This is a genomic window from Halomonas gemina (genome assembly GCF_023554995.1).
Taxonomy (GTDB): domain Bacteria; phylum Pseudomonadota; class Gammaproteobacteria; order Pseudomonadales; family Halomonadaceae; genus Halomonas; species Halomonas gemina.
In genome coordinates this window covers 166,273-393,916 of the sequence record NZ_JAMJPK010000004.1, presented here as the reverse complement: position 1 = coordinate 393,916, position 227,644 = coordinate 166,273, and the positions used below count along the sequence as shown (strand labels likewise).

Here is a 227,644-nt window from a genome sequence, read left to right as displayed (position 1 = left end):
GGCGCGCTGTGCTCGGTCAACCCGAGCTGGCGCACCAGCTCCCGTGAGCGGCGGTGGCCGTCGACGTCACGCAGGTGGCAGGCGCTGAAATCGGCCAGCACCACCTGGCCATGCACATCGATCAGCACGTTGTCGGGATGGATCCGCTGGTGCAGCAGGTCGCGATGGTGCAGTGCCTGCACCGCCTTGCCCAGCTGATTGGCGATGTCCAGGCGCTGATCGAGGCTGGCCTGAGGGTGGCGCCTGGCCCATTCGGCCAGGGTCTCGCCCTTGACGTGGGCCATCAGGTAGTAGAGGAAACGCCGCGGCCGTGAGGGCTCCATGATGCGCACCACGAAGGGCGACTTGACGCGCTCCACCACCCACTGCTGCAGCAGGAAGTGCTCCAGATAGGCATTGCGGCTGGAGAGCTCGGGACTCGGCGCCTTCATCACCATCTCGCGGCCGCTGTGCAGGTCGCGCACGTGGTAGACCCGCGACTGGGCCGTGCGCGAGAGCACCGACAGCACCTCGAGGCCATCGAGGCGATCACCGGGCGAGAGCTCCGGGGGGATCGGCAGGTCGCCGTAGACGCGGTCGGGCTTATCCGCCGAGGCCTCATCGGGCAGGGCGTCGATGCGCACCAGCTGGAAGCAGAACTGATCGCCGCCATACCCCCGCTCCTGGGCCCGTTCACGGGCCGCCGCGCCGAGACGCTCGCAGGCGGCATCCAGGTCACTGGCATCCTCGCGGATCAGCCGCACATAGTCCGAGGGCATCAGGGTGCCCTGTACCGCTTGGGTGGTGAACAGGAAGATGTCCCCCTGCTTGAGCGGCATGCTGGCGTAATCGATCTCCAGACCGCTGTCCATGCCCATGGCCCGGGAGGGATAGCGATAGCCGCCCAGGTCGGTGACATGGTCCCGGGAGAGCTGCTCGAATTCGGCACCGCGCAGGCGGAACACCAGGGTGTCCCCCATGTGGAAGAGGTGTGCCTCGCGCCCCCTGAAGACCATGGCGGAGAGCGAGGAGACATAGCTGCCATCCGTCACCTGGCGGTTCTGGCTGAAGCACCAGGCGTTCAGCGCCCGCAGCACGCGGGTCGCCGAGGTCTTGACGTCCCAGTGGTCGGGGGTGGAGAAGTAGTCGGCCAGAAACCCCTTGACGCTGAGATCCCCCGCCTGCTTGGCCAGGTTGTTGCGCAGGGTGGAGTCACTGATCAGGGCGCAGGCGCCCTTCGCCGCGAGCAGGGGCGGCTCGGGGAAGCGCACCGACATCGAGCTGCGATGCCGTCGCCGTTCAGGCGCGACGAAAGCCTGTCCGTAGCTCAGTGACAGTTGCACGGGTGTCAAGGCAGTCTCCTCGGGGTCGACGCGATGCGCCGGCCGGTAGCCGGCGCCTTCCATCGGAGACCCATGATACACCCTCGCCCGCCGGCGGGCCCATCGACCAAAGGCCCGTATGCCACCTAAGGCCCATTGGTAATCCCCGCCTCGGCTTCGTATAATTCGGCGGATTTTGCGCCTGCCCGATTCGCCAAGCCTTTATTATTGCCAACCAAGGAAGCGACGATGAACTTCGACAACATCCCCGCCGGCAAGGACCTCCCTAACGACGTCTACGTGGCGATCGAGATCCCGGCCAACCACGCGCCGATCAAGTATGAGATCGACAAGGACATGGGGGCGCTACTGGTCGACCGTTTCATGGCCACCCCGATGTTCTACCCGGCCAACTACGGCTTCATCCCCCATACCCTGGCCGACGACGGCGATGCCCTGGATGCGCTGGTGGTGACCCCCTACCCGGTCCAGCCCGGCGCCGTGATCCGTGCCCGCCCGGTGGGCATCCTCAACATGACCGACGAGGCCGGCGAGGACGCCAAGCTGGTGTGTGTCCCGCACCCCAAGCTCTCCAGCCTCTATGACGACGTCCATGAGGTCACCGACCTGCCCGAGCTGCTGCGCCAGCAGATCGCCCACTTCTTCGAGAACTACAAGGACCTCGAGAAGGGCAAGTGGGTCAAGGTGGAGTCCTGGGAGGGTTCCGAGGCGGCCTGCAAGGCCATCGAGAAGGCCGTGGCGGCCCACGAGAAGGCCTGACCCTCGACACCTGGCCCTCTACAAGTAGCGCCCGAAACGACAACGGGCCGCCCGGTGGGCGGCCCGTTGTCGTTGACGGACACTCGCGGCCTTCAGCCCTCCGGCTGCGCCTCCTCGTCCGCGGTGGCAGCGCTGTTCGAGGCCTCGCCGCTGGCGTCCTGCGCCTCGCTGGAGGGCATCGGCTCCCCCTCAGGCACGGCGGCATCAGCGGCCGAGGCATCGTCGCCGCCCTCCTCTGCCGCTTCGGCGGGCGTCGGTTCGCTACCGGGAGAGGACGATTCGCCCTCGCCGGAATCGGCAGCGCCCGCGTCACCGGTTCCTTCCTCGGTGACGTCTTCCTCAGTGGGGGCGGTCATCTCGGCCTCGCCTGCGTCGGTAGCCGCCTCCTCGGCAGAATCCTCGCTACGCTCCACCTCCACCACCGGCGGCTCGCTGGCCGTGGGGGCCGGGGTGGGCGTCACCTCGGCCAGGCCCTCGGTGACCTGCCTAGCCAGGTCTCGGGCACGCACCATGTGGTTGGCCAGCACCAGCGAATGGTTGGCAAAGATGCCGAAGCCGGAGCCGTTGAGGACAAGCGGGCTCCACAGCCGGCGCTGGCTGCGCTGGAGCTCGGCCACCAGTTGCCCCCAGCGCTCGGTGACACCGGCCGAGTCCAGCACATCGGCCTGGTCGCGCTGTACCGCCTCGAGCAGGTGCATCAGCGCCCAGGCCTGGCCACGCGCCTCGAAGAAGACCTCATCGACCCGATACCAGGGCGTTCGGGCCGGCAGGGACTCGGCGTCGATATCCAGGTCGCGCAACTCATCACGGCTGCCGATGCTGGCCGAGAGCCGCAGCCCCAGGTCGTCCAGCGACCCGGTGATCGCCTCGAGCCAGGCCGCGAGGCCCTGGCCCTGCTCACCGAAGCCGGCTTCACCCCCCGCCCCGAGGGAAGCGAGGTAGCCGTCCAGCTCCTCGAGGGCCTGTTCCAGGCGTTTCTCCGTGGCGGGATAGAGCCAGTCGCGGCTATCCCCCATCAGGCGCTCCTGCACGCCCTCCAGCTCCGGCGCCGACGACTGTTCCATGGCCGGCAGCGATCTCGAGAGGCTGCGGGCCTGGGTAAGCACGCCCAGTTCCCAGGCCGGCATGTTGTCGAGCCATAGCCCGGGCGGGGCGATATCGTTGCGCAGGTAGCCGCCGGGCTTCTCGAGCAGGGTCTCGATCAGGGTCATCAGGCCAGCGGTGGTCACGGCGCCGCGGGCCGCTGTGCTGCCCGACTCGGCGCCACGCTGCTCGGCGACGGCCTGCTCCACGTCGAAGCGTTCCGGCGTCCAGCTCCACCAGATCCCCAGCCCCAGGCACACCACCAGGTAGATCACCAGCAGTACCAGTAACGGCTTCCAGATCCACCCATACTCCGGACGCTCGAGTTCATCGGTCCGGCTGCGGCGCCTGGCGGCACCCTTATGCGTCAACGCCATGGTCAGGTTCCCTTGAAGATGAAAGCGTGCGGCGACGCGACAATACGGCGCAGCCTCCTGGGCGGGATGCCATCAACAGCCCCCTGCTACTGCGATATCCTAGCAGGACCCTGGCCTCACCGCCGAAGGACGGAACCCGGCATCGAGGAACGGGGTCCATAATCCGCCTGGTTACAAGCTGGTTCATTGCCATGAGGAAACGCCGTGCCGACCGTTTTGCGACTCGCCCTGCTGATCACCCTGCTGCTACCGCTGGGGGCCCAGGCCCAGTGGTTCTCCCAGGATGACGACGAGACGTTCCTGCCGGTGATGGAGGCCTTCCAGCCCAGCACCTGGCACGATGGCGAGACCCTCTACGTGGGCTTCGAGAACGCCGAAGGCTACTACCTGTATCGCCACCAGTTCGCCGTCGAAACCGACGTGGCATCCCTTTCACTGGGCGAACCCGAGCTCCCCCCGGGACTCGCCAAGAGCGACGAATTTCTGGGCGACGTCAATGTCTTCTACGATAGCGTGGTCTTCGAGGTACCCCTCGAGCCGGGCCACCGCGGCCCGCTGGACCTCACCCTGACCTTCCAGGGCTGTGCCGATGCCGGGCTCTGCTACCCGCCGGAACGCGTAGAGCTGACCGCCGCCGAGGGCGAGGCACCGGCCACCTTCGCCGGCTGGACGCCATCCGATAGCGCGCCCTCTGCTGACCGCGACACGGCCGGCGGCCAGGCGCCTGCCACCGAGCCGGGGTCCAGTGGCGACACCGCCTCGCCTGGCGAGGCCATGAGCGGCGCCCCCCAGAGCGAGGATGGCCGCTTCCGCACCCTGATGACCGAGGCCAGCCTGCCGCTGGTCCTGGGGCTCTTCTTCCTGGCCGGCCTGGGGCTGACCTTCACGCCCTGCGTGCTGCCCATGGTGCCGATCCTCTCCTCGATCATCGTCGGCCAGCATCCGACCCGCCGCCGGGCCTTCGTGCTCTCGGCCAGCTACGTGGGCGGGATGGCACTTACCTATGCCGCCGTGGGGATACTGATGGGGCTGTTCGGCGCCGGCCTCAACCTCCAGGCCCGCCTGCAGTCGGCCCCGGTGCTGATCACCTTCGCCGCGCTCTTCACGCTCTTCGCCCTCGCCATGTTCGGCGCCTTCGACCTGCGCCTCTCGCCCAGGCTGGCCGGCCGCATCGACGGCTGGCAGGCCCGCGCCCAGCGCAGCGGCCCCGCCGGCCTGGCCCTGGCCGGGGCACTCTCGGTGCTGGTGGTCTCGCCCTGCGTCTCGGCGCCGCTGGCCGGCGCCCTGGTGTTCATCTCCACCACCGGCGATGCGCTGATGGGCGGGGCGGCACTGTTCGCGCTGGCCCTTGGCATGGGCGTGCCACTGCTGCTGGTGGGCACCTTCGGTACCACCCTGCTGCCCCGCTCCGGCGCCTGGATGAACGGCATCAAGGCCGCCTTCGGCATCCTGCTGCTGGGGGTCGCCATCTGGCTGGTGGAGCGCCTGCTGCCGGGCAGCATCGCCCTGCTGCTGTGGGCAGGTCTGGCCATCGGCAGCGCCCTGGCGCTGGGGGCACTGACCGTCAACCAGACCCAGGGTTGGCCACGGGTCCGCCAGGCGGCGGGGCTGATGCTGCTGGTCTGGGGCATCGCCCTGATGATCGGCGCCTCGCGCGGCGGGGATGATCCGCTGCGCCCCCTGGCACCCGCGACCCCGGTGGCCGGCACCCCGGTGGCCGCCACCTCGCCCGGGGAGGCGGCCGGCGTCGCCCCGGCGATCACCACCGTGGAGGACCTCGACGCCCTTCAGGCGTCGCTGGCCGAGAGTGACGAACCCGCCTTCGTCAACGTCACCGCCGACTGGTGCATCTCCTGCAAGGTGATGGAACGCGATGTCTACCCGGCGCCGGAGGTGGCGGGCCAGCTGGCCAACTTCCGGCGCATCAACGTCGACGTCACCGACAGTAACGCCACCAGTCGCGAGGTGCTGGACCACTACCAGCTGTTCGGCCCGCCCAGCCTGCTGTTCTTCGATGGCGGCAAGGAGCTTCGCGATGCCCGCGTGCAGGGCGAGGTAAATGCCCCGCAGCTGGCCAGCCACCTGGAGGGGGTGTTGGACTGGCTGGAGAGCCGCCAAGGCTGAGTCCCCGGCATTTGACATCCTCCCCTCCCTCATCTTTCGCTGCCGCCTGACGGCGGAAAGGAAGGGGATTCCTACGGCGCTCAGTCGCAGCCTACGGCTGCCGCTGAGTCGCTTCGGCGGGTTCCTGCTGCTGGCGGCCTTACTGCACCGCTCACTTCACAGGCGAGCCGGGCATATCCTGCCCTTAACACATTGATCGCGCCGACATGATCGGCGTTGTCCTCGAAGCCGCACTCGACACAAGCAAAGCGTGCTTGGCTGCGGCGGTTCTCCGCAGCCACATGCCCGCATTCAGGGCAGGTGCGACTGGTGTTCTGTGGCGGCACCATCACCAGATGCGCGCCGCGCCAGGCCAGCTTGTAGTCGAGCTGGCGCCGGAACTCGAACCAGCCCTGGTCGAGGATGGTGCGATTGAGGCCCGATTTGGCCCGCACGTTGCGGCCAGGTTGCTCGACATTACCTTTGGCCGAGCGCGACATATTCCCAACCTGCAAGTCTTCCAGCACCACAAGCGCGTGCCTTTTGCTGATCGTGGCGGAAGCCTTGTGAAGGAAGTCGCGTCGGACATTGGCGATACGGGCCTGGATCTTCTGGACGCGGGTCTTAGCTTTCTTCCAGTTGTTGCTGAACTTGGTCTTGCGGCTCATGGCTTGCTGCGCCTTGCGCAGCGCCGCCTGGTGCTTCTTGACGCTATTGAGCGGTGGGAGATGACTACCATCCGAGAGCGTAGCGAATCGCGCCACGCCCATGTCGATGCCGACCGAGCCCCCTGAGGGCGCCGGCACCTCGATCTCGCGCTCCGTCTGGATCGAGACGAACCACCGTCCGCCGGACTGGCTGACGGTGACGTTTTTCACAGTCCCCAGCACCTCGCGACTCTTGCGGAAGCGCAGCCAGCCCAGCTTGGGCAGGTAGAGGCGGCGGTTGCCTTGGTCGAGCTTTATCTGTTTCGGATCGGGGTAGCGGAAGCTGTCGCGCTGCCCCTTCTTCTTGAAGCGCGGGAAGTCCGCCCGCTGGGCGAAGAAATTAGCGTAGGCGCGCTCCAGATCCTTCAGAGACTGCTGGAGCGGATGGATGGGCCCGCCCTTGAGCCACGGCGTCTCGTCGCTATTGCGCCAGCCTGTGAGTTCCTTGCACAAGTCGGCATAACCGAGCTTCTTGTCGCCGGCTTCATACCGCGCTTTCTGCAACGCCAGTCCCCGGTTAAAGACGAACCGCGCCATACCGGCGAACTGGCGCATCTTGCGCACCTGTTCCCCGTTGGGCATCAGTTCGAATTTAAAGGCTTGGAGACGTTGCACTGAGCACATTACTGTCTATTTATCCAGCATTATAGGGCACCTGCGGCGCCCGCGCTATCCTTCCCCGCACTAAAAGTACGGGGCATGTCGCGCATTTTGGTCATCAATCGCGCGTTGAACCGCAACAATCGCGTCTCGAACGGTGTTCCTGCACGGCTGGACATCCCTGCCAATTTTCGGCAGACTCCGGCCTTAATGCACTTTCATGGTCAATAGAGGCCGCAAGACACGCCATCTTGCCGCGATCTATTGCAAGTTGGCCGGGGTTGACAGCACCCCGGATCACCCCCAGCACCACCGGTCGAGACAACGTCATGGATATCCGCAAGGTCAAGAAGCTGATCGAGCTGCTCGAAGAGTCCAACATCAGCGAGATCGAGATCCAGGAAGGAGAAGAGTCGGTTCGCATCAGCCGCCACCCCAACGGCACGAACTGGCAGGCGCCCATGCCCCATTCCGAGGCGACCCCGGCTGCGTCGGCCCCCCAGGCACCCGCTCCGGCTGCCGAGCCCTCCGCCGATGCCGCGCCAACCTACCAGGGGCATACCGTCAACTCGCCGATGGTCGGCACCTTCTACCGTTCGCCGGCACCGGGCTCCAAGTCCTTCGTCGAGGTCGGCTCGAGCGTCAAGAAGGGCGAGACCATCTGCATCGTCGAAGCGATGAAGATGATGAACCAGATCGAGGCCGATCGAGACGGCGTGATCGAGGCCTTCCTGATCGAGGATGGCGAACCGGTCGAGTTCGACCAGCCGATGCTCGTCATCGCCTGACGCTACCCCGTCCTCATCATTCACCAACTGGCGGATTCCTCATGCTGGACAAGGTCCTCATCGCCAATCGCGGCGAGATTGCCCTGCGCATCCTGCGCGCCTGCAAGGAGTTGGGCATCAAGACGGTGGCGGTCCACTCCACGGCCGATCGCGAGCTGATGCATGTGCGCCTGGCCGACGAAGCCGTGTGCATCGGGCCGGCTTCCTCGGCGAACTCCTACCTCAACATCCCGTCGCTGATCAGCGCCGCGGAAGTCACCGACTCCAGTGCCATCCATCCGGGCTACGGCTTCCTCTCCGAGAATGCCAACTTCGCCGAGCAGGTCGAACGCTCCGGTTTCATCTTTATCGGCCCCCGCGCCGAGACCATCCGCCTGATGGGCGACAAGGTCAGCGCCATCGAGTCGATGAAGAAGGCCGGCGTGCCGACGGTGCCCGGTTCCGACGGTCCCCTCGGTGACGACGAGGGGGAGATCCTCGCCGTGGCCCGGCGCATCGGCTACCCGGTGATCATCAAGGCCGCCGCCGGGGGCGGCGGGCGCGGCATGCGCGTGGTGCACACCGAGGCGCACCTGCTCTCGGCGGTCAACGTCACCCGCACCGAGGCCTACTCCTCCTTCGGCGACGGCACCGTCTACATGGAGAAGTTCCTCGAGAACCCGCGCCACGTGGAGGTGCAGGTGCTGGCCGATGGCCAGGGCAACGCCATCCACCTCTTTGATCGTGACTGCTCGCTGCAGCGCCGACACCAGAAGGTGATCGAGGAGGCCCCCGCCCCGGGGATCGACGAGGCCGCCCGTGCCGAGGTCCTCGAGGCCTGCCGGGAGGCGTGCATCACCATCGGCTACCGGGGCGCCGGGACCTTCGAGTTCCTCTACGAGGATGGCAAGTTCTTCTTCATCGAGATGAACACCCGGGTACAGGTGGAGCATCCGGTCACCGAAATGGTCACCGGCGTGGATATCGTCCGCGAGCAGCTGCTCATCGCCTCGGGCCTGCCGCTGTCGGTACGCCAGGAGGACGTCAAGCTCGCCGGCCACGCCTTCGAGTGCCGCATCAACGCCGAGGATGCCCGCACCTTCATGCCCTCGCCGGGCAAGGTGACCCTCTACCACCCGCCCGGCGGGCTCGGCGTGCGCATGGACTCCCATGTCTACACGGGCTACACCGTGCCGCCCCACTACGACTCGCTGATCGGCAAGCTGATCACCTGGGGCGTGGACCGGGAGACGGCGCTGATCCGCATGCGCAACGCCCTGGACGAACTTCTGGTGGAAGGCATCAAGACCAACACCGATTTGCACAAGGATCTGGTGCGCGACGGCTACTTCCAGCAGGGCGGCGTCAATATCCACTACCTGGAGAAGAAGCTGGGGCTGTAATCTCTCCATGCTTCCGAAGAAGGCCTCCGGCCTTCTTTCGCGATCTGAAGATCGCTCCCACAGGCTGAGTGCCGATTGCCGGGAAGGCCTCCGGCCTTCCTTGGCGATCTGAAGTCGGAGCGCCGAATCGTCGCTCCCACTGCTTGAAGGTGGCCTAAAGACGGCGCCCCTTCCTATTGGATGTGCAAAGAACATTTTTCCATACCACCCCTTCCGACCGACCACGGAACGCCCCATGCCCTGGATGCAACTCAAGGCGCGCATTGCCCCCGAGCACGCCGAGCCCCTCGAGGAGCTGCTGCTCGCCGAGGGCGCCACCGCCATCACCCTCCAGGACGCCTTCGACGACCCGGTCTTCGAGCCCGAACGCGGCACCACGCCGCTGTGGGACGAGACGGTGCTCACCGGCCTCTACGACGACCTGGAGGGCATCGAGGCGATGCTCGACCGGGTACGCCAGGCCTGGGCCGCCGAGTTTCCCGAGGAGCCCTGCCCCGAGATCGAGGTCGAGCTGCTGGCCGACCGCGACTGGGGGCGCGAATGGATGGACGACTTCCAGCCGCTGCGCATGGGCGAGCGGCTGTGGATCGTGCCCAGCTGGCACGCCCCGCCGGAGCCCGACGCCGTCAACCTCCACCTGGACCCGGGGCTGGCCTTCGGCACCGGCACTCACCCCACCACGGCACTCTGCCTGGCCTGGCTCGACGGTCTCTCGGTGGACGGCGAGCTGCAGGGCCTGGCCGTGCTCGATGTGGGCTGCGGCTCGGGGATACTGGCCATCGCCGCCCTCAAGCTCGGCGCCCGGCGGGCCACCGGCACCGACATCGACCCCCAGGCGCTGCAGGCCAGCCGCGACAATGCCGAGCGCAACGGCGTGGTTGATGCCGACTTCCGGCTCTGCTATCCCGAGCAGCTCGAGGCGGGCGACTTCCCGCTGGTGGTCGCCAACATCCTCGCCGGCCCCCTGGTGGAGCTGGCCGACGAGATCGCCGGCCGGGTGGCAGCGGGTGGCCGACTGGCCCTCTCGGGCATCCTCGAGGGCCAGGCCGAGGAGGTGCTCGAGGCCTACCGCGCACGGGGCCTGGTCATGGATGAACCGGAGCTCCGCGAGGGCTGGGTACGACTTTCCGGGCGCCGCCCCGTCGGGCACCGCCCCTGACAGGCATTCGCCTTGAGTAGCGGTTCACCAACGCCGACCGGGGGCGTATGATATGCAGCCCCTGACGCCAGCGACCCCGACCATGTCCCACTCTCGCCCCCTGCCCCGCATCGGCCGCCACCAACTGCCCAACCGGGTGGTCCTGGCGCCCATGGCCGGAGTCACCGACCGCCCGTTCCGGACGCTCTGTCGCCGACTCGGGGCCGGGCTGGTGGTGGGCGAGATGGTCACCTCGGACCCCGGCCTGTGGCATACCCGCAAGTCCCGGCTGCGCATGGACCACCGCGGCGAGCCGGGCCCGCGCAGCGTGCAGATCGCCGGCGGCGACGCGGCGATGCTCGCCGAGGCCGCCCGCCTCAATGCCGCGATGGGCGCCGAGATCATCGACATCAACATGGGCTGCCCGGCCAAGAAGGTGTGCAACAAGGCGGCCGGTTCCGCCCTGCTGCGCGACGAGGCGCTGGTGGCCGAGATCCTCGCGGCGGTGGTCGCCGCGGTCGACGTGCCGGTGACCCTGAAGATCCGCACCGGCTGGTGCGCCGACAGCAACAACGGCGTGCGGGTCGCGCGCATCGCCGAGCAATCAGGCATCCAGGCCCTGGCCGTGCATGGCCGCCATCGTCAGCAGCGCTACGGCGGCGAGGCGGAGTACGACACCATCGCGGAGATCAAGGCCGCCGTGGGCATCCCGGTATTCGCCAACGGCGATATCGATTCTCCCACCAAGGCCGCTCGCGTCCTCGACTATACTGGTGCGGATGCGGTGATGGTCGGTCGCGCTGCCCAGGGCAACCCCTGGATCTTCCGCGAGATCGACCACTACCTGTGCCATGGACAGCAGCTTGCCGCGCCGGGGGATGAGGAGCGCGCCGAGGTCCTTCGCGACCATCTGGCGGCCCTGCATGACTTCTATGGAGAGCATCTGGGTGTGCGCATCGCGCGCAAGCATCTCGGCTGGTACCTGGCCGGAGATGCCCGTTTCGACGACGCCGGGCGGCGTGCCCTGCGGGCCACCTTCAATGGCCTGGAGAGTCGCCATGCCCAGCGCCGCTTCATCGATGAACTCTTTCGTCACGACCCCGCCGCGACGCCAGGTCGCATCGCCCGGGCCGTGGCACCGGATGGAATCTGTGCCGCATGACCAGCAGCCAACCCTTTGACCACAATGCCGCGCTGCCCGAACTGGATGCCCGGGCTACACGTGATCTCGCCATGCTGAGCGAGGGCGTCCGGCCGGGCCCGTCGGACGACCGGCCCCTGCGCGAGGCCGTGGAGGCCTCGCTGACCCGCTACTTCGACCACCTGGACGGCAGCGACGCCAGCGATCTCTACGCCATGGTGATGGCCGAGGTCGAGGCCCCACTGCTCTCTTCGGTCCTTGAGCATACCCAGGGCAACCAGACTCGCGCCGCCGAGATGCTCGGCCTCAACCGCGGGACCCTGCGCAAGAAGCTCAAGCACTATGGCCTGATCTGACCACTCCCTCGAGGGAGTCCATGGCACTCCCTCCGCTTTCCCGCCGCCCCATTCACCACCATCGACAGAAGAGTGACTCCCCATGGCCCAAGCCTCCTCCGCCGCGGTTCGCCGCGCCCTGATCAGCGTCTCCGACAAGACCGGCATCGTCGACTTCGCCCGCGGCCTCGTCGAACAGGGCGTCGCATTGCTCTCCACCGGCGGCACCTTCCGCCTGCTCCAAGAGAACGGCATCGACGTCACCGAGGTCTCCGAACACACCGGATTCCCCGAGATCATGGACGGCCGGGTCAAGACACTCCATCCGAAGATCCACGGCGGCATCCTTGGCCGCCGCGGCCAGGACGATGCGGTAATGGCGGAACACGGCATCGACCCCATCGACATGGTGGTGGTCAACCTCTATCCCTTCTCGGCCACCGTGGCGCGTCCGGACTGCACCCTGGGGGACGCCATCGAGAACATCGACATCGGTGGCCCGACCATGGTGCGCGCCTGCGCCAAGAACCATGCCCACACCACCATCGTGGTGGACGCCGGCGACTACCCCCGGGTACTCGGCGAGATCGCTGCCGGAGACGGTGCCGTGAGTGATGCCACCCGCTTCGACCTGGCGGTCAAGGCCTTCGAGCACACCGCCGGCTACGACGCCGCCATCGCCGACTACCTGGGCCAACGCGTCCCCGGCGGCGAGGACGGCTTCCCGCGCACCTACAACCTGCAGTTCGAGAAGAAGCAGGCCATGCGCTACGGCGAGAACCCCCACCAGAGTGCCGCCTTCTACGTTGAAGCCAACGCCAGCGAGGCCAGCGTGGCCACCGCCACCCAGCTGCAGGGCAAGGCGCTCTCCTTCAACAACGTCGCCGACACCGATGCCGCCTTCGAGTGCGTCAAGGCCTTCACCGACACCGCCTGCGTGATCGTCAAGCATGCCAACCCCTGCGGCGTTGCGGTGGGCGCAAGCCCCAGGGAGGCCTACGAGAAGGCCTTCGCCACCGACCCGACCAGCGCCTTCGGCGGCATCATCGCCTTCAACGAGCCGCTGGACGCCGAGACCGCCCGCGCCATCATCGACCGCCAGTTCGTCGAGGTGATCATCGCCCCGGGGATCGAGGAGGAGGCGCTTGCCATCGTCGCCGAGAAGAAGAACGTACGGCTGCTCGACGTCGGCGCGAAGTGGCCCGGCGAGCGCGAGCACGCCCACGACTTCAAGCGGGTCACCGGTGGCCTGCTGGTCCAGGACCGCGACCTGGGCATGGTCGGCCGCGACGAGCTGACCGTGGTCAGCGAGCGGGTGCCCAGCGAGCAGGAGATGCGCGACCTGGCCTTCGCCTGGAAGGTGGCCAAGTACGTCAAGTCCAATGCCATCGTCTACGCCAAGGATGGCCAGACCATCGGCGTGGGCGCCGGCCAGATGAGCCGCGTCTACTCGGCGAAGATCGCCGGTATCAAGGCCGCCGACGAGGGCCTCTCGGTGCCCGGCTCGGTGATGGCCAGTGACGCCTTCTTCCCCTTCCGCGACGGCATCGATGCCGCCGCCGCCGCCGGCATCGCCGCGGTGATCCAGCCTGGCGGCTCCATGCGCGACCAGGAAGTGATCGACGCCGCCAACGAGGCCGGGATTGCCATGGTGTTCACCGGCATGCGGCACTTCAGGCATTAAGCGGCCAAGCGGCCAAGCGGCCAAGCGGCCAAGCGGCCAAGCGGCCAAGCGGCCAAGCGGCCAAGCGGCCAAGCGGCCAAGCGGCCAAGCGGCCAAGCGGCCAGGATGAGTTCCTCCCGAGCTAAAGCAAACCCCGAAGGTCTCAGCCTTCGGGGTTTGCTTGTAGCTTGGCGCTCGGCGCTTTCAGCTTGGCGCTATCAGCCCAGATCGATACAGAGGTACTTGGTCTCCAGGAACTCCTCCAGTCCCTGGTGGCCACCCTCGCGGCCGAGACCCGAGGCCTTGACCCCGCCGAAGGGCGCGGCAGCGTTGGAGATCAAGCCGGTGTTGATGCCCACCATGCCATACTCCAGGGCGTCGGCGACACGCCACACGCGCCCCAGGTCCCGGGAGTAGAAGTAGGAGGCCAGCCCGAACTCGGTGTCGTTGGCCATGTTGACGGCATCTTCCTCGTCATCGAAGGGGAAGACCGCGGCCAGCGGCCCGAAGGTCTCCTCGTGGGCCACCTTCATCCGGTCATTGGCGAAGCTGATCAGCGTCGGGGTGAAGAAGTTGCCGCCCAGCGGATGCGGATGGCCCCCCAGCAGTAGCTCGGCGCCCTTGTCCACGGCGTCGTGGACATGCTCGCTGACCTTGGCCACCGCCTTGTCGTCGATCAGCGGGCCGATATTGATCCCGTCCTGGGTGCCGTCACCCACCTTGAGCTCGCTGTTCATGGCGACCGCCAGCTTCTCGCAGAAGGCGTTGACCACGCTGGACTGGACCAGGAAGCGATTGGTGCAGACGCAGGTCTGGCCGGCGTTGCGGAACTTGGCGGCCATCGCGCCCTCCACCGCGGCGTCCAGGTCGGCATCCTCGAAGACGATGAAGGGGGCGTTGCCGCCCAGTTCCAGAGAGATCTTCTGGATGTGCTGGGAGGCCTGAGCCATCAGCTGGCGCCCCACCTCGGTGGAGCCGGTGAAGGTGATCTTGCGCACCAGCGGCGACTCGGTCATCGCCGCGGCGATCTCGGAGGCGCGGCCCGGCACCACGTTGAACACCCCACGCGGCACCCCGGCCCGCTCGGCCAGCTTGGCCAGGGCGGTGGCGGAGAACGGCGTCTGGCTAGCCGGCTTGACCACGAAAGTGCAGCCAGCCGCCAGGGCCGCGCCCGCCTTGCGGGTGATCATCGCCGCGGGGAAGTTCCAGGGGGTGATGGCCCCCACCACGCCGATGGGCTGCTTGGTGACCAGGATGCGCTGGTTGGGCTTGGCGGCGGGCACGGTCTCGCCGTAGACGCGCCGTGCCTCTTCGGCGAACCAGCGCAGGAAGCTCGCCGCATAGGCGATCTCGCCGGCGGCCTCCTTGAGCGGCTTGCCCTGCTCGAAGGTCATGATCATGGCCAGGTCGTCCTGATGCTCGAGCATCAGGTCGTGCCACTTCATCAGGATGTCGGCGCGCTCCTGGGCGGTCATCGCACGCCACGCCGGCAGGGCGGCATCGGCCGCGGCGATGGCCCGCTCGGTCTCGGCCCGCCCCAGGCGCGGCACATCCCCCAGGACCTCACCGGTGGCCGGGTTGACGACGTTGATCTGCTCACCGCTGTCGGCGGCGACCCAGCTGCCGTCGATGTAGGCGAAGGGACAGTAGAGCTGCGTTTCCTTGAGGGCTTGCATGATCATCTCCTGCCGCGGATGCGGCCTATTGTCGGTTTGCCCCCATGCTAAGCGAAAGACCCCGGTGCACCAAGCACCGGGGGCCTTTATCGCCGACGCGGATCAACGCTCAGCGTGGCCGACGCGGCTCCCGGGAGTCGGAGAGGGTGATGGAGACGGAATCTGCGAAGCGCAGCGCATGGGGCTTGTCGATCTCCACCTGGGCGGTGAGCACCTGGTCGTGACTCATGATCAGGTCCAGCACCTCGCGGGTCATGCGCTCGAGCAGCAGGAAGCGATGGTCCTCCACCAGGGCGATCACCTGCTTGGTGATGGTGCGGTAGTTGAGCGCCTGCTCGATATGGTTGAATTCGACCGCCCTGTCGGCGCGATAGCGGATCACGACATTGATCACCACGTCCTGCCGGTTCTTGATCTCGTCATCCTTGATGCCGATATGGGTGCGCAGCCGCAGGTTCTTGATGCGAATCGTGGCCAGATCATGATCGAAGTGCTGGTCGTCCAGGGCATGCATCGGCATGGCGGGGCTCCTTGCGGGGGAATCAGCGGCCGTTCACCAGGGTGAGGAACTCCTGGCGCGTGCTCTGCTTTTCGCGGAAGGCACCGAGCATCACCGAGGAGGTCATGCTGGAGTTCTGCTTCTCCACCCCGCGCATCATCATGCACAGGTGGCGCGCCTCGATCACTACCGCCACCCCACGGGCCTCGGTGACCCGCTGCACCGCCTCGGCGATCTGGCGGGTCAGGTTCTCCTGGATCTGCATGCGCCGGGCGTACATGTCGACGATGCGCGCGAACTTGGAGAGCCCCAGCACCTTGCCGCTGGGCAGATAGGCGATATGACACTTGCCGATGAACGGCAGCAGGTGGTGCTCGCACATGGAGTAGAGCTCGATGTCCTTGACCAGCACCATCTCGTCGGTCTCCGACTCGAATACCGCGCCGTTGACGATCTCCTCCAGCGACTGGGTATAGCCCCGGTTGAGGAACTGCATCGCCTTGGCGGCCCGCTTCGGGGTATCGCGGAGGCCTTCCCGGTCAGGATCCTCACCCAGCTCATGAATGATCCGGCGATAGTGGTTGGCGAGTTCTTCGGTCATGGTCAGGCCCCGTGGCAGTGTCCGATGTGTCGTTGGTGGATGGCCCGGCCATCACATCATATACAGAAGATATACAGGTTTTTTATTTTGTACAATAAAAGAGTCTCGAAACTCGATAGTCTAGCGCATCACATTCGGCAACGCAGGCGCCGACCGGGCCACACAGTGACATCGTGTCGCGTCCTCGCCCCCCGGGGCCGGCTGCCGCTCCACCCGCCCTATGGTAGAATAATGGCTGCTTCATGCTGTGCCCAAGTCACCCTCGAGAGCCCGACATGATCAAGACCCATGCCTCTCTGCTGATGGCCGCCGTCCTGGCGATGCCGACCCTGGCCATGAGCGATACCCTCGAACTGCCGGCCGATGCCACCGTCGATGTCCAGGTCATCGACGTGCTGACACTCTCCGCCCAGGAGCCGGAACGCAACGATCTGTTGATCCACCCGGTGGCCGATGGCGACGCCTCCCATGCGCTGCCGGAGTACTGCGTACTGATCGGCAACGCCCGCCTCGATGGCGAACGCATCCGCCTGACCACCCAGTCGTTGACCTGCATCGAGACCGACGGCAGCGCAAGCGAGATCTACAGCGGCGAGATCTCCGCCGCCGCCTACGACAGCGACGGCAACTTCGGGCTCGCCGCCTGCCAGGACGGCAACTGCCGCCTGACTCCGGAGCAGACCTTCCAGCTGCGCCTGGCCAGCGAACTGGCCATCGAGCAGCAGGACAATCCCGCCGCCAGGATCAACGAACAGCGTCGCCAGGCCGACGGCGAAGGGGTCGCCAATCCGATTCCCGCCGAGGCGCCGGATCCCGACGACGACTGAGCGTCATCCCGGTCACATCGAGACGCACCCCGAGGGGTGCGTCCTTGATGGAACTGGACAAGCCGACGGCCGCGATCAGGCCAGCCAGCGAGGCCGTGCCTCCAGCGCCTGGCGCTGCTGCTCCAGCATGCGCAGGTGCCCATCCCAGTAGCCGGCATCGGCCAGCCAGGGGAACGCCAGAGGGAAGGCCGGGTCTGCCCAGCGATCCACCAGCCAGGCGCTGTGGCGCAGCAGGCGCAGGGTGCGCAGCGGCTCCACCAGCGCGAGCTCGCGGCGGTCGAAGTCGCGGTGCTGCTCATAGCCCTCCGCCACCTCGGAGAGCTGCATCTGGCGCTCCCCTTCCTCCTGCGCGGTGAACAGCATCCACAGGTCCTGGATGGCCGGCGCCATCAGGCAGTCGTCGAAGTCGACCAGCGCAAACCGCTCGTCGCGGCCGAGGATGTTGCCGATATGGCAGTCGCCCTGCACGCGGATCGCCTGCGCCGCGGACCAGGCATGGGAGGCCAGGCGACGATGCAGCGTCGCGGTGATGCGCTCATAGGCCTGGCGCTGGTGACGGTCCAGCCAGCGACTCGCCAGCACCTTGTCACGTGCCTCGAGCACCATGCCATCCAGGTCCAGCGCACGACGGTGGGCGAAGCGCCCGCGTTCGCCCACCGCATGGACCGCGCCGATCAGCTCGCCCAGGGCAAACAGGTGAGTCGGATTCTCCAGCTCCGGCGCCTGCCCCGGCAGGTGGGGAAAGAGCGTGAAGCGAAAGCCCTCGGCGACGTGCAGGCTCTCGCCTGCCGCGTCCCGCCAGGGGGCCGCCACGGCCACCTCGGCCGCGGCGAGCTCGGCCAGGAAGTCATGCTCCTCGCGGATCTGCGCGTCCGTCCAGCGTTCGGGGCGATAGAACTTCACCACCCAGCGGCGGCGCTCCTCGTCGTGCACCAGGAAGACCCGGTTCTCGTAGCTGTTGAGGGTGAAGGGTTCGCCGGGCAGCCAGAAGCCGAGCGACTCTACCGCCGCCACCACCCGGGCGGGAGAAAGCTGCGCGAAGGGATGAGGGCTTACGTCCATGGGGGCTCCCGGTATATCGAGAGCATATGCTAACAGGGAAGCACCTGCCTGTGCCGCAGAAAGCGGCTCGACCCCCACGATACACTGCCGGCCCTCAGTGCCTTCCCACCGGCGTGCGGGCCACCGCCCAGGCCTGCACCTGCTCGGCACCGGCCTGGCGGCAGGCCGTGGCCAGGGCATCCAGCGTCGCCCCGGTGGTCATGACGTCATCTACCAGCGCCACTCGCCGTGGCAGGCCGTCAGGCAAGTGAAAGGCGCCACTCAGGTTGCGGCGCCGCTCGCCACGGTCCAGGCCGCGCTGGGTGCGGGTGTCGCGAGTACGCTGCGCCGGCACCAGCGGACAGCCCAGCTGTCGACCGAGCCGTGCGGCCAGCCAGTGCGCCTGGTCGAAGCCCCGCTCACGGGCCCGCCGTGGGTGCAGGGGAACCGGCACCAGCGCCTCGGGCCAGCCCTGAACCGCCGGTGGCAGCCCCGCCACCAGTAGCTCCAGCAGCACCCGACCGGCGCGTGGCGAGGCGTCGAACTTGAAGCGCTGCACCAGGCCGGCCACCTCGGCATCGTAACGCAGCGGCACCCAGGCCCCGTCGAACCTCGGCGGGCGACGCAGGCAGTGGCCACAGCGACGTCCCCGCACGGCACCCGGCTGGGGCTCGGCGCAGCCGGGGCAGGCCGGCAGGTTCCAGGGCAGCTCCGAGAAGCAGGCCTCGCACCAGGGGTTATCCCCCGGCAAGGGGGTCAGGCAGAACACGCAGCGCCCGGGCAGGGCCCGCCCCAGCCATCCGTCAACTCTGAGTTTCCAGAAGGTTGACATGCCGGCCGCAAGCCTTAGGCTATCCGTCAACCTGGATATATACCTCAAGTTGACCATAGGCGAGCCCACCATGCCCCCTGCGTCCCACGAAACCCGCGCCGCTTCCCAGACCCTAGCCCCGCGGGGCGAGATCCGCCACGACTGGACGGTCGAGGAGATCGAGGCGCTCTTCGCCCTGCCCTTCAACGACCTGCTGTTCCACGCCCAGCGGGTCCACCGTGCGCATTTCGATCCCAATGCCGTGCAGGTCTCCACCCTGCTCTCCATCAAGACCGGCGCCTGCCCCGAGGACTGCAAGTACTGCCCCCAGTCGGGGCACTACAACACCGGCCTGGGCAAGGAGAAACTGCTGGAGGTCGAGAAGGTGGTCGAGCAGGCCCGGGCCGCCCGCGAGGCCGGCGCCAGCCGCTTCTGCATGGGCGCGGCCTGGAAGAGCCCCCGCGAGAAGGACCTCGACGTGGTGCTGGAGATGGTCCGCCGGGTCAAGGCGCTGGGGCTCGAGACCTGCATGACGCTGGGGATGGTCGACAACGACCAGGCCGGTCGCCTGGCCGAGGCCGGGCTCGACTACTACAACCACAACCTCGACACCTCGCCCGAGTACTACGGCGAGATCATCACCACCCGCACCTATGCCGACCGCCTGGAGACCCTGGGCCACGTGCGCCAGGCGGGCATGAAGGTGTGCTCGGGGGGGATACTCGGCATGGGCGAGGCGCCCCGCGACCGCGCCGCCCTGCTCCAGCAGCTGGCACGCCTGGAGCCGCATCCGGAATCGGTGCCGATCAACATGCTGGTCAAGGTCCCCGGCACCCCCCTCGAGGACGTGGAGGACCTCGACCCCATCGAGTTCATCCGTGCCATCGCCGTGGCCCGCATCCTGATGCCGGCGAGCCACGTTCGCCTCTCCGCCGGCCGCGAGCAGATGAGTGACTCGACCCAGGCGCTGGCCTTCCTGGCCGGGGCCAACTCGATCTTCTACGGCGACCAGCTGCTGACCACGGGCAACCCCCAGGCGGAACAGGACCGGGCGCTTTTCGCCAGGCTGGGATTACACCCAGAGCAACGCAACACCTGCGTCGATGACGTACAGATGCACTCCAGGGTGCAGGCCGACGTCGACACCGACCTCGTCCACCAGGCGGCCCGGCAGGCCATCGGCCGGGCCGATGAGCTCGCCTATGACGCCACCCGGAACGTTACCCAAGACGCCGCCCGGGCCTGATCCACCATGCCGGAAGCCTGGAACACCTACCTCGCCGAGCGGGCCGCGACGCGCCGCCACGCCGGGCGCTGGCGACAGCGCCGCACTCGGCGCTTGAGCGACGGCTGCCGTGACTTCGCCGGCAACGACTACCTGGGCCTGGCCGGGGACCCGCGTCTCGCCGACGCCCAGGCCGAGGGCGCGCGACGCTACGGCGCCGGTGGGCGAGCCTCGCACCTGGTGAGCGGCCATCTCGAAGTGCACGAGGAACTGGAGCAGCGCCTGGCTGCGCTCACCGGTCGGCCGGCGGCGCTGCTCTTCTCCACCGGCTACATGGCCAACCTCGGCGCCCTGCAGGCGCTCTGCGACCCCGATACCCGGCTCTTCCAGGACCGCCTGAACCACGCCTCGCTGCTTGACGGCGCCAGGCTCGCCGGTGCCCGCTCGCGACGCTTCCACCATGCTGACCTCGGAGACCTCGAGCGGTTGCTCACCCGCGCCCCGGCAGAGGGACGTCGGCTGGTGGTCAGCGACGGGGTGTTCAGCATGGACGGCGACGTGGCCGATATCGCCGGCCTGGCGGCGGCTGCCCGCCGTCATGGGGCCTGGCTGATGGTCGATGATGCCCACGGCCTGGGCGTGCTGGGCGAGGCCGGCGACGGCTGCGTGGGCCGCGCCCACGGGATCGACGCGGTGCCGGTACTGGTGGGCACCCTGGGCAAGGCGCTGGGCTCCGCCGGCGCCTTCGTGGCGGGAAGCGAGGCACTGGTCGAGCACCTTACCCAGTTCGCCCGTCCCTATGTGTACACCACCGCCCAGCCACCGGGGGTGGCGGCGGCTACCCTGAAGGCCCTGCAGCTTCTCGAGGCCGAACCCGAGCGACGCAGCCGCCTGGCAATGCTGATCGCGCGCTTCCGCCGCGAGGCCACCACCCTGGGGCTGCCGCTGGCCGCCTCCACCACGCCGATCCAGCCGCTGGTGCTGGGCGAGAGCCAGCGGGTGATGGCCTGGGCGGCCTGGCTGGCCGAGCGGGGGATCATGGTCGGCGCGATCCGCGAGCCCACGGTGCCCCGCGGCCAGGCGCGGCTGCGCATCACCCTGAGTGCCGCCCACACGGATAACGAGCTGGACGCCCTGCTCGATGCGCTGGCCGACTGCAAGGCCCGGGAAACCCTGGCAGGCGCGGAGGCGAGCCCATGACGCGCCTGGTGCTGCTCGCCGGCTGGGGCTGCGACGCGCGGCTCTGGCAGCCGCTGGCCGGGCACTGGCCGGTGGGGCTTGACGTCTCCACCCCCGACTGGCCGGGTTACGGTGGCCGCCCGGCGCTTGCCGACCCCGCCGATCTGGACAGCCTGGCCGACGCCATGGCCGACGACCTGCCGCCGGACGCCGTCTGGGTGGGCTGGTCGCTGGGCGGGCTGCTCGCCACCGCCCTGCTCGACTATCTGCCAGCGCCCCATGCCCTGGTGCTGCTCGGCATGGGGGAGCGCTTCTGTCATGACGAGGGCATCCCCGGGGCGGAGCTGGCTGCCTTCCGCCACGCCTTCACCCGCGACCCTGATGCCACCCTGTCCCACTTCCGGCGCTGGCAGCTCCAGGGCGAGCCCGACCCGCGCGCGGCCCATCGGCAACTGCGTGCGCTGCTCGGCAATGGTGATAACGAGAGCGTCGGCACCGACCGCGCCACCCTGGCCGCCGGGCTCACCCAGCTCGCCGAGCTCGATAACGCTGAGCGACTGGCCCGCTCGCCCTGCCCGGTATGGCGCATCGCGGGGGAGCAGGACCCGCTGCTCGCCCCGGCGCTGCGCTACAGCGCCGACCATCGCCTGGTTGATGCCGGCCACGGCCCGATGCTCAGCCAGCCGGCGTCGCTTACCGCCTGCCTCGCCGACATCGCCAGGGTGACCGTGCCATGACCACCCTGCCGCTCGCCGCCACTGCCTCCCGCAGCGCTGCTCCAGGCAATGACTGGCAGGCCCGCGTGGCCCGCGCCTTCTCCCGTGCGGCCCCGCGCTATGCCGAGCGCGCCGTTGCCCAGCGGATCATGGGCGGGATGCTTCGCTCCCGCCTTCCCGAGCGGGCCGAGCGGGTGCTGGACCTCGGCTGCGGGCCGGGCGAGATGACCGCACACCTGGCCGGGCACTTCGGTGGTGGCTGCACGGTCATCGGCCTGGACCTTGCCCCGGGCATGCTCGAGGTGGCCCGGCGCACACACGGCGACACGGCCCGCTGGCTATGCGGCGATGCCGCCGCCCTGCCGCTGGGAGACGCCAGCCAGGACCTGGTGGTCTCCAACCTGGCGGTCCAGTGGTGTCCGGACCTCGACGCCGTGATGGCCGAGCTTCGCCGCGTGCTGCGCCCGGGCGGCCGGGCACTGGTCAACACCCTGGCCCCCGGCACCCTGGCCGAGGTCGGCCGGGCCTGGTCACGGCCGGGGAAGCCCGCCGGCCTGCTGACCTTCCGCGATGCCGCCCGCCACCGGCAAGCCGCCCGGGCGGCGGGCTTCCCCCGCATCCTGGTCGACGCCACCACGCAGCGCTTCCACTATCCGGACCTGCCCGCGGTAATGGCCTCCATCAAGGGCATCGGCGCCCAGACGTCGCGGACAGGCGCCAGGCTAACCCGCGCCGACCTGGCCCGGGCCGAGCGCCGCTACGAGACGCAGCGCGAGCCCGAGGGCCTGCCCGTGACCTATCGCCTGCTGACCCTGGAGCTTTACGCCTGAAATGAGCGCCTACTTCGTCACCGGCACCGACACCGACGCCGGCAAGACCCTGGTCACCAGCGGCCTGCTGGCCCTGGCGCGCCGACGCGGCCTGACTACCCTGGGCCTCAAGCCCGTGGCCTCGGGCTGCGAGGCCACCCCCGAGGGCCTGCGCAACGCCGATGCCCTGGCGCTACAGGCGCAGAGCCAACCATTGCCGGACTATGACGCGGTCAACCCCTTCACCTTCGTCCCGGCCATCGCCCCGCACCTGGCCGCCCGCCGGGCCGGCGTGACCCTGGCCCTCGACGACCTGGTCGACCATGCCCGCCCGCTGCTTGCCGAGCGGCGTGACCTGACCCTGGTCGAGGGCGCCGGCGGCTGGCGAGTGCCGCTGAACGCGTCCGAGGACCTCTCCGGCATGGCCGTTCGGCTCGGGCTGCCGGTGATCCTGGTGGTGGGCCTGCGCCTGGGCTGCATCAGCCACGCGCGGCTCACTGCAGAGGCGATCCAGGCAGACGGGCGGCACCTGGCGGGCTGGGTCGGCAGCCTGGTGGAACCCGGGCTCTCCTTCGATGCGGCCGGCGACGAGGCCCTCTACCGCGACAACCTGGCGACCCTCGAGGCCACGCTGCCGGCGCCCTGCCTTGGCGTGGTGCCGCGTCTGGCGACTGGAGAGGCAAACGCCATGGCCGCTGCCGCCGCCGATCACCTGAGGCTTCCAAGGACAATCGCATTTGGCTGAAAAGCTCGAGGCTGTTCCGGCGACAGGCCCCGGAGCGCCGGACCGTCGAGGGGGCGCTGTAAATACGTCCGTGTACGCTACCTCGGCCCTGCGGCGCTCTCGTCCCGCTCCGCTTGCAGGTCCGGTGCTGGCCATCCATGGCCAGCCCGTTCGGAGGAATCCTCCTCACCCCTGGTCCTCGGACCCCCTCTACGACCTGTCCCCGGCGCCTCTCACTATACGTAACTGCAATAGCCGGGAGGCTGCCCAATGGCAATTGACTTGCGCGGAAGCGTCCGTAGAATGTGCTCGCCTGCCTGCCCGTGCGGATGTGGTGGAATTGGTAGACACGCCAGGTTTAGGTCCTGGTGCCTTCGGGCTTGGGAGTTCGAGTCTCCCCATCCGCACCATCTCAATATGTTGTTTTCCCGTCGATTTCCCCGTCTTCCCCAAGGGAAGCGCGGCGCTTTTGCGCGTCCCTCCTCGCGATTCCCGTCCCCCGCGTTCCAGCTTCATTCTCTGCCGAAGTCCCGGAGGCTCCCATGATTTCCCCCGTCTGGCACCCCTATGCCCACCTCAAGACCCAGCGCCCGGCGCCCAAGGTGGTCGGCGGCGAGGGGCCGCGCTTCACCCTGGAGGGCGGCGAGACTCTGCTCGACGCCACCTGCTCCTGGTGGTGCATGATCCACGGCTACGCCCACCCGCGGCTGGTGGCGGCGATTCGCGAGCAGGCCGGCGAGCTCTGCCACGTGATGCTCGGCGGCCTGACCCACGAGCCCGCCGACCGCCTGGCCCGGGAACTGGTGCGCGTCACGCCGGAGGGGCTCAACCACGTCTTCTACTCCGACAGCGGCTCGGTGGGCATGGAGGTCGCCATGAAGATGGCCGTGCAGTACCACCAGCTGCGCGGCAGGCCGGGCAAGCACCGCCTGCTCTCGCTGATGAAGGCCTACCACGGCGACACCGCCGGCTGCATGGCGGTCTGCGACCCCGAGGAAGGCATGCATTCGCTGTTCGCCGGCTACCTGCCCCGGCACCATTTCGCCCCGGCGCCCACCGCCCCCTTCGACGCCGAGCCCGAGGCGGTGGCGGCCGACCTCGCCGCGCTGCGCGAGGTGCTGGAGCGCCACCATCGCGAGATCGCTGCCCTGCTGATGGAGCCACTGCTGCAGGCCGCCGGCGGGCTCAACATGACCTCGCCCCACTACCTGCGTGGCGCCCGCGAGCTGTGCGACGAGTTCGACGTGCTGCTGGTCTTCGACGAGGTGGCCACCGGCTTCGGCCGCACCGGGCGGATGTTCGCCGCCGACCATGCCGAGGTCACGCCGGACATCATGGTGCTCTCCAAGGGGCTCACCGGCGGCTATCTGGGCCACGCAGCGACCCTGGCCACCGACCGGGTGCACGAGGCGTTTGTGGGGGACTCCCCGGAGCACGCCTTCATGCATGGCCCCACCTTCATGGGCAACCCTCTGGCCTGCCGGGTGGCGCTGGAGAGTCTCGCCGTGTTCGAGGAGGAGGACTACCCGGGCAAGATCGCCGGGCTCAACCGGGTGCTGCGCGAGGAGCTGATGGATGACAAGGCGCTGGCCGCGCACCCGGCGGTGGCGGACGTGCGGGTACTGGGCGCCACGGCGGTGATCGAGGCTTACGAGGCGGCAGATCTTGTCGGGGTGGCCGACTGGGCCCGCACGCAGGGCATCTGGCTGCGCCCCATCGGTCGCTGGCTCTACACCATGCCGGCCTACATCACCACCGAGGCCGACATGCGGCGCATCACCGACGTCATGAAGGGCTGGTTCCTGGCGCGCTGATTGCCCAAGCGGCTACACCAGCTGTCGCGGGATAGTCAGATCCCAGTTGCGGCTGTAGACACGCCGCTCGCCCTCGTAGGCATCCAGGGTGGCATGCAACTGGAACGCCTCTGCCGTCGAGGTCAGCACGGTGCGGGTCACCGTGCGCACCTCCCAGTCACCCCGCTTCAGCGAACGCTCCCAGAGGGTCATCCCCTCCAGAGAGTCGAAGTCGTCGTCCCGGGAGCGATAGGTCTCCACCGCGCGGGTCGCCACCTCGAGGCCGCTGTCCTCCAGGCGGATCCGGCCGTTGTCGTTGATCACCTCGAGGGTGGAGAGGTCCTCGGCGAGGTCGCGATGCACGTACCAGTTATGGTGCCCGGGCTCGAGGCGCGTGGTGGCGATGCTGGGCGCGGCCTCGGGCTCGGCGAAGGGAGATAAGCGATCATCCTCGTCACGCGGCGGGCGTACGGGCAGGTGCAGCGCGCTGCCCAAATCGAAGACCGTCAGACGCACGCGCTCGGGGGGCGCCCAGGCCAGCGGCCAGTAAGAGGTGGAGAGCGAGAGCCTCAGCCGGTGGCCGCAGGGAAACACCTGGGCCACATCGTTGAACTTCACACGAACCCGATAGCGCCGACCCGGCTCCAGCGGGGTCGGCACCTCATGGCTCTCGCGGTGGGCCAGGTTGAGCAGGCCATAGGTCACGCGGGTCGCCTTGTCATCGGGCGCCACGTCAGAGAGCCGGACCGCCACCATAGCCACGGGTCGATCCGCGGACAGTTCCAGCTCCAGCTCCGGCGCCCCCATCATTTCCAGGGTCTCCTCGAGGGGGGGCGTATCGAAGGTTAGGGCACCACCATCCTCCTCGCGCTGGTCGTGCGCCAGGTCGGGTCCCGCGGCGTAGGAGCACCACTTGCCGGCGAACAGCCCGCAGGTCAGCGGCGACTGCAGCGTCAACGCACTCTCCTCGGCGGACCGCTGGCCATCCAGTACCAGCCGCCCCGGCGCCAGCGGCAGCCGCCAGTGACTGATATGGGGCGATGGCCAGCTCGGCTCCGCCACCCAGCGCCCCGGCCGGTAACCATAGCGAGTGGTCGGCGCCTTGCTGTCCTGCATCCACACCCTCAGTGCCGGGTCATCCCGCACACCGGTCTCCTCCCCCTTGAGCCACTGGTCCCACCAACGCAGGCACTCCTGCAGAAAGCCGATGGCAGGCCCCGGCTCGCCGAGATGGGGATACTTGTGACTCCAGGGGCCGACCAACCCCTTGCAGCGGTCGGGCAGGTTCGCCACCAGCCGCTTGACCGCGTTGGAGTAGCCGTCCGCCCAGCCGCTGGCGGCCAGCACCGGCACCTCGACCCGGAAGAAGTCCTCGCAGATGGAGCCGTGCTGCCAGTAGGCGTCCCGGTGCGGATGCTCGAGCCAGGTGGCCAGCCACAGGCCGCTGCCCTCCAGCCGCTGATGCCACATCTCGCGCCAGGCGTCGCCGACCACGCCGGGGTCCGGCGGCAGCGAGTTGTAGGCGAACATGGTGGAGGCCCAGGAGAGATTGTCACCCAGCAGGCAGCCGCCCATGTAGTGCACATCGTCCGCGTAGCGGTCGTCCGTGGAGCAGACGCTGACCACGGCACCCAGTTCGGGGGGCCGCCGGGCGGCCAGCTGCAGGCCGTTGAAGCCGCCCCAGGAGATGCCGATCATGCCGACCCTGCCGTCGCACCAGGGCTGAGTGGCGATCCAGCGCAGGATCGCCTCGCCGTCGACCAGCTCCTGTTCCAGGTATTCGTCGGTGAGCACGCCGCCTGAGTCACCGCTGCCGCGCAGATCCACCCTCAGCGACGCATAGCCGTGCCCGGCAAAGTAGTGGTGGTGCATGGCATCCCGACGCGCGGAGCCGTCACGCAGCCGATAGGGAATATATTCCAGGATCGCTGGCACCGGGGCCTTTTCGGCGCCTTCCGGCAGCCACAGGCGGGCGCACAGCTCGACCCCGTCATCCATGGAGATCCAGACAGGATCGTGGCACTCGACCGGGTGGGGAAAGTCGGTCACGACGCGCATGACGGTCTCCTGCAAGAATGGTAATGACTCAGCAACGTTACCGCGAGGAGAGCGGCTCGATCTCGAAGGACAGCATCCGGCGACACTCCTCGATCCGTTCCGTCAGCGCCTCGCGGGTCTGTGCCCCGATGAACAGGTCGACCAGCTCCCATGAGAAGGAGTCCTGGTGCTTGAGGTCCGACAGCCGCATGCCCTCGTGCACGTTGAGATAAACCAGAGTGCCGGGGAAGGTCCGCTCGACCCGGCGAATCTCCGCCTGCGACGGTACCCGACGCACCCAGCCATCCTCGAAGACCCGCAGCATCTGCTTGGCGGCGACGGGATAGGGCCCCTCGCGGTGCGGCATGCGCGGCGCAATGCCCAGTGCCACGTCGACCATCACCTGGAAGTGCGGCGCGCCATCGACCAACTGGAAGATCGCCGCATGGGAGCGCGAGACCCGGGCATTGATCTCCAGCAGCCAGAGTCGATCACTCTCTTCCTCATGGTAGAACTCGATGTTGAACGGGGCATCGTCATAGCCGATCCGGGCGAGAAAGCGTCGGGTGATCGCCAGCATCCGCGCCTGCACCTCATCGGGCAGCGAGGAGGGATACTCGTAGCGCAGCAGCACGGAAGAGTGCGTGGTGTCGCGCAGGCTGTCGACGAGCCCCACCAGGTGGACCTCGCCGTTCTGGACGTATCCCTCCAGGGTGCACTGGCGGCCGGCGGAGATGATCGCCTCGGCGATGCAGTGATGCCCGGTGACCGCCGTCACCTCCTCGGGCAGCTCAGCCAAGGCGGTCATCTCGTCGAAGGGCCGCCCGAAACGCCCGATCCCCTGCCGGATCGTCGGCAGCACCTCGCGCAGCTGATCGGCGTTTTCGATGCGGAAACCGAGATGCGAGGAGTGGGCCTTCACCGGCTTGATCCAGAATGGGTAGTCGATCTCGACCGACTCCACGGCCCGGTCATCGAAGGGATCCAGCGCCTGGAAGGGCGGCACGCACTCCGGCACGACTTGGGCCTGCTCGAGGCGGCTCCAGTACTTGTGCTCGCACTTGAGAAAGGCCGCAAGCGTCGGGCCGGGCAGTCCCCGCGCCCGGCGCAGGACCGGCAGCAGCCCGCTGGTGGGAAAGTCCCAGTAGCCGACGATGGCATCCACCGGGCCGGGGAAGCGCTCGAGCTGGGCGAGGGCATCATCCACCAGGCGGGAGAAGGGGTACTCCTCGGCATGCACCACCTCGTCGAGCGACAGCAGCTCGTGGAAGGCATAGTCCTCAGCGTGGCGCAGGTTCGGCAGCATCCGCTTGCTCAGCGCATCGTGGCCGATGATGAAGACGTTCCAGCTCATGTGACCCCCTCCAACATGCCCACTTCGGACGGCGCAGGCCGTGCCGGCGCGACCCCGTAACTCCTGGCTTCCTTCAGAATGGCAGCTATCTGCCAGCCTGCATTGATATCGATCAATAGGCCCCGGCGAATGGCCAAGCCGTGACCCCCGGGCCGGGAGGGCCCATCACGATGGTGCCGGCGAGTAGCGAAGCCGGTAGACTCCCCCGAAACAGGGCGAGAGAGACGGTGATGAAGGGACTGCGCACACTGGTGGCCTTGTCGCTGGTCACCCTCGGCCTCGCCGCCCAGGCCGATATCCCGCAGGTCGCCGACGACAGTGACCTGCCGGCATGGGCCGAGAAGCAGGTCGCCCCCTTCCATGCCCGCCTCTCGCGCTGGGTGGAGAGCACCTCCCGCGGCATCGACGGTTTCTTCGGCACCACCGATGCGCTGACCGTGAATACCGACTCCTACCTGCGCCTCAGCCAGGAGTGGGACTGGCGCGAGGGCGAGACCTTCGACCAGGACCTGGGTGCCCGTTTCCGCCTCGACCTGCCCACCACCGAGGAGCGCCTGCGACTGATCATCGAGAGCGAGCCCGACGAGACCCGCGGCACCCTGGCGGAACAGGAGTCGGCGCTCACCGACGACCGCACCGACAGTATCGGCGACCTGCTGGTGGGCCTGAACCGCCTCGGCAAAAAGGATAAGACCCGCCACTGGAACACCCGGGTCGGCGCCGGTATCAAGTTACGCCTGCCGCTGGAGCCCTATGTGCGCCTGACCAGCCAGCGGCTCTGGACCCTGGGGGAGGGCCCCTGGCAGCTGCACAGCGACAATCGCCTCTCCTGGTTCAATGGCGACGGCTACTCCGCCCGCACCCGCTGGGACCTGGGCAGGCCGCTCGACGAAATGCGCCACCTGCGCTTTCTTACCAACGCCCAGTGGCGCGAGACGGAGGATACCCTGGAGTTCAGCCAAGCCGTGGAGCTCAACCGCCGGCTCAACCGCCGCAGCGTGCTGCGCACCTCCGGCGGGGTGATCGGCGAAAGTGGTTCCCGTCCCGTCATCGAGGACAGCTGTCTCGAGGTACGCTTTCGCCGCGACATCCACAAGGGCTTCACCTTCCTGGACGTCGCTCCCTCGCTACACTTTCCCCGGGACGCCGACCGCGACCCGCGCTGGGCGCTGACCCTGCGCCTGGAGATGTATTTCCGCCGCCATATCGACCGCGTCACCCTGTAGCGCGAAGGATGCCCCCTCATGACCCCGAGCAAGACCCGCACCAGCTTCTACCGCCGCCTCTACGTGGCCCACCTGGTGTCCACCGGCACCGCCAGCGTGCCGGCCATCACCGCCGCCACCGGCATGCCCCGACGCACCGCCCAGGACACCCTCGGGGCGCTGGGCGAGCTGGACATCCACTGCGAGTTCGAGCACCTGGCCGGCGAGCGCCACAACATCGGCGCCTACGTGATCCGTGACTGGGGCCCGATCGACCCGGAGTGGGTGGCGGCGCACGCCGCGCGGCTGCGCGACGCCCTGGGCTATCCGTCCCGGCCTTGAAGGGCTCGGTGAGCGCCTGGAGCGTGAGCAAGGCAGGCACCGTTCGGCGGCTTGCCGGGCGGCTCGCGCCGCTGGCGCTCCTGTTATTGCTGGCCGGCTGTGGCGAGGGGGCTGTCCGCCAGTCGTCGGGGCCGGGCACCGACCAGGTCCGGCTGGCAGGGGGCCAGGTGATTGCCGAGGACGGCTACCGGCTGCCGCTGCGCCACTGGCCGGCCGAGGGCGAGCCGCAGGCCATCGTGCTCGGGATCCACGGCTTCAACGAACACGGCGGCACCTTCCAGGTGCTCGCCGAGGCGCTGGCCCCCCATGGCATCACCCTCTATGCCCACGACCAGCGCGGCTTCGGCACCACCGCCCAGCGGCGCCTGTGGCCAGGCCACGAACGGCTGGCAGACGACGTCACCCTGCTCGCCAAGCTGCTGAGCGTGCGCCATCCCGAGACCCCGCTCTACCTGGTCGGCCACAGCATGGGCGGTGCAGTGGCGATCCTCGCCCTGAGCGGCGACGCCCCGCCGCCGGTGGCGGGCAGCGTGTTGATCGCGCCGGCGGTATGGGGCTTCGAGGCCATGCCCTGGTACCAGCGCCTGGGTCTGTGGCTCGGCGTGCGCCTCTTCCCCGCGCTGAGCTTCTCCTCGAGCACGGTCCAGCGCCTGGGCATCGAGCCCACCGACGACCCCGAGATGAAGCGCCGCCTGGCCGAGGACCCGCTGATCCTGCGCCGCGCGCGCGTCGATACCCTGCACGGGGTGAGCCTGGCCATGGACGCGAGCCTGGAGGCAGCCCGCCGGCTGCCTGCACCGGCGCTTATCCTCTATGGCACCGAGGACCACATCATCCCGCCGGAAGCGATCTGCGCCCTGCTCGAACGACTGCCCGAGAGAGAGGGCATCCGCCTGGCCCTCTACCCGCAGGGCTACCATATGCTTACCCGCTACACGAAGCGCCAGCGCACCGAGGCCGACATCACGGCATGGCTGGCCGACCCCGCGGCTCCCCTGCCCTCCGGACACGAACGGACCCGAGACCAGACCCACGATACTCTCTGCCGCTGAGCTGGGGGACGTCGGCTTATCTGTGACAGAACACCCTGCGCCTCGCCTTTTCAAATATGATTGACATGTCGCCGGATAGGACGGAACGTAAAAAGATGCATTTAGATACTGGCGAATCCGCCCATCACGACGACGACAGGTCAAGCGAGCTGATGAAGCAGCTTGACGCAGCCATCGAACGGCTTGCCGCCGCCAATGCCATTGCCGAGGTCTCTCCCGTCTTCGAGGTCATCGAGGCGGCACGCCCCCTGATGTCCGATGACGTGGGGCTGCAAGCGCTCTATGCGCGCGTGCCGGCCATCGAGGCCGCCGGATTCTTCGGTGGCAGCGACTGGGACTATCCCCAGACACTGGTCCCTTCGCTCGCCGTGCGTACCGTGCGTCATGGCGACCCGATCGCCACCCTGGTCGAAAGCCTGAGCCAGATTCGCCTGCTGGCGGTGGCCAAGGGCGACTATTCGCACCCTTCCCTCTCTGCGGAGCACGCGCATCACTTTCTCGCCCAGGTGATGGCCATGAACCTCGATCTCGTGGTCGGCGACCTGCACGAGAGCGACCGGCTGCGGCCTGACCGGCTCGGCTATGCCGTCCAGAACCTCTACCGCTATCTGCTGCGGCACCTGGGCTACGAGAATCTGCTGGAGCACCTGGTGGCCGAAGTCCGGCGAATCCTGGCGCAACGCCCGGTCCAGGTCGATGGCGTGAAACAGATGGTGACCCAGATCGCCACTTGCCTGCACAACCCGGATGCCATGGCCGGCGAGGTCGGGGAAGACGCCCTGCAGCTGATCAACGCCGTGTTCAGCCCCACCGAGGGCTGCCGCGAGGATCCCGGCCTCGAGGCGTATGCCGAGCGGCTTTCAAGCATGGATGACGCGGCCCTGCTGCAGGAAGCCATTGCGTTTGCCCAGGCGATGCACAGCACCGGCCTGGTCTCGCCCTACATGCCGGGGTTCATCCGTTACCTGCGCAGCCGCTGGAACGCGCTGATTCCCACGGCACTCGGCCTGAGTCATACGGGAGCAGACGCCTTTCACTGCTACCCGGCATTGATCCACGCGCTGATCGATGACGCCCTGTTCACCGAGACCAGCCAGGCCGCCTACGGCCTTGCCATGATGCTCGAGCGAGGCATCCTCTACTCGCCGCCGGTGGCCCCGTCGCTGTGGCGGCAGCTGAGAATGACGTTGTGCGATGCCGCGGCAGAGAAAATCGTTGCCGTCTTCGGGGACCGCCGCTCGCCGGAATGCTTTCTGCTCGCCGACGTTCTCAACGTGCTCGGCCGCCCGCTGGGCGTGGGCCAGGGGAATTACCCCACCTGCCAGTCGACACGCGCCTTGTCCATGTGGGCCTTCAATACACCGGCCGATCTGCTGCGGATCGTCGCCTGGGCGGCGCGAGACAACGAGATCGTGATGCGCTTCGAAGGTCACAGCATCTCCTCCCGCGAGCTCGGCGCCGGCCTGGCCGCCGAGCCCCCCGTGGATGTAGACGCCGTCTCCCTGCTCACCGTGCCTCACCTCGATCGCATCTACTTCGAGATGGGACGCCGCAGCATAGGACGTGGTGAGGACCCTCACAAGTGGGTGAATGCCGAGTTCCATGGCGATCACGTGGGCCATGGCTTTCGCATCGCGGTCGATGTGTTTACCGGCGGCCTGAAGGACTTCGAGGGGTTTCTTCGTGACTTTTATGCCGCCTACCACCCCTACTACAATGGCAACATTCCGGTGATCAATCCGCAGCCGGCCGGCATTGCCGTGACCGACAGCGCCACGCGCTTCCTCGGCTGGCACGCGATCACCATCCAGCGCCTTGCGCTCGATCCGAGCCAGGTCATGCGGGTGTACTTCTTCAACCCCAATAACGACAGCGGGCAGGACTGGGGGCAGGGGATCGTCACCTCGACCCAAGGCAATGGCGAGCTCTACGGTGAGGCCTCGTTGCCGGTGGCCCAGTTCGCCTCGCGACTCTACGTCTTTCACTACGACCCGCTCGAGAAGGGCGAGCCGGCCGATGTGCCAGACGATGAAGTGTATCGGGCCATGGGTCTGGCCCGGGATAGCTGGGCGTCGGGGCGATAGCCCGACGATGCCTGGCACTTAAGCTCGACAAGAACGCAATAAATCGAGCGTCAATACCCTGCCACAGGCAGAAGGAGAGCAGCACATGTCGATCGTATCAGAAACCCCGGCCGCCAAGGACGTCTCAAGCTGGACCGATCCGACACTGGATTCGGTCAAGGGAACTGAAACGCCCAAGGACCCCAACAAGGGCTATATCGCGCTGCTGGGCTGGAGCCTCAATGCCATCAAGGCGGCACAGAAGTTCAATCGCCGCTACGTGGTGGTGGCGCCCGACTGGGCCGCCGATTTCTGCGAAGCCAACAAGATCCCGTACATCCAATGGGATTTCGTGCGCCTGAACGACCGCTCCATGGAGATCGCGGAGCGACTCAAGGAAGAAGGCGTGGATGTGGCCATCCCGCTGTTCGAGGAAACCGTCGAGTGGTCAGGGGCGATCAACTCCGTGCTCATGGACAGCCCCCGCATGTACGGGCAATCCATCCTGTTTCGCGACAAGGCACTGATGAAGCGCCGCGCCCAGTTGGGCGGCATCCGCGTGGGGATCTTCGAGGAAGCCCACGAGAAAGAGGACATCATCCGGTTCATGAAACGCGTCAACCAGACGCTGCTCAAGCTCGACGGTGATCCCGATGACCCGATTCACGTCAAGGCCTTCGACAAGGCCGGCTGTCTCGGGCACCGCATGATCCGCAAGATCGATGAGATCGACAGCATACCGGCGGAAGAGTATCCCTTGCTGATGGAGAGCCACCTCGATGGCTGGGAGTTTGCCGTCGAGGCCTGGATCCATGATGGCAAGATCAAGTTCCTCAACATCTCCGAATACGTGACCCTGGGCTACTCGGTATTCGTTCCCGCCACACGCGAACTCGAGAGCTGGCGTGATGCCATCACCAAGCAGATCGAGAAGTTGATCAAGACGTTCGACATCCAGTTCGGCCTGATCCACCCCGAGTATTTCGTGGCGGCAGACGGCGAGATGTACTTCGGCGAGGTCGCCTATCGCCCGCCCGGCTTCAAGGCCTTCGAGCTCATCGAGCGCGCCTACGGATTCAGTCCCTACCAGGCATCGATGCTGGTCTTCGATCCCAAGAGCACCAAGGAGGAGGTCGATGCCTTCTTCCCCCGCGAGGTGGTCGACGCCAAGGGCTATGCGGGTTGCTTCGGCGTGTATCCGCGGCGTCGCGTCGTCAGCAAGCTGGAGATGCCCAAGGAGACCACCGAGCACCCCTACTTCGAATATCACGAGCTGGTCGCACCGACCGAGGAGACGGTGCCGGATCGCTCGGCGTTCGGCACACACTGGGGCCTGGTGTTCTTCTTCGGTGACGACCCCATCAAGATGCGGGACCTGCTCAAGGCGCAGGAGGAGCTGGACTTCTACGTCTAGCAACGCCTTGACGGCCGCCTCTTGTCGAGGCGGCACAGGATCGAGGGCAGGGCTTGCGCCCTGCCCTTTTCATGCCAACGGTTTCATCTGTTCTTGTGTGCTAGCGTGCCATGTCGACCACCACGCGGCCGCGGACCCGGCCAGCCAGCAGCTCGCCCGCCGTGTCGATGGCCTCGTCCAGGGCGATCGTGCGGGTGATGGCGTCAAGCTGCTCGGGGGCCAGCAGCTCGCCGAGCCGGCGCCAGGCCTCGACGCGCTCCTCGTAGGGCCGCATCACGCTGTCGATCCCCGCCAGGGTCACGCCTCTCAGGATGAAGGGTGCGACGCTGCTCGGCAGGTCCATGCCCTGGGCCAGGCCACAGGCCGCGACGGTGCCGCCGTAGCGGGTACCGGCGAGGACGTTGGCCAGGGTGTGGCTGCCCACCGAATCGACGGCACCGGCCCAGCGTTCCTTGGCCAGCGGACGCCCCGGCTCGGACAGCTCCGCCCTGTCGATCACCTCCTGGGCACCCAGCCCCTTGAGATAGTCGGCTTCCTCGGGGCGCCCGGTGGAGGCCAGGACCTTGTAGCCCAGCTTCGCCAGCAGCGCGATGGCGTAGCTGCCGACGCCGCCGTTGGCACCGGTCACCAGCACCTCGCCCCGGTCCGGAGTGACGCCCTGTTTCTCCAGCGCCATCACCGAGAGCATGGCGGTATAGCCGGCCGTGCCGATGGCCATGGACTGCCGGGCCGTGAAGCCCGCGGGATGGGGGATCAGCCAGCGGCTGTCCAGCCGGGCCTTCTCGGCCAGCCCGCCCCAGTGCTTTTCGCCGACGCCCCAGCCGTTGAGCAGCACGGCGTCGCCGGGCCGGTAGGCATCGGTCGACGAGCTCTCGACCGTCCCCGCCAGGTCGATCCCCGGCACCATGGGAAAGGCGCGAACCACCGGCCCCTTGCCGGTGATGGCCAGGGCGTCCTTGTAGTTGAGGGTGCTGCAGTCGACGCGCACCGTGACATCCCCCTCGGGGAGTCGCGACTCGTCGAGGGTCTCCAGCGACACATGCTGGCCGTCGTCTTGCTTATCGATCAGGATTGCCTTGAACATCGTGAACCTCCTTGATGAACCGATTTATAGACCGCTCGTCTATAAGGTGCTATGAAAGGAACCCGGCTAGCGGGGTAGCCCTTCCATGTAGGTGGTGATGAAGGTTGCCAGGGGTTGGGCACTCTCCTCCAGCCGAGCGCGCATGACTGCGCCTTCCCAGCCGATCCAAAAGGCCTCGGCCAGCCTGTCGCAATCCGCCTGGGCACTGAGCTCACCCGCCGCCTGGGCCTCGCGCAGGCATCGCGCCACCCGCTGCTGCCAGTCACCGAGGGTCGCCCGCAGCCACTCCCGATAACCTTCCGGCAGCCGTCCGGCCTCCTGGCCCAGGTTGCCCACCAGGCAGCCCCGGCGGAAGTGGTGGCGCTCCATGCCGGCCCTGGCATCGGTGACAAAGGCCGCGAGGCGCTCCAGGGGTTGGCGTGAGGCATCCAGCAGGTGCCGGTCGAGCTTGTTGGCGAAGTAGGCGCCGTAATGCGCCATGACGGCGCGCCCAAAGGCTTCCTTGCTGTCAAAATAGTAGTAAAAGGAGCCCTTGGGCACCCCGACGCGCCGGAGGATGCCGTCGATGCCGGATGCGCTGAAGCCCTGTTCGGTCAGCACCTCGAGCCCGCTGCGGATCAAGGCCGCACGGGTGTCCGGGTCGTCGCGGGAGACCTTGGGCGGTCGACCACGGCGCGGCTTGGGAGAAGAGGTCGTTTGTGTCATGCATTCAATATAGACCGCTCGTCTATAAATTCAAGGCCCCTCGGACCCGCTGGCCTACGCGACGCACGCCTGGTCCATGGCTCGGCATTGACAGTCGCCATTGGCCACGCCTACTATCGATAATTATTCTCATTAGCAAGACTGTTGCCGGGTCGGCCAACATGACGCCCGAACGTCCCAGGATCTACACCGCCGTCGTCTTCCTGCAGGTCTCCTTCCAGGCCATCAAGCACTCCATGGCCGGCAAGGCGAGCGACGGCCTGCCCTGCTGGCTCGACGGCAGGATGCTGAGGATGCTCTGTCGCGACCTCAAGGCCTGTCGCGACCAGGCCGCGGCCCATGACGAGGCCCATCGAGGCCTGGCGGCCGCCTGCACCCAGTGCGAGGCGCTGCTCGCCCACTGCCCGGGCGGGCTGGACAGCACCCTCTGCCATCGCCATCTGGATGCCATCCTGGTCGCATTGCAACACGCCCTCGCCGCGCTGGCCGCCCCGCCGGCCGCTGCCCCGAGTGGCCTCTGGCACAGCGCCACCCGCCACCTTCGCGAGGGCTGGCGCCGCCTCTCCTGAGGAAGACGGCCTCGACCTGTCCTGCCCCCAAGGGCATCCCTCCCAGGTGGCGAACCATCTCGACCAGCACGAGCTCCATGCGGTCCGCCACTGCTACCGCGGCAGGACCCGATAGCCCAGCGCTTCGAGCCGGCGTTGCAGCGCTAGCGTCAGCGCCGACGCGGTGTCGCCGGCATCCTCCGGATCACCGACCAGCACCGCCAAGCCCGCTTCGTCATGGGCATATAGCAGACGCTCGTCGCAACGCCCGCATACCCAGGAATCACCGCCCCGGCCATCCGGCGAGATGGCGAGTTCGTCAGCTCCCCCGCCGACCTGGATGGCATCCAGCGGCCAGAAGGTGACGGGCTCGTCTCCGACATCCCGACCGCAGCCAAGGGGTGAACCGCACACCAGCAGCGATACCGTGCCACAGCGACAGGCGATTTGCCCGTAGGGTCCGTTACTCATGGCGTGCTCCGTGTCGAGAGAAGATCGGCCTCAGTGTGGCACCCCGAGCACACCCCGCACCAGACGCCTGACTGGCAGCAGCCAACTGCCATTTCGTCCCACTCGCCTCTAGGTTATGGGATCCACCGTGGCCGGATTCGGCCCCCAACCTCAGGGTCTAGCATGCCTGCCCGCTGAAATCTCCGCGCCTCGCCCCTATGCTGGAAGACAACGCGAACCCAAGGGAGGCCGAACGATGATCACCGAGACCGATAAGCAACACCTGCAGCGCTGTGTGGAACTGGCGGAGGAAGCCCTGGAGGCCGGCGATGAGCCGTTCGGCTCGGTGCTGGTAAGCGGCGATGGTGAGGTGCTGGTGGAGGACCACAACCATGTGGCCGGCGGGGATGCCACCCAGCACCCCGAGTTCTTCCTGGCGCGCTGGGCCGCGGAGAACCTTGCACCCGAGGAGCGCGCACGGGCCACCGTCTACACCTCCGGAGAGCACTGCCCGATGTGCGCGGCGGCCCACGGCTGGGTGGGGCTGGGGAGGATCGTCTATGCCAGCTCGTCCGAGCAGCTGGTCGAGTGGCTTACGGAGCTGGATGTGGCACCGCCCAGGGTGCGCCCACTGCCGATCCAGGAGGTGGTGCCGACGGCAGAAGTCGAGGGGCCGGTCGCGGAGTTCGCCGAGCGCATTTGCGACCTGCATCGCCGGCTGCACGGCGCCTGATGCCGCTATTCGCCGCGCCGACCAAGGATGCGATAGGTGCTGGGCGCCGCCTGGTCGTCCGCCGCCCGGGTCTCGAGCTGCTCCGTCAGGGTCGCGGCGCTGGCCGAGGCCGCCGTCTCGAGGGAGGCCTGCATCGCCCGCCGGGCCTGGCCGATGGAATCGCGCATCTGGGACGCCATCGCCGGCCGATGGAGCGCCTCCTGCACCTTGAGCAGGGCAAGCTCGCTTCCCGCGATACCGGCCAGGGTCACGGCGGTGGTCAAGGTGCCCATCACCAGGGCGCCGGGGCCGGCAGGCGCGGTGGCCGCCGAGGCGGCGCCACCGGCGGCCAGTGAACGCAGGGTACCCGCCCCCAGGCGGGTAACCAGACTGCGCAGAGCCAGGCGGCTACCCTGGGCGGCGGCGGAGGCACCGAGCCGCCGGACCAGCGCGCGTCCCGCCAATAGCGCGATACCACTGCCGCCCACGGCGGCAGTGCTCCAGCGTGCCGTATCCCGGCCTTCCTGCAGGGTCTCCTGCAGTACCCCGTCCAGATCAAGCTCATGGATGGACCGCTCGCCCTGCTCTGCCTGCGCCGTCACCTGCCGCGAGGCGAAGCGTTCATGAAGCCTTGCCGCCAGGTCATCGGCCAGGGCCCGCTGTTCGCTGGCCAGGCGCCGGGGATAGTCCACCTGCAGTTCCGCCAGCGCGGTATCGAGGCCGGTCGCCTCGACCAGCCGCCGGTGGATCTGCTCGTCCAGCCAGGCATCGAGGTCCCCCATGAGTGCCATGCCGAGTCGCGTATAGCTGCCTGCGGGCGAGTAGTACCAGTCCAGATACGCCGGCACCGCCTCCTCGACGGGCGTAAAGGCCCGATCGAGACGCCCCTCGAGCCAGGGGCTCATGCGCGCCTGGAGTCGCTCCTCTGTCTCAGTGGCGAGAGACGACAGGTCTCGAGAAAATTCGGCATGGGTCTCGGCATCGAGGACCAGCGACTCGCCCGCCACGATCACCCGGAACAGCGGCGCCTGACTGCGCGACGCCAGCCAGCCCTGGCCGGCCTCGAACAGCAGCAGCAATGTCATGACCACCAGGGCCGACAGCCCCCAGCCGCGCCAGGAACGCCGCCCCATGGTCCGGGGCTTGCGGGCGATCGACGCTGGCGTGGCATGACTCATGACGGGCCCTCCTCGTCGCGGGGATGCAACGCTGCCCGGTGCCGACGACCTCCCCGACGCAGGGCCTCGGCACCGACCAGCAGGCGCACATAGGCCCAGGCGAAGGTGCTCTGGATGAGCAGCAACAGCAGCCAGCCCAGTATCGCCACGGGGGTGGCGAGTTGGAAGCGCTCCACGGCATTCTGCATGCTCCAGTGCTGGGTGATCTCGGCGATGGCCCCCAGTCGCTCGAAGAATCCCAGCACGGCTCCCCCCGAGGTATCCGGGAAATGACGCACGATGGCCTCCTCCCAGCCAAGCCCGACCAGCCACGGCTGGGGCAGCCAGAAGGCGGCGACCACCAGCACCAGGGTCAGCAGGGTGGCGGCCGGTATCACCACCAGGCGCCGCGTCACCGCCGACAGGTGCTCGGCGATGACATGGCACGCCAGGCGTCGACACAGCTGCTGCTGCGCCACCACCAGCCCCGGCACCCCGGCCAGCAGCACCGGCCAGAGGGCCAGCGCCAGCAGCCGCAGCTTGACCAGCAGCACCAGCGCCAGCAGCGCGCCCAGCACCTCATGGCGCACCACCATCATCACCCCGCCCCGCAGCCAGCCATGCCAGGGCGAATCATCGCGCAGGTACTGCTCCAGCCAGGCACGCCGCTTCAGCCGGGCAGCCTCCAGGCTGCCGGCCACGATCAGCTGGGTGGCCAGCACCCAGACCGGCAGGAACAGTACGCCGGCAAGTGCTCCACCCGACAGCGACCAGACCAGCAGCACCAGCACCGTCAGGGTCAGGTGGGCGTGGCGCCAGAGCGGCGGGACTCGCTGCCAGCGCCCTGCCATCAGGCGAGCGGCGAGAGGGCCTGTTCGACGTAGGCCTGGCAGCGCAGCCACGCCGGCCGCTCCTGCAGCCCTTGCCAGTAGGCCTCGAACTCGGGCCGGCGGGGAATGGTGCCGAAGTGCATGCCCCAGCCGAGGTGCGAGCCGACATAGACATCGGCGGCGCTGAAGGCCGTGCCGGCGATATGGCGGCGTCCGTCGAGGGCGCCCGCCAGGGTCTCGATGACCGTCCAGTAGTTGCCGCAGCCGAGCTGCCTCTGCTGCTCGGCCGTGGGCTGCACGCCGAGGGTATTCAGCGAGAGGGCGGCCTCGAGGGGCCCGGCCGCGAAGAACAGCCAGCGGTAGTAGTCACCCCGGGCGGCGGGCGGCGGCGCCAGGCCAGCCTCCGGGAAGGCATCGGCAAGGTAGGCGCAGATGGCGGCGGCCTCGGTGACCACCACGTCGCCGTGGCGGATCGCCGGCACCTTGCCCATGGGATTGAGGGCCAGGTAGTCCGGCGACTTCATGGCGGTGCCGTACTCGAGGGTCACCGTGCGATAGGGCACGCCGAGTTCCTCGAGCATCCAGTGGACGATACCGCCGCGGGAGAGGGGGTTGGTATAGAAGGTGAGCTCGGCCGGCTCCCGTGGGGCGGGTTCGGCCAGTGCCGCGGGCGGCAGCGCGACGTCAGGCGGCAGCACATAGCCCTGGCCGGGCGCATTGACCACCTCGACCCCCACCGCCCGCAGCGCGGCGACATCCTGGTAGAGGGTGCGCAGGGTGATCCCCAGCCGCCCGGCAAGCTCGGGCCCGCCGATCGGTCCCGTGTGGTGGCGCAGTTCCCGGATCAGGTCTTGCAGGCGCGTCGTTCGTGACATGGACGGTTCCTCGTGCGCGTGGCAGTCTCTCGCCGCCTCGGAGCGTCGAGGCACTCATCATGCCTCTGTCACGACATCGGTACCAGTCACTCGGCCAGGCGTCGACATACGGCCGACCGGCGCCCCCGGAGGCATGACCCGAGCCGGGACCGGCTCACAACCCCTGGGCGCCCCGACGTAGCCAGTCGTGCATGAAGACCAGCTTGCGGCGGACCTTTTCGGAAAGCACAAATGGGTATAGATCCGGCAACCCCATCGCGCGATTGATGTGGTTGACCGCCATGACCTGATGCGTAGCAATATAGATCAAGTTCTCGGCGTCTGCCTCCATGTAGGGGTCCCACCCGAGGTACGGCAGGTCACTGGAAGACAAGCCGGCAGCAACAAAACTGTCAGCGATATCCGTCAGGTGCAGCAGATGGGACGCGGTTTCGGCCCAATCCTCGTGGGGATGTGCAGAGGCATAGGTGCTGACGAAGTTCGAGCGCCAGTAGGGCGGTGGCCCGTTGTGGTAATGACGCTTGAGCGCGGCCGGATAGTCCTCCCGCTCATCGCCAAACATGTCCCGGAAGGCGCCGAGGAAGTCTTCTCTCAGGCTCAGACGCCACCAGAGCATGTGCGCGATCTCGTGACGCATATGACCGATCATGGTGCGGTAGGGCTCTTCCAGGGCCTCTCGGCGGGTAGTGCTGAGAACCGGGTCTGCCTCCGCCACACTGATCGTCACCACACCGCCGACATGCCCCATGGGCACCGGGGTGTGGCCCTCGGCCAGCATGTGGAACACGGGGGGAGCTCCAGGGTCCTCGGGCCGAAACCAGTTCCAGCGGCCAAGGTTGTCGATCACCCAGCGCTTGGCGGCCTCGGTCTTGGCCCAGTGGGGTAGGGCATTCGGAATGGATTTGTCCGGCGCCAGCTTCGTCATGGCGCAGGCGCGACAGAAGGCGCCCTGCTTGGGGGCAATCCAGTTACAGCCGATCACGTCGCGATTGGCGCAGAACGGCGGCATGGTGATGAAGGCCCTAGCCTGAGGATCATAGGCAACGGGCGTGCCGGTGGCGGTCGCGAGGTTGTCGAACCAGAGGGACCCGGCACCGACCGGATTGGCAAAGACACGCATGAGGCAGTCACTCCGCAAGAACGGCAAGGCAGATAGCCAAGCGCATTAGGGTGCATCCTGCTCTTCGCCTGTCCGCTTATCAATGGCCCGGTGAGCTCGATCAAGGGTAGCGCCACTTCGGCGCTTCCCGAGGGCACGAGCGAATTGTCGCGACTGCCGACGCTAACATGAATGCGGCGAGCCAATGCCCGCCGCAAGGTCGACCAACTGGCCTATTTCCAGGAAGGCCCACTCATGGCATCCGGCAGCCACATGGCAAGCGCCGGGAAGGCCAGCACCAGCGCCAGTACCAGGAGTTGGGCAATGATGAAGGGCACCACCCCGGCGTACATGTGCCTGAGCGTGACCTCGGGCGGAGTGATGGCCCGCAGGTAGAAGATCGCCGGGGCCAGGGGCGGTGTCAGGTAGCTGGTCTGCAGCACCACCAGGAAGGCCACGCAGAACCAGATCTCGTCGAAGCCCAGCATCCGCACGACCGGCATCGCCACCGGGATGATGATCAACACCACCGAGATGAGATCAAGCACGAAACCGGCAATGAAGGTGATCAGCAGGATCAGCGCCAGGATCATCCAGGGATCGAGGCCTGTTCCCATCAGCAGCGACTGTACGGTGGCCATCCCTCCCGCAGCGAAGAACACCCCGGCGAACATGCTGCCACCCATCACGATCAGCAGGATCATGGCCGAGATGTTCATGGTCCTGATGGCCGCTTGCCATAGCACCTTGAGCGTCAGGTTGCGATACGCCAGTGCCAGTATCACCGCCCCCAGGGCTCCGCAGGCGGCGGCCTCGGTGGGCGTGGCCACGCCCATCAGGATGGTCCCGAGCACCACGAAGATCAGGGCCATGGTGGGGAGGAGTGCAACCAGGGTGATACGACACCGCTCACCCAGCGACACTTGCTCGGTTTCCTCGATCCGGGGTGCCATCGCCGGCTTCAGGTAGGCCACGCCGATGATATAGATCAGGAAGAGTACCGCCATCAGGATGCCCGGAATCAGCAAGCCACTGAACAGCGAGCCGACCGAGACACCTGCCACCGGCCCGAGCACCACGACGGTAATGGAGGGAGGAATGGCGGTGCCCAGTGAGCCGCTGGCGCAGATGGTGCCGGAGATAAGCCGCTTGTCGTAATGGTGCTTGAGCATCACCGGCACCGCCAGCATGCCGATCACCGCCTCGGTCGCTCCGACCACCCCGCTGGAAGCCGCAAACAGGGTCCCCATGATGATGGCACCGACACCCAGCCCACCGGGTAACCGCGTGGTCCAAAGATGGATGGCGCCGAACAGCCGCTCGGCAATGCCGGAGCGCTCCAGCACGGCACCCATGAAGATGAACAGCGGCACCGCCGCCAGGATGGAGTTGGAGGCGGTATCCTCGATCTTGGTCAGCAGCTGGTAGGCCGCGGCATCGCCGAACTGCATGAGACCAAAGATCGTCGCCACCACGATCATCGAGAAGGCGATGGGGAAACCTGCGATGATGAAGGCCATCAGCGCCGGGAACATCAGCAAGGCAAGATAATCGCTCATGCCTGATCCTCCGCGGCTGGCGCTTGGCCCCTCAGGATAGCCAGCGACTTGAGCAGCTCCGCCACCACCTGCAGGGCGAGCAGCAGGAAGCCGGCGAACCAGACGGTGAACACCGGCCAGATTACCGGGTTCCAGGCCGAGCGGCCGGAGCGCTCGCCGGAGTTGAAGGCGGCCAGGGCATACTTCGAGAGCTCCCATACCAGCCAGAGCAGTATCGGCAGGAAGAGTGCGTAGCCCACCAGCCGCACCAGGGCATTGCTGCGCTGGCCCAGGTTCAGGCTGAGAATATCCACGCTGACGTGCTGACCCACCCGCAGGGCATTGGCCATGCCCAGCATGAAGATGGCGCCCATCACCATGTAGCTGATTTCGAAGGCCCACATCGTCGGGCGCCCGAGCACGTAACGGCTGAACACCTCAAAGACAAGGGCACCGATCAGCGGAAAGATCAGCACCGCACCAAGCCAGCCCGCCCGGCGCGTGACGGCTTCGATCGAGTTGATGAGTCTCATGTCATGAATTCCCATTAGCCTTGCCCAGACGGCAGAAGAGAGGCCTGACGGCCTCTCTTCCCATGATGCCTGATGAGGCTAGGCTCAGTTATTGGCACCACCAATGGGCAGACGATACTCCGGCCAGAGGCTGATCGCCTCCTTGAAGCTGCGCTGGGACTCAAGCACACGGGCGAACCACTCGTTCTCCTCGGCGTACTCGTTCTCCCACTTCTCGGTCTCGTCATAGATGGCGTCGATGAAGGATTGGTCCAGCTGAACCATCTCGTTGGGACCATCGACCAGCGCCTGATAAGCCTCCAGGTCGGCAAAGGAGCTGGCCAGCCAGGAATCGTAGACGCTCAGCTTGCCGGCCAGGCGCAGCATCTCCTGCTGCTCTTCGCTCAGACCATCCCACGCCTCCTGATTGACCTGACACTCGAGGAAGCCACCAGACTGGTGCACACCGGGCAGGATCACGTACTGGGCCACTTCCTGGAAACCGGTGGGACGGTTCATCTCCGGGCTGCCCCACTCGGCGGCATCGATGACGCCGCGCTCCAGGGCGCTGTAGATCTCGCCGCCGGCCATCACCACGGTGGACGCGCCGAGGCGGGAGGCAATCTCGGCCCAGGCGCCGGAGGTGCGCAGGCGCAGGCCCTGGAAGTCTTCCAGGGTCTCGACCTTCTTGTTGGAGTGCAGGAAGATCTCCGTGCCCAGAATTGAGCAGGGGAAGGCCACCACATCGAAGACGTCGCGGCGGAACTCCTCGTAGAGCTCCACGCCGCCACCCTCATACATCCACAGCATGAACTCTTCCGGCGTCAGGCCACTGGAGTGACCGGCCAGCAGCGCCGCGGTGGGATCGGTGCCGTAGTCGTAGTTGATATAGTTGTGGCTCACCTCGGCCACCCCGGACGTCACGGTGTTGGTCACACGCAGGGCGCCCCCCAGGGTGCCACCGGGAAAGACCTCGATCTCGATCTCGCCGCCGGTCAGCTGGTTGGCGTAGTTGGCGAAGGTCTCGGCATCACGCTCCAGCCAGGGGCCACCGCTCCAGGGAGTCGCCATGCGCCAGCTCTCGGCGGCCTCGGCTGCCACCGAGCCCGCCGTCAGGCCAGCGGCCACCCCGACAGACAGGGCAATTCGGGTCATCTTGTGCATTGTTCTCTCTCCTCATGGTCCATTTTGGTGCCAGCAGCAATCTTCACGCTGCGGTAAACCCCTTTACCTTACGGTCAGCCGCCCCGGCCGTTTTGCCCGAGAATGCGCAGACTTGTGCTGAAACTGGGTAATTGAAACGGTTGGATATCGAAAATCCAGCCAAGTATATGCAAGTGTGGGGCCAATACGACTCCACCATCGTTTCATTTGACGACGCAGGAACTGCCCGCCGCGTTCACGAGGCCGGCCTCCATGACGCAGCGTAAAAAAAGCGGCGAAGGAGTTCCCCGCCGCCAGATACCGATCGTTCCCGATCGAGAGAGTGCTAGATCTCGAAGCCCAGGCCGAAGTCCTCGGCGCCGATCGCCATCAACGACTCGGCGCCGGCCTCGAGGGCGGCTTTGTGGGCGCGGGTGCGCGGCAGCAGTCGCTGGTAGAAGAAGCGTGCGGTATCGAGCTTGGCGCGATAGAAGGCGGCATCAAAGGTGCCCTCGGAAAGCGCCATCCGGGCCTGTTTCGCCGCCCGGGCGAAGAGGTAGGCCAGGGTCACGTAGCCCGAGTACATCAGGTAGTCGACGCTGGCCGCGCCCACCTCCTCGCGGTCGGACATGGCCTTCATGCCGATGGCCATGGTCATCTCGCCCCACTCCTGGTTGAGCTTGGCCAGCGGGCGCACGAACTCGGCGAGCTCGCCGTTGCCCTCCTCGGCCTGGCAGAACTTGTGGATCTCCCTGGTGAAGACCTTGAGGCTCTCGCCCTGACTCATCAGCACCTTGCGGCCCAGCAGGTCGAGGGCCTGGATGCCGGTGGTGCCCTCGTAGAGGCGGGTGATGCGCGCGTCGCGCACCAGCTGCTCCATGCCCCACTCCTGGATGAAACCGTGTCCGCCGAACACCTGCACGCCCTCGTTGGTCGCCTCGAAGCCCACCTCGGTGAGGAACGCCTTGACGATGGGGGTCAGCAGGCCCAGCAGCGTCTCGGCACGCGCCTTCTCGTCGGCGTCCGTGCCGTGCTCGACGCTGTCGATCATCTGCGCGGTGTAGAGCACCAGCATCCTGCCACCCTCGGCGAAGGCCTTCTGGGTCAGCAGCATGCGGCGCACGTCCGGGTGGACGATGATCGGGTCGGCGGCCTTCTCGGGCGACTTCGGACCTCCGAGTGCGCGCATCTGCAAGCGGTCGCGGGCATAGGCCAGGGCGTTCTGGAAGCTCGCCTCGGTGAGACCCAGGCCCTGGATGCCGACGCCGATGCGTGCAGCATTCATCATGGTGAACATGCAAGCCAGCCCCTTGTTGGGCGCGCCCACCAGGTAGCCTTTCGCCGCGTCGAAGTTCATCACGCAGGTGGCGTTGCCGTGGATGCCCATCTTGTGCTCCAGGGAGCCGCACACCACGCCGTTTCGCTCGCCCGGGTTGCCCTCGGCATCGGGCAAGAACTTCGGCACCACGAACAGCGAGATGCCCCTGGAGCCTTCGGGGGCGTCGGGCAGCTTGGCCAGCACCAGGTGGACAATGTTCTCGGCCAGGTCGTGCTCGCCGGCGGAGATAAAGATCTTCGTTCCCGTTACCGCATAGCTGCCTTCGTCATTGGGCACGGCGCGGGTCTTGATCAGGCCGAGATCGGTGCCGCAGTGGGGCTCGGTGAGGCACATGGTGCCGGTCCAGGTGCCCTCCACCAGCCGGGTCAGGTAGGTGGCCTGCTGCTCCTCGGTGCCGTGGTGGCGCAGGGCGTCGGCGGCGCCGTGGGAGAGCCCCGGGTACATGCCCCAGGCCAGGTTGGTGGCGCAGACCATCTCGTTGAGCACCATGGCAAGCGAGGGCGGCAGGCCCTGGCCGCCGTGCGCGGGGTCGGCGGCCAGGCTCGGCCAGCCGCCCTCCACGTACTGGGCGTAGGCCTCCTTGAAGCCCTTCGGCGCCTTCACCTCGCCGCCCTCCAGCAGGCAGCCCTCGCGATCGCCGCTCTGGTTCAGCGGCAGCAGCACCTCGCGGGCGAAGCGCGCGCCCTCCTCCAGGATGGCGGCGACCACGTCGGGACTGGCCTCCTCACCGCCGGGCAGGCGGGCGTAGTGGGCCGGGTAGTCCAGCATCTCGTCCATCACGAAGCGCAGGTCGCGCAGGGGGGCCTGATAGTCGGGCATCTCGATCTCTCCAGTTCCACCGCCGGGCCACAAGCAGGCGCCGACACATAGGGACGCGAAGGCGGCGCCGGCCGCTTTCAAACATGTGTTTGAAATTATCCGCCGGAGAAGGGAGAGTCAAGCGTTCGTTTAAACTCAGCGCCGAGCGCCGAGCGCCGAGCGCCGAGCGCCGAGCGCCGAGCGCCGAGCGCCGAGCGAACAGCATGATGTTTCTGCCACCCCCGGCGTCAACGCAAAGCCCCCACTGGATGCTTGATCCAGCGAGGGCTTTTACTACCTCGGCACCTGCTGCCCGTCACCGAGCAGCTTGACGCTCGGCGCTTTCTGCTTGGCGCTACCCGTAGGGCGCTACTGCATGCGGATCCCGCCGTCCAGGCGGATCACTTCGCCATTGAGCATGGTGTTGGTAATGATCTGCTCGGCCAGCCGGGCAAACTCGTCGGGCTTGCCCAGACGCTTGGGGAATGGCACGGCGGCGGCCAGGGCCTGGGCAGCCTCGTCGGGAATCTCGCTCATCATCGGCGTCTCGAACACACCGGGGGCGATGGCCATCACCCGCACACCGTGGCGGGAGAGTTCCCTGGCCGCCGGTAGGCTCATGCCCACCACCCCGGCCTTGGAGGCGCTGTAGGCGCACTGCCCCACCTGGCCGTCGAAGGCGGCGATGGAGGCGGTGTTGATGATCACCCCGCGCTCGCCGTCCTCGCCCGCGGGGTTCCTGGCCATGGCGGCGGCGGCCAGGCGCATCACGTTGAAGGTACCCACCAGATTGATCTGGATGGTGCGATTGTAGGCCTCGAGGTCGGCGGGGTTGCCCTCGCGATCAACCAGCTTGCCGACGCTGACCACACCGGCGCAGTGCACCACGCCGGCGAGGCCGAGACCCTCGCTGAGCTCCACCGCCACCTCGACGGCAGCCTGGATGTCCTCGCCCGAGGTGACGTCGCCACGCACCGCCCGGGCGGCATCGCCCAGGCGCTCGGCATGGGCCTCGACGGCATCACTAAGATCGCAGAGCACCACCCGGCCGCCGGCGGCGACCAGACGTTCGGCGGTGGCCGCCCCCAGCCCGGAGGCGGCGCCGGTGATCAGAAAGGTATTATCCTTGACGTGCATATCGGGTTCCCGAAGTTTAAAGGCAGCGGCCGAAAGCGCTCGAGGCTATTCCGTCGCCAGGGCTGCGAGGGGGCGCTGTGAACCCCTCCCTGGGCGCTACCGATGCCATCCCTGGCATAGGACCCCTCTTCGCCCTGCCCCCGGTGCCTCTCGCTTCAGACGCTTGCGGTTGTCATTGTGCAGCGCCCGTCTCGACCTTGTCGACGGCATCGGCGCGCAGCTTGAAGCGCTGGATCTTGCCGCTCGGGGTCTTGGGCAGTTCCTCGACGAACTCGATCACCCGCGGGTATGCGTGGGTGGAGAGGCGCTCGCGAACCTGCTTGCGGATCTCGTCGGCCAGTTCGTCGCTGGGCTCGAAGCCCTCGCGCAGCACGACATAGGACTTGATGATCTCGCCGCGGATCTCGTCAGGCTGGCCCACGGCGGCGGATTCGGCCACCGCCGGGTGGGTCATCACGCTGTTCTCCACGTCCGTCGGCCCGACGCGATAGCCGGCGGTGGTGATGATGTCGTCGTCGCGGCCGGCGAACTGGAAGGTGCCATCCTCGTTCCTGATCACCACGTCGCCGGTCAGATAATACCCTTCCGCGAAGGGGTGCTTCTCCTGCCAAGTATAGCCGGCGAAGAAGTGTGCCGGGGAGTTCTCGATGTCCACGGCCAGCACGCCGGGCTCGCCCGGCGGCAATTCGTTGTACTCGGCATCGAGGATCGCCAGGCGGTAGCCGGGCATCGGCACGCCCATGGCACCGACATGCTTGGGATGGTCCAGGGCATGATGGTTATTGCAGGTCATGCCGGTCTCGGTCTGGCCGTAGTGGTCCATCACCGGACAGCCCAGCGAACGCTCCACCCAGGTGACCACCTCGGTGTTGAGCGGCTCGCCGGCGGAGCTTGCCGCGCGCAGCTCGAGGGTCTGATGGGCATCGTCGAACAGGCCCGAGGCCTTCATCAGGCGATAGGCGGTGGGCGCGGCGGCGAAGTTGGTGATGCGGTGGCGCTTCATGAAGGCCAGCGCCCCCTCGGCGCTGAAGCCCGCCTCGCAGAAGTGGGTGGTCACGCCCAGTAGCAGCGGCCCGGCGATGGCGTAGTAGAGGCCATAGGCCCAGCCTGGGTCGGCCATGTTCCAGAAACGGTCGCTGTCGCGCAGGTCGACGGCCAGTTCCATGTAGAGGGCGAAGGCGGGCATGCCGGCCAGCGGCACGGCCACACCCTTGGGCTTGCCTACGGTGCCGGAGGTGAACATCTGCAGGAAGGGTTCGTCGCGGGAGAGGCGCGGCGGGGTGGCCTCGATCGGCGCGTGGTCGAGTGCCTCCTTCCAGTCCAGGTCGTCGCCGTGCTCGGCGCTGGGCCCACCCACGGCGAGCACCGGCGGGCACTGGGTCAGGCCGTCGAACTTGAAGCGGTTGGCGTGATCGGTGATCACCAGCCGGGTATCGGCGCGCCCCAGGCGATAGTCCACGGCGTCCGGGCCGAAGGCGGTGAACAGCGGCTGGTAGACGGCACCGATGCGCCACGTAGCCAGCACCGCCACCAGCAGCTGCGGGGAGCGCGGCAGCATGCAGGCGATGCGGTCGCCCACGCCCAGGCCGCGCTCGGCGAACCAGCCGGCGAGCTTTGCGCTCTCGGCATCGAGCTCGGCGTAGGTCAGGGTGTTGACCTGGCCCTGGGTGTCCTCGTGCACCAGGGCCAGGACGTCGCCGCGGCCGGCGCGCAGGTGGCGCCCGCAGCAGGACTCGAAAGCGTTGGCCTTGCCGTCGCGATGGTCATCGAGACGCGCGATGACGTCGTCGATGGAGAAGGTTTCGAGGTAGCTCTGGTACTCGGGAAGGGTGCTCATGTACTGCCCTCTCGCGGTTTGTGCTTGTTGTAGATGTTCAGTTAACGTAAGCGTCAACCTAGCAAGCGCTTGGTACAAGCTAGAGGCTCCCGAGGAACGGGGCAACCCCTGAACGGCAGGAGGGGACTAGACGATGGTCGAGCGTGGCGGAATCGATGACGTATCAAAGCGGTCCACCGGCGTCAGAGAGTCAGGCGGGCCGGTGGGTGATCATGGCGACCAGCTCGTGGGCCAGGTCATCCGGGGAGCGCGGGCCGGCGGGGTCGTACCAGCGTACCGTCCAGTTGAGCGCCCCCATCACGAAGCGGGCCACCAGGAAGCGGTCGCCATGGATCAGCCCCTCGGCCAGGGCCGCGTCGATCACCTCTTCCCACAGCGCCTCGTAGGCATCGCGCAGGTGGCTCAGGTGGTCCCGGGCCTCGGGGTCGAGGCGGCGCCACTCGTAGAGGGCAACCACGTGCGCATTGCGGTCGGTGAGCAGGGTCTCGAGATGCGCTCGCGCCATGGCCTGCAACCGTGCCTCGGCAGAATTGTCGCACTGTTCGAGGGCCGCCTTCGCGATGACCAGGGCGTTCTGGGTGCCCTCCTCGATCACCGCCGCCAGGATCTCCTGCTTGTCGCGGAAGTGGTGGAAGAGGCTGCCGGACTTGATGCCCATCTCCTGAGCCAGCATGCGCACCGTCGTCCGGTCGAAGCCTTCCTGGACGAACAGCTGGGCGGCCTGGCGGGTCAGCTCCTTGCGACGCGGCGAGTCATTCATTACATTCATCGAGTTTAACACTAGCGCTTGCTTGGTTGACCCTGAGAAGACCACAGCCCCGCGGACGGGTCAACGCGGCGCCGTCCGAGATCACGGCCACAATGACAATGCGGCCCCACCCGGGGCCATCACGCCACACCGGGAGAACCCCATGAGCCAGTCCAACGATATTGTCTTCCTCTCTGCCGCACGCACGCCCATGGGCGGCATGCTGGGCAGCCTCGCCAGCCTTACCGCCCCGCAGCTGGGGGCTACGGCGATCCAAGCGGCCATCGAGCGCGCCGGCATCAGCGCCGACAGCATCGACGAGGGCATCATGGGCTGCGTGCTGCCGGCCGGCGTCAAGCAGGGCCCGGCGCGCCAGGCCATGCGCCAGGCCGGCATTCCCGACGCCATCGGCGCCACCACCATCAACAAGCTGTGCGGCTCGGGCATGAAGGCCACCATGCTGGCCCACGACCTGATCCGCGCCGGCAGCGGCGAGGTGATGCTGGCCGGCGGCATGGAGTCCATGTCCAACGCCCCCCATGTGCTGACCAAGGCCCGTGCCGGCTATCGCCTGGGCCATGGCGAGCTCAAGGACCACATGTTCCTCGATGGCCTGGAGGACGCCGAGACCGGCAAGCTGATGGGCGTCTTCGCCCAGGACGTCGCCAGCGATCGGGGCTACGGCCGCGAGCGCCTGGATGACTTCGCCATTGCCTCGCTGGAACGCGCCATGGAGGCCACCAACGCCGGCCACCTCAAGGCCGAGATGGCACCGGTCACCGTCACCAGCCGCCAGGGCGAGAGCGTCGTGGACCATGACGAGCAGCCCTTCCAGGCCAAGCTCGACAAGATCCGCTCGCTGCGCCCCGCCTTCGCCAAGGACGGCACCATCACCGCTGCCAACTCGAGCTCCATCTCCGATGGCGCCTCGGCGCTGATCCTGGCCAGCCAGTCGGCGGCCGACCGCCTGGGCGCCAAGCCGATCGCGCGGATGCTGGGCCACAGCACCCATTCGCGCCACCCGAGCGAATTCACCATCGCCCCGGTCGGCGCCATCGACAAGCTCATGAAGCAACTCGACTGGGGCGTGGATGACGTCGACCTCTTCGAGATCAACGAGGCCTTTGCGGTGGTCACCCTGATGGCGATGGACGACCTGGGCCTGCCCCACGACAAGGTCAACGTCTTCGGCGGCGCCTGCGCCCAGGGCCATCCCATCGGCTCCACCGGCTCGCGGATCATCGCTACCTTGATCCATGCCCTGCGCACCAAGGGCGGCAAGCGTGGCATCGCCAGCCTGTGCATCGGCGGCGGCGAGGCCACCGCCGTGGCCGTGGAACTGGTGGATTAGGACTGATCGACTGATGGAGAGCATCATGCTCGACACTCCGGCGGGCGGCCTGTATGCCGCCCGCTGGCGTCCCGAGACGGCAAAGGCAACGCGCAGCCCCATCGTGCTGCTGCACGACTCGCTGGGCTGCGTGGCGCTGTGGCGGGCGTTTCCCGCCAGGCTTGCCGCGGCCAGCGGCCGGGAAGTGATTGCCTACGACCGTCTCGGCTACGGGGAGTCGGCGCCTTACCCGGGGCCTCAACCCGCCAGCTTCATCGCCGACGAGGCAGAGGTCTTCGGCGCGCTACGCGAGCACTTCGGGATCGAACGCTTCGTGGTTCTCGGCCATAGCGTGGGCGGTAGCATGGCGGTCGAGATCGCCGGCCGGCATGCCGACGGCTGCGAGGCGCTGGTCACGGTGGCGGCCCAGGCCTTCACCGAGCCCCGCACTCTCGCCGGCATCCGCGGGGCGGAGCAGGCCTTCCAGCACCCCGCCGCCATGGCGCGCCTGGCGAAATACCATGGCGACAAGGCCGACTGGGTCCTGCGCAGTTGGGTCGACACCTGGCACTCCGAGGCCTTCGCCGACTGGACGCTGGACCCTGCCCTGCAGCGGGTGGCCTGCCCGACCCTGACGATCCACGGCGAGCACGACGAGTACGGCTCGCGGGCCCAGCCCGAGCGTATTGCCTCGCTCACCCCCGGGCCCGCCGAGCCACATGTCCTGGCCGACTGCGGCCACGTGCCTCATCGCGAATGCCCCGAACGGCTGATCGCTGCCCTGCTGCCCTTCCTGGCTGGCCCGACGGCGACCTGACGCTCAGCGCCGCCTGCCGGCTCCGTGATCACGATGATAGCGTCCGGCCTGTCTGCTCGAGACAATGACCATGCCGAGGCACTGCCCATGACGGTCATGGCGCGAGGAGGAGACCTACCATGCGCGAGGGGATGGAGCGCTATCAGTCCTGGATCTACCTGCTGTGCATCGTGGCGGGCCTGGGACTCGGCATGGCCAGCCCCGGCCTGGCCAGCGTGCTCGAGGGAGGCCTCTGGCCGCTGCTGGGAGGGCTGCTGTATGCGACCTTCACCCAGATTCCCCTGGTCCGAATCGCGGATGGCTTCAGGGACTGGCGTTTCCTCTGTGCCCTGCTGATCGGCAACTTCTTGGTGATCCCGCTGGCGGTGGGCGGGGTGGTAACGGGACTGCCGCTGACGCCGGCCATTCAGGCGGGCATATTGCTGGTGCTGCTGGTGCCCTGTACCGACTGGTTCATCAGTTTCACCCATCTCGGCAAGGGGGATACGGCACGGGCCATCACCGCCGCGCCCCTGCTGCTGCTGGTGCAGCTGCTTGCCCTGCCGCTCTACCTTTGGCTGTTCCTCGGCGAAGCCTGGCTGCGCCTCGCCGTCGGCTCCCACCTGATCGGCGCCTTCGCCGGCCTCATCCTCGCCCCCCTGCTGCTGGCATGGGTCACCGAACGCCTGGCCGCGCGATACCAACAGGCGAGGCGACTGATCCATGGCCTGGGCGTCCTGCCGGTCCCGCTTCTGGCCCTGGTGGTGCTGGTGATTGCGGCCTCGCAGATCACCACCGTGATCGAACTCTCCGATGTCCTGCTTCAGGTCCTGGCGGTGTTCATCGCCTACCTGTTCTTTGCGGCCTGCCTGGGCAAGCTTCTCGGCCGACTGTTTCGAGTCGAGGCATCCCGGGCCCGCACCCTGGCCTTCAGCTTCGGCACCCGCAACTCCTTCGTGATGCTGCCGCTGGCCCTGACGCTGCCGGACGCCTTGCAGGCCGCCGTGGTGGTCATCGTCTTCCAGTCGCTGGTCGAGCTGTTCGGCATGGTGGCCTACCTGAGCTGGGTGCCGGGCAAGCTGATTCCGGATTCCCCTGGCGGCTGACGACCGCCCTCGCCTGCCCGACAGGTCGACGGGCGCGCCTAGTGTCGCGGGGCCGCCAGGCGATCCAGTCGCAGCCGTTCGCGACCGTCGAACAGCCGCCGGCTGCCCGCGGCCACCGCGGCCAGGGTCCCGAAGCCGGTCCCCAGGGTGATGGTGAACATCACCAGGATCTGATACTTCACCGCCAGCGCCGGCGGGCTCCCGGCCAGTATCTGGCCGGTCATCATGCCCGGCAGGCTGACCACCCCCGCCGCCGCCATGGCGTTGATCATCGGCATCAGGCCGCTGCGCATCGCCTCGCGGCGAATGTCGCCGACCGCCTCCTGCCAGCGCTGGCCCAGCATCAGCCGGTTCTCGATCACCGCGCGCTGGCGCCAGGCGGTGTCGGTCAGGCGGTCCAGCGCCAGGGCGACCCCGGTCATGGTATTGCCGAGCATCATGCCCAGCAGCGGGATGGCGTACTGGGGGCGATACCAGGGCTCGGGCCCGATGATCACGGTCAGCGTCAGCACGGTCACCGTGAACGAGGAGAGAAACATCGCCAGCGTGCCGATGCCGAAGGCCCAGCCGCCCAGCAGGCGACGCTTCTGGCGGGCCATCACCTCGCGCCCGGCGATCAGCAGCATGCCCAGCGCCATCAGCGCCACCCACACCAGCCGTTCGGCAGCGAACAGCGCCTCCAGCACCAGCCCCACCAGGGTGAGCTGGATCACGGTGCGCGCCGCAGCGATCAGCAGGCTGCGGCCCATCCCCAGACGCAGGGCGGCGGTGCAGCCCGCCAGCGCCACCACCATCAGGGCCGCCAGGGCCAGCTGCCACCAGGACAGCGCGATCACGTCCATGACGCCACCTCCAGGAGTTCGCTCCCCTCGATACGCCAGTGGTGGCTCGCCACCCGGGCGATCTGGGCGGGGTCGTGGGCGACCCATAGCACCGGCCAGCCGCGCTCGCGGATGCGCGTCACGAGCCAGGCCTCCACCCGGCGGGTGGTGGCGTCATCCAGGTTGGCGGTGGGCTCGTCGAGCAGCAGCGCCGCCGGTTCGCGGCTGACCGCCCGCAGCAGCGCCAGGCGCTGCTTCTCGCCGGAGGAGAGCCTGGCCACCTGCCAGTCCAGCACCTCGGGGGTGAAGCCCAGCGCCGCGAGATCCGCGGGGCTGGTCCGCGGTAGATGCTCGCCCACGCTGTCCGCCCACCAGTGGCTCTCGGCCGGCACCAGCATCACCCGCGCGCGCCACTCGTGGGCCGGTAACGAGGCCTGGGCCACCTCGCCCAGCCACGCCTCGCCGGCGTGGGGCTCGAGGTCGGCCACGGCGCGCAGCAGGCGGCTCTTGCCGGAGCCGCTGGGACCCGAGAGGCAGTGGACCTCGCCGGGGGCCACGCTCAGGCGCGTCTCGACGAGCGAGCCGATGGCGATACGCTCCAGGCGCAGGGAAACGGATGCGGTCAAGGCAGGCTCCAGGCTGACGCAACTGGCGGCGATAGTAGCAGCTTGCCCCGCCGAGGTGAGTGGGACACGGCATCGTCATCCAGACGTCATCCGATCGCCATTTCCATGCAGCGCCGCTGTCACATGCAGCTTTCAGGATAAGCCCGGTGGTCCATTTCTCACGACACAGGTGGTTTCCCATGCAGACCCTGACCCGCTCCCTGCTCGCCGGCGGCTTCGCCGTCGCCGCCCTCACCGCCGCCGTCTCCCAGGCCGAGGCAAGCTTCTCCCTGAGCGAGCGCTTCACCGATGCCGACGGCGACCTGGTGGCCGATATCCCCGAGGATACGTCCCAGTGGCTCGACCCGGACACCCTGGTCTTCGCTTACACCCCGGTGGAGGATCCCGCCGTCTATGCCGAGGTGTGGGACGGTTTCCTCGAGCACATGGAGGAGATCACCGGCAAGCAGGTGCAGTTCTTCCCGGTGCAGTCCAATTCCGCCCAGATCGAGGCGATGCGGGCCGGGCGCCTCCACGTGGCCGGCTTCAATACCGGTTCCAACCCCCTGGCCGTGGCCTGTGCGGGCTTTCGCCCCTTCACCATGATGGCCGCCGAGGACGGCAGCTTCGGCTACGAGATGGAGATCATCACCCATCCCGGCTCCGGCATCGACGAGATCGAGGACATCCGCGGCCGCACCCTGACCCATACCTCAGAGACCTCCAACTCCGGCTTCAAGGCGCCCACCGCGCTGATGGCCTCGGAGTTCGACATGGTCTCCGGCGAGGACTACGAGGTCGACTTCTCCGGCAAGCACGACAACTCCGTGCTGGGCGTGGCCAACCAGGACTACGCGGTGGCCACCGTCGCCAACTCGGTCAAGAACCGCATGATCGACCGTGGCGTGATCGACGCCGACCAGCTCGAGGTGCTCTACCAGTCGGATACCTTCCCCACCACCAGCTATGGCACCGCCCATAACCTGGCGCCGGAGCTGCAGGAGGCGATCCAGGAGGCCTTCTTCAGCTTCGAGTGGGAAGGCAGCGCCCTCGAGGAGGAGTTCGGTCGCAACGGCGAAGAACAATTCATCCCCATCACCTTCCAGGAGCACTGGGCGGTGATCCGCCAGATCGATGAGGCCAACGGGGTCGAATACGACTGCAACTGAGCGTCATGCCATGGAGGGCGCGGGCGACGTGTCGCCCGCGCCTTCGCGTCGTTGAGACGTATTCGAGACGTAGGGGAGAACCTGCAACGTGCTTAGCATCGACCAGCTAACCAAGACCTATACGGCCGGCGACACCGCCCTGCGCGAGGTGACCTTTCGGGTACCGCAGGGCCAGGTCGTGGGCCTGATCGGCCCCTCGGGCGCCGGCAAGTCGACCCTGATCCGCTGCATCAACCGCCTGGTGGAACCCTCCAGCGGCGCGATTCGACTGGGCGAGACCGACCTGGTCAGCCTGGGCAGCCGTGAACTGCGCCAGGCGCGGCGGCGCATCGGCATGATCTTCCAGGAGTATGCCCTGGTGGAGCGGCTGACCGTGATGGAGAACGTGCTCTCCGGGCGGCTGGGCTATGTCCCCTTCTGGCGCAGCTTCACGCGACGCTTCCCGGGCCGTGACATCGAGAATGCCTACCGCCTGCTCGACCGGGTGGGGCTGCTCGAACACGCCGACAAGCGCGCCGACGCCCTCTCGGGCGGCCAGCGACAGCGCGTCGGTATCGCCCGAGCCCTGGCCCAGGAACCGGAACTGCTGCTGGTAGACGAGCCCACGGCGAGCCTCGATCCCAAGACCAGCCGCCAGATCATGCGGCTGATCACCGAGATCTGCGCCGAGCGCCAGCTGCCCGCCATCGTCAACATCCATGATGTACCGCTGGCCCAGCAGTTCGTCGACCGCCTGATAGGCCTGCGCGCCGGCCGCATGGTCGTCGACGACGCCCCGGAGCGCCTCGACGAGGCCATGCTGACCGAGATCTACGGTGCCGAGGACTGGACCACCACGGACCAGGACGACGACGACCCGGATCCCGACGGCGAGGCACAGGGCACATTGCGGCTGGTAGGAACCGCGACATGACGCCGAATGTCTCCTACCCGCGCCGCTGGAAACGCCCGCCGCAGCTGGTCACGACCCGACGCTGGCGACTGGCCCTGCCGCTGCTGATATTGGCCTACCTGATCCTGGCCGTCGGCTCACTGGAGATCGATGTCGGCCGCGTTATCGAGGGCCTGGAGCGCGGTGCGCGCTTCGTCCAGGGCTTCCTGCAGCCGGACTTCGTAAGCCGCTGGGGCGACATCCGCCAGGGGCTGATCGAGAGCCTGACCATGACCCTGACCGCCACCGTGGTAGGCGTGCTGGTCTCGGTGCCCATCGGCATCGGCGCGGCGCGCAACCTGTCGCCGCGACCGGTCTATCTGGTGTGTCGCTCGATCGTCGCCGTCAGCCGTTCGCTGCAGGAGATCATCATCGCCATCTTCCTGGTGGCCATGTTCGGCTTCGGGCCCTTCGCAGGCTTCCTCACCCTGGCCTTCGCCTCCATCGGCTTCGTGGCCAAGCTGCTCGCCGACGACATCGAGGAGGCCAGCGCCAGCCAGCTTGAGGCGATCCGGGCCACCGGCGCCAGCGGCTGGCAGCTGATTCACTACGCCGTGCAGCCCCAGGTCATGCCGCGGCTGATCGGGCTGTCGCTCTACCGGCTGGACATCAACTTCCGTGAGAGCTCGGTGATCGGCATCGTCGGCGCCGGCGGCATCGGTGCCACCCTCAATACCGCCATCGACCGCTACGAGTACGACAGCGCCGGCGCCATCCTGCTGATCGTCATCGCCATCGTGATGCTGACGGAATATGGCTCCAGCTATCTGAGGAAATTCTTGCAATGAGTGCTCTCGATACCCGCCCCGGCGAGCCGACCCACTACTCACAGGTCTGGACCTTTCGCACTCCGCGCGCGCGCCTGGCGTTGTGGGCCGGCTGGCTGGCCCTGGTGGCGCTGTTCGTCTGGTGCTGGCAGGTGATGAACGCCAATACCCTGTGGATCTTCGTCACCGATGCACCCGACCAGGCCGTGGACATCGGCAGCCGCATGTTCCCGCCCGAGCTGGCCTACCTGCCCGAGCTGCTGATGCCGCTGTGGGACACCCTCAACATCGCCACCCTGGGCACGCTGGGTGGCGTCATCCTGGCGGTGCCGGTGGCCTTCCTCGCCGCCCGCAACACCACTCCCTCGGCGCTGCTGGTGCGCCCCGTGGCGCTGTTCGTCATCGTGACCTCGCGCTCGATCAACTCGCTGATCTGGGCCCTGCTGCTGGTGGCGATCATCGGTCCGGGGCTGCTGGCCGGTATCGTTGCCATCGCCCTGCGCTCCATCGGCTTCGTCGGCAAGCTGCTGTATGAAGCCATCGAGGAGAGCGAGGCGGGTCAAATCGAGGCGGTGACCGCCACCGGTGCCGGTCGGGCCCAGGTGATCCATTACGGCATCGTGCCGCAGGTGCTTCCCGCCTTCTGGGGCATCTCGATGTTCCGCTGGGATATCAACATCCGCGAGAGCACCATCCTGGGGCTGGTCGGCGCCGGCGGCATCGGCATGAAGCTGCAGTCCTCCATCGACACCCTGGCCTGGTCCCAGGTGGCGACCATCCTGATCCTGATCCTGGCCACGGTGGTGGTCAGCGAAGCCCTCTCGGCACGGGTGCGCCGCGCGCTGATCTGACTCGTGGCCTCCACGGCATGAATGCCGCCGGGTTCGCTCCCCTCGGGAGTCTGCTACCGTGGCGGCATCGTCCCTTCATGCTCAAGGAGCCCTAACCATGGCGCACTACCTGGTTTTTCTCGGCAGCGTCCGCGACAGTACCCCACCCGCTCCCGCCCGTCTCGGCCTGCGGGTCGCACGCGCCTGCGTGCAGCTGCTCGAGGCCGACGGCGCCACCGTCGAGCTGATCGATCCGCTGGACGTCGAGCTGGGCGGCGTGTTCAAGCCGCACTTCGCCTATGCCAGCTCCCGGGTCCCCGAGGCGCTGGACGCGCTGGCCGATAAGATCGCCGCCGCGGACGGCTACGTGATGGTCAGCCCGGAGTACAACCACTCCATGAGCCCAGCGCTGGCCCACCTGCTCAACCACTTCGGCAGCTCGCTCTATGCCTTCAAGCCCAGCGCCATCGTCACCTACTCCGCCGGCCAGTGGGGCGGCGCCCGGGCGGCAGTGAACCTGCGCACCTTCCTCGCGGAGCTCGGCTGCCTGCCGGTCTCGGCAATGATCCACGTGCCCAGGGCCCAGGACGTCCTGGCGGAGGACGGCAGCTTCCCGGAGGACGCCGAGCATTGGGCCGGCTACTTCGGCCGCACCCTGGGCCAGCTCGGCTGGTGGGCCGAGGCCGCCGCAAACCATCGCGACGTCCGGGACCCGACCCACGTATCGCCGGCCTTCCAGCGCGCTCCCGCCCAGCGCAACGCGCCCGGACCTCGATGAACCAGCCCTCCTGGCTGGCCACGGATGGAATTGAGTATATATGGAATCCCATATATCATGACGGGCAACAAGCTCACCGGCACATCCGCGTCTCATCGGAGACACCATGAACATCCTGTTTCTCTGCACCGGAAACTCCTGTCGCTCCATCTACGCCGAGGCGATGTTCAACTACCTGACCGGAACACGCCACCGCGCCTTGAGCGGCGGCAGCCATCCGGCCGGAAAGGTCGACCCGCTGACGCTGCTGTGGCTGGAAACGGAGGGCGTCCCCACCCGGGGGCTCGCCAGCAAGTCATGGGATGATCTCGATGTCACGCCGGACGTGGTGATCACGGTCTGCGATGACGCCGCCGGCGAGGCCTGCCCGCTCTTCCTCGGCAAGGCCGTACGCGTCCACTGGGGCGTGCCCGACCCCTCGCACGCCAAGGGCAGCGAGGCCGAGATCGAGGCCGCCTTCGCCAGCACCTTCCATGCGCTGAGAGCGCGGATCGAGGCCATGCTGACCCTGCCGCTGGATGACCTTTCGCCCGATGACCTCGCCGATGCCCTGGAAGAGCTCCACCGGCGCATCCAACAGCAAGAAGGAGTGACACCGTGACGACCCGGCCCCTGGACGACCTGCCCAATATCGACCGCGCGCTGTTCCGGGTACCGGACGGCGAGAGCCTGGGCATTCCCACCGAAGGCGAGCACGCCCCGCGCATCCTGCTGCTCTATGGCTCGCTGCGCAGCCGATCATTCAGCCGCCTGGCGGTGGAGGAAGCCGCGCGGCTGCTGCGCGCCATGGGCGCCGAGACGCGCATCTTCGACCCGCGCGGCCTGCCGCTGCCGGACGCCGAGGAGGCGAGCCATCCCAAGGTTGCGGAACTGCGCGAGCTGGCCGAGTGGTGCGAAGGCATGGTGTGGTGCTCGCCGGAGCGCCACGGCGCCATGACCGGCATCATGAAGGCGCAGATCGACTGGATCCCGCTGGCGCTGGGTGCGGTGCGCCCCACCCAGGGCAAGACCCTGGCCGTGATGCAGGTGTGCGGCGGCTCCCAGTCGTTCAATAGCGTCAACCAGCTGCGCGTGCTGGGGCGCTGGATGCGCATGGTCACCATCCCCAACCAGTCGTCGGTGCCCAGGGCCTTCATGGAATTCGACGACAACGACCGCATGAAGCCCTCGCCCTTCTACGACCGCATCGTCGACGTGATGGAGGAGCTGGTGAAGTTCACCCTGCTGGTTCGCGGGCGCTCTGAGGTGCTGACCGACCGCTACTCGGAGCGCAAGGAGTCGGCCGAGCAGCTCTCCGCCCGAGTCAATCAACGCGCCATCTGACAGGAGTTGCATCATGACCACACACCAGGAATCCCAGTCACCCAGCACCAGTGAAGGCATGGGGCTCTTCGAGCGCTTCCTCTCGCTGTGGGTGGCGCTGGCCATCGTCGCCGGGGTCCTGCTCGGCCAGTTTGCGCCGGCGATCCCCGAGACGCTGTCGCGCTACGAATATGCCCAGGTGTCGATTCCGGTGGCAGTGCTGATCTGGGCGATGATCTTTCCCATGATGGCGCAGATCGACTTCACCGCCATTTTAGGCGTGCGCCGCCAGCCCAAGGGGCTGGTCATCACCACCACCGTGAACTGGCTGATCAAGCCCTTCACCATGTTCGCCATCGCCTGGTTCTTCCTGACGGTGGTCTTCGCCCCCTTGATTCCCGCCGAGCGCGCCAGCCAGTACCTGGCCGGGGCCATCCTGCTGGGCGCGGCCCCCTGCACGGCCATGGTCTTCGTGTGGAGCTACCTGACCCGCGGCGACGCCGCCTATACCCTGGTGCAGGTGGCCGTCAACGACCTGATCATGCTGTTCGCCTTCGCCCCCATCGTGGTGTTCCTGCTCGGCGTCTCCAACATCCAGGTGCCCTGGGACACGGTGGCACTGTCGGTGGTGCTCTACATCGTGATTCCGCTGGCGGCCGGCTACCTGACGCGGCGCACCCTGATCGCCCGCCGCGGCATCGAATGGTACGACAACGTCTTCATGAAGAAAGTGGGGCCAATCACGCCCATCGGGCTGATCATCACCCTGGTGCTGCTGTTCGCCTTCCAGGGTGAGGTGATCCTCGAGGCGCCGCTGCATATCGTGCTGATCGCCATCCCGCTGATCATCCAGACCTTCCTGATCTTCTTCATCGCCTACGGCTGGGCCAAGGCCTGGAAGGTGCCCCACAACGTGGCCGCTCCCGGGGCAATGATCGGCGCCAGCAACTTCTTCGAGCTGGCAGTGGCGGCCGCCATCGCCCTGTTCGGCCTGCAATCCGGCGCGGCCCTGGCCACGGTGGTGGGCGTGCTGGTGGAGGTTCCGCTGATGCTGGCGCTGGTGCGCATTGCCAACAAGACCCGGCACCACTTCCCCGAGGCCGGCGCTCCGGCGGACGACGCTGCGACCACCTCAGAGGCGCGAGGCTGAGCCATGGCCATCGAGGTCACCGACCGGGCCCGCGAGTGGTTGCAACAGCTAGGGGGTGTGGCCACGGTGCGCCTCTCGCCCCGCCACGGCTGCTGTGGCGGCGGGGCCGACATCGTGGTGGCCGAGGCCAGGGCGCCGGATGAGCCGGCGCGTTATACACCCGTCCAACTCCCGGGGCTGACGCTATACATCGACCCGACGCTGGTCGACCAGGGCCTGCGGGTCGACGTGGAAGGCTTCCTGGGCCTCAGGCACCTCTTCGTCGACGGCGCCTCGCCCACCCGTTCCAAGGAGTAACGACATGTTCAAGCATATTCTGGTCGCCGTGGACTTCTCGCCCGCCTGGCCGCTGCTGCAGGAGCGGTTGAAGACCCTGACCGCCTGGGGCACGCAGCGGTTGACGCTGGTTCACGTACTCAGCTCGCGCTACCCCGCGACCCCCGAGGAGACCCATCGGCCCCACTACCAGGCCAAGCTGGCCGAGCTTGCCGGGGACCTCGCTGCCCCGGGACTGACCGTCGAGTTCGAGGTGCGCAGCGGAGAACCAGGCGCCGTGTTGACCGAGGCTGCCAGCGAATTGGGTGCCGATCTGCTGCTGATGGGCTGTCGCGGTCACAACCGCTTCCACGAGTTCTTCCTGGGCAGCACAGCGCTGGACGCCGCACGCCTGACCGCGCAGCCGCTATGGCTGGAGCCGGTGGCCGACGAGTTGATCGGCGCCGACTCGCAGCTGCTGATGCTGGCCACCGATGGCTCAGACGCGGTAAGCGGCGCAGAGGCCATGGGCGAGAAGCTCGCGCAGCACTTCCAACGCCGCCTGGCGGTGACCGCTACCTGCGCCACGGAGGGCTGCGACCGCGAGATCGCCGATGCCCAGCAGCAACTGGACGGTCTCGCCGAACGGATCGAGGGCCTCGAGACCCGGGTGCTGGACGGCGACCCCCGGCGCGCCATCGTCGAGGAGGCCAAACGCGAGCACGCCGACCTGATCGTGATCGGCAAGCGCGGGCGCAACCGCATCCAGGAGTTCCTTCTCGGCAGCACGGCAGAGGCCATTGCCCGAGACGCCCACTGCCCGGTGCTGGTCGTGCCGCACGAGGCGACCTGATCTTTGTTGATACCAATCAGGGCCAGAATGCCAAGTCGATGCTATAGCTGAGAGCTGCATCAGGCGTTTGTCCTGATCACCCGTTTTCGTCACAAGGAGAAAGCCCATGTCAGTCCGCGACGTCGTCATCTGCCATCCCGTTCGCACCGCCATCGGCACCTATGCCGGTAGCCTCAAGGAAACGCCCGCCCCGGATCTGGGCGCTCGCGTCATCCAGGAGACCCTGTCCCGCTCGGGACTCGCCGCCGACAAGGTACAGTCGCTGGTGATGGGTCACGTCATCCAGGCGGGCTGCAAGATGAATTCGGGCCGCCAGGCCGGCATCGCCGGCGGGCTGCCCGTGGAGGTACCGGCGCTCACCGTCAACCGCGTCTGCGGCTCCGGTGCTCAGGCCGTGGCCAGCGCCGCCATGGAAATCTGGAGCGGCATGGCCGACTGCGCCATCGCCGGCGGCATGGAAAACATGGACCGCGCCCCCTATGTGCTGCCCCAGGGCCGCTGGGGCGCGCGCATGGGCGACGTGACCATGCACGACACCATGTTGCTCGACGGCCTCAACGATGCCTTCAGCGGCAAGCATTCCGGCTGGCACACCGAGGATCTGGTCAGCCGCTACAACATCTCCCGCGAGGACCAGGATGCCTGGGCGCTCCGCTCCCAGCTCAACTTCTCCAAGGCCCAGGAGGCCGGGCTCTTCGACGCCGAGATCGCCCCCGTCGAACTCACTAGCCGCAAGGGCACAACCAGCTTCGCCCGCGACGAGCACAATCGCGGCGACACCACCGCCGAGTCCCTGGCCAAACTCAAGCCCGCCTTTCGCAAGGACGGCACCATCACCGCCGGCAATGCCCCGGGGCTCAACAGCGGCGCGGCGGCGATGATCGTCGCCGAGCGCGACTGGGCCGAGAAACAGGGCCTCACCCCCATGGCGCGGCTGGTGTCCTTCGGCGTCGGTGCCGTGGAGCCCGACTACTTCGGTATCGGCCCGGTGCCGGCGGTCAAGCAGGCCCTCGAGCGGGCCGGCTGGTCGGTGGGTGACCTCGACCGGGTGGAGATCAACGAGGCCTTCGCCGCCATCGCCCTGGCCTGCCAGCGCGAGCTGGGCCTGCCGCAGGAGATCGTCAACGTCGAGGGCGGTGCCATTGCCCACGGCCACCCCATCGGCGCCAGCGGGGCGGTGCTGACCACCCGCCTGCTGCATGCCATGCAGCGCAACGGCGAACGCCGCGGCATCGTCACCCTTTGCATCGGCGGCGGCCAGGGCATCGCCCTGGCGCTGGAGACGCTGTAAGCATGGCAAGTGCACCTTGCATCGAATCCGCCTGGGAGGATCACCAACAGGAACTCAGGCGGTTCCTGCTCAAACACTGCGGCGACCGGGAGGCCGCCGCTGACCTGCTGCAGGGCGTCTATGCCAAGGCGCTGACGCACCGAGAGCGCTTCTGCGAGCTCGAGTCGCCGCGGGCCTGGCTGTTCAAGGTCGCCCGCCACCAGTGGATCGACCGCCAGCGCCGCGACGGCCGCCTGGTGCTCGGCGAAGTTCCCGAGCCAACGGCGCCCGACGACGCCGACACCGCCCCGGTGGACAGCCTCGCCGGCTGCATCACCCGCGCCCTGCCCCACTGCGCCGCCGAGGATCGCGATATCCTGAGACGCTGCGACCTCGAGGGTCTCCGGCAGGCCGACTACGCCAGGCGCAACGGCCTGAGCCTGCCGGCGACCAAGGCGCGGCTGCGTCGCGCCCGGCAGCGTCTGCGCGAGCGGCTGGTCGAGCAGTGCGATATCGTCTTCGACGATCAGGGCCGTATCTGCTGCCACCGAGCCCTCGAGGCATAGGGCTCAGAAACAAACCAAGGCTCAGAAAAACACTGGGCTCAGAAAAAAATCGAGATCTCCCGCATCCTTTTGCCCGGTGCTGCGTCTTCTGGGGTGAGACGCAACTGACACGGGGAGTCACTGACATGTTGGATGTCTTTACCTGGTTGGCCGACTGGCTGGTCTATGGCCTTGCCGGCCTGGATCCAGCCAGCAAGCTCGGCAGCTCGCTGCACTTCTTCGTCGAGGACACCACCAAGATCTTCGCCCTGCTGGTGGTGATGATCTACATCATCGCCCTGGCACGGGCCTCGCTGGATCTCGAGCGGGTACGGCACTATATCCAGCAGAAGCATCGCCTGGCGGGCTATGGGCTGGGTGCCGGCTTTGGCGCCATCACGCCCTTCTGCTCCTGCTCGAGCATTCCGCTCTTCCTGGGCTTCACCAGCGCCGGGATTCCGCTGGGCATCACCATGGCCTTCCTGTTCACCTCGCCGATCATCAACGAGGTGGCGGTAATCATGCTGTGGAGCCTGCTGGGCTGGGAGTTCACCCTGGTCTATGTGGTCATCGGCATGGCGGTGGGCATCGGCGGCGGCATGATCCTGGACCTTCTCAAGGGGGAGCGCTGGTTGAAGGACTTCGCCGCCAAGGCCTACCGGCAGGCCGCCGAGTCACCGCACGGCGACGAGCCCACCCCCGAAGCACCCACGCTCACCCTGAGGGATCGCCACGTCTTCGCCCGCGACGAGCTCAAGGAGATCGTCGGAAGGATCTGGAAGTGGGTGATCATCGGCGTCGGCCTGGGCGCCGCCCTGCACGGCTTCGTGCCGGACGGCTGGTTCGCCGACAACCTGGGCAGTGGCCAGTGGTGGAACGTCCCCGTGGCCGTGCTGGCCGGCCTGCCGCTCTACTCCAATGCCACCGCGGTGATCCCGGTGATGGAGAGCCTGATCCTCAAGGGGCTGCCGGTAGGCACCACCCTGGCGTTCTGCATGAGCACCGTGGCCGCCAGCTTTCCCGAGTTCATCATGCTCAAGCAGGTCATGCAGTGGCGCCTGCTGGGTATCATCTTCGTCATCCTGCTGGCCAACTTCATGGTCGTGGGCTGGCTGATCAACCTGCTGAGCCCCTGGCTGTTCAGCGGAATACTGACCTGAGAGGAGCATCACCATGAAGAAGATCGAAGTGCTGGGTACTGGCTGCAAGAAATGCGTCAACACCGCCGAGCAGATCCAGTCCGTCGCCGGTGAACTGGGCATCGAGGTCGAGGTAGAGAAGGTCACCGACCCGGCCGCGATCATGGGCTACAAGGTCATGTCGACCCCGGGCGTGGCCATCGACGGCAAGCTCATGCACAGCGGCAGCGTGCCGGATCGCGGCAAGATCGAATCCATGCTCAAGGCCTGAGCGCCCAGAACCAGGCCGACCACGACCGCCAGCCTCCACCGCCTATCCGGTGGCCGCTGGCGGTTGTCATTGTGCGTCTTCCCGGCGAGTATCGAGGGATGCTCTTTAGCCTCCTCCGTCGCCATCCGCTCCTGCTCATCGTGCTGGCCCAGCTGTGCGGCACCTCGCTGTGGTTCTCCGTCAACGGCGTGGGACTGGCGCTGTCCCGCGATCTCGGGTTCGCCGAGGCCGACCTGGGTCGCCTGACCCTTAGCGTCCAGGCGGGCTTCATCGCCGGCACCCTGTTCATCGCCACCACGGGGCTGGCCGACCGCTTCCGCGCCAGCCGCATATTCGCGGCCTCCTGCCTGGCCGGTGCCCTGACCAATGCAGGCTTCGTGCTGGCCGCGGCGCATCCCCCCCTGGACCTGCTGCTGCGCTTCGCCACCGGCCTGTGCCTCGCCGGCATCTATCCGCTGGGCATGAAGCTCGTCATCGGCTGGACGCCGAAGCACACAGGAGCGGCGCTGGCCTGGCTGGTGGGCATGCTGACCCTGGGTACCGCCCTGCCCCACCTGCTGCGCGGCACCACCCTGGGGCTGCCCTGGGAGTGGCCGCTGATCGGCGCCTCCGGGCTGGCGCTGGTGGGCGGTGCGCTGATGCTGGCGCTGGGCGACGGCCCGCACCTGCCGCCCGCAAGCGGCAGGGCAAGGCTGCTCGACGGCCTGGCGGCGCTGCGTGAGGCCCGCTTTCGCGCCGTGGCCGGCGGCTACTTCGGCCACTGCTGGGAGCTCTATGCCTTCTGGACCCTGACCCCCTTCCTGGTTGCCCGCGAGGTGAGCCGGCTCGGGGCGCCGGAGGCCTGGGTGCCCTGGCTGTCGTTCGGCGTCATCGCCCTGGGGCTCGCCGGCTGCGTGGGCGGCGGGTCTTTGAGCCGCCGGCTGGGCAGCCTGTGGGTCGCCCGCCGAGCGCTGGCTGCCTCGGGGCTGATCTGCCTGGCCTATCCGCTGCTGACCTGGCTGCCACCGGGCGTGCTGCTGGGCCTGCTGGCCGCCTGGGGGCTGACCGTGATCACCGACTCGCCGCAGTTCTCGGCCCTGGCCGCCGCCACGGCGCCGCGGGAGCGCGTCGGCTCTACGCTGGCGGTGATGAACGCGGTGGGCTTCGCCCTGACCATCCCCGCCATCTCGCTCACCACCGCCCTGTGGTCGCTGCAGGGCAACTGGGTCGTCTGGTGGCTGCTGCCGGGGCCGATCCTCGGGCTGTGGGTGATGCATGGCCTCCCCGAACGCGGGGGCCAAACCGAGACCACCACAGCGACGACCGACCTGCCGCAGAAGCGCTGAGGCTCCTATACGGGTGGCAGGATGCCGCTCACGAGCGGCTGGCAGAGCCGCTTAGGCCCCGAACGCCTCGCTGAGCGAACCCTGGTAACGCCAGCCCTCCGGTACCCGCAGCTCGTGGCTTTGGCTGCCGCCCAGGCGACAGATCGCCACGCTCGGCGGCGTGCCGCCGATGCCGATGTTCACCGTCTCGAAGGCCAGCCAGTCACAGGGGGTGATCAGACCACGCTTCTGGTCGGCGAAGGCGATGTCCTCGACGTCGCCCTCCCAGTCGCAACGCAGCCCCAGTGCCACCAGACGCTCCACCAGGCCTCGCACCTCGGCCGGGTCGAACAGGCTGATGCTGACGAGTTCGTCGTCGGAGCAGACGCCCTGCTCGGGCAGCTCTCGCGCCAGCGCCTCCCAGCCTCCGGACACCCGCTCCTCGATCGCCGCCGCGCGGATGATCACCGCCGTGGCCTCTACCAGTACCGCCATGGGTCGCTCTCCTTCCTCGCCCGCCCCCGGGTCATCACGGGACGCTGGGCAGGGATCCTTTGATCCAGATCAACCTTATCTCTCTGGCATCTCTGACCTTCGGCTAAACGGCATGGCGAAGGGCAGCGACGTCTGCCACGCTCGAATCATCGACATATGGTAATTCACATATAACCATAACAAGGATAGTTGGCGAACCATCATGCCATACCGTGACCCTCACACGCAGCGCACACCCAGCCCCCTCGCCCCGGGAGTCACCTCCCTGGGCTGGGCGACGTCACGCTGCCTGGAGGCGCCACCCCACCCCCTGGAGTGCTCACGCTGTGTCGACGCTTGCCCGGCCGCGGCCCTGGCCTTCCATGCTGACGGCGACGGCGTTGCCCTGCTGGCCGGCGATACCTGCCACGGTTGCGGCCAGTGCGTGGCGGCCTGCCCCAGCGAGGCCCTGGTCAGCGTCGAGATCGACGCGCTGCTGAAGAATGTGGCACCCGACAGGATGCTGCGCCTGGGCTGCCACCGAACCCACCAGGCAGGCGACCCGAACCCGCTGCACTGCCTGCGCGCCCTGGGCCCCGACATGCTGGCCTGGCTGGCGGTGCAGGTCGCCCCCGAGGCGCTGGTGCTGTCGCTGCCCGGTCGCTGCCATGGCTGTGATGCCGCCCCCGACGAACAACCGGATGCGTGGCTGGCACAGGCCGACGCCCTGTGCCGTATCGATGAGGCCAGGCCCCGGCAGGAGTACCACGCCGCCCGCCCCACAGTAAGCCGCCGCGACCTGCTGAGTGGACGAGCGGCCCCGCGGCTGCCGCCCCTCCCGGCCGGTGACGCCGCGCCCGGGGCACGGCGACTCCAGCGCCAGCGCGCGGCCGCCCAGGCGCTCGGCGAGCCTCGCCTCGCCCCCACGCTGCCCGGCCTGAACCTGGACGCCGATGCCTGCCACTCCCATGGCGTCTGTGCCCGGGTCTGCCCCACCCGGGCGCTGCAGGAGAGCGCCGACGGCGAGCTGGAGTTCGACCCGCTCTCCTGCCTGGCGTGCGGCCACTGCCTGAGCAGCTGCCCGGAGGGGGCCCTGCACCTGACCGAGGCGAGTGACGCAGATGCGGTGACGCTGCGCCAGACGCGTCGCCTCGACTGCTTCCTGTGCGGGCGCCCCTTCACCCCGCCCGGCGACGCGAGCATCAAAGAGGAGGTCGAGAACACCACCTGCCCGGCCTGCCGACGCGAGTCAGCCCTGATGCAGGAGAGCTTCGATGAACTTTTCGGCTAGCGATCACCATCAGCGATGCCAGAACGACTCGCACGCCACGACGAGCACCCCGAGGGAGAACCGATGAAACTGTTCCAGACCCTGATCAACCGGCGCCGCTTCCTGCAGTCGTCGGCCGCCGTCGGCGCCGCGGGTGCCGTGACCACGGGCTTTACCGGCCTGACCGGGCTGACCCAGGCACCACCTGCGCGGGCCCAGCCGACCCGCGGCGAGACGACCATCACCAAGAACGTCTGCGCCCAGTGCCCGGCGCGCTGCGGCATCGATGTCTACACCACCGACGGTCGCGTGCACGCCATCTACGGCACCAGCGACAATCCGATCTCCAACGGCAAGCTGTGTCCCAAGGGGCACCTGGGCAGCTACTTCCTCTACGACCCCGACCGCTTCAAGGGGCCGATGAAGCGTACCAATCCCAACAAGGGCCGCGACGAGGATCCGGGCTTCGTGCCGATCTCCTGGGAGGAGGCCCTGGATACCGTGGCCGAGCGCTTGAACGACCTGCGCCGCCGCGAGGAGTCGCACCGCTTCGCCATGTTCTACGGGCGTGGCTGGGGCGCCTCGGATGCCGGCATCCAGTACCCCTTCGGCGAGCTCTACGGCACGCCCAACGCCGCCATCGGCCACTCCTCGATGTGTGCCGACGGCTCCAAGAAGGCCAAGCAGGCCACCGACGGCAACAACTCCTACAGCTCCTATGACTACCGCAACGTCAACTACCTGCTGATCATGGGCGCCAGCTTCCTCGAGGCCTTCCGCCCCTACAACAACGTGATGCAGATGTGGGGCCACATGCGCACCAAGAGCCCGAAGACGCGGGTGACCACCGTGGACGTGCGCATGAGCCCGACCATGGCCGCCTCGGACCACGCGCTCTACATCAAGCCGGGCACCGACGGCGCCTTTGCCCTGGCCGTGGCCCACGTGATCCTCACCGAGGGCCTCTGGAACCGGGAGTTCGCCGGCGACTTCACCAATCCCCGCCTGAGGTTCCTGGCCGGACAGCGCATCTCGCCGGTGACCTTCGAGGAGAAGTGGGTGCATGGCCTGGCCGACTGGTGGAACGAGGAGCTCAAGGACCGCACCCCGGAGTGGGCCGAGGCGATCACCGGCATCGAGGCCGAGCAGATCCGCCGCACCGCCGTCGAGTTCGGCTCCACCCGACCCGCCGTGGCGCTGTTCGAACGCGGCGCTACCGGCCACTCCAACGGCACCTACAACGGCATGGCGATCCACAGCCTCAACGCCCTGGTGGGTTCGCTGTTCGCCGAAGGGGGCATCGGCTACCAGGTCGGCCCCTCCTACGGCAAGCTGCCGGTCGAGGTGGCGGACTACCAGGACGACTACGCCCGCAACGGTGCCTGGAAGGAGCAGCCGCGCCTCGACATGAAGGGCACCGACCGCTGGCCGATGGTCGGCAACATGATGCAGGAGTGCGCCCGCAACCATCTCGACGCCGATCCCTACACCCTGGATACGGCGATGTTCTACTACACCAACCCCATCTGGAGCGCGCCGACCCCCCAGGTGTGGGAGGAGGCCCTGAAGGACGTCTTCGTCATCGACACCTCGCCCTTCCCGGGCGAGACAGCCATGTATGCCGACATCGTGCTGCCCGACTGCACCTACCTGGAGCGTACCCAGGACGTCCCCACCTACCCCTTCGAGGGCTGGCCCATGGCCGAGCTGCGCACCCCCGCAGTCGAGCCGATCCACGACACCCGAATGTACGGCGACGTGGTCATCGAGCTGGGCAAGCGCATCGAGGGCCCCATGGGCGACTACTATCGCGAACTCGGCAACCTCGAGAACTACATCCGCCACCTGGCGGCCGGCTTCGCCGACGACCCGGGCGACAACGGCGTCGACGGCTTCGAGAGCTGGAAGGAGAAGGGGGTCTGGTACAAGAAGCCCTACCAGTGGCGCCAGATCCGCGGCGACTTCTATGAATGGGACGGCGAGCGCTACTCGCGTCAGATGAGCGCGGAGGAGGTCAAGCAGCACCTGTTCAAGACCCCCTCCGGCAAGTTCGAGGTGCGCTCCGGCTACCTGGAGCAGCATGCCGACTACATCGAGCGCGAGCTGGGCATTCCCCGCGCGCGTGCCGGCCTGGTGCAGTGGGTCGAGCCGGTCTACACCGGCGGCGACGGCGACCTGCACTTCGTCACGCCCAAGACCCCGCTGCACGCCGAGGGCCGCGGCGCCAACATCCCCCAGCAGATGATGGTGCACCAGCCCATCGTCGGCGGCCGCAATACCGTCTACCTGGAGGTCCACCCGCAGACGGCCAGGGAACGCGGCATCCGCAACGGCGACCGGGTCCGGATCATCTCCGACGTCGGCAGCATCGAGGCGGAGTGCCGTTTCGTCGCCTCGCATCGACCCGACACCCTGGTGCTGCCCTTCGAGTTCGGCCACTGGGCCCAGGGCCGCTGGGCCAAGGGCCGCGGCCCGGGCAACTCCAGCGAGATCACCGCCAACGTGTCGGACCCCATCTCGGGCCTGGCGAGCTACTACACCGGCAAGGTCAGGCTGGAGCGCGCCTGACCCTGACACCCTGACCGAACAAGCTGGAGGAGAACGACCATGGCCAAATGGGGAATGGTCATCGATCTGGACAAGTGCACCGGCTGCCAGGCCTGCACCACCGCCTGCTCGATGGAAAACAACACCCTGCCGGGAGAGACCTGGCAGGACGTGCTCTACTACACGGCGGGCGAGAATCCCAGCGGCCAGATGAAGTGGCTGCCGCGCCCCTGCATGCAGTGCGAGAACCCCTCCTGCGTGCACGTCTGCCCGACCCGCGCCACCTACAAGGACGAGGAGGCCGGGGGCATCGTCTTCGTCGACTGGAACAAGTGCATCGGCTGCAAATACTGCATGATCGCCTGCCCCTACGGCGTGCGCTTCTATGCCGACGAGAAGCCGCTGATCGAGCCCGATATCCGCGACGTCTTCCCGGGCGAGAACGGCCAGCTGTGGAGCCCGCCCTATCAGAACCCCGAGGAGGACTGGCGGCGCGGCATCGGCATCCAGCCCCCCGGCGTGGTCTCCAAGTGCACCTTCTGCTACCACAAGGTCCGTCATGCGCCGGAGGGCGTGGCCGACCTCGACGAGGACAACCCCGAGGTCAAGGAGTATGTGCCCGCCTGCGTGCGCACCTGCGCGCCCAAGGCGCGCTACTTCGGCGACCTGGACAACCCCGACAGTCAGGTCAACCGGCTGATAGGCGACAAGCACGGGGTGCGCCTCAAGGACCATACCGGCAACCGGCCGCAGGTCTACTACCTGGGTGCCGGCGCCGGCGTGCCGGCCTTTACCCCTGCCGACAGGGAGAATGACGCATGAGCACTTCCATGAAAGGCATGCAACCCACGACGCATGGCAACGCCCTCCAGGGGCCGCTGGGCTGGGGGCTTCTGGTGATCGCCGGCGTGGTACTGCTGGCCAGCCTGGGCTATGCCTTGTCGCAGCTGATGACCAGCGGCCACACCGCCTTCAATACCAGTTCCGTGCTGCCCTGGGGGCTGCCCATCGCCACCTACGTCTATTTCGCGCTGGCCTCGTCGGGGCTGGGCCTGGTCGCCTCGCTGCCGCTGGTATTCGGCTTCAAGGCCTACTACCCGCTGGCCAAGCGCTGCATCTTTCTGGCCTTCGCCCTGCTGATCTCGGGGATGGGTGTGCTGGCCCTGGAGCTGGGACACCCCTTCCGCATGCTCTGGGTGATCCCGGCGAACCTGCAGGTGCAGTCGGCGATGTTCTGGATGGGCGTCTTCTACTCCCTGGACCTGCTGTTCCTGCTTTGGAAGTTCGGCAAGCTGCAGGGCGGCCACTGGGACAGCAAGACCGCCAGACAGGTGGGCATCGCCTCCTTCATCGGCGTGCTGCTGGCCAGCGGCAACCTGGCGCTGATCTTCGGCATGATGAGCATGCGCCCCTTCTGGTTCGATGCCCTGATGCCGGTCTACTTCTACGCCACCGGTATCACCAGCGGCGTCGCCGTGCTGATCCTGCTGACCTACCTGGCCTACGGCTTCCGGCGTGAGCGCATGCCGGCAGCGCTGCAGCGCCTGATGAGCGGCGCCCTGCCACGGCTGTTCGCCGCGCTGGTCGGTGCCACCCTGCTGTTCATCGTGGTGCGCGCCATCACCGGGCTCTACAGCAACAACCCGGAGGTCAACCTGGTGTGGAGCGAGTACCTGCTGGAGTCCGGCCTCTACCTGACGTCATTGGTCGTCGGCCTGCTGCTGCCCTTCGTGCTACTGCTGGGCGGGCTGCGCAACCGGCCCGGCATCCAGGTGCTGACGGCCGTGCTGGTCAGCCTGGCGATGTTCGCCGAGCGCCTATACTTCGTGGTCGGCGGCCAGGTAGTGCCACTGTTCAAGGGGTCCTGGGTACCCGACCTGATCGCCTATACCCCCTCGGCCACCGAGTGGGCCCTGACCCTGGTCGGCGTCTCGCTGTGCCTGGTGCTCTTCCTGCTCGGCGAGAAGTTCCTCAACCTGGGGGATATGCCGCCGCAGATGACACAGGCGCCGGCCGGCGATCCGGCGGCCGGCGACCCGGCGGTCGAGGCGAGCCGTGCGTGACCCCACCCCCCTGCAAGGAGAAGGGGCGCCCTGCTCACCGGCAGGGCGCCCCGCTGGCATCATGATAGAAACCTCACCGATCCCCGACCTGCTGCCATCCGCCGAACTGGGCCTGTGCCTGTCACGGGCTTTCCTCGCTCCCCAGATCGGCATGACCCTGGCCGAAGCCCGCGGCCCGCTGCTCGAGGACCTGACGTGCCTGGCCGCATCGCTGCCGTCCATCGACAGCGAGCGCCTCGCTGCCCTCTCGGCGGCGTTCGCCGCGCTCACCGACACCCAACGGCTGATCCTGGGCTACAGCCGACTGTTCCTGGCGCCCCCTGCCCCGGCACCGCTCAACCTGGGCGCCTACCTGGACGGTGGCCTGATGGCCCGCAGCGTGTCGCACATGGAGGCGCTCTACTGCCGCCACGGCCTGGAACGCGACCCGGCGTTCCGTGACCTGCCCGACCACCTGGCGCTCAACCTGCAGTGGCTGGCCTGGGTCTACAGCGAAGCGGAGGAGGCCAGGGAGGCCGGCGCGGATGCCCGTGCCGCCCTGACCGATGCGGCCAGCATGCTGGAAGAGCTCACCCTGCCCGCCCTGGCTGGCATCCGCCGCAAGGTGATAGCGGCCGACGTCGATGCCACCACCCGCCCCTGGCGGCTGCTTGTCGAGCTCACCCACGACCAGCTGTCACGGGACCTGGCGCATCTTCGGGCGGCACTGCCGGAGCCCGCCCGCGAGGAGCCTCGCTCGTCCCTCTCAGGACCCGCCGCCGATGCAGCCATCGCCACCTTCGAGCACAGCGATGCACCGCGTGAGCGCCTGAGCTGTCGCGCCTGCGGGAGGGGCTTCGAGAGCGACCCGGTGCTGGCCGAGATGCGCCGCCGCCTGCTCGCGGCCGGCGTCGACGCCGACCATCTGGCGGTGTGCCCGGGCTGTCGCGACGACAACAGTGCGATACCTCGTCACAGGTGCGCGCCATGACACGCATCGCCCCCTTCTGCGAGGTCATCGCCGACTACGTGCTGCGCGATGACCAGGGCCACCGGCTGGCGGCCTCGACGCCCGAGACGCCGCTACGCTATATCCATGGCACGGGCCAGATGCTGGCGGCGCTGGAGACCGAGCTGGCGGGACACCAGGCGGGCGATACGCCTTGCGTGACGCTGACCCCGGAGCAAGCCTATGGCCCGCATCGCCCGGAGCTGGTCTTCGAGGCGGTACGCGAGAACCTGCCGCCGAACATGGAGATACGCGAGGGCATGACGCTGACGCCAGGCGGGCAACAGGGGAAGTTCTCGCTCAAGGTGGTAGGGCTCACCGAGCGCGGCGCCCTGCTCGACGGCAACCACCCGTTGGCCGGCAGGACCGTGACCTGGGAGATACGCATCAGGGAGGTTCGGCCAGGCAGGCAACAATCCCAAGGGGAGCTGGACCATCAGCCGATCCGCTGGGTCAATCGCGAGACATGACCCGTGCTCGATGTTCAGAGGCTAGCCGATAAGAGCCGCGCCACTCCATGGCAACCCGGCATTCAGACGGCGTCTCTGCTGTTTGAGTCGCAGCCGACGGAGCGTCGAGGAGGCGTCTGGTCATGACATGCTCTTGACTGACCTTGTTGAGCTTGCGCGCCGACCGGATCACTGCAAGACTTACATCAGGTTTGTATGCGCATATCCATATAAAAAAACAAAATACCAAGATCCTTGCTCCTGATACCCCCAGAGAGTGCAGGAGCGTGCCAACAACAACCCTGGAGTAACTGACGATGCCACAGCTGAGTCGACGCAACTTTCTCAAACTGACCGGCAGCGGAGCAGCAGTGGGAACCCTCTCGCTGTCTCCGCTCTCCCATGCACAGCAGTCCACGTCCCAGACCGCCCCCGGCAGCACGACTCTCCCCTATCCCAGAGACGTCGTCGCCAAACTGGGAGAGTTGACGGTCAACGACCCCCTGTACTTCAACTATCCCGATGACCGCTCGCCCTGCGTGGCCATTCGTAAGGGCCGCGAAGTCAAGGGCGGCGTGGGGCCGGACCGGGACGTGGTGGCCTACAGTACCCAGTGCACGCACATGGGCTGCCCGGTCAACTACGACAAGGAAGCCGAGACCTTCAAGTGTCCCTGCCACTACAGCATCTTCGATCCCGACAACGCGGGTCAGATGGTGATCGGCCAGGCAACGGAAAATCTGCCCAGGATCATTCTGGAGTATGACGAGGCCGAAGACGCCATCCTGGCCGTGTCCGTGGATGGCCTGATCTATGGTCGCCAGGCCAACATCATCTGACTACCACCGCGATACCTTTCCCGGGAGAACAACGATGAGCCAGTTCAAGGACCGCATCCCCCTGCCCCCGGCGGATGCCCAGAAGACCAACATGGCCTGCCATTTCTGTATCGTCGGCTGTGGCTACCATGTCTATAAGTGGCCGGCCAACAAGGAAGGCGGAAGAGCGCCGGATCAGAATGCCCTAAAGCTCGACTTAACCCGCCAGCTTCCCGCCATGCAGATCACCATGACGCCCGCCATGGTCAACCGGATCCAGGATCATGATGGCAGCGAGCACAACATCATGATCGTTCCCGACAAGGAGTGCAGCGTCAACAAGGGGCTCTCGTCCACCCGCGGCGGTCAGATGGCCAGCGTGATGTACTCCGAGAAGACACCCATCGGCGAGCGGCGCCTCAAGTATCCGCTACGCTATACCGGTGACGACTGGGTCGAGACCAACTGGGAGCAGGCCATGGCCCTCTACGCCGGCCTGACCCAGCGCATCCTCGACAACGACGGCCCGGATCAGATCTTCTGCAACCTCTTCGATCACGGTGGCGCCGGCGGTGGTTTCGAGAACACCTGGGCCACCGGCAAGCTATTGTTCGACGGTATCCAGACGAAGATGGTGCGGATCCACAACCGCCCCGCCTATAATTCCGAATGTCACGCGACCCGTGACATGGGCATCGGCGAGCTGAACAACAGCTACGAGGATGCCGAGATCGCCGATGTGATCTTCTCCATCGGAGGAAACTCCTACGAGACACAGTCGAACTGGTTCCTGGCTCACTGGGAGCCCAACCTTAACGGCTCCAATGTCAGCAAGAAGCGCGAATGGTTTCCCGATGAGACGGTCGGCCGGGGCAGGGTCATCCTGGTCGACCCGCGACGCACGCCCACCGTGGCCATTTCCGAGACCATCGCCGGCAAGCAGAACGTGCTGCACCTGGCCCTGAATCCTGGTACCGATACGGCGCTGTTCAACGGCCTGCTGACCTACGTGGCCGACCAGGGCTGGCACGACCAGGAATTCATAGCCGAGCACACCAGCGGCTTCGACGAGATGCTCGCCGCCAACCGGATGGAACTGGACGAGTGCAGCCGCATCACCGGCCTGCCCAGGGAGGACATCATCAAGGCCGCCGAATGGGCCTACAAGCCCAAGGAAAGCGGTCATGCCCCACGCACCATGCATGCCTACGAGAAGGGCGTGATCTGGGGCAACGACAACTACCGGATCCAGTCCTCGATCGTCAATCTCGTCGTCGCCACCCGCAATGTCGGCCGCCGCGGCACCGGCGTGGTGCGCATGGGTGGGCACCAGGAAGGCTATACTCGCCCGCCCTATCCGGGTGGCCGTCCAGCGCCCTATATCGACCAGGAGCTGATCAAGGGCAATGGCATGATGCTGACGGTCTGGGCCTGCAACGCCTTCCAGACCACCATCAACGCCGAGACCTACCGCCAGGTGATCAAGCGCCGCGCCCACATCGTCAACCAGGCGCTTGCCGAGGCGCGTGGTGCTACCACCGAGGAGTTGGTCGACATCGTCTACGATGCGGTCAAGAACAAGGGCGGCCTGTTCATCGTCGACATCGACCTCTACCGCACCAAGTTCGCCGAATACTCTCACCTGGTGCTGCCCGCGACCCACCCCGGTGAGATGAACCTGACCTCGATGAATGGCGAACGGCGGCTGCGGCTATCGGAGCGTTTCATGGACCCTCCCGGCATCGCCAAGCCGGACTGCCTGATCGCCGCCGACATGGCCAATGCCATCAAGGCGCGCTTTGAGGCGGCAGGCAACCAGGAGATGGCTCAGCGGTTTGCCGGCTTCGACTGGACCACCGAGGAAGACGCCTTCAATGATGGCTTCCGCATGGCCCATGAGAAGGAGATCGACAGCCAGGGTGGCCCGACCGGCCACCTCGCGACCTACGAGCGCCTGAGTGCGGCCGGCAACAACGGCGTCCAGTTGCCCATCAAGGAGTACCGTGACGGCCAACTCATCGGCACCGAGATGCTGTATACCGACAACAACTTCGATACCGATGACGGCAAGGCGCACTTCCAGCCATCTCCCTGGAACGGGTTGCCGGAGGTCGTCCAGCAGCAGAAGGAAAACTACGACTTCTGGATCAACAATGGCCGCACCAACCAGATCTGGCAGTCCGCCTATCACGACCAGCACCTGGCCTTCCGTAAAGGGCGCTACCCCATGGCCCCGATCGAGATCCATCCCCAGGATGCCGAGGCTCTGGGTATCGCCAATGGCGATATCGTCGAAGTCCATAACGATTACGGCGCCACCACGGCCATGGCCTACCTGGAGCCGGACCTGAAGCGGGGTCAGGCGTTCATGATGTTCGGCTATCCCAACGGCGTGCAGGGCGACATCGTCAGTGAGTGGACCGACCGCAACCATATCCCCTACTACAAGGGCTCCTGGGCCAACATCCGGCGTATCGGCGCCAACCCGGCCTACCTGCGGGATGTGTCGTTCAAGCGCCGACGCTATTCCTGACGCCAGCGCGTCTTCATTGAACAGGTAAGGGGCGGGAGCGAAAAGCTCTCGCCTTTTTTTTCACCAAAACATGACGACACCATGCCATCCATGGCGTCTAAAAAAAAAGCGTTTTTCCTGCATCCTTTTTCAACCTTTTACGTCTTCTTGGTATAGGTCATCGCCCGGCCTACCCAACCGCAAAATTGTAATGAGGAGAAAGTCATGAACATAAAAACGATTGTTATGGTAACAAGCTTTGCTTTGGCTACCGTTTCGGGGTTAGCCGAAGCTGAGGATACTGACATCACGGTTCGAGTGATGAGCAAAGATGCCAAATTCGTAGGAACTAGTATGGGAGGAGTTCAGGTAATTTTGCGCGACAAAGAGACTGATGAGGTTCTGGCACAGGGTATAACCGCGGGTGGCACCGGTAACACCGCTAAAATCATGCATGAAAAAGGTGGTCGCCGCGCTGCTATGGCAGACGAATCTGCTGCCTCTTTCAATACAACACTGGATCTCGACCGCCCGCGCATGATTGAAGCAGAAGTTTATGGTCCACTGGCTCAGTTGCAAGCTGCCCATGGGGCGAGTGCGACACAGTGGGTTATTCCCGGAGGCCACCTCTCGGTGGGAGATGGCTGGGTGATTGAGCTTCCGGGCCTTGTTGTCAATATACTGGAACCCGCTGCGGCCCAGAAAGTATCAGCTTCGAAGGGCGACAGCCTTTCAGTCAGTGCCAATGTTATGATGATGTGTGGTTGCCCGATCACTCAAGGCGGCCTGTGGGATGCGGAACAGTTCGAGGTAGGTATGACTATCACAATGAACGGGGAAAATATTAGTGAAGAGGTAATGTCTTACGCGGGTAAAAGCAGTCTGTTTAGCGGTGAGATACCTATCAGTGGTTCTGGAGTATACGATGTAATTGTTCACGCTTACGATCCAAAAAATGGTAATACCGGCATCGATAAAACGACTATTGTTATTGAATGACAAAAAACTCTTACGCTAAAGTATTTTGCAGTCAATGCGAAAAACGGTACTCTTGTTCGCCTGCAAACACTCAAAAAATGGAGAAAAAAATCATGAAAGAAGTTAATAAAACTACATTGCCCATTGTAAGAATGGCAAAAGACAATAACGAGTTTCGTCAGGTGCTTTGGACGGGAGACAACACACAGTTGGTACTAATGGCGATTCCTGAAGGCGGTGAAGTCGGTGGAGAAGTTCACGAAGGCCACGACCAACTACTTTATTTTGTTGAAGGGAATGGCGAAGCCAGAATTGGCGACACCACCGTGCCTGTGCAGTCAGGTGATGTCAGTATCGTGCCATCCGGAACCTTCCATAATTTCCGCAATACCGGAACCTCGATGCTCAAACTTTACACCACTTACTGCCCACCAGAGCATGCTCCCGGAACCGAGCACGAGACCAAAAAGCAGGCAGATGCTGACGAATAAAAGAGCGCAGGGCGATAAGCCCCGCCTTTCGCACGAAACATCAATTTTAAAACGATTAACATATAAGGCTTTGTAAACGTGAATAGCATCCAATTTGCCGATTATTTGCGCCGTTTCGATTATCAGGAGCGGGTTGATATGAAAATTCAGATTCCCGAACTACTGGAGCTGTATGCCGACAGCAAGGCACAGATCGTGGACATTCGATTTCCCGAGGAATACGCCGCCTGGCGTATCGGTTTTGGCCAGCATATTCCATTGAATGAACTGCCAGACCGCCTTGGTGAACTTGACCGGGATAAGACCATTGTCACGATGTGTCCGCATTATGACCGTGCCGAGATAGCCCGGCTGTATCTCACCCTGGAAGGTTTCAACGCGCGATACCTGACCAACGGCATGCTGGGCATTGCTGATGCGCTGCGTGGGGATAAGGCGCGCGACTACATCATGCGTTTAAACGATCAGCAGTAATGAATAAACACATTCCGGAGGACTAAAGTATATTTTCTGGACCTTTATGACTGTATTCGACTACGGAACTTACTTCGTTGTGACCTTCATCGTCTCAACGGTGTTTGCGTCAGGCGGAGTAGGTTCCGCGGTCGCACTGGTGCCCATATTTTCGATGATGGGATTACCGTTGAACCTGGCCAAAACCATCGGCCTGTTCATTAATTCAGCGTCGACGATAGCCGCCTCAACCATCAACGTGCGCAAAGGGTTGGTTGATTTCCGCTTCGCTTTGCCTTTGGTGGTTTCGGTATTGGTGGCAACTCCCATTGGTGCATGGCTCAGCCAGTACGTTTCCGAAGAGCTCGTCCAGTGGGTGCTGACGGCCTTTTTGATTGTCAGTTCGGGATTACTGATTTTCTCCCGACGGGAAGCCAAAGCCGCCTACGACCGTGCCTGGGTGATGCTGGTGCTCGGCGGAGCGGTTGGACTGGTATCCGGGCTGGTTGGTGTCGGTGGTGGAACGCCTATTCTTGCCGTTTTGCTGTTGTTGGGCTTCGACACTAAAAAAGCCGCTTACGCCGTCAGCTTTGTCATACCTTTTTCAACGCTGGGCGGGTTCTTCACCTATCTCAGCTTTGTTGAGATGGACTGGCCTTTATTAGCCACAGCGGCCGTGGCCTCTATTTTAGGCGGCTTCCTGGGACAGCGGATTATGCACCTGCACATGAATGCTGTTCAGGTCAAAAAACTCATTGCCATCATTCTGTTGGTCCTTTCCGGGAAAATGCTCTGGACACTGCTGTGAAAAAGCGTTCACCCGATTAGCGATAGACGGATGCCAAGGAAGCCAATCAGCCACTTGGCCTTTGGTATTCTATATCGGCATTTATTAACCAACGAAGTTTAAAAAAATTAATTGCAAGGTTTTACTATGTACAGAGCACACAATGAGCATCATAAAAGTCAGAAGGTCGGTTGGCTGCGTGCAGCTGTAATGGGAGCCAATGATGGAGTTGTTTCTACTGCAGCATTGATTCTTGGTGTTGCAGCTTCAGGTTCTTCTGAGACTGCGATACTTTTAGCCGGATCATCAGGATTAGTAGCAGGGGCTATGTCGATGGCGGCAGGAGAATATGTTTCCGTCAGCTCCCAATCAGACACCCAAAAAGCAGATGTTGAGCAAGAAAAAGAAGCACTAAAAGAAAATCCTAAAGAAGAACTTGAAGAGCTAGCAGAGATTTACAAAGAGCGTGGTCTTGATGATCAACTTGCCAAAGAAGTTGCACAGCAATTGATGGATAAAAATGCACTCCGTACTCATATGCGTGATGAAATTGGCATTACAGAAGTAGCAGGTGCAAGCCCGTTATCAGCAGCTGGATCCTCTGCACTAGCGTTTGTAGTAGGTGCAGGACTGCCTTTGTTCAGTGTTTGGCTTTCGCCAGCTGAGTATACGCAGGTTGCAGTTGCTATTTTTTCTGTTATTTTCTTAATGATTCTTGGCGGACTGGCAGCCTACACAGGCGGTGCCAATATCGTAAAAGGCACTTTACGCGTTACATTTTGGGGTTCTTTGGCGATGATAGTTACCACTGGAGTAGGAACGTTATTTTAGACAGACCCGGATTTCTCATTGCTAACCAGAAAGTCTCGCAGCCGATACGCGGTTAGCGATAAATGGATGCCGAGGAAGCCAACCAGCCACTTGAACTTCTGGTGTTTTGTATCGGTAACATGGGCAAGGGACAAACATTTTATGCACAAGTCAATACCTGGTTTGGCGGAGATGACGAGGTAATGAAATGAAAAAAACGATCCGCCTCTGGGATCTACCTACGCGCTTGTTTCACTGACTACTGGTACTCGCCTTGGTGGGCGCCGTGGTCACCATGAAACCGGATGGTAACTGGATGATCTGGCACAAGCGTTTTGGCCTTTTGGTCGTTGGCCTGTTAATTTTCCGGATTGTCTGGGGCTTTGTTGGATCAACTTATGCCCGGTTTGGCGAATTTGTGCGGGGCCCCGAGTTGGACACTTCCAGTCCGATTTTTGCCTGATTTCGGCACCTTTGGTCAGAGAATTCAGTTAGTTAGCCAATTTCGGCCGAATTTTTTGTAGAGACACGTTTTTCTCTTGGTTCCTTGCCATCTATAGAGTGGCCGGACCATCGTGGTGACATGTTCGTCAAAGTCACCAAATCCGGCCCACGTCGCTACGTGAAGCTCGTCGAGTCCTACCGCGACGAGGCCGGCAAGTCGCGCCAACGCGTGATCGCGACGCTGGGTCGCCTGGAAGCTGTCACCGCCGGGGAATCCAGCGCGCTGATCAATGGCCTGCTGCGCGTCTCCGGCCAGCCGACGCTCGATGAAGGTACCGGCGAAACCGATTTCGCCCCGGCGCGCTCCGTCGGCGACACCTGGCTACTGACCTCGCTCTGGAAAGAATTCGGCTTTGATGATGCCTTCCGCCGCGTGCTGCGCACCAAGCGCCAGTTCGATGCCAAGCGACTGCTGCGGGTCATGGTGTTCAACCGCCTCTGTGACCCCGAATCCAAACTCGGTGTGCTGCGCTGGTTGGAGGATGTGCTGGTGCCCGATGTCGACACGGCCTCGATCCGTCATCAGCACCTGCTGCGCACCATGGACACCCTGTCGGAGTGCAGCGAAGCGCTCAATGACGTGCTGGCTCAGCAGCTCAAGCCGCTGATCGATCAAGAGCTGTCGATCGTCTTCTACGACCTCACCACGATCCGCGCTGAAGGCGGAACATCACTCGAAGGGGATGTGCGCCATTACGGCCCCTCGAAGGAGGGCGGCATCGGCCGACAGTTCATGTTGAACGTCGTGCAGACGGCGGAAGGCCTGCCCATTCACCACGAGGTCTTCGATGGCAACATGGCGGAAACCAAGACGCTGCTGCCGACCATCGAGATCGTAACAAAGCGCTTCAAGGTGCGACGCATCGTGCTTGTGGCCGACCGGGGCCTGCTCTCCCTGGACAACCTGGAAGCCCTGTCCGCCGTGCGCATCGAGGGTCGCCCCCTGGAATTCATCCTGGCTGTGCCGGGTCGCCGTTATGGCGAGTTCGACGACCTGCTGAAGGCCTTCCATCAGACGCAGTGCCAGGACGCCGAGCGCGAAGCCTACGGCGAGATGGCCTGGCAGGGTCATCGGTTGATCGTGGCGCACCGGCCGGACGTCGCCAAGGGGCAGACCACCGCGCGCGATCAGAAGATCGAGGCGCTACAGGCCGATGCGCGCCAGTGGTTCGAGAAGCTGGACAACCAGGATGCCGGACGGCGGTATCGCGGCAGAAAGCTCTCCGATCCCGGCGTGACGGCCCGATTTTACAAGGCCGTCACTGACGCTCACCTCGGGCATATTCTCAAGGTCGACTTGACCGCCGAGACGTTCAACTACCTGCTCGATCAACGGGCGCTGGATCGTGCCAGGATGATGGATGGCAAGCTGCTGCTGGTCACCAACATGACCGATCATGAGCCAGAGTAAATCGTCGAGCGCTACCGGGCTCTGGCTGACATCGAACACGGCTTACGGGTGCTGAAGAGCGATATCGAGATCGTGCCGGTCTACCATCGGTTGCCGGATCGCATCCGCGCCCATGCACTGATCTGCTTCCTAGCTCTGGTGCTTTACCGAGTACTGCGGATGCGACTGAAAGCCAGTGATCACAAGCTTTCGACGACGCGGGCACTGGAAATTGCCCGCAAGATCCAATTCCACCGGGTCCTGCTTCACCGTCGCGAGGCGGCGAGCGGCCTGACCAAATTCAAGTCTGAACAGCGGGACCTTTTCGACGCGATTGGCCTGCCGGCACCTGCCGCATCACGCTTGTAGTGCCAATTTTGAAAAGGCGTTTCCAGGCTAATCAGTGGCTTACGCTTCTATCTGTCGAACTCGGGGGGTCAACGCCACCATATATAATGCCACGCCCACCGAGGCTAGAAAGATTTGCGCGCTGGTCGAATCCTTAGCGGTGATAGCCAAGAAAAAAGCTATCGTTCCAAGCACTAGGACAAAGATAGTTTTCATAAACACTTTACTCGCAGGGGAAATACCTGCTAATGAGCCTTCAAGGCTTTGAAAATAAGGGTTGACGAGGTCACTCATACCGGATGTTTGGCTTGAGCCTCTGCTTGTTAATACCTTGCGCATTAGTTCTGGCAAGGTTCTCCAAGATCGCCGTGAGAGTGTCGATGTTATGAATGCCCCTTTGCACGGCAGGCCGGGTTTATTGGCCCTTGATGAAACTGGACGGCATCCGCCACAGCCTTGCAGCCAGGGTCATCCGGCAGGACATTGCACGCATTGACTGGGTTCCCCGCCAGCACCTTCATGACAGCATGAACGCTATCGGTCAATGCCTGAGCGTTGTAGCCGCCCTCAAGCAGAAGCACCAGACGGCCGTCGCATAACTCATCTGCCAGTTCACTCATGCACTGGGCAAGAATGGCAAAGCCGGTCTCGTCCATGGCGCAGGTCATGTCAAGATAATGACAATCGAAGCCTGAGGAAACCAGCAAAATATCTGGCTGGAATGCCTTCGCCGCCGGTTTCACTACCTCGTCGAATACCTTCAGCAGTGCCGCGTTGCCGCTGCCCAGAGGCAGCGGGCAGTTGATTTGAGAGCCAACTCCCGCTCCTGCCCCCGTTTCATACAGTAGGCCGCTGCCCGGATAGAACGGCGCCGCACAGTGGCTATCAACTACCAGCACGGAAGGGTCGGAATAGAAGATTTCCTGCGTGCCATTACCATGGTGCATATCCCAGTCCCAAACCATCACGCGCTGATAGCCAAGGTTTTCACGTGCATGGGCAGCGGTCACCGCAAGGTTGTTGTACAGACAAAAGCCCGAGGCGTGGTCGGAATGGGCATGATGGCCTGGTGGCCGCACGATACAAAACGCCTTCTGGGCCTCACCAGCCGAGATGGCCTCGACAGCGCTGATTCCCGCGCCAGCAGCCAAATGAGCCGCATCCACACTGCCCGGCGATACCGCGGTGGTATCCTGGGCCAGCCAGCAGGATTCACCCTCTAACGACTCAATATGAGCGACATAGGTCTTGTCATGAGCCTGCTTAAGCTGAGCCGTGCTGGCTGCCGTCGGTAGCATCCAGCGCACCCCTTCGATTGGATCAAGCATCAGTCGGTCGACGATCGCCGTCAGCCGATCCGGGCGCTCCGGGTGACTGTAGGTTTCGAGGTTGCTGCCGGGAAATTGCAGCGCAATCATCGCCTTGACAGCGTCGGTCCAAGCCGGATGGCCGGGGTCCCAACCGTGCGGGTTGTGGCCGAGCATGCGCGTGTCGTAGTAAACCAATACGGGTGTTGTCATAGCGACCTTTCGATTTGGAACCGCCCACACAGACAATTGCAGTCACGAACTACAATGTTCGAAACCTCTTTATCTATATAAGTTTATTAAACAAGAGCCAGGAATTCGGTACGTCAACGCACATAACGCCTAAATTATTCCAACGTTCTGACACAGCAGCAGATTCACGAATTTAAAAAGTCCTTTATTCTGTACCTGTTGGGTCCCGGATGATGAAATTAGCCTCGTTCCAGTAGCCACATGCGCGGACCTGCTACTCGAACAGCAGGGTGAAGTCGCTGCCCGGTCGAGAGTTCGAATCGGAGTTCTATCCATGTCATAACTCCTGTCGCATTGTAGGCCATATCCTGGCCCAGCTCAGGGGAAATTCCACACCCAACGACGAAGAGCCTGATCAAGCCGACTGCTTGCGACCGGCGTCAGCGTCGACCCCCTGACGGTCCGCGGCCGCCGCCGAACCTACCGCGACGACTCATCCGCCTTGCGGCCACCCGGTGCAGGACTGACGGCGTGGCAGTGATCGCCCAAGAGGAGATAGGAATGACGCACATCAGTTCCTTGTTCGAGATCACCGCCGACTATATGCTGATCGACGAGAAGAGCGAACGCCTGGCGGCATCGACATCCGAGACTCCGCTGCGCTATAAGCATGGCACAAGCCAGATGCTGCCGGCGCTGGAGGCGGTGCTTCAGGGCCGGTAAGACGGTGACCCGGGAGATCCACATTCTGGATGTTCTCCCCGGCCGACAGGCGCCTCAGGGAGATCTAGACTACCAGCCGATTCGCTGGGTCAATCTCAACGAGTGACGACACGGATGATTCATGGACGGCCATCACTCCCCCACGACACAGCTTGACGCCAACCGTGGCATTGCAGAGAGTCTTTCGAGATGTGTGAATTGCTGGCCATGTCATGCCGGCACCCGGCCAGACTGACGTCCTCCCTGACCGCCCTGGCCTCGCATGCCGAAGGCACAAGCCGCAATCGTGACGGCTGGGGACTGGCCTTCTTCCAGGGCCGGGACCTTGCCCTCTACCGAGGCACCGAAGCGGCGGATACCAGCTCGATGGTGCGCTGGCTGGAGGCTTGCGGGCCGCGTACCAAGCTGGCTCTGGGCTACATTCGTCATGCGACCCAAGGTGGGATCGAACTGGCCAATACCGCTCCGTTCGTCCGAGAGCTAAACGGAAGGATCCACGGCTTTACCCACAATGGCAACCTGGCTCACCTGTTCGACGATGCCGCGCCGACAAAGGGACATTATCGACCGGTGGGAACCACCGACTCCGAGCTGGCCTTCTGCGGGCTGCTTTCACTCATGGAAAAGCAGGCGGCACCGCTGCATGACCTTCCCCCTCTGGACGCTCGCCTGGCGGCTGTCGCCGAGATGGCCGGTGTGTTACGCCGCTTCGGGCCAGCCAACTTTCTCTACAGCGATGGGGACACCCTGTTTGCCCATGCCGATCGGCGCCTTCAGCCAGCAACAGGGCGAGTCGAGCCTCCCGGGCTCTATCGGTTGACCTGCCCAAGGCAGTCATCCAGCGAGTTGCTGGAGAGGCCACGATCGCCGGAATCCGACGCTGCCCAACGCGCCATCCTGCTGGCCAGTGTGCCCCTGACGGACGGGGATTGGATGCCGATGCCGCAAGGCAGCATCATCGCCATCCGTGACGGCGAGCAGGTTGCCGAGCGACAGATATGACGCGCCACACCAGTCCTGCCATACGCCAGAGCGCTATTCCTCCCCCCGAACCAGAGGCCACCATGAACGACACACCCTCAAAAATGACCTTCAATGTCACCGCCCAGCGCGTCGATACCCACGGCAGCGAGGCCCGCTGCAAGTCCGCCTCGCTGACCCTGGATACTGACCTGGCGGGCCGGCTGGATGCCTTCAATCCGGCGGAGCTGCTGATGGCGGCCCTCGCCGGCTGCATGCTGAAGAGCATCGAACGCGTCAGCCCCATCCTGAAGTTCGAGCTGCGCGGCGTGGAGGTCCGGCTCCATGGCGTCCGCCAAGACGCCCCACCCTGCATGGAAAGCATCGACTACGAGATCCTGGTCGATACCGATGAAAGCGATCAACGCCTCGAGCGGCTGCACGACAATGTCCGGAAGTTCGGCACGGTGTACAACACCGTCGCTCCGGGGACTCGGCTCAGGGGCGAGCTGAAACGCGCCTGAGTCAGATGAATCACGAGGATCCAGATCATGCCCAATCCACAGTTCACCAAGCCCTGGCACGGAATTCCCAGGGAGAACATCGAGTGGAACCCGACCATCATCGAGGACGCCTGCATCGGTTGTGGCACTTGCGTGACGGGCTGCAGCCGGCTGGTCTACCGCTTCGACTTCGAACGCAAGAAGCCGGTGGTGATCGATCCGCTGAACTGCATGGTCGGCTGTACGACCTGCGCCAATACTTGCCCGGCTCAGGCCATCGTCTTCCCGCCCCTCGAATCCATTCTCGCCCTGGAAGGGCTACCGGAGGTTCGCCATGCCGTGGAGGATGACTTGCTGAACCGGCGGGATATTCTGGTATCACCGCTGTCGATTCCACACCCTGATCGCATCGTCTCCCTGAGTGTCTCGGGTATCGAACCTGTGTCACCGGAGGTGATTCGCGTGACGCTGACCCCCGTCGAGGCCGGTGAGTGTTTCTGCGAGTTTTCGGCAGGGCAGTATATCGAGCTATGGCAGCCCGGCTCCTCCCATCTTTCCCGGTCCTATTCGATAGCCAATGCCCCGCATGGAGACGGCAGCATCACGCTGCATATCCGCCGAGTCGAGAGTGGACGCTTCACGGCCTGGGCCTTCAACGAGATGAAGGTCGGCGACCAGCTTCAGGCTCGTGGCCCGCTGGGAAGCTTCACCATGAGATCCGCACCCGACACCCCGTTGTTGTTCATCGCCGGGGGGACCGGTCTTGCCCCTGTCCTGGCACTGCTGGAGCAACAGGTCACATTCTCGCCCGAGCGTGACATGCGCCTGGTGTGGGGGATGAAGCATGCCGCGGATTTCTACGCCCTGGACACCTTGCACCTGCTGGCATCGCGCGCACCGAACCTGAAGGTCGTCCTGGCGGCAGAAGACCTGACCTCGTTCGAAGGCCCGACGTCGAAGCACCTTGACTGGATCGAGGGCAATGTACTGGATGCGATGGAAGAGGATAATGCCCTATCGATTCTTCGGGACCTCTACATTGCTGGTCCTCCCGCGATGTTGCGCGAGATCGCGCGCGATCTGGACAGGCGAGGGGTCAGCAGGGAGCGCGTGCATATGGATTCGTTTGGTGTCTGATCACTGGAAGCGAGCCACATGACCCATTCTCACGAGGCCGAGCCAAGCAGCTTCGGCAAGGCGTTTGCCATCGGCATCACGCTCAATGTGGCGTTTGTGCTGGTCGAGGCCTTCTATGGCTGGCAGACCGGCTCCCTGGCGCTCCTCGCGGACGCCGGCCACAACCTCAGTGATGTTGGGGGCCTGCTGCTGGCCTGGGCAGCCTTCGGTGCCGCCCGCCTGCAGCCGAATTTCCGGCACACCTATGGGTGGAGACGAGGCTCGATATTGGCCAGTTTCACCAATGCCATCATCCTGCTGGTGGCCATGGGCACACTGGGCTGGGAGGCCGTCCAGCGACTACAGACACCGGTAGCGATCGAGGCCGGCACCGTCATGGTCGTGGCTGGCATCGGCGTCGTCATCAACGCCGTTACCGCCTGGCTCTTCCTCGCGGGAAGCCAGCACGACCTGAACATTCGCGGCGCCTTCCTGCACATGGCCGCCGATGCCCTGGTCTCCATGGGCGTCGTGGTAGCCGGAGGGCTCTATCTCTGGCAAGGCTGGACCTGGATCGATCCGGTCGTCAGCCTGTTGATTGCCCTGGTAATCGTGGCGGGTACCTGGTCGTTGTTCCGCCGGTCTCTGCACCTGCTGTTCGATGGGGTTCCAGACGATATCGACATGGCAGCGGTAAACCATACACTTGTGGCGCTTCCGGGCGTGGTCAACGTCCATGATCTGCACGTCTGGGCGATGAGCACCTCAGAAAACGCGCTCACCGCCCACCTGGTCATCGATGATGACGGACTCGACCGCGATGCGTTGCTCGAGCAGGCGACCAGGATGCTCCATGACCGCTTCGACATACGCCATTGCGTGCTGCAACAGGAGTCCAGGGCCTATGCAGCCCATTGCCCCATGGGTGAGCGATGCTAATCGTCGCGCAGCCCAGCGGCTCGTAACCGATCCCTGAGGCGCTGGTTCTCCTCGATCAGGTCGGTCGCCAGGGCGGCAAGCTCGGGCACCGCTTCGAAGTCGCGCTCCAGCTGACACAGCCGTCGGGCACGAGTCAGGTCACGGCTGGTGAAGCGCCAGCTCGCCACGTAGGGCGAACCATCGGCCAGCAGGCCGCTCTCGATGCGCTCGACGACCCAATCGGGCTCCACCGAGCAGGCGCGGGCCAATTCCTCGAGCGTCAGAGTCGCTTCGTCGATCAATTCGCCGCTGGCGATACGCTGCTGTGCCATGGCCTAGCCTCCCCGTCGTTGGCGCGGATCGAAAGCGAGCTCCTGCGCCATGGTCTCATAGAGCTCCCTCGCCCTGTCGGTATCGGCCGGGGGCAGCACCACCTCGAGCTCCACGTAGAGATCCCCCGGCTCCGGCCCCGGGATACCACGTCCCTTCAGGCGCAAGCGGCGACCGGTCTGTGACCCGGCGGGTACCTTGAGCTTCACCGGCCCGGAGGGTGTCGGAGTCTCGATGCTGGCTCCCAGGGCGGCCTCCCAGGGTGTCACCGGCACCCTTTGATACACGTCCCGCTCCTCGATCCGATAACGCGGGTCGGGCGTGAAGTGGATCTCCAGATAGAGGTCACCCGCCTGGCCACCACCGACACCGGGGCCGCCCTGCCCCGTCAGGCGGATATGCTGGCCTGCCTTGATGCCCTTGGGTATGCGCACGTTGAGGGTGTGCTCCCGGGAGACCACGCGCCCTTGTGCGTCGACCTGGGGCACTTGCAGGGTGATCCCCCGGGTCGCGCCGCGGTAGGCATCCTCGAGGTCGATGACGACCTTCGCATGACGATCCTCGCCACGCCGCTGGTAGCCGCGTCTCCCTCCTGCTGCCCTGCCGGCCTGGCCGAAGAGGTTGGCGAAGAAGTCACTGAACTCGCCGAGGTCGGCTTCCTCGAAACCACGACCGCTGAACTCGAAGCCCGCATCCCAGTCCGGCGGCGGCTGGAAATCCTGGCCCGACCGATACTGCTGGGCCAGCTGGTCATAGGCGAGGCGCTTCTCGGGATCGGACAGCACCGCCTTGGCCTCGTTGATCTCCTGCATGCGCTGTTCGGCTTCGGCCTCTTTGCTGACGTCGGGATGAAACTTCCGCGCCAGCTTGCGGTAGGCCTTCTTGATCTCCTCGGTGGTCGCGCTCTTCTCCACCCCGAGCACCTGGTAGTAATCCTTGAATTCCACTTATGAAGGCTCCGGCAGAGGCGATGACGCTCCAGAAGCGCGATGACACGAGTGCCGCTCCTGAAAGCATCCAGCAGTTTGCTTCAAGGCTAGTCGAAAATGGCCGAGGTAAATGCTCAACACATCGCCAGGCGACGGTCGGGGCGGTTGCCCATGCCGGCGAGGCGATTCTGCAACAGGGCCAGGCGCTCGTCCTCACCCTGTTCGGCCACCCGCAGCACCTCACCGACCCAGTCCGGCACCGCATCGGAGAGGCGATAATAGACCCACTGGCTATCACGCCGGTCGCTGAGCAGGCCGCAGTTACGCAGCTGCGCCAGGTGGCGCGACACCTTGGGCTGGGACTCCTCCAGCGCATGGGTCATCTCGCAGACGCACAGCTCACCTTCGCGACATATCAGCAGCGTCAGCATCAGGCGAGTCTCGTCGCCCAGGCACTTGAACAGTCGAGCAGGGTCAAGCGATATCAAGGCAGAAATCCTTCATGATAAGAACCAATCTATATGCTACGCCATAGCACCGCCTGTCGACAGCGGCCAGGCGTCGCAGGACGTCAGGCCGGCCGACGAATCGCCAGCAGGGCCAGGAAGGCGGCCAGCATCAATCCCGAGGTGAGCCACAGCGCCGCGCCGCCGAAGGCCTCGAGCAGCAGGCCGAACAACAGGGGTGAACCGGCCTGCAGGATCCTGGCCGGGGCGATGATCAGCCCCTGACGACGCCCGAATCCCCGTGGCCCGAAAAGCGTCAGTGGCAGCGTGCCGGAGGCGATGGTCAGCATGCCGTTGCCGGCCCCGTGAAGTATCGCAAAGCCCGCCGCCGGAAGACCGACCAGCGTCAGCAGGCCGGCACCCAGGGGGTGCAGGATCGTTGCCAGACGCGCCGAGACCAGCGGATGCAGGTGACGCAACAGGGCGAACTCGCCCAGGCGTGCCGCCACCTGGGCCGGGCCCACCAGGGCGGCCGCCGCCACTGCGGCCGTCAGGGAAGCGCCCGTCTCCTGCAGCAGCCTCGGCAGGTGAGCCGCCATGGCCGTGGAGACGAACCAGCCGGCCGCGAACACGAAGGCCAGCAGCCCCATGGCCAGGCGGGGCCTGGCGGGCGGTGGCGGCGTGTCACCCTGATCTCTCTCCAGCGCCTCCAGCGAGCCCGCCTGCGGCAGGCGCCAGTTGAGCGGCAGGCCCAGCACCAGATGCAGCCCCGCCCATACCAGGCAGGTAGCGCGCCAGCCCAGCTCGGCGTCGAGCCAGGTGGTGAGCGGCCAGCCGATGGTGCTGGCGAATCCGGCGATCAGGGTGACGCCGGTAATCGAGGCCCGGGCCTGGCGCCCCAATAGGCGTCCCAGGGTGGCAAAGGCCGCATCGTAGAGCCCCATCGCCATGCCGATACCGGTGATCACCCAAGCCAGCAGCAGGCTCGGCATGCCCTGGGCCAGGGCCATCAGCCCCAGCCCCGCGGCCAGTACCAGGTTGGAGGCCACCAGCATGTCGCGCCCGCCCCGCCGGTCGATGCAGCGCCCCACGAAGGGCCCCAGGGCCGCCGAGATCACCAGGGCCAACGAGAAGGCACCAAACACCCAGACGCTCGAGACGCCCAGCTCAACCGCCATGGGCACCGCCAGGATCGCCGGCAGGTAGTAGCTCGAGGCCCAGGCCAGGGTCTGGGAGGTCCCCAGCGTCAGGGTCAACCCGAGTTGGGGATGCCTGCCGCTCACTGTCTCATTACCCCGTGGCCTCCCGCGGCAGCGCCAGGGCCATCAAGGCGCTCGCTGCCACCAGCGCCGCCGAGATCCACAGGCAGGCGGCCAGTCCATACACCTGGTAGACCCAGCCGGAGAGCAGGGTGCCCAGCAGGCGCCCCATGGCGTTGGCCATGTAGTAGAAGCCCACGTCCATGGAGACCCCGTCGGCGCGGGCGTAGTGGACGATCAGGTAGCTGTGCCAGCTGGAGTTGATGGCGAACAGCACGCCGAAGGCCAACAGGCCCGCCACCAGCCAGCCCACCTCGGCCAGGGGCAGCAAGGCCAGCAGTGCCGGCAGGCCGGCAAGCGCCAGGGCCCAGAAGGCGGTAATGCCCCGCGCGCCGCCCTTGACCAGGCCGGTGAGGCGCGGCGCCTGGGTCTGCACGCCGCCGTAGCCGATCACCCACACGGCCAGCAGGCCGCCCACCGTCCAGTGGCTCCAGCCATGCTGGTCGTAGAGGAACACCGGCAGGGCCACCACGAACCAGACATCGCGCGAGGCGAACAGGCACAGCCGCGCCGCCGAGAGCACATTGATGGCACGCGACTTGGAGAACACCTCGGTGAACTTCGGCTTGCGCTTCTGGCGCCCCAGGTCGGCCTTGAGGCGAACCAGCGACAGCGACAGCACCCCGATGAGCATCAACGCCATGAGGCCAACCGCGCCCTGAAAGCCGATCAGCGTCAACAGCACCCCGCCGAGAAAGAACCCCGCCCCCTTCAAGGCGTTCTTGGAACCGGTCAGGATCGCCACCCAGCGGTAGAGCGAGCTCTGAGCCGTGGGGCTGTCCCTGGGCACCAGCACCTTGACCGCGCTCTTGGCGCTCATCTTGTTGAGGTCCTTGGCGATGCCCGAGAGCGCCTGGGCCGCCATCACCCAGGGCACGGTGAGTGCCGCCGACGGCACCATCAGCATCGCCAACGCCACGATCTGCAGGCCGAGGCCAACGTTCATGGTGCGGTTGAGCCCCAGCCGGGCCCCCAGCCAGCCCCCTACCAGGTTGGTCACCACGCCGAAGGCCTCGTAGAAGAGGAACAGCATGGCCACTTCCAGTGGCGAGTAGCCCAACTGGTGGAAGTGCAGCACCACCAGCATGCGCAGGGCGCCGTCGGTGAGGGTGAAGGCCCAGTAGTTGCCGGTGATCAGCAGGTACTGGCGCACCTCGAAGGGAAGCTGCTTGATCCTCTCCGCCAGCGACATCGCCTCAGCCACGACTCACCTGCTCGCCTCCCACCTGCAGGGCCAGCTCGGCGGTGCGATTGGCGTAGCCCCACTCGTTGTCATACCAGGCGTAGAGCTTGAGCTGAGTACCGTTGATCACCATGGTCGAGAGGGCATCGATGATCGAGCTGCGCGGGTCGGTGCGGTAGTCGATGGAGACCAGCGGGCGCTCCTCGTACCCCAGGATGCCGGCGAGCTCGCCCTCGGCGGCGGCCTGGAGCGCCGCATTGACCTCCTCCACCGTCACCTCGCGTTCCAGCTCGAAGACCATGTCGGTCAGCGAGGCGTTGGCCAGCGGCACCCGCACGGCGTGGCCGTTGAGCTTGCCGGTGAGCTCGGGGAAGATCTCGGTGATCGCCTTGGCCGAGCCGGTGGTGGTGGGAATCAGGCTCATGCCGCAGGCCCGCGCGCGCCTGAGATCCTTGTGAGGGGCGTCGAGGATGACTTGGGTGTTGGTGATATCGTGCACCGTGGTCATCGAGCCGTGGCGGATTCCGTAGGTCTCGTGGATCACCTTGATCACCGGCGCCAGGCAGTTGGTGGTGCAACTCGCCGCGGTGACGATGCGATGGACGTCGGGGTCGTACTTGTCGTCGTTGACGCCGACCACCACATTGAGCACGTCGGCATCCTTGAGCGGTGCCGTGACCACCACCCGCGCCACGCCCTGATCGAAGTAGGGCGCGAGCTGCTCGCTCTTCTTGACCACTCCCGAGGCCTCGATCAGCACGTCGCACGCCGACCAGTCGCTCTCGTCAAAACCGCGATTGGCGCTGAAGGTGATACGACGGTCGTCGATGGTGAGCACCTCGTCCTCAGCGGCGATGCCATTTCCCGGCGACCAGTGGCCGTGGACGGAATCGAACTCGGTCAGATGAGCGAAGGTGGCGGTGTCGCCGCCGGGGTCGTTGATGCGCGCGATCTCGACCTCGCCGGCCTCGACCCGGGGCCAGAGGCTGCGCAGGGCCAGCCGCCCAATGCGACCGAAGCCGTTGATACCGATACGTACTGTCATGGGGATCCTCGTGTTGCGTCGTTACGTGATTAGCGCTGGATATCGTCCCGCGCCTTGATCTGCAGCCACAGCGAGAGGCGCTGGCGAATCTCGGCCAGTGCCTGCTCATAGGCATTCCGGCGCTCGATCAGGCGTGGGTCGCGAATATCCCAGTAGAGATGCTCGTCACTGCTGCCTTGCCAGTCGCGACACGCCTGCTGGGCCTTGTCACAAAGCACGATGACGGCGTTGAAATGTTCTCCAGCGAAGTCGTCCAGCGACTTGCTGGCCAACCCCTCGGTGGCGATGCCGTGCTTCTCCAGCGCCGCCAGTGTCATGGCATGGGGGGCATCTGGCTCGCTGCCGGCGCTGAAGGCGTCATAACGCTCCCATGCCATATGGCGAAGCAGTGCTTCACCCATCAGTGAGCGGGCGGAATTGGCATTACAGAGGAAAAGCACGCGCTGCTTGGCCATGGCATCGTCTCCTTAATATACGAAATATCATATATAAAGTGCAGAGGTGTCAACCTTGTGACAATCCAAACAAGAGACGGGGAAGCCTTGGCTTCCCCGTCGGTAATGGACTTGAACATGTAACTCGGCCATGGCATGCAGTGATGTAATCACTCGGCCTTCTCGGTAGAAGGGTTGGAAATAATGGTTAGAGTCAGCGACGCACAACTTTCTCCGCCTTTTCCATCGGCGTGTGACGCACATCTTGCCCTTCCACCATGTAGATAACATGCTCGGCAACATTACAAGCGTGATCACCGATCCTTTCCAAGGCCCGGAGAACCCACATGATGGAGAGACAACTGGTAATATTGCGTGGATCTTCCATCATGACGGTAGCCAATGAGCGTGCGGCAACTTTGTATTCTTCATCAACGCGCTTGTCTTCTTTCATCACCCGCAATGCCATCTGGGTATCGAACCGAGAAAATGAGTCAAGAGCATCTCGAACCATCGAGGTAACATGCTTCGCAATATAGCGGGCTTCGACATAACCTCTGGGCGTCGAAACGAGATTACCGCTTTCATCAAAATCAGAAAAAACAAATTTAGCAATTTTTTTAGCTTCATCACCAATGCGCTCGAGATCCGATACCATCTTTAAAACCGAAATCACCAACCGCAAATCGCTTGCGGCTGGTTGCCTTTTGGCGAATATCCGACTGGCCTCCTCATCAATCAGAATTTCAAGCTGATCAACTTCCTTGTCTTTGAGACGAGTTTCTTCGGCCAACTCATAATCGTGATTTTCGAGCGCCTCCATTGCCTTTACAATCTGATTTTCGACCATGCCCCCCATTGTCAAAAAATTAGTGCGAAGCTTGCTTAGATCTGAATTAAACTGCTGTGAAATGTGATGCAAATGATCTTCGCGACTTGTAGACATAATAGATCACCAAATAATATTGCTAAAAGATAAACTCCGCTCAACCAAAGCGACCCGTTATGTAATCTTCCGTGCGCTGGCACATAGGCCTAGTAAACAAAGAATCAGTTTCATTATATTCAATCAATTTACCCAGATACATATAAGACGTATAATTCGAAATACGAGCTGCCTGCTGCATATTATGCGTCACAATCAGCACCGTGACCTTACCGCTAAGCTGATTGATCAGATCTTCAATTTTTGCCGTAGCAATCGGATCCAGTGCAGAGGTCGGCTCATCCAGAAGAAGTATCTCAGGCTGAACCGCTAATGCCCGCGCAATACAAAGCCGCTGTTGTTGGCCACCGGACATGCTCAGTGCGGGCTGATCAAGTCGATCCTTGACTTCATCCCACAAGGCTGCCTGTCGCAACGATGTCTCGACAATTTCATCGAGCACACCTCGCTTGCTAATGCCGCGAATTTTAAGTCCGGCAATCACGTTTTCATAGATCGACTTGGGAAATGGGTTCGGTTTCTGAAACACCATGCCAACCCGCATCCGGACAATATTCGGATCCAGATCAATCAGGTTTTCATCTTCCGGCAACAGCTTGATAGAGCCTGAGTATTTTACTCCTTGGTACAGGTCGTGCATACGATTAAAACAGCGCAGAAAGGTGCTCTTACCACACCCTGAAGGGCCAATCAACGCCGTTACTTGCTTGTCGACCAGAGGCATGCTTACATCATCGATAGCTTGAGTACCATCCCCATACCAAAATTTAAGATTGGAGACACGGGCACGCAATGTACCTTCTGGCTCAAGATACCAGTGTTCGCGAGTTTCACTCGGCCTTTCCGACTGTGCTCTCATTTTAGCAGGCTGACCGATCCGGTTTTCTGCCATCTCATTCGCACTCATGGGCTGCCTCTTTTAAACACTTTCAAATAGCCGGCTTTGCCGAATACTAAAACAACCATTCAATCAGGACTTACGAGCCCGATATCGTATGTAAATAGCTAGCGCATTCATCGCCAAGGTCATGATAATCAATACAACACCCGCCGCTGCGGCTGTAATCTGAAAGTCAGCTTGTGGCCTGGAGACCCAGCCAAACATCTGAATCGGCATTACCGTAAACCCGCTGTTCAGCCATTCAAAGCTGATGAAGGGAAAATCCCCGGTAATCGGTGATTGTGGTAGGAATGCAATGAATGACAGGGCGCCGATAGTAATGATAGGGGCGGTTTCGCCAATGGCCCGGGAAAGACCGACAATAGCACCAGTAATGATACCAGGCTTGGCTGCGGGAATGATGTACATCGACATGGTCTGCCATTGGTTGGCGCCCAGGCCATAGGCCGCTTCCCGCAATTCACTGGGAATCGAGCGAATCGCCTCCCGCGTCGACACGATAATGATCGGCAAGATCAGCAGTGCCAGAACCAGGCCCGCAACCAGAACTGTTTCACCCATCCCGAAAGTCTGCACGAATAGACCAAGCGCGAGGAGACCATAGACAATGGAGGGAACGCCTGCCAGGTTGGACACGTTGATCTCAATAACATCGGTAAACCAATTTTTTTTCGCATATTCCTCTAAGTATAACCCTGCGGCAACACCTAGCGGAACCGCTACTACCGCGGTAACCACCATGACCATAATCGTGCCCACCCAGGCAGAGAGAATCCCGGCATCCAAGGGCCTTCGCGACGGAAACGACGTATAAAAATCAGGGTCGGCCAATCGTGGCGCCCCCCTCATAGCCAGATCCAAAAACAAAGCGACTAACGTGGTAATGGCGATAAACAGGACGAATATACCCAGCGACGCGAAAATGATATCCCGCGAACGATTCTTTCGAGATATTGAGGCGTAGTCAATGCCGCTTAGGACGTTCTCAGAGAGTGTATTCATGGTCACCTCAGTAAGCCTGGCGGTAGCGTTTGCGCAGGAAGAAACCGATCAGGTTGAATACCAGCGTTAGCAGGAACAGAACCATACCGGCCGCAAAGATGGACAGATAGGCAATGGAGCCATGGCTGACATCGCCCAAGCTGACCTGCACAATAAAGGTAGTGATGGTGGCCGCTCCCTCCATGGGGTTAAAAGTAAAGTTTGGCATCTGGCCTGCGGCGATGGCGACTACCATCGTCTCTCCTACTGCCCGAGACATTGCCAAAATGAAGGCAGCAGTAATACCTGACATGGCCGCAGGAATAACCACTCTGGTAGCCGTATGAAAACGGCTATAACCCAAAGCATATGCACCTTCACGCATGCTATTGGGTACCGCCCGCATGGCGTCTTCGCTGAGGGAGGTGGTGTAGGGCAATATCATAATCCCCATCACAAGACCCGGTGCTAACATGTTGAAACCCGGTAAACCAGGTAAAAACAACTGCAACATCGGGGTGACAAGCAGTAGAGCAAAATAACCATAGACCACGGTCGGGACACCCTCAAGAAGCTCCAGTATCGGCTTGACGGTTTCCCGCACATTATCGGGTGCATATTCGCTCAGGTAGACCGAGAGTACCAGACCGAAGGGTATGGACACCGCCAGGGCGATACCCGACACTACGATTGTGCCCGACAGCAGCGGCCAGATCCCGAAAGTCGGAACGGAGAACATCGGCGTCCAGCTGGTCCCTGAAACAAACTCCCACACAGAGACTTCTTCAAAGAACACCAGGGCTTCGCTTAGCAGCACATACACGATGCCGATGGTGACAAGTACGGAAACAGCCGCTGCAGCCATAAGCACATAGCGAGCAGACTGATTTACCATTTCACGCTTGCGCAGGAAATGCGGTGAGACCTGAAGCCCGGAGGACTCAGGGCGTGCAGGATTGGAGTTGGCCATTGGTCTTTACGCCCAATTGGTTAAAAAACAACCTTAACTATCATGACCAGAGCGGAAACAATGACGCTTCCGCTCTGGACTTTCCAAAAGCTAGTTCTTAGTAGTGCTTTTTGCGGTTCAGTGTCTCGACCACATCAACGCCTACCTCAGAACCTTCATATGCCGTGCCAACTTCACGGTCAGCCAAGACACGCAGCGCCGCTTCACGGACTTTCGCGCCCAAAGGCACATAGCCGACTTCGCTCACCAGCTCAGCATTTTCTTCTTGAAACAGGAACTCAGTGAACTTTTCAACGTAGTCCTTTTCCTCTATGGAAGCCTTGTTAGCGTAGAAGTAAAGCGGACGGGTCAGCGGCTGGTATTCCCCGTCACCCGCCGTTTGCTTGCTCGGTTCTACCGGCTCGCTGCCTTTCCAGGAAATGGGAACCGCTTTAAGCTTATCGGTGTTTTCCAGGTAGTAGGCGAGACCGAAGAAGCCCAGCGCGTTCTGGTCATTGGCCACACCCATCACCAGAACATTGTCATCTTCGCTAGCGGTAAAGTCACCACGACTGGAGTGTTCTTCCCCCACGATGGCGGCGGTGAAGTAGTCATAGGTACCGGAATCGGTGCCGGCACCAAACAGGTTCAGCGGCCGGTCCGGGAAGCCATCGCGCACCTGACTCCAGTTGGTGATCTCGCCCTGAGCTTCCGGCTCCCAGACTTTTTTAAGCTCTTCCACGGTCAGGTGGTCGACCCAGTCGTTTTGGGGGTTAACCACGACGCTCAGGGCATCCATGGCGACCGGCAATTCGAGAAACTCAACACCGTTTTTCTTGCACTCCTCGAGCTCTCCCGGGCGGATCGGGCGGGAAGCACCGGTAATATCGGTTTCACCGCGGCAGAACTTCTTGAAACCACCGCCGGTGCCGGAAAGACCAACGGTCACGCGGATCTCGCCACGATTGGCATTGCCAAATTCTTCAGCCATCGCCTCGGAAATCGGGAAGACGGTGCTAGAGCCATCGACCTGGACAGTATCAACGGCGGCAGCGTTCTGAGCCACCAGCGAGCCAGCAAGAACGGCACCGAACATAAGATGTTTTTTCATGCTTCTCTCCAATTGCGTGAAGCGCATTTAGGTTTGCGGGTCTTGGAGCAGCCTCCCGCTAAGGCACGGCATGCAACAGTCGTGTCTCACACCTTGCCTCAGCTAGATGACAGCTTCATGACAATTCCGTCTCAGCATGGTCATGTTTTCAAATTTCTGGCTGACCACAGTGAGCGGCCTCCGCGCTTCACATCTTGCCCCGGTGGCAATGACACCTTTGTGACAAGCCATGAAATTTATTACGCGACTACGCAGCGTCCTGACACGACCGCATGGCGCGACCCGCCAGCACGCGAATGCCGAGGTTGGCCGCGAGGGAGGCGCCCAGCATGGTGCCCACCATCGGCCAGGCGCTATCGATCTCGAAGGCCCCTACCAGTACCCCGGCCAGGGCGCCGCAGGAGAACTGCAGGCTGCCCTGCAGGGCCGCCGCGGTGGCGCTCATGTGATGAAAGCGGTCTAGCAGCGAGGTGATGGCGTTGGGGGCGATCAGGCCGATGGTGCCGGCGAACAGCATGATCAGCGGCACCATGGTGTAAAGCGACTCCAGGCCGCTGGCCACCATGAAGGCCAGTCCGGTGGCGGCGCCCAGCTGGATACCCAGGCCCAGGCGCAGGTTCTGCAGGGGCGTGCGCCATCTCAGCAGGCGGATGTTGAGGCGGTTGGCGGCCACCATGGCCACCACGTTGACGCCGAACACCAGGGGATAGAGCGACGGCGTCAGGTCGAAGTGCTCGAGATAGAGAAACGGCGAGGCGGTGACGAAGGCAAACAGCCCGGCAAACGACAGCGAGGCGGCGGCAACGAAGCCCATGGCCCGACGATCACGAAGCACGCTGGCGTAGTTGGCCAGCACCCTGGCCGGCGTTGCCGCGGACCGACCGGGCGGCCGTGTCTCGGGCAGCCGGGTAGCCAGCAGCCACATCAGGAAACCGGCGTAGCCGGCAAGAAACACGAAGATCAGCCACCAGTCGGCGAGATAGAGCAGCCCGCTGCCCACCACCGGTGCCACCAGTGGCGCCATGAGCATGATGATGGCCATGGTCGACATCACCTTGGCGGCTTCCCGGCCCTTGAAACAGTCGCGCACGATAGCCGCCGAATTGACCACCGTGGCGCCACCGCCCAGCGCCTGGACGAAGCGCCAGCCCAGCAGTTCACCCAGGGAGTCCACCGTGGTGATCACCAGGCTGGCCAGCAGGAAGACCACCAGCCCCCCCAGCAACACCGGCTTGCGCCCCACCCGATCGGACACCGGGCCGAACACCAGCTGGCCCAGCGCGAAGCCGGCCAGGAAGGTGGAGAGCGACAGCTCCGTGTGATGGATACTGGCGCCGATATGCCCGGCAATGGCCGACATGGCCGGCAGGTAGGCATCGATGGCGAAGGGCGCCAGGGCCGTGTTGGCGGCCACCAGCAGCGCCACGCGTCGGGAACTCAGGGTCAAGGCGCCTCCATGGCAGGACCGGTCAAACAGATAGAGGGCTAATGATACCCGAAACACCGCTCCCTGCCTCGGCCGTCTATATTCGGCCACCCTGCCTTGATAGAGTGACCCGATGACAACCGGAGGGATCCCGCCATGGCAGATGACCTGCTCTCACAACTCAAGACCATGACTACCGTGGTCGCCGACACCGGTGATCTCGAGGCGATTCGCCGCTTCGAGCCCACCGATGCCACCACCAACCCGTCCCTGATCCTCCAGGCGGCTCAGCAGGAGGCGCGCCGCGCGCGGCTGGCCGAGATCGCCCGCCATGCCACCGACATCGACGATGCCCTGGACGCGGTGGCGGTGGAGATCGGCAGCGAAGTCAGCGCCCTGATACCGGGCTATGTCTCCACCGAGGTCAGCGCCCGCCTCTCCTTCGATACCGATGCCACCCTGGCGCGAGCCCGCTCGCTGATCGAGCGTTACGCGCGTCACGGCGTCGGTCCCGAGCGCATCCTGATCAAGGTAGCCGCCACCTGGGAGGGCATCCGTGCCGCCCGGATCCTCGAGCGCGAAGGCATCCACACCAACCTCACCCTGCTGTTCAGCTTCGCCCAGGCGCGGGCCTGTGCGGATGCCGGGGTCACCCTGGTCTCGCCGTTCGTCGGTCGGATTCTCGACTGGCACAAGGCGAATGAGCCCGATGCCGACTTCAGCGGTGACAACGACCCGGGCGTGAAGTCCGTCAAGCGCATCTACGAGCACTTCAAGGGGCATGGCTATGACACCATCGTGATGGGCGCGAGCTTTCGCAACGCCGGCGAGATCATCGCCCTGGCCGGCTGCGATCGCCTGACCATCTCGCCCAAGCTGCTGGAGGAGCTGTCCGACACCCACGGCAGGCTGGCGCGTCGTCTGACGGCGCTGGATGCCGAGACGGCTGCCCCCGAGCCCCAGGACGAGGCCGAGTTCCGCTGGGAGATGAACGAGGATGCCATGGCCACCGAGAAGCTGGCGGAGGGTATCCGCAAGTTCATGGCCGACCAGCGCAAGCTGGAGGCACTGCTGGGCGAACTGAGGAAGAGCTGACCGGCCGGGACTCGCGAGGCCCCGGTCAGTGGCCGTGCGAGGCGGCCTCCTGGGCCTCGAGCATCTCGACGAGAGGCTGGAACTCCTCGCGGTTGTGTTCGTTCAGGCGCATCAGGATACGGTGCGCCTCAAGAACCCGCTGGCGGGTTTCCTCGACGTCGGTGGGAATCTCGGGGAGGTCGCAAAGCTCGCGGGTCTCGGTGATCGGCGTCTCCACCAGGGTGAAGATGCGCGAAAACCCCATGACGTCGAGCATCCGCCGAACATCGGGATTGTCGGCGATGATGGTCGGTCGCTCGGTGACGCGACCCTGCACCGCCATCGCCACCTTGGCGAGAAAGCCCAGGGCGGTGGAATCCACGTTGGTGGTGTCGCGCAGGTCGATGATCAGCGTCTCGAGGCCCGGTGTCTCGGCCAGTTGCCGGGCCTGACGGTCCAGGGTGGCGCAGAGCGTCAGACGCACGTCCCCGCAGAGCTTGAGGACGAAGACCCCGGAATCGAACGCCGCCTTGAGACGGCCCTCATGGTTTATCATTGCCAAATCCGCTCACCATCATGATCGTCAGGTCGTCTGGCAGTTCCTCGTGCCCTGGGCCGCTCTCTGCGACGCTTTCATCATCGTCCGCCAGTGCCCCCAGTGCAAGGCTGCCACGTAGGTCCTCCAGCGTCTCGCTGGCCAGGACCCGCCGCTCGAGTTCCCTGAGCCGCAGATCTAGCGTGTCGCCCGGCAGACACTCCAGTATCCCATCCGAACACAGCCACAGCCGGAAGTTCTCCGGCAGCTCGCAGCCCAGCCTCGGGTAGTCGACCCCGGGGAAGAGGCCGACCGGCATGCCCTCGCCGGGCAGCGGCGTGATCTTGCCATCGGTCACCAGCAGGGGCATGGGCAGCTGAGCGCCCAGCGAATAGTGGAGATAACGACGTTGATGGTCAATGACCCCGACAAACAGGGTCGCATGCTTGCCGATGCCGGCATCCAGCAATTCGCGGTTGATTGCCGCCAGCCAGCGCGGCGCCAGCGCCTCGGGATGCTCGCCATCCCACTCGTGCTGCCAGTGATTGGAAAGATACTTCAGCAGTACGGTGACGAAGGCCGAGGAGGCCCCGTGTCCCGAGACATCGGCAAAGTAGAACAGGCTGTAGCGCTCGCTGAAGGCCTGGAAATCGAGGAAGTCCCCGGACAGGTAGAGCGAGGGCGCCAGCCAGTAGTCGAAGGTGACGTCATTCAGGGTCTGCGGCCGCGGCGGCAGCAGCTTGCGCTGGATCTGCCCGCCGGCCTGCTGGTCGAGTCGCAGCATCGCCAGGTGGGTCTCGAGACTCTCGTTGAGCTCCTCGAGATCCTCGTTGAGCTGGGCCAGGCGAGCGCGGTCATGTTCACGCTCGGCCGCCAGGCGATGCACCTCGATGGCCTTGCCGATCATGCGCCGCAGCAAGGAACCATGGCGCAGCGGGTCGATGATGTAGTCCACCAGGCCGGCATCGACCGCGCGCAGCAGGTCGGCATCCTGACGCTCGTCGCTGACCACCAGGGTCGGCAGCTGTTCGGCGAGCCGTATCCACTCGCCGCTGGGCACCGCCCTAGCATGGGCCACGATGAGGGCAGTTTCGGGGGGAAGGCCCTCGATGCTGTCGGCGGCATACACCGCCAGGCCATCACGGGCGATGGTCTCGGCCAGGGCATCGCGCTCCGGCCCCGGCACGTCGATCACCCCGATCAGTTGCTTGGCTGGTGGCATGCTGTCATGGCCTCAATCGGCGAAGGCGTCATCGAAGTCCGCATCATCGAAGTCGAACTCCTCGCTGGCGAAGGGATCCTCGCCCTGCTCGCCATCGCTGACCTCGAAGCGGCGCTGCTGCAGCCAGGTATCGCGGATGAAACTATAGCGGTCACCGCGGATCAGCTCCTCCTGGTCGAGCAGCCCGGCCCGGGCGTCGATCACCCTCAGGGCAGTAAGGCCCATGCGCACCTCGTCATCCTCCACGTAGGTGGTCGGATAGGTGACCATGTCCGCCGGCAGGCCGGCAGTATCACGCACCGTGCTCGGGCCGAGCAGCGGCAGTACCAGGTAGGCCCCCTCGCCCACGCCCCAGACAGCCAGCGTCTGGCCGAAGTCCTCCTCGCGGCCGGTGACCTCCATTCGCGAGGCAACGTCGAACAGGCCACCGATGCCGACGGTGCTGTTGATCAGGAAGCGACCGGTGGCCACGCTGGCGTTGGTGCCATTGCCCTGCAGCAGGCTGTTGAGCGCGGTGCGCGGCTCTCCCAGGTTGGAGAAGAAGTTGCCCACACCGTTCTCCACCGGATCCGGGGTGATGAAACGGTAGCCCCGGGCCACCGGCTTGAGCGCGTAGCGGTCGACCACGTCATTGAAGGCAAAGACCTTGCGGTTGAAGCCCTCCCAGGGGTCGTCGGGATGGCGCTCCCGCATTTCGCCGCTGGTGGCACAGCCCGCAGTTGCCAGCAGTGACACCACCAGTCCACCCCGCCCGACCCATCTCGTCAGCCCCTGTCTCATCGGCTTGCTCGCCTCCCAGCGGTTCCCTGTCATGACACTCATTGGCGACGTACCACCACGCTGCCGGCACTGTATCCCGCGCCGAAGGAACAGACCACCCCGAGCGCGCCACCCGGCAGGTCACCCCGGTGCAGGTGGAAGGCGATGATCGAGCCCGCCGAGCTGGTGTTGGCGTAGCGATCGAGGATGATCGGCGCCTGATCGGGACTCGGGTCATGACCCAGCACGCGCCGGGCGATGAGGTCGTTCATATGGCGGTTGGCCTGGTGCAGCCAGAGCCGTGACAGGTCGCCGCCGGTGAGTTCGAGACTCGCCAGATGGTCGGTGATCAGCGCCGCCACCAGGGGGCAGACCTCCTTGAAGACCCGCCGGCCCTCCTGGACGAAGAGCTTGTCGACGGCCTGCGGGTCGCTGTCGGTGACCCGGTTGAGGAAGCCGGCGTTGTTGCGGATGGCATTGGAGAAGCGCGTTACCAGGCGCGTGCCGAGGATCTCGAAGCGCTCCTCGGCCCAAGCCACCTCCTCGCTCTCGAGCACGATGGCAGTACAGGCATCGCCGAAGATGAAATGGCTGTCACGGTCCCGGAAGTTGAGGTGCGCCGAGCAGATCTCCGGGTCGACCACCAGCGCACGCTTGACGCTCCCGGCGCGGATGGCGTTGGCGGCGGTCTCGATGGCGAAGGTCGCCGAGCTGCAGGCGACGTTCATGTCGAAGGCATAGCCGCCCGCACCGAGGGCGTCCTGGAGCTCCACCGCGACGGCCGGGTAGGGCCGCTCCAGGTTGGAGCAGGCGACGATGACCAGCTCGATATCGCCGGCCTCGACCCCCGCCGCGCCGAGGGCCTCGCGTGCCGCGGCCAGGCCCATCTCGCACTGGATGGAGGGCGCGTCGTTGGCGCGTTCCGGCAGCCGCGGGCGCATGCGCTCGGGGTCGAGGATGCCCTCGGCGTCGAGCACGTAGCGGCTGTGGATGCCCGAGGCCTTGACGATGAACTCGGTGCTGGAGTGCGGCAGCGGCTCACGTTCGCCGGCGGCGATGGCAGCGGCATGGCGCGCGTTCTCGGCGTCTACCCAGGCATTGAACGAGGCCACCAGGGCCGCATTGTCGATGGCGTGCTCTGGGGTGAAGAGCCCCGTCCCGGTGATCACCACTTGGCTCATGTCGCTCTCCCTGTGAGTTCTGTCCAGCGCTTCTCGAGGCGTTTGGTGGAGACCGGGAACTTCGTGCCCAGCTGCTGGGCAAACAGCGAGACCCGCAACTCCTCGAGCCACCAGCCGAATTCTACGAGTGCCGGGGCCTCCACCCCGCCGCGCCGTTCGCTGTCGCGACGCGCGGCCAGGCGGGCCTCGAAGTCCTGGATCTCCTGCATATGCATCTGGTCGCGCATGCGTTCCCGCGGTGCCTTCTCCAGGCGGATCAGCGCCGCCTCCATGTAGCGAGGGTACTCCTCGAGCCACTCCCCGGCCTCGCTGACGAAACCGGGATGCACCAGCCGCTGCATCTGGGCCTTGAGGTCACTGTAGACCAGCGCCAGGGCCAGGTTCAGCTGCCCCTTGAGCGCCTTGGTCACGGCCAGGTGACCCTTGAGCGCCTGCTCCAGGGTGGCCACCAGGCTCTCCGCCCGGGGCAGCAGCGCGTCACGCGTCGCCTCGAGGCGCTGTTCCAGCTCGTCTCGCGAGCGCGGCAGCGGATCGGTGGCCACCACCTGGCGGAACACCCCGGCCACCACGTCCTCGATAAGCGCTCGCTTGCTGCCGACCTTGGCGAACAGCAGCGCACAGGTCTCGAGCCCCTTGAGGCGCTCGATGGCGCGTACCTGGTCGGGCAGGCGTTCCATGGCCGCCCTGACCACGCCGCGGCGATGGGCCTCGCGGGCCTTGTCGGGATGGTCGAAGAGCTCGACCCGGAAGGCGTCCTTGAGGGGCACCAGGGCCGGGTAGGCCTCCACCCGAATGCCGGCCTGGGTGGTGACCCGGGACTCGGGCAGCGGCGTCTCGGGCAGGGCCTCGAGGTCGCCCTCGCTGCTGGCCTGCTCGGCCAGGGCCCGGGCGCCCTCTCCCGCGGCCGCCTCGAAGCGACGCTCCAATTCGCGAGCGTCGCGGCCCTGGCCCAGGGTCCGCCCCTGGTGGTCGACCACCCGCAGGTTCATCGACAGGTGGGGGTCCAACTGGTCGAGGCGCCAGTCATCGGGATGCAGCCGGACCCCGGTGCGACGGCGCAGGAACTCGCCCAGCGCTTCGGTGAGCGGCACGTCGTCCGGCGTCATGGTCTCGAGGGCGGCATCGACCCAGTCGGGAATCGGCACCACCTGGCGGCGCACCGCCTTGGGCAGCGACTTCATCAGCGCAATGCACTTCTCGCGCAGCAGGCCCGGCACCAGCCACTCGAGCCGCGCCAGGGGCAGTTGAGGCAGCATGGCCGCCGGCACGGTCAGCGTCACGCCGTCATCCGCGGCCCCAGGCTCGAAGTGGTAGCTGAGTGGATAGCGCACGCCCCCGAGCACCAGCTCGTCGGGATAGTCGGCCTCGGTGACCTCCCCGGCCTCCCGGGCTAGCAGGGCCGCGCGGTCGAACTTGAGGATATCGGGGTCCTCTCGTTCGGCCTTGCGGCGCCAGGCCTCGAAGCCCTTGCCGTTGACGACCTCCTCGGGGATGCGCTCGTCGTAGAAGGCGAACAGGGCCTCCTCGTCGACCAGGATATCGCGCTTGCGGGCGCGGTCCTCGAGGTCCTCGACCTCCTCCACCAGCGCGCGGTTGTGGGCGAAGAACGCGCCCTTGGTACGGAACTCGCCCTCCACCAGCGCCCGGCGGATGAAGAGCTCCCGGGACTCCTGCGGGGCGATGGGGCCATAGTGGACCTTGCGTCCGGCGACGATCGGCAGGCCGAAGAGCGTGACCTGTTCGGTGGCGACCACCTGGGCACGCTTCATCTCCCAGTGTGGCTCGGCATAGGAGCGCTTCACCAGGTGGCCGGCCAGCGGCTCGATCCACTGGGGCTCGATCCGGGCCACGGTACGGGCGAAGAGCTTGCTGGTCTCGACCAGCTCGAAGGCCATCAGCCACTTGGGGGACTTCTTGGCCAGCCCCGAGCCCGGATGGATCAGGAACTTGCGGTTGCGCGCCCCCAGGTAGTCGCGATTCTCGGTGGCGAGCCCCAGGTGCGAGAGCAGCCCGGTGAGCAGGGCCTTGTGCAGCGACACGCTGCTCTCCCGGCGGGCCTCCTGGCGCGCCTTGTCGTCCCTGTCCGGGGCATCGGCAGCGGGCCGCGGGGCCGGCGGCGGCACCTCGATCTCCATGTCGCGCAGCAGCTGGCGAAGCTGGCGGAAGGTGTCGTGCCACTCGCGCAGGCGCAGGTAGTTGAGGTAGTGCTCCTTGCACCAGCGCCGCAGCCGGTTGCCGGAGAGCTCCTCCCGGGCGGCCTCGAAGCCGTTCCAGAGATTGAGCAGGGCCACGAAGTCGGAGTCCGGGTCCTGCCAGCGGCGGTGGGCCTGGTCGGCGGCCTGGCGCTTGTCGGCCGGCCGGTCGCGGGGGTCCTGCACCGCCAGGCCGGCGACCACGATCAGCACCTCGCGCAGCCCGCCCTGCTCGGCGCCGGCCAGCACCATGCGCGCCAGGCGCGGGTCGATGGGCAGCCGCGAGAGCTTGCGCCCCAGCGGGGTCAGGCGGTTGCTGGCGTCCACCGCGCCCAGTTCGAAGAGCAGCCGGAAGCCGTCGGTGACGAAGCGCGAGTCCGGCGGATCGACGAAGGGGAAGGCCTCGATGTCACCCAGCTTCAGCGAGAGCATCGAGAGGATCACCGAGGCCAGGTTGGTCCGGCGGATCTCGGGGTCGGTGAACGCGGGCCGGGCGAGGAAGTCCTCCTCGTCGTAGAGGCGGATGCAGACCCCCTCGGCGACGCGCCCGCAGCGCCCCTTGCGCTGGTTGGCACTGGCCTGACTGACCGGTTCGACCGGCAGGCGCTGGATCTTGGCCTTGTAGCTGTAGCGGCTGAGGCGAACCAGGCCCGGGTCGATGACGTAGCGGATGCCCGGCACGGTGAGCGAGGTCTCCGCCACGTTGGTGGAGAGCACGATGCGCCGCCCCGCATGGGGGGCGAAGACCCGGTTCTGCTCGGCATTGGAGAGCCGCGCGTAGAGCGGCAGGATCTCGGTGCCCTTGAGGTCGGCGCGGCGCAGGGTGTCGGCGGTCTCGCGGATCTCGCGTTCGCCGGGCAGGAACACCAGGATGTCGCGAGGGCCATGGAACCAGCGCTTGTCGCGCTCGACCTGCTCGATCTCCTCCACGGCATGGAGGATCCCCTCCTGCAGGGTGCGGTCCTCCTCGTCGTCGTCATCGCGCACCAGCGGCCGGTAGCGCACCTCCACCGGATAGGTGCGCCCGGAGACCTCCACCACCGGCGCCGGCCGGACATGCCCCTGCTCGTCGGTACGCCCGAAGTGCTCGGCGAAACGGGTCACGTCGATGGTCGCCGAGGTGATGATCACCTTGAGATCGGGACGCCGCGCGGTAAGGCGCTTGAGGTAGCCGAGCAGGAAATCGATGTTGAGGCTGCGCTCGTGGGCCTCGTCGATGATGATGGCCTCGTAGCGCAAGAGATCCGGGTCGTGGCGGGTCTCGGCGAGCAGGATGCCGTCGGTCATCAGCTTGACCAGGGTATCGTCGCTGCTCTGGTCGGTGAAGCGCACCTGGTAGCCCACCTGCTCGCCGAGCGGCACCCGGAGCTCCTCGGCGAGGCGGCTGGCCACCGAGCGCGCCGCCAGGCGCCGCGGCTGGGTGTGGCCGATCAACCCGCGCTGTCCCAGGCCCAGCTCGAGGCAGAGCTTGGGCAGCTGGGTGGTCTTGCCCGAGCCGGTCTCGCCGGCCACCACCACCACCTGGTGTTCACGCAGGGCCGCGAGGATGTCCTCCCGGCGTTCCGCCACCGGCAGCGATGGCGGGTACTCGAGAGCTACCGGCCTCGCCCGGCGACGCTCCACCTGCTGCCGTGACCGCTCGAGGGCGTGTCGTACCTCGGCGAGGCCGCGATCCACGGGCTTGCCCTCCCTGAGGCGACGGCGCAGGCCGCGCAGGCGCTTGTCCAGGATCGGGACATCGCGGCGCAGGGCATCCTTGAGCTCGCGGGCCAAGGCGTCGAACTCGGCGGTATCCTGGGCATTCGTGGCAGGGGCCTGGCGGGTCTCGGTGGTCACGGTCTCGACAGTCGTCTCCGGGTCACGGTCATCAAAAAACGGCCCGTCCGGGACTTCCGGAGCGGGCCGAGCATTGTAACGCCGAGGTCACGGCGACGCCTAATCGACACCATCAAAGCGTGGCTATCAGGTCGCGCAAAGAAAGCTATGGCTTCTCGCGCTCCTCATCGCGCAGCTGGCGACGCAGGACCTTGCCCACATTCGTCTTGGGCAGCTCGTCGCGAAACTCCACGTACCTCGGTACCTTGTAGCCTGAGAGGTCCTTCTTGCACCAGGCGCGCAGGGTCTCGGCATCGAGGGCCTCGTCCCGGGCGACGACGAACAGCTTGATCGCCTCGCCGCTGGTCTCATCGGGCACGCCCACGGCCGCGGACTCGATCACCCCCGGGTGGGCCGCCACCACGTCCTCGATCTCATTGGGATACACGTTGAAGCCGGAGACCAGGATCATGTCCTTCTTGCGGTCGACGATGCGGATATAGCCGTCCGACTGGAGCACGGCGATGTCGCCGGTATGAAACCACCCTTGGTCATCGATGACCCGTGCGGTCTCCTCGTCCCGGCTCCAGTAGCCCTTCATCACCTGAGGGCCCCTGACGCAGAGTTCCCCGGCGGCATCGAGGGGGGCATCCTGGCCATCGGCATCCACCACCTTCACCTCGGTCCCCGCCACCGGTTTGCCGATGGTACCCAGCTGGATGGCGTCCACGGGGTTGAAGCTGACGATGGGCGAGGTCTCGGTCAGGCCATAGCCCTCGGCCACCGGGCAGCCGGTGACCTCCTCCCAGCGCTGCGCCGCGGCGCGGGTCAGGGCCATGCCGCCGGAAATCGTCAGGTGCAGGCGGGAGAAGTCGAGGCGACGGAAGTCCTCGCGGTTGCACAGGGCATTGAAGAGGGTGTTGAGCCCGATGAAGCCGGTAAAGGAGAGCCCCTTGAGGGTCTTGACGAAGGTATCCAGGTCACGGGGATTGGTGATCAGCACCGAGTGGTTGCCGGTCTCCATCATGAACAGGCAGTTCACCGTGAAGGTGTAGATATGGTAGACGGGCAGCGGCGCGATAATGGTCTCGGCGCCGTCGGTCAGCGCCGGGCCGATGGCCTGGCGGGCCTGGAGCATGTTGGCCACCAGGTTACGGTGGGTCAGCATGGCGCCCTTGGCCAGCCCCGTGGTGCCGCCGGTGTACTGCAGCGCGGCGATATCGTCGGGGCCGCGCGTCACCTCCTGGTGACGACGCCCGGCGCCTGCCTTCAGGGCCTGTCGCAGCGGCGTGGCACCGGGCAGCGAGTAGGCCGGCACCATCTTCTTGACGTGCTTGACCACGGCATTGATCAGCTGGCGCTTCGGGAAGCCGTGCAGGTCGCCAAGCTCGGTCACCACCACATGCTGGATATCGGTACGCTCGAGGATCCGCTCGAGCTTGTCGGCCATGTTGGCCAGGATGACGATGGCCCTGACGCCGGAGTCCTTGAACTGGTGGGCCATCTCTCGCTCGGTATAGAGCGGGTTGGTGTTGACCACCACCAGCCCCGCGCGCAGGGCACCGAAGACCGCCACCGGGAACTGCAGCACGTTGGGCAGCTGGATGGCGATGCGGTCCCCCGGCTGCAGCGTGGTCTCCTGCTGCAGCCAGGCGGCGAAGTCGCCGGAGAGACGGTCGAGCTCGGCATAGGTCAGCACCCGCCCCATGCAGCTGAACGCCGGCTTGTCGGCAAAGCGCGCCACGGAGGAGTGGAAGACATCCAACACCGAGGCGTAGGCGTCAAGCCCCTCCAGGGGCTGACCGGTCAGGATGGCGGGCTTGGCGTTCTCGCTCATGGGCTGTCTCCACGCTGCGGCTGATGTCATCAGCGGACTTGTTGTTCTGTGCGCCTACCTTATACCAGCGGCTTCGCGACTGTAAAACACACGATTGAAACTTATGTTTGAATACTGTGCATGACCCCTAGGCTTGAAACCGCGCCTGGATCACGCCGCCCTGCCAGACCAGCAGTTCGCCGGGCGCCATGCGCACCCACTGCTCGTTGTCGGTGAGCGGTTCGGTGGCAATTACCGAGACCACGTCGTCGGGCGTGGTGTGCTCGGCGAAGTTGACCGTCAGCTCGGCATCCGAGAGGCTGGCCCGGCCGAAAGGCGCCCGCCGAGTGATGTGGGCCAGCTTGGTGGAACAGTAGGTGTAGAGGTAGTCGCCGTCGGCCAGCAGCAGGTTGAAGACCCCCAGGCCGCGCAGCCGTTCACAGAGCCCGTGGAGCGTCCTCCAGAAGGCGTGACGCTGGGCGTCATCCTGCGGCAGATCGGGAAAGGCGCCGCGCAGCTCGCCGAGCAGCCAACAGAAGGCATGCTCGCTGTCGGTACTCCCCACCGGGCGATAGAAGGAGTGCACCAAGGCCTGCCAGTCGGCGAGCTGGCCATTGTGGGCGTAGCACCAGGGGCGGCCCCACATCTCGCGGACGAAGGGATGGGTGTTGGCCAGGCGCACCTGGCCGACATTGGCCTGTCGGATATGGCTGATGACGATGTTCGACTTGATCGGGTAGTCGCAGATCAGCCGGGCGATGGGGGAGTGCACCGAGGGGTGGGGATCACGGAAGTCGCGGTAGCCGCCCTCCTCGTAGAAGGCGATGCCCCAACCATCGCGGTGAGGCCCGGTCCCCCCGCCACGGTGCAGGAAGCCGGTGAAGCTGAAGCAGATGTCGGTGGGCACGTTGGCACTCATGCCCAAGAGCTCACACATGGGGTTCCTCCCGGCGCACGGGGCGCCGCGCACGGCGACGCCGGATCAGGCTGGCCACCAGCCACACAAGCACCATCAGCGCCACGGCGCCCCACAGGCGCGGGTCGCGGCGATGCGCCTCCCATAGCCGCTGCAGGCCCGGCACTCCCGCTTGCCAGAGGTCACGCGCCTTATCGGGCAGGCGATTGGCCCAGGCGACGAAGCGGTCGGCGGCGCGTTCGGCCGAGGTCTCGGGGGGCGGCAGTGAGGCGTCGCTGCGCTCTCCGTCCTCGACGCGCTCGGTGCCGAGGGTCGGCCCGGCCACGTCCGCCAGGTCGATACCGACCCGGCCCTCGGGATTGAGTATCAGGCGCGGCAGGGCCAGCTCGCGGGTCTCGCCATCCAGCTCGAGGGTGGCGGTCAGCAACAGCGGCTGACTCAGCTCCTCGTCGAGCTCGGGCAGCTCGAGGTGCCAGCGCGAGGACCCGACTGCCCGGGCCTCGAGACGTTCTCCCTGCAGCTCGCCCTGGATCTCGGTGTTGTCGCGATTCAGTCGGGGGTGCTCGGCGGCCAGCACCACCCGGCCCTCCTCGGGCCGATGCACCGCGCCGATGGCCGGCAGCACGTTCACCGCCTGCACGCGCTGGCGGTGGAACCCCTCCCCCTCGGCCCGAAACACCAGGCGCATGTTGCCGGTCAGGGCCGGCGCCGGCAGGCGGCCACGGAAGCGCCCCGCCTCGGCCTGCAAGGTGACCCGGGACTGTACCTCGCCCTCGGTGTCCTGCAGCGAGACCGAGAGGGTGGGTTCCTCGCCCGCCTCACCGAGGGGGTCACCGTCGCGCTCCACCCAGGCCTCCAGCGGCACCTCGAAGCCCAGATAGAGGGTGGTCGGCAGATCGGCGGTGCGCAGGTGGAGGGACGAGGCGACGTTGATGCGACTGCCCTCGCCTACCGGCCCTTCCAGACGCCACTCGCCAACCTGGGGGTCGGGCACCCGGATCAGGTCGAAGCGGGGCTCCACCCGCCAACGGATGCCGTCCGGTGCCTCGTCGGCCCCATAGCGCGTGCCGTCCGGCGCGACCAGGGTCAGGGGGGCATCATCGGGCTCGTGGAAGACTAGCGCCGAGAAGGTTTCCACACCGTCGTCGATGACGAAGCGCCCCTCCTCCAGCGGTACCTGGTCGGCGGGGAAGATACGCTCGACGATGTCGAGGAAGGCGCCGAGCAGCCTCTCGGGATTCTCCGCGAGTGCCGCCAGCCCGCCGGTGGACTGGGCCAACCGCTCCACCAGGGCCAGGTCGGCCTGGTCGGAGAAGGCGATGGCATGGATGGTCACGCCCTGGTCGGCCAGTTCGGCGGCGAGTTCGTCCACCAGCCGACGACGCGAGGCATCGTCGACCTCGGGCTTGGCACCCCGGGCCGGTGACAGGTCGATCATGCCATCGGTGAGCAGCACCAGATGCCGCCAGCCGTTGGCCTCGGCGCTTGCCGCCTCGCGCAGGGCCACCTCGATATCGGTGTACTGCTGGTAATCCTGCAGGGCCGGCGGCAGGGCCAGGGCCCGGTCGCGCCAGGCCTCATCCACCTCGCCCAGCGGCAGGGGGTTGTCGACCGTCTCACCGAAGGTCCAGACGCCCGCCGTGGCGCCGTTGGGTAACAGCGCCACCAGCATGTCCAGGGCGCTGAGCGCCAGCCGGTCGGGGTCGTTCTCCTTCATGCTGCCGGAGACATCGACCACCACCCGGACGTCCGGTCGCTCCTCTTCGCCGACCTGGGCCGGCGCCACGCTCGCCCACAGCCACAGGGCACAGCCGATGGCCAGTAGCCAGGTCAGCCGGCCAAAGGGCCTTTCCATGCCGTAGCCGCCCATCGGGGCTCCTTAGCCGATCATCGGCTCCTGGCGCTCGCCCCGGCCACCTCGGCGGTGGCCGGAGGACGCTCCGTCATCCATGTCCACGTAGTCATCGTCGTCGAGGGTGTCGCGATGGCGGCCACGCCACCACAGCAGCAGCCCCACCACGACACCCAGCCCGGCCCCCACCGCGACCAGCAGGGCAGCCGGCATGAGGGCCGCGCCGTTGCCCTCGAGGAAGGCCATGGCCGCCACCACCACCGCCGGGGCGAAGCCGGAGTAGAACTCGCCCTCCTCCAGCAGCGGCAGGCGGAAATGGGCCGGTGTCCACATCACGCCGGCCACCAGCCAGGTGATCACCAGCCGCGGCAACCGCGGCAGAAAGGCCAGCCCCAGGTAGCCGGTCAGCAGCACCACCAGCGACAACACGACATAGACCAGCCATAGTAGGGATATCGAATCCGAAATCAGCATCACGCCCTCGCGACCTGTGCGTCCACGACGCACGTTCTTGAAAATACACTGAGTATGGTACATCTCGCGCAATGAAAGCACAGCCGCCACGTGACCAGGCCACCGCGACGCCTGCCGACGACCCCGTTACCCGCTTCCATCACGCCGACGACCCGGCGTGGCACTGGCTGGAGAACCGTGATGATCCGACGGTCACCGACTTCCTGGAGGCGGCCAACCGGGAGTCGCGCCGCTGGTTCTCCCCCCTCGACGACCTGGTCGAGCGCCTCTACCACGGCCATCTGGCTCGCCGCGAACTGGCCGTCCACGGGCTCAGGACGCCGCTGGATCACTACACGGTGTGGAGCGAGACGGCGGTAGACGCCGACTACCCGGTCTGGTGGCGCCATCCCAATGGCGACCCCGATGCCGCGGAGTGCTTCCTGGACCTGCAGGCCAGGGCCAGCGAGCACGACTTCCTCGAGGTGGGCGACATGGCCCTCTCCCCGGACGAGGCCTGGCTCGCCTGGACCGAGGACACCCGCGGCGACGAGACCTATACGCTCTACCTCAAGCACCTGCCCGGCGGTGAACCCGGGATACTGCTCGAGGAGATCGGCCCCGAGATCGGCTGGGCCGAGGACAACGCCACCCTGCTCTTCACCCGCTATGACGCCACCCAGCGCCCGGAGAGCATCTGGCGCCTGCCCCTGGAGGCCGGCAGGGCCGGCGAGCCGGCACTGGTGCTGCGCGAGGAGGACCCGGAGTTCTGGCTGGGCCTCGGCAAGACCCGTTCCCGCGAGTGGCTGGTCCTGGAGAGCGCCTCCAAGGACACCAGCGAGAGTCACCTGATCCCCGCCCGGGCGCCGAGCACCGCGCCGCACTGCTTCCGCCCCCGGGAAAGCGGGGTGGAATACGCCCTGGACCACCGCCCGGGGCACTTCTATGTACTGCACAACCGCGAGGCCACCCATTTCAGGCTGGACGTGCTGGCCGAGCAGCAGCTGGGCGAAGCCGACCCCGCCAGCGCCTGGCAGCCACTGCTCCCTCATCGCGACGATGACACCCTGGAGGGCGTCGACGCCTTCGACTGGGGGCTGGTGGTCACCGAGCGCGACCACCACGAAGCCCAGGTGCACCTGCGCGTCCTCGAGCTGGATGCCGACCACGCCATCACCCGCGACGAACGACTGCCACTGCCGGAGCTGCCCTGCAGCCTTTCACTGGGCGACGCGCCCCACTTCGATACCCGCCGCCTGCGCCTGCGCGAGGAGTCCTTCACCCTGCCGGTGACCTGGCTCGAGCATGATCTCGACAGCGGCCAGCGACGCCTCCTCAAGCAGCAGCCCATCCATGGCGACCTGAGGCCCGAGCAGCTGGTCTGCGAGCGGCTCTGGGCGACCTCCCACGATGGGGAACGGGTCCCGGTCTCGGTGGTCATGCGCGCGGACCTGGCCGGCCACCCGCTGCCCACCCTGCTCTACGGCTACGGCGCCTACGGCGAGGTGCTCGATCCCTGGTTCTCGATCGCAAGGCTGGAGCTGCTGGCACGCGGCGCGGCCTTTGCCGTGGCGCATGTGCGCGGCGGTGGCGATCGCGGCGAGCCCTGGTACCTGGCCGGCAAGCTAGAACACAAGGCGAACAGCTTCCACGACTTCCTCGCCGCCCGCGACGCCTTGGTCGAAAAGGGCTTCAGCGACGGCGAGCGCATTGCGGCCTATGGCGCCAGTGCCGGGGGGCTGCTGGTCAGCGCCAGCCTCAACCTGGCCCCGGCGGCCTTCTGTGCCGCGGTCCTCGACGTGCCCTTCGTCGACGTGCTGCGCACCATGGAGAACCCCGACCTGCCGCTCACCACCGCGGAATACACCGAGTGGGGCGACCCCCGCGAGCCCGAGGCCCGCAGACGCATCGGCAACTACTCACCGCTGGACAACCTCTCGACACAGCCCTGGCCCGCGGTCTTCCTGCAGGGCAGCTGGCACGACACCCGGGTGCCCTACTGGGAACCCGCCAAGCTCTATGCCCGCCTCAAGGAACTGGGTCAAGACCAGGCCGGTGAAGGTGATACTTCCACTGACCGCCCCGCGGTTGGCCGCCCGGCGGAGGGCCGCCCCATCCTCCTGCGCACCGACATGGCCGCCGGCCACGGCGGAGCCTCGGGACGCTTCAAGGCCTGGCACGACAACGCCCGCCAGGATGCCTTCATCCTCTGGGCACTGGGGCTCGAGGGCAGGGACAGCTGACCCTGATCTCCTGATAAAAAGGGACCCGGCCGAGGCCGGGTCCCTTGCGTGCCACTCAGGCTGCTGAGGCGTCAGCTGCCACCGCCGGCACCGCCGCCAGCGCCGCCACCGGCACCGCCGCCAGCGCCGCCACCGGCACCGCCGCCAGCGCCGCCACCGGCACCACCGCCGGAACCACCGCCAGCACCACCGCCGGAGCCACCGCCGGAGCCACCGCCGGAGCCACCGCCGGAGCCACCGCCGGAGCCACCGCCGGAGCCACCGCCGGAGCCGCCACCGGCGCCGCCGCCATCACCCCCTCCAAAGTGGTCATCGCCACTACTACCATTGCCATCATCGCCGCCGCCGTCATCGCCGCCGCCATCATCGCCGCCGCCATCATCGCCGCCGCCATCATCGCCGCCGCCATCATCGCCGCCGCCATCATCGCCGCCGCCATCATCGCCGTCGCCATCATCGCCGCCGCCATCATCGCCGCCGCCATCATCGCCGCCGCCATCATCGCCGCCGCCATCATCGCCGCCGCCATCATCGCCGCCGCCGTCATCGCCGCCGCCGTCATCGCCGCCGCCGTCATCGCCGCCGCCGTCATCGCCGCCGCCGTCATCGCCGCCGCCGTCATCGCCGCCGCCATCATCGCCGGCGCCATCATCGCCGGCGCCATCATCGACGATACCACCGCCGGCCCCACCACCGGTCCCTGGCGCAGAACCGCCGTCACCTCCGGTGCCGAGACCGGCGGTGGCGTCGTTACCAGCCCCGGGCGGAAAGAGCAGCAACAACTCCTCGGGGCTCTGCCGTGTCGAAAACCACGCCAGCAGCTGCTCCATCTCCTGGTCGTCGAGCACCCTGCCCTCGTACATGAGGTCATTGAACATCGCGGCCAACTCGTCGTCGCTGAGCGGATCCGCGCCCCATGGGGACGACTGTGCCGACGCGCCGGATGACGCCAGGGCTCCCATCGCCACCACCAGTGCCAGCTTCCTGAAGCCTTTCATGATTCTTCCCCTCTGCGTTATCCCGTGCTCCCGGGGTTGCCCCGTCACACTCGCCATGCACAACAAACTGTTACACACTGCACAGCATCGTAGCCGCCCATGAACCGCGCCATAGGACGGACAGATGAAACAACCATCACAGAAAGATGAATCGTGATGCCTACCTGGGTACGAGGGATCTCATACGTCGAGAGAGCGGCTGACGAGCCACTTCAGGCATCGATGGGCAGGATGGCGATGATGTGCTCCTCGAGCTCCTCCTCGGGAACCTCGCGCTGCGAGACGGCGAAGCTGCGCACGCTGATGCCCTTGCGGTGCATGCGCGCCGGCCCGCCGGCGATCAATGGATGCCAGGCGGCGAGCTTGCGGCCTTCCGCCACTCGCCGGTAGGCGCAGGATCGCGGCAACCAGCGGAAATCGTCGATGCGTTCAGGGGTCAGTTGTGTGCAGTCGGGCACCCTCGCGAAGCGATGGGCGTAGTCGCTGCAGCGACAGCTATGAATATCCAGCAGCTCGCAGGCGACATTGAGCACCGCCAGGTCACCGGACGCCTCGTCCTGGAACTTGAGCAGGCAGCACTGGCCGCAACCGTCGCACAGCGCCTCCCACTCCTCGTCGGTGAGCTCCTCCAGGTCGAAGCGCTCCCAGAACCGTTCTCTCATGAGCTCTCCTATCCGGCGCGGGACACGATTCAGCGAGCTTCAAGTGTCGCCGGGCGGTATTCTGCGGGGTTCGCGCGTCACCGGGCGCGTTAAGCGGGGTTCGCGCGTCACCGGGCGCGTTAAACTAGTACCGCGCCTCGGTGGGGGTGCGGTAGAGGTCCAGCAGGTACTCCTCCTTGGCCGGCGGCATCTGCAGGTAGTAACCCTTGTCGCGGATGGCGGCCATGACGTCCGTGGCCCTGGCTCGACCCAGTGATCGCTCGGGGGTGAGGATCAGGGTCATGGCCGACAGCGGCTTGCCGAACTGCTCGAGCAGCGCCTTGGGCACTTCCACGAGGCCCTGGCGCTTGTCCACGTAGAGATACATCTGCTCCTTGCGCGCGCTCTTGAAGACCTCGCACAGCAGCTTGTCACCCCGCATGCGGTCATCGCTCATCGGGATACCTCCTCGAGGGCCGCTTTCAGGCCCGCCTTCAGTCGCTCACCACGCCAGCCGCCGGGCAGCGGCAGCGGCTGGCCCGTGAGATCGGCGCCCACCAGGGCCTCCAGGTCACGGCGCTTCAGCAGCACCTCGGGTGCCACCCCAAGCGCCTCCGCCTCGGCATTCACCACTCTCTTCAGTGCCTTGAGGCGCTGCTTGAACTCGGGGGCCATCGGCGAGAGCGGCGCCGGCGGCAGGTCGCGCTCGTCGACGTTCAACGCCTCGCGGACCAGCCTCAGCAAGTCATCGCCCTCGCGCTTGACCAGGGGCGGCTTGAGGCCCTCGACCCGGGCCAGCTCGAAGCGGTTCTCCGGCAACTGCTCGGCGATAGCGTAGAGCAGCCGGTCAGGCACCAGCCACCCCCGTGGCACATCGCGGCGCCGGGCCTCACCCTCGCGCCAGCGGGTCAGGCGTCGATAGGCCTCCACCTGACGCGGCGCGAGCCGCCACAGCTGCCGATGGCGCAGGTACCACTGGCCATCGGTAGCGTCGCTGCGGGCCGACTGGGCCACCAGGTCGGCACAGTCCGCCTCGACCCAGGCCCGTCGCTCCTGACGCTCCAGCGCCTCGCGCTGGTGCTGCCACACCTCCAGCAGGTAAACCACATCGAGGGCGGCATAGAGCATCTGGGTCTCGCTGAGCGGGCGCTTGAGCCAATCCGAGCGGGTCTCGTCCTTGGGCAGGGTCTCGCCGACCCAGGTCTCCACCAGCTTCTGGTAGCCCATGGAGGGCACCTCGCCAAGCAGCGACTGGGCGATCTGGGTGTCAACAAGCGGCGCTACCGGCACGCCGGCCCAGTGGGCGAAGACCTCGAGGTCCTCGCTGGAGGCATGCAGCAGCTTGAGGGGGCCCGACGAGAGCAGGCGCCGGAAGGCCTCGGTACAGGCCACCTCCAGGGGGTCCACCAGGAAGGCGGGGCCGCCCGCGGTGAACTGGATCAGCGCCGGCACCGGGTGGAAGGTGCTCTCGCGGAAGAACTCGGTGTCAAGGGCGATGACCTCGGCCGACGCCACCTCGGCGCAGGCGGCATCCAGGGCCTCGGGGGTATCGATCCAGCGAATCTCGGGAGTCAATGGCATGCAGGATTCCGGCAGGGAAAGGAGCGTCACTCGCCCCGGAAGGGCAGGCGACCATTGAAGGCGCGGCTCAGGGTACCACCGTCGACGTACTCGAGCTCACCGCCCATGGGCACGCCGTAGGCCAGCCGCGAGAGCCTCACGCCCAGGGGCGAGAGCTGGGCGGCGATGTAGTGGGCGGTCGCCTCGCCCTCCACGGTGGGGTTGGTGGCGAGCACCACCTCCTCCACGCCACCCTCGGCGACGCGCGCCTCGAGCTGGTCGAGGCCGATGTCCTCGGGGCCGATGCCGTCCAGCGGCGAGAGGTGGCCATGCAGCACGAAGTAGCGACCGCGGTAACCGCCGGCCTCCTCGATGGCGAGCTGATCGGCGGGGGACTCCACCACGCAGAGCAGATCCTCATCGCGCCGTGCACTGATGCAGATGCTGCAGACGTCCTCCTCGGTGAGGGTCCGGCAGCGTCGACAGTAGCCGACCTGCTCCAGCGCCAAGCCCAGTACCTCCACCAGGCGCCGGCCACCGTCGCGGTCACGCTCGAGCAGGTGCATGGCCATGCGCTGGGCCGTCTTGGGCCCGACACCCGGCAGCACGCGCAGCGACTCCATCAGTCTCTCGACCAGCGGGGAAAAGCTCATCGGCGGTCCATCTCGGTGTCGCTCAGAAGGGCATCTTGAAGCCCGGCGGCAGGTTGAGGCCGGCGGTGGCCTCCTCCATCTTGGCCTTGGAGCTGGCCTCGACCTTGCGTACGGCGTCGTTCACGGCGGCGGCCAGCAGGTCCTCGAGCAGTTCCTTGTCCTCTTCCATGACGCTCGGGTCGATGTCGACCTTGCTCACGTCATGGCGTCCGTTCATGGTCACCTTGACCATGCCGGCCCCGGCCTCGCCCTGGACCTCGGCCTTGGCGACCTCCTCCTGGACGCGCTGCATCTTCTCCTGCATCTCCTGGGCCTGCTTCATCAGGTTGCCCATTCCACCCTTCATCATGGCGGATTCCTCTCGTGGTTGATGTGTTCGGTGGCAGCGGCGCGGCTCAACCGCGAGCCCCGGCATCGGCGGGCTTGACCGTGGATTCGATCAGCCGCGCACCGAAGGCCTGCTGCAGTTTCTGTACATGGGGGTCACGGCTCAAGGCTTCAATCGCCTCGGCATGGCGCTGGGCGGCCAGACGGTCGGCCTGCTGCTTCGGGGTCTCGACCTCCGTGGGCATCGCGCCCGGCTCGAGCGCCAGGCGGCGCTCGACCCCGATGGCCGCCAGCGCCTCGCGAATGCGCGTCACGTGGACCTCGGCCTGCATCGCCTCCTGGGAGGGGTCTAGGCGCAGCGTCAGCTGCTCGCCGTCGTCGGCTTCGACCACGCAGTGGGCGGCCAGGTTGCGGGTCAGCCCGCCCAGCCCCAGCGAATCGAAACGGGCCAGCCAGTCGGCGTGGCCGAAGAGTCCCTCCACAGGGGATGGAGGGGCAGCCGGAGATTCGGGGGCCTGCACCTCGGCGGTCGCTGATTCCGGCATCACCTGCTGTCCCGGCGGGTCCGGGATCTCGGTAGCGGGCGACGCGAATGGCTCTGGCGTGCCTGGCCCGGGCTCACTCCCAGGCACTGCGGGTGTCGACACTTGTGTGCCCTGCTCTTCCCGCTCGTCCTGCTCTTCCCGCTCACCCTGCTCTTCCCAGGGCGGCGCAGCGTCCCGCGACGACGCCGTCACGGGCTCGGCGGCCGGCGCCGGTGGGGGGATGTCGGGAGGCGGGCTGGCCACCGAGGTCTCGTCGGCGGTCTCGGGCGACGCCTGGGCGGGCCGGGGTGAGGGATGATTCCCCTCCGGGGCCGGCCCGCCCTGCGGGGACGGCTCACCGTCCGGCCCCGCGCCATCGGGACCTCCCTGGCCGCGCAGGGGCAGCGGCGTCTGCGCGGGACGCGGCACGCCCTGGGGGCGGAAGGCCAGCATGCGCAGCAGGGTCATCTCCAGGGCGGTACGCAGGTCCGGGGCATGCTCCATGTCGCCACGCCCCTGGATGCCAATCTGGTAGTAGAGCTGGATGTCTTCGGCGGTGAAGCGCGCGGCAAGCGCGAGCAGCGCCTCGCGGTCGCCATGGCCGTTGTCGACGGCGTCGGGCACCATCTGGGCGATGGCCAGGCGGTGGAGCACGCCGGTGATGTCATCCAGCACCGCGGCGAAGTCCGGGCCCTGCTCGGCCAGGGCGGCCACCTCGGCGAGCAGCCGAGGGGCATCCACCGCGGCCAGCGCCTCGACCAGCGCCAGCACATGGCGATGGTCGAGGGTGCCGAGCATCGCCGCCACATCGGCATGGCGCACCTCCCCCTGGCCGAAGGCGATCGCCTGGTCGGTGAGGCTCATGGCATCGCGCATGGAGCCCTCGGCGGCCTTGCCCAGCAGCCACAGGGCACTCTCCTCGAAGGACACCCCCTCGGCCTCGAGCACCTTGGCCAGGTGGCCGACGATGCGCTCGGGCGGCATGTGCTTGAGGGTGAACTGCAGGCAGCGCGACAGCACCGTGGGGGGCAGCTTCTGCGGGTCGGTGGTCGCCAGCAGGAACTTCACATGGGGCGGCGGCTCCTCCAGGGTCTTGAGCAGGGCATTGAAGCTGCTGGTGGAGAGCATGTGCACCTCGTCGATGAGGTACACCTTGTAGCGTCCCTGGGTCGGCGCGTACTGAACGTTGTCGAGCAGTTCGCGGGTATCCTCCACCTTGGTGCGTGAGGCGGCGTCGACCTCGATCAGGTCGACGAAGCGCCCCTCGTCGATGGAGCGACAGCTGTCGCACTCGCCGCAGGGTGTCGAGGTCACGCCCGCGTCGCCCTGGCCATTCGCGGTGCAGTTCAGGCACTTGGCCAGGATCCGTGCCAGGGTGGTCTTGCCTACCCCGCGGGTCCCGGTGAACAGGTAGGCATGGTGCAGGCGCCCCTGGTCCAGGGCATTGACCAGCGCGCGCTGGACATGCTCCTGGCCGACCAGTTCATGGAAGGTACGCGGTCGCCACTTGCGGGCCAGAACCTGATAGCTCATGCAGCGCGGAATCCTTGCGGTAAAGCGAACGGCAGCTGTGGGGTGACGGACGCCGATAGCCTGCATGGACCGGGCCCGATGTCCGACTGGAACCGGTCATTCTAGCGACCGGGGCGCCCTGCGGGAAGCCGCGCCCGACTCAGGCCTCGCGAACCAGTCCCCCGCCGCCCCAGCGCTGCTCGAACTGCTCGGCGGTGAGCGGCGGACTCAGGTAGTCGCCCTGATAGGCGGGACACCCCAGGGTCCGCAGGAAGGCCAGCTGCTCGGCGGTCTCCACCCCCTCGGCGATCACATCCAGCCCTAGGCGCTCGGCGATCGACAGGATGGCGGCGACGATCGTCTCGTCGTCGGGGTCACCCGGCACATCGGCGACGAAGGACTGGTCGATCTTCAGGCACTGCACCGGCAGACGCTTGAGGTAGGAGAGCGAGGAGTAGCCGGTACCGAAATCGTCCACGGCCAGCTCGACGCCCAGCAGGCGCAGGCCGCGCAGCCGCTCGAGCCCCTCGTCGGCATGGCCGATCACGAAGCCTTCGGTGATCTCGAGCTCCAGACGCGAGGGCGACAGCCCGCTCTCGTGCAGCGCGGCCCGCACATCGCCCACGATGTCGCCCTGCACCACCTGCAGCCCCGAGAGGTTGACCGAGATGCGCAGCGGCAGCCCCCTCAGCTCCCACTGCCGCGCCTGATGACAGGCCTCCCGCAGCACCCAGCGGCCGATCGCATGGATCAGGCCGGCTTCCTCGGCCAGGGCGATGAAGCGCCCGGGGCCGACCAGCTCGCCCTCGGGCGTCGTCCAGCGCACCAGGGCCTCGGCCCCGAACACCTGGTCGCCCGCCACCCTGGCCTGGGGCTGGAAGTGCAGCACCAGCTCGTCACGCTCGAGGGCACGGCGCAGCCCGGTATCCATGGCGAAGCGCTCGCGGCTCGCCTCGCCCAGTTCGGGGGTGAAGAACTGCCAGGTATTGCGCTTGAGCGCCTTGGCCCCGTACATGGCGGTATCGGCGTGCTGGATCAGCTCCTCGGCACTGCGCCCGTCGCGCGGATAGACGCTGATGCCGATGGAGACCCCGATGAAGATCTCGTGCTCATCGATCTCGAAGGGCTGCACCAGGGCATCGATCAGTTTCTGTGCCACCCGACCGGCATCGGCGGGCTCCTGAAGGTGCTCCATCACCAGCAGGAACTCGTCTCCCCCCAGCCGCCCCAGCGCGTCCTCGTCGCGCACCACCCCGGCCAGGCGCTGGCCCACCGCCTGGAGCAGGCGATCCCCCAGCGGGTGGCCCAGGCTGTCGTTGATACCCTTGAAGTGGTCCAGGTCGAGAAACAGCACGGCCAGCTGTCCATGCGCCGCTTCCGCACGTTCCAGGGCCATGCTGAGTCGCTCATTGAGGTACGCGCGGTTGGACAGGCCGGTCAGGGGATCATAGTTGGCCGAGATGCGCAGCCGCCCGGCCTGGTCGGTGATGCGCGACAGCAGCGGACTGATGGTGCGTGCCGTGACGAAGGCGCCCAGGGCCATCAACACCAGCACCAGGATGGCGGGCCAGCGCAGCTCGTGGTAGGCCGAGCCTAAGAACGCCCGGGCGGGAATCTGCACCAGCAGCCCCCAGCCGCGGGAAGCCAGGGGCACATGCACCAGCACCCGTCCACCCCACCAGCCGCCCTCACGGAATAGCCCGGCCTGTCCCCGCTCCAGGGCCTCGCGGACCCGGTCGGACACCAAGGGGGACGAGTCGGCCAGCGTCAACGCCCTCTCCCCGTCCACCGCCAGCAGGGTCTCGCCGGACGGCCCCAGCAGCCACTGCCGGGAGTCGCCGGCGAAGCGAGTGGCATCGGCGAGCAGCGCCGTGATGCCCGACGGGTCGAAATAGAGCACGTCGGTACCGATGCGTTCGCTGTCCATGGAGATGATCGGCGCCGCCACCTCCAGAAGCAGTTCATCGTCCTGCCTGACCAGTCGAAGGGGGCCGGGCCGGGTGGCCTCCGCTTGCTCAGGGCCCGGCGACGGCGAGGGCGTGCGACCGATCGTCACCAGCGGCTGGCCCACCGGGCCGAGCCGCACCAGCCCTACCAGGTCGGGGGACTGCAGCATGGCATCCACCAGGCGCGGGGTGGTGAAGGCGACCAGCGACTGACGATCCAGGGCCTGCTGGGCATAGCGCGCCAGGCGGCGGCGGATCTCCGTGCGGCTGGTGAACTGCCTGGCCAGGTCCCGGTAGCGCGCCAGCAGGTGCTCCAGGGATTCCGCCTGGGCCGAGGCACTGATCAGGGTATTGGTCTCCAGCGCCTGACGATGGGCCTGGAACAGCGGCCAAGCCGTGGCGAGGCCCACCAGGGACCCGGTGACCAGGATACCGAGCATGGCCAGCAGCACGATGCGCCGCTGCGATCGCCTCATCACTGCGGGTCACCACGGCGCCTGCACGTCGCGATAGGAGCCCACGGGAACCCGACATCTCGCCTCGCCAAGACGGCATTATCAATCCACGGATGGTTGTACATTCTCGTTCCCGCTTCAGGCGCTCCTCGATATCACAGTGTCGCCCCTCCCGGCGCGAACGCCAAGGCTCAAGAGGCCTCGAAACCGCGCAGCACGTTCAGCGCATTGAGGCCGGTCTCGCATACCCGTTGGAGCACCGGGTCGGCCCGCTCGGGGCACTCGCAGGGGGTCACCGGTTGCCCGCCATCCAGTTCCGTGCGGGCTCGGCGCTGCGACAGCCGCAAGGGAAGGCGCAGAGGGTCGTCAACCGGGATATTCCCGCAGCAGGTCGTGACCACAGGCGCGAATGAACTCCAGGGCCCGGGCATGCTTCCAGTCCTCGCGATAGACCAGCCCGAAACTGAAATCGATCTCAGGGGCGAACGGCAGCATTACCACCCCATCTCGCCGGGAAAGCTGGTCGGTGGCGGTGATCGGGTTCATGACGCTGATCCCGACGCCGTTGGCCACCAGCGCGGTGATGGCCCCGATATTGGCCTCGGTCTTGCCGGCGATATGGATGCCATGCGTGGCGGCCAGGTTGAGCAGTGGGTCGGCGCCGACATTGGGCTGGTTGCTGATCACCAGATACTGGTCCTCGAGATCCCCGACGCTAACCGCTGTGCGGGACGCCAGGGGATGCCCCTTGGGAATCAGGCAGCGGGCCTGGGTGGTCAGCCACTCCTCGACCCGCAGCACACGAGAGGTGGCCGGCAGCGTCACGAAGCCGATGTCGGCATGGCCGGACTCCACCTCCCGGAGCACATCGTGGCTCGACATCATGTCGAAGCTGATGCTGAAGCCGCGGTTGTCCTCGAGCAGCGCGGCGATCAGCCGCGGCACGAAGCCGAACGCCAGCCCGGGGATGGCCGCAATGCGCAGCCGCGAGGTGCCGAACTCCTTGAGGGCCAGCACACTGTGGCGCAGCTCCTCGATGTTGCCCATCAGGCGCAGAATCTCCTCGTAGAGCTCGCGCGCCTCGGGGGTGGCCACCAGGCGGTTCTTCTCGCGCAGGAACAGCGCGAGCCCCAGGTTCTGCTCCAGTTGGGACAGCGACCGGCTGACCCCCGACTGGGTGATGCCGAGCGTTCGCGCCGCCTGGGAGGCGCTGCCCGCCTCGAACAGCGTCTTGAAGATGGCGAGCGCCTTGAGCGAATGAATGTTGACGTCAGTCATGATTAAAAGTCATTGAATACGGTAAAAACATCATATCTTGAAATATCTTCTCGTGGCTACCTAGACTGACGTCATCCGCACTACACAACCACAACGGATCGACAAGATGACGACCTCCCCCCTGTTCTACCAGGCCGGTCCCGCGATGCCGGAAGTCAGCCATGGCCAAGGTGTCTTCCTGTGGGACACCCAGGGCAAGGAGTATCTGGACGGCTGCTCCGGTGCCATCTCCTGCAACCTGGGCCATGGCCGCGAGGATATCCGCGACGCCATGCTGGCTCAGCTCGACCGTGTCGCATTCACCTACCGGACCCAGTTCGAGAATGCGCCCGCGGTGGCACTGGCCGAAGCACTGGTCGAGATGACCGAGGGTGAACTGGAGAAGGTGTTCTTCGTCTCCAGCGGCTCCGAGGCCGTCGAGTCGGCCATCAAGCTGGCCCGCCAGTACGTGGTCGCGCGTGGCGAGTCCCGTCGCCGCCACTTCGTGTCGCTGCGTCCCTCCTATCATGGCAGCACCCTGGGGGCGCTGGGCCTTACCGGCTATCAGCCGCTGGAGGCTCCCTTCGCCAGCATCACCCCCGGTTCCATCAAGGTGCTTGGCCCGGACTTCTATCGCCAGCGGGACGACGACCGCGACGCCCATATCCGCCGGGTGCTCGACGAGACCCGCGCGGCAATAGAAGCCGCCGGTGGCGACACCATCATCGCCATCGTGGTCGAACCCGTCGGCGGTGCCAGCACCGGGGCACGCCTGGTCGACAAGGCCTACCTGGAAGGCCTGCGTGCACTGTGCGACGAATTCGGCTGCCTGCTGATCTTCGACGAGGTGCTGAGTGGCGTAGGCCGAACGGGCACCTGGTTCGCCTACCAGCAGTGGGGCGTGGCGCCCGACCTGCTGACCACCGCCAAGGGGCTGGGGGCCGGCTACTATCCGGTAGGGGCGCTGCTGTGCCGCAGCGAGATCGTCGAGACGGTGATGGCCAACGGCGGTTTTCAGCATGGTCACACCTATGCCGGCAACCCGCTGGCCTGTGCCACCGGCCTGGCCGCCGTCGAGGCGATCCGCCGCGAGGGCCTGCTGGACAACGTCAGGGCCCGCGGCGCTCAGCTCCAGCAGGGACTCGAGTCGCTCCAGTCACGCTATTCCTGGATCGGCGACGTGCGCGGCCTCGGCCTGCTGTGGGGGGTGGAGCTGGTCATGGACCCCGTGGAGCGGACGCCCTTCCCCGCCGCTTCCAATCTCTTCGCCGAGATGACGGCGCTGGCCAAGGAGGAAGGGCTGCTGATCTATCCCCGGCGCCCCCTGAACGGCCTGGCCGGCGACCACTTCCTGGTCGGCCCGCCCTTCACCATCAGTGAGAGCGAGGCCGAGCTGCTGCTGGAGCGGCTCAGCCGTGCCCTCGACCGGCTCGACCGGGAGGTGGTGGCACCGCTGCTCGATGACGTCGCCGCTGCTACCGCCAACGGAATCACAGGCTGAGACCTCATGACCCTGCTCAACCAGAAACATACAACGATCGAGGCGGCCATCGCCACCATCCCCGATGGGGCCTCGATCATGGTCGGCGGCTTCGGCTCGCCAGGCACGCCCTTCGCCCTGCTCGACGAGCTGCTGGCCCAGGGCCAGTCGCACCTGACGCTGATCAAGAACGACGCCAACGAGCCGGATATCGGCATCGGCCGGCTGATCCGCGCCGGTCGCGTCGACCGGCTGATCACCTCGCACATCGGGCTCAACCGGATCGCCATCGAGGAGATGAACCAGGGCCGCCTGGCCGTGGAGATGCACCCCCAAGGCCTGCTGGCCGAGAAGATCCGCTGTGCCGGCGCTGGCCACTACGGTTTCCTGACCGATATCGGTCTGGACACCGAGATCGCCGAGGGGCGCCGCGAGATCGAGTGCGACGGCCGGACCTGGGCCATCGAGCCCGCTATCCGGGCCGACGTGGCCCTCGTCCATGCCGACCTGGCCGATGCCTACGGCAACCTCGTCTATCGCGGCACCGCCATCAACTTCAACCCGCTGATGGCCATGGCGGCCGACCGGGTGATCGCCCAGGCCTTCCGGGTCGAGGCACCCGGCTACCTGGCACCCGAGACGATCCATACGCCCTGTGCCTTCGTGAGCCGGGTCGTGCGGGTCGATGAAACCACCAGCGAGCAGGGGAGGCGCACCCATGTCGTCTGATCAGGAAAGGATGCTCGCCCGCGCCGCCCGTGAGGTGGTGCCCGGCCAGATCGTCAACCTCGGCATCGGACTGCCCACCAGGCTGTTCCATTACCTGCCGCCGGAGATGGAAGTGCTGGTGCACTCAGAGAACGGCGTGCTGGGCTGCCAGCCCCTCGCCAATGGCGGTGAGCCCGACCTCGAGATGATCGATTCGGGCGGGGCCTACATCGGCACCCGCCCCGGCGCCAGCGTGTTCGACAGTGCGCTCTCCTTTGCGATGATCCGCCGCAGCCGGGTGGACGTCACCTTCATGGGCGCCTTCGAGGTCGACCAGCAGGGCAACCTGGCCAACTGGAAGATCCCCGGCAAGTTCTCTCCGGGCATCGGCGGTGCCATGGAGCTCGCCCAGAAGGTCGACACCCTGGTGGTGCTCTGCTCGCACAATGACAAGCAGGGCAACCCCAAGATCCTGCGGCAGTGTCGCTTGCCGCTCACGGCGCCACGCTGCGTCTCGCGCATAATCACCGAGAAGGCGGTGATGGAAGTGACCGATGCCGGACTCGAGGTGATCGATATTGCCGAGGGGCTGGAGGTAGCGGCGCTGCGCGCGGCCACCGAGGCCGAGTTGATCATCGACGAACACCGTCTGGGGAGATTCTGATGCTCACCGCCACGGAAGAACGCATCCTCGCGTGCTGCGAGTCCCTGATGGGGGACACCCTGGAACTGACCCGGGACCTGGTCCGCGGCTACAGCGTGCTGGGCCAGGAGCATGGGGCACTCGCCACCATGGAGCACTGGCTCAAGCGGCTGGACCTGCCGGTGGAGCGAGTGCCCCTCGATGCGCCGGGCTTCGCCGACCACCCTCACCGGGTACCGACCACCTGGTCGAACGAGGGACGCCACAATGTGGTCTCCCGGCTCAACCCGACCGCCGACAAGCCCCACCTGGTGCTCAACGGCCACCTGGACGTGGTGCCAGCCGAACCCACCGACATGTGGTCACGGCTCCCCTGGGAACCCTGGGAGCAGGATGGCTGGCTGTATGGCCGAGGCGCCGGGGACATGAAGGCCGGCATCGCCGCCATGGTGATGGCGGTGCAGGCCGTTCGCCAGGCCGGCGTCGAGGTGGACTTCCCGCTGACCCTGCAGACCGTGATCGAGGAGGAGTGCACCGGTAACGGCGCCCTGGCCTGCCTGCACCAGGGCTACAGCGGGGACTTCGTGCTGATCCCCGAGCCCTTCGGCGCGCAGATCTACAGCGGCCAGGTGGGCGTGCTGTGGTTCCGCATGCGCATCGATGGTGTGCCGGCCCATGTGCTCGACACCCGCGCCGGCAGCAATGCCATCGAGACGCTGCAGGGCTACCTGCCGGCGTTCAAGGCACTGGAAGCCGAGATCAACGCCCTGCCCCGTCCCGCGCCCTACGAGGCCCTGGACCGCCCCTTCAACCTCAGCATCGGCAAGATCGAGGGCGGCAACTGGGCCTCCAGCGTGCCGGCCCACGCGATCCTCGAGGGACGGGTCGGCTTCCCGCCGGGCATGACGCCCGACCAGATCATGACACGGGTCCGCCAGGTCATCGCCGACCACCATCGATCCATGAACGACGGCTCGCCCGCGCCCCGGGTCGAGTTCCATGGCTTTCGTTCAGAAGGCCACCTGGTCGACCTGGAGACCCCCGGCATCCGCCTGCTGTCGCGCTGCCACGAAGACCTGGTCGGCGAACCGCCGGCCCACTACCTCTCGACCTGCACCACCGACCTGCGCGCCTTCCATGTGTCCGGGGGCATCAACGGCACCTGCTATGGCCCGGTCGCCCAGCGCATCCATGGGGTCGATGAATGTGTCGAGATCGACTCCATCCGTCGAGTGCTGACCACCTACGCCCTGTTCATCAGTCGTTGGGCCAACGGCGATGTCACCCCAGGGAGCCCCTCATGAACGCCGCCTACCTCGTCGACTACGCCCGCAGCGCCTTCACCCGCGCCCACCCCCGCAAGCCCGAGGTCGACGCCTGGTCGGGCCAGCGCGGCGACGCCCTGCTGGGCCAGGTGATCGACGCCCTGCTGACCCGTCGCGGGATCCAGGGTGAGCTCATCGAGGACCTCAGCGTCGGCTGCGCGCTGCCGGTCAAGGAGCAGTGGAGCTTCGGCGGCCGCTATCCGCAGTGGCTCTCCCGGCTGGGGCTTGGCTGCGCCTCGCGTCAGATCGACCAGCAGTGCGGCTCGAGCCTGGCGGCCCTGCGCGGCACGGTGCGCGAGATCCAGGTCGGTGCCATCCAGGCCGGCGTGGCCGGTGGCTTCGAGAACATGTCGCGCGTGCCGATGGGTCCGAGCCTCTTCCAGGAAGGCGTACTGACGGTCCCCGAGGCGCTCCAGGGCAACGACGAGCTCGACCTGACCGTGGCCATGAACATGGGCCTGACCGCCGAGCGTCTGGCCCGGGAAAGCGGGATCTCCCGGGAGGCCATGGATGCCTTCGCCCTGCGCTCCCACCAGCGTGCCGCCCGGGCCGAGCAGGACGGCTGGTTCGATGGTGAGCGGCTGACGCTGGCCAATCCGGCCGGCGAGGCGGTGGCACGCGACGCCAACATCCGCCCCGACACCACCCTGGAACGCCTTGCCGGTCTCGACCCGGCGTTCGTCGAAGGCGGCCAGGTCACCGCCGGCAACAGCTCACCGCTCACCTCCGGTGCCGGCGCGGCGCTGGTGATGAACGAATCTACCCTGGTTCGCCACGGCCTCTCGCCCCTGGCGAGGGTGGTCGAGGTGGTCGACTGCGGTGTGATGCCGGAACGCATGGGCGCCGGCGCGGCCAAGGCGATCGAACGGGTGCTGACCGCCACCGGCCTGAGAATCGACGATATCGATGCCTGGGAGATCAACGAGGCCTTCAGCGCCGTGCCGCTCTATGCCATGGATACGCTGGGCCTCGACCCCGCGCGCGTGAACATCTTCGGCGGGGCGCTGGCACTGGGCCATCCCTTGGGCGCCACCGGCATCCGACTGGCCGGCACCCTCGCCCGCACCCTCCACCATCGAGGGGGACGCTACGGCTGCGCCGCTGCCTGCATCGGCGGCGGACAGGGCATCGCCTTGCTGCTCGAACGCGCGTGACACGCGCAGGCAACGTCCTGCGCCTCATCCCCATGAGCCACCACCAGGAGGTAATTGCCGCACAACGAGATGTAACGTCGATAACCTTACCCAGCGGTTCCATGACCCAATGACCCAACAAGCCCATAACCCAAGAAACCCACAACAAGCAGGCATTGATATGACAATTCACAACAGGTCTTTTCACCGTCCCTTCATCGGCGCCCTGGCGCTGCTCGGCGCCCTGTCCCTGGTCAGCTTGCCGGCCCAGGCCCGGGACCTTCCCGAGATCAAGGAGGATGTCTTCCAGGTCGCCAATTCCGGCGCCTACCCGCCCTTCAGCTACGTGGATACGGCCGGCAACCTGGTCGGTTTCGATGTGGATATCGCCGAGGCCCTGGCGGAAAAGATGGGCGTCGAGGTCAACATCCAGACATCGCCCTGGAACGGCATCGTCGCCGCCCTGGCGGGCGGGCGTTTCGACGCCTGCATCTGCAGCATGAGCGCCACCGAGGAACGCAGGAAGGCCGTCGACTTCACCGACCCCTACTACCGCTCGGGACTCTCCATCTGGGTGCGCGAAGAGACCGATGACGTCAGCAGCATCGATGACTTCGAGGGCAAGCGAGTCGGTTCGACACTCGGCGAGACCGGCAACCAGTGGGCCACCGAGAAGGCCGAGGGAAGGTGGCGCAACCAGACCTTCCAGGGACTGCCCGACATGCTCAATGGCCTCACCACCGGCCGCATCGATGTCATGGTCGCCGATGACATTCCCGTCTATGTCGCGCTCAACGAGGACGATATCCCCATCAAGCAGGTCGATGTGGGCGACCTGCCCCGCTTCCCGGCCGCTATCGCTGTCCAGAAAGGTTCCCCGCAGCTCAAGGAGGCACTCAACACGGCACTGGCAGAGATTCGCGCGGATGGCACCTACCAGGAGATCGTCGACGAGTGGATCGGCGCAGGGGTCGAATTCAACTGACGGGATAGACACAGCAGGGCACAAGCCCTGCTGCCCCCCACCCTTCCTGACACCACGACAACAGGATAGAAGGGATCATGGACATCAATCTGATGATCGAGATCGCGCCGCTGCTGGTGAAGGCGGCGTGGGTGACCGTGGACATCTCCGCGCGCGCCCTGGTCTTCGGCTTCTTTATCGCCTCGGCGCTGGTGGCACTACGCACCTCGCGAATCCCGCCCATTCGCTGGCTGGCCCGCTCCTATATCAGCGTGGTGCGCGGCACGCCCTATTTCGTGCAGCTGCTGCTGGTCTTCTACGGCGGACCCGCCATCGGCCTGCGCCTGGACCCCTTCACCTGTGGTGTGGTGGTCGGCGCCTTCAATATCGGGGCCTACATGAGCGAGGCCATCCGCGGCGCCATCGAGTCGGTGGAGAGTGGCCAGAACGAGGCATCGCGCTCCCTGGGCTTCGGTCGCCTGGAAACCCTGCAGTACATCATCCTGCCCCAGGCGGCCGGTCTGATGATCCGCTCGGTCGGGGTGCTGGCCATCATTCTGGTCAAGAACTCCTCGCTGGTATCGATCATCTCGGTAATCGAGCTGACCTATCAGGCCCAGCGGCTGATCGGCTCCACCTACAAGCCCCTGGAAGTTTTCACGCTCAGTGCCCTGATGTACATCATCATCATCTATGCGGTGATGGGCATCGTGGAGTTCCTCTATCGCCGAGCCACGCGCTACACCTTCCTGTAACACTTACTGGGCGCCTTACCGGGCCACAACAACCAGGATAGCCCCATGGAATTCGACTTCAGCCCCGTCATTGACTACCTGCCCACGCTTCTGCAGGGCGTCGGCGTCACCTTGCTGATCGGCCTGGCCGTCACCGTGATGTCGGTGATCGGCGGCCAGATCGTGGCGGTCATCTCGCTGTATACCCGCAAGGTCGTCAGCTGGCCGCTGCGCTTCTTCATCTGGCTGTTCATGACCACACCGCTGCTGCTGCAGCTGTATTTCCTGTATTTCGGGATCGGCGAGTGGATACTCATACCGGCGATCGTGGTGGGGGTGCTGGGTCTGGGCTTTCACTACATGGCCTATAACGCCGACATCTTCATTGCCACCATCAGATCGGTATCGAGCGGCCAGTACGAGGCATCGCGCTCGCTGGGTTTCGGGCACCTGGCCACGCTGTTCTACGTGATTCTTCCCCAGGCCTTCTATCGCGCCCTGCCCCAGCTGAGCAACAACATGATCATCATGGTCAAGGATATCTCGGTGCTTTCCGCCATCGGCATAGGGGAGATGGTCTATGTCTCGCAGTACGCCATCAGCGTGACCTTCCGCCCCTTCGAGTTCTACATCACCATCGCCGTCATCTACTACCTGATCAATCTGATGATGGAGGCCGGCCAGTCGTGGATCGAACGCCGTGCCGCCTATCGCCGCTAACCTGCACTGCAGACGAGGTTCTCGCATGACACAGACGACAGATACCCCGATGGTCGAGCTCAAGGGCGTCAAGAAACGCTTCGGTGACCTGGAAGTGCTCAAAGGCATCGACTTGCGGGTCGACCGCGGCAGGATCATCTCCATCATCGGCCCGTCAGGCTCGGGCAAGAGTACCCTGCTGCGCTCCGTCAACAACCTGGAAGTGATCGACGAGGGCAGCATCCTGCTGGATGGCATGCAGGTCAATCGTCCCGACCTGAAGGGCCTGGCCTACGAAAGGCACATCAACCACATCCGCCAGAACATGGGCATGGTATTTCAGCACTTCAATCTGTTTCCCCACCTTTCGACACTGGAAAACGTGACCCTGGCACCCAGGAAGCTCAAGGGCATGAACGCCAGTGGCGCCCGAGAGCTCGGCATGGAACTGCTTGAGCGCGTGGGCCTGGCGGACAAGGCACAGGCCTACCCCAGCTCCCTCTCCGGGGGCCAGAAACAGCGGGTGGCCATCGCCCGGGCGCTGGCCATGCAGCCCAAGGTCATGCTCTTCGACGAGGCCACCTCGGCGCTCGACCCCGAACTGGTCGAGGAGGTTAACCTCGTCATGAAGGGTCTGGCCGAAGAACACATGACCATGCTGATCGTTACCCACGAGATGACTTTCGCGCGCGACGTTTCCGACTGGGCAATGTTCATGGATGGCGGCGTGGTGGTCGAGGCCAACACCCCTGAGAACCTTTTCAGCCATCCCGACCAGGAACGCACCCAACACTTCCTGCGCAAGCACCTGGGAGCGCAAGCCTGAGCAGTACGCTCGCTTTTCTGTCGACCTGGCTCAGGCCCCCAGCGCCTGGCGCTCGAGCTCCTGCCGCATGGCGTCATCCAGCCCCAGCGCGCCACCCAGCTGGTCGAGCCAGGCCCGCTCCATGGGGTTCTGGTCGTCGGTCACCGCCACGCTGACCAGGTACATCTCGCGAGCGGCCTGAGGGGAATCCGACTGCCGGGCCAGCGCCGCGGCATCCAGTGGCGCCTCGAGCTGGCGCTGCACCCAGTCGTGCAGCTCGGCATCCGCGCCCAGCCCATCGATCTGCTCGGTGATCAGGGCACGCTCGCGATCATCGATATGGCCGTCGGCCCGCGCCGCCATGATCACCGCCTGCAGCAATTCCAGGCTGCGCTGCTCCCGCGCCCTGCCCTCCAGTTGCTCCATGGCAGGGCCTTCCCGGGCGGTGTCGGCCTGCGCATCGCCGCGGGAGTTCTGCCAGGCCTTCCAGGCCAGCATGCCGACGCCGGCAATGGCACCGTACTTGATGGCCTTGCCGCCCAGCTTGCGGCCACGCTTGGAGCCGACCAACAGCCCCAGGGCACCGCCGCCGAGCAGGCTCTTCACATCGACCCCGCTGCCCTGCCCCGCCTCCCGGCCGCCGCCCCCGCCGAACTGCGAGGAGAGGCTGTCGATCATCCCCTGGACATTCAGGCCGCCGCCCGACTGGCCGCTGCCCTGCTGGCCACCGCCGGCCTGCTTCATGATCTGTTCGAGTATACGGCTCGCGTTCATGGTAATTCTCTCCCGGTGACAGGCAGTAAAGGCCTCAGAGGGCGGCACAAGGCTCTCAGTAACACGAGATTAGCACCCCTCGCCGCAAGGCAGGAAGCAGCAGGATGCGTCACGCCAGACAGCGCGAGGCGCGTTTCACCAAACCGTCACTGCCGGTGGGAACGCATGGGTCGGCATGCCATGAACCTGGGAGGGCAGGCGGAAGGGATGATACCGAGTTGGAATAGCCCCTGACGGGTTCGAATGTCGCAGGAGGGAGGTTGCCGGGCTTGCTGGGGCACAGGGCCCTGCTTTCGACGGAGCCACTGGCGAGAAGCGCCCTTGAATCCATGCCATGCCCGGAAATGGAGGCGGCCCCGACAGCCACATCCCGGCACACGCGTCCACCACTACCGTTGCTCCCTTCCGGGCCTGGCGGGGTTTGCGGTCTAGCGTTGCGGGAGGACCGACGGGGCCACCACAGCAGGATGCCAGAGGCATCACTTGCTCAAGGCCGACTCAGGCCGGCATCGAGCGGGGCGCACTATATCAATGCCCGTCGCCGACCACAAGGGCGGAAGCATGCAGCCCGGCTGGCCGGGGCTGCAAGGGTGAGGAACTCGCTTTCCTCGTGTATGGTAATTGGAAAATTGACGTCCAATGCTTATCACGGAGGCGAACCATGAAGAAGGATCCGAACAAGGGCTATATTGCCCAGCTGGGCTGGAGCCTGAATGCCATCGAAGCCGCCGAGAACTTCGATCGACGCTATGTCGTGGTCGCCCCTGACTGGGCAGAGGAGTACTGCCAGAAGCACAATATCCCCTATGTGCCCTGGAACTTCGAGCGCCTCAACGACCGCTCGATGGAGATCGCCGAGACCCTCAACGAGATGGGCGTCGACGTGGCCATCCCCATGTTCGAGGAGACCGTGGAGTGGGCCGGCGCCATCAACTCGGTACTGCTCGACAACCCGCGCCTCTACGGCCAGTCGCTGCTGCTGCGTGACAAGGCGCTGATGAAGCGTCGTGCGCAGCTCGGCGGCATCCGTGTCGGCATCTTCGAGGAGGCCCACGACAAGGAGGACGTCGTGCGCTTCCTCAAGCGGGTCAACCAGACCCTGCTCAAGCTCGACGGCGACCCCAACGATCCCATCCACCTCAAGGCGTTCGACAAGGCCGGCTGCCTGGGCCACCGGGTGATCCGCACCCCGGACGAGGTCGATACCATCCCCGACGAGGAGTTCCCGGTGCTGATGGAGTCGCACCTGGACGGCTGGGAGTTCGCCGTGGAGGCCTGGATCCACAACGGCAAGATCGTCTTCCTCAATATCTCCGAATACGTGACGCTGGGCTACTCGGTGTTCGTGCCGGCCTCACCGGAGCTGGAGCACTATCGCCCCCAGATCACCGCCCAGATCGAGAAGCTGATCAAGGCCTTCGACATCGAGTTCGGCCTGATCCACCCCGAGTACTTCGTCACCAACGACGGCGAGATGTACTTCGGCGAGGTGGCCTACCGTCCGCCGGGCTTCAAGGTCTTCGAACTGCTCGAGCGGGTCTACGGCTTCAATGCCTACCAGGCCACCATGCTGGTGTTCGACCCCAAGGCCAGCGACGAGGAGGTCAAGGCCTTCTTCCCGAAGGAGGTGGTGGATGCCGACGGCTTTGCCGGCTGCTTCGGGGTCTATCCGCGCCGCCGCGTGGTCAGCAAGCTGGAGATTCCCGAAGAGGTCGAGGACGACCCCTACTTCGAGTCCCACGAGCTGACGCCGCCCATGGAGGAGACCGTCACCAAGCGGACCGCCTTCGGTACCCACTGGGGCCTGGTCTACTTCAAGGGCGATGAAGCGGCACGCATGAAGGAACTGCTCAAGCACATGGAAGAGCTTGATTTCTATGTCTGATACAGGCGTCATGGTTAATATGACAGCCTGACGACAAGGAGTCGGCGTGACTACGCCTCGAAATATGCAAGACGCCAGTACGCCGCCACCGGCCAGTGACAAGCTCGCTGGCCTGCTCAAGAAGCTCGATGAAGCCATCACCCTGCTCGCCCAGGCACGCGAGTTCGCCAAGCCGGGCAAGCTGCCCCGGGTGCTCGATACCGCCCGGCGAGTCATGCTGCAGGAAGGCGGCTGCGAAGCCATCGAGCAACGGGCTAGGGTTCTCGAGGAGGCCGGGGTCTTTCTCGGCTCCGACTGGGAGACCCCCCAGTACCTGGTACCGTCCCTCACCACCCATGCGCTGAAGAGCGCCGACCCCAACATCGTGGTGATCGAGGCGATCAGCGAGCTGCGGATCCTCGCCGTGGCCAAGGGGGACTACCTCCATCCCCTGCTCTCCGAGGAGCAGGCCCACCATTACCTTACCCAGGTGATGGCACTCAATCTCTGGCTGCTGTTCGGCACACCCACCGAGGCCGAACGGGAGACCCAGGGGCGTCTGGCACAGCTGCCCCGCCACCTGTTCCACCACCTGGCCGAGCGCATCGGCTACGAGCACGTGATCGACCGGTTGATCGCCGAGATCTGGCGGATCCTGCAGCAACGGCCGATCCAGGTCGACACGATCAAGCAGATGATCACCCAGATCGCCATCTGTCAGGCCAATCCGGAGATCGACCTGGGCACCAGCGGCCATGGGGCCGACCGCCTGGTCAGCTCGCTGTTCGGTCCCACCCATGCGTGCCGCGAGGACCCCGGCATCGACACCTACCGCGAGCGCCTGTCGAGCATGGACAACAGCGCCCTGCAGTACGAGGCCACCGGCTTCGCCCGGGCCATGCACGACACCAGCCTGGTCTCGCCCTACCATGCCGTGCTGCTGCGCTACCTGCTCGACCACAGCGACCACCTGCTCGCCGAGGCCCTGGGGCTGTCGTCCACCGGACGGGACTGCCTGCTCTGCTATCGCGAGCTGGTCCATGCGCTGATCCGTGGCGCGGTGTACCCGACCACGCCCCAGGCGGTCTACGGGCTGGCCCTGTTGCTCGAGCGCGGCATCCTCTACCAGCCCCCGGTGGCCCCGGCCATGTGGCGCCAGCTGGGGCTGAGGCTCTCTGACTGGTCCGAGGCCAGGCTCAACCTGGCCTTCGGCGACAGCACATCACCGCGTGCCCGCCTGCTGGAAGGCGTGCTGTGCATGCTCGGTCTGCCACTGGGCGTGGGCCAGGGCAACAACCCGACCTGCCAGTCCGCCCGAGCGCTCTCCATGTGGGCCTACAACGACCCGGACTACCTGCTGCAGATGGTCACCTGGGCGGCGCGTGACGACGAGATCATCATGCACTTCGAGGGCATGCCCCTCTCCTCCATGGCCAGCCTCTCCGGGGTGGCCAAGGAGCTGCCGATGGATCTGGACCCGGTCTCGCTGCTGGTCGTGCCGCACCTGGACCGCATCTATGCCGAGATGGGACGGCGCTGCAGCGACCGCGAGGGCGACCCGCACCGCTGGGTCAACCCGGAGTTCCACGGCTGGTGGTCGGGCCGCGGCTTTCGTATCAACGTCGACGTGGCCACCGGCCAGTTGCACGAACTGGACGACTTCCTGCGTCACTTCTATGCCAGCTACCACCCCTACTACAACGGCAACCAGCCGCTGATTCACCCTCAGCCGGCCGGCATCGCCGTGACCGACAGCGCGGCTCGCTTCATCGGCTGGCATGCCATCACGCTGCTGCGCGTCACGCTCGACCCCAGCGATACCATGCGGGTCTACTTCTACAACCCCAATAACGACAGTGGCCAGGACTGGGGCGACGGCATCGAGGTCAGCACCGCCGGCAACGGCGAACGCTTCGGCGAGTCCTCGCTGCCCTTCGAGCAGTTCGCCTCGCGCCTCTACATCTTCCACTACGACCCGCTGGAACGGGGCGAGCTGGCCAAGATCACCCAGGAGGAGCTCGACCGGGTGATCGGCTACATCCACCGCAGCTGGGGGGCCGACCGGATTCCCCCTACCGAGCTGCAGGCCGACGAGGGGCCGTAAGGCCCCCTCTGCCCCGCCGATGCAACGCCTCGACCAGCTGCTCCTCTCCCAGGGCCTGGCCCGCTCCCGTACCCGCGCCCAGCGGCTGATCCGTCATGGCCGGGTTCGGCTGGCCGACGGCGGCACGCCACTCAGGAAACCCGGCGAGAAGCTGCCCGAGGATACCCGGCTGAGCGTCGAGGAGGATCCCGAGGAGCGCTATGTCTCCCGTGCGGGACTCAAGCTGGAGGCGCTGATCGAGGCGCTCGGCCTGACGCTCTCGGACCGCCTGGTGCTGGACGTGGGCCAGTCCACCGGCGGCTTCACCGACTGCGCCCTGCGCTATGGTGCCCGCCACGTGGTCGGCGTGGAGGTCGGCCATGACCAGCTCGCCCCCTCGCTGCGTGACGATCCCCGAGTGACTTGCCTGGAGGGGCTCAACGCGCGCGCCATGGCCGGCGAGCCGCGGCTGCGGGCGACCTTCGATGCCCTGGCGGCGGCGGGCCCCGACCTGGCCGTGATGGATGTCTCCTTCATCTCCCAGACGCTGATCCTGCCGGACCTCGCCGCCCTGCTGCCGGCAGGCGGCGAGCTGCTGAGCCTGGTCAAGCCCCAGTTCGAGCTGGGCCCGGGCGGCGTCAACCCGCGCGGCCTGGTGACAGACCCCGGTCGCTATGCCGAAGTGGAGGCGCGACTCCGCGACTGCTGTGCCGGGCTCGGCTTCGAGATCCTGCACTGGCAACCGAGCCCGCTCCTCGGCGGGGACGGCAACCGGGAATTCCTGCTCCACGCCGTCAAGCGCTGACAGGGCCACGCCGCTTGGCGCAGCCCCTTCGCCCCCGGGTCCTGCCGCCTAACGCCCGGCGTCGCCACCGCCGACATCGCCACTATCGAGGTCGCCCGGATCACCGCCGGTGCCGGGCGGCGGGAACGCCGGGTCGGTCACCCGGGCGGGCGTGGTCCGCCGTACCTGCCTGGCGGCCCCATCGGACCGGTGCAGCCAGATATCGAGCTGGTTGAAGGCGATATCGACGCCATGTTCGGCGAACAGCTCGCCGACCCGGCAGTTGATCTCGTCGGTGCCGAAGAGCCGGTCACCGAGGCTGTTGACGAAGATGCGCAGCTCGAAGTCCAGGGTGCTCTCGCCATAGCTCATGAAGAAGACCTGGGGTTCGGGATCGGCTAACACCCGCGGGTTCTCGTCGGCGGCCTCTCTCAGCAGGCGATGCACCAGCCGATGGTCCGAACCGTAGGCGACCCCGAAGCTGAGAATGACCCGCGTGACCGTGTCGGAGAGCGACCAGTTGATCAGCTGGTCGGTGATGAAGGTCTTGTTGGGGATGATGATCTCCTTGCGGTCGAAATCGGTCACCGTGGTGGCACGGATACGGATCTTGCTCACCGTGCCGGTGAGGTTGCCCAGGGTGATGGTGTCACCGATCCGCACCGGCCGCTCGAAGAGGATGATCAGCCCCGAGACGAAGTTGGCGAAGATCTCTTGCAGGCCGAAGCCCAGACCAACGCCCAACGCCGCGACCAGCCATTGCAGCTTGCTCCAGGAGACGCCCAGGGTCCCCAGGGCGGTCACCACCCCCCCGCCGACGATGGTGTAGGCGAGCAGCGAGCTGATGGCATAGGCGCTGCCCTGCTTGAGCTCCAGGCGGGAGAGCACGCTGACCTCAAGCAGGCCCGGCAGGTTGCGCGCCATCATCAGGGTAACCACCACCACCAGCAGCGCGGTGATGATGTCGGCCACCGAGACCATGCTCGCCACCGCCTCGGCCGCCTCGCCCTCCCCGGGCTCGATGAGGGTGACCTGCTCCAGGTAGCTGAAGACGGAGAGCAGGTCGGACCACACCAGGTAGAGCACCAGGATGAAGCCGATCAGCAGGATAAGCTTGGAGAGACGCAGCGACTGCTGGTTGACCTGCTCCATGTCCAGGGGAGGCTCCTCTACCACCTCCAGGCTGCCCTCGGCGCCCTCCTGGGCCTGGGCACGCCGCCGCGCCAGGGCCCGCCGATAGGCCAGGCGACGGGCCGCCACGGCCAGTCCGCGGACCACAGTGGCTTCCACCAGGATCCACAGCCCCATCAGGTAGAGGGTGACCACAAAGCGCCCCAGCAGGCTGAGCGCCGTGTATTCGAAGCCATAGATGATCAGCCCGGCCAGCACCAGCGGCACCAGCGCGATGGCAAGGCCCAGTACCAGGCGGAACAGCTTGACCCCGAAGAAGGGCACATGGGCCAGGATCAGCTTGGTCAGCACCAGGCTCATGGCCAGCAGGCCGCTCAGCAGCAGGCCCAGGGCCAGCGGCCGCTGGTTCAGGTCGACCCCCGCATCCCGGACCAGGGGGCCGACCAGCAGCACCGGCACCAGGGCCACCCCCAGCCACCGCAGCCAGCGGCGCAGGGCCGCCGCATAGCCGGGAGGCCAGTAGAAGTGTCGGGTCGCCACCCCGCCCTGGAACAGCAGGTTGCGGGCCCAGCCGATCACCGCCCAGGCCAGGGCCAGGTGGAGCAGCGCGTGCCCGATTCCCCACGCCACCATATCGCCCTCGCTGCCCATCAACAGCGCCAGACCGACGGCCAGCACGCACAGCGGGCCGAGCAGGGCCAGCAGGGCATTGAGGGCCACCGCCTGGGGGGTATGCCCCTGGGAGTCACTCTTGAGATGACCGACTTCCTGGTGCAGACGCGCCAGTTGCAAACGGATCCGCCGTCGCGCGGCAACCAGCCCCAGCGCCACCAGCAGCACCGGCAGGCCGAAGAGGGCCCGCGCATCCGGAAGCCCCCAGTTCACCGGCAGTGCCGCGCGCCACTCCCCCTCACGCCACTCCATGGCGAGGTTCTCAGGCAGGTTGCCCAGCCAGGCAAGACCCAGGGGCCGGCTGTTGGCGATCCAGAACAGTTGCTCATCGATGGTGGCACGCAGCTCATGGCTGGTCGCCAGCAACTGCTGCTGGTTGAGCTGCAGGTCGATGGCTGCGCTGAGCATCTCGCCATAGGCCTGTTCCAGCTGGTCGACCAGCTCGCGACGCGCCTGGTAGAGTTTGAGCAGCGAATCCACCAGGGCCGGCGAGGCCTCGGCGTCGGCCTCCTCGATGCGCTGGCGCGCCAACTGTTCGCCTTCGCGCAGCCGATCACGCTGTCGGCCGAGTTCGAACTGCTTGAGTCGCAGGTCGGCGATCTCGTCCTGCAGGTCACGCCGCACCTCCACCCGGGGTAGTGCCTGGCGCTGCTCGCGCAGGATTCGCGCCAGCAGTATGCTGCCGCGAATGGCATCGATCTGCTCATTGAGGCTGCGCTGCAGCTGGCGTACCCGGTCGAACTGGCGGCGCACCTCCAGGCCCTCCCGAACCAGGCGATTGGCCCGGTCGGTAGCGCGCAGCAATTCCAGGCTCATGGTGCGGTTGGTCTCCCGAGCCTGGCGAACCACGGGATGTCCGATGACGCCCTCATCCTCATCGCTGACCGCCTCGGCGATGGCCTGCTCCGACTCCTCGCGACGCCGCTGGTCGATGATGCCCTGGAGCATGGCCAGCCGGGCTTCCTGGCTGGCCACCTGACGCTCGAGAAGGTCGCGATGCTGCTGATCCAGCTCCCGCAGCCGGGTGTTGGTGGCGAGCTCGCGCTGATGAAGCTGCAGGGTCTGCTCGGCCAGCGCGCGTTCGATGAGCAGCTGCCAGCGCCGCGGATCATCCTCGGCGACCTGGCTGTCGTCCAGCTCCTCCAGCCGGCGCCGGCTCTCCTCGGCCCGCTGCATCGCCTCACCGATCGCCTGCTGGGCCCGCTCCGGCAGCGTCTGGGCACTCAGCAGCCGGGTGGAGACCTCGGCAAGGCGGTCCTGGAAACCCGACAGGGCTTCCTCGGCTTCCTGGCGGCGTTCCTCCAGGGCCTCGAGGGAGAGGGCCTCCAGCTCCTCGAAGCTCTCCTCCTGATCCGCCTGCTCCATCTTGCGCAGCTCCCGCTGCAGGCGCTCGAGCTCCTGGGGTGCTTTCTGGACGCGGGTCTCGAGGCGCGACAGCTCTTCCCTGACCGCCTCGAGGCGCTGCAGGGCCTCCAAGGCCGCATTCAGAGCCTCGATATCACGCTGCGCCCCCTCGCCGGAGGTCTCGCCCTCGGCCGGCTGGCGCTCCTCCAGGCGGGACTCGATCTCCTCGCGCGAGGGAAGATCCCGAGGGGTCTCCCGCTGCGGGGCGACCTCCTGGGCCAGCGTGGGGGAGGCGAACGCCAGCCACCCCAGCGCGCTAAGGAACACGAGCATCAGGGCGCGTCGGAAGGCAACCTTCAAGGAGCAGTGATGTTCAAGGACATTCAAGGGGCGGCCTCGGTTATGATGGACCCGTGACGATTCTCGATCCGCTGGGCCGGCATGGCAATGCTGCCTGTCACCCCGCAGGCACAGTTGACTTGCCGCCCCGGCGTGATAGAAACGGCCCATTGACCCTGACCAGGTGCCTGACGATGATGTCTGCCCAAATTCCCCTGCTCGCCGCCGCGCTGACGATGGCGAGCCTGAACATGACGGCCATGGCCGCCGAGCCATTAAGCGCGGCCGAGCGCGAGGCCATCGAGGCCCGCATCGCTGCCCTGCAGGAGGAGATGGGGGCGTTGCGTCGGCAACTGGCCGACGCTGATGGCCAGCGCACCCAGGCCGTTGCACTGGTCGAGGATGCCGCCGACCAGGAGCTCGAGGAAGCGGTGGACGAGCGACGCCAGCTCGAACGCGAGTCCGCCCAGAATCCCTTCGCCATCACCACTCACCGGCGCAACTACTGGTTCCCGCTGAGCTTTAACACCAGCCCGAACGACGAGGTCTTCCGCGACATCAGCGACAATGGCTCGCCCGACCGGGCGGAGATGAAGTTCCAGTTCAGTGCCAAGTTCAACCTGGTGGAGGATCTGTTCGGCCACTACGGCGGCGACCTGCACTTCGCCTACACCCAACGCAGCTGGTGGCAGGCCTACAATGCGGATGCTTCCTCCCCCTTCCGCGAGACCAACTTCGAGCCGGAAGTCTTCATCGACTTCGAGAACCGCGGGTCACTGCTGGGCTGGACCAACATCAACAACCGCCTGGGATTCAACCACCAGTCCAACGGTCGCTCCGACCCGCTGTCACGCAGCTGGAACCGGCTGATCCTCGAGTCTACCTTCGTCAACGATGACTGGGCGCTGAGCCTGGCGCCCCACTGGCGCATCCCGGAATCCTCGGATGATGACGACAACCCCGACATCCACAACTACCTCGGCTACGGCGACATCACCCTGGCCCATCAGCTCGACGGCGACGAGGAGCTCAGCTGGATGCTGCGCGGCAACCCGCACGAGGGCAATATCGGCACCCAGGTGGACTACTCCTGGCCCCTGTTCGGCAGCATCCGCGGCCACGTACAGTACTACTACGGCTATGGCGAGAGCCTGATCGACTACGACCAACGCAGCCACCGCCTGAGCCTGGGGTTCAGCCTCAACCCGCTGTTTTCCGCCGGTAGCCTGAAGCCCTAACCCTGAACCTGTTCAAGGTCGGATGCATTGAAGTCGCCCCGACGACTGCTATGCTGACCCTGTCATTCACCGTCAGAGGAAGACCCCGATGGCCAATCACACCCCCCGTACCAGCGAATCCACCCAGCAGCTGAAGGAAGACCTGCACCACCTGACCCAGACCGTCGAGGAGCTGGTCAATGCTACCGCCGATGACTCGCGCAGCAACATCAAGGAGCTGCGCGACCGCGCCGAGAAGCGCCTGAAGGATACCCGAGAGCGCCTAGAGGCTCGGGGAGAGCGCGTCTACGGCGAGGCCCGTGACACCGTCACCCAGCAGGCCGAAGCCTGCGACCGCTACGTCCATGACAACCCCTGGACCAGCATCGGCATCGGTGCCGCCATGGGGGTGGTGGTCGGCATGCTGATCGGGCGGCGCTGATGGCGGCGAGCCAGGGACCGGCTCAACGGCTGTTCGCCGCCGGCAAGCGGCTGCTCGGCACCCTGCTCGCCACCGGCGAGACGCGCCTGCGCCTCGCCGTGCTCGAGCTCGAGGAGGAGCGCGCCCGGCTGGTGGGCCTGCTGATGCTGGCCGGGTTGAGCCTTATCCTGCTGCTGTTGGGCATCGGCGTGCTCACCACGCTGGTGATTGTCGCCTTCTGGGAGACCCACCGCCTGGCCGCCATCGGCGTGAGCGCCCTGGTGCTGCTGGGCAGCGGGGGCCTGCTCGCCCTACGGGTGATGCAGCTGGCGCGCCGCCGCACCCTGCTGGCCGGCACCCTGCGTCACCTGGCCAGCGACCGCGAGCTGGTGGAGGCCTCGCGTGAATCGCGCTGAACGCCGGGCCCGCAAGGCCGAACTCGAGCACACCATCGAGCAGCAACGCATTGACCTGCTGGTAGCGGCCAGCCGCTGGCAGTCGGCGAGCCGCTCCATCGACCGAGGGTGGCAGACACTGTTGCGCTACAGGGTCCCGTTACTCCTGGTGGGCGGGGTGGTGATGTATCGCACCGTGAGACGCCCGGGTGGCGTCGTACGCCTCGCCGGTCGCCTGACCACCGGGGCACTGCTCGTCAAGAAGGCGCGCCGGCTGCTGCGCTGATCCCGCTGGCCCGATCGGCAACGCGCCGGCCCATCACCGCCCGAAGGAACCCTGCCATGTCCCTTGCCATTACCCTGCATCTCCTGGCCGCCGTGATCTGGGTCGGCGGCATGTTCTTCGCCTGGATGATCCTGCGGCCGGTAGCCGTGGAACTGTTCGAGCCTCCCCAGCGCCTGACCCTCTGGTACCGCGCCTTCCAGCGCTTCTTCCCCTGGGTCTGGGCCGCCGTGGTGGTGCTGCTGGCGACGGGGCTATGGATGCTCTTCGGGGTGTTCGGCGGCATGGGCGGCGCCGGCATACATGTCCACCTGATGCTGGTGTCGGGGCTGGCGATGATGGCGATCTTCCTACATATCTGGTTCGCCCCCTACCCTCGCCTGGGCAAGGCCATGGCCGCCGAGGATTGGCCCGCGGGTGGCCGGCAGCTGGGGCAGATCCGCCGGCTGATCGGCATCAACCTGATCCTGGGCCTGGCCACCGTGGCTATCGCCACCGGTGGACGCTTTCTCTGATCGCGACAGACTCCGTGACTAGATCATGTCCTCGTCCAGCGCCTTGGCGTGGCTCCCCGGCACCCATTTCATCCAGCCCTCGCCCCGGCTCAACCGCTTTTCCAGAAAGCGCCGGGTGCGGGCCTGGTTGTCGCTGTCGTCGCGTGCCCAGACCGCCAGGGTGGCCATGAACAGGGCCGTCAGGGCCACCTCCTCGACCTGGGCGCGGCGACTGCCGTAGCGGGCCTCCAGCCTGGCCGCCTCGCGCAGCCACTGGATGGTCCGTGACAGGTCGAAGAGCATCGGCACCCAGGTATGCAGGTGCGGCGGGTGCGCCTTGTGGCACAGCATCTGGACGGTGACTCGGCGATGGGCCGCAAAGGCGCCGAACCAGGCCAGCAGGCAGTGCTCGAGGCGCGAGCGCTCGGGCCAATCGGCGAATCCCTCGGGGGGCTCATCCAGCATCGCCTGCCAGCCCCTGCGGAACCAGGCATTGGCCACCGCATCGAGATCCCGGTACTCGGCCAGCAGCCGGCTCATCGGCAGCTCGAGGCGGGCGGCCACCTCGGTCAGGCGCACGGATTGCCAGCCTTCGACCTCGCCCTGGCGTACCGCCTCCATCATGATGCGCTCGCCGAGGGGTGTCTCGTCGCCCCTCGCGTCGCGGTGAACGGAAATCATGCTCATCTCGGCCCTCCCGGCGTCTCTCCTGCCTGAGAGCAGCATAGCCTCGAAGCACGGCGAAGGGGGGGTGATGCTAGAGCGCGTTACCGCAGGCCACTCCAGAGGCCCAGGCCCACTGGAAGTTGTGGCCACCGAGCTCGCCGGTGACGTCCAGCACCTCGCCGATAAAACGCAGCTGGGGCAGTGACGGGACGGCGAAGGTCTTCGACGAGACGGCCCGGGTATCCACGCCCCCCATGGTCACCTCGGCGGTCCGCCAGCCCTCCGTGCCGGCAGGCTTGACCCGCCAGGCAGTGAGGGCCTCGGCCCAGGCCTGCAAGCGGGCGTTGCCGTACTCGGCGAGCATCCCGTCGTCGTCATGCCACTCGACCAGCGCCTGGGCCAGGCGCTTCGGCAGATGCTCCCCCAGCCAGGTGGAAAGCCGCCGCCTGGGCGTCTCGCGGCGGGCACGGCAGAGCGCCTCGAAGACATCGAGCCCCGGCAACAGGTCGATGGCAAGCGTGTCACCGGGCTGCCAGACGCTGGAGATCTGCAGCATGGCGGGCCCCGAGAGCCCGCGATGGGTGAAGAGCATCGGCTCTCGGTAGGTCTTCCCGCGGCAGGTCGCGGCCACCTCGCAGCTGACCCCGGCCAGCGCCTCGGCACGCGCCTTCCACTGCGAGGTCAGGGTGAAGGGCACCAACGCGGCGCGGGTCTCGGTGACCGCCAGTCCGAACTGCCGGGCGATATCGTAACCGAAGCCGCTGGCCCCCATGGTGGGGATCGACAGCCCCCCGGTCGCCACCACCAGGGCCCCGCAGTCGATGGGCCCCAGCGGGGTCGAAAGCCGCATGCCCTCCCCGTGCCGTTCGACGCCCTGGACGGCGGTCTTGAGGCGCACCTCCACTCCTGCCCAGTCGCACTCGGTGAGCAGCACCCTGAGTATCTCCCTGGAAGAGTCGGCGCAGAACAGCTGCCCCGGGGTCTTCTCCACGTACTCCACGCCGTGGCGCTCCACCAGCTCGACGAAATGCTCGGGGCGATAGCGCTTGAGCGCCGAGATGCAGAAGGAAGGGTTCTCCGAATAGAAGTTCGCCGGCCCCGAGGCCAGGTGGGTGAAGTTGCAGCGCCCCCCGCCGGACATCAGGATCTTCCTGCCCGCCTTGTTGGCGTGGTCGACCACCAGCACCCGCCGTCCGGCGTAGCCGGCGGTCAGGGCACACATCAACCCGGCGGCACCGGCGCCGATCACCACCACATCGTATGTCACGACCTTGTTCTCCCGCGCCGAACCGATCCAGGCCGCGCATTCTAGCAGCCCGTCGCCGTGTCGCCGACCGCTGACCGCTGACCGCTGACCCGAGAGGGGGCAGCCTGTCACATTTCCCATATCTGTACATGTCTTGTACAGTTAAGGAATTCTCGAACGCTTGTGCATTGTTGTCACACTCTTCCGCTGCCAGGCGTTTAGGCTTCAGGGAAGCGACCCGACGGACCGGGCGCCCGCTCATCGCTCACCGACAAGACCGACAAGACCGACCACCCCATGATCCCATCGCGACCCCGCCTGCTCCTGCTCCTCGGCCTGGCAGCCTTGATGCTCTCCCCGATACTGGCCGCTCAGCAGCCCACCGCGGTGATCGCCGCCCGCGCCAGCATGGCAGCCTGGTCCGACCCCCTCGAGGCCCTGGGCACCCTGCACGCCGACGAGAGCGTGACGCTCTCGGCCACCGTCACCGACACCGTACGCGAGCTGAACTTCCGCGATGGCGAGACCGTCGAGGCCGGCCAGCTGCTGGTTAGACTGGCCGATGACGAGGCCCAGGCCGACCTGCGGGCCGCCCAGGCGCTGCGTGACGAGCGCCGCAATGCGGTGAACCGCCTGGCGCAGCTGGAGAATCGCAACCTGGCGCCGCGGGCCGACGTGGAGGATGCCCGGGCGCGGCTTCGCCAGGCCGAGGCGCAGATCCAAGCCCTGGAGGCCCGGCTGGCCGACTACCGAATCGACGCTCCCTTCGACGGCGTGGTGGGCTTTCGCAACGTCAGCGTCGGCGCCCTCGTCTCCCCGGGCACGGAACTGGTCACCCTGGACAAGCTGGACATCATGAAGCTCGACTTCACCCTCCCCGAGCTTGCCCTGGGCCAGGTGTCGCCCGGCCTGCCCTTGACCGCGGTCAGCGGCGCCTTCCCCGACGTCACCTTCGCGGGGGAGGTCGCCACCATCGGCGCCCGCGTCGACCCGGTCAGCCGTAGCGTCACGGTGCGCGCCGCGCTCGACAACCCCGATCACCGGCTGCGCCCCGGCATGCTGATGCGGGTAGTGGTCGAGCGCGCGCCGCGGGAGACCCTGGTGATGCCCGAGTCGGCCCTGATCCCTCAGGGCGAACGTCAGTTCGTGCTGGTACTGGACGAGGCGGACCAGTACCGGGTCGAGCGGCGCCGGGTAGTGATCGGTGCCCGCCGCGAGGGCGAGGTGGAGGTGCTCGAAGGACTTAAGGCCGGTGAGCTGGTGGTGGCCCACGGCACCGAGCGGGTGCGCGACGGCCAGCCGACCCGCCTGCTGGGCGTCCTCGATGACGACACCAGCATCCCCGAGCTGCTGCGCCGCGGGCGTGACGAGGCGGAGGCGAACGGCTGATGCGCCTCTCCGACGTTTCCGTACAACGGCCGGTGCTGGCGGTGGTGCTGGCGGCCCTGATCGTGGCCTTCGGGCTGCTGGCCCTGCAGCGCCTGCCGCTGCAGGAGTATCCCTCCATCGACCCGCCAGTGGTCGGCATCGACACCCGCTACCCAGGCGCCTCGGCCAGCGTGGTCGAGACGCGCATCACCCAGGTGCTGGAGGATAGCATCTCCGGCGTCTCCGGCATCGAGGTGATCTCCTCCTCCAGCGAGGACGGCCGTTCCAGCATCAGCGTGGAGTTCGGCCTGGACATGGACATCGACGCGGCCGCCAACGACATACGCGACCGCATCTCGGGTTCCCTGGACAACCTGCCCGATGAGGCGGACCCTCCGGAGGTGCAGAAGGCCGACTCCAGCTCCGACGTGGTGATCTGGCTGTCGCTGTCCGGCGAGGGCTACTCCATGGCCGAGCTTACCGACTACGCCAACCGCTTCCTGGTGGACCGCTTCTCGGTGCTGCGCGGGGTCTCCCAGGTGCGGGTCGGCGGGGGGCACGAGTACGCCATGCGGGTGTGGCTGAATGCCGATGCCCTGGCGGCTCGCGAGCTGACCGCCGGCGACGTGGAGGATGCCCTGCGCGCCGAGAACGTCGAACTGCCCGGCGGGGCCATCGAGTCCCGGGATCGCCAGTTCATCGTGCGCCTGCCACGCAACTTTGCCACCCCCGCGGACTTCCGCCACCTGGTGCTCGACCAGGGCAGCGACGGCTACCTGGTGCGCCTGGGCGACGTGGCCCGGGTGGAGATCGGCGCCGTGGAGGAGCGCACCATCTTCCGCGGCAACGGCACCCCCATGGTGGGGCTGGGCATGATGAAGCAGTCCACCGCCAACGTGCTGGAGATCTCCGAGGGGATTCAGGCCGAGATGGCGCGGGTGCAGGACAGCCTGCCCGAGGGCATGTCGCTGCGCCTCAACTTCGACTCCTCGGTGTTCGTCTCCGGGGCCATCTCCCAGGTGGTGCAGACCCTGTTCATCGCCATGGGCCTGGTGGTGGTGGCGATCTTCCTGTTCCTTGGCAACCTGCGCACCACCCTGATCCCGGCGGTCACGGTCCCCATCGCCCTGATCGGCACCTTCGCCGCCCTGGCGGTGATGGGCTTCACCATCAACCTGCTGACGCTGCTGGCGCTGGTGCTGGCCATCGGGCTGATCGTCGACGACGCCATCGTGGTGCTGGAGAACATCCACCGGCGCATGCATGACCATGGCGAGACCCCGCTGGTGGCCGCCTTCCGTGGCACCCGCCAGATCGCCTTCGCGGTGATCGCCACCACCCTGGTGCTGATCGCGGTGTTCGTGCCGCTGAGCTTCCTGCAGGGGGATATCGGCCGGCTGTTCTCGGAGTTCGCCCTGACCCTGGCCGCGGCCGTGGCGATCTCCAGCCTGCTGGCGCTGACTCTGACGCCGATGATGGCCTCCAAGATCCTCAAAGCGGACATGCTCGAGGGGCGCCTGGCCCACGCCGTGCAGTGGGCCCTGGAACACACGCGCTGTGTCTATCGCCGGCTGCTCGAGCGGGTCCTCAGGCTGCGCCTGCTGGTACTGGCGCTGTTCCTCGGCGTCATCGGCGGCATGGTGTGGCTGAACGGCGAGTTACCCAACGAGTACACTCCCCGGGAGGATCGCGGCAACTTCTGGGTGCTGGTCAACGGCCCGCCCGGCGCCACCTACGACTACATGCTCGACTACATGGACGAGATCGAGGCCCGACTGCTGCCCATGGTGGAGGCCGGGGAGATCGAGCGCGTGGTGGTCCGCGCGCCACGCGGCTGGGGCAACATCGAGACCTTCAACAGCGGCTTCGTGATCGTCAACCTGGCCGACTGGGGCAGCCGGCGCTCGGCCTGGGCGATCATGGACGAGGTCCGCCAGATGCTCAGTGACCTGCCCGGCGTGCGTGCCTTCCCGGTGATGCGCCAGGGCTTCGGGTCGAGCGTCGAGAAGCCCGTGCAGTTCGTGCTGGGGGGCGGCACCTATGAGCAGCTGGCCGAGTGGCGCGACACCCTGATGGCGCACATACGCGACGACAATCCGCGCCTGACCGGCCTGGACAGCGACTATGAGGAGAACCAGCCGCAGCTGCGCGTGGACATCGACTACACCCGCGCCGCCGCCCTGGGGGTCACCGTCACCGAGATCGGCCGTACCCTGGAGACGCTGCTGGGCGGACGCAGAGTGACCCGCTACGTGGACGACGGCGAGGAGTACGACGTGATCCTCGAGGGCGAGCCCGGTGCCCGGCCCAGCCCCTCCGCCCTGGAAAACATCCGGGTGCGCTCGCAGCGCAGCGGCGAGCTGATTCCCATGGGCAATCTGGTGTCCCTCAGCGACTTCGCCGGGCCCAGCACCCTCAACCGCTTCAACCGCATCCGCGCCATCACCCTCCAGGCCGACCTGGAAAGCGGCTACCCGCTCGGCGAGGCCCTGACGTACCTGGAGGCAACGGTGGACGAGATCCTGCCGCCCGAGGCCCAGACCGACCTCAAGGGGGCTTCCCGGGACTATCAGGAGGCCAGCGGCGCCACCGCCTTCCTGCTGGGGCTGGGCATCCTGGTGGTCTTCCTGGTGCTGGCCGGACAGTTCGAGAGCTTCGTGCACCCCTTCGTGATCATGCTCACCGTGCCCCTGGCGATCTGTGGTGCCCTGCTGGGGCTCTACCTCACCGGGCAGTCACTGAACATCTACAGCCAGGTGGGGCTGGTGATGCTGGTGGGGCTCGCCGCCAAGAACGGCATTCTGATCGTGGAGTTCGCCAACCAGCTGCGCGACCAGGGGGTGGCCTTCCACGAGGCCCTGGTGGAGGCCGCCGTGACTCGGCTGCGCCCGATCGTGATGACCGCCGTGACCACCATGGCCGGTGCGATCCCGCTGATCGTCTCCAGCGGCGCCGGCGCCGAGACCCGGCTGGTGATCGGCACAGTGATCCTCTGTGGCCTGGCCGCTGCCACTCTCTTCACCCTCTTCGTGGTCCCGGTGGCCTACGACCTGCTCGCGCGTCGCACCGGCTCACCGGGCGACGTGGCCCGCCGCCTGGAACGGGAGATGGGCGATACACCCGCCGGCTACTGACCCGGCGAGCCCTCAATCGAGTAGGAGGGGGAGTCACCTCCCCCGTCCTCTCACACCACCGGGCATACGGTTCCGTACCACGGCGGTTCATGAAGAATGGCTAAGTCCTCTTACCGTATCCAGTACCAAAATCAGGCCCAACCATTCGAACCACTTCTTCGGCAAGGCCTGGTTCATGTGCGAGGCCCCGGCATTCCACCAGGGGCCTCGTCCGTTTCCCGCTGACTTCCACGCCCGATGGGCCTCCAGACCCAGCACCAGGAGTTTCCGGCGCCGTGTTCTTGGGCGCTTCCACTGTCGCCAGATCACACCGCGCAGTCGCCGGCGTATCCAACCATCCAGCGCTTCCAGCGGACGCTTCACGTCGACGAGGCTGAAGTAGCTGGCCCATCCTCGCAGGACAGGCGCCAACTCTTCGATCACCCGTTGGAGGTTACGTCCCTTGCCACGCTTGAGGATCTCGCGGACACGCTGCATCAGGCGCTGCAAACTGGCCTTGGCCAGCGTCAGCCGTGGCAGCTTGTGCCGGGTCAGCGTGTAGCCCAGATACCCCCGGTTCCAAGGCCGGTCCACCGCGCTCTTGGCACGATTGACCGTGAGCCGGAGCGAATTCTCGAGAAAATCACTCAGACTGGTCATAACGCGCTCGCCCGCTCGTCGGCTCTTGACATACACCTGCATATCGTCGGCGTAGCGGCAGAAGCGGTGGCCGCGGCGCTCCAGTTCCTTGTCCACGTCGTCCAGCAGGATATTCGCCAGTAGCGGACTCAGCGGTCCGCCCTGGGGCGTACCCTGCTGGCGTGGCGCGGTCAGGCCATGCTGGAACATCCCGGCTTCCAGATAGCGTCGGATCAATCGCAGCACCCGCTTGTCGCGGACGCGGCGCGCGACCCGTGCCATCAGCAGGTCGTGGTTCACTCGGTCGAAGAAGGCTTCCAGGTCGAGGTCGACCATCCAGCGGTGGCCGGCAGCGACGTGTGCCTTCATGGCCGAGACGGCCTGCTGGGCGCTGCGCTTGGGACGGTAGCCGTAGCTCGATGCGGAGAAGCCCGGATCGAAGATCGGCGTCAGTACCTGCAACAGTGCCTGCTGGATCAGCCGGTCGCTGACCGTGGGAATGCCGAGCTGTCGCGTCCCGCACTTGGGCTTGGGAATCTCGTCGGGGCGGCCATCCGCGGCCCGGACTGGGCTGGGGTGGTACTCACCGGCTAACAACCGCTCGCGCAGCGTCGGCCAGCGTTCCTTCAGGTGGTCGGCCAGTTGGTGCACCGTCATGCCATCGGCACCCGGCGCGCCTTGGTTGGCGACTACCTTACGGTAAGCCTGCGCCATGTTGGCTTTATCAACCACGGCCTCCATGAGCAGGGTTGGCTCCGCTTTCGTCCACGATGACGACGCCGGGACCGTCTCGACACCCACCGGCTGGGACTCGGGGTACTGCCCCTGCCCCTCTGGGTGGGTGGCGGTATCAGCGCCACTTTCTGTCTTCATGATCGACCCTCGAGACGTCATCGCCTACTCGCGGTTCTTCATGTTCGGCCCTTGGTGCCGCGGTGAACCGACACGTACTATGGCCTCGGCTGACGTCTGGTGGCCCCTCCCGTCGCCTCTCGACGCCGGTAGCACCGTGGCAGACCACCAGACCTCCCAGGGTAAGACGCGCGACCTTCCCGCTTATGCCTGTCGGATTTACGTCATGGCGTTCCGTGCAAGTATCGGGCTTTGATGAGTGTCGCCATCTCACCCCGCCATGCCGCCTCATATCCGCTTCCTGTTCGTCAGGCCAGCGTTTTGCCTCGGGCTGCCTTCGGATTCCCCCTCGCGGGAGACACCCTTGCCGTCGGCTAACACTTCCCCTTGCCGGGCGTGCAGGGGACTTTCACCCCCAAGTCATTCCAAGGCACCACCCTCGGAAACAGCGCCAGTCAGGCGCTGCGCGCCATGCCTGGCGCACGACGACAAAGGCCACCCCGAGAGGTGGCCTTATTCGCTGGCACCGGGTGGCGATTCAGCAGTCACCGATGCGCTGACCCTCCATGCTGGTGGTCATGTTGATCTGGCCCGCCGGCGAGTCGACCAGGATGTCGACGTTGCCTTCGACGCGCTCACCGAGGAAGTCCATGCGGCCGACGATGTTGGCCTCGCCGCCCTCGGCCCGGCAGATCATGCGGTAATCCAGGCCATCGACCGTGACCGCGTGCTCGAGCAGCTCGCAGCCCTCTTCCTCCTCGATGAAGCTGAACTCCTCGTCGTCGATATCGCCCTGGGCGATGCACTCCTGGTGGGTCTCGGTCTGGTCGGGGATCGGCAGGTCACCCTGCACGGAGGTGGTGCTGGTGAACTCCCACTGGCCCGGCTCGATGTTCGGGGACTCGGCCACGGCAGTCAGCGGCAGTGCCAGCAGCAGGCCGGCAAGAAGGGGACGGAACGACATGCGGGAATTCTCCCTGGTGGTGGATGGTATGCCACGCCCTCGGCATGGGCCCCAGCATAGCCCAATCGATGCCCGCCCCCAATCCGGCTCCGCTCGGGACAGGCAATGGCGCGAGCCCGATACCCGATGCCGAGGCGGCTCCTAACGTCGGCCGAGGACCATCACAGCATCTGCGGCAGGAACTGGCCGCGGCGGTCGATGATCTCGCCGGCCACCATGAAGATACCGTCGCCGGTATAGTGCAACGTCTCGGGATAGGCGGGCATCGCCCGGGCCTGGGCCGCCACCACCTCCCAGATGAAGAAGTCATGGCGGTCGACCAGGCTGTCATCGACGAGACGGCACTCGAAGTGGGCATGGCACTCCTCGATCAGCGGTGCCTCCACGGCCGTCGCCGGCGCCGCCGTCAGGCCGAAATGGTCGAACTTGTCGATCTCGGCGCCGCTGCTGTTGCCGATCCCGATCACCTCGTCGGTCAAGGCCGTGGTCGGCAGGTTGATGACGCACGTCCCGTTTCGGCGTACCAGCTCGAAGCTGTGGTTGCCGGACGAGATGACGCAGCCGACCCGGGAGGGCGAGAAGGCCATCACAGATCGCCCCTGCCAGCCCTATGCCGCCCAGAACGGGGTCAGCCAGCTGATCGAGGCGTCTTGAGCCGGTGCCTGTCGCCAAAAGCTGGCCAGCATCTCACTGCATTGTTCAACCCCGTCAACTGAGCGGGCGCGTGGAAGGATAGTGCGGGAATGACAACGGGTGTCGGTAAGGTACTTCAATGAAAAATGGGGATCGGCCAGAGAATGCATGTGCCTCGCGTTGGTGGCTTCTCAGACCCAGTGTGTCTACCGCGATGAGCTCTGCACTGAAGTGGTCCAATTGGAGCGGACACCCCAAGAGCCCCTTAAGTGCCCAGACCACCAAGCATCACCACGCCAAGCACCACGACCAGCAGAAGCACGGTCTCCAGTGCCATCAGGATCACCGGCTTCCAGCCCACCACCGCAAGCTTCTGGAACGAGGTCTTGATGCCGAGCGCGGCGATGGCGGTGACCAGACACCAGCGCGACAGGGTCGACATGCCCTCGTTCACCGCCTCGGGAATGAACCCCATGCTGTTGACCAGCACCAGCACCACGAAGCCCACCAGGAAGCTCGGCAGCATCGGCACCTTCGTCGCCGCCCCCTCCTCCTGGCGCGAGGCCCGGAACAGCCACATGAAGACCATCACCGCCGGCACCAGCATGGCCACCCGCACCAGCTTGACCAGCGTCGAAATGTCGCCGGTCTGCTCGGAGATCATGTAGCCGGCCCCCACCACCTGGGCGACATCGTGGATGGTACCGCCCAGGAAGATTCCCGCCTGGGCATCGGCAAGCTCGAGGGCCCCGGCAATCAGCGGATAGATCACCATCGCCATGGTCGAGAGCGTTGTGACCCCGACCACCGTGAGGATGGTGTTGCGCTCGTGGGTCTCATGGCGCGGCATCACCGCCGACAGGGCGAGCGCCGCCGAGGCGCCGCAGATGGCGACTGCGCCGCCGGTCAAGAGCCCGAGATCGCGATCCAGGCCCAGCAGCCGGGCCAGCACCGAGCCCATGGCGATGACCAGGGCCACGGCCACCACCACGGTGAGCACGGGGCCGATCCCCAGGTCGCCGACCTGGGCGAGGGTCATGCGCGCTCCCAGCAAAGCCACCCCCAGCCGCAGCACGGTGCGGGCGGCGAACTCGATGCCCTCGCGGCAGCGTCCCTCCTCGCTCAGGAAGTGCAACGACATGCCAAACAGCAGGGCGTAGAGCAGCGTGGGCCCGCCGTAGTGGTCGGCAATGAAGGTGGTGGCAAGCGCAATGGTGACGCACACCAGCAGGCCGCGGCCGATGGGCCGTGCCCTGCCGAACCGCTCGGCGAGTGGCGTATCGAAGAGTGTGGTTTTCATGTCGCAGGTCTCCTGGAGCCGCCTGACGGACGCACGCTTCCAGTCCCCGCCGCAGTGGGCGGTGACGTCGCGGCCCGGCGAGGCGGGAAAACGGGGTCCGAGCGTCGCTCGGACCGAATGGGCGGACGGCTGAGGCGTGACGCCTCAACCGTGAAGATCAGGCCGTGAAGCTCAGGGCCTGACGGCCTCGCCCCCCTCGGCGGCGGCCACCACTTGCTCGGCCAGCACGCGGACGCTATCCACCACGGGCAGCGAGCCGTCGAGGGCGTCGTCGATGACCGAGAGCTCGGTGCAGGCCAGCACCAGCACGTCCGCCCCGTGCGCCTTGAGGTCGTCCGCGGCCCGGGCGAAGGCGGCCCAGGTGTCGGGGTGACGCCCCTCCCCGCGCTTGACGGCGCGAATCACCTCAAGCACCGCGCCCTCGTCCTCGGGGTAGACCAGCGACAGGCCGCGCGCCTCGACGAAGCCCTCGTAGAGGCCGATCTTGCGCAGCGCCGGCGAACAAAGCATGCCCACTTTTGCGCCAGGAAACCGTCGGGCGATGGTGTCTAGCGTCAACTCGACCATGTGCCAGACCGGGATATCGACGGCATCCTGGGCATCCTGCCAGTAGTAGTGGGCGGTATTACACGGCATCACCAGGAAGGCGGCGCCGGCCCGCTCGAGGCGCCGCGCCATCTCGGCGATCGCCGGCCCCGGGTTCTCGCCGTCGCCGTCGATCAGCGCCTTGATACGCGAGGGCACCTTGGGGTTATTGTCCACCAGCATATGGACATGGTCGATATCGTCCTCGGCGGGCGTGGCGTCGATGACCCGCTGCATGAAAGTCACGGTGGCATCGGGGCCCATGCCCCCCAGCACGCCGACCATGGTGTGCGGGTCGCGGGAGGAAGCCTGGCGTTCGCGGTCGTCAATCGTCATCGTTTGCCTATTCATGGGTGATCAGAAGCCCAGCACCGTGGGCAGCCACAGGGTGATCTGAGGGAAGAACGCCAGCAGCAGATCGATCACCACCATGGAGCCGACCAGCGGAATGGCACGGACCGAGATGCGCTCGATAGACACGTTGGCGATGCTGGAGCTGATGAACATGTTCTCGCCCAAGGGCGGAGTGGAAAACCCGATGCCGAGGCTGACCACCAAGACGATACCGAAGTGGATCGGATCGACGCCTAGCTCGACCATCACCGGCAGCAGCACCGGGGTGACGATCATGATGGTGGCAAGGATCTCGATGAACATGCCCACGATCAGCAAAAAGCCGATCACCAGGATCCAGACCAGCCACAGGCTGTCGGTGATCTCGAGAATGCCCTGGGCGATCATCGCCGGGATGTGGTTCTCGACCAGGATGCGACCGAAAGCGGTGGCGGTGAACATGATGATTAGCACCCGCCCGGTCAGCCAGGTGGTGCTCTGGAAGGCCTCGTTGAGACCACGCAGCGACGATTCCTTGTGGATGAAGATGCCGACGAACAGGGCATAGAAGATGGAGACCACAGCAGCCTCAGTGGGCGTGAACATACCGGAATAGATGCCACCCAGGATCACCACCGGCGCCATGATTGACCAGAACCCATCCTTCAGTACCTTGACGATGCGCTTCCAGTCGTAACCCGTACCCTCGGTCTGATAGCCGTTGCGCTTGGCGGTGATGTAGTTGGCCACGATTAGGCCCACGCCGAGCATGATGCCCGGGAAGACCCCGGCCATGAACAGCGCCGAGATGGACTCGTTGGCGGTGACGCCGTAGATCACCAGCGGCATGCTGGGCGGGATCACCACCCCTAGCCCGCCGGCGGTGGCGGTGATCGCCGCCGGATAGCTGCGCCCGTAGCCGCGCTCGATCATTGCCGGAATCACCAGCATGCCGACCGCGGCCGTGGTCGCCGGCCCGGAGCCGGAAATAGCGCCGAAGAACATGCAGGCCATCACTGCGGCCGCGCCAAGTCCGCCAGCTGCCGGCCCGGCCAGTTCTTCCGCTATATAGATTAATCGGCGGGCAATACCCGCATCACCCATCAGGGCACCGGCCAAGATGAATGAGGGTAGTGCCATCAGGGGAAACGAGTTGATGGCGGAAAAAGCCAGCTCGATCAACGAGCTGATATCGTCGCCGTTGAGGACGTAGACAGCCATGGAAGCGACCCCGAGGGCCACTACTATGGGAGCACCGAATAGCAGTAGAGCTCCGAACATGGAAAACAATAACGTTGCAGCCATGGTGCTTACTCCTTACCTTTGGAGGAGGAGCTTCCGGTGGCGTTGGAATCCCCATCGGTTATCTTGCTCACTTCCTTCTTCTCCATGTCACCAGGCTCGATACCCTTGACCAGCTTCAGGTACTGGACCTGCAGGACGCGAAAGGCCATCAGTACAAAGGCAATGGGAAACACGAAGTAGACATAGGCCAGGGACCAACCCAGGGCCGGAGTGTCATACGGAAATTCCAGCAGCAGCCCGATCAGGTCCAGGCTCTTCCACGCCAGTACCAGGCAGAAGCCTACCCAGATCAGGTCGACCATCAGCAGCAAGGTGTTGGCGATACGCTTCGGCATCAAGTTGATGTGCGTCTGCAAACGGTTATGCGCACTCAGATGAGCGGCATGGGCGGCGCCCAGGAAGACGAACCAGATAAAGGCGTAGCGGGCCAGTTCCTCGATCCATGCCATGCCGATGCCGAACGTCACCCGCATAACTACCTGAGCGAACAAAAGCACCACGAACACACCGAGCAGGAAGCGGCAGGCGTAGTCTTCGATATGATTGAGCTTTGCTAACACGAAAGCCTCCTTACCCTTCAGGAGTGCGAGGAGGGAACCAGGCCAGGCGACGAGAGGTCGCCTGGCCAAGCCTCACTCAGTGGCCCAATGCCTTCTGCATTTCCTCGAAGGCTTCCTGACCGCCGATTTCGTCATAGAACTCCGGCCAGACCTGCTCTTTGGCGATGCGCACCCACTCTTCCTCGTCCTCAAGGGTCGAGACCTCGACCCCTTCGGCCTCCATGCCGGCGCGTGCCTTGGAGGCCTCGGTCAGCTGGAACTGCAGCGCGTAGAGCTGCGCCTCGAGCCCCGCCCGATCGATGATCGCGCGCTCCTCGTCGGAAAGCTTCTCGTAGGTCCGCATGCCCATCACGATGGGCTGGAGGGAGTACTGGTAGTGGATCTCGGTGAGGTAGTCCTGCACCTCGTGGAACTTCATCGTGTAGTTGACGATGTAGGGGTTGTCCTGGCCGTCGATCACGCCCTGCTGCAGGCCGGTGAACACCTCGGGCCAGGACATACTAATCGGGCTGGCGCCCCAGGCCTCGTAGGTGGACAACATCAGCTCGTTCTGCGGCACCCGGACCTTCAGCCCCTCGATATCCTCCAGGGTGGTCACGGGTCGCTGGGAGTTGGTGAGATAACGGAAATTGGAATACAGCCAGCTGACGATATGCACGCCGGCTTCCTCTTCGGCAATCGAATTCCAGCGATCCGCCAGGGTACCGGTGGTGGCCTTAACCGCATCGGCATGGCTACGGATCGCGTAGGGCATGGTCAGGGCGCCGAGGCGCGGCGCATAAGGGGTCAGGTTGCCCACCCCCACCAGGGCGAAGTCCAGCTTGCCGATGCGGGTATCCTGGATCATGCCGGTCTCGGAGCCGAGCTGGCCGCCGGGGAACAGCTCGACCTGCATCTCGCCGCCGGAGAGCGACTCGACCAGTTCCTCGAAGCGCTGCGCCAGGGCCCCCTGGTCGGACTCCATGGGATCGCCCATGCCGACCTGGAAGGTCTCTGCCTGCGCGGCTTGTGCGGTCAGGGTGGCGAGAACAGCGGAGGCCAAGAGAGTTTTCTTGAACATTGTTGTCACTCCAATCTTCATCGGGTTGGTACTACTCGGTGGTAGTCTTGTCGGTTGCCTGATCCATGGCGTCGCCCATCAACTGGACGATGTCGTCACAGTCTCCTTCATCAAAAGTCAACGGAAGCCTCAGGTCGCACAGCGTGGACAATATGCGATCGGCATTCGGCAGAGGACGGGGCGCGGAGAGATAGCCCCAGCTGTCGTATCGGCTGGTGTAATCTTCCGGTAGCGCCTTGCCGTACCACTTGAGTGGAATACCACGCGCCTCACAACCGGAGACGAACCGTGCGATCTCCTCGTGGGCAAGGGAGGGCAGCTTGAACTGGATAGAACTGCCGACAAAGCCCTCCTTCTCCTGCCGTGGAATAGTCCGGACAGGAGCCATCTCGACAAGGCCCGCTTCCAGGCGATGATAAAGCGCGTTCCAGCGCTGCCGGCGAGCGTCGAGCTCGGCCAGCTGCGGGCGCAGGATCGCCGCGCGCAGGTTGTCCATTCGCCCGCTCATGTTGGGCGTCACCAAGCGCGTCTCGCTGAACGTCTCGGCCGGCGGAGCCGCCAGGTGACGGTCGTAGAGCATGTAAGAGCCCGACATGATCACCGCGCGGCGCATCACCTCGGGATCGTCGGTGCTCAAAAGCCCCCCCTCGCCGGAGTTGAGATGCTTGTAGGTCTGAGTGCTGAAGCAGCCCACCTTGCCGAAGGTACCGCTGGGCCGGCCGTCGTAGCTGGCCCCCATGGTATGGGCGCAGTCCTCGATCAGGGTGATGCCGTGGGCCTCGCAGACCGCCACGATGGCGTCCATGTCGCCGATGTGGCCGCGCATGTGCGAGAGCAGGAAGAAGCGCGCGCCGCTCTCCTTCGCCGCGGCCGCCAAGTCGTCGGGGTCGACGGTGGTGTCCTCGCGGATGTCCACCAGCACGGCCTCGCCGCCCGCGGCGTGAATGCTGCCCGGCACCGGCGAGAGGGTGAAGGCATTGCACAGCACCGCCTCGCCGCGCTCGAGCCCGCAGGCGCGCAGCGCCAGCTGCAGCGCATAGCCCCCGGAGGCGCAGGCCAGCATGTAGGGTACGCCGAGGCTGTCGGCGAACTCCTGCTCCAGCAGGGCGGTCTCGCCCTTCTCGCCCTCGACCAGGTTGTAGCGGTGCAGGCGACCGGTGCGCATGACCGCCACCGCGGCCTCGATCGCCGCCTCGGCGATCGGCTCCTGCTGGGTAAAGGATTTCGAGAAACGGCGCATGGGACCTGCCTCAGTAGCGCTGCTGATGATGGACGGGGAAATCCCACTGCTCGTCGGGGAAGTACTTGGTCAGGCGCCAGTCGCAGGCCCGGGCGTGCCCTTCCATGCCCTCAACGCGGGAGATGCGCGAGCCCACGGCGCTGAAGGTGCGGTTAGCCTCCTCGCTGAGCTGCTGAGTGGTCAGCACCTTCATGAACTTGTGCACGTTCAGGCCGCCGCTGTAGCGACCGGCGCGCTTGGTCGGCAGGATGTGGTTGGTGCCCGAGCACTTGTCGCCATGGGTCACGGTGCTTCCCTCGCCGAGGAACAGCGAGCCGTAGTTGCCGAGGTGCTCCTTCCACCAGTCGAGGTCCTCGCACATTACCTGCAGGTGCTCGCAGGCGTAGCGATCACTAACCTCGACGACCTCCTCGCGGGTATTGCCCAGGATCACCTCGCCATGATCACGCCAGGCGGCATGGATGACGTCGGCGTTGGGCATGTCGTCGGCGATCTTAGGCACCAGCTCGATGACCTTCTCCCCCAGGGCCTCGCTGGTGGTGAACAGCCACACCGGCGAGTTGGTGCCGTGCTCGGCCTGGGAGACCAGGTCGACGGCGATGGTCATCGGGTCGGCGGAGTCGTCGGCGATCACGGCCGATTCGGTCGGGCCTGCGAAGACGTCGATGCCGACCTGGCCAAACAGCAGGCGCTTCGCCTCGGCCACGTAGGCGTTGCCCGGGCCAACCAGGATATCGGCCTCACGTCCGCCGAACAGGCCAAAGGCCATGCTCGCCATGGCGTGAACGCCGCCCATCTCGAGGATCATGTCCGCGCCGGCCACATCCAGGGCATACGCCACAGCTGAGTTGATGCTGTCACCGCGCGGTGGCGAGCTAGCCACCACATGCGAAACGCCCGCCGCCTTGGCCGTTGCGACACTCATCAGCGCCGAGGCAACATGTGCGTAACGCCCCCCCGGAATATAGCAACCAGCGCAACCGACAGGCAGCACCCGTTGACCTAGTACCACACCTGGCTCGGTCTCTATCTCGAAGGATTGGAGGCTATCACGCTGTGCCAAGGCGAAACGCCGAATCTGACGATGGGCGAAGTCGATATCGTCCTTGACCGACTGCGGCACGCCGTCGATGAGGCGCTGACGCTTCTCGTCGCTAAGGACGAAATCGTCGGTCCAGCCGTCGAACTTCTCGGCGTACTCGCGCACGGCCGGCTCGCCACGCTCGCGAATATCGTCGAGCATTTTCTGCACTGCAGCGTTGACACGTTGATCTTCAGCGGCGACGCCTTCGGCACCCTCGGCAGACTTGAGATGTCGAATTGTCATTATGTTCTCCCCAATTGAGTTGATGACTCAGGATCGTTGCTTCACTCTAGGTCAAAGCGACAGAAAGCTAAGCCAACAAGCAGTAAGGCTTGTCATCATGCCTGGTAGTCGGGAAACCCGAAGGCATCGGGGTAACCGAACAGTGCGACACTGCCCCCGGTATGGAGGAACACCACGTTCTCGCTCTCCTTGAAATGGCCCTTGCGGATCAGATCAATCAGGCCCGCCATGCCCTTACCGGAGTAGACGGGGTCGAGCAGGATCCCCTCATGACGGGCCAACAGCGTGACGGCCTCGACCATACTCTCGGTGGGGATACCGTAGCCCTCGCCGACGTAATCGCAGTTGGCCACCACGTGCTCGCGGGACACCACTCCGCTCAAGCCGAGCTTGGCTTCCGTCTTCTGGGCCAACGCGAAGACGTTGGCCTCCTGCTTGTCCCTGGGCGCACGCACACCGACGCCGAGTACGGGGATGCCCGCGTTACAGGCGGCAAGGCCCGTGACGAGACCGGCCTGGGTGCCGGCACTGCCGGTAGCGTGCACCAGGTGGTCAATCTGCAGGCCCATGTCATTCGCCTGGGCCAACAGCTCTAAGGCCGCATTGACGTAGCCTAGGGCGCCGATCTCGTTGGAGCCGCCACCGGGAATTATGTACGGGGTCTTGCCCTCGCCCTTAAGCTGCTCGGCCAGGGTCTCCATCTCGGCCGCCATGTCGGCGCCGCCGGGGCGCTTCTCGACGGTGGCACCGTGCAGCTGGTCGAGGAAGACATTGCCGTTGTAGTTGTAGGCCGGGTCGTGGCTACCGGTGCGATCCTCGAGCAGGATGTGGCACTTGAGGCCCAGCTTGCAGGCCGCAGCGACGGTCTGGCGGGCGTGGTTCGACTGGGTCGCGCCCTGGGTGATGATGGTGTCGGCGCCCTTCTCCAGGGCATCGGCCATCAGAAACTCGAGCTTGCGGGTCTTGTTGCCGCCCGTGGAGAGCCCCGTGCAGTCGTCGCGCTTGATCCAGAGGCGCGGGCCACCCAGCAGACGGCTCAGATTGTCCATGGGCTCAAGGGGAGTCGGCATGTGGCCGAGTCGGATACGGGGAAAGCGGGAAAGGTGCATACGAGCCTCCAGGCGAGTAACTTGTTGTGACATAAGCGTGCTCTCGAAATGAGACGGTCAACGAGCCGGCGAACCCTGGTTCACCGCCGACCGGTCTGTCCTAAAACTAATACCTGCACGCCGATGCGGACCAATGCCAAGATACTCATGAGCGGTTACTTTTTTGCATACGCCAAAGATATCACTGAATCGGCATTGATCCATGGGGTATTATGATGAAGATCGAATGGATTGAAGACTTTCTTGCGCTTGTCGAGGCGGGCACCTTTTCCCAGGCCGCGGAGGTGCGGCACGTCACCCAGCCGGCGTTCTCACGGCGCATCCGCCAGCTGGAGGAGTGGCTGGGCGTCGAGTTGATCGATCGCCACTCAGCTCGACTCTCGCTCACGGCGCATGCACAAGCCTATGAGGCATCCATGCGAGATTGGCTGGCCCACCTCTACGCCATCCGCAGTCGCATCCGAGCGGATGCCCTGCATGGGCCACGCGCTATCCTCACCACCCAGCACACGCTTACTGTCAGCTATCTCCCCCGACTGTTGCGCTACTTCCGCCAGCGCGCGCCTGAAGCGCGCCTGCAGGTCCGTTCATCGGATCGCAGTGACTGTATCCGCAACTTCCAGCGAGGTGAGGCTGACTTGCTGCTGTGCAGCGAACTGGAGGGCTCACAGCTGTTCCTTGATCGCGAAGAGATAGAGCGCGTTCAACTGGGGACGGAACAGTTGATTCCCGTATGTGCCACTGACCGACTGGGGCGTCCCCTGTTCGATCTCGAGAGCAGGACACACCTGCCGCTGATCGGGTACGAGGTGGACAGTTTCATGGGCAGCGTCCTGGCCAGCCCTTACCTACTCAACCTCCAACGCCGCTACGATACCGAACTGATCTGCGAAACTTCCTTCACGATTGGCATACGCGAGTTGACCCTAGCGGGTCTGGGTATCGGCTGGCTGCCAAACGGTTTGATCGAGGAAGACCTGATAGCGGGAAAGCTGATATCTCTTTTGGATATACTGGGAGGTCCCAAGCTGTTCGTCGCCTGTTACCGCCAGCCCGACGTCGATACGGCATCAGTGGATACTCTATGGAAACTGATACATGATCGGCCACCGATGGTATGACCAGGAAGATCTCGCTGATGGCCCCGACTACCTGCAACTGTCGGCATAGATTGCCGTGTACGCTAAGCTTGAGGCCGCCAATCACTACTGATACCACTGCACGGAGCACCGCCGCCGTGCCTAAGGAGAAAGCATCATGAGTCATGGTATCCATCGCATCCTGTGCTGCGTGGGACTGAGAACCGACAGCGATCCGGTGCTGTCGCAAGCCGTGGGGCTTGCCATTGCCACTGGGGCTAAGCTGGACGTCCTGCACGCGGTCAAGTCCCTATCCGATGATGTCGTGACTACGCTCAGGGACAATATTCCGGATCGGGGAATACTCGAGAGCTTAAGAGAACGACGCCTCAAAGAGGCCGGCGAGGTGCTTGATGAACAGATCGAGACCTTTTGGTCACGACATCCCGACCTTCGTGAAGAATTCGGGGGTCGAGAAATGACACGTAGCGTACTGGAAGGCTATCCCGCTTCTGTGATCACGGACTTCGCCCAGCGCGCCGGCAGTGACATGATCGTGCTCGCGGCCAACAAGCGTAACTTCTCGGCCACCTATGCCGGCAAGATTACCAAGGGCGTGATAAAGCGTTCACGTGTTCCGGTGGTAGTGGTGCCCCCCCCCTGCCGTGAGTGACGCTCTTCATGGATCCACACCCCATCAGGTTGTATAAGGTGCGGACAAGGCCAAAAGGGGCTGAAGAGTCAGAACGTCAAAATCAGCAGTGGCTTCTCCCCTCTCGAACCAGATACCAGGTCTGTTGGCTCAACCAGTGCAAGCTGCTTCGGATCGGCTGGACCTATCTGTTCTGGTCAAGTCAGAGCGGACACATTTTCAAGCCGCAGCTGCCAATTCAATCTCCCTCGGCGTCTGGTAGCCCAAGGTCGAGTGGAGCCGGCAGCTGTTGTACTCCATCTCGATGTAGTCGATCACATCACGCCGTGCTGCCTGTCGGCTCCCGTATCGTTGGCCGGCCAACCACTCGCTTTTCAGTGAGCCGAAGAAGCGCTCCATGACGGCATTATCCCAGCAGTTCCCCTTCCGGCTCATCGAGGCCTGGAACCCGTGCCGATCCAGCGTGGCACTGTAATCACGAGATGCGTATTGACTGCCGCGATCGCTGTGATGGAGCAACCCGCTCTCGGGCTGTCGGCGACCTATGGCCATCTCCAGGGCGTCCAGCACCAGCGACGTGCGCATGTGGTCGGCCATCGCCCAGACCACTAACTGCCGGTCGTAGAGGTCGAGCACCGCCGCCAGATAGAGCCATCCTTCCAGCGTCCAGATCGCGGTAATGTCGGCCACCCATGCCCGGTTCGGTTCCGCCACCATGAACTGGCGGTTCAGCAGGTTAGGCGCCACCGGCAGGCTGTGCTCACTGTCGGTTGTATGACGCCAGCGGCGCCGCTGCCGTGCCTCTACGCCGGCTTCCTGCATCAGGCTCCGGGCCTGGTAACGGCCGACGTCGTATCCACGGCGTCGCAGTTCTCTGGCCATGCGGCGGCTGCCATAGCTGCCACGCTTCTGGCGATGAATCTCTCTGACCTCTTGAAGCAAGGCCTGACGCGGTTCATCAGGGCCACGCCGTCGCCAGACATAGAAACCACTCCGGCTGACCCGCATGACTCGACACAACACGGCCACAGGATAGGTGGCCTTCTCCGACTCGATGAACTGGTATCTCAGCTCGACTCTTTGGCGAAGAAGGCCGCCGCCTTTTTTAAAATATCCTTTTCAATCTGTAGCTTACGAACTTCTTCGCGGAGCTTATTGATCTCGGCGTCGCGATCATCCCACTGCCGCCCCGGGGTGCCGGAAACCTGCTGACGGTGCTTGCGGCACCAGCGGTCCAGCACGCTACGCTCCACGCCCAGGCGCCGGGCGGCCTCGGATACGGAATACCCCTGATCGATCACCAGGCTCACTGCATCCGCCTTGAAATCATCGGAAAACCGACGTCGAGTCTTCTTGGTCATGAACACCTCCATATGCCTCCATTATGAGGCTTATCGGGGTGTCCGCTCCAATTGGACCACTTCAATCCTAACGGCAGGCGGCACTCAACAAGGGGAAAGATCAGAGAATCACATCCGGTCAGGATCATAAGGACAAGTATTGACACGGCATGTTTTCGCTGGCAGGTTAACCCTCAGCGCCGATTTGAATCTCAGCTTGCGGGCGCTCTATAAATGCCGCTAAAGCGACGCCAGAGGCCCGCTTTAGCACTTGCAAAGCGGGTTTCTTGTTGTCTGGCCCTCGGGCCTCCGCCGATTTAAGCACCAACTTGCGGGCGGGATAGAAATGCAGCTAAAGCGGCGTGCGACTCCACTCCCCTGGGTCGGCGCTTGCCGAACCACGCCTTCCAAGGCTCCACAGGGGAAATGGAGACGCTCATGTCCTACCGCACTACCGCCTCTCACGACCACACCGAGGCTCTCGCCGCTGGCGATTCCCCCGCATCCCTTCGCCGTACTCTGGCCGCCCTGCTCGATCTGGACGACATCGTGCGCCCGGAGCTACGAAATGCTGCCATTCTCGGGGCGCAGCGCGCATCTCGGGGTTCTCCTCCTGCCGCCCGCACGTCCCACACGCTGGCGAGGAGGTCGTGACCATGAACCTGCAACAGGAATTGCTGCTCAGGACCCAGCACCTGGCGGACGCCGATGTGCTCCGTGGCATGGGCTACACCTCGGCCGACGAGACGTCCCTGGCGCATCTGCACGCCATCCGGAGGAGCCCCTATCTCGGCCTGGAGAAGACGCACCGCGACGCACGCTACGGCGAGCGCGGCTTTCTCGAGGCGCTCTGTCGCTGCGTGGACATTCCCGAGGCCGACGCCGGGCCCGCCATCGAGGCCCTGGAGAAGCGACTCGTCGAGGACCGCGCGGCCTTTCGCCACTGGCTGTTCGCCGATACCGACTATGTGCGCGGCCCCGGCACGCCGATCTTCGCCATGGCCTTCACCGAGCACTTCTGCCGGCTGAAGTTCCCGCTCGGCTTCTGGCGCCTGCCTTGGGAGGAGCGCCTGGCGGCCGCCTGCCAGAAGGCACGCGACCACATTACCGAGAGCGGCGGCAAGCTGGTCACCTGGGGCGAGATCAAGCGCTACCATTACTGCTACGCGGAGAAGCGCAGCATCGTCATCTCGACGACGGGTGAGGTGATCGGCGAACGGGAGGCCTTCGATCCACCACGCGCCACCTTCGGGCTGGCGGGCAGCGACGAGAACCTGGGCGACCTCTTCGACAAGGACAGGGAGTGAGGACCTCGTCGACTGGGAACCGGGACATGGCCGACTCGCGGGGACATAAGACCGTGCCCGGACATCAGCAGACGACAGCCGGGCAACCGCCCGCTCAATGGAGGGGGGTTGCGTTCGCTTCTCGTCGCCTCAGGCCACCTTCGTAAAAGGGCCCGGGAAGGTCTAGGCTCCCCGAGATGATACGATGGGAGGCGGCTTCCCGGCTCCTGCCGCCTCCGCCTTGGTCCAGGCGATGAAGCTCTGAACCTGCTGCGTACCGACGGCGTCACGGGTCGCGACGATATCGTAACCGATGCTCGTCTCCACGATGTCCGTGAATGGACGCACCAGAAGCCCTGCCGCGACCAGATCGCTCAGTATCGGCAGGCTGCCAAGGACGACCCCCTGTCCCGCAATCGCCGCCTGAACGGCCAGGTTATAGTCGCTGAAACTGACCCCTCGTCGAGCATCGATGTGACCGGCGCCCAGCGTCTCGAGCCAGGGCTCCCATCCCACCCACGCCCGCGTCGCGGTGGCCCAGGTCAGGGCTGACGTATCCCAGTGAATCAGGGTGGCGCGAGAGAGGTCGTCCAGCTGCCGCAATCCATCATGGGGCGTGGTCAGCGATGGACTGCAAAAGGCACACAGCTGCTCGTCGAACAACCGGTAGGCCACTTCCCCCTTCTGCGGAGCGACGCCGAAGCGAATCGCCACGTCCGCCGCTCCCTTTTCAAGATTCGCCAGGCGAAGTGAGGAATCGATCAGCACATCGATGTCGGGATACATGGCGCGGAACCGCTCGAGCCGGGGTACCAGCCAGCCAGTAGCGAAGGAAGGTTCGGCGGAGACGACCAGGCGCTGAGGATTGCGGTAGGCATTCATCTGGCCAACCGCACGTTCGATCTGCTGGAAGCCTGCCGCCAGTGATTCCAGGCCAGCCCGGCCTGCCGGCGTCACCCTCAGGCCACGCCCGCTACGTTCGACGAGCGCTATGCCCAGGTGCTCTTCCAGCTTGCGCACCAGTTGCTTCACCGCCGCCGGCGTGACATGGAGCTCGTCGGCAGCAGGCACGAAGCTCAAATGGCGTGCAGTGGTCTCGAAGGCGCGAAGCGCATTGAGAGAAGGCAGTGGGCGTTTCATAAAAGAAACTTTATCTAACCTCTATGTGTAGATCAAATACATTGCATGCCGCCATCCATTCAGGAAAATAGTCGGTATCGCTCTTGTTAAAAGTAAGAAAAGTTACGTTGTGGCCGTTTCGGCGATAACGGCTTTCGCGCAGGAACACACTGACTCGCCATGGTTCGGCTAGCACGGCACTACTCACCCCGCCCTCACGCAATAGCAAGGTCATGTCTCATGCAACCCGATCAGCGCACGCTTCTCGCCTCCGCCATCGTTCTCGCCACGGGGGTGCTATGGGGGTTCTACTGGCTACCGGTTCGCGCCCTGGGAGAGATGGGTCTGGCGGGCGCCTGGGGGACAGCCGCCATCACCGCTGGCACGGTGGTACTTCTGCTGCCCTTTGCCGTTCGAAATCGCCGCCAACTGGCCCGCACCCGGCCGGTCGCCCTGCTCTCGGTCGCGCTGGGCGGTGCAGCGTTCGCGCTCTACTCGATCGGCTTCCTCTACGGGCGGGTCGCGATCATCATCCTGCTGTGGTTTCTCAGCCCGGTGTGGAGCACGTTGATCGGCCGCTTCCTGATGGGATGGCCGACGCCCCGCCTGCGCATTGTCGCCATTGTCCTGGGCCTGGCAGGACTGGCCATCATGCTGGGGGCCGATGGCAATCTGCCGCTGCCCCGGGGAGCAGGTGAGTGGATGTCGTTGATTGGCGGTATCCTCTGGTCTTTCTCCACAACCGGCATCCGCGCCAGGTCCACCATTACGGCCCTGCCCGCCGCCTTCGTCTTCGCCCTCGGCGCGGCAGTGACGGCGCTGGTTCTCGCCCCGTCCCTTGAGCCGATGCCCAGCCTTGTCCCGAGTCAGGCCCTCACGATCACGGGGCTGGCACTGCTGACAGGTGGCCTGTGGTGGGGATTGAGCCTTGTGGCGTTGATGTGGGCAACGATCCGGCTTGAGCCTGCACGCGTCAGCATCCTGCTGATGACGGAGGTGCTGGTGGGGGCGCTTTCCGCGGCCCTCCTCGCCGATGAATCCCTAACAGGCTTCGAGATGGCGGGAGGTGTCATCGTGCTCTTCGCGGGCCTGCTTGAGATCATTCCCGCACGCCATCTCAAATCAGCATGACATATCCGATGACCTTTCCTCAGGCAATCCGCCATTTCATGAGAACACCAACAACGCGGCTCTGAACCCTCAAGGAGACACCCGATACTGCGGCAGATGTCGGATTGAATCCCTTGGGCGACCGCGAGGGGGATCAGCATCAGGCAGAAGACCAAGCGTATGACCTGAGCGCAACCTGAAAACAGAAAGAGCCGCTGATCGCTCAGCGGCTCTTTCGATATGCGGTGGCGGAGGGGGAGGCCGCCGCTTCCACACTTCATCGCGTGTCATGACGTATCACTAACCCCGGCAATCCCACGCTTACCCTCGTTTTATTGTGTTATCTCGTTTCAGCACCTATCATCCAATTGTTCCCCTTATGTGGGGTAGGAAGTTGGAGGATAGAACGATGCCCAAGAAAGCCCGCGAGCTGTCCGCAATCGAGGTGAAGCGCCTTACCGCGCCTGGCCTGTTCGCCGTGGGAGGCGTGGCCGGCCTTCACCTGCAAGTGACCAAGAGCGGCGCCCGGTCGTGGGTGCTACGCGTCAAGGTCGGGGCCAAGCGCCGCGACATCGGCCTAGGTGGGTATCCAGACGTTCCCCTGACCGATGCCAGAGCAAAGGCCCGAGCCAAACGCGAGCAGATAGCCGCCGGCATCGACCCAGTGGAAGAGCGACGCGCCGCCCGCTTGTCGCTGCTGGCGCAAACCCAGCGCCTGACCTTTGACGAAGCGACCGAGAAGTTCCTGGCCCTCAAGCGCCACGAGTTCCGCAACCCGAAGCACGCCGCGCAGTGGGAAAGCACGCTGGCCACCTATGCCGCCCCCGTCATCGGCAGGAAACGCGTTGATGAGATCACCCTGGCGCATATCGAGGACATGCTGACCCGCGACGCCCTTTGGACGAACAAGACCGAAACCGCCAAGCGGCTCCGTGGCCGCGTCGAGAAGGTGCTGGACTGGGCAACGGCTGGCGGTCATCGCACGGGAGACAACCCGGCCCGCTGGCGCGGCAATCTGGACGCCCGCCTTCCCAACCCCGGCAAGGTCGCCACGAAGGGGCACCACGCCGCCTTGCCCATCGACGACATGCCGCGATTCAAGCGCCACCTAGCGGCGATGGAGGGCAGCGGTGCACGATGCCTGGAATTCGCCATCCTGACCGCGACGCGTTCCCGCGAGGCCAAAGGCGCACGCTGGGCCGAGATCGACCTAGACGCCAAGCTGTGGACGATTCCCGCCGAGAGGATGAAGGCCCGCAAGGAACATCGCGTACCGCTTTCACGCGCCGCCGTGGGGCTGCTGAAAGCCCTTCCGAGGCACGAGGGCACCGACCTAGTGTTCCCGTCAGCACGCGGCAAGCTGCTGTCCGAGAATACCCTGACGGCGGTCATCAAGCGGATGGACGGCGCCATACCCGAGGGGCAAGGCTATCGAGATCCCAACACCGCCGGCATCGTCACCACGCACGGCTTCCGGTCGACGTTCCGCGACTGGGCCGGCGAGCGCACCGCCTACCCTGGCGATATTTGCGAAATGGCCCTGGCCCACACGATCAAGAACAAGGCCGAGGCCGCATATCGTCGCGGCGACTTGCTGGAGAAACGCCGGCACCTGATGCAGGACTGGGCGAAATTCTGCGCCGAGGGCACCGCCCAGGGCAACGCGACCCCAATCCGGCGAGCATCTGACGCCTGACGCCAGCGAGACAGCCCAGCAAGGCCCCCAGGGGCCTTTTTGTTGCCTACCCCTACCCTACTCTACCCCTGCGACCGCTGGCCGCCCGTGCGCACGCTGGCGGCACCCTGCTGTGCCGACGCCACGCCCCGCTGATTCCCGCGAAGAGTGCAGACCGGCGAGGCAAAGAAGATCCCGAAAAGTTCCCCAATAACCAATAAGAAGTTCGCTAAGTCAGCGTTGTCTGCCTTCGCTAAGTCAGCGTTGTATGCCAACTTGGGCGAAGCTTCGCAACACGCGAGAAGTCTGCTTTACTTCAAGTTAGCCGCAAATAACCGAGGACGATTGAATGAAAACTCAAAATGAAATCAAACCTCTTTACCTAAAAGTGAGCCGCGTCGCGGCGAGGGAAGATGTTTCAATTCCGACCATTTGGCGGTGGGTGCGAATCGGACATTTTCCGCAGCCCGTGGAACTCGGGCACAACACGACACGTTGGCGCCTAAGCGACATTGAAGCTTGGGAAGCGGAACGACCAATGAAGGAGATCGGGAAATGCTCCACGTCAACCGGAAAAATTTTAAACTAGACGATGCGATTCAAAGGGCATTTTTGGAAAAGGGCGAACGGGAAAGACTAGCGCGAGCATTAGAGGAACTGGTATTAACCCCTGGAGAAGAATCATCGAAAGCCGCGAGAAAAGCATTAAGAAGGATTTTCGATCTTTATGGCGCAGAACGATGAACACGAAAAAAGAAAATCTCGGCCCTGAGGAAGAAGGCCGAGATCAAAGCAAGGTAAAACGAACGGAAACGAGAGGAAGTGCCCGCTACAAGATCAATCCTACATCGCAAAAAGGCCGCGTGCTACTCGCGCTCAGTGAACGAGCGAAGAGTTCCGCCGAGTTGCAATGGGAGTTGAGAATTGCGCACGCCCCTTCTGTGATCCGGGATCTTCGCAAGGCCGGCATCCACATCGTTTCCGAATCGCACCCGTGGCCGTCGCGCCCAGGGAAGACGATTTCCCGCTACCGGCTGATGGCCGGCGGGGGATGATGCGATGTCGAGGAAGAAGACCCGCGCGATAGAGAAATGGCCGGGCGGGTATCTTGCGCTGCCGCGCGTTGTCTCGGGAAGTCCTGATTTCAGGACGCTATCCGCATCGGCGCTGAAAGTTCTGGTGGCACTGGCGACGCAATATCACGGGAGCAACAACGGCGACCTGTCTGCCACGCACGCCACAATGGAGGCGTGGGGCGGGATGGGTTCCGCAACGCTCGCCAAGTCGTTACGGGAGCTTCAAGACAGCGAATTGATCCTGAAGACCAGGGACGCGGTAATCGGTCGCGTAGGGCCCCGGTGCAACCTCTACGCGATTACCTGGCAACCGATAGATATTTGTGGGGGGAAATTAGATGTTGCCGATACAGACAGGCCCCCGAGGAAGTGGGGATGAATTCGATTTCTACCGTCTTCAATTTTTGAAAACAACGCTTCAGAAATTGAAGCAGTGGGGCCGATTGATCACTTTTTGACCAGTCAACGCTTCAGAAATTGAAGCAGTGGGGCCGATTTTTGGCCAGTTCTAGCTTCAAAAATTGAAGTCCTTATTAATATACCAGGGGGGTACCCTATGAAACGGGCCAGCGAGGGCACCAGGACCACGACCGAGAAAGGGCAATGTCGGCAGTGCGGAGTCACGTTCACCGTTGTCCCGTGGATGACCTGGCGGAAGGCAGGTTACTGTCTGGAACACGCACCCGCCGAACTCAAGGCGAGAGATCCCGGAACACCGTACCCAATCCGCCCGCTTGATAAGCGCAGGAACAATAAGCGCAGGAACAAAAAAAGATAATCGGGGGTTCAAATTTGGCTTTTTTATTTTAAATTCGACCTTGGGCAACTAAACTTGACCAAACCCTAAGAGTCGAGTGATTACAATGTCTCGTCAGAAAGGTTCGAGAAACCGGAAGCCTTCAAAGCAAGCCATCGCGTCGTATTACAAGTTGTTGGCCCATAAGGCCGATGAAGGCGATACCTACGCAGCCGCTAAGTTGGTGGAACTGGACTTGTTCGAGAAGACCGTGATTAAGAACATGCCGGAAAAGACACCACAATGAAGAAATTAACACCGAGACAAGAAGCGTTCGCCTACGCGTATGTTGAAACAGGTTCCGCCTGTGAAGCATATCGTCGCGCATATACTGCGGGGAATATGTCCGCGCCTGTAATCGGCGTTGAAGCGTATCGTGTTCTGCATCGCCCCCACGTATCCCTAAAGGTCGAAGAGATCCGCGAGCATTTAGCGGAATTGGAGATATGGAAGCGAACCGACAGCCTGATGACGTTGGCGGAAATAGCACGAGAAAAAGAAACGGCTTCAAAGGAAAGAATTAACGCCGTCAGGACGCTGAACGAAATGCACGGCTGGAACGTTCAAACCGTCCAACGAAAAGGCGAAAGCGATAGCGAGGTCGATTTATTCACCGCATTCGCCGACGCCCTGGAGAGCATCCACCACGGAAAACCGCTGGACGATGAAGACGACGAAGATTGAAGGGATAACGCTGTACCACAAAACCCTAAGGGGGAAACTTGAAATGTATACGTACCGAGAACGATTGAACTTTGCGAAAACGCCGGGAGACGAATTGCATGACCGCGTGCAAGCCCGATTGAGTCGCGAGGGTATCAACGCCCCAACAGCGCTGGACTTCGAACGTGCCCAGGTTGCCGAAATGAAGGCCGATCCTGACTTGGCCGCGCGGTATCACAATAGGGAGCCCGCGAACCCCCTGCACGAGCTCGGTCAGGAACTCGATGATGCGGTGGATGATGCCATCACAGCCCGAGCGTACAAGATTGCGCGGGAACAAGGCGTCACGTTCAAGGCCGCCGTTGAGGCAGTCATGCGTGAGAACCCAGACCTTCAACAAAAGCACGCTACGCGGTTTACGCGGTGAAGGAGGAAATCAGATGCTCACGCCAGCAAGCAACGACCCGAACCGCAAGGAACAGCTCAAACGCCGGCAAGAGTGGATCGACGCAGGGTGCCCGAATGCCACGAAACCGAGCGGAATGCGGTCAACGTGGGGATGGATCGCACGCGAGAAGCCCGCCGATTGGCAACCGACCGCCGACCTGCCGGGAGCGACGCCCGACGCCGACGAGATCCTGACGCGCCGCGCCCAAGACTTGCGCTACAGGCAAGGCTACTCGACTGAGGAAGCGTGGAGGATCGCCGCGCTTGAACAGGCCCGCAAGCCCCAGGACAGCGAGTAAGCCCAGCCCCAGGCACTACCCCGCACCCGTCTTCTGGCGCGGCCCCTGGCCGCTTGCGGGAGGGCTCGCCGCCCCACTCGTCATGGCGCGGCGAGCGCTGGAAGGGGGATCTTCCTCCCCTCCGTGGCCAGCACCAAGCCCCCTACCAGGGGGCTTTTTTGCGCCGTTACGTACGTACGTAATACGTAATTACACGACATTATTACGCAATTTCCCCGGCAACCGAGCGCGTTTTGCCGCCTGACCGCCTGGAGGCCGCACCCCAGGCCGGTTTGAGTGGCGAGGCAGGGGGCCAATCAGAGAGCCGTTTTCCGTACGTGGGCCTAGATGTGGGGTACAAGAAAAAATCGCCCGTAGACGCTTGATTCTATTGGTGTAATGGCGGAGGGGGAGGGATTCGAACCCTCGAGGCCTTTCGACCTACACACTTTCCAGGCGTGCTCCTTCGACCACTCGGACACCCCTCCGCATTGTGACTCTCGAGTCGAACGAGCTCGGCTGCGCCGTGCCTTCTCCTCCAGAACGGCGCACATGTTATCGACTTAAGTGCGCGATTGCAAGCCGCTTTCCTTGCGTTGCCCGCTCAGCTGGCGGGCAGCACGGCATAGTCGCCGCGGGCTTCCAGGCAGAGGGTATCGCCACACCAGAGCCGCTGGACCAGGGCGATCCGCCCCTTCCCGCACTGTGCCAGTCGTTCGGCCAGGGCAGCGGGGGCATCGTCTGCCGCGGGCTCGCAGGTCAGGCGATAGTCGCTGGTCACCGGGGCCAGGAAGCGCTGGGTGGCCTCGGCCACCACCACGTCCCGGGCAAGCCCTTGCCGCCGCAGCCAGAGGGTGGTCCAACACCATCCCAGCAGGGTGGTCTGGGCAGTGAGCGCCCCGCCGAAGCCGGTGCCCTTGTCGTTCAGGCTGGGGCTGAGCGAAAGCGCCCAGGCCAGGCTGTCGCCGTCGCGGGCCATCTCGCGGATGCCGAGCGCGGGGACCATGGGGATTGCCTCGCCCAGCCAGGCAAGGAAATCGGCCATGTCATCCTCGCCGCCGGCGGGCGGCAGCGGCAGCCGCGGGTGGGGAGTGCCGATCTGTCGCATGCTCAGTCCCAGCGCTCCACGAAGCCCTCGACGTCATGCTCGGGGATGGGCTTATGGCGCCCGCCCAGGGTACCCAGGTAGATGAAGGCCACCACCTCGTCGTCCTCGCCAAGCCCCAGCCCCTTGCGCACCGTGGGGTCGAAGGCGTATTTGCCACTGCGCCACATGGCACCGAGCCCCTGGGCGTGGGCGGCGAGCAGGATGCCGTGGGCCGCGCAGCCGGCGGAGATCACCTGCTCGATCTTCGGCACCTTGGGCACATCCGGCGTCACCTTGGCGATCACCGCAATGATCATCGGGGCGCGCAGCGGCTTCTTGCGTGCCGCGTCGAGGGCCGCGTCGCCAACGTGGGGATCCTCGCGGAACTCCGCCTCGGCGAACAGCTCGCCGAGGCGCGAGAGGCCCTCCCCGGAGAACTCGATGAAGCGCCAGGGGCGCAGCTCCTTGTGATCGGGCGCACGCAGGGCCGCCCGATAGATCGCCTCGAGCTGCTGGGGACTCGGCCGCGGGCCCATCAGCTTGCCCATGGAGCTGCGTTCATGCAGCAGCGTCATCGCATCCATGTTGTTCTCCTGTTCAGGTTCTGTCGGCACTCTACCCAAGCGACTACTGGCGCGCCAGCCGCAGCGGCTCGGGCGGGCGCTCGCCGGGGGTGGCCCGCCAGGGGCTGATATCGAGCCCGCCGCGGCGCACATAGCGCGCCAGCACGAGCAGTCGCTCCGGGCGGGCGCGGGCCATCAGGTCCATGAAGATGTGTTCCACGCAGTGCTCGTGGAAGTCCTGGTGCTGGCGAAAGCCGATCAGGTAGTGCAGGAGCCCCTCGCGATCGAGTCGCGGCCCCCGGTAGCGGATCAGCACGCTGCCCCAGTCGGGCTGGCCGGTGACCGGGCAGTTCGACTTGAGCAGATGCGAATACAGCGTCTCTTCGACGACCTCCTCGCCCACCCTCAGGTGCTCGGCGCTAGGGGTGTAGTCCGCAACCTCGATGTCCAGGTCGTCCAGGCACTCTCCCGGCAGCCGGCGCGGCGACAGCGCCTCGTCGTCGACGTCGAACAGCTCGACGGAGACCGCGGCGCCGGCGGCATGGGAGAGATCGCTCACCAGGGTGTCGATCACTCGCTCGCGGCTCTCGAAACGAGTCTGGTTGAGGCCATTGAGGTAGAGCTTCCAGGACTTCGACTCGATCAGGTTGGGTGAGTCCGCCGGCAGGCGAAAGCGCGCCACGGCGACCCGAGGCTTACCCTTCTCGTTGAGCCAGGAAACCTCGAAGGCGTGCCACTCGTCCTCGCCGACGAAGGGCAAGGCGCCCTCCTCGATGCCCAGAGGGGCGCGGTTGGCGGCGCGGGGAATGGAGAAGAGCAGCCCGGCATCGTAGTGCTCCGGGTAGGCGGCCTCGCGCCCCAGGGGCGCATGCGCGAGGGTGTCGGTACGGTGGTGTGACATGTCAGCTCCTGATGCCCTTGCCGTGCTCCAGCATCCACAGCGCCACACCGAAGAGTCCGGTGATGAAGGCCAGGATGGCGGCCAGCGCCCAGCCCACAGGGATGTCCGAGACTCCGAGGAAGCCGTAGCGGAAGACGTTGACCATGTAGAGGATGGGATTGAGCATCGATACGCCCTGCCAGAAGGCCGGCAGCAGCGAGATGGAGTAGAAGACCCCGCCGAGGTAGGTCAGCGGCGTGAGCACGAAGGTCGGCACGATGGAGATGTCGTCGAACTTCTTGCCCAGCAGGGCGTTGATGAAGCCGCCGATGGCGAACAGCGCCGCGGTGAGCACCACCACGAAGACCGTCAGCAGCGGGTGCGCCACCTCGAGCCGGGTGAAGAACAGCGACACCAGGGTGACGATCAGCCCCACGCCGAGGCCACGGGCCATGCCACCCAGCACGAAGCCGGTGAGGATCACCCAGTTGGGCATCGGCGAGACCATCATCTCCTCGATGGAGCGCTGGAACTTGTTCGAGAAGAAGCTGGAGGCCACGTTGGAGTAGCTGTTGGTGATCACCGCCATCATGATCAGCCCCGGGACGATGAAGTCCATGTAGCTGTAGCCATCCATCTCGCCGATCCGCGAGCCGATCAGGTTGCCGAAGATGATGAAGTACATGGTCATGGTGATCGACGGCGGCAGCAGGGTCTGCGGCCAGATCCGCGTGAAGCGCTTGACCTCCTTGTGCACCAGGGTCCAGAGGGCGATGGCGATCTGGGTCGAGTTCATGCGCGCGCCTCCGCCTTATCGGCCGCCGCCGTGTCGCTGTTGCCCTGCTCCACCATGGAGACGAACATCTCCTCGAGCCGGTTGGCGCGATTGCGCATCGACATCACCTGCAGCCCCTGGGCGCTGAGCGCCTCGAAGACCTCGTTGAGACGCTGGCCGCGGTGCACCACCACCGCCAGCTGAGAGGCATCGACCCGGCTCACCTCGAAGCCCGCCACCTCCGGTGCGGCCTCGATCGGGTGCGTCAGGTCCAGCAGGAAGGTCTCGGTATCGAGCTCGGCGAGCAGCTCGCGCACGCTGGTGTTCCGGATGATCTCGCCGTGGTTGATGATCCCCACGTTGCGACACAGGCTCTCGGCCTCCTCCAGGTAGTGGGTGGTGAGGATGATGGTGGTGCCCTCGTCGCGATTGATGCGGCGCATATATTCCCACATGCTGCGGCGCAGCTCGATATCCACGCCGGCGGTGGGCTCGTCGAGGATCAGCAGCCGAGGCCGGTGCATCAGGGCACGGGCGATCATCAGCCGACGCTTCATGCCGCCTGAGAGCATCCTTGCGCTGCCGTTGCGCTTGTCCCACAGGCCCAGGTCGCTAAGCAACGCTTCGGCCCGGGGCAGCGCCTGGCGACGCGACATGCCGTAGTAGCCGGCCTGGGCCAGCACGATGTCGATGACCTTCTCGAACTGGTTGAAGTTGAATTCCTGGGGCACCACGCCGAGATGGTACTTGGCACGGGCGAAGTCCCGGTCGATATCGATGCCGAAGATCGAGACCTGGCCCGCGGTCTTCTGCACCAGCGAGCAGACCACGCCCAAGGTGGTCGACTTGCCGGCGCCGTTGGGCCCCAGCAGGGCATAGAAGTCGCCCTCGGCGACGTCGAGGTCGATGCCCTTCAGGGCCTGGAAGCCGTTGCCGTAGACCTTGGTCAGGCCACGAATGGACAGTGCCGGTTCGGGCATGTGCGTTCCGTCAGAGAGAAATGGAAGTCATCGCGAGAACCCGGTGAGATGGGGATGGCACGGCAAACTTCAAGGTTCGCTCTCCCAGCCCGGCAGCGAGAACTCCTCCTGCAGGTGGCGAAGTTCGGGCTGATGCAGGGCCGCGATGCGCTCGGCCAGGTCGGCCCCCCTGGCCAGCAGGTGCACCTCCATGCGGCGACGATCCGCCCGCCCGGGCCGGCGCTCCACCAGGCCGGCCTCCTCGCAGCGCCCGACCAGCGCCACGGTGCCGTGGTGCTTGGCCTGCAGCCGCTCGGCCAGTTCACCCACGCTTGCCCACTCGCGCCCCGCGAAGCCCTTCAGGTGCAGCAGCAGCTGGTACTGCAGGGGGGTGAGACCATGGTCACGGCAGATGTCCTCGCTCTGGCGCAGGAAGCAGCGCAGCCGATAACGGAAGTGCGACAGACGCTCGAAGTCCTGCTTGGACAGGGACTCGGGACACGACTCGGAAAGACGGGGCATGGAGGAGCTCCTTGACAGGAAAGGGCACGACGACTAATTAATATCATAACATGATACAAAACATCGAATCGGCCCACGAGGTGCCCCATGAATGCCACGACCCTCTTTCGCCTGCCCTTCTCGCGCACTGCGGGCTGGAAGGAGCTCCAGCAGCGGCGCATCCCGATCCCGGCCCTGGCCTGGCTGGTGGTGCTGCCGATGTCACTGCTCCCCCCGCTGATGCTCTACTATGCCGGCACCCACTACGGTGATGACTTCGTCGCCGGCTTCGCCGAACGCCCCTGGCGCTTCATCACCACCATCCTCTTCCTGGCCGAGCTGCTGACCTTCTTCGTCATGGGCTGGCTGATCCACGCGGTGGTCAACGGCCAGGAGGAGCTGTCGATCGACTACCACGATGCCTATCTGCTGGCTGCCATGGCCCCGCTGCCGCTGTGGAGCGCCTCGCTGGTGCTGTTCATCCCCAGCCTGCTGCTCAACGCTCTGGCCGTACTGGTGGCACTGGGTATCTCGTGCAGCCTGATCTACCACGGCCTGCAGGGGCTGTGCCGACGCGGGGATGACGACATGGTGGCCCAGTCGGCGACCTATACCATCATGGCGGCCGGCGTGCTGGCGTGGGGCGTGCTGATGGCCATGGTCTGGGCATACTGATTCACCCACCTGGAGCGATGGCGCGAACCGCCAGACGGACTGAAGGCGAGAAAAACGAATGGAGCGGGAAACGAGATTCGACGGGGCTGCCGTCAGCTGGGCCGACGCATCGGATCGTGACGTGAGCCTTGGCCAACAACGGTATTTAGAAACTGGAGCGGGAAACGAGATTCGAACTCGCGACCCTCGCCTTGGCAAGGCGATGCTCTACCACTGAGCTATTCCCGCTTGGAAGGGGTAACATTCGAGCGATGTGGCGTCCCATAGGGGGTTCGAACCCCTGTTACCGCCGTGAAAGGGCGGTGTCCTAGGCCACTAGACGAATGGGACGCATAAGCTGTTTAAGCTTGGAGCGGGAAACGAGATTCGAACTCGCGACCCTCGCCTTGGCAAGGCGATGCTCTACCACTGAGCTATTCCCGCAGGTCTCGCACTGCCAATACCGGAAGTGGCGTCCCATAGGGGGTTCGAACCCCTGTTACCGCCGTGAAAGGGCGGTGTCCTGGACCACTAGACGAATGGGACGCAAAAGCCTTTTGAGCTTGGAGCGGGAAACGAGATTCGAACTCGCGACCCTCGCCTTGGCAAGGCGATGCTCTACCACTGAGCTATTCCCGCACTCCGGTACCTGATGAGTCGAGTGGCGTCCCATAGGGGGTTCGAACCCCTGTTACCGCCGTGAAAGGGCGGTGTCCTGGACCACTAGACGAATGGGACGCAATGTCTCGCCTCGTCGAGGTGCGGCGAATATTACCCAGCCCCCGGGAAGCTGTCAAGCGGGTCTCGCCCGGCGTTGATAACCCGTGACCGATGCGGTCCCGCGACTGGAAACACCCACCCGTGTTGATGTCAGAATGGAAGTGACAAGCCCCGGGCCCGCCCCGGCGCCAAGACAAGGAGAGAGGCCATGCGCAGCAAGATCCAGAAGAGCGAAGCCGAATGGCAGCAGCAGCTGACGCCCGAGCAGTACCGTGTCACCCGCGAGAAAGGCACCGAGCCGCCCTTCAGCGGCCACTACCACGTGAGTGACGAACACGGCATCTACCACTGTGTCTGCTGCAACGCCCCGCTGTTCGAGAATGAGCACAAGTTCGAAGCCGGCTGCGGCTGGCCCAGCTTCGACCGACCCTTCACGCAGAGCTGCGTGGCAGAGCAGACCGACACCAGCCACGGCATGCAGCGCACCGAGGTGACCTGCGCGCGCTGCGATGCCCATCTCGGGCATGTCTTTCCCGATGGTCCGCCGGAGACCACCGGGCTGCGCTACTGCATCAATTCGGTGGCAATCCAGTTCCACGCCGGGGAGTAGCTCCGGCCCGTCACCGCCCTCCCCTGATGCGGCCGCCCATCTGCTATGATGGGCGGCCGTTTCCATTGATGCGCATGCAGGAGAGGCTCGATGCTCGGCTGGTACCCGGGACACATGAACAAGGCGCGCCGGCAGATCCTCGAGGCGCTGCCGGAAATCGACGTGGTGATCGAGGTGCTCGACGCCCGCCTGCCCTACTCCAGCGCCAACCCCATGTTGGCCGAGCTGACCCGCCACAAGCCGGTGTTGAAGGTCCTCTCGCGGGCCGACCTCGCCGACCCGGAGCGGACCCGCGAGTGGGTCAGCTTCTTCGACGCTCAGGACGACATGCGGGCCCTGGCGGTGACCACCACCCAGGCCAGGGAGCTCAGGCGCATCCCCAGGCTGTGCCATGAGCTGGCCGGCCAGGTGCGCGCCGACCGCGACGTGCGGGTGATGATCATGGGCATTCCCAACGTGGGCAAGTCGACCCTGATCAACGGCCTGGCCGGGCGCACCATCGCCAAGACCGGCAACGAGCCGGCGGTGACCAAGCGCCAGCAGAAGGTGCGCATCGGCGGCCGCGTGGCGCTGATCGATACCCCCGGCGTGCTGTGGCCCAAGATCGAGGACCAGGCCAGCGCCCACCGCCTGGCCGCCAGTGGTGCCATCCGTGACACCGCCATCGACTACGTGGAGGTCGCCGTTGTCGCCGCCGCCGAGCTGGCCAGGCGCTATCCCGACGCCCTCAAGGCGCGCTACAAGCTCAAGGCCCTGCCCGAGTACGCCCCCCACCCCGAGGCCGACCGGGTCGAGGCCGACGGCCCGGTACGGGTCGACCTGCTCGCGCTGGCCGGCTTCGACGGCCATGCGATCCTCGCCGAGATCGCCGCCAAACGCGGCGGCCTGCGTGCCGGTGGCGAGGTTGACCTGCACCGCGGCGCCGAGGTGCTGCTCCACGAGCTGCGTGATGGCAAGCTGGGCCGGTTGACCCTGGAGACACCGGCGGACATTCCGCCGGCGCCCGCGGCGGAGCCGCATAATTTCCATGGGCAGCATAATAACGAACTGACATGACAGGCTCAGGGGCGCCGGGGACAGGTCGAAGAGGATGAAGAAAGACCTTTCGCCGGGTCAGCCCCGACCACACGCAAGCATTGGGGATAACCCCTGGAAACTGGACACCGAACGATATGGACACTCCCCCGATCAGGAAATCGCACAAGCTCGAGAACGTCTGCTACGACATCCGCGGCCCGGTGCTCGAGCACGCCAAGCGGCTGGAAGAGGAAGGCCAGCGCGTCCTCAAGCTCAACATCGGCAACCCCGCCCCCTTCGGTTTCGAGGCACCGGAGGAGATCCTCCAGGACGTGATGCGCAACCTGCCCACCGCCCAGGGCTACTGCGACTCCAAGGGGCTCTACTCGGCGCGCAAGGCGATCATGCAGGAGTGCCAGCGCAAGGAGATTCCCGGCGTCGGCATCGAGGACATCTACATCGGCAACGGCGTCTCCGAGCTGATCGTGATGGCCATGCAGGCACTGCTCAACGACGGCGACGAGGTGCTGATCCCGGCCCCGGACTACCCGCTGTGGACCGCGGCAGCCAACCTCTCGGGCGGCCATGCCGTGCACTACCTGTGCGACGAGCAGGCCGACTGGGCACCGGACATGGCCGACATCCGCGCCAAGGTCACCGCCCACACCCGGGCGATCGTGATCATCAACCCCAACAACCCCACCGGGGCCGTCTACCCGCCGGCGGTGGTGCGCGAGCTGCTGGAGATCGCCCGGGAACACGACCTGGTGGTCTTTTCCGACGAAATCTACGACAAGATCCTCTACGACGGGGTCGAGCACGTCTCCACCGGGGCGCTGGCCGGCGAGGACCAGCTGGTGGTGACCATGAACGGGCTCTCCAAGAGCTATCGCTGCGCCGGCTTCCGTTCGGGCTGGATGATCCTCTCGGGCCACATTGCCAAGCAGCGCGCGGCCGACTTCATCCAGGGGTTGACCATGCTGGCCTCGATGCGCCTGTGCGCCAACGTACCGGCCCAGCACGCCATCCAGACGGCGCTGGGCGGCTACCAGTCGATCAACGACCTGATCCTGCCCGGCGGGCGCCTGCTCGCCCAGCGTGACATCACCGTCGAGAAGCTCAATGCCATCCCCGGGGTCAGCTGTACCCGGCCCAAGGGGGCCCTCTACGCCTTCCCGCGGCTCGACCCCAAGGTGTTCAACATCCGCGACGACCAGCAGCTGGTGCTCGACCTGCTGCTGCAGGAGAAGATTCTGCTGGTGCAGGGCACGGCCTTCAACTGGCCGGACCCCGACCATGTGCGCATCGTCACCCTGCCCTGGGCCGACCAGCTCGAGGATGCCCTGGACCGCTTCGCCCGCTTCCTGTCGCGCTACCGCCAGTAGGCCGGGGCATGCCCTTCTGCCCGCCGCTTGAAACCCGGCGGGCAAGCGCGTATCTAAGCAACAGCTTGTGCAGGCCGCTGAGCGCGGCGCCCCCTTCCCGACGACTGGAGATTTCCGGCAATGATGAGAATCCTGCTCTTCCTGGGCACCAACCTGGCCGTGATCGTGGTGGCCAGCATCACCCTGCGCCTGCTGGGAGTGGAGGGCTACCTGACCGAACAGGGCATGAACTTCAACGCCCTGCTGATCTTCTGCTTCATCTTCGGCATGGCCGGCTCGATGATCTCGCTGTTCATCTCCAAGTGGATGGCCAAGCGCAGCACCGGCACCGTGATCATCGAATCCCCGTCCAACGCCACCGAGAAGTGGCTGGTCGATACCGTGGCAGAGCTGGCCCGCGACGCCGGCATCAAGACCCCCGAGGTGGGCATCTTCCCGGCACAGCAGTCCAACGCCTTCGCCACCGGTTGGAACAAGGACGACGCCCTGGTGGCGGTCTCCGCCGGCCTGCTCAACCGCATGCGGCCCGAGGAGGTGCGCGCGGTGCTGGCCCACGAGATCGGCCACGTGGCCAACGGCGACATGGTCACCCTGGCGCTGATCCAGGGCGTGCTCAATACCTTTGTGATGTTCTTCGCCCGCGTGGTGGCTCAGCTCGTGGATAGCTTCCTGCGGCGCGACGGCGAGGGGGGCCTGGGCTTCATGGGCTACTTCGCGGTGGTGATCGTCGCCGAGATCGTCTTCGGGCTGATCGCCTCGGCCATCGTCGCCTGGTTCTCGCGCTTCCGGGAGTATCGTGCGGACAGCGCCGGCGCGCAGCTCGCCGGCAGCGGGGCCATGATCAACGCCCTGGCGCGGCTCAAGGCCGAGACCGAGATGCCCGACCAGATGCCGGACACCCTGCGCGCCATGGCCATCACCAAGGGCCAGACCAAGTCGCTGATGGAGCGGCTCTTCGCCAGCCACCCGCCGCTGGATGATCGTATCCGCGCCCTCAAGGAGGCTGCCTACCGCCAGTAACGGCGATCCGCGGCGGGCTGCCCGCCGCTGCGCTCTGCACAGGCCGTATCCGCGCCCCCAAGCAAGCGTCCTACCGGCAGTGACACTTTTCCCCATATGCAGCGGGCCCGCCAACTGGCGGGCCCGCTGTCGTTTACCGTCCCATCGGCGTCAGGCAGTAGCGGTGGCAACCGGGAAGCCCGCACCTCTCAGCAGCGGCGCGACACCCTGCGCCCCCTCGCGAAGCTCGATGTCGAGGGTCGCGAACTCACGGCGCAATGGGTAGGCCGCTCGGCAGGCGTCGAAGCCCTTTGCCATACCCTGGCGGCGGGCCTCGCGGTGCAGGCTGTCGTGGTCACGCCGCACGTCATACACGGCGCGCAGGCATAGGCGCAGCGCCTCCTCGGGGCCGAGGCCGACGTCCAGGACGAGACGTGTGACGGGCGGCGGAGGCGCGAGGTCGGCCAGCGTCAGGCGCGCCGGCAGGCCGACATGCCGGGCCAGGGCACGATAGATCCGCTGGGTGCCGCGCAGCTTGCCGTCCAGGCTGTAGCCGGCGACATGCGGCGTGGCGATGGCGGCGAGATCCGCCAGGGCGCTGTCGATGGCGGGCTCGCGCTCCCAGACATCGAGCACTGCGGTGATATCGCCCTGTCCGGCCAGCCGCTGTCGCAGCGCCTGGCCATCCACGCAGTCGCCGCGTCCGGCGTTGAGCAGTACGCTGCCCGGGGCCAGGGCCGCGATGCGCCGGGCATCGAGCAGGTGGTACGTCGGGTGGGGCCCCGTGGTCACCAGGGGGGTATGCAGGCAGAGCACATCGCACTCGTCGATCAGGACATCCAGGTCGACGAAGCCGGTCAGCCCTTCTCCCTCGGTACCTTCCGCCTCCACGCGGGGCGGATCGCAGGCCAGGCAGTCGATGCCCATCGCCGAGAGACGCTCGAGCAGCCGGCCGCCCACGTTGCCCACGCCGACGATGCCGACGCGGCGTTCGGCCAGCCGCCAGTCCTGTCGCTCGGCCAGGGTCGCCAGGCTGCCCAGCACGTAGTCCACCACCGCCTCGGCGTTGCAGCCCGGGGCGCTGGCGAAGGCGACGCCGCGCTCGGCCAGGGCCCGCTCGTCCACGTGGTCGGTGCCGATGGTGCAGGTTCCCAGGAAGCGCAGCCGCTCGGCATGAGCCAGCAGCGCCTCGTCGACCCGGGTGATGGAGCGCACCACCAGGGCGTCGGCCTCGCGCAGCGCGGCGGCATCGATCTCCCGCCCCGGCAGGCGGACCACCTCGCCCAGTTCCCCGAAGCAGGTCGCTGCGGCGGGCACGTTGGCATCGACGACGATTTTCATGGTTGACTCCCGGCTGGCTGGTGATACGACTTGTTCAGTCTGCCCAAGCCCTTACAATACCGGCAACTGCCACTCGAGCGCTGCTGCCTGCGGCGCCCTCTACCTCGGGAGCTGCCGTGATCGTCCGCTGGGAAACCGACCATGACTATGTGCTGGTGCATGTCCATCAGGACATGTTCGGCGACTGGATCTTCAGCCGTGCCTGGGGACAGATCGGCACCCAGTTCGGCGGCCTGAAGCATCGCCTGGCCGATGACCACGACCAGGCGCTGATGTGGCTGGCCGACGAGACCACCATCCTGTCCTCGCGGGGCTTTCGCAAGGTGCTGGAAGTGGAGGACGAGAGCGCTGAGGGACGCAACGCCGTCAGCCAGCTCTCGCTGCTGGAGCCTTAAGCGCCAAGCGCCAAGCGCCAAGCGCCAAGCGACCAGAATCAGGTTGCCAACCGATCTGGCGTCACCCCACCCCCCACCGAACTCGATATTCGATGGAGTTTGCGTCTCCGACATCAGGTCTCGCTTCCCTTCACCAAGCTGCTTGGCGCTTGTGGCTCGGCGCTTGGTGCTGCCCAAAGGGCATCACCCCAGATAGCGCCGCCCGCCGCGCAAGGTGGCGCCCTTCGCCGTCTTCGGTGCCGATTCACCACTCAACTGTTCCTGCAACTGCCGCCAGGCCGCCTCGTCCAGCCAGCCTCGTGCTGACAGCCAGGCGGCCAGTCGGCCAGGGTCCATACCGCGATCCAGCTCTTGTCCCGCCTCATCCACCAGCACCGGGATACGCACCCCGTAGCAGGCAACCAGTTCATCGTCACCGCTGATCTCGACCCGCTCCAGCCGGTACCGCTCGGCGCACAGGGTCGCCAGCACAGCCTCCAGCTGCTCGCAGAGATGACACCCCAGGGTGGTATAGAGTCGCAGCCGGATCATGCCGAGACCTCCCGGTGACGCATCAGGAACACATGGTGCAGGTCCGGGCGGCGCTGGCCGGATAAAGAGCGGATCGAAGGGGTCATGCCGATTCCTCCCGGTGGCGTATCAGGAAGCAGTGATGTAGGTCCGGGCGGCGCTGGAAATCAGGATCGAATGTCTTCGCGGAGATATCTTCCACCCGGAACTGCTCGGCGAGGTCCGCATCCAGCATGAAACGCCGCTGGTTATTGGAAAACACCAGGGTCCCCCCTGACGCCAGGCGCGCCATGGCCAGGCGCACCAGCCGGCCATGATCACGCTGGATATCCAGGGTATCGGCCATCTTCTTCGAGTTGGAGAAGGTTGGCGGATCCAGGAAGATCAGGTCGAACTCCCCGCCCGCGGTTTCCAGCCAGCGCAGGCAATCGTCGCGCACCACTCGATGGCGGGTCGGGTCGAGCCGGTTGAGCGTAAAGTTGTCCCGGGCCCATTCCAGGTATGTGTTGGAGAGGTCGACGCTGATGCTCTCGCTGGCCCCGCCGGTCTCTTCCGCTCCCTGTGCCCCCAGCGCGGCCTGGACCGTAGCGGCTCCGGTATAGCAGAAGAGATTGAGGAAGCGCTTGCCGGGGGCCATCTCGCCGAGCAGACGACGCACCGGGCGATGGTCGAGAAAGAGGCCGGTATCCAGGTAGTCGCGCAGGTTCACCCATAGCCTTGCCTGGCCCTCTCGTACCTCGAAGCGCTCACCGCTGGCTGCCTGCTTGCGATACTGCGCCTTGCCGCTCTGACGCTCGCGACGCTTGACGACGATCTTCCCGGGGACGACGCCAAGCACGTCGGGGATAACGCCCAGCGCCTCATGCAACCGCTTCTGTGCCTGGGCGGCATCGACGGACGTCGGTGGCGCATACTCCTGGACATGGACCCGGTCGCCGTAAAGGTCGATGGCCAGGGCATACTCGGGCATGTCAGCGTCGTAGAGGCGGTAGCAGCTCTCACCGCTCTTCTTCAGCCATTTCTTCAGCCGCCGGCGATTCTTCTCCAGGCGGTTGGCGAACATCTGCGCCCCCTCGGAACGTGCCGGGGGGGCGTCCCCCGTCGCCTCCTCCGCCTCGGGAATGGCCATCAGCAGCAGCTTGGCCTCCAGGGGACCGTTGCGCAGCGAGTACTGCTTGTGGGCCCGCAACCCGATACGGTGTCCGAGGTCCGGGTTGGCGGTAAAGACCGCCATCCGCCAACCGGGAAAGGCTGCCTTGCCCCGCTCGCCGAGCTGGCCATAGAGGCGCACCAGTTCGGGAAGCTCGCCGAGACGCTCGCCATAGGGCGGGTTGGTCATCACCAGTCCACGGGGCTCGTCGGGCAACCCCGCGGGGCGTTCGAGCCCAGCCAGGGCGGCCCCTTCAAGCTCGATCAGTGCCGGCACGCCGGCACGCATCGCGTTGGCCTTTGCCGCGGCCAGCGCCGGGGGGCTCTCATCGAAGCCGAACAGCCGCGAGCGGCAGCGCTTGCGTCCGATGCTGGCCCGCGCCTCGGCCTCGCGCCGCAGCTCCCGCCAGCAGCGCTCGTCATGTCCGACCCAGCCATGAAAGCCGAAGCGTTTCCTGGCCAGGCCGGGGGCGATGTCAGCAGCCATCATGGCAGCCTCGATCAGCAGGGTGCCGGCACCGCACAGCGGGTCGACCAGCGGCGCCCCTTCCCGGGCCAACGCCGGCCAGCCAGCGCGGACCAGCAGGGCGGCAGCCAGGTTCTCCTTGAGCGGCGCATGGCCCACGTCGCGGCGGTAGCCACGGCGATGCAGGCTGTCACCCGAGAGGTCCACCCCCAGCGTGAGCCGTCCCCGGTGAAGGTGCGCATAGAGGCGAAGATCTGGCTCTCGGGTATCGACGTCGGGCCGTGGGCGTTCCTCGGCGTGGAGTCGGTCCACCACCCCGTCCTTGACGGTCTGGGCCCCGAAGCGGGTGTGGCGGATCGCCTCGCTGCGGCCGTGGAAGTCCACCGCCAGGGTCGCGCCGGGTGCGAGGTGGTCCCGCCAGTCGATGGCCGCCGCGGCGGCACGCAGCGTCTCGGGAGTCTCGACGCCCTCCTCCTGCGCGAGGCAGAGCACCAGCCGGTTGGCCAGCCGTGACCAGAGGCAGATGCGGTAGGCACCCTCGAGGCTCGCGCGCAGGTGAACCCCGGCCACCGTGGTCTTGCCGGGCACGGCGCCCAGGGCGGCCAGCTCGTCGGCCAGCAGCAGCTCGATGCCCCGCGGGCAGGTGGCCAGAAAATCCAGTGAATCAGGGGAGTGCAGTTCAGTCATGAGATATCCATCGGCGCGGCGCCTGGCCGGGGTGAAGGCGTGACGGGCAGGTGAACGCCTTGTTACAAATCATCGGTCGACAATCGTCATCAACCTGGGCTATCAATGAGTCAGTAGCTACTGAATGACGCATGCGTTCCTGTCAGAGGGCCTCGGTCGTCGTGCAGCACGGAGTTGCCGCAGAGACCGTTGTCGCCCGGGCACCATGAATCCGGTCTCGAGGCCGGGTTCTCGTCGGTACCTTCATCAAGAGGTAGTCCAATGAAACGGCAGAAACGTGATCGCTTCCAGCGTGCCTATGTTCATGGGTACAAGGCGGGTCTCTCAGGTCATTCCCGCGATGACTGTCCAAGTCAGGATATCAATCTACGCGAGTACTGGATGAGCGGTTGGCGTGAAGGTCGTGGAGATCAATGGTCCGGCATGACGGGAGTCTCCGGCATTCACAAGAACCCCATGGTGATGTGACCCCCGCATTCACCGGGTCATCAACCCATCGTCAGAGGTGTTGACGAACATATCAAGCCCATGGTCGCGCCATGGGCTTTTTAGTGCCCGATGTTTCCGTACCCGACCGCCGGTCCCTCACTGCCCGGCGAAACGGGCCTGCAACGCCCGGGCACACTCCCCTACCAGCGCCGGCCCGCGATAGATGAACCCCGAATAGAGCTGCACCAGGTCGGCCCCGGCCACCACCTTGGCCAGCGCCGCCTCGCCGCTGTCGATGCCGCCCACGCCGATGATGGGCATCTCGGGGAGCCGGCGGCGCAGCTCGCGGACCACCGTGTTCGACGCCTCGAACACCGGCCGCCCGGAGAGCCCGCCCTGCTCGTCGGCATGCGCGAGCCCCGCCACCGCCTCGCGGGAGACGGTGGTATTGGTGGCGATCACCGCGTCGAGGGCATTGGCCTCGAGCGTACCGGCCACCAGGCCGACCTCCTCGAGACTCATGTCCGGGGCGATCTTCACCGCCAGGGGCACGCGACGACCGGTCTCCCGGTCGAGCCGACTCCCCTCCTCGCGCAGGGCACCGAGCAACGCATCCAGGTGCTCGCCGAACTGCAGGTTACGCAGCCCCGGGGTATTGGGCGAGGAGATGTTCACCGTGATGTAGTGCGCATGGCCATGTACCTTGCGCAGGCAGGTCAGGTAGTCGTCCACCGCCTGCTCCACCGGAGTGGTGAGGTTCTTGCCGATGTTGATGCCGATCACCCCGTCGTAGCGGCTCGCCCGCACACGGGCGACCAGGTGATCCACCCCGGCGTTGTTGAAGCCCATGCGGTTGATGATGGCGCCGGCCTCCGGCAGGCGGAACAACCGCGGTCGCGGGTTGCCGTCCTGGGGCCGGGGCGTCACGGTGCCCACCTCGACGAAGCCGAAGCCCAGCGCGCCCAGGGCATCGAGGTGGTCGGCGTTCTTGTCCAGTCCAGCCGCCAGGCCCACGCGGTTGGGAAAGTGCAGCCCCATCAGCTCCACCGGATCCGCGACCCGCCCGCCGCCGAGTCGCTCCGCCAGGCCCAGGCGACCGGCGAGGTCGAGCCCCTTGAGGGCGACCCCGTGGGCGGTCTCGGCGTCCAGGCGAAACAGCAGCGAACGGGCAAGCGAATACATGGCGACTCCGGACAAGGGTGGTGAAGGGCGGCAGAAAGGGCGAGAGAGTATAACAGTGCCATGGGCGGGAGACGACGCCGTCTCCTGACCGGGCGAGCGACCGCGGCGACAGCCAGGGGCCGTTCTGTGGTCTACTGTAGGCACCGTCGTTGCGATCACGGCCAGGTGGGCCGTGCTGCCGAAGCCAGGGAGATTCATATGGCCGATACCACCGAAACCCTCGAGGACCGCCTCTCGCGCATTCACCGGGCGCTGGGCGACGAGCGGCTCGATGCCGTCGACGATGTCCTGGCCGACCTGGAGCCGGCGGAGGTCGCCCTGCTGCTGGAGTCGCTGCCGCCGGCGGCGCGCATCAAGCTGTGGGAGCGGGTACCGGGCGAGGTCGACGGTGAGGTCCTGCTTCACGTGCACGACGAGGTGCGCAGCACCCTGCTCGATGACATGGACCATGCCGAGATCGTGGCCGCCACCTCGGGCCTCGACACCACGGACCTCGCCGAGATCTTCGAGGACCTGCCGCAGCAGGTGGCTGAGGACATGCTGCGCTCGATGGACGAGCTTCAGCGCAGCCGTCTGCAGGAGACCCTCTCCTTCGAGGAGGACAGCGCCGGCCGCCTGATGCGCACTGACACCATCGCGGTGCGCGCCGACGTCAGCCTGGAGACGGTCAAGCGCTTTCTGCGCTGGAAGGAGGCGGTGCCCGACAACACCCATGCGCTGATGGTGGTCGACCGCAACGGCTTCTTCGTGGGAGTGCTGCCGCTGGCGCGCCTGGTCTCCAACGACCCCGAGATGGCCGTCGCCGACCTGATGGATCCTGAAGTGGACAGCATCCAGGTGACCATGCATTCCCGTGAGGTGGCCACCCTCTTCCAGACCCACGACCTGGCCTCAGCGCCGGTGGTCGACGAGGAGGGCCTGCTGCTGGGGCGCATCGTCATCGACGACATCGTCGACGTGATCCGCGAGAACTCCGAGCAGGCGCTGATGAACATGGCCGGCCTGGACGAGGAGGAGGACCTCTTCGCGCCGGTGATGCCCAGCGCCCGGCGACGCGCCGTATGGCTCGGCATCAACCTGATCACCGCCTTCCTGGCCGCCTGGGTGATCGGTCGCTTCGAGGATGCGCTGGACAAGATCGTGGCGCTGGCGGTACTGATGCCCATTGTCGCCAGCATGGGCGGCATCGCCGGCAGCCAGACCCTGACCCTGGCGATCCGCGGCCTGGCCCTCGGCCAGATCAGTCGCACCAACAGCAGCTGGCTGCTGCGCAAGGAGATCGGCATCGCCGCCCTCAACGGCGTGCTCTGGTCGCTGGTGGTGGCCGTGCTCGCGGTGCTGTGGTTCGGCAGCGTCGCCATAGGCGTGATCATCGCCGCGGCACTCGTGATCAACATGCTGGCCGCCGGCATCGCCGGTATCGTCATCCCGCTGATGCTCAAGCGCTCGGGCATCGACCCCGCCCTCTCGGGGTCGGTTATCCTGACCACGGTGACCGACGTGGTGGGCTTCATGGCTTTCCTGGGGCTGGCCACGCTCTTCCTGCTCTGAATCCCGCCGCATAAGTACGAACCCCCGCCGAGGCGGGGGTTCGTGTCTCTGGGTGGGCATGGCGGCCGATCAGGTCTCGCGATTGCTCTCGGCCAGGTCGACCAGCTCGCGCACGGCCACCGCGAAGAGCGGGAAGCCACCATGGGCGCCGCTGCTCACCTCCTCGAGCAGCCGGCACCAGCGCTTGTGCATGCCTTGGTGGAGCGAGAGCCACTGCTCGACCCGCTCGGTGGAGTCCCGGGGCCCGCCTTCCATGCCCAGCACGCTGGTGGTCAGCGCCAGCTGCTGGCGGTCGATGTCGTCGCGGAAGGTCTCGCGGGCCTGGGCCTGCCAGCTGTCGCGCACCTTGAGGTCGGTGATCTGCTGGATCATCCACGGCAGCTCCAGGCGATCGCCGATCTCGTAGAACACCTCGGCGACGCGCTGGGGCTTCTCGTTGGTCTGACGGGCAGCCTGGATGATGCCGAGCGCCGCGTAGAGGCTACCGGCAGCCGCCACGGTGGCGGCCAGGGCCTCCGGTACACCGGCCTCCATGAGCTCGTTGCGGCGGGCCTCCCAGGCCTCATGCTCCTCGCCGCGCAGGCGCTTACCGATGTTCTCCTGCAGCTGCGCCAGGCGCGGGGCGAAGAAGTCGATGGCATCCCGGGTGCTCATGCCGGTGCGATTGCGCAGGAACCAGCGGGTGGCACGCCGCAGCATGCGCATCAGGTCGAGCATCATGGCGTACTGCACCGCGCTCGGCACCTGGTTGTCCAGCGCCTCGATCTGCTCCCAGAGGCGCGGCAGCTGGAAGCTGTCACGCGCCACCACGTAGGAACGGGCGATGGTGGCGCGATCGGCGCCGGTGGAGTCGATCAGTCGGCGCACGAAGACGATGCCCATGTGATCGACCAGGTCATTGGCCACCTGGGTGGCGACGATCTCGCGCTTCAGCCGGTGATCGTACATCTCCTCCTTGTAGCGCTCGACCAGCACCCCGGGGAAGATCCGCTCGACGAACTTGACGATGGTCGGGTCGTCGGGCACGTCCGAGGCGATCAGGTCACCCTTGAGCACGCTCTTGGCGTAGGAGATCAGCACCGAGAGCTCCGGCAGCAGCATCCCCTGCTCGTTGGCGGCGCGCTCCTTGAGCACCTCGTCGTCGGGCAGGAATTCCAGCTCGCGGTCGATCTGGCCGGCAGCCTCCAGCTCGCTGATGAAGCGCCGGAAGGGCCCGATGCCCTGCCGGGAGAGCAGCTCGGCGAGATCCAGCGCCTGGGTCTGGCGGTAGTTGTCCAGCAGCACCAGGTCCGAGACTTCGCCGGTCATGTCGGCGAGCAGCTGGTTGCGCTGCTTATCGGTCATGTCGCCGCGCTTGACCACCTCGTCGATGAGGATCTTGATGTTGACCTCATGGTCGGAGCAGTTGACGCCGCCGGCATTGTCGATGAAGTCGGTGGTCACCCGGACGCCCCGGGCGGCCGCCTCCATGCGCCCGCGCTGGGTGAAGCCAAGGTTGCCGCCCTCGCCGATGACCCGGCACTGCAGCTCGCGGCCATCGATGCGCAGGCCATCGTTGGCCTTGTCCCCCACCTGGGCGTCGGTCTCCTCGCTGCTCTTGACGTAGGTACCGATGCCGCCGTTCCACAGCAGGTCGACCCGGGACTTGAGCATGGCGCGGATCAGCTCGTTGGGGGCGAGCTTGTCCTCCTTGATGCCGAACAGCGCCTTCATCTGCTTGGAGATGGGGACGGTCTTGGCCGAGCGCTTGAACACGCCGCCGCCTTCGGAGATCAGCTCGGCGTTGTAGTCCTCCCAGCTGGAGCGCGGCATCTCGAACAGGCGCTTTCGCTCGGCAAAGCCCGATGCCGCATCGGGGTTAGGATCGACGAAGATATGCAGGTGGTTGAAGGCCCCCACCAGGCGAATCCTGTCGGAGAGCAGCATGCCGTTGCCGAAGACGTCACCCGCCATGTCACCGATGCCGAGCACCGTGAACTCGTCCTGCTGGGTGTTCAGCCCCAGGCCGCGGAAGTGGCGCTTGACCGACTCCCAGGCGCCCTTGGCGGTGATGCCCATCTTCTTGTGGTCGTAGCCGTTGGCCCCGCCCGAGGCGAAGGCATCGCCCAGCCAGTGGCCGTACTCGGCGGAGATCTCGTTGGCGATGTCGGAGAAGGTCGCGGTGCCCTTGTCGGCCGCCACCACCAGGTAGGCGTCGTCGTCGTCGTGGCGCACCACGTCCCGAGGTGGCACGATCTCGCCCCCCACGCGGTTGTCGGTGACGTCGAGCAGGGCACGGATGAAGGTCTTGTAGCAGGCGATGCCCTCCTGCTGGATGGCGTCGCGGTCACCGCCCTCGGGAAGGCGCTTGCAGATAAAGCCACCCTTGGCGCCCACCGGCACGATCACCGCGTTCTTGACCTGCTGGGCCTTGACCAGGCCGAGCACCTCGGTACGGAAGTCCTCGAAGCGGTCGGACCAGCGCAGCCCGCCCCGCGCCACCTTGCCGCCACGCAGGTGAACCCCCTCGACCCGCGGCGAGCAGACGAAGATCTCGTAGGCCGGCCGCGGCTTGGGCATGCCGGTGACCCGGGAGGGCTCCATCTTGAAGGACATGTAGTCCTTGTAGCGGCCATCGAGGCCCGGCTGGTAGTAGTTGGTGCGCTGGGTCGCCTGGATCAGTTCCGTGTAGCGGCGCAGCAGCTGGTCATCGTTGAGGCTGGCGACATCGTCGAGCAGCCGGATGATGCGTGCCGTGCAGGCCTCGATCTCGCCTTCCGGCGGGCGTTCGGCCGGATCGAAGCGCAGTTCGAAGAGCGTCACCAGCTCGCGGGTGATCTCCGGGTGGTTGACCAGGGTGGTGGCCATGTAGTCCTGGGAGACCCCGAAGCGGATCTGCTTGAGGTAGCGGGCATAGCCTCGCAGCATGGCCACCTCGCGCCAATCGAGGTTGGCGCCGATGATCAGCCGGTTGAAGGAGTCGTTGTCGGCCTCCCCGTTCCAGATGCGCAGGAAGGCCTCGATGAAGGGCTCGCGCATCTCCTGCAGGTTGACCTCGGTGCTGGTGTGGTGCTCCAGATCGAAGTCGTGGATCCAGTAGCTGCCATCGCGGGCCTGCAGCTCGTAGGGCCGCTCGCCGATCACCCTGAGCCCCAGGTTCTCCATCATCGGCAACACGTCGGAGAGCGGGATGGGCTGGTCGCGATGGAACAGTTTGAGGTTGACCCCGCTGCCCTCCTCCTCGACCAGCCGGTAGAGGGAGAGCGCCAGCGGGATGCCGGCATCCAGCTCGCTGATGTGCTGCAGGTCGTAGACGGCGGTACGCGCCGAGAAGTCATCACGGTAGCTGGCAGGAAAGGCATCGCGGAAGCGGTCCATCAGCAGGTTGGCCTGCTCCTCGCCGAACCCCTCGATGGCGGCCCCCTGCAGGTCGTCGCGCCAGTTGCGGGCGAGCTGCACCAGCTTGGCTTCCAGGCGGCGCAGGTCATAGTCCACCGGCTGGTCCCCCTTGAAGCGCAGGATGAACTGGATGCGGGCCAGCACCGACTCCGAGAGGTAGGTATTGAAGTCGCCGAAGGTGGCGTCGAGCTCCTCGCAGAGCAGGTCCTGGATGCGCAGGCGCAGGTCGGTGGAGAACACATCACGTGGCACGAAGGCCAGGCAGGAGTAGAACTTGCCGGAGCGGTCCTCGCGGATGAACAGCCGCACCCGGCGTCGCTCGCGCATGTCGAGGATACCCAGGGCCGTCCGGGTCAGCTCGTCGGTATCGATCTGGAAGAGGTCGTCGCGGGGATAGACCTCGAGGATGTGCAGCAGGTGCTTGCCATTGTGGCCCTTGGGGTTGAAGCCGGCCTTGTCCATCACCGTCTTGAGCTTGCGGCGCAGGATAGGCACGTTGCGCGGCGACTCGTTGTAGACGGTGGCAGTAAAGAGGCCGAGGAAGCGACGCTCGCCGATCACCCGCCCCTGGTCATCGTAGCGGTCGATCGAGATGTAGTCGGGATAGGTCGGGCGATGGATCCGCGCATGGTGGGCGCTCTTGGCGAACGACAGCAGCTGGGGCACCAGCACGTAGTGGTCCCCCTCGACCCCCTGGTCGGTACGGATGCGCTCGCGATAGCGCGGCTGGTCGAGGCGGAACACACCCAGCACACTCTCCTCGACGCGATCCAGGCGCTGCCGCCCCTGAGCCTCGTGGACGGCATATTCGTCGTAGCCGAGGAAGGTGAAGTTGTCATGCAACAGCCATTCGACGAAGGAGATGGCCTCCTCGTGGTCCTCGGCATCGACCTGCTCCGGACGCGAGGCCTTGAGCTCGGCAAGCGCTGCACGAGCCTGCTCGCGCATCGGCTCGAAGTCGGCCACCGCGGTGCGTACGTCACACAGCACGTCCTGCAGGCTCGCCTCGATGTCCTCGAGCACGGCAGGGTCTGAGTGGCGGTCGACCTCGATGGCGATCAGTGACTCCCGGGCCTCCGGGGCGTCGGCCTGCTGGGACGTGGAGACCCGCTGGAGACGTTGCTGGCCGTCACGCTGCGTCGCCAGCACGGCATTATGAATGGCGTGGACCGTCATGCCACGCCGGTTGAGCTCGATGCGCACCGAGTCGACCAGGAAGGGCATGTCCTCATGGAGCACGGCGATGAAGGTGTGGGTGGACTGCCAGCCATGCTGCTCGAAGTCGGGGTTGAAGACCCGCACCTTGGGCTCGCCGGGGTCGAACTGCTGCAGGAAGTGCCACACGGCCAGGGTAGCGCCATAGATATCGTCGAGGCGACGGTCGGCCAGATCGTCGAGCGGTACCGTGGCATAGAAGTAGCGGGCGAAATCACTGACCTGGGCGGCCTTGTCTTCGTCCAGACGGCTTTTCAGCCGCTCTTCGAGTTGCTTGAGCAGATCCTGACGGGTCTCCTCATATGCGACATGTTGCATCCATCACCTCGGCTGCCTGCGGCCACCGGTAGCGGCCGTGAGAACTTGACGTGGCGGCCTCCTGGCCGCATCGCCTCCCAGCTTACGTCACTTCCCGAGCCCGCCCCAGCCACATGTCCCTTCACTCATGGAACATGTCGGTTGCGCATCGCCACTTGACATCGGGCCGGGCACGTCGCTCCGCGCCCTTCAGCCACGCCGCTCCAGCAAGACCCCGCATTCACAGTGGTGCGTCCAGGGGAACTGGTCGAAGAGCGCGAAACGCCGGATCTCGTGGGTGCGGGTCAGCACCTCGAGGTTGTCGGCCAGAGTCTCGGGGTTGCATGAAATATAGACGATACGCGCATATTCGCTGAGCTGGCGGCAGCTTTCCTCATCGAGCCCCGCCCGTGGCGGGTCGACCAGCACCGTGGAGAAGGCATAGTCGTCGAGGGCCATCTCGGCCACCCGGCGCCCGCCCTTCTCGCCCTTCAGGGCCTGGGAGAACTCCTCGGCGGACATGCGGCCGACCTCGGCGTTGCCGATGCCGTTGGCCTCCAGGTTGACCCGGGCACTGGCCACCGAGGTCCGCGAGATCTCGGTGGCCAGTACCCGCCGGAAGTTACCGGCCAGCGCCACCGTGAAGTTGCCGTTGCCGCAGTAGAGCTCCACCAGGTCAGCGTCCTGGCTGCCCCGGGTGACATCCCGGGCCCAAGCCAGCATCGCGCGGCAGATCTCGGCATTGGGCTGGGTGAAGCTGTTCTCGACCTGCTGGTAGACCAGCGCGTCGCCGTCCACCAAGAGGCGCTCCCAGACATGGTCACGTGCCAGCACCAGCCGCTGCTTGCGGGCACGGCCGATGACCATGATGCCCAGCGCCTGCTGGAGGGTTCGGGCCTCGGCCTCCCAGGCCTCGTCGAGCCGGCGATGGTAGATCAGGGTGACCAGTGCCTCGCCGGAGAGGGTGGTGAGGAACTCGACCTGGAACAGCCGGCGGCGCAGCAGGTCGTTGTCGCGGATGGCATCGAGCAGGCGCGGCATGAGGTCATTGATCTGCCGGCTGGCCACCGCATAGCCGTCCAGGCGAATCACCGTCTTGCGTTTCGGATCCTCGGGGTCCACCTCGAACATCGCATAGAAGAGGTCATCCCCCTCGTGCCAGAGGCGGAATTCGCAGCGCTGGCGATAGTGACTCGGCGGCGAGGGAAACACCTCGAGTGCCGGCGGCGAGAAGCGCGCGAAGTCACGGGTGATGCGCAGGCGCTTGGCCGCGAGCTGCTGGTCATAGCGGGCGGGGTCGACGACGGGAATGGCCACGGCGGCTCCTGGAAGGAAGATGGCAAGATGATGGAGAGAAGGGCGATGCCGGCACTCGAGGTTGGCTCAGGCCGGATGCAGCAGCCTCGGGGAGGCGAAGCCGAAGCTGGCCAGCCCCCTGCCCAGGCATTCGTCGGGCGCGGTGACGAAGCTCGGCTCGCCGCCCTGACGAGGGGTAACCGTCGTCACCACCTGCGCAACCCGCCGGGCGATGGCCTCACCGGAGTCGATCCAGGTCACCGGCCGTGGCGCCGCATCAACCAGCCACGGGCCCAGCAGCGGGAAGTGGGTGCAGCCGAGCACCACGGTATCCAGTTCGGGATCGTCCCACAGCGGGGAGAGGGACCGGCGCAGGGTCGACCGGTCTGGGCGCTCCCCGGCCACCAGGCGCTCCGCCTCGGTGACCAGGGCATCCGCGGCGACCCGGGTCACCCGGCAGTCGGCGGCGAAGTCCTGGATCAGTTGCAGGGTGTAGGGCCGCGACACGGTGGCACTGGTCGCCAGCAGCCCGATATGGCGCGTCCGGCTGACCTGGGCCGCCGGCTTGATGGCCGGCACGGTGCCGATCACGGGGATCGCCAGACACGCGCGCAGGGCCTCCAGCGCCAGGGTGCTGGCGGTATTGCAGGCCACCACCAGGGCGCTGCAACCGCTGGCCGCCACGGCGGCCTCGCAGACGGCCTGGATGCGCTGCACCAGCCAGGCATCCTCGCGCTGGCCATAGGGCAGCATGGCGTTGTCGCAGGCATAGGCGAGGCCGGCCTCGGGCAGGCACCGGCGCAGCGCCCGGACCACCGACAGGCCACCAACGCCCGAATCGAAGACCAGGATCGGCCCCGCCATCACGCCCTCCCCCGACGCCGCAGGACCGGATGGTGCGAGCAGGACGATGGCTTGGCGTGGAGGGAAGGGTTGGACATGACAAGGGGCTGGCTGCTGAGAATGCCAGCCATTCTACCCCAGACTCGGGGCCGAGCCGAAACGCCGGCCCGATCCCGGGGCGTGAAGGAATCAGGTCATCGGCTCTGGGGCATCCCGCAGCTCGGCATAGAGCTCGGGATAGGCCTCCTGCAGGCGCTCGAGCTGCGCCTGGGCACCCTCGGGCAGGGCCGCCGCGAGGGCCTCGAGGTCCTGGTCGTTGAAGTTTTCCTGGATCAGCGGGAACAGCAGCTCGCGCTCGTCACGCAGGTAGGCGCGGTGACTCTCCAGGTAGGCCTTGAGGTCCTCGGCGAAGCGGTCCATGGGCACCACGGCATCCATCAGGATCATGTCGAGGTCGTTGGACAGACGCTTGAGCCGGGACTTCAGCGCCCGATAGTCACTGGACAGGCGCTCGGTGACCTCGACGCTCGAGGGGTCGAGTTCCTTGAGGCGCTCGGTACAGACCTTCTCGAGAGGCTGGGTAAAGCCTTCCTGATAGTCGAGAATGTAGTCGACAACCTCCCGGACCAGCTGGAAGTTGGGACGCTCGCCGCACGCCAGGGATTTCTGCTTGAGCTGCAGGACGTGCAACATGCGCGCCATGTTGGCATGATCCTGACGCAACTGCTTCAGCATGGGCATGACGAGAGTCTCCTCTGTAGCGATGTGGGACAGAAGGCTGTCTTCCTTGGATTCACCGCGGCAGGTCGGGTTCAGCAAGCCGTGACACTCCGGGTCAAGACCGACCTGTCTCAAGCTAGCCCCTCGGGGGATATTCCGCCTGTCGCCCAAGGTCGTATTGCCTGCGACGACACATCCACTCTAGCAGTCGCGAGCCAAGGAGTCAGAAATGGATCTCTTCCAGGGCAACACCCCCGATGATGCCGCGCCGCTTGCCTTTCGCATGCGCCCGCGACGGCTCGCGGACTACGTGGGGCAGCAGGCGCTGGTCGGCCCTGGCAAGCCGCTGGCGCGCATGGCCGAGAGCGGCGTGGTGCGCTCGATGATCCTCTGGGGCCCCCCGGGGACCGGCAAGACCACCCTGGCCGAGATCCTCGCCGAGGTCTCCGGCGCCCACCTGGAACACCTCTCGGCGGTGATGGCGGGCGTCAAGGAGATACGTGCCGCCGTCGATCGCGCCCGGGACATGCAGGCCCGCCAGCGCCCGACCCTGCTCTTCCTCGACGAGATCCACCGCCTCAACAAGAGCCAGCAGGACGCCCTGCTGCCGCACGTGGAGTCGGGTCTGCTGACGCTGATCGGCGCCACTACCGAGAACCCCTCCTTCGAGGTCAACTCGGCGCTGCTCTCCCGGGCAAGGGTGCACGTGCTGAAATCGCTCAACGAGGAGGAACTGGTGGAGGTGATGCAGCGAGCACTGGCCGACGAGGCACGCGGCCTGGGTGCTCGGCAGATCCGCGTGGACGACGGGGTGCTGGCTCTGCTGGCGCGGGCCGCCGCCGGCGATGCTCGCCGCGCCCTGGGCCTGCTGGAGACCGCCTGTGACTTCACCGTGGACGAGGGGGACGGCGAGCGCCTGCCCCACCAGGCACTGGAAGACGTCATCGGCCACCAGGCCAGCGCCTTCGACAAGCAGGGCGACCACTTCTACGACCTGCTCTCGGCGATCCACAAGTCGGTACGCTCCTCGCGCCCCGATGCGGCCCTCCTCTATATCGCCCGCTTCCTGCAGGGCGGCGGCGACCCGCTGGACGTGATCCGCCGCCTCGCGGCCATCGCCTCGGAAGACGTGGGCAACGCCGACCCCCGCGCCCTGCCCCTGGTGATGGCCGCCTGGGACGCCTACCTGCGCCTGGGGGATTACGAGGGCCAGCGCGCCATTGCCCACGCCGCCATTCACCTGGCGGTGGCCCCCAAGAGCAACGCCATCGACCGGGCCTGGAAGCAGGCCAAGGCCTTCGTGGCTGAGCAGCCACGGCTCGAGGTGCCCACCTATCTGCGCAACGCCCCGACCAGGCTGATGGAGTCCCTGGGCCACGGTGAGGGCTACCGCTACGCGCACAACGAGCCCCACGGCTATCCTGCCGGCAGTGACCACGACTGCTGGCCCGAGGAGGTCCCGTACCAGCACTTCTACCAACCCACGGCCTACGGCCAGGAGAAGCGTTACGGCCAGCTGATGGCCTGGCGCGAGCAGCTCGACGCCGAAGCGGATGGCGGCGCGTAGCGCCAAGCCGCCAAGCCGCCAAGCAGCCAAGCAGCCAAGCAGCCAAGCAGGATAACCTAACCCAAAAAGAACCCCCGCCAGACCTGTAATCCGACGGGGGCACTCATTCATTGCCTCAACGCCTGCCACCCACTAACGAACAACTTGGCGGCTCGGCGCTTTCAGCTCGGCGCTTTACTGCGTGTCGCGGATCACGTCGGTGCCGTCGGGGATCTCGAAGGTAAAGCGGCTGTCGTCCAGCGGCTCGTTCATGCGCACGTTGTCGAACTCGATGGCGGTGCGCTGCCCGGTGCTGTCGGTCATCTGCAGCAGGTCCAGCGCCTCCCCGCGAAAGGTCATCTGCAGCTCCTCGAACAGGGTATCGGGATCCTTGGGCACCAGGGTGAAGGTCTCGCTGCTGCCCTGCTGGCGACGGGTGACGTCGTAACTGCCGGTCAGCTCGTCGGCGCTACCGGAGAGCAGCAGGGCCGGGGTATGGGTCACCCGCTGGTCCAGCGCCTGCACCGTGGCCTGCTCCAGGTCCGGATCGTAGAGGGTGACCTCCTCGCCCGCGGAGACCACCAGCTGCTCGTAGGGGGCATCCACCTCCCAGCGGAACTTGCCGGGACGCGACAGCCACATGCGGCCGCGGGCTTCCTGCAGGCGCTGGCCGCTGCCATCGAGGATCTGCTGCTCGAAGTCCGCCACGTAGGTCTCGAGCGGCTCGAGAATGTCCGCCAGTCGCTCGGCGCCCTCGCTGGCCAGGGCCGACATCGGCACGGCGAGGGTCATGGTCAGCGCGGCGAGGGTCTTCTTCACTGTCATCGTCTCTGTCTCCCTGGACGGGTCCATCATGGCATCCTGTCACTCGGACCGGGGACGCCCCGGCGGGTTGCATCCCCGCCGGGGCTTCCATGATTGCTGCAAGGTTGCGGTGGGTCAGTCGCCCACCGGCGGCGGGGCCAGTACCTCGCGCGCGCCATTGGTGCCCATGGTGGAGACCACCCCGGCCATCTCCATGGACTCGACCAGGCGCGCGGCCCGGTTGTAGCCGATCTTGAAGCGGCGCTGCACCGCCGAGATGGAGGCCCGACGACTCTCGGTGACGAAGGCCACCGCCTCGTCATAGAGGGCATCCTGCTCGGCATCGTCGTCACCGCCGCCCTCGGCCTCCAGGCCGGTGAGGGCCTCGGCGGAGACGCCGCCGGAGAGGATCTCGTCGATGTACTCCGGCTCGCCGCGCCGCTTCCAGTCCTCGACCACGCGATGCACCTCGTCGTCATCGACGAAGGCACCATGGACGCGGGTCGGCATCCCGGACCCGGCCGGCAGGTAGAGCATGTCGCCGTGTCCGAGCAGGTTCTCGGCGCCCCCCTGGTCGAGGATGGTGCGCGAGTCGACCCGCGAGGAGACCTGGAAGGCCATGCGGGTGGGAATGTTGGCCTTGATCAGGCCGGTGACCACGTCCACCGAGGGACGCTGGGTGGCGAGTATCAGGTGGATGCCGGCGGCGCGGGCCTTCTGGGCCAGCCGTGCGATCAGCTCCTCGACCTTCTTGCCGACGATCATGAACATGTCGGCGAACTCGTCGATCACCACCACGATATAGGGCAGCTTCTCGAGCACCGGCGGGGCCTGGTGCATCTCCCAGGGCTGGGGCTCCCAGAGGGGATCGGCCACCTGGGCGCCGGCCCGCTCGGCCTCGTCGAGCTTGCCGTTGAAGCCGGCGATGTTACGCACCCCCATGGAGGCCATCAGCTTGTAGCGACGCTCCATCTCGGCCACGCACCAGCGCAGCGCGTTGGCCGCCTCCTTCATGTCGGTGACCACCGGCGTCAGCAGGTGCGGAATGCCGTCGTAGACCGACAGCTCCAGCATCTTGGGATCGACCATGATCATGCGCAGCTCATCGGGGGTCGCCTTGAGCAGCATGGAGATCAGCATGGCATTGACCCCCACCGACTTGCCCGAACCGGTGGTGCCGGCCACCAGCAGGTGGGGCATCTTGCCGAGGTTGGCCACCACCGGGCCGCCACCGATGTCCTGGCCCAGCGCCAGGGTCAGCGCCGAAGCCTCGTGCTGGTAGCGGTCGGAATCGATCACCTCGCGCAGGCGGATCATGGCGCGATGCGGATTGGGGATCTCGATGCCCACGGTGGGCCGGCCGGGGATCACCTCGACCACCCGCACGCTCTTGACCATCAGCGAGCGCGCCAGGTCCTTGGCCAGGTTGCTGATCTTGGAAACCTTCACGCCGGCCGCCGGCTTGATCTCGAAGCGGGTGATCACCGGGCCAGGCCAGGTATCGACCACCTCGGCCTTGACCCCGTACTCGCGCAGCCGAACCTCGAGCAGTTCCGCCATCTCGCCCAGCTGCTCGCTGGAGTAGTTGCGCTGCTGGGGCTGCGGCGGCGTCAGCAGCCGCAGGCTGGGCAGTTCGCCATCGGGCTCCGGCAGTTCGTCGAGCACCGGCCGCTGGTTCTGCAGGTGCTCCACCGTCCACAGTGCCGGTCCCTCGGGCTCGTCGGCGGCCTCGCGTCCCTGCTCGGCGGTCGCCAGCTGCGGCGTCGGCTCCGGTGGGGCGACCCCCGGATCACGCCGGCGCCCCTCGCGGGCCGGCGAGTGTGGCGAGGCACCCGAGGAGGCCCGGGCGGGGGGCGGCGCATCGGCTGCCTCGCCGTCCTCGGCGCTGCCGGAGGACGCAGCCACGCGTGCATCGAGATGTCCCTCGTCACGCTGGGCCCGCAGGGCGGGGCCGTGCCAGGCCGGCATCACCTCGTCGTCATCGGGCAGCACCGGCTCGGGCACCGCCTCAGGGACCCGGCGAGCGCTCTCCTTGTCGCGGCTTTCCGGCCTGGTGCGCGGTGTCTCGCCGGATGCGGAGGGAGCGGCGTCGCCGGCATCCGGGGTCGGCTCGCGTGGGGCCGGGGGCATCGCGGTATCAGCGGGCTTGGCCTCGGCGCGGGGCGAGGAGGCGGGCGTGCCCTGCCCCCCCGGCGGGGTGATCGTCACTCGCGGTTCCACGGCTTCGCGCGAGGCCCGGGCGGAATAGGCCGCCTCGGGCTGCTTGGCCGAGGGCGTGCGCTCGGGCACCTCCCAGGGGATGTCGGTCTCGCCGTCGTTGCCGAAACCGGGCTCGCGGTGCGAGACCCCGTCGGCGGCCAGCACGGGTTCGGCCTCGCGACGACGGCCACCCCCCAGACGCTGCCACCAGCGCGGCCGGTGATCGGTCTCGCGAGAGGCCTCGTCGGCCCCTCGCTCATCGGAGCGGGCGACCGGGGGCTCGCTCTCATCCCGGACCTCGTCACGCCGCTCGGCGCGTCGTTCGCGCACCAGGCCGAAACGGTCGGCCACCCAGCGCCACAGCATCAGGCTGCGGTGGCCAAGCTCATCCATCACCGTCAGCCAGGAGAGCCCGCTGAACAGGGGAAAGCCACAGAGCATGGCGGCCACGGCCAGCAGGCCGGTCCCGCCCGTCCCTACCAGGGGGATCAGGGCACCGACCAGCCCCTCACCGAGGATGCCCCCCGTGGAGTAGGGCAAGGGGCCATCGGGACGGTAGAAGTGCAGCGCCCCCAGGGTAGTGGAGCCCAGCAGCAGCAGCACCAGGCCTCCACAGCGCACCGCCAGGGCGGTGGCATCCCACTCGAAGCGCACCTGCCGCGAACGGATCAGCCACCAGGCGGCGAACCCCAGCATGCCGGGCCACCACAGGGCACTGACCCCGAACAGCGAGTAGAGCACGTCGGCGAGCCAGGCCCCGATCGGCCCCATCCAGTTGGCGACCTCGGTCTCCGGGCCGCTGCGCGACCAGCCGGGATCCCGGGCGCTGAAGCTGTAGAGCGCCAGCAGCAGGAACACACAGGCGGCCAGCAGCAGGATCACCACGCCCTCGCGCGCCGACCCCTGCAGCCGCAGGCCGAAGCGCTTCGCCGTCTCCCTGGCGTTCGCCGCCGTCACGCGACGTGACGAGGTCCTCTTCTTGACACTCAAGCGGCCATCCCCCTTGCGCCAACATGGCGTCTTCCGGATTTCGTTGCGTTCAATCATACCGAGCAAGTGCTCACCATCACAGGGGCCTGCATGCCTTGAGCCCTACCCCGCCGCACGGCAGACTGGAGGGGTCGTCAATGAGGAAGACGCTGCCCATGCTCCCCTGGCTCCCCGAGCGCCCCGTGGGCTTCCCGCCCATTGCCTCGGCCCTGCGCGACCCCGACGGCCTGCTGGCCGCCGGCGGGGCCCTGACCCCGGAATGGCTGCTGGCCGCCTATCGCCGCGGGATTTTCCCGTGGTTCAGCGATGACCAGCCGGTCCTGTGGTGGAGCCCCGACCCGCGCATGGTGCTGATCCCGGACGAGATCCGGATACGGCGCAGCCTCGCCAAGCGGCTGCGCAATGGCGGCTTCCGAGTCTCAGTCGACACCGCCTTCGAACGGGTGGTGGCGGCATGCGCCGCCCCCCGAGTCGGCCAGCCCGGCACCTGGATCACCGTCGAGATGCAGGCAGCCTATGAACGTCTGCATCGGCTCGGTGCGGCGCATTCGGTGGAGGTCTGGCGCGGCGGCGAGCTGGCGGGCGGCCTCTACGGGGTGGCCATGGGCCCGGTGTTCTTCGGCGAGTCGATGTTCTCCCGCGTGCCGGATGCCTCGAAGGTGGCCCTGGTGCACCTGGCGCGCGCCATGAACGTCGGCGGCGGCCGGCTGATCGACTGCCAGATGCATACCGGCCACCTGGCCAGCCTGGGGGCCAGGGACATCGCCCGTAGCGAGTTCATCGGCTATCTTGAACAGTGGCTGGGCGAAGCCGGCAGTGACCGTCGAGAGACGGTCGACGGCGTACTGGCACCGACCTGGTCCTTCGATGCGATCGACACCTTTGCATGACCGGGCCACCGATTCAGAGGAGATGGCAGCCTTGAGCAGCAACGCCCCCCGGCAGCCGGTCAGGGACCTGCGCTTCTTCCTGACCGTGCCCCATGCCTGCAGCTACCTGGAAGGCCGCGAGGCGACCACCCTGTTCCTCGACCCCCAGGAGGCGCCGGGCCAGGGGGTCTACGATGCACTGGCCCTGCTCGGTTTCCGCCGCAGCGGCCGTCACCTCTATCGTCCCCACTGCGATGCCTGCAATGCCTGCATCTCGGTACGCATCCCGGTGGCCGAGTTCGCGCCGAGCCGCACCCAGCGCAAGCTGGCCAATCGCAACGCCGACCTGACGCTGCACGTGCGCCCCGCCCTCTTCGATGCCGAGCACTATGCGCTCTATGCCCACTATGTCCGGACCCGCCACGCCGACGGCGACATGTACCCGCCGAGCCACGAGCAGTATCGCACCTTCCTGACCCTCGACCAGGCCTACGCCCGGCTGCTGGAGTTCCGGCTCGACGGCCGGCTGGTGGCCGTCTCGGCCTTCGACCAGCTCGAGCACGGCCTCTCGGCCATCTACACCTTCTTCGATCCGGCCCCGGCGCTGGAGCGCCGCTCCCTGGGCACCTTCGCCGTGCTCGCGCTGATCCAGCGCGCCCGGGACCAGGGGCTGCCCCATGTCTATCTGGGCTACTGGATCCGCGAGTGCCGCAAGATGAACTACAAGCAGTCCTTCCGGCCGCTGGAGATGCTCGACGGCCGCCACTGGCGCCGAATGATCGCCCTGTAGGGGCGCCGGGGAGCGGGTTCCTTTGCCTTGACGAGCGGCATGCGGCACAATATCGCGCTATCCTGTCGGCACGGGCGGCAAAGCCGTGACACCGTGCCGCCTTCTTTCGTCATCATCAGCGAGGAACCGCCTATATGGCACGTGAAGACCATATCGAAATGGAAGGCGTCGTCGTCGATACCCTTCCCAACACCATGTTCCGCGTCGAGCTCGAGAACGGCCACGTAGTCACCGCCCATATCTCGGGCAAGATGCGCAAGCACTACATCCGCATCCTCACCGGCGACAAGGTCAAGGTCGAGCTGACCCCCTACGACCTGTCCAAGGGCCGCATCGTCTATCGCGCCCGCTGAGCCTCGGCCGGGCACGCCGCATCGCCCGCCCCACGCTCGAGCGCCGGCTGCACCCCGCGCCCGCCGCCATCCCCGCTGACACACCTGAACGAACAACGCCCCGTCCGCAGACAGGGCGCTGTGTGATGGCGGCTGGCTGAGCCCCGTCAGGGCGCGTCGGCCAGCTCCGACTCCGTGGAGAGGTGGAGCTCGCCCTCCTCCACGCTGACGTGCACCACCCCGCCGTGCTCGGCCAGCTCGCCGAACAGGATCAGCTCGGCCAGCGGCTTCTTGAGCTTCTCCTGGATCAGGCGGGCCATCGGGCGAGCCCCCATGTCGGGGTCGTAGCCCTTCTCGGCCAGCCAGTCCCGGGCGGCCTCGTCCACGTCGAGCTGGACCCGCTTCTCGTCGAGCTGAGCCTGCAGCTCGACCAGGAACTTGTCCACCACGTTGCGCACCACCGAGGTCGGCAGGGCATGGAACTGGATGATGCCGTCCAGGCGGTTGCGGAACTCCGGTGAGAAGGTCTTGCGGATCACCTCCATGGCGTCCGTCGAGTGGTCCTGGGTCTGGAAGCCAATGGAGCGCCGCGTGGCCTGCTCGACCCCGGCGTTGGAGGTCATGATCAGGATCACGTGGCGGAAGTCCGCCTCGCGGCCGTTGTTGTCGGTCAGGCGGCCGTGGTCCATGACCTGCAGCAGCAGGTTGAAGACCTCGGGATGCGCCTTCTCAATCTCGTCGAGCAGCAGCACGCAGTGGGGTTGCTTGGTGATCGCCTCGGTCAGCAGGCCGCCCTGGTCGTAGCCGACGTAGCCGGGGGGCGCACCGATCAGCCGCGACACGGTGTGGCGCTCCATGTACTCGGACATGTCGAAGCGCACCAGCTCGATACCCATGATATGGGACAGCTGGCGGGCCACCTCGGTCTTGCCCACCCCGGTTGGCCCGGCGAACAGGAAGCTGCCCACCGGCTTGTCCGGTGCCTTGAGCCCGGCCCGCGACAGCTTGATCGCCGCCGCCAGGCTGTCGATGGCCTCGTCCTGGCCGAACACCAGCATCTTCAGGTCACGATCGATGTTGGCCAGCAGCTTGCGGTCAGAAGTGGAGACGCTCTTCGGCGGGATCCGCGCGATGGAGGCCACCACCGCCTCGACCTGGTCGACGTCGATGGTGTCCACGCGCACCTCCGGCGGCAGCAGCCGCTGGTGGGCACCGGCCTCGTCGATCACGTCGATGGCCTTGTCGGGCAGGTGGCGGTCGTTGATGTAGCGGTCCGACAGCCGGGCGGCGCTCTCCAGGGCCGCATCGGTGTACTTGAGCTGGTGGTGCTCCTCGAAGCGCGAGCGCAGCCCCATGAGGATGCGGGTGGTGTCCTCCACCGAGGGCGCCATGACGTCGACCTTCTGGAAGCGGCGCGCCAGCGCACGATCCTTCTCGAAGATGCCACGGTACTCCTGGAAGGTGGTCGAGCCGATGCAGCGCAGCTCGCCGGAGGAGAGCAGCGGCTTGAGCAGGTTGGAGGCGTCCATCACGCCACCGGAGGCGGCGCCGGCGCCGATCACGGTATGGATCTCATCGATGAACAGGACGGCGTTGGGCTGCTTGCGCAGCTCGGCCAGCAGGTTCTTGAGGCGCTTCTCGAAGTCGCCGCGATACTTGGTGCCGGCGAGCAGGGCGCCCATGTCCAGGGAGTAGACCACCGCATCGCTGATGACGTCGGGCACATCCTCCTCGACGACGCGCTTGGCAAGCCCCTCGGCGATGGCGGTCTTGCCCACGCCGGCCTCGCCGACCAGCAGCGGATTGTTCTTGCGCCGACGCGCCAGGATCTGCACCACCCGCTCGAGTTCGTGGTCGCGGCCGATCAACGGGTCGATCTTGCCCAACCGTGCCTGCTCGTTGAGGTTCGTGGCATAGCTGGTGAGCGGGTTGGAGCCGGACTCTGCACCGCCCTCCTCGGCCTCCTCGGCCTCCGGCGAGGGAGACGACTGGCTCTGGCCGTGACCGGCAACCTTGGAGATGCCGTGGGCGATGTAGTTGACGGCATCGACCCGGGCCACGTTCTGCTGCTTCAGGAAGTAGACCGCCTGGCTCTCCTGCTCGGAGAAGATCGCCACCAGCACGTTGGCGCCGGTGACCTCGCTCTTGCCGGAGGACTGGACATGGAAGACGGCACGCTGGAGCACGCGCTGGAAGCCCAGGGTGGGCTGGGTCTCCCGGTCCGACTGGTCCTCGGGGATCAGCGGCGTGGTGGAATTGATGAAATCCTGCAGGTCGGACCGCAGCTTGTCGAGGTTGGCCCCGCAGGCACGCAGCACATCCGCCGCCGAGGCGTTGTCCAGCAGCGCCAGCAGCAGGTGCTCCACGGTCATGAACTCGTGGCGCTTGGAGCGGGCCACGGTAAATGCCGTGTTCAGGGTCAGTTCAAGTTCTTTACTCAGCATGGCAGTCCCCTTCTCGCCGCCCAGGGCTTCGCGTCGGATCATTCATGGTCCGGCATCATCAACATCGGGTACAAACGGCGCCGTTGCAAGTCTCCCTTCAACGCAGGACCGTCGCTGTCCCTCTTCGACCATGCCGCTCAGTCCGCCGCCTCGATGTCGCACAGCAGCGGATGCTGACACTCTCTTGCATATTGATTGACCTGATGGCTTTTGGTTTCCGCGATATCGCGGGTGAAGACACCACAGGTAGCCTTTCCACGAGTGTGCACGGTCAGCATCACCTGCACCGCAGTCTCGCTGTCCATCTGGAAGAAGGTCTGCAGCACCTCAACCACGAACTCCATGGGCGTGAAGTCATCGTTGTGCAGCACCACCTTGTACAGGGGAGGACGCGCCACTTCCGGGTCGGCATTCTGCACCGCCAGGTCGCCATCGTCCTGCTCGGGGCCCGGCGGCCGGGTCATGCCCCCCCGCGGGGCCACCATGGCCACTCGTCGCGCCACCTCATCGTCTCTACTGAACATAAGAGCCACTATCCATCTCGACAAGCCGGAGGCCGTCCATCATCTCAACCGTGATTGGACGCCACAGGGCCGTCAGGGTTCACCGCCTGGATTCGATACCAGGACGTCTCAACGCAAAGACCCCCGTCCGCCGGGTGGCGGACGGGGGCCCCGGGTCCGTCGTCGCGACTTACATGTTGTCGGCGACGGCCTGGCCGAACTCGGAGCACTTGAGAAGCTTGGCATCGTCCATCAGACGATGGAAGTCATAGGTGACCTCGCCCTTGGAGATGGCCTTCTCCATGCCCTTGAGCACCAGGTCGGCCGCCTCGACCCAGCCCATATGGCGCAGCATCATCTCCGCGGAGAGGATCAGCGAGCCGGGATTGACCTTGTCCTGGCCGGCGTACTTGGGCGCGGTGCCGTGGGTCGCCTCGAACATGGCAGTGGTGTCGGAGATGTTGGCGCCCGGCGCGATGCCGATGCCGCCCACCTCGGCCGCCAGGGCGTCGGAGAGGTAGTCACCGTTGAGGTTCAGGGTCGCGATGACGTCGTACTCGGCCGGACGCAACAGGATCTGCTGCAGCATGGCGTCGGCGATGACGTCCTTGATGACGATTTCCTTGCCATTGTTGGGGTTCTTCATGGTCATCCAGGGGCCGCCGTCGAGAAGCTCGGCACCGAACTCCTCCTTGGCGAGCTCGTAGCCCCAGTCCTTGAAGGCCCCCTCGGTGAACTTCATGATGTTGCCCTTGTGCACCAGGGTCAGCGACTCGCGATCGTTGTCGATGGTGTACTGCAGGGCCTGGCGCACCAGACGCTTGGTGCCCTCGACGGAGACCGGCTTGACGCCGATGCCGCAGTTCTCGGGGAAGCGGATGTTGGTGACCCCCATCTCCTCGCGCAGGAACTTGATGACCTTGTCGGCCTCGGGGGTACCGGCCTTCCACTCGATGCCGGCGTAGATGTCCTCGGAGTTCTCGCGGAAGATGACCATGTCCACATCGGCCGGCTTCTTGACCGGGCTCGGAACGCCCTCGAACCAGCGCACCGGGCGCTGGCAGACGTAGAGGTCGAGCTTCTGGCGCAGGGCGACGTTCAGGGAACGGATGCCACCACCCACTGGCGTAGTCAGCGGGCCCTTGATGGAGACCACATAGTCCTTGACCGCCTCGAGGGTCTCTTCCGGCATCCAGGTGTCGGCATCATAGACGTGAGTGGCCTTCTCGCCGGCGTAGACTTCCATCCAGTGGATCTTGCGCTCGCCGTTGTAGGCCTTCTGTACGGCGGCATCGATGGCGATCATCATCGCCGGCGTCACGTCGACGCCGATGCCGTCACCCTCGATGTACGGGATGATCGGATTGTTCGGCACGTTCAGGGTGTTGTCGGCGTTAACGGTGATCTTCTGGCCACTCTCAGGAACGACGATCTTGTTGAACCCCATGGCGAACTCCCCTTTTGGTCTATTGAGTGGAGCCCGGAGTGTACCACTCCCCCCCAGCGGGGGTAAGCTGCGCGGGACACTTGTCGACAATCTTGGTAGGCTTAACCACCTCCGCCGGGGCGCCCGCGCATGGCACCCCCATTCCATGCCACCGCAGTGACCAGAGAGATCCACGCCCCATGCCCCACACGCCGAAGATTATCTATACCTTTACCGACGAAGCGCCTGCGCTGGCGACCCACTCGCTGCTACCGATCATCGACGCCTTCACCGACGCTGCCGGTATCGACGTGGAAACGCGCGACATCTCCCTGGCGGCACGGATTCTCTCGCTGTTTCCCGACTATCTGGCAGAAGATCAGCGTGTCGAGGATCACCTGGCCGAACTGGGCGCCCTGGCCAAGACGCCGGAAGCCAACATTATCAAGCTGCCCAACATCAGCGCGTCCATGCCCCAGCTTCATGAGGCCATCAAGGAGCTGCAGGGACAGGGCTATCCCCTGCCGGACTACCCGTACGAACCGAAGAGCGACGAAGAGAAAGACATCCAGGCGCGCTACGACAAGGTCAGGGGGAGTGCCGTCAACCCGGTGCTGCGTGAAGGGAACTCCGACCGCCGTGCGCCCAAGGCCGTCAAGGCATACGCCCGCAAGTACCCGCATCACATGGGGGAGTGGAGCCAGGCCTCGCGCAGCCACGTCTCTCACATGCACGGCGGCGACTTCTACCACGGCGAGAAGTCGATGACCCTGGATCGCCCCCGCAAGGTGAAGATGGAGCTGATCACCAAGAGCGGCCATACACACGTGCTCAAGCCCGAGATCTCGCTGCAGGAAGGCGAGATCATCGACAGCATGTTCATGAGCAAGAAGGCGCTGCTCGAGTTCTACGAGCGGGAAATCGAGGATGCGCGCAAGACCGGCGTGATGTTCTCCCTGCACGTCAAGGCGACGATGATGAAGGTCTCGCACCCCATCGTGTTCGGCCACTGCGTGAAGATCTTCTACAAGGATGCCTTCGAGAAGCACGGCGCGCTGTTCGATGAGCTGGGCGTCGACGTCAACAACGGCATGGCGAACCTGTACGAGAAAATCGACACGCTGCCCGAGACCCAGCGCGAGGAGGTCATCCGCGACCTGCACGCCTGCCACGACCAGCGGCCGGAACTGGCCATGGTGGACTCGGCGCGCGGCATCACCAACTTCCACTCACCCAGCGATGTGATCGTGGACGCCTCGATGCCCGCCATGATTCGTGCCGGCGGCAAGATGTACGGTGCCGACGGCCGCCTCAAGGACGTCAAGGCGGTGATGCCGGAGTCGACCTTCGCGCGCATATACCAGGAGATGATCAACTTCTGCAAATGGAATGGCGCCTTCGACCCCGCCACCATGGGCACCGTGCCCAACGTCGGCCTGATGGCCCAAAAGGCCGAGGAGTATGGCTCCCACGACAAGACCTTCGAGGCCCCGGAGGACGGTGTCGCCAACATCACCGACCTGGAGACCGACGAGGTGCTGCTCTCCCAGACCGTCGAGGAAGGCGATATCTGGCGGATGTGTCAGGTCAAGGATGCACCGATCCGCGACTGGGTGAAGCTAGCGGTGGAGCGCTGCCGCGACTCCGGCATGCCGGCCGTGTTCTGGCTCGACCCCTACCGCCCGCACGAGAATGAACTGATCAAGAAGGTCAGGACCTACCTCAATGAGCACGACACCGACGGGCTCGACATCCAGATCATGTCCCAGGTCCGGGCCATGCGCTACACCCTCGAGCGCGTCGTTCGCGGCCTCGACACCATCTCGGTGACCGGCAACATCCTGCGCGACTACCTCACCGACCTGTTTCCGATCCTGGAGCTGGGCACCAGCGCCAAGATGCTCTCCATCGTGCCGCTGATGGCCGGTGGCGGCATGTTCGAGACCGGGGCCGGCGGCTCGGCGCCCAAGCACGTGCAGCAGCTCCTCGAGGAAAACCACCTGCGCTGGGACAGCCTCGGCGAGTTCCTCGCCATGGGGGCCTCCCTGGAGCATCTCGCCAAGCAGTTCGGCAACCCCCGCGCGACCCTGCTGGCCGAGGCGCTGGACAAGGCCACCGGCGAGTTCCTGGAGCACAACAAGTCGCCCTCCCGCAAGGCGGGAGAGCTGGACAACCGCGGCAGCCACTTCTACCTCGCCCTCTATTGGGCCCAGGCCCTGGCTGCCCAGGACGAGGATGCCGAACTCAAGAAACTCTTCACACGCCTGGCCGAGACGTTGACGGCCAACGAGGCGATCATTCTCGAAGAGCTGAACGGCGTGCAGGGGCACCCGGTGGACATCGGGGGGTACTACCATGCAGACCCCGAGCTGGCGCGCGCCGTCATGCGTCCCAGCAAGACCCTGAACGACGCCCTGGCACTGGTCGCCCAGGACTGACGTATCGCCCGAGGCGACCTGCCGCCCTCTGCGGGCGGCCCTTCCGGCTCCCGTCCGCCTCTTGGCGGAGGGGAGCCGTTGCGTTATTGCCTCGGGCGTTGATTGGCGTCAGGCACTCGGTATAGTGGAAGGACACGATGAACCTTTACCTGCTGCACAAGCCCTATCGCATGCTCTCCCAGTTCACCGACCGAAAGGCCGCAGACGGGGAGCGCCGCGCGACCCTGGCCGACGTCATCGACGTGCCCGGCATCTACCCGGCGGGCCGTCTCGACCATGATTCCGAGGGGCTGCTGCTGCTCAGTGACGACGGCGAACTGATCCATCGCATCAGCGACCCCCGCCACAAGCAGCCCAAGACCTACCGGGTCCAGGTGGAGGGTGAGCCCAGTGACGCCGCCCTGCAGGCACTGCGCGACGGCGTCGCTCTCAAGGACGGCAGGACACGACCCGCCAGGGTGCGACGCCTGGCGTCGAGCGGCCTGCCCGAGCGTGACCCGCCCCTGGACACGAGACGCCACCCGCGTACCAGCTGGCTGGAGCTGACCATCACCGAGGGCCGCAATCGACAGGTCCGCCGAATGACCGCCCATGTCGGTCACCCCACCCTGAGGCTGGTGCGGGTGGCCATCGGTCCCTGGCGGCTGGATGGCCTGCCCCCCGGACAGTGGCGACGGGAGACCCTTCACGCCCCGCGCAGGCCGCCGACAGGCGCTCGCCGGGCCCGAGACAAAAAAGGAGGCCGACGATGAGCCGCTGGCAGCCCTATATCAGCGTGGCCACCGTGGTGGAACGGGCCGGGCGCTTCCTGATGGTGGAGGAGGACCGCGGCGGGGCCGAGACGCTGTTCAACCAGCCCGCCGGCCACCTGGAGCCCGGCGAGCGCATCCAGGAGGCCGCCCTGCGTGAACTGCGCGAGGAGACCGCCTGGCAGGTCGGCATCACCGACTACCTGGGCATGTACGTCTATCGCACACCGGATGGCCTGACCTTCCACAGCCACGGCTTCTTCGGCATGGCCCTGGCCCACCTGGGCAACGAGCTGGACCCGGCCATCCTTGCCGTGCACTGGCTGACCCTCGAGGAGCTCGAGGCGCTGGACCGGGAAGGCCGCCTGCGCAGCCCACTGGTGCTGCGGCGCGTCCGCGACGCGCTGGCGAGCCGCTTCTATCCCATGGACGTGATTCACGAGCGCTGAGCGGCCAAGCGGCCAAGCGGCCAAGCGGCCAAGCGGCCAAGCGGCCAAGCGGCCAAGCGGCCAAGCGGCCAAGCGGCCAAGCGGCCAAGCGGCCAAGCGGCCAAGCCGAGGCTGAAGTAGAAAGTGGAAAAGTAACGAGCCCCCTTGCTTCTTGGAGCTTGGCGGCTCGGCGCTCGGCGCTCGGCGCTCGTATCATGTATAATCCCCGCCCATTTAAGCCACACCCGATTCGAGAGCGCCCATGACCGCCACCCCAGGCAAGGTGATCGTCGGCATGTCCGGCGGCGTCGACTCCTCCGTGTCTGCCCTGCTGCTGCTGGAGCAGGGCTACGACGTCGAAGGCCTGTTCATGAAGAACTGGGACGAGGACGACGGCACCGAGTACTGCACCGCCAAGGCCGACCTGGCTGACGCCGAGGCGGTGTGCGAGAGGCTCGGCATCCGACTGCACACCGCCAACTTCGCCGCCGAGTACTGGGACAACGTCTTCGAGCACTTCCTGGCCGAGTATCAGGCGGGGCGCACGCCGAACCCGGACATCCTCTGCAACCGCGAGATCAAGTTCAAGGTGTTCCTGGAGTACGCCGAGATGCTGGGTGCCGAGAAGATCGCCACCGGCCACTATGTTCGACAAGGTATCTGCGGCGGCAGGCCACGCCTGCTCAAGGGACTCGACCCCAACAAGGACCAGAGCTACTTCCTGCATGCCGTCCCCGAGGCCGCCATCGCCCGCACCCTCTTCCCGGTGGGCGAGCTGGAGAAGCCCGAGGTGCGCGCCATCGCCGAGCGCCACGACCTGGTCACCGCGCGCAAGAAGGACTCCACGGGGATCTGCTTCATCGGCGAGCGCCGCTTCCGCGACTTCCTCAAGCAGTACCTGCCCGCCCAGCCCGGCGTGATCGAGACCCCCGAGGGTGAGGTGATCGGCGAGCACATGGGGCTGATGTACTACACCCTCGGCCAGCGCCAGGGGCTGGGCATCGGCGGGCTCGCCAACCATCCGGACGCCCCCTGGTACGTCGCCGCCAAGGACCTCGAGCGCAACGTGCTCGTCGCCGTGCAGGGCAAGCATCACCCGCTGCTCTATACCGACAGCCTGGCCACCGAGGCCATGGACTGGGTGGCCGGCGAGCCACCGGCCGCCGAGGGCCGCTTCACCGCCAAGACCCGCTATCGCCAGGGCGACGTGCCCTGTGCTGTCCACACGCGGGAGGATGGCGGCGTCGAGGTGTGCTTCGATGCGCCTCAGCGTGCGGTCACTCCTGGGCAATCGCTGGTCCTCTACGATGGCGAGATCTGCCTCGGCGGCGGGGTGATCCGCAAGACCTGGAACGCTACGGAGCCTGCCACATGACCGCCACGACCCCGATCCATCGTGCCCCGGACACCCCCACGGCCCGCCAGGCCCTGGCACTGGCCGGGGTCTTCCAGGCCGCCAGCCTGGTCGACGAGCTCGCCCGCACAGGCCAGGTCGACCAGCGCGCCTGGGAGACCCTGATCCGCGCCACCCTGGACACCAACCCCGAAAGCTTCGAGGCGATCTACGGCGGCCATCCCAACAACCTGCGCCGCGGCCTCGAGGTGCTCGAGGGCGTGGTCGGTCGCCGGCAGGCCAACCCGGTGGTGCTGCGCTATGGCTTCTCGCTGCTGATGCTGATGAACAAGCTGCGCGGCAACGATGCCATGATGGATGACCTCGGCACACGCCTGACCCGCATCCAGGGACAGGCGGAGCACTTCGGCGAGACCCACGAGAACGTCATCGCCAGCCTCGGCGAGGCCTACCAGGAGACGCTCTCGACCCTCAAGACGCGCATCGTCGTCCAGGGCGACCCCTCGCTGCTGCAGAGTCGCATGATGCCCGAGCGGGTCCGCGCCATCCTGCTCGCCGGCATCCGTTTCGCCCTGCTCTGGCACCAGCAGGGAGGCCGGCGATGGAAACTGGTCTTCCAGCGCGGCGCCCTGAAGAAGACACTCGACCAGCTGGGCTGAGCCCCTTCCAACTCCCTTGACCGGAACCCGATCATGCAAGCCGCTTCCCTGCCCCTCTCCGCCCTGACCGCCCTCTCTCCCGTCGATGGCCGCTACGCCGCCAAGGCCGAGTCCCTGCGTGAACATTTCAGCGAGTTCGGGCTGATCCGCGCCCGGGTCATCGTCGAGATTCGCTGGCTGCAGCGCCTCGCCGAGCACCCGCAGATCACCGAAGTCCCCCGGCTCTCCGCCGAGGCCACCGCCTTCCTCGAGGCCCTGGTGCGCGACTTCTCCCTGGAAGACGCCGAACGCATCAAGACCATCGAGCGCACCACCAACCACGACGTCAAGGCGGTAGAGTACTTCATCAAGGAGCGGATCGCCGGCCAGCCGGAGCTGCATGCCGTCACCGAATTCGTGCACTTCGCCTGCACCAGCGAGGACATCAACAACCTCTCCCACGGCGTGATGCTGACCGACGGCCTGAAGAGCCTGCTGCCGGTGATGCACCGGGTGGCCGACGAGGTCGCCCGGCTCGCCTTTGATCACGCCGCCCAGCCGATGCTCTCACGCACCCACGGCCAGACGGCGAGCCCCACCACCCTGGGCAAGGAGATGGCCAACGTCGCCTATCGCCTGCGCCGCCAGCTCGCACAGATCGAGGCCGTCGAGGTGCTGGGCAAGATCAACGGCGCGGTGGGCAACTACAATGCGCATCTCGCCACCTACCCGGAAGTGGACTGGGAAGCCAACGCCCGCACCTTCGTCGAGGGGCTGGGGCTGACCTTCAACCCCTACACCACCCAGATCGAGCCCCACGACTACATCGCCGAGCTGTTCGATGCGGTGTGCCGCTTCAACACCATCCTCATCGACTTCGATCGCGACGTCTGGGGCTACATTTCGCTGGGCTACTTCAAGCAGAGGACCGTCGAGGGCGAGATCGGCTCCTCGACCATGCCCCACAAGGTCAACCCCATCGACTTCGAGAACTCGGAGGGCAACCTGGGGCTTTCCAACGCCATCCTCGGTCACCTGGCCCAGAAGCTGCCGATCTCGCGCTGGCAGCGCGACCTCACCGACTCCACGGTGCTGCGCAACCTGGGCGTCGGCCTGGCCTACGGCCTGATCGCCTATGAGGCCTCGCTCAAGGGCATCGGCAAGCTCGAGGCCAACCCGGCCCGCATCGCCGAGGACCTCGACGCCAGCTGGGAGGTGCTCGCCGAACCGATCCAGACGGTGATGCGCCGCTACAGTATCGAGAAGCCCTACGAGAAGCTCAAGGAGCTGACCCGCGGCAAGCGCATCGACCAAGACGGGCTCAAAGCCTTCATCGATACCCTCGAGCTGCCCGAGACGGTGAAGGAAGAGCTGAAGGCGCTAAGCCCGGCAACCTATATCGGCAACGCCGAAGAGCAGGCGAGGAACCTATGAGCTCCGATGCCCCGCTGCCCATGCTGGGCGGCCTGACTGCCGCCGAGTTCCTGCGCGACATCTGGCAGCAGAAACCGCTGCTGATTCGCGGCGCTTTCCCCGACTTCCAATGCCCGCTGGATCCCGATGAGCTGGCCGGGCTCGCCTGCGAAGAGGGCGTCGAGGCACGCCTGGTCGAGGAGCACGGTGGCGACGGGCCCTGGCAGGTCCGCCACGGCCCCTTCGCTGAGGCCGCCTTCGCCCGGCTTCCCGAGCGCGACTGGACCCTGCTGGTGCAGGCCGTGGACCACTACGTGCCCGAGGTGGCCGAGCTCCTCGAGCAGTTCAGCTTCCTGCCGCGCTGGCGGCTCGACGACATCATGATCAGCTATGCCCCCCCGGGCGGCAGCGTCGGCCCCCACGTCGACCAGTACGACGTCTTCCTGCTCCAGGGCAGCGGCCAGCGCCGCTGGCAGCTGGGCGGGCTGGTCGACGACGACGCCCCCATCCTCGACGGCATCGACCTGCGCATCCTCGAACGCTTCGAGGTCGTCCCGGGCGATGACTGGATTCTCGAGCCGGGCGACATGCTCTACCTGCCGCCCGGCTGGGCCCACCATGGTGTCAGCCAGTCCGACGACTGCCTGACGCTCTCGGTGGGCTTCCGCGCCCCTTCCGCGGACGAGGCGATCACCTCCTTTGCCGACTACCTCGGCGAGCAGCTGCCGGCATCGAAGCGTTACGCCGATGCCGGCATGGCGCCGCCCGAGGACCCCGCCGAGCTCGATGACGCCGCCGTGGCGCGCATGCGTCGCCTGATCCTGGACACCCTGGACGACCCGGCCCAGCTGGCCCAGTGGTTCGGCCGCGTGATGACCCAGCCCAAGTACGTCGACCAGCTGGTCCCCACCGAGACCCCGACCGATATCGAGGAGCTTGTCGCCGTCCTGCAGGAGGGCGAAGAGCTGCTGCGCAGCCCCGGCTCGCGCTTCGCCTGGCGGGCCCTGGACGAGGATCGCGCCACGCTGTTCGCCGATGGCGACGGCCTGAACTGTGCCCTGCCCCTGGCCCGGCATGTGGCCTCCGACGCCCCACTGGACGCCGCGGCGCTGGCCCTGCCCGGCGCTGCCGCGCTGCTCGCCCGCCTGCTCGATATCGGCAGCCTCGGCTGGGCCGGGGACTTCGCGGAGGAGTGACACCATGGAGGTCAGCATCGAGATAGTCGAGGGCGACTGGGCGGCGCTCGGCGAGGCCGCCTCGGAGATTCGCCGCCTGGTCTTCATCGAGGAGCAGCGGGTCCCGCAGCAGGAGGAGTGGGATGGCCGCGACCCCGACTGTCACCACTTCCTGGCCCTGCACGAGGGCATCCCGCTGGGCACCGCCCGGCTGCTGCCCGATGCCCATATCGGCCGGGTGGCGGTAATTGCAAAGGCCCGCGGCCTGGGGATCGGCGCGGCCCTGATGTGGGCCGCCATCGAGGCCGCCCGCCGCGAGGGCCATGCCAGCGTGGAGCTCGCCGCCCAGACCCACGCCCTGGCGTTCTACGAACACCTGGGGTTCATGGCCTTCGGTGACGAGTTCCTCGACGCCGGCATTGCGCACCGCAATATGCGCCTGCCCCTGGACGATTGAGGCACGGCTCCCCTCCTTCCCCGCAGAAATTCGACTACAGGAAAGGCCACTTTGCGCACCGTCCTGTAGTCGAGTTACAACGCCCTCTTCCCCCAAGTGTCAATTGTTGAAGCCCGTCCTCAGGGGTCATAGTGGCTTCCATGGCGAGGGTAAAACGGCTGTTTGCCAGCGGACCCAAGGATTCAGGCACATCAGCAGGCACGCCCTCCCCAGGGTACGACCAAGGCCGTAGAGACAAGCCTCGGCATCTGGTCGACCCTGGCAGTACTTCGCAGATGCAGCATAAGGCATTGCCGAATGGTGCAGCAGGCGATTCCAGCGGCCGCGACACCGGTATTTCCGACATCGCGATCACGAGATTCCACTCCTGACCCGAAGGATGGCCCCATGACGACTTTCAAAGACGAACTCAAGGCTCTGGCTCAACTGCGCGAAGCCCAGCAGGGCAAGTGGGACAACATCAACCCCGAGCATGCCGCCCGCATGCGGGTGCAGAACCGCTTCCAGACCGGCCTGGATATCGCCCGCTACACCGCCAGGATCATGCGCGAGGACATGGCGGCCTATGACGCCGACACCTCCCAGTACACCCAGTCGCTGGGCTGCTGGCACGGCTTCATCGGCCAGCAGAAGATGATCTCCATCAAGAAGCACTTCGGCACCACCAAGCGCTCCTACCTCTACCTCTCCGGCTGGATGGTCGCCGCCCTGCGCTCCGAGTTCGGCCCTCTGCCCGACCAGTCCATGCACGAGAAGACCACCGTGCCGGGCCTGATCGAGGAACTCTACACCTTCCTGCGCCAGGCCGATGCCTGGGAACTCAACCACCTGTTCCGTGACCTGGACGAGGCCAAGAAGGCCGGTGACCAGGCCAAGGCCGACGAGGCCCTGTCCAAGATAGACGGCTTCGAGACCCACATCGTGCCGATCATCGCCGACATCGATGCCGGATTCGGCAATGCCGAGGCCACCTACCTGCTGGCCAAGAAGATGATTGAGGCCGGCGCCTGCTGCATCCAGATCGAGAACCAAGTCTCCGACGAGAAGCAGTGCGGCCACCAGGCCGGCAAGGTCACGGTGCCCCACGAGGACTTCATCGCCAAGATCAACGCCGTGCGCTACGCCTTCCTGGAACTGGGCGTGAATGATGGCGTGATCGTCGCCCGCACCGACTCCCTGGGCGCCGGCCTGACCCAGAAGATCGCCGTGACCAACGAGCCGGGCGATCTCGGCGACCAGTACAACAGCTTCCTCGACGGCGACGAGATCGCCTCGGCCTCCGACATCAACAACGGCGACGTGGTGATCAAGCAGGACGGCAAGCTGGTCAAGCCCAAGCGCCTGGCCTCCGGCCTCTACGAGTTCAAGCCGGGCACCGGCGAGGACCGTGTGGTGCTGGACTGCATCACCAGCCTGCAGAACGGCGCCGACCTGCTGTGGATCGAGACCGAGAAGCCCCACGTGGGCCAGATCGCCGGGATGGTCAACCGCATCCGCGAGGTGTGCCCGGATGCCAAGCTGGTCTACAACAACAGCCCTTCCTTCAACTGGACCCTGAACTTCCGCCAGCAGGTGTTCGATGCCTGGGAGCAGGAAGGCAAGGACGTCTCCGCCTACGACCGCAACAACCTGATGAGTGCCGACTACGACGACACCGAGCTTGGCCGGCTGGCCGACGAGTGGACGCGCAACTTCCAGCGCGATGCCGCCCGCGAGGCCGGTATCTTCCACCACCTGATCACCCTGCCGACCTACCATACCGCGGCACTGTCCACCGACAACCTGGCGAAGGGCTACTTCGGCGACGAGGGCATGCTGGCCTATGTGGCCGGAGTGCAGCGCAAGGAGATCCGCGAGGGCATCGCCACCGTCAAGCACCAAGACATGGCCGGCTCCAACATCGGTGACGACCACAAGGAGTTCTTCCACGGCGAGGCAGCGCTCAAGGCCGGCGGCAAGGACAACACCATGAACCAGTTCGGCTGAAGCCACTGGCGGTAACGACTGGAACCCTTGGGAGGCCATTTGGCCTCCCTTTTTTCATATTGTTGGCCTCATGGTAGCGCTACACTCGTGGCCAGGGAGCCCGGCGCGCTGGCCAAGCCGGTTTGCAGTGGGTAGACTCATTAAAGAACACTGTCCATTAACCATTGGTCACCATCCGGAGACCGAGTGTTCGTCACGGACATCAAGGAGATCCCGCATGAAACGCCTTCTTCCCGTTCTGGCCATCAGCGTCCTGACCCTGGCCGGCTGTGCCAACACCGCGCCCTATTCGGGCAACGTCTACAGCGGCAATCAGGCCAAGTCGGCCCAGTCCGTGACCTTCGGCACC

Annotated in this window: 208 protein-coding genes, 8 tRNA genes, 1 other RNA gene and 2 pseudogenes (2 of these 219 running past the window's edge); 117 read left to right on the top strand and 102 right to left on the bottom strand. The window is 65.8% G+C overall.

Translation table 11 applies throughout. The features are described 5' to 3' along the window. Positions 1 to 1,256 carry the 5' portion of a bifunctional protein-serine/threonine kinase/phosphatase gene (locus tag M8009_RS11200; RefSeq protein WP_430886909.1) on the bottom strand. 400 nt of this gene lie to the left of the window's left edge, so only the first 1,256 of its 1,656 coding nucleotides appear in the window; the start codon lies at positions 1,254 to 1,256; its stop codon lies off the left edge, out of view. 294 nt (positions 1,257 to 1,550) lie between these two features. Here M8009_RS11200 and ppa point away from each other — a divergent pair, with 294 nt between their 5' ends. Beyond that, the gene (gene ppa / locus M8009_RS11195; RefSeq protein WP_106230354.1) at positions 1,551 to 2,081 is read left to right on the top strand and encodes an inorganic diphosphatase; all 531 of its coding nucleotides are present in this window, start codon (positions 1,551 to 1,553) and stop codon (positions 2,079 to 2,081) included. Positions 2,082 to 2,173: 92 nt separating this feature from the next. Here the strand turns inward: ppa and M8009_RS11190 are convergent, their stop codons facing one another. Beyond that, the gene (locus tag M8009_RS11190) at positions 2,174 to 3,541 is read right to left on the bottom strand and encodes a DUF2333 family protein (protein WP_250061049.1); all 1,368 of its coding nucleotides are present in this window, start codon (positions 3,539 to 3,541) and stop codon (positions 2,174 to 2,176) included. Between the two features lie 204 nt (positions 3,542 to 3,745). On the opposite strand from M8009_RS11190, the gene dsbD reads away from it, so the two are divergent. Further along, positions 3,746 to 5,665, top strand: coding sequence for a protein-disulfide reductase DsbD (gene dsbD, locus M8009_RS11185; protein ID WP_250061047.1), 1,920 nt, complete (start codon positions 3,746 to 3,748; stop codon positions 5,663 to 5,665). 80 nt (positions 5,666 to 5,745) lie between these two features. Here dsbD and M8009_RS11180 read toward each other — a convergent pair whose 3' ends face one another. Next, positions 5,746 to 6,975 carry an RNA-guided endonuclease InsQ/TnpB family protein gene (locus M8009_RS11180; protein WP_284047792.1) on the bottom strand — a complete coding sequence of 410 codons (1,230 nt, stop codon included), beginning with the start codon at positions 6,973 to 6,975 and terminating at the stop codon, positions 5,746 to 5,748. 305 nt (positions 6,976 to 7,280) lie between these two features. On the opposite strand from M8009_RS11180, the gene accB reads away from it, so the two are divergent. The 6 genes from accB (at position 7,281) to purH (ending at position 13,419) form a co-directional block, all read left to right on the top strand. Further along, positions 7,281 to 7,739, top strand: a complete 459-nt coding sequence (gene accB, locus M8009_RS11175) for an acetyl-CoA carboxylase biotin carboxyl carrier protein (protein ID WP_250061044.1) — start codon at positions 7,281 to 7,283, stop codon at positions 7,737 to 7,739. A 41-nt stretch (positions 7,740 to 7,780) separates the two neighbouring features. Beyond that, positions 7,781 to 9,121 carry an acetyl-CoA carboxylase biotin carboxylase subunit gene (accC, locus tag M8009_RS11170; protein WP_250061042.1) on the top strand — a complete coding sequence of 447 codons (1,341 nt, stop codon included), beginning with the start codon at positions 7,781 to 7,783 and terminating at the stop codon, positions 9,119 to 9,121. A 235-nt stretch (positions 9,122 to 9,356) separates the two neighbouring features. After that, positions 9,357 to 10,280: a 50S ribosomal protein L11 methyltransferase gene (prmA, locus tag M8009_RS11165; RefSeq protein WP_250061040.1), complete on the top strand. Its 924-nt coding sequence runs from the start codon at positions 9,357 to 9,359 to the stop codon at positions 10,278 to 10,280. Positions 10,281 to 10,362: 82 nt separating this feature from the next. Next, on the top strand, positions 10,363 to 11,421 hold the full coding sequence (gene dusB / locus M8009_RS11160; RefSeq protein ID WP_250061038.1) for a tRNA dihydrouridine synthase DusB: 1,059 nt from the start codon (positions 10,363 to 10,365) through the stop codon (positions 11,419 to 11,421). Then, positions 11,418 to 11,756, top strand: coding sequence for a DNA-binding transcriptional regulator Fis (gene fis, locus M8009_RS11155; RefSeq protein ID WP_430886907.1), 339 nt, complete (start codon positions 11,418 to 11,420; stop codon positions 11,754 to 11,756). The genes dusB and fis overlap by 4 nt, the downstream gene beginning before the upstream one ends. A gap of 82 nt (positions 11,757 to 11,838) precedes the next feature. Further along, positions 11,839 to 13,419: a bifunctional phosphoribosylaminoimidazolecarboxamide formyltransferase/IMP cyclohydrolase gene (gene purH / locus M8009_RS11150; RefSeq protein ID WP_250061036.1), complete on the top strand. Its 1,581-nt coding sequence runs from the start codon at positions 11,839 to 11,841 to the stop codon at positions 13,417 to 13,419. A gap of 197 nt (positions 13,420 to 13,616) precedes the next feature. On the opposite strand, the gene M8009_RS11145 is transcribed toward purH, so the two are convergent. The 3 genes from M8009_RS11145 to folE form a co-directional block, all read right to left on the bottom strand. Continuing rightward, positions 13,617 to 15,074: an NAD-dependent succinate-semialdehyde dehydrogenase gene (locus tag M8009_RS11145; RefSeq protein ID WP_250061034.1), complete on the bottom strand. Its 1,458-nt coding sequence runs from the start codon at positions 15,072 to 15,074 to the stop codon at positions 13,617 to 13,619. A gap of 109 nt (positions 15,075 to 15,183) precedes the next feature. Next, positions 15,184 to 15,594, bottom strand: a complete 411-nt coding sequence (gene folX, locus M8009_RS11140; RefSeq protein WP_250061032.1) for a dihydroneopterin triphosphate 2'-epimerase — start codon at positions 15,592 to 15,594, stop codon at positions 15,184 to 15,186. Positions 15,595 to 15,616: 22 nt separating this feature from the next. Beyond that, on the bottom strand, positions 15,617 to 16,174 hold the full coding sequence (gene folE / locus M8009_RS11135) for a GTP cyclohydrolase I FolE (protein WP_250061030.1): 558 nt from the start codon (positions 16,172 to 16,174) through the stop codon (positions 15,617 to 15,619). A 275-nt stretch (positions 16,175 to 16,449) separates the two neighbouring features. On the opposite strand from folE, the gene M8009_RS11130 reads away from it, so the two are divergent. After that, positions 16,450 to 17,001, top strand: a complete 552-nt coding sequence (locus M8009_RS11130; protein WP_250061028.1) for a TraB/TrbI/VirB10 family type IV secretion system protein — start codon at positions 16,450 to 16,452, stop codon at positions 16,999 to 17,001. Between the two features lie 75 nt (positions 17,002 to 17,076). On the opposite strand, the gene M8009_RS11125 is transcribed toward M8009_RS11130, so the two are convergent. Together M8009_RS11125 and M8009_RS11120 are read right to left on the bottom strand one after the other, a co-directional pair. Further along, positions 17,077 to 18,063 (bottom strand): serine/threonine protein kinase, encoded by a 987-nt coding sequence (locus tag M8009_RS11125; RefSeq protein WP_250061026.1) that lies wholly within the window; start codon positions 18,061 to 18,063, stop codon positions 17,077 to 17,079. Between the two features lie 94 nt (positions 18,064 to 18,157). Further along, complete coding sequence (locus tag M8009_RS11120; RefSeq protein ID WP_250061025.1) at positions 18,158 to 18,874, bottom strand: ComFC family protein; 717 nt, start codon at positions 18,872 to 18,874, stop codon at positions 18,158 to 18,160. A gap of 70 nt (positions 18,875 to 18,944) precedes the next feature. Between M8009_RS11120 and bioB the strand changes: the two genes are divergently transcribed. From bioB to bioA, 7 genes are all read left to right on the top strand, one after another. Further along, positions 18,945 to 20,099 (top strand): biotin synthase BioB, encoded by a 1,155-nt coding sequence (bioB, locus tag M8009_RS11115; protein ID WP_250061023.1) that lies wholly within the window; start codon positions 18,945 to 18,947, stop codon positions 20,097 to 20,099. Positions 20,100 to 20,105: 6 nt separating this feature from the next. Next, positions 20,106 to 21,278 (top strand): 8-amino-7-oxononanoate synthase, encoded by a 1,173-nt coding sequence (gene bioF, locus M8009_RS11110; protein WP_250061021.1) that lies wholly within the window; start codon positions 20,106 to 20,108, stop codon positions 21,276 to 21,278. Next, positions 21,275 to 21,994, top strand: coding sequence for an alpha/beta fold hydrolase (locus tag M8009_RS11105; RefSeq protein ID WP_250061019.1), 720 nt, complete (start codon positions 21,275 to 21,277; stop codon positions 21,992 to 21,994). Before bioF ends, M8009_RS11105 begins: the two co-directional genes overlap by 4 nt. Beyond that, positions 21,991 to 22,803 (top strand): methyltransferase domain-containing protein, encoded by an 813-nt coding sequence (locus M8009_RS11100; RefSeq protein ID WP_250061017.1) that lies wholly within the window; start codon positions 21,991 to 21,993, stop codon positions 22,801 to 22,803. Before M8009_RS11105 ends, M8009_RS11100 begins: the two co-directional genes overlap by 4 nt. Position 22,804: 1 nt before the next feature. Next, positions 22,805 to 23,527: a dethiobiotin synthase gene (bioD, locus tag M8009_RS11095; protein ID WP_250061015.1), complete on the top strand. Its 723-nt coding sequence runs from the start codon at positions 22,805 to 22,807 to the stop codon at positions 23,525 to 23,527. Between the two features lie 304 nt (positions 23,528 to 23,831). Next, positions 23,832 to 23,916 (top strand) — tRNA-Leu (locus tag M8009_RS11090). A gap of 132 nt (positions 23,917 to 24,048) precedes the next feature. After that, positions 24,049 to 25,320, top strand: coding sequence for an adenosylmethionine--8-amino-7-oxononanoate transaminase (bioA, locus tag M8009_RS11085; RefSeq protein ID WP_250061013.1), 1,272 nt, complete (start codon positions 24,049 to 24,051; stop codon positions 25,318 to 25,320). A 12-nt stretch (positions 25,321 to 25,332) separates the two neighbouring features. Here the strand turns inward: bioA and M8009_RS11080 are convergent, their stop codons facing one another. Both M8009_RS11080 and M8009_RS11075 read right to left on the bottom strand, forming a co-directional pair. Further along, entirely contained in the window at positions 25,333 to 27,357 is a 2,025-nt protein-coding gene (locus M8009_RS11080; protein ID WP_250061011.1) for a CocE/NonD family hydrolase, read from the bottom strand. A 37-nt stretch (positions 27,358 to 27,394) separates the two neighbouring features. Beyond that, positions 27,395 to 28,690 (bottom strand): ATP-grasp domain-containing protein, encoded by a 1,296-nt coding sequence (locus tag M8009_RS11075; protein WP_250061009.1) that lies wholly within the window; start codon positions 28,688 to 28,690, stop codon positions 27,395 to 27,397. A gap of 230 nt (positions 28,691 to 28,920) precedes the next feature. Here M8009_RS11075 and M8009_RS11070 point away from each other — a divergent pair, with 230 nt between their 5' ends. The 5 genes from M8009_RS11070 (at position 28,921) to M8009_RS11050 (ending at position 34,766) form a co-directional block, all read left to right on the top strand. Further along, positions 28,921 to 29,916 carry a hypothetical protein gene (locus M8009_RS11070; protein ID WP_250061007.1) on the top strand — a complete coding sequence of 332 codons (996 nt, stop codon included), beginning with the start codon at positions 28,921 to 28,923 and terminating at the stop codon, positions 29,914 to 29,916. A gap of 18 nt (positions 29,917 to 29,934) precedes the next feature. Further along, complete coding sequence (locus tag M8009_RS11065; protein ID WP_250061005.1) at positions 29,935 to 30,237, top strand: winged helix-turn-helix domain-containing protein; 303 nt, start codon at positions 29,935 to 29,937, stop codon at positions 30,235 to 30,237. 23 nt (positions 30,238 to 30,260) lie between these two features. Next, positions 30,261 to 31,289: an alpha/beta hydrolase gene (locus M8009_RS11060; protein ID WP_250061003.1), complete on the top strand. Its 1,029-nt coding sequence runs from the start codon at positions 30,261 to 30,263 to the stop codon at positions 31,287 to 31,289. Between the two features lie 95 nt (positions 31,290 to 31,384). Then, on the top strand, positions 31,385 to 33,373 hold the full coding sequence (locus M8009_RS11055; RefSeq protein ID WP_250061001.1) for a hypothetical protein: 1,989 nt from the start codon (positions 31,385 to 31,387) through the stop codon (positions 33,371 to 33,373). A gap of 85 nt (positions 33,374 to 33,458) precedes the next feature. After that, positions 33,459 to 34,766: an ATP-grasp domain-containing protein gene (locus tag M8009_RS11050; protein ID WP_250060999.1), complete on the top strand. Its 1,308-nt coding sequence runs from the start codon at positions 33,459 to 33,461 to the stop codon at positions 34,764 to 34,766. 100 nt (positions 34,767 to 34,866) lie between these two features. Here the strand turns inward: M8009_RS11050 and acuI are convergent, their stop codons facing one another. Then, positions 34,867 to 35,850: an acrylyl-CoA reductase (NADPH) gene (acuI, locus tag M8009_RS11045; RefSeq protein WP_250060998.1), complete on the bottom strand. Its 984-nt coding sequence runs from the start codon at positions 35,848 to 35,850 to the stop codon at positions 34,867 to 34,869. 66 nt (positions 35,851 to 35,916) lie between these two features. After that, positions 35,917 to 36,555, bottom strand: coding sequence for an acrylate utilization transcriptional regulator AcuR (acuR, locus tag M8009_RS11040; RefSeq protein ID WP_250060996.1), 639 nt, complete (start codon positions 36,553 to 36,555; stop codon positions 35,917 to 35,919). Positions 36,556 to 36,716: 161 nt separating this feature from the next. Between acuR and M8009_RS11035 the strand changes: the two genes are divergently transcribed. After that, on the top strand, positions 36,717 to 37,124 hold the full coding sequence (locus M8009_RS11035) for a hypothetical protein (protein ID WP_250060994.1): 408 nt from the start codon (positions 36,717 to 36,719) through the stop codon (positions 37,122 to 37,124). Positions 37,125 to 37,217: 93 nt separating this feature from the next. Here the strand turns inward: M8009_RS11035 and M8009_RS11030 are convergent, their stop codons facing one another. Further along, positions 37,218 to 37,574, bottom strand: coding sequence for a hypothetical protein (locus tag M8009_RS11030; protein WP_250060992.1), 357 nt, complete (start codon positions 37,572 to 37,574; stop codon positions 37,218 to 37,220). Positions 37,575 to 37,809: 235 nt separating this feature from the next. On the opposite strand from M8009_RS11030, the gene M8009_RS11025 reads away from it, so the two are divergent. After that, positions 37,810 to 38,286: a nucleoside deaminase gene (locus M8009_RS11025; protein ID WP_250060990.1), complete on the top strand. Its 477-nt coding sequence runs from the start codon at positions 37,810 to 37,812 to the stop codon at positions 38,284 to 38,286. A gap of 5 nt (positions 38,287 to 38,291) precedes the next feature. On the opposite strand, the gene M8009_RS11020 is transcribed toward M8009_RS11025, so the two are convergent. The 11 genes from M8009_RS11020 to M8009_RS10970 form a co-directional block, all read right to left on the bottom strand. Then, the gene (locus tag M8009_RS11020) at positions 38,292 to 39,443 is read right to left on the bottom strand and encodes a hypothetical protein (RefSeq protein WP_250060989.1); all 1,152 of its coding nucleotides are present in this window, start codon (positions 39,441 to 39,443) and stop codon (positions 38,292 to 38,294) included. Beyond that, entirely contained in the window at positions 39,440 to 40,273 is an 834-nt protein-coding gene (locus tag M8009_RS11015) for a hypothetical protein (protein WP_250060987.1), read from the bottom strand. The genes M8009_RS11020 and M8009_RS11015 overlap by 4 nt, the downstream gene beginning before the upstream one ends. Further along, positions 40,273 to 41,127, bottom strand: coding sequence for a glutathione S-transferase N-terminal domain-containing protein (locus M8009_RS11010; RefSeq protein WP_250060985.1), 855 nt, complete (start codon positions 41,125 to 41,127; stop codon positions 40,273 to 40,275). Before M8009_RS11010 ends, M8009_RS11015 begins: the two co-directional genes overlap by 1 nt. Positions 41,128 to 41,281: 154 nt before the next feature. Beyond that, the gene (locus tag M8009_RS11005; RefSeq protein WP_250060983.1) at positions 41,282 to 42,247 is read right to left on the bottom strand and encodes a zinc-binding metallopeptidase family protein; all 966 of its coding nucleotides are present in this window, start codon (positions 42,245 to 42,247) and stop codon (positions 41,282 to 41,284) included. Between the two features lie 212 nt (positions 42,248 to 42,459). Continuing rightward, on the bottom strand, positions 42,460 to 43,785 hold the full coding sequence (locus M8009_RS11000; protein ID WP_250060981.1) for a TRAP transporter large permease: 1,326 nt from the start codon (positions 43,783 to 43,785) through the stop codon (positions 42,460 to 42,462). Continuing rightward, a complete protein-coding gene (locus M8009_RS10995) occupies positions 43,782 to 44,297 on the bottom strand; it encodes a TRAP transporter small permease subunit (protein ID WP_250060979.1) in 516 nt (171 codons plus the stop codon). Before M8009_RS10995 ends, M8009_RS11000 begins: the two co-directional genes overlap by 4 nt. A gap of 84 nt (positions 44,298 to 44,381) precedes the next feature. Next, on the bottom strand, positions 44,382 to 45,440 hold the full coding sequence (locus M8009_RS10990) for a type 2 periplasmic-binding domain-containing protein (RefSeq protein ID WP_250060977.1): 1,059 nt from the start codon (positions 45,438 to 45,440) through the stop codon (positions 44,382 to 44,384). Positions 45,441 to 45,765: 325 nt separating this feature from the next. Further along, the gene (locus M8009_RS10985) at positions 45,766 to 47,577 is read right to left on the bottom strand and encodes an acyl-CoA dehydrogenase C-terminal domain-containing protein (protein WP_250060976.1); all 1,812 of its coding nucleotides are present in this window, start codon (positions 47,575 to 47,577) and stop codon (positions 45,766 to 45,768) included. 348 nt (positions 47,578 to 47,925) lie between these two features. Next, the gene (locus M8009_RS10980) at positions 47,926 to 48,693 is read right to left on the bottom strand and encodes an SDR family NAD(P)-dependent oxidoreductase (RefSeq protein ID WP_250060974.1); all 768 of its coding nucleotides are present in this window, start codon (positions 48,691 to 48,693) and stop codon (positions 47,926 to 47,928) included. Positions 48,694 to 48,865: 172 nt separating this feature from the next. Then, the gene (locus M8009_RS10975; RefSeq protein WP_250060972.1) at positions 48,866 to 50,530 is read right to left on the bottom strand and encodes an AMP-binding protein; all 1,665 of its coding nucleotides are present in this window, start codon (positions 50,528 to 50,530) and stop codon (positions 48,866 to 48,868) included. Positions 50,531 to 50,720: 190 nt separating this feature from the next. After that, complete coding sequence (locus M8009_RS10970) at positions 50,721 to 51,290, bottom strand: TetR/AcrR family transcriptional regulator (protein WP_250060969.1); 570 nt, start codon at positions 51,288 to 51,290, stop codon at positions 50,721 to 50,723. A gap of 151 nt (positions 51,291 to 51,441) precedes the next feature. Between M8009_RS10970 and M8009_RS10965 the strand changes: the two genes are divergently transcribed. The 3 genes from M8009_RS10965 to M8009_RS10955 all read left to right on the top strand — a co-directional run bounded on the left by M8009_RS10965 (position 51,442) and on the right by M8009_RS10955 (position 54,510). Then, complete coding sequence (locus M8009_RS10965) at positions 51,442 to 52,629, top strand: acetyl-CoA C-acyltransferase (protein WP_250060967.1); 1,188 nt, start codon at positions 51,442 to 51,444, stop codon at positions 52,627 to 52,629. Positions 52,630 to 52,654: 25 nt separating this feature from the next. Further along, positions 52,655 to 53,425, top strand: coding sequence for an alpha/beta fold hydrolase (locus M8009_RS10960; protein ID WP_250060965.1), 771 nt, complete (start codon positions 52,655 to 52,657; stop codon positions 53,423 to 53,425). A gap of 119 nt (positions 53,426 to 53,544) precedes the next feature. After that, on the top strand, positions 53,545 to 54,510 hold the full coding sequence (locus M8009_RS10955) for an arsenic resistance protein (RefSeq protein ID WP_250060963.1): 966 nt from the start codon (positions 53,545 to 53,547) through the stop codon (positions 54,508 to 54,510). A gap of 38 nt (positions 54,511 to 54,548) precedes the next feature. Here M8009_RS10955 and M8009_RS10950 read toward each other — a convergent pair whose 3' ends face one another. Continuing rightward, a complete protein-coding gene (locus M8009_RS10950) occupies positions 54,549 to 55,352 on the bottom strand; it encodes an ABC transporter permease (protein WP_250060961.1) in 804 nt (267 codons plus the stop codon). Then, a complete protein-coding gene (locus tag M8009_RS10945) occupies positions 55,343 to 55,957 on the bottom strand; it encodes an ABC transporter ATP-binding protein (protein ID WP_250060959.1) in 615 nt (204 codons plus the stop codon). The genes M8009_RS10950 and M8009_RS10945 overlap by 10 nt, the downstream gene beginning before the upstream one ends. 179 nt (positions 55,958 to 56,136) lie before the next feature. Between M8009_RS10945 and phnD the strand changes: the two genes are divergently transcribed. The 15 genes from phnD (at position 56,137) to M8009_RS10870 (ending at position 68,521) form a co-directional block, all read left to right on the top strand. Next, on the top strand, positions 56,137 to 57,105 hold the full coding sequence (gene phnD, locus M8009_RS10940; protein WP_250060957.1) for a phosphate/phosphite/phosphonate ABC transporter substrate-binding protein: 969 nt from the start codon (positions 56,137 to 56,139) through the stop codon (positions 57,103 to 57,105). Between the two features lie 88 nt (positions 57,106 to 57,193). After that, positions 57,194 to 58,018, top strand: coding sequence for a phosphonate ABC transporter ATP-binding protein (gene phnC / locus M8009_RS10935; RefSeq protein ID WP_250060955.1), 825 nt, complete (start codon positions 57,194 to 57,196; stop codon positions 58,016 to 58,018). Next, on the top strand, positions 58,015 to 58,824 hold the full coding sequence (gene phnE, locus M8009_RS10930; RefSeq protein ID WP_250060953.1) for a phosphonate ABC transporter, permease protein PhnE: 810 nt from the start codon (positions 58,015 to 58,017) through the stop codon (positions 58,822 to 58,824). Before phnC ends, phnE (M8009_RS10930) begins: the two co-directional genes overlap by 4 nt. Next, the gene (phnE, locus tag M8009_RS10925) at positions 58,821 to 59,654 is read left to right on the top strand and encodes a phosphonate ABC transporter, permease protein PhnE (protein ID WP_250060951.1); all 834 of its coding nucleotides are present in this window, start codon (positions 58,821 to 58,823) and stop codon (positions 59,652 to 59,654) included. The genes phnE (M8009_RS10930) and phnE (M8009_RS10925) overlap by 4 nt, the downstream gene beginning before the upstream one ends. Before the next feature lie 97 nt (positions 59,655 to 59,751). Next, the gene (locus tag M8009_RS10920) at positions 59,752 to 60,411 is read left to right on the top strand and encodes an NADPH-dependent FMN reductase (protein ID WP_250060949.1); all 660 of its coding nucleotides are present in this window, start codon (positions 59,752 to 59,754) and stop codon (positions 60,409 to 60,411) included. A 106-nt stretch (positions 60,412 to 60,517) separates the two neighbouring features. Then, positions 60,518 to 61,012, top strand: coding sequence for an arsenate reductase/protein-tyrosine-phosphatase family protein (locus tag M8009_RS10915; protein ID WP_250060947.1), 495 nt, complete (start codon positions 60,518 to 60,520; stop codon positions 61,010 to 61,012). An 11-nt stretch (positions 61,013 to 61,023) separates the two neighbouring features. Then, complete coding sequence (arsH, locus tag M8009_RS10910) at positions 61,024 to 61,734, top strand: arsenical resistance protein ArsH (protein ID WP_284047805.1); 711 nt, start codon at positions 61,024 to 61,026, stop codon at positions 61,732 to 61,734. 13 nt (positions 61,735 to 61,747) lie between these two features. Continuing rightward, a complete protein-coding gene (arsB, locus tag M8009_RS10905; protein ID WP_250060945.1) occupies positions 61,748 to 62,863 on the top strand; it encodes an ACR3 family arsenite efflux transporter in 1,116 nt (371 codons plus the stop codon). 3 nt (positions 62,864 to 62,866) lie between these two features. Next, positions 62,867 to 63,160: an iron-sulfur cluster biosynthesis family protein gene (locus M8009_RS10900; protein WP_250060943.1), complete on the top strand. Its 294-nt coding sequence runs from the start codon at positions 62,867 to 62,869 to the stop codon at positions 63,158 to 63,160. 4 nt (positions 63,161 to 63,164) lie between these two features. Further along, the gene (locus tag M8009_RS10895) at positions 63,165 to 63,971 is read left to right on the top strand and encodes a universal stress protein (protein WP_250060941.1); all 807 of its coding nucleotides are present in this window, start codon (positions 63,165 to 63,167) and stop codon (positions 63,969 to 63,971) included. A 106-nt stretch (positions 63,972 to 64,077) separates the two neighbouring features. Further along, a complete protein-coding gene (locus tag M8009_RS10890) occupies positions 64,078 to 65,262 on the top strand; it encodes a thiolase family protein (protein WP_250060939.1) in 1,185 nt (394 codons plus the stop codon). Between the two features lie 2 nt (positions 65,263 to 65,264). Further along, positions 65,265 to 65,807 (top strand): RNA polymerase sigma factor, encoded by a 543-nt coding sequence (locus M8009_RS10885; protein WP_250060937.1) that lies wholly within the window; start codon positions 65,265 to 65,267, stop codon positions 65,805 to 65,807. Positions 65,808 to 65,932: 125 nt separating this feature from the next. Then, entirely contained in the window at positions 65,933 to 66,946 is a 1,014-nt protein-coding gene (locus tag M8009_RS10880) for a permease (protein WP_250060935.1), read from the top strand. A gap of 13 nt (positions 66,947 to 66,959) precedes the next feature. Further along, the gene (locus M8009_RS10875; RefSeq protein WP_250060933.1) at positions 66,960 to 67,196 is read left to right on the top strand and encodes a thioredoxin family protein; all 237 of its coding nucleotides are present in this window, start codon (positions 66,960 to 66,962) and stop codon (positions 67,194 to 67,196) included. 98 nt (positions 67,197 to 67,294) lie between these two features. After that, entirely contained in the window at positions 67,295 to 68,521 is a 1,227-nt protein-coding gene (locus M8009_RS10870; RefSeq protein WP_250060931.1) for an MFS transporter, read from the top strand. 51 nt (positions 68,522 to 68,572) lie between these two features. Here M8009_RS10870 and M8009_RS10865 read toward each other — a convergent pair whose 3' ends face one another. Next, positions 68,573 to 68,995 carry a hypothetical protein gene (locus tag M8009_RS10865; protein ID WP_250060929.1) on the bottom strand — a complete coding sequence of 141 codons (423 nt, stop codon included), beginning with the start codon at positions 68,993 to 68,995 and terminating at the stop codon, positions 68,573 to 68,575. 202 nt (positions 68,996 to 69,197) lie between these two features. Between M8009_RS10865 and M8009_RS10860 the strand changes: the two genes are divergently transcribed. The 15 genes and pseudogenes from M8009_RS10860 to M8009_RS10795 all read left to right on the top strand — a co-directional run bounded on the left by M8009_RS10860 (position 69,198) and on the right by M8009_RS10795 (position 85,403). Further along, the gene (locus tag M8009_RS10860; RefSeq protein ID WP_250060927.1) at positions 69,198 to 70,265 is read left to right on the top strand and encodes an ATP-binding protein; all 1,068 of its coding nucleotides are present in this window, start codon (positions 69,198 to 69,200) and stop codon (positions 70,263 to 70,265) included. Between the two features lie 63 nt (positions 70,266 to 70,328). Beyond that, complete coding sequence (locus tag M8009_RS10855) at positions 70,329 to 72,812, top strand: molybdopterin-dependent oxidoreductase (RefSeq protein ID WP_250060925.1); 2,484 nt, start codon at positions 70,329 to 70,331, stop codon at positions 72,810 to 72,812. 39 nt (positions 72,813 to 72,851) lie between these two features. After that, positions 72,852 to 73,613 (top strand): 4Fe-4S dicluster domain-containing protein, encoded by a 762-nt coding sequence (locus M8009_RS10850; RefSeq protein WP_250060922.1) that lies wholly within the window; start codon positions 72,852 to 72,854, stop codon positions 73,611 to 73,613. Beyond that, entirely contained in the window at positions 73,610 to 74,854 is a 1,245-nt protein-coding gene (nrfD, locus tag M8009_RS10845) for an NrfD/PsrC family molybdoenzyme membrane anchor subunit (RefSeq protein ID WP_250060921.1), read from the top strand. Before M8009_RS10850 ends, nrfD begins: the two co-directional genes overlap by 4 nt. After that, positions 74,847 to 75,824: a molecular chaperone TorD family protein gene (locus M8009_RS10840; protein ID WP_250060919.1), complete on the top strand. Its 978-nt coding sequence runs from the start codon at positions 74,847 to 74,849 to the stop codon at positions 75,822 to 75,824. Before nrfD ends, M8009_RS10840 begins: the two co-directional genes overlap by 8 nt. Beyond that, complete coding sequence (locus M8009_RS10835; protein WP_250060917.1) at positions 75,821 to 76,312, top strand: FKBP-type peptidyl-prolyl cis-trans isomerase; 492 nt, start codon at positions 75,821 to 75,823, stop codon at positions 76,310 to 76,312. The genes M8009_RS10840 and M8009_RS10835 overlap by 4 nt, the downstream gene beginning before the upstream one ends. A 296-nt stretch (positions 76,313 to 76,608) precedes the next feature. Beyond that, a complete protein-coding gene (locus M8009_RS10830) occupies positions 76,609 to 77,130 on the top strand; it encodes an arsenate reductase (azurin) small subunit (protein WP_250060907.1) in 522 nt (173 codons plus the stop codon). A gap of 34 nt (positions 77,131 to 77,164) precedes the next feature. Then, complete coding sequence (locus M8009_RS10825; protein ID WP_250060905.1) at positions 77,165 to 79,642, top strand: arsenate reductase (azurin) large subunit; 2,478 nt, start codon at positions 77,165 to 77,167, stop codon at positions 79,640 to 79,642. A 204-nt stretch (positions 79,643 to 79,846) separates the two neighbouring features. Next, entirely contained in the window at positions 79,847 to 80,620 is a 774-nt protein-coding gene (locus M8009_RS10820; RefSeq protein WP_250060903.1) for a hypothetical protein, read from the top strand. Between the two features lie 92 nt (positions 80,621 to 80,712). Further along, positions 80,713 to 81,090 (top strand): cupin domain-containing protein, encoded by a 378-nt coding sequence (locus M8009_RS10815; RefSeq protein ID WP_250060901.1) that lies wholly within the window; start codon positions 80,713 to 80,715, stop codon positions 81,088 to 81,090. Between the two features lie 78 nt (positions 81,091 to 81,168). Continuing rightward, complete coding sequence (locus M8009_RS10810) at positions 81,169 to 81,564, top strand: rhodanese-like domain-containing protein (protein ID WP_250060899.1); 396 nt, start codon at positions 81,169 to 81,171, stop codon at positions 81,562 to 81,564. A gap of 46 nt (positions 81,565 to 81,610) precedes the next feature. Next, positions 81,611 to 82,351 (top strand): sulfite exporter TauE/SafE family protein, encoded by a 741-nt coding sequence (locus tag M8009_RS10805; protein WP_250060897.1) that lies wholly within the window; start codon positions 81,611 to 81,613, stop codon positions 82,349 to 82,351. 126 nt (positions 82,352 to 82,477) lie between these two features. After that, on the top strand, positions 82,478 to 83,161 hold the full coding sequence (locus M8009_RS10800; protein ID WP_250060896.1) for a VIT1/CCC1 transporter family protein: 684 nt from the start codon (positions 82,478 to 82,480) through the stop codon (positions 83,159 to 83,161). Positions 83,162 to 83,223: 62 nt separating this feature from the next. Continuing rightward, positions 83,224 to 83,352 carry a hypothetical protein gene (locus M8009_RS19100; RefSeq protein WP_284047791.1) on the top strand — a complete coding sequence of 43 codons (129 nt, stop codon included), beginning with the start codon at positions 83,224 to 83,226 and terminating at the stop codon, positions 83,350 to 83,352. Between the two features lie 371 nt (positions 83,353 to 83,723). Then, a pseudogene (locus tag M8009_RS10795) lies at positions 83,724 to 85,403 on the top strand (IS1634 family transposase). 362 nt (positions 85,404 to 85,765) lie between these two features. On the opposite strand, the gene M8009_RS10790 reads toward M8009_RS10795, so the two are convergent. After that, the gene (locus M8009_RS10790) at positions 85,766 to 86,902 is read right to left on the bottom strand and encodes a histone deacetylase family protein (RefSeq protein WP_250060893.1); all 1,137 of its coding nucleotides are present in this window, start codon (positions 86,900 to 86,902) and stop codon (positions 85,766 to 85,768) included. Positions 86,903 to 87,442: 540 nt separating this feature from the next. Here M8009_RS10790 and M8009_RS10785 point away from each other — a divergent pair. The 5 genes from M8009_RS10785 to M8009_RS10765 all read left to right on the top strand — a co-directional run bounded on the left by M8009_RS10785 (position 87,443) and on the right by M8009_RS10765 (position 91,122). Further along, on the top strand, positions 87,443 to 87,604 hold the full coding sequence (locus M8009_RS10785; protein WP_250060892.1) for a hypothetical protein: 162 nt from the start codon (positions 87,443 to 87,445) through the stop codon (positions 87,602 to 87,604). 189 nt (positions 87,605 to 87,793) lie between these two features. Then, complete coding sequence (locus tag M8009_RS10780; protein WP_250060889.1) at positions 87,794 to 88,606, top strand: class II glutamine amidotransferase; 813 nt, start codon at positions 87,794 to 87,796, stop codon at positions 88,604 to 88,606. A 62-nt stretch (positions 88,607 to 88,668) separates the two neighbouring features. Then, the gene (locus M8009_RS10775; RefSeq protein WP_250060887.1) at positions 88,669 to 89,088 is read left to right on the top strand and encodes an OsmC family protein; all 420 of its coding nucleotides are present in this window, start codon (positions 88,669 to 88,671) and stop codon (positions 89,086 to 89,088) included. Between the two features lie 27 nt (positions 89,089 to 89,115). After that, positions 89,116 to 90,204 carry an FAD-binding oxidoreductase gene (locus tag M8009_RS10770; protein WP_250060886.1) on the top strand — a complete coding sequence of 363 codons (1,089 nt, stop codon included), beginning with the start codon at positions 89,116 to 89,118 and terminating at the stop codon, positions 90,202 to 90,204. Positions 90,205 to 90,222: 18 nt separating this feature from the next. Then, on the top strand, positions 90,223 to 91,122 hold the full coding sequence (locus tag M8009_RS10765; RefSeq protein ID WP_250060884.1) for a cation diffusion facilitator family transporter: 900 nt from the start codon (positions 90,223 to 90,225) through the stop codon (positions 91,120 to 91,122). On the opposite strand, the gene M8009_RS10760 is transcribed toward M8009_RS10765, so the two are convergent. The 13 genes from M8009_RS10760 to M8009_RS10700 form a co-directional block, all read right to left on the bottom strand. After that, complete coding sequence (locus tag M8009_RS10760) at positions 91,119 to 91,433, bottom strand: chaperone modulator CbpM (RefSeq protein WP_250060882.1); 315 nt, start codon at positions 91,431 to 91,433, stop codon at positions 91,119 to 91,121. The genes M8009_RS10765 and M8009_RS10760 overlap by 4 nt on opposite strands. Before the next feature lie 3 nt (positions 91,434 to 91,436). Next, the gene (locus tag M8009_RS10755) at positions 91,437 to 92,378 is read right to left on the bottom strand and encodes a DnaJ C-terminal domain-containing protein (protein WP_250060880.1); all 942 of its coding nucleotides are present in this window, start codon (positions 92,376 to 92,378) and stop codon (positions 91,437 to 91,439) included. Between the two features lie 116 nt (positions 92,379 to 92,494). Then, positions 92,495 to 92,791, bottom strand: a complete 297-nt coding sequence (locus M8009_RS10750) for a metalloregulator ArsR/SmtB family transcription factor (RefSeq protein WP_250061184.1) — start codon at positions 92,789 to 92,791, stop codon at positions 92,495 to 92,497. Between the two features lie 140 nt (positions 92,792 to 92,931). Then, positions 92,932 to 94,089: an MFS transporter gene (locus M8009_RS10745; RefSeq protein ID WP_250060879.1), complete on the bottom strand. Its 1,158-nt coding sequence runs from the start codon at positions 94,087 to 94,089 to the stop codon at positions 92,932 to 92,934. Positions 94,090 to 94,096: 7 nt separating this feature from the next. Further along, a complete protein-coding gene (arsJ, locus tag M8009_RS10740; RefSeq protein ID WP_250061183.1) occupies positions 94,097 to 95,317 on the bottom strand; it encodes an organoarsenical effux MFS transporter ArsJ in 1,221 nt (406 codons plus the stop codon). A 4-nt stretch (positions 95,318 to 95,321) separates the two neighbouring features. Continuing rightward, positions 95,322 to 96,353, bottom strand: a complete 1,032-nt coding sequence (locus tag M8009_RS10735) for an ArsJ-associated glyceraldehyde-3-phosphate dehydrogenase (protein WP_250060877.1) — start codon at positions 96,351 to 96,353, stop codon at positions 95,322 to 95,324. Positions 96,354 to 96,382: 29 nt separating this feature from the next. Continuing rightward, the gene (locus M8009_RS10730) at positions 96,383 to 96,808 is read right to left on the bottom strand and encodes an arsenate reductase ArsC (protein ID WP_250060875.1); all 426 of its coding nucleotides are present in this window, start codon (positions 96,806 to 96,808) and stop codon (positions 96,383 to 96,385) included. Between the two features lie 193 nt (positions 96,809 to 97,001). Further along, positions 97,002 to 97,733 carry a phosphate signaling complex protein PhoU gene (phoU, locus tag M8009_RS10725; RefSeq protein ID WP_250060873.1) on the bottom strand — a complete coding sequence of 244 codons (732 nt, stop codon included), beginning with the start codon at positions 97,731 to 97,733 and terminating at the stop codon, positions 97,002 to 97,004. Positions 97,734 to 97,773: 40 nt separating this feature from the next. Then, complete coding sequence (gene pstB, locus M8009_RS10720; protein WP_250060871.1) at positions 97,774 to 98,640, bottom strand: phosphate ABC transporter ATP-binding protein PstB; 867 nt, start codon at positions 98,638 to 98,640, stop codon at positions 97,774 to 97,776. Positions 98,641 to 98,703: 63 nt separating this feature from the next. Next, positions 98,704 to 99,636 (bottom strand): phosphate ABC transporter permease PstA, encoded by a 933-nt coding sequence (gene pstA, locus M8009_RS10715; protein WP_250060861.1) that lies wholly within the window; start codon positions 99,634 to 99,636, stop codon positions 98,704 to 98,706. Between the two features lie 7 nt (positions 99,637 to 99,643). Then, positions 99,644 to 100,585, bottom strand: a complete 942-nt coding sequence (pstC, locus tag M8009_RS10710; RefSeq protein WP_250060858.1) for a phosphate ABC transporter permease subunit PstC — start codon at positions 100,583 to 100,585, stop codon at positions 99,644 to 99,646. A gap of 97 nt (positions 100,586 to 100,682) precedes the next feature. Beyond that, on the bottom strand, positions 100,683 to 101,675 hold the full coding sequence (locus tag M8009_RS10705) for a PstS family phosphate ABC transporter substrate-binding protein (protein WP_250060856.1): 993 nt from the start codon (positions 101,673 to 101,675) through the stop codon (positions 100,683 to 100,685). Positions 101,676 to 101,922: 247 nt separating this feature from the next. Then, the gene (locus M8009_RS10700; protein ID WP_250060854.1) at positions 101,923 to 103,122 is read right to left on the bottom strand and encodes a Bcr/CflA family multidrug efflux MFS transporter; all 1,200 of its coding nucleotides are present in this window, start codon (positions 103,120 to 103,122) and stop codon (positions 101,923 to 101,925) included. A gap of 135 nt (positions 103,123 to 103,257) precedes the next feature. Between M8009_RS10700 and tal the strand changes: the two genes are divergently transcribed. Next, a complete protein-coding gene (gene tal / locus M8009_RS10695) occupies positions 103,258 to 104,196 on the top strand; it encodes a transaldolase (RefSeq protein WP_250060852.1) in 939 nt (312 codons plus the stop codon). Between the two features lie 25 nt (positions 104,197 to 104,221). Here tal and M8009_RS10690 read toward each other — a convergent pair whose 3' ends face one another. The 9 genes from M8009_RS10690 to M8009_RS10650 form a co-directional block, all read right to left on the bottom strand. After that, entirely contained in the window at positions 104,222 to 104,731 is a 510-nt protein-coding gene (locus tag M8009_RS10690) for an STAS domain-containing protein (RefSeq protein WP_250060850.1), read from the bottom strand. Further along, a complete protein-coding gene (locus M8009_RS10685) occupies positions 104,718 to 105,932 on the bottom strand; it encodes a PP2C family protein-serine/threonine phosphatase (RefSeq protein WP_250060848.1) in 1,215 nt (404 codons plus the stop codon). The genes M8009_RS10690 and M8009_RS10685 overlap by 14 nt, the downstream gene beginning before the upstream one ends. A gap of 12 nt (positions 105,933 to 105,944) precedes the next feature. Beyond that, positions 105,945 to 106,712 carry an MlaA family lipoprotein gene (locus tag M8009_RS10680; protein ID WP_250060846.1) on the bottom strand — a complete coding sequence of 256 codons (768 nt, stop codon included), beginning with the start codon at positions 106,710 to 106,712 and terminating at the stop codon, positions 105,945 to 105,947. 38 nt (positions 106,713 to 106,750) lie between these two features. Further along, entirely contained in the window at positions 106,751 to 107,872 is a 1,122-nt protein-coding gene (locus tag M8009_RS10675) for a beta-ketoacyl-ACP synthase III (RefSeq protein WP_250060844.1), read from the bottom strand. Next, positions 107,869 to 111,837 carry an ATP-dependent RNA helicase HrpA gene (hrpA, locus tag M8009_RS10670; RefSeq protein WP_250061181.1) on the bottom strand — a complete coding sequence of 1,323 codons (3,969 nt, stop codon included), beginning with the start codon at positions 111,835 to 111,837 and terminating at the stop codon, positions 107,869 to 107,871. Before hrpA ends, M8009_RS10675 begins: the two co-directional genes overlap by 4 nt. 208 nt (positions 111,838 to 112,045) lie before the next feature. Continuing rightward, a complete protein-coding gene (locus M8009_RS10665) occupies positions 112,046 to 113,716 on the bottom strand; it encodes an AMP-binding protein (protein ID WP_250060842.1) in 1,671 nt (556 codons plus the stop codon). Positions 113,717 to 113,843: 127 nt separating this feature from the next. Beyond that, positions 113,844 to 114,632: a class II glutamine amidotransferase gene (locus tag M8009_RS10660; RefSeq protein WP_250060833.1), complete on the bottom strand. Its 789-nt coding sequence runs from the start codon at positions 114,630 to 114,632 to the stop codon at positions 113,844 to 113,846. Next, positions 114,625 to 116,481 (bottom strand): vWA domain-containing protein, encoded by a 1,857-nt coding sequence (locus tag M8009_RS10655; RefSeq protein ID WP_250060831.1) that lies wholly within the window; start codon positions 116,479 to 116,481, stop codon positions 114,625 to 114,627. The genes M8009_RS10660 and M8009_RS10655 overlap by 8 nt, the downstream gene beginning before the upstream one ends. 9 nt (positions 116,482 to 116,490) lie before the next feature. Continuing rightward, a complete protein-coding gene (locus M8009_RS10650) occupies positions 116,491 to 116,937 on the bottom strand; it encodes a hypothetical protein (protein ID WP_250060829.1) in 447 nt (148 codons plus the stop codon). A 71-nt stretch (positions 116,938 to 117,008) separates the two neighbouring features. Between M8009_RS10650 and M8009_RS10645 the strand changes: the two genes are divergently transcribed. Both M8009_RS10645 and M8009_RS10640 read left to right on the top strand, forming a co-directional pair. Beyond that, entirely contained in the window at positions 117,009 to 119,159 is a 2,151-nt protein-coding gene (locus M8009_RS10645) for a S9 family peptidase (RefSeq protein ID WP_250060827.1), read from the top strand. Positions 119,160 to 119,203: 44 nt separating this feature from the next. Beyond that, on the top strand, positions 119,204 to 120,106 hold the full coding sequence (locus tag M8009_RS10640; RefSeq protein ID WP_250060825.1) for a hypothetical protein: 903 nt from the start codon (positions 119,204 to 119,206) through the stop codon (positions 120,104 to 120,106). A 263-nt stretch (positions 120,107 to 120,369) separates the two neighbouring features. On the opposite strand, the gene M8009_RS10635 is transcribed toward M8009_RS10640, so the two are convergent. The 8 genes from M8009_RS10635 to M8009_RS10600 form a co-directional block, all read right to left on the bottom strand. After that, on the bottom strand, positions 120,370 to 120,819 hold the full coding sequence (locus M8009_RS10635) for a YcgN family cysteine cluster protein (protein WP_250060823.1): 450 nt from the start codon (positions 120,817 to 120,819) through the stop codon (positions 120,370 to 120,372). 124 nt (positions 120,820 to 120,943) lie between these two features. Then, positions 120,944 to 121,255, bottom strand: a complete 312-nt coding sequence (locus tag M8009_RS10630) for a YcgL domain-containing protein (protein ID WP_250060822.1) — start codon at positions 121,253 to 121,255, stop codon at positions 120,944 to 120,946. Continuing rightward, positions 121,252 to 122,379: a ribonuclease D gene (gene rnd, locus M8009_RS10625; RefSeq protein WP_250060820.1), complete on the bottom strand. Its 1,128-nt coding sequence runs from the start codon at positions 122,377 to 122,379 to the stop codon at positions 121,252 to 121,254. Before rnd ends, M8009_RS10630 begins: the two co-directional genes overlap by 4 nt. A 26-nt stretch (positions 122,380 to 122,405) precedes the next feature. Beyond that, the gene (recR, locus tag M8009_RS10620; RefSeq protein WP_250060818.1) at positions 122,406 to 123,011 is read right to left on the bottom strand and encodes a recombination mediator RecR; all 606 of its coding nucleotides are present in this window, start codon (positions 123,009 to 123,011) and stop codon (positions 122,406 to 122,408) included. 22 nt (positions 123,012 to 123,033) lie between these two features. Next, entirely contained in the window at positions 123,034 to 123,360 is a 327-nt protein-coding gene (locus M8009_RS10615; protein ID WP_250060816.1) for a YbaB/EbfC family nucleoid-associated protein, read from the bottom strand. Positions 123,361 to 123,406: 46 nt separating this feature from the next. Beyond that, the gene (gene dnaX, locus M8009_RS10610; protein ID WP_250060814.1) at positions 123,407 to 125,395 is read right to left on the bottom strand and encodes a DNA polymerase III subunit gamma/tau; all 1,989 of its coding nucleotides are present in this window, start codon (positions 125,393 to 125,395) and stop codon (positions 123,407 to 123,409) included. Positions 125,396 to 125,534: 139 nt separating this feature from the next. Beyond that, positions 125,535 to 127,796, bottom strand: coding sequence for a putative bifunctional diguanylate cyclase/phosphodiesterase (locus M8009_RS10605; RefSeq protein ID WP_250060812.1), 2,262 nt, complete (start codon positions 127,794 to 127,796; stop codon positions 125,535 to 125,537). 345 nt (positions 127,797 to 128,141) lie between these two features. Further along, positions 128,142 to 129,053 (bottom strand): LysR family transcriptional regulator, encoded by a 912-nt coding sequence (locus tag M8009_RS10600; protein WP_250060810.1) that lies wholly within the window; start codon positions 129,051 to 129,053, stop codon positions 128,142 to 128,144. 106 nt (positions 129,054 to 129,159) lie between these two features. Here M8009_RS10600 and M8009_RS10595 point away from each other — a divergent pair, with 106 nt between their 5' ends. The 9 genes from M8009_RS10595 to M8009_RS10555 all read left to right on the top strand — a co-directional run bounded on the left by M8009_RS10595 (position 129,160) and on the right by M8009_RS10555 (position 137,544). Then, positions 129,160 to 130,533 carry an aminotransferase family protein gene (locus M8009_RS10595; RefSeq protein ID WP_250060808.1) on the top strand — a complete coding sequence of 458 codons (1,374 nt, stop codon included), beginning with the start codon at positions 129,160 to 129,162 and terminating at the stop codon, positions 130,531 to 130,533. A gap of 6 nt (positions 130,534 to 130,539) precedes the next feature. Further along, positions 130,540 to 131,241 (top strand): CoA transferase subunit A, encoded by a 702-nt coding sequence (locus M8009_RS10590; protein WP_250060806.1) that lies wholly within the window; start codon positions 130,540 to 130,542, stop codon positions 131,239 to 131,241. Then, positions 131,231 to 131,884: a 3-oxoacid CoA-transferase subunit B gene (locus tag M8009_RS10585; protein ID WP_250060804.1), complete on the top strand. Its 654-nt coding sequence runs from the start codon at positions 131,231 to 131,233 to the stop codon at positions 131,882 to 131,884. The genes M8009_RS10590 and M8009_RS10585 overlap by 11 nt, the downstream gene beginning before the upstream one ends. Continuing rightward, on the top strand, positions 131,884 to 133,167 hold the full coding sequence (locus M8009_RS10580) for an ArgE/DapE family deacylase (RefSeq protein WP_250060802.1): 1,284 nt from the start codon (positions 131,884 to 131,886) through the stop codon (positions 133,165 to 133,167). The genes M8009_RS10585 and M8009_RS10580 overlap by 1 nt, the downstream gene beginning before the upstream one ends. After that, a complete protein-coding gene (locus tag M8009_RS10575; RefSeq protein ID WP_250060800.1) occupies positions 133,164 to 134,342 on the top strand; it encodes an acetyl-CoA C-acyltransferase in 1,179 nt (392 codons plus the stop codon). The genes M8009_RS10580 and M8009_RS10575 overlap by 4 nt, the downstream gene beginning before the upstream one ends. A 160-nt stretch (positions 134,343 to 134,502) precedes the next feature. After that, the gene (locus M8009_RS10570) at positions 134,503 to 135,306 is read left to right on the top strand and encodes a transporter substrate-binding domain-containing protein (RefSeq protein ID WP_250060798.1); all 804 of its coding nucleotides are present in this window, start codon (positions 134,503 to 134,505) and stop codon (positions 135,304 to 135,306) included. Positions 135,307 to 135,383: 77 nt separating this feature from the next. Then, complete coding sequence (locus tag M8009_RS10565; protein ID WP_250060796.1) at positions 135,384 to 136,040, top strand: amino acid ABC transporter permease; 657 nt, start codon at positions 135,384 to 135,386, stop codon at positions 136,038 to 136,040. Positions 136,041 to 136,085: 45 nt separating this feature from the next. Then, on the top strand, positions 136,086 to 136,739 hold the full coding sequence (locus M8009_RS10560; protein ID WP_250060794.1) for an amino acid ABC transporter permease: 654 nt from the start codon (positions 136,086 to 136,088) through the stop codon (positions 136,737 to 136,739). Positions 136,740 to 136,764: 25 nt separating this feature from the next. Then, positions 136,765 to 137,544, top strand: coding sequence for an amino acid ABC transporter ATP-binding protein (locus M8009_RS10555; protein ID WP_284047789.1), 780 nt, complete (start codon positions 136,765 to 136,767; stop codon positions 137,542 to 137,544). Between the two features lie 30 nt (positions 137,545 to 137,574). Here M8009_RS10555 and M8009_RS10550 read toward each other — a convergent pair whose 3' ends face one another. Next, complete coding sequence (locus M8009_RS10550; protein WP_250060792.1) at positions 137,575 to 138,297, bottom strand: tellurite resistance TerB family protein; 723 nt, start codon at positions 138,295 to 138,297, stop codon at positions 137,575 to 137,577. 354 nt (positions 138,298 to 138,651) lie between these two features. Further along, an RNA gene (gene ffs / locus M8009_RS10545) (signal recognition particle sRNA small type) lies at positions 138,652 to 138,748 on the bottom strand. Between the two features lie 210 nt (positions 138,749 to 138,958). Here ffs and M8009_RS10540 point away from each other — a divergent pair. From M8009_RS10540 to M8009_RS10530, 3 genes are all read left to right on the top strand, one after another. After that, on the top strand, positions 138,959 to 140,182 hold the full coding sequence (locus M8009_RS10540; RefSeq protein WP_250060790.1) for an ATP-grasp domain-containing protein: 1,224 nt from the start codon (positions 138,959 to 138,961) through the stop codon (positions 140,180 to 140,182). Between the two features lie 64 nt (positions 140,183 to 140,246). Continuing rightward, positions 140,247 to 142,265: a hypothetical protein gene (locus tag M8009_RS10535; protein ID WP_250061178.1), complete on the top strand. Its 2,019-nt coding sequence runs from the start codon at positions 140,247 to 140,249 to the stop codon at positions 142,263 to 142,265. Positions 142,266 to 142,284: 19 nt separating this feature from the next. Then, positions 142,285 to 143,049, top strand: a complete 765-nt coding sequence (locus tag M8009_RS10530; RefSeq protein WP_250060788.1) for a TlyA family RNA methyltransferase — start codon at positions 142,285 to 142,287, stop codon at positions 143,047 to 143,049. A gap of 48 nt (positions 143,050 to 143,097) precedes the next feature. Here M8009_RS10530 and mscK read toward each other — a convergent pair whose 3' ends face one another. Then, positions 143,098 to 146,508, bottom strand: a complete 3,411-nt coding sequence (gene mscK / locus M8009_RS10525; RefSeq protein ID WP_250060786.1) for a mechanosensitive channel MscK — start codon at positions 146,506 to 146,508, stop codon at positions 143,098 to 143,100. Positions 146,509 to 146,708: 200 nt separating this feature from the next. On the opposite strand from mscK, the gene M8009_RS10520 reads away from it, so the two are divergent. From M8009_RS10520 to M8009_RS10500, 5 genes are all read left to right on the top strand, one after another. After that, on the top strand, positions 146,709 to 147,752 hold the full coding sequence (locus M8009_RS10520) for a phospholipase A (protein WP_250060784.1): 1,044 nt from the start codon (positions 146,709 to 146,711) through the stop codon (positions 147,750 to 147,752). An 88-nt stretch (positions 147,753 to 147,840) separates the two neighbouring features. Then, positions 147,841 to 148,173: an ElaB/YgaM/YqjD family protein gene (locus M8009_RS10515; RefSeq protein ID WP_250060782.1), complete on the top strand. Its 333-nt coding sequence runs from the start codon at positions 147,841 to 147,843 to the stop codon at positions 148,171 to 148,173. Further along, a complete protein-coding gene (locus M8009_RS10510; protein ID WP_250060780.1) occupies positions 148,173 to 148,568 on the top strand; it encodes a phage holin family protein in 396 nt (131 codons plus the stop codon). Before M8009_RS10515 ends, M8009_RS10510 begins: the two co-directional genes overlap by 1 nt. Continuing rightward, the gene (locus tag M8009_RS10505; RefSeq protein WP_250060778.1) at positions 148,555 to 148,833 is read left to right on the top strand and encodes a YqjK family protein; all 279 of its coding nucleotides are present in this window, start codon (positions 148,555 to 148,557) and stop codon (positions 148,831 to 148,833) included. The genes M8009_RS10510 and M8009_RS10505 overlap by 14 nt, the downstream gene beginning before the upstream one ends. A 56-nt stretch (positions 148,834 to 148,889) precedes the next feature. After that, positions 148,890 to 149,345, top strand: a complete 456-nt coding sequence (locus tag M8009_RS10500) for a CopD family protein (protein ID WP_250060777.1) — start codon at positions 148,890 to 148,892, stop codon at positions 149,343 to 149,345. 18 nt (positions 149,346 to 149,363) lie between these two features. Here M8009_RS10500 and M8009_RS10495 read toward each other — a convergent pair whose 3' ends face one another. After that, positions 149,364 to 150,011 (bottom strand): hypothetical protein, encoded by a 648-nt coding sequence (locus M8009_RS10495; protein WP_250060776.1) that lies wholly within the window; start codon positions 150,009 to 150,011, stop codon positions 149,364 to 149,366. 70 nt (positions 150,012 to 150,081) lie between these two features. After that, entirely contained in the window at positions 150,082 to 151,257 is a 1,176-nt protein-coding gene (locus M8009_RS10490) for a BaiN/RdsA family NAD(P)/FAD-dependent oxidoreductase (RefSeq protein ID WP_250060775.1), read from the bottom strand. A gap of 276 nt (positions 151,258 to 151,533) precedes the next feature. Between M8009_RS10490 and M8009_RS10485 the strand changes: the two genes are divergently transcribed. Together M8009_RS10485 and M8009_RS10480 are read left to right on the top strand one after the other, a co-directional pair. Continuing rightward, positions 151,534 to 152,625 (top strand): efflux RND transporter periplasmic adaptor subunit, encoded by a 1,092-nt coding sequence (locus M8009_RS10485; protein ID WP_250060774.1) that lies wholly within the window; start codon positions 151,534 to 151,536, stop codon positions 152,623 to 152,625. Beyond that, a complete protein-coding gene (locus M8009_RS10480) occupies positions 152,625 to 155,738 on the top strand; it encodes an efflux RND transporter permease subunit (protein ID WP_250060773.1) in 3,114 nt (1,037 codons plus the stop codon). The genes M8009_RS10485 and M8009_RS10480 overlap by 1 nt, the downstream gene beginning before the upstream one ends. An 87-nt stretch (positions 155,739 to 155,825) precedes the next feature. On the opposite strand, the gene ltrA is transcribed toward M8009_RS10480, so the two are convergent. The 11 genes from ltrA to cuyA all read right to left on the bottom strand — a co-directional run bounded on the left by ltrA (position 155,826) and on the right by cuyA (position 167,624). After that, positions 155,826 to 157,229 carry a group II intron reverse transcriptase/maturase gene (gene ltrA, locus M8009_RS10475; protein ID WP_250060772.1) on the bottom strand — a complete coding sequence of 468 codons (1,404 nt, stop codon included), beginning with the start codon at positions 157,227 to 157,229 and terminating at the stop codon, positions 155,826 to 155,828. A 517-nt stretch (positions 157,230 to 157,746) separates the two neighbouring features. Then, positions 157,747 to 158,172, bottom strand: coding sequence for a DUF3617 domain-containing protein (locus M8009_RS10470; protein WP_250060771.1), 426 nt, complete (start codon positions 158,170 to 158,172; stop codon positions 157,747 to 157,749). A 161-nt stretch (positions 158,173 to 158,333) separates the two neighbouring features. After that, positions 158,334 to 158,759, bottom strand: coding sequence for a flavin reductase family protein (locus M8009_RS10465; protein ID WP_250060770.1), 426 nt, complete (start codon positions 158,757 to 158,759; stop codon positions 158,334 to 158,336). Between the two features lie 311 nt (positions 158,760 to 159,070). Continuing rightward, a complete protein-coding gene (locus tag M8009_RS10460) occupies positions 159,071 to 160,105 on the bottom strand; it encodes a YeiH family protein (RefSeq protein WP_250060769.1) in 1,035 nt (344 codons plus the stop codon). Between the two features lie 171 nt (positions 160,106 to 160,276). Next, entirely contained in the window at positions 160,277 to 161,026 is a 750-nt protein-coding gene (gene cuyB / locus M8009_RS10455; RefSeq protein WP_250060768.1) for a cysteate racemase, read from the bottom strand. A 21-nt stretch (positions 161,027 to 161,047) separates the two neighbouring features. Next, complete coding sequence (locus M8009_RS10450) at positions 161,048 to 162,304, bottom strand: TRAP transporter large permease (RefSeq protein WP_250061176.1); 1,257 nt, start codon at positions 162,302 to 162,304, stop codon at positions 161,048 to 161,050. A gap of 29 nt (positions 162,305 to 162,333) precedes the next feature. After that, a complete protein-coding gene (locus M8009_RS10445) occupies positions 162,334 to 162,888 on the bottom strand; it encodes a TRAP transporter small permease (protein WP_250060767.1) in 555 nt (184 codons plus the stop codon). Positions 162,889 to 162,964: 76 nt separating this feature from the next. Further along, positions 162,965 to 163,948, bottom strand: coding sequence for a TRAP transporter substrate-binding protein (locus M8009_RS10440; protein WP_250060766.1), 984 nt, complete (start codon positions 163,946 to 163,948; stop codon positions 162,965 to 162,967). Positions 163,949 to 163,979: 31 nt separating this feature from the next. Then, the gene (locus M8009_RS10435; RefSeq protein WP_250060765.1) at positions 163,980 to 165,188 is read right to left on the bottom strand and encodes a DegT/DnrJ/EryC1/StrS family aminotransferase; all 1,209 of its coding nucleotides are present in this window, start codon (positions 165,186 to 165,188) and stop codon (positions 163,980 to 163,982) included. A gap of 10 nt (positions 165,189 to 165,198) precedes the next feature. Continuing rightward, entirely contained in the window at positions 165,199 to 166,515 is a 1,317-nt protein-coding gene (hisD, locus tag M8009_RS10430) for a histidinol dehydrogenase (protein WP_284047788.1), read from the bottom strand. A gap of 95 nt (positions 166,516 to 166,610) precedes the next feature. After that, on the bottom strand, positions 166,611 to 167,624 hold the full coding sequence (gene cuyA / locus M8009_RS10425; RefSeq protein WP_284047787.1) for a D-cysteate sulfo-lyase: 1,014 nt from the start codon (positions 167,622 to 167,624) through the stop codon (positions 166,611 to 166,613). A gap of 212 nt (positions 167,625 to 167,836) precedes the next feature. Here cuyA and M8009_RS10420 point away from each other — a divergent pair, with 212 nt between their 5' ends. Continuing rightward, the gene (locus tag M8009_RS10420; protein WP_250060763.1) at positions 167,837 to 168,745 is read left to right on the top strand and encodes a LysR substrate-binding domain-containing protein; all 909 of its coding nucleotides are present in this window, start codon (positions 167,837 to 167,839) and stop codon (positions 168,743 to 168,745) included. Between the two features lie 136 nt (positions 168,746 to 168,881). Further along, entirely contained in the window at positions 168,882 to 169,376 is a 495-nt protein-coding gene (locus tag M8009_RS10415) for a universal stress protein (RefSeq protein ID WP_250060762.1), read from the top strand. A gap of 198 nt (positions 169,377 to 169,574) precedes the next feature. On the opposite strand, the pseudogene M8009_RS10410 reads toward M8009_RS10415, so the two are convergent. Then, positions 169,575 to 170,716: pseudogene (locus tag M8009_RS10410) on the bottom strand (IS3 family transposase). A 635-nt stretch (positions 170,717 to 171,351) separates the two neighbouring features. On the opposite strand from M8009_RS10410, the gene M8009_RS10405 reads away from it, so the two are divergent. After that, on the top strand, positions 171,352 to 172,002 hold the full coding sequence (locus M8009_RS10405) for a hypothetical protein (protein ID WP_250060761.1): 651 nt from the start codon (positions 171,352 to 171,354) through the stop codon (positions 172,000 to 172,002). 162 nt (positions 172,003 to 172,164) lie between these two features. On the opposite strand, the gene M8009_RS10400 is transcribed toward M8009_RS10405, so the two are convergent. After that, positions 172,165 to 173,121, bottom strand: a complete 957-nt coding sequence (locus M8009_RS10400) for a LysR substrate-binding domain-containing protein (RefSeq protein WP_250060760.1) — start codon at positions 173,119 to 173,121, stop codon at positions 172,165 to 172,167. 219 nt (positions 173,122 to 173,340) lie between these two features. Between M8009_RS10400 and M8009_RS10395 the strand changes: the two genes are divergently transcribed. From M8009_RS10395 to M8009_RS10360, 9 genes are all read left to right on the top strand, one after another. Then, a complete protein-coding gene (locus tag M8009_RS10395) occupies positions 173,341 to 174,231 on the top strand; it encodes a DMT family transporter (RefSeq protein ID WP_250060759.1) in 891 nt (296 codons plus the stop codon). A gap of 388 nt (positions 174,232 to 174,619) precedes the next feature. After that, positions 174,620 to 175,906: a tyrosine-type recombinase/integrase gene (locus M8009_RS10390; protein ID WP_250060758.1), complete on the top strand. Its 1,287-nt coding sequence runs from the start codon at positions 174,620 to 174,622 to the stop codon at positions 175,904 to 175,906. Between the two features lie 328 nt (positions 175,907 to 176,234). After that, positions 176,235 to 176,474 (top strand): helix-turn-helix transcriptional regulator, encoded by a 240-nt coding sequence (locus M8009_RS19090; protein ID WP_284047786.1) that lies wholly within the window; start codon positions 176,235 to 176,237, stop codon positions 176,472 to 176,474. Beyond that, positions 176,441 to 176,629, top strand: a complete 189-nt coding sequence (locus tag M8009_RS10385; RefSeq protein ID WP_250060757.1) for a hypothetical protein — start codon at positions 176,441 to 176,443, stop codon at positions 176,627 to 176,629. Before M8009_RS19090 ends, M8009_RS10385 begins: the two co-directional genes overlap by 34 nt. Next, on the top strand, positions 176,626 to 176,940 hold the full coding sequence (locus M8009_RS10380; protein WP_250060756.1) for a helix-turn-helix domain-containing protein: 315 nt from the start codon (positions 176,626 to 176,628) through the stop codon (positions 176,938 to 176,940). Before M8009_RS10385 ends, M8009_RS10380 begins: the two co-directional genes overlap by 4 nt. 884 nt (positions 176,941 to 177,824) lie before the next feature. After that, on the top strand, positions 177,825 to 178,004 hold the full coding sequence (locus M8009_RS10375; RefSeq protein ID WP_250060755.1) for a hypothetical protein: 180 nt from the start codon (positions 177,825 to 177,827) through the stop codon (positions 178,002 to 178,004). Beyond that, complete coding sequence (locus M8009_RS10370; RefSeq protein ID WP_250060754.1) at positions 178,001 to 178,441, top strand: terminase small subunit; 441 nt, start codon at positions 178,001 to 178,003, stop codon at positions 178,439 to 178,441. Before M8009_RS10375 ends, M8009_RS10370 begins: the two co-directional genes overlap by 4 nt. After that, a complete protein-coding gene (locus M8009_RS10365; RefSeq protein ID WP_250060753.1) occupies positions 178,422 to 178,847 on the top strand; it encodes a hypothetical protein in 426 nt (141 codons plus the stop codon). The genes M8009_RS10370 and M8009_RS10365 overlap by 20 nt, the downstream gene beginning before the upstream one ends. 13 nt (positions 178,848 to 178,860) lie before the next feature. Next, positions 178,861 to 179,166 carry a hypothetical protein gene (locus M8009_RS10360; RefSeq protein ID WP_250060752.1) on the top strand — a complete coding sequence of 102 codons (306 nt, stop codon included), beginning with the start codon at positions 178,861 to 178,863 and terminating at the stop codon, positions 179,164 to 179,166. Between the two features lie 379 nt (positions 179,167 to 179,545). Here the strand turns inward: M8009_RS10360 and M8009_RS10355 are convergent. The 7 genes from M8009_RS10355 to M8009_RS10325 all read right to left on the bottom strand — a co-directional run bounded on the left by M8009_RS10355 (position 179,546) and on the right by M8009_RS10325 (position 183,931). After that, positions 179,546 to 179,633: transfer RNA gene (locus M8009_RS10355), tRNA-Ser, on the bottom strand. A gap of 116 nt (positions 179,634 to 179,749) precedes the next feature. Then, entirely contained in the window at positions 179,750 to 180,253 is a 504-nt protein-coding gene (locus M8009_RS10350) for a YiiD C-terminal domain-containing protein (RefSeq protein WP_250060751.1), read from the bottom strand. A gap of 2 nt (positions 180,254 to 180,255) precedes the next feature. Then, a complete protein-coding gene (locus tag M8009_RS10345; protein ID WP_250060750.1) occupies positions 180,256 to 180,816 on the bottom strand; it encodes a nitroreductase family protein in 561 nt (186 codons plus the stop codon). Positions 180,817 to 180,859: 43 nt separating this feature from the next. Then, entirely contained in the window at positions 180,860 to 181,696 is an 837-nt protein-coding gene (gene queF, locus M8009_RS10340) for an NADPH-dependent 7-cyano-7-deazaguanine reductase QueF (protein ID WP_250060749.1), read from the bottom strand. Position 181,697: 1 nt separating this feature from the next. Further along, positions 181,698 to 182,471, bottom strand: a complete 774-nt coding sequence (locus M8009_RS10335; RefSeq protein WP_250060748.1) for an ABC transporter permease — start codon at positions 182,469 to 182,471, stop codon at positions 181,698 to 181,700. Then, complete coding sequence (locus M8009_RS10330) at positions 182,468 to 183,430, bottom strand: ABC transporter ATP-binding protein (protein WP_250060747.1); 963 nt, start codon at positions 183,428 to 183,430, stop codon at positions 182,468 to 182,470. Before M8009_RS10330 ends, M8009_RS10335 begins: the two co-directional genes overlap by 4 nt. A 69-nt stretch (positions 183,431 to 183,499) precedes the next feature. Beyond that, a complete protein-coding gene (locus tag M8009_RS10325) occupies positions 183,500 to 183,931 on the bottom strand; it encodes a MarR family transcriptional regulator (protein WP_250060746.1) in 432 nt (143 codons plus the stop codon). 87 nt (positions 183,932 to 184,018) lie between these two features. On the opposite strand from M8009_RS10325, the gene M8009_RS10320 reads away from it, so the two are divergent. Beyond that, positions 184,019 to 184,585, top strand: a complete 567-nt coding sequence (locus M8009_RS10320) for a YIP1 family protein (protein WP_250060745.1) — start codon at positions 184,019 to 184,021, stop codon at positions 184,583 to 184,585. 153 nt (positions 184,586 to 184,738) lie between these two features. On the opposite strand, the gene M8009_RS10315 is transcribed toward M8009_RS10320, so the two are convergent. From M8009_RS10315 to M8009_RS10290, 6 genes are all read right to left on the bottom strand, one after another. Beyond that, a tRNA-Gly gene (locus tag M8009_RS10315) sits at positions 184,739 to 184,813 on the bottom strand. Positions 184,814 to 184,839: 26 nt separating this feature from the next. Further along, positions 184,840 to 184,915, bottom strand: a tRNA-Glu gene (locus M8009_RS10310). An 18-nt stretch (positions 184,916 to 184,933) separates the two neighbouring features. Then, positions 184,934 to 185,008, bottom strand: a tRNA-Gly gene (locus M8009_RS10305). A 26-nt stretch (positions 185,009 to 185,034) separates the two neighbouring features. Beyond that, positions 185,035 to 185,110, bottom strand: a tRNA-Glu gene (locus M8009_RS10300). 18 nt (positions 185,111 to 185,128) lie between these two features. Beyond that, positions 185,129 to 185,203 (bottom strand) — tRNA-Gly (locus tag M8009_RS10295). Between the two features lie 23 nt (positions 185,204 to 185,226). Then, positions 185,227 to 185,302: transfer RNA gene (locus tag M8009_RS10290), tRNA-Glu, on the bottom strand. A 190-nt stretch (positions 185,303 to 185,492) separates the two neighbouring features. Between M8009_RS10290 and msrB the strand changes: the two genes are divergently transcribed. The 4 genes from msrB (at position 185,493) to htpX (ending at position 189,316) form a co-directional block, all read left to right on the top strand. Continuing rightward, on the top strand, positions 185,493 to 185,894 hold the full coding sequence (gene msrB, locus M8009_RS10285) for a peptide-methionine (R)-S-oxide reductase MsrB (protein ID WP_250060744.1): 402 nt from the start codon (positions 185,493 to 185,495) through the stop codon (positions 185,892 to 185,894). Positions 185,895 to 185,984: 90 nt separating this feature from the next. After that, complete coding sequence (ylqF, locus tag M8009_RS10280) at positions 185,985 to 186,950, top strand: ribosome biogenesis GTPase YlqF (protein WP_250060743.1); 966 nt, start codon at positions 185,985 to 185,987, stop codon at positions 186,948 to 186,950. Positions 186,951 to 187,066: 116 nt separating this feature from the next. Then, positions 187,067 to 188,296, top strand: coding sequence for a pyridoxal phosphate-dependent aminotransferase (locus M8009_RS10275; RefSeq protein ID WP_250060742.1), 1,230 nt, complete (start codon positions 187,067 to 187,069; stop codon positions 188,294 to 188,296). Positions 188,297 to 188,416: 120 nt separating this feature from the next. After that, entirely contained in the window at positions 188,417 to 189,316 is a 900-nt protein-coding gene (gene htpX, locus M8009_RS10270) for a protease HtpX (RefSeq protein ID WP_250060741.1), read from the top strand. A 150-nt stretch (positions 189,317 to 189,466) separates the two neighbouring features. On the opposite strand, the gene pdxB is transcribed toward htpX, so the two are convergent. After that, entirely contained in the window at positions 189,467 to 190,636 is a 1,170-nt protein-coding gene (gene pdxB, locus M8009_RS10265) for a 4-phosphoerythronate dehydrogenase PdxB (RefSeq protein WP_250060740.1), read from the bottom strand. A 116-nt stretch (positions 190,637 to 190,752) separates the two neighbouring features. On the opposite strand from pdxB, the gene M8009_RS10260 reads away from it, so the two are divergent. Continuing rightward, positions 190,753 to 191,031 carry a hypothetical protein gene (locus M8009_RS10260; protein WP_250060739.1) on the top strand — a complete coding sequence of 93 codons (279 nt, stop codon included), beginning with the start codon at positions 190,753 to 190,755 and terminating at the stop codon, positions 191,029 to 191,031. Between the two features lie 183 nt (positions 191,032 to 191,214). Here M8009_RS10260 and M8009_RS10255 read toward each other — a convergent pair whose 3' ends face one another. Next, the gene (locus M8009_RS10255) at positions 191,215 to 191,562 is read right to left on the bottom strand and encodes a glutaredoxin family protein (RefSeq protein WP_250060738.1); all 348 of its coding nucleotides are present in this window, start codon (positions 191,560 to 191,562) and stop codon (positions 191,215 to 191,217) included. An 82-nt stretch (positions 191,563 to 191,644) separates the two neighbouring features. Beyond that, positions 191,645 to 193,843: a bifunctional 23S rRNA (guanine(2069)-N(7))-methyltransferase RlmK/23S rRNA (guanine(2445)-N(2))-methyltransferase RlmL gene (rlmKL, locus tag M8009_RS10250; protein WP_250060737.1), complete on the bottom strand. Its 2,199-nt coding sequence runs from the start codon at positions 193,841 to 193,843 to the stop codon at positions 191,645 to 191,647. A 261-nt stretch (positions 193,844 to 194,104) separates the two neighbouring features. Here rlmKL and rmf point away from each other — a divergent pair, with 261 nt between their 5' ends. Then, on the top strand, positions 194,105 to 194,311 hold the full coding sequence (gene rmf, locus M8009_RS10245; RefSeq protein ID WP_250060736.1) for a ribosome modulation factor: 207 nt from the start codon (positions 194,105 to 194,107) through the stop codon (positions 194,309 to 194,311). Between the two features lie 117 nt (positions 194,312 to 194,428). Here the strand turns inward: rmf and M8009_RS10240 are convergent, their stop codons facing one another. Next, positions 194,429 to 195,454, bottom strand: coding sequence for a quinone-dependent dihydroorotate dehydrogenase (locus tag M8009_RS10240; RefSeq protein ID WP_250060735.1), 1,026 nt, complete (start codon positions 195,452 to 195,454; stop codon positions 194,429 to 194,431). 198 nt (positions 195,455 to 195,652) lie between these two features. Between M8009_RS10240 and mgtE the strand changes: the two genes are divergently transcribed. After that, positions 195,653 to 197,005, top strand: coding sequence for a magnesium transporter (mgtE, locus tag M8009_RS10235; protein WP_250060734.1), 1,353 nt, complete (start codon positions 195,653 to 195,655; stop codon positions 197,003 to 197,005). A 69-nt stretch (positions 197,006 to 197,074) separates the two neighbouring features. On the opposite strand, the gene M8009_RS10230 is transcribed toward mgtE, so the two are convergent. The 4 genes from M8009_RS10230 to M8009_RS10215 all read right to left on the bottom strand — a co-directional run bounded on the left by M8009_RS10230 (position 197,075) and on the right by M8009_RS10215 (position 204,769). Continuing rightward, positions 197,075 to 201,916 carry an NAD-glutamate dehydrogenase gene (locus M8009_RS10230; protein WP_250060733.1) on the bottom strand — a complete coding sequence of 1,614 codons (4,842 nt, stop codon included), beginning with the start codon at positions 201,914 to 201,916 and terminating at the stop codon, positions 197,075 to 197,077. 189 nt (positions 201,917 to 202,105) lie between these two features. Continuing rightward, the gene (gene trmA / locus M8009_RS10225; RefSeq protein WP_250060732.1) at positions 202,106 to 203,212 is read right to left on the bottom strand and encodes a tRNA (uridine(54)-C5)-methyltransferase TrmA; all 1,107 of its coding nucleotides are present in this window, start codon (positions 203,210 to 203,212) and stop codon (positions 202,106 to 202,108) included. Between the two features lie 66 nt (positions 203,213 to 203,278). Further along, positions 203,279 to 204,055: a glutamate racemase gene (gene murI, locus M8009_RS10220; RefSeq protein WP_250060731.1), complete on the bottom strand. Its 777-nt coding sequence runs from the start codon at positions 204,053 to 204,055 to the stop codon at positions 203,279 to 203,281. Between the two features lie 168 nt (positions 204,056 to 204,223). Continuing rightward, positions 204,224 to 204,769, bottom strand: coding sequence for a hemerythrin domain-containing protein (locus tag M8009_RS10215; RefSeq protein WP_250061174.1), 546 nt, complete (start codon positions 204,767 to 204,769; stop codon positions 204,224 to 204,226). Positions 204,770 to 204,983: 214 nt separating this feature from the next. Between M8009_RS10215 and M8009_RS10210 the strand changes: the two genes are divergently transcribed. Continuing rightward, positions 204,984 to 206,321 (top strand): replication-associated recombination protein A, encoded by a 1,338-nt coding sequence (locus tag M8009_RS10210; protein ID WP_250060730.1) that lies wholly within the window; start codon positions 204,984 to 204,986, stop codon positions 206,319 to 206,321. A gap of 174 nt (positions 206,322 to 206,495) precedes the next feature. On the opposite strand, the gene lolA is transcribed toward M8009_RS10210, so the two are convergent. Both lolA and M8009_RS10200 read right to left on the bottom strand, forming a co-directional pair. Further along, positions 206,496 to 207,125, bottom strand: coding sequence for an outer membrane lipoprotein periplasmic chaperone LolA (gene lolA / locus M8009_RS10205; RefSeq protein ID WP_250060729.1), 630 nt, complete (start codon positions 207,123 to 207,125; stop codon positions 206,496 to 206,498). Between the two features lie 114 nt (positions 207,126 to 207,239). Then, a complete protein-coding gene (locus M8009_RS10200; protein ID WP_250060728.1) occupies positions 207,240 to 210,293 on the bottom strand; it encodes a DNA translocase FtsK in 3,054 nt (1,017 codons plus the stop codon). 155 nt (positions 210,294 to 210,448) lie between these two features. Between M8009_RS10200 and aat the strand changes: the two genes are divergently transcribed. The 3 genes from aat (at position 210,449) to infA (ending at position 212,305) form a co-directional block, all read left to right on the top strand. Further along, entirely contained in the window at positions 210,449 to 211,183 is a 735-nt protein-coding gene (aat, locus tag M8009_RS10195) for a leucyl/phenylalanyl-tRNA--protein transferase (protein WP_250060727.1), read from the top strand. Between the two features lie 31 nt (positions 211,184 to 211,214). Further along, positions 211,215 to 211,952: an arginyltransferase gene (locus tag M8009_RS10190; protein ID WP_250060726.1), complete on the top strand. Its 738-nt coding sequence runs from the start codon at positions 211,215 to 211,217 to the stop codon at positions 211,950 to 211,952. Positions 211,953 to 212,086: 134 nt separating this feature from the next. Then, positions 212,087 to 212,305: a translation initiation factor IF-1 gene (gene infA / locus M8009_RS10185; RefSeq protein WP_040185975.1), complete on the top strand. Its 219-nt coding sequence runs from the start codon at positions 212,087 to 212,089 to the stop codon at positions 212,303 to 212,305. A gap of 146 nt (positions 212,306 to 212,451) precedes the next feature. Here infA and clpA read toward each other — a convergent pair whose 3' ends face one another. From clpA to icd, 3 genes are all read right to left on the bottom strand, one after another. Further along, positions 212,452 to 214,728 carry an ATP-dependent Clp protease ATP-binding subunit ClpA gene (clpA, locus tag M8009_RS10180; protein ID WP_250061172.1) on the bottom strand — a complete coding sequence of 759 codons (2,277 nt, stop codon included), beginning with the start codon at positions 214,726 to 214,728 and terminating at the stop codon, positions 212,452 to 212,454. Positions 214,729 to 214,865: 137 nt separating this feature from the next. Then, positions 214,866 to 215,213, bottom strand: a complete 348-nt coding sequence (clpS, locus tag M8009_RS10175; protein ID WP_250060725.1) for an ATP-dependent Clp protease adapter ClpS — start codon at positions 215,211 to 215,213, stop codon at positions 214,866 to 214,868. 208 nt (positions 215,214 to 215,421) lie between these two features. After that, entirely contained in the window at positions 215,422 to 216,678 is a 1,257-nt protein-coding gene (gene icd / locus M8009_RS10170; protein ID WP_250060724.1) for an NADP-dependent isocitrate dehydrogenase, read from the bottom strand. Between the two features lie 179 nt (positions 216,679 to 216,857). Between icd and M8009_RS10165 the strand changes: the two genes are divergently transcribed. From M8009_RS10165 to M8009_RS10120, 10 genes are all read left to right on the top strand, one after another. Then, positions 216,858 to 219,095: an NADP-dependent isocitrate dehydrogenase gene (locus M8009_RS10165; protein ID WP_250060723.1), complete on the top strand. Its 2,238-nt coding sequence runs from the start codon at positions 216,858 to 216,860 to the stop codon at positions 219,093 to 219,095. Positions 219,096 to 219,232: 137 nt separating this feature from the next. After that, the gene (locus M8009_RS10160; protein WP_250060722.1) at positions 219,233 to 219,847 is read left to right on the top strand and encodes a pseudouridine synthase; all 615 of its coding nucleotides are present in this window, start codon (positions 219,233 to 219,235) and stop codon (positions 219,845 to 219,847) included. Next, entirely contained in the window at positions 219,844 to 220,293 is a 450-nt protein-coding gene (locus tag M8009_RS10155) for an NUDIX domain-containing protein (protein ID WP_250060721.1), read from the top strand. Before M8009_RS10160 ends, M8009_RS10155 begins: the two co-directional genes overlap by 4 nt. A 241-nt stretch (positions 220,294 to 220,534) precedes the next feature. Continuing rightward, positions 220,535 to 221,647 (top strand): tRNA 2-thiouridine(34) synthase MnmA, encoded by a 1,113-nt coding sequence (mnmA, locus tag M8009_RS10150; protein WP_250060720.1) that lies wholly within the window; start codon positions 220,535 to 220,537, stop codon positions 221,645 to 221,647. Next, on the top strand, positions 221,644 to 222,285 hold the full coding sequence (gene hflD / locus M8009_RS10145) for a high frequency lysogenization protein HflD (RefSeq protein ID WP_250060719.1): 642 nt from the start codon (positions 221,644 to 221,646) through the stop codon (positions 222,283 to 222,285). The genes mnmA and hflD overlap by 4 nt, the downstream gene beginning before the upstream one ends. A gap of 48 nt (positions 222,286 to 222,333) precedes the next feature. Then, a complete protein-coding gene (gene purB / locus M8009_RS10140; RefSeq protein WP_250061169.1) occupies positions 222,334 to 223,698 on the top strand; it encodes an adenylosuccinate lyase in 1,365 nt (454 codons plus the stop codon). After that, positions 223,695 to 224,873, top strand: a complete 1,179-nt coding sequence (locus M8009_RS10135) for a cupin domain-containing protein (RefSeq protein ID WP_250060718.1) — start codon at positions 223,695 to 223,697, stop codon at positions 224,871 to 224,873. The genes purB and M8009_RS10135 overlap by 4 nt, the downstream gene beginning before the upstream one ends. Before the next feature lie 4 nt (positions 224,874 to 224,877). Then, the gene (locus M8009_RS10130) at positions 224,878 to 225,309 is read left to right on the top strand and encodes a GNAT family N-acetyltransferase (RefSeq protein WP_250060717.1); all 432 of its coding nucleotides are present in this window, start codon (positions 224,878 to 224,880) and stop codon (positions 225,307 to 225,309) included. Positions 225,310 to 225,696: 387 nt separating this feature from the next. Further along, entirely contained in the window at positions 225,697 to 227,295 is a 1,599-nt protein-coding gene (locus M8009_RS10125) for an isocitrate lyase (protein ID WP_250060716.1), read from the top strand. 217 nt (positions 227,296 to 227,512) lie between these two features. After that, positions 227,513 to 227,644, top strand: partial view of an outer membrane lipoprotein gene (locus M8009_RS10120; protein WP_250060715.1) — the start only. 336 nt of this gene lie beyond the right edge of the window; the window shows 132 of its 468 coding nt (coding positions 1-132); the start codon lies at positions 227,513 to 227,515; its stop codon lies off the right edge, out of view.

Bases quoted from the DNA above. Each gene is read 5' to 3' on its own strand.
- M8009_RS10210 (WP_250060730.1), top strand. From the start codon at position 204,984: ATGGATCTCTTCCAGGGCAACACCCCCGATGATGCCGCGCCGCTTGCC.
- M8009_RS10880 (WP_250060935.1), top strand. From the start codon at position 65,933: ATGTTGGATGTCTTTACCTGGTTGGCCGACTGGCTGGTCTATGGCCTT.
- M8009_RS11125 (WP_250061026.1), bottom strand. From the start codon at position 18,063: ATGGACGTAAGCCCTCATCCCTTCGCGCAGCTTTCTCCCGCCCGGGTG.
- M8009_RS10320 (WP_250060745.1), top strand. From the start codon at position 184,019: ATGAATGCCACGACCCTCTTTCGCCTGCCCTTCTCGCGCACTGCGGGC.
- htpX (WP_250060741.1), top strand. From the start codon at position 188,417: ATGATGAGAATCCTGCTCTTCCTGGGCACCAACCTGGCCGTGATCGTG.
- M8009_RS10540 (WP_250060790.1), top strand. From the start codon at position 138,959: ATGAAGAAGGATCCGAACAAGGGCTATATTGCCCAGCTGGGCTGGAGC.
- M8009_RS10605 (WP_250060812.1), bottom strand. From the start codon at position 127,796: ATGAGGCGATCGCAGCGGCGCATCGTGCTGCTGGCCATGCTCGGTATC.
- M8009_RS10560 (WP_250060794.1), top strand. From the start codon at position 136,086: ATGGAATTCGACTTCAGCCCCGTCATTGACTACCTGCCCACGCTTCTG.
- M8009_RS10460 (WP_250060769.1), bottom strand. From the start codon at position 160,105: ATGAAAACCACACTCTTCGATACGCCACTCGCCGAGCGGTTCGGCAGG.
- M8009_RS10750 (WP_250061184.1), bottom strand. From the start codon at position 92,791: ATGCTGACGCTGCTGATATGTCGCGAAGGTGAGCTGTGCGTCTGCGAG.
- M8009_RS10325 (WP_250060746.1), bottom strand. From the start codon at position 183,931: ATGCCCCGTCTTTCCGAGTCGTGTCCCGAGTCCCTGTCCAAGCAGGAC.
- M8009_RS10980 (WP_250060974.1), bottom strand. From the start codon at position 48,693: ATGCACGTCAAGGATAATACCTTTCTGATCACCGGCGCCGCCTCCGGG.
- murI (WP_250060731.1), bottom strand. From the start codon at position 204,055: ATGGCGGGGCCGATCCTGGTCTTCGATTCGGGCGTTGGTGGCCTGTCG.
- M8009_RS10530 (WP_250060788.1), top strand. From the start codon at position 142,285: ATGCAACGCCTCGACCAGCTGCTCCTCTCCCAGGGCCTGGCCCGCTCC.
- M8009_RS10135 (WP_250060718.1), top strand. From the start codon at position 223,695: ATGAGCTCCGATGCCCCGCTGCCCATGCTGGGCGGCCTGACTGCCGCC.
- M8009_RS11180 (WP_284047792.1), bottom strand. From the start codon at position 6,975: ATGTGCTCAGTGCAACGTCTCCAAGCCTTTAAATTCGAACTGATGCCC.
- M8009_RS10800 (WP_250060896.1), top strand. From the start codon at position 82,478: ATGTACAGAGCACACAATGAGCATCATAAAAGTCAGAAGGTCGGTTGG.
- M8009_RS10685 (WP_250060848.1), bottom strand. From the start codon at position 105,932: ATGCCACCAGCCAAGCAACTGATCGGGGTGATCGACGTGCCGGGGCCG.
- M8009_RS10515 (WP_250060782.1), top strand. From the start codon at position 147,841: ATGGCCAATCACACCCCCCGTACCAGCGAATCCACCCAGCAGCTGAAG.
- folX (WP_250061032.1), bottom strand. From the start codon at position 15,594: ATGCCGATGCATGCCCTGGACGACCAGCACTTCGATCATGATCTGGCC.
- pstB (WP_250060871.1), bottom strand. From the start codon at position 98,640: ATGAGTGCGAATGAGATGGCAGAAAACCGGATCGGTCAGCCTGCTAAA.
- msrB (WP_250060744.1), top strand. From the start codon at position 185,493: ATGCGCAGCAAGATCCAGAAGAGCGAAGCCGAATGGCAGCAGCAGCTG.
- M8009_RS10820 (WP_250060903.1), top strand. From the start codon at position 79,847: ATGAACATAAAAACGATTGTTATGGTAACAAGCTTTGCTTTGGCTACC.
- M8009_RS10230 (WP_250060733.1), bottom strand. From the start codon at position 201,916: ATGCAACATGTCGCATATGAGGAGACCCGTCAGGATCTGCTCAAGCAA.
- M8009_RS19090 (WP_284047786.1), top strand. From the start codon at position 176,235: ATGAAAACTCAAAATGAAATCAAACCTCTTTACCTAAAAGTGAGCCGC.
- M8009_RS10125 (WP_250060716.1), top strand. From the start codon at position 225,697: ATGACGACTTTCAAAGACGAACTCAAGGCTCTGGCTCAACTGCGCGAA.
- M8009_RS10985 (WP_250060976.1), bottom strand. From the start codon at position 47,577: ATGCCCGACTATCAGGCCCCCCTGCGCGACCTGCGCTTCGTGATGGAC.
- M8009_RS10385 (WP_250060757.1), top strand. From the start codon at position 176,441: ATGCTCCACGTCAACCGGAAAAATTTTAAACTAGACGATGCGATTCAA.
- icd (WP_250060724.1), bottom strand. From the start codon at position 216,678: ATGGGGTTCAACAAGATCGTCGTTCCTGAGAGTGGCCAGAAGATCACC.
- M8009_RS10255 (WP_250060738.1), bottom strand. From the start codon at position 191,562: ATGATCCGGCTGCGACTCTATACCACCCTGGGGTGTCATCTCTGCGAG.
- phnE (WP_250060953.1), top strand. From the start codon at position 58,015: ATGACGCCGAATGTCTCCTACCCGCGCCGCTGGAAACGCCCGCCGCAG.
- M8009_RS10885 (WP_250060937.1), top strand. From the start codon at position 65,265: ATGGCAAGTGCACCTTGCATCGAATCCGCCTGGGAGGATCACCAACAG.
- clpS (WP_250060725.1), bottom strand. From the start codon at position 215,213: ATGGTGGCCCCGCGGGGGGGCATGACCCGGCCGCCGGGCCCCGAGCAG.
- M8009_RS10775 (WP_250060887.1), top strand. From the start codon at position 88,669: ATGAACGACACACCCTCAAAAATGACCTTCAATGTCACCGCCCAGCGC.
- arsB (WP_250060945.1), top strand. From the start codon at position 61,748: ATGACCACACACCAGGAATCCCAGTCACCCAGCACCAGTGAAGGCATG.
- M8009_RS10485 (WP_250060774.1), top strand. From the start codon at position 151,534: ATGATCCCATCGCGACCCCGCCTGCTCCTGCTCCTCGGCCTGGCAGCC.
- tal (WP_250060852.1), top strand. From the start codon at position 103,258: ATGGCAGATGACCTGCTCTCACAACTCAAGACCATGACTACCGTGGTC.
- M8009_RS10735 (WP_250060877.1), bottom strand. From the start codon at position 96,353: ATGACAGTACGTATCGGTATCAACGGCTTCGGTCGCATTGGGCGGCTG.
- M8009_RS10380 (WP_250060756.1), top strand. From the start codon at position 176,626: ATGAACACGAAAAAAGAAAATCTCGGCCCTGAGGAAGAAGGCCGAGAT.
- M8009_RS10890 (WP_250060939.1), top strand. From the start codon at position 64,078: ATGTCAGTCCGCGACGTCGTCATCTGCCATCCCGTTCGCACCGCCATC.
- M8009_RS11035 (WP_250060994.1), top strand. From the start codon at position 36,717: ATGACGCCCGAACGTCCCAGGATCTACACCGCCGTCGTCTTCCTGCAG.
- M8009_RS11120 (WP_250061025.1), bottom strand. From the start codon at position 18,874: ATGTCAACCTTCTGGAAACTCAGAGTTGACGGATGGCTGGGGCGGGCC.
- M8009_RS10470 (WP_250060771.1), bottom strand. From the start codon at position 158,172: ATGTCGTTCCGTCCCCTTCTTGCCGGCCTGCTGCTGGCACTGCCGCTG.
- phnE (WP_250060951.1), top strand. From the start codon at position 58,821: ATGAGTGCTCTCGATACCCGCCCCGGCGAGCCGACCCACTACTCACAG.
- purH (WP_250061036.1), top strand. From the start codon at position 11,839: ATGGCCCAAGCCTCCTCCGCCGCGGTTCGCCGCGCCCTGATCAGCGTC.
- M8009_RS10680 (WP_250060846.1), bottom strand. From the start codon at position 106,712: ATGAGACAGGGGCTGACGAGATGGGTCGGGCGGGGTGGACTGGTGGTG.
- fis (WP_430886907.1), top strand. From the start codon at position 11,418: ATGACCAGCAGCCAACCCTTTGACCACAATGCCGCGCTGCCCGAACTG.
- rlmKL (WP_250060737.1), bottom strand. From the start codon at position 193,843: ATGACTGAACTGCACTCCCCTGATTCACTGGATTTTCTGGCCACCTGC.
- M8009_RS10950 (WP_250060961.1), bottom strand. From the start codon at position 55,352: ATGGACGTGATCGCGCTGTCCTGGTGGCAGCTGGCCCTGGCGGCCCTG.
- M8009_RS10215 (WP_250061174.1), bottom strand. From the start codon at position 204,769: ATGCTGAAGCAGTTGCGTCAGGATCATGCCAACATGGCGCGCATGTTG.
- M8009_RS10635 (WP_250060823.1), bottom strand. From the start codon at position 120,819: ATGAGAGAACGGTTCTGGGAGCGCTTCGACCTGGAGGAGCTCACCGAC.
- M8009_RS10900 (WP_250060943.1), top strand. From the start codon at position 62,867: ATGGCCATCGAGGTCACCGACCGGGCCCGCGAGTGGTTGCAACAGCTA.
- M8009_RS11075 (WP_250061009.1), bottom strand. From the start codon at position 28,690: ATGAGCTGGAACGTCTTCATCATCGGCCACGATGCGCTGAGCAAGCGG.
- M8009_RS10830 (WP_250060907.1), top strand. From the start codon at position 76,609: ATGCCACAGCTGAGTCGACGCAACTTTCTCAAACTGACCGGCAGCGGA.
- M8009_RS10565 (WP_250060796.1), top strand. From the start codon at position 135,384: ATGGACATCAATCTGATGATCGAGATCGCGCCGCTGCTGGTGAAGGCG.
- M8009_RS10575 (WP_250060800.1), top strand. From the start codon at position 133,164: ATGAACGCCGCCTACCTCGTCGACTACGCCCGCAGCGCCTTCACCCGC.
- M8009_RS10520 (WP_250060784.1), top strand. From the start codon at position 146,709: ATGATGTCTGCCCAAATTCCCCTGCTCGCCGCCGCGCTGACGATGGCG.
- M8009_RS19100 (WP_284047791.1), top strand. From the start codon at position 83,224: ATGGATGCCGAGGAAGCCAACCAGCCACTTGAACTTCTGGTGTTTTGT.
- accC (WP_250061042.1), top strand. From the start codon at position 7,781: ATGCTGGACAAGGTCCTCATCGCCAATCGCGGCGAGATTGCCCTGCGC.
- M8009_RS10450 (WP_250061176.1), bottom strand. From the start codon at position 162,304: ATGTTCGGAGCTCTACTGCTATTCGGTGCTCCCATAGTAGTGGCCCTC.
- M8009_RS10585 (WP_250060804.1), top strand. From the start codon at position 131,231: ATGTCGTCTGATCAGGAAAGGATGCTCGCCCGCGCCGCCCGTGAGGTG.
- M8009_RS10555 (WP_284047789.1), top strand. From the start codon at position 136,765: ATGACACAGACGACAGATACCCCGATGGTCGAGCTCAAGGGCGTCAAG.
- M8009_RS10875 (WP_250060933.1), top strand. From the start codon at position 66,960: ATGAAGAAGATCGAAGTGCTGGGTACTGGCTGCAAGAAATGCGTCAAC.
- rnd (WP_250060820.1), bottom strand. From the start codon at position 122,379: ATGCCATTGACTCCCGAGATTCGCTGGATCGATACCCCCGAGGCCCTG.
- M8009_RS10955 (WP_250060963.1), top strand. From the start codon at position 53,545: ATGCGCGAGGGGATGGAGCGCTATCAGTCCTGGATCTACCTGCTGTGC.
- M8009_RS10350 (WP_250060751.1), bottom strand. From the start codon at position 180,253: ATGCGACAGATCGGCACTCCCCACCCGCGGCTGCCGCTGCCGCCCGCC.
- ppa (WP_106230354.1), top strand. From the start codon at position 1,551: ATGAACTTCGACAACATCCCCGCCGGCAAGGACCTCCCTAACGACGTC.
- hflD (WP_250060719.1), top strand. From the start codon at position 221,644: ATGACCGCCACGACCCCGATCCATCGTGCCCCGGACACCCCCACGGCC.
- M8009_RS10390 (WP_250060758.1), top strand. From the start codon at position 174,620: ATGCCCAAGAAAGCCCGCGAGCTGTCCGCAATCGAGGTGAAGCGCCTT.
- M8009_RS10480 (WP_250060773.1), top strand. From the start codon at position 152,625: ATGCGCCTCTCCGACGTTTCCGTACAACGGCCGGTGCTGGCGGTGGTG.
- M8009_RS10660 (WP_250060833.1), bottom strand. From the start codon at position 114,632: ATGTGTGAGCTCTTGGGCATGAGTGCCAACGTGCCCACCGACATCTGC.
- M8009_RS10665 (WP_250060842.1), bottom strand. From the start codon at position 113,716: ATGAGCGAGAACGCCAAGCCCGCCATCCTGACCGGTCAGCCCCTGGAG.
- M8009_RS10155 (WP_250060721.1), top strand. From the start codon at position 219,844: ATGAGCCGCTGGCAGCCCTATATCAGCGTGGCCACCGTGGTGGAACGG.
- M8009_RS10570 (WP_250060798.1), top strand. From the start codon at position 134,503: ATGACAATTCACAACAGGTCTTTTCACCGTCCCTTCATCGGCGCCCTG.
- pstA (WP_250060861.1), bottom strand. From the start codon at position 99,636: ATGAATACACTCTCTGAGAACGTCCTAAGCGGCATTGACTACGCCTCA.
- M8009_RS11105 (WP_250061019.1), top strand. From the start codon at position 21,275: ATGACGCGCCTGGTGCTGCTCGCCGGCTGGGGCTGCGACGCGCGGCTC.
- mnmA (WP_250060720.1), top strand. From the start codon at position 220,535: ATGACCGCCACCCCAGGCAAGGTGATCGTCGGCATGTCCGGCGGCGTC.
- M8009_RS10730 (WP_250060875.1), bottom strand. From the start codon at position 96,808: ATGGCCAAGCAGCGCGTGCTTTTCCTCTGTAATGCCAATTCCGCCCGC.
- M8009_RS11000 (WP_250060981.1), bottom strand. From the start codon at position 43,785: ATGAGCGATTATCTTGCCTTGCTGATGTTCCCGGCGCTGATGGCCTTC.
- M8009_RS10370 (WP_250060754.1), top strand. From the start codon at position 178,001: ATGAAGAAATTAACACCGAGACAAGAAGCGTTCGCCTACGCGTATGTT.
- M8009_RS10330 (WP_250060747.1), bottom strand. From the start codon at position 183,430: ATGCCCGAACCGGCACTGTCCATTCGTGGCCTGACCAAGGTCTACGGC.
- M8009_RS10650 (WP_250060829.1), bottom strand. From the start codon at position 116,937: ATGCTGATTTCGGATTCGATATCCCTACTATGGCTGGTCTATGTCGTG.
- M8009_RS10400 (WP_250060760.1), bottom strand. From the start codon at position 173,121: ATGAAACGCCCACTGCCTTCTCTCAATGCGCTTCGCGCCTTCGAGACC.
- M8009_RS10510 (WP_250060780.1), top strand. From the start codon at position 148,173: ATGGCGGCGAGCCAGGGACCGGCTCAACGGCTGTTCGCCGCCGGCAAG.
- M8009_RS10275 (WP_250060742.1), top strand. From the start codon at position 187,067: ATGGACACTCCCCCGATCAGGAAATCGCACAAGCTCGAGAACGTCTGC.
- M8009_RS11080 (WP_250061011.1), bottom strand. From the start codon at position 27,357: ATGCGCGTCGTGACCGACTTTCCCCACCCGGTCGAGTGCCACGATCCT.
- M8009_RS10895 (WP_250060941.1), top strand. From the start codon at position 63,165: ATGTTCAAGCATATTCTGGTCGCCGTGGACTTCTCGCCCGCCTGGCCG.
- M8009_RS10655 (WP_250060831.1), bottom strand. From the start codon at position 116,481: ATGGGCGGCTACGGCATGGAAAGGCCCTTTGGCCGGCTGACCTGGCTA.
- M8009_RS11020 (WP_250060989.1), bottom strand. From the start codon at position 39,443: ATGAGTCATGCCACGCCAGCGTCGATCGCCCGCAAGCCCCGGACCATG.
- M8009_RS10130 (WP_250060717.1), top strand. From the start codon at position 224,878: ATGGAGGTCAGCATCGAGATAGTCGAGGGCGACTGGGCGGCGCTCGGC.
- cuyA (WP_284047787.1), bottom strand. From the start codon at position 167,624: ATGCACCTTTCCCGCTTTCCCCGTATCCGACTCGGCCACATGCCGACT.
- M8009_RS10550 (WP_250060792.1), bottom strand. From the start codon at position 138,297: ATGAACGCGAGCCGTATACTCGAACAGATCATGAAGCAGGCCGGCGGT.
- M8009_RS10615 (WP_250060816.1), bottom strand. From the start codon at position 123,360: ATGATGAAGGGTGGAATGGGCAACCTGATGAAGCAGGCCCAGGAGATG.
- recR (WP_250060818.1), bottom strand. From the start codon at position 123,011: ATGAGCTTTTCCCCGCTGGTCGAGAGACTGATGGAGTCGCTGCGCGTG.
- pstC (WP_250060858.1), bottom strand. From the start codon at position 100,585: ATGGCCAACTCCAATCCTGCACGCCCTGAGTCCTCCGGGCTTCAGGTC.
- M8009_RS10990 (WP_250060977.1), bottom strand. From the start codon at position 45,440: ATGCACAAGATGACCCGAATTGCCCTGTCTGTCGGGGTGGCCGCTGGC.
- acuI (WP_250060998.1), bottom strand. From the start codon at position 35,850: ATGTTCAAGGCAATCCTGATCGATAAGCAAGACGACGGCCAGCATGTG.
- M8009_RS10765 (WP_250060884.1), top strand. From the start codon at position 90,223: ATGACCCATTCTCACGAGGCCGAGCCAAGCAGCTTCGGCAAGGCGTTT.
- M8009_RS10780 (WP_250060889.1), top strand. From the start codon at position 87,794: ATGTGTGAATTGCTGGCCATGTCATGCCGGCACCCGGCCAGACTGACG.
- M8009_RS10770 (WP_250060886.1), top strand. From the start codon at position 89,116: ATGCCCAATCCACAGTTCACCAAGCCCTGGCACGGAATTCCCAGGGAG.
- dnaX (WP_250060814.1), bottom strand. From the start codon at position 125,395: ATGAGCTATCAGGTTCTGGCCCGCAAGTGGCGACCGCGTACCTTCCAT.
- M8009_RS10160 (WP_250060722.1), top strand. From the start codon at position 219,233: ATGAACCTTTACCTGCTGCACAAGCCCTATCGCATGCTCTCCCAGTTC.
- M8009_RS10495 (WP_250060776.1), bottom strand. From the start codon at position 150,011: ATGAGCATGATTTCCGTTCACCGCGACGCGAGGGGCGACGAGACACCC.
- M8009_RS10345 (WP_250060750.1), bottom strand. From the start codon at position 180,816: ATGGATGCGATGACGCTGCTGCATGAACGCAGCTCCATGGGCAAGCTG.
- M8009_RS10970 (WP_250060969.1), bottom strand. From the start codon at position 51,290: ATGAATGACTCGCCGCGTCGCAAGGAGCTGACCCGCCAGGCCGCCCAG.
- arsJ (WP_250061183.1), bottom strand. From the start codon at position 95,317: ATGTCGCTGGCGGAGAGGATCAAGCAGCTTCCCTTCGAGGTGCGCCAG.
- M8009_RS10595 (WP_250060808.1), top strand. From the start codon at position 129,160: ATGACGACCTCCCCCCTGTTCTACCAGGCCGGTCCCGCGATGCCGGAA.
- M8009_RS10705 (WP_250060856.1), bottom strand. From the start codon at position 101,675: ATGAAAAAACATCTTATGTTCGGTGCCGTTCTTGCTGGCTCGCTGGTG.
- M8009_RS10360 (WP_250060752.1), top strand. From the start codon at position 178,861: ATGCTCACGCCAGCAAGCAACGACCCGAACCGCAAGGAACAGCTCAAA.
- M8009_RS10395 (WP_250060759.1), top strand. From the start codon at position 173,341: ATGCAACCCGATCAGCGCACGCTTCTCGCCTCCGCCATCGTTCTCGCC.
- rmf (WP_250060736.1), top strand. From the start codon at position 194,105: ATGAAACGGCAGAAACGTGATCGCTTCCAGCGTGCCTATGTTCATGGG.
- M8009_RS10870 (WP_250060931.1), top strand. From the start codon at position 67,295: ATGCTCTTTAGCCTCCTCCGTCGCCATCCGCTCCTGCTCATCGTGCTG.
- M8009_RS10600 (WP_250060810.1), bottom strand. From the start codon at position 129,053: ATGACTGACGTCAACATTCATTCGCTCAAGGCGCTCGCCATCTTCAAG.
- pdxB (WP_250060740.1), bottom strand. From the start codon at position 190,636: ATGAAAATCGTCGTCGATGCCAACGTGCCCGCCGCAGCGACCTGCTTC.
- M8009_RS10850 (WP_250060922.1), top strand. From the start codon at position 72,852: ATGGCCAAATGGGGAATGGTCATCGATCTGGACAAGTGCACCGGCTGC.
- M8009_RS10835 (WP_250060917.1), top strand. From the start codon at position 75,821: ATGACACGCATCGCCCCCTTCTGCGAGGTCATCGCCGACTACGTGCTG.
- bioF (WP_250061021.1), top strand. From the start codon at position 20,106: ATGCCGGAAGCCTGGAACACCTACCTCGCCGAGCGGGCCGCGACGCGC.
- M8009_RS10915 (WP_250060947.1), top strand. From the start codon at position 60,518: ATGAACATCCTGTTTCTCTGCACCGGAAACTCCTGTCGCTCCATCTAC.
- M8009_RS10440 (WP_250060766.1), bottom strand. From the start codon at position 163,948: ATGTTCAAGAAAACTCTCTTGGCCTCCGCTGTTCTCGCCACCCTGACC.
- M8009_RS11100 (WP_250061017.1), top strand. From the start codon at position 21,991: ATGACCACCCTGCCGCTCGCCGCCACTGCCTCCCGCAGCGCTGCTCCA.
- M8009_RS10965 (WP_250060967.1), top strand. From the start codon at position 51,442: ATGAGCCAGTCCAACGATATTGTCTTCCTCTCTGCCGCACGCACGCCC.
- M8009_RS10375 (WP_250060755.1), top strand. From the start codon at position 177,825: ATGTCTCGTCAGAAAGGTTCGAGAAACCGGAAGCCTTCAAAGCAAGCC.
- M8009_RS10690 (WP_250060850.1), bottom strand. From the start codon at position 104,731: ATGATAAACCATGAGGGCCGTCTCAAGGCGGCGTTCGATTCCGGGGTC.
- nrfD (WP_250060921.1), top strand. From the start codon at position 73,610: ATGAGCACTTCCATGAAAGGCATGCAACCCACGACGCATGGCAACGCC.
- M8009_RS10365 (WP_250060753.1), top strand. From the start codon at position 178,422: ATGAAGACGACGAAGATTGAAGGGATAACGCTGTACCACAAAACCCTA.
- M8009_RS10500 (WP_250060777.1), top strand. From the start codon at position 148,890: ATGTCCCTTGCCATTACCCTGCATCTCCTGGCCGCCGTGATCTGGGTC.
- M8009_RS10960 (WP_250060965.1), top strand. From the start codon at position 52,655: ATGCTCGACACTCCGGCGGGCGGCCTGTATGCCGCCCGCTGGCGTCCC.
- bioD (WP_250061015.1), top strand. From the start codon at position 22,805: ATGAGCGCCTACTTCGTCACCGGCACCGACACCGACGCCGGCAAGACC.
- M8009_RS10785 (WP_250060892.1), top strand. From the start codon at position 87,443: ATGACGCACATCAGTTCCTTGTTCGAGATCACCGCCGACTATATGCTG.
- M8009_RS10405 (WP_250060761.1), top strand. From the start codon at position 171,352: ATGAACCTGCAACAGGAATTGCTGCTCAGGACCCAGCACCTGGCGGAC.
- phnD (WP_250060957.1), top strand. From the start codon at position 56,137: ATGCAGACCCTGACCCGCTCCCTGCTCGCCGGCGGCTTCGCCGTCGCC.
- M8009_RS10975 (WP_250060972.1), bottom strand. From the start codon at position 50,530: ATGAGCACCCTTCCCGAGTACCAGAGCTACCTCGAAACCTTCTCCATC.
- M8009_RS10790 (WP_250060893.1), bottom strand. From the start codon at position 86,902: ATGACAACACCCGTATTGGTTTACTACGACACGCGCATGCTCGGCCAC.
- M8009_RS10645 (WP_250060827.1), top strand. From the start codon at position 117,009: ATGAAAGCACAGCCGCCACGTGACCAGGCCACCGCGACGCCTGCCGAC.
- M8009_RS10335 (WP_250060748.1), bottom strand. From the start codon at position 182,471: ATGAACTCGACCCAGATCGCCATCGCCCTCTGGACCCTGGTGCACAAG.
- M8009_RS11130 (WP_250061028.1), top strand. From the start codon at position 16,450: ATGATCAAGACCCATGCCTCTCTGCTGATGGCCGCCGTCCTGGCGATG.
- M8009_RS11015 (WP_250060987.1), bottom strand. From the start codon at position 40,273: ATGGCAGGGCGCTGGCAGCGAGTCCCGCCGCTCTGGCGCCACGCCCAC.
- dusB (WP_250061038.1), top strand. From the start codon at position 10,363: ATGTCCCACTCTCGCCCCCTGCCCCGCATCGGCCGCCACCAACTGCCC.
- M8009_RS10815 (WP_250060901.1), top strand. From the start codon at position 80,713: ATGAAAGAAGTTAATAAAACTACATTGCCCATTGTAAGAATGGCAAAA.
- M8009_RS10825 (WP_250060905.1), top strand. From the start codon at position 77,165: ATGAGCCAGTTCAAGGACCGCATCCCCCTGCCCCCGGCGGATGCCCAG.
- M8009_RS11005 (WP_250060983.1), bottom strand. From the start codon at position 42,247: ATGCGTGTCTTTGCCAATCCGGTCGGTGCCGGGTCCCTCTGGTTCGAC.
- M8009_RS11025 (WP_250060990.1), top strand. From the start codon at position 37,810: ATGATCACCGAGACCGATAAGCAACACCTGCAGCGCTGTGTGGAACTG.
- M8009_RS10805 (WP_250060897.1), top strand. From the start codon at position 81,611: ATGACTGTATTCGACTACGGAACTTACTTCGTTGTGACCTTCATCGTC.
- M8009_RS11055 (WP_250061001.1), top strand. From the start codon at position 31,385: ATGCATTTAGATACTGGCGAATCCGCCCATCACGACGACGACAGGTCA.
- M8009_RS10995 (WP_250060979.1), bottom strand. From the start codon at position 44,297: ATGAGACTCATCAACTCGATCGAAGCCGTCACGCGCCGGGCGGGCTGG.
- M8009_RS10590 (WP_250060806.1), top strand. From the start codon at position 130,540: ATGACCCTGCTCAACCAGAAACATACAACGATCGAGGCGGCCATCGCC.
- bioA (WP_250061013.1), top strand. From the start codon at position 24,049: ATGATTTCCCCCGTCTGGCACCCCTATGCCCACCTCAAGACCCAGCGC.
- mscK (WP_250060786.1), bottom strand. From the start codon at position 146,508: ATGCTCGTGTTCCTTAGCGCGCTGGGGTGGCTGGCGTTCGCCTCCCCC.
- M8009_RS11010 (WP_250060985.1), bottom strand. From the start codon at position 41,127: ATGTCACGAACGACGCGCCTGCAAGACCTGATCCGGGAACTGCGCCAC.
- M8009_RS10435 (WP_250060765.1), bottom strand. From the start codon at position 165,188: ATGCGCCGTTTCTCGAAATCCTTTACCCAGCAGGAGCCGATCGCCGAG.
- M8009_RS10415 (WP_250060762.1), top strand. From the start codon at position 168,882: ATGAGTCATGGTATCCATCGCATCCTGTGCTGCGTGGGACTGAGAACC.
- ylqF (WP_250060743.1), top strand. From the start codon at position 185,985: ATGCTCGGCTGGTACCCGGGACACATGAACAAGGCGCGCCGGCAGATC.
- aat (WP_250060727.1), top strand. From the start codon at position 210,449: ATGCTCCCCTGGCTCCCCGAGCGCCCCGTGGGCTTCCCGCCCATTGCC.
- folE (WP_250061030.1), bottom strand. From the start codon at position 16,174: ATGACCGAAGAACTCGCCAACCACTATCGCCGGATCATTCATGAGCTG.
- M8009_RS10165 (WP_250060723.1), top strand. From the start codon at position 216,858: ATGCCCCACACGCCGAAGATTATCTATACCTTTACCGACGAAGCGCCT.
- ltrA (WP_250060772.1), bottom strand. From the start codon at position 157,229: ATGAAGACAGAAAGTGGCGCTGATACCGCCACCCACCCAGAGGGGCAG.
- M8009_RS10920 (WP_250060949.1), top strand. From the start codon at position 59,752: ATGGCGCACTACCTGGTTTTTCTCGGCAGCGTCCGCGACAGTACCCCA.
- M8009_RS11145 (WP_250061034.1), bottom strand. From the start codon at position 15,074: ATGCAAGCCCTCAAGGAAACGCAGCTCTACTGTCCCTTCGCCTACATC.
- lolA (WP_250060729.1), bottom strand. From the start codon at position 207,125: ATGACAGTGAAGAAGACCCTCGCCGCGCTGACCATGACCCTCGCCGTG.
- M8009_RS11070 (WP_250061007.1), top strand. From the start codon at position 28,921: ATGAAGGGACTGCGCACACTGGTGGCCTTGTCGCTGGTCACCCTCGGC.
- hisD (WP_284047788.1), bottom strand. From the start codon at position 166,515: ATGACAATTCGACATCTCAAGTCTGCCGAGGGTGCCGAAGGCGTCGCC.
- bioB (WP_250061023.1), top strand. From the start codon at position 18,945: ATGCCCCCTGCGTCCCACGAAACCCGCGCCGCTTCCCAGACCCTAGCC.
- M8009_RS10865 (WP_250060929.1), bottom strand. From the start codon at position 68,995: ATGGCGGTACTGGTAGAGGCCACGGCGGTGATCATCCGCGCGGCGGCG.
- M8009_RS11065 (WP_250061005.1), top strand. From the start codon at position 29,935: ATGACCCCGAGCAAGACCCGCACCAGCTTCTACCGCCGCCTCTACGTG.
- acuR (WP_250060996.1), bottom strand. From the start codon at position 36,555: ATGACACAAACGACCTCTTCTCCCAAGCCGCGCCGTGGTCGACCGCCC.
- M8009_RS10760 (WP_250060882.1), bottom strand. From the start codon at position 91,433: ATGGCACAGCAGCGTATCGCCAGCGGCGAATTGATCGACGAAGCGACT.
- M8009_RS10420 (WP_250060763.1), top strand. From the start codon at position 167,837: ATGATGAAGATCGAATGGATTGAAGACTTTCTTGCGCTTGTCGAGGCG.
- M8009_RS11190 (WP_250061049.1), bottom strand. From the start codon at position 3,541: ATGGCGTTGACGCATAAGGGTGCCGCCAGGCGCCGCAGCCGGACCGAT.
- M8009_RS10675 (WP_250060844.1), bottom strand. From the start codon at position 107,872: ATGAGCCAAGTGGTGATCACCGGGACGGGGCTCTTCACCCCAGAGCAC.
- infA (WP_040185975.1), top strand. From the start codon at position 212,087: ATGGCACGTGAAGACCATATCGAAATGGAAGGCGTCGTCGTCGATACC.
- clpA (WP_250061172.1), bottom strand. From the start codon at position 214,728: ATGCTGAGTAAAGAACTTGAACTGACCCTGAACACGGCATTTACCGTG.
- phoU (WP_250060873.1), bottom strand. From the start codon at position 97,733: ATGTCTACAAGTCGCGAAGATCATTTGCATCACATTTCACAGCAGTTT.
- M8009_RS11030 (WP_250060992.1), bottom strand. From the start codon at position 37,574: ATGAGTAACGGACCCTACGGGCAAATCGCCTGTCGCTGTGGCACGGTA.
- accB (WP_250061044.1), top strand. From the start codon at position 7,281: ATGGATATCCGCAAGGTCAAGAAGCTGATCGAGCTGCTCGAAGAGTCC.
- queF (WP_250060749.1), bottom strand. From the start codon at position 181,696: ATGTCACACCACCGTACCGACACCCTCGCGCATGCGCCCCTGGGGCGC.
- cuyB (WP_250060768.1), bottom strand. From the start codon at position 161,026: ATGACGATTGACGACCGCGAACGCCAGGCTTCCTCCCGCGACCCGCAC.
- M8009_RS10465 (WP_250060770.1), bottom strand. From the start codon at position 158,759: ATGGCCTTCTCGCCCTCCCGGGTCGGCTGCGTCATCTCGTCCGGCAAC.
- M8009_RS10855 (WP_250060925.1), top strand. From the start codon at position 70,329: ATGAAACTGTTCCAGACCCTGATCAACCGGCGCCGCTTCCTGCAGTCG.
- M8009_RS10630 (WP_250060822.1), bottom strand. From the start codon at position 121,255: ATGAGCGATGACCGCATGCGGGGTGACAAGCTGCTGTGCGAGGTCTTC.
- M8009_RS10580 (WP_250060802.1), top strand. From the start codon at position 131,884: ATGCTCACCGCCACGGAAGAACGCATCCTCGCGTGCTGCGAGTCCCTG.
- M8009_RS10860 (WP_250060927.1), top strand. From the start codon at position 69,198: ATGCCATACCGTGACCCTCACACGCAGCGCACACCCAGCCCCCTCGCC.
- mgtE (WP_250060734.1), top strand. From the start codon at position 195,653: ATGGCCGATACCACCGAAACCCTCGAGGACCGCCTCTCGCGCATTCAC.
- M8009_RS10535 (WP_250061178.1), top strand. From the start codon at position 140,247: ATGCAAGACGCCAGTACGCCGCCACCGGCCAGTGACAAGCTCGCTGGC.
- prmA (WP_250061040.1), top strand. From the start codon at position 9,357: ATGCCCTGGATGCAACTCAAGGCGCGCATTGCCCCCGAGCACGCCGAG.
- M8009_RS10240 (WP_250060735.1), bottom strand. From the start codon at position 195,454: ATGTATTCGCTTGCCCGTTCGCTGCTGTTTCGCCTGGACGCCGAGACC.
- M8009_RS11050 (WP_250060999.1), top strand. From the start codon at position 33,459: ATGTCGATCGTATCAGAAACCCCGGCCGCCAAGGACGTCTCAAGCTGG.